A 230,686-nucleotide genomic window follows, 5' to 3' on the forward strand; every position below is an offset into this window, starting at 1 on the left:
TTACGATGTCCCTCCATCCTTTGTTCCAGCGATTAATGACGCAGGGACTCAGTCCCGACAAAGTCATGAAAGAGTTAGACTACCATCTTCACAGCTTGTTTCAAAACGATGAGGAGGCAAGGCATTATTGCACCGCTATTTGTCTTATCATTGATACAGACCTGCAAAGAATTGAATATGTCAACGCGGGCCATCCGCCCGCATTATGGCAGGATGCTAAGGGAACCCAATCCACGCTGGACACAACCGCTCCGCCAATCGGGATGTTTGAAGAAGCGGTGTTTCAGTCAAGCACCCTTCACTATACACACGGCGGAAGGCTGCTTCTGTATACAGACGGTGTGATGGACCCGACGGCTTCATGTTATTTAGTCCATTTATTAAAGGATCATCCTGTTTTGCCTATAACTGAACTGAAAAACAAAATCCTCTCATCTCTTCAAGCTGAGCCTAAAAATGATGATGAGTGTTTTATTTTAATAGATGTAAAATAAAAGAATCCATGAGAGATAACAATGCATTGTTACGCCTCATGGATTTTCATTTTTTCAGTGATTTTTCGGGATATGGCCTGTTTCCGCGTATTTGAATACCTGTAAGGAAGGCAGCGGGTGTCCGTTGAAATCAAACAAAGCTTGATTATCCACTGCACTTCCCCCGTACCACTTACCTGCGTCTTCAGGATCGTATTCGGCTGCATAGCTGGCGGCCCATCCGGAACCGTATGTTTCCCATATCGTTTTATTTCTCTCAAATTGCGTCTTCGGGCCGACAGGAACCCATGCAGGCTCCCAATAAAAAACACCCAGTCCGGCCGGTCCTGTTTTTGCCACTGCGTCCATCACATCTCTTACGGCATTTGCCTGGCCTTGCACTGAAATCGGGTATGGCAGCGTCTGACTGCTTTTAGGCGCTGTGTTTTCATGTCCGTCTCCGTCCTCAGCCGTATAGGTGTATGACGTTTCCGCCACCATGACTTTTTTGCCGTACGTATCCGCAACAGCTTTCAGTACGGAGGACAAATTGTGTAACGTACCGTGCCAGAATGGATAATACGAGCTGGCAAATACATCATAATCGACTTTGTTTTTGTTGAGGGTTTCAGCAATATATGAATATCGTCCTGGCGTTTCTGGGTTGGTGAAATGCAGCGCGACCAATATGTCTCGATTTATTTCCCTGACTGCCCGGCTACCTTCATTGAATAATTGACTCATCTTCTTCCAATCCGTTTCACCGGCAATTGCTCCTGTTGTTTCGTTTCCGACCTGTACCATACCGATATCAATGCCTTCCCTGACCATGGCCTGCAGACTTTGTTTTGTAAATGTATAGAGCTTTGCTTTCTTTGCTTCGAAGCTTAAGTTCACCCAAGCTTTTGGCACCTTCTGTTTTGCAGGATCAGCCCAGAAATCGGAATAATGAAAGTCTGCCAGCAGCTTCATCCCGTTCGCGGTTGCCCTTTTTCCAATTTGGATGGCTTTTTGAACATCATTATTGCCTCCCCCATAACCATTGCCATGAGCGTTATACGGGTCATTCCAGATGCGGACGCGGACATAGTTGACGCCTGCTTGCTTTAAGGTTGTAAAGATGTCCTGACGTTTCCCGCTTCCATTGTAAAAGGTCACACCGCTGTTCTCTAAAGCAATAATGCTCGACACGTCAACTCCTTTGATAAAGTCCTTGTTCATGCCCGCTACCTTTTTAACAAAAAGGTCATCCGCACGAAGCTCCGATACATATTTCTTCCCCTCTGCCGCAGCATACCCAGTCGAACTTTCGGTCCCGCTCCAGACGATGACAGCGGCTAACAGCATGATGATTTTGCTTTTCATATTTCCACCCTCTCACGTAAGCGATTTCAAAAAAGACCCCGCCCATATCGAGCGGAGGCACACCTAATGTGAGTTCACGACAATTCTCACTTCATATTTTTCCAAGATCAAGTCTCCTGAAAGCATTTCACCAGTAACGATATCCTTCACACGCTTATCAAACGAAACCAGCTGCTGTTGTTCCGTAAAATTCATGATGAAAATATAATCATTGTGCTGATCCTGTCTCGCCTGTACGGAGACGCCTTTTCCATGCTTAACCGGAAAAACCGGAGATAAAGACAGTTCTTTTATCAAACTCAAATAAAAATCCCGGTGAAATTGATCCTCTAAACGCGCGCCGATAAAATACGCTTTTCCTTGTTCATATTGATGGCTTGTAACCGCGGGGGTATGCGCATAAAAGTCATCCTGATACACACCCTCTGCCGTTGCGGCTTTCAATTCGATCACCGTTGCATAATCTTTCATTTCATACGTTTGATTGCGATAGCTGACAGCATTTCGATCTTTCGGATACAGCGTATCTGTTTCGAGCGTCTCAATTCCAAATATCGTTTGCAAGTCTGGATGCCAACCGCCTGTGTACGTTAAATCATGCTCATTGACGATTCCGCTGATATACGTCATCACCAAGGTGCCCCCGTTAGCCGTAAACTTCTTTAATCGCGAAATGGTTTCTTCACTGATTACATACAGCATGGGGACGATCAGCAGCTTATACGCTGAAAAATCATGTTCTTTTGTAATCACGTCGACCGGGATATCCTGTTCCCAGAAAGTGCGGTAATGCTGCTGCAGTGTTTGCGGATAACGCTTTGTCGCTTTTGCAAATCCCTGAGCGTCCTGAAGCGCCCAGTCATTTTCCCAATCATACAAAATAGCAGCTTCAGACGGCCTCTTCGTTCCAACGATATCAGCAAGCTTTTCCAATGTCTCCCCGACTTTTGCCACTTCTTGAAAGACACGGTTCTTTGGGCTGTTGTCATGATCCACAATCGCCCCATGCAGTTTTTCCGACGATCCCCGTGATTTTCGAAATTGGAAATAGAGAATGCTGTCTGATCCGTGGGCAATCATTTGCATAGATGAAAGCAGGTTCATGCCGGGACGCTTTGCTTTATTGACGTTATGCCAATTGACAGCGCTGGGCGTACACTCCATTAATAAAAAGGGCTGCTGCTTCAGGCTTCGGTAAAGATCATTGATAAAGCCGACCTTCATCGCCAAATCTGCTGTGCTTTCCCAATCATTGTGCCACACAGGATAAGCGTCCCAGCTGATGACATCCACATGCTTTGCAAATTTGCTGTAGTCCAGGCCTTGATACGGAATCAAATCCGGTGTGTCAGCCATAAAGTTCGTTGTGATAGGAATATCAGGCGTCAGTTCTTTCAGCGGAATGATTTCATTTTCATAAAACGAAATGGTTTGATCCGTGACAAACCGGCGCCAGTCTAAGTTCAGTCCATGCAAGCCATTTTCTCCAATCGGGGAAGGGCTTTCAATTTGAGACCAGTCATTAAATGTATGGCTCCAAAACGGTGTCCACCACGCGTTATTCAATGCCTTGAGACTATTATCATATTTCATTCTCAGCCACTCTCTGAAAGCGTTCTGGCATAGGTCACAGTGGCATTCTCCTCCATATTCATTGGAAATATGCCACATCAAAAGCGCCGGATGACCGCCGTATCTTTCTGCTAATAAACGGTTGATGTGCCGCGTTTTTTCACGATAGACCTTGGACGTCAGACAGTGGTTGTGCCGTCCGCCGTGCAGCTGTTTCACCCTAGAGGCATTGACCCGCAGCACTTCAGGATAGGTTTGCGACAGCCAGGCAGGACGCGCTCCGCTCGGCGTTGCTAAAATGACACGGCCGCCGATGCTGTGAATACGGTCAAAAACATCATCAAGCCATTCAAATTGATATACACCTTCCTCTGGCTCAAGCGCACTCCATGCAAAAATGCCGACAGAAAACGTATTGGTATGGGAAAGCTTCATCAGCTTTATATCGTCGGCTAAAATATCCGGCCGATCCAGCCATTGATCAGGATTGTAGTCTCCTCCGTGGAGCATAAACTTCGCTTTTGTAACGTGCGTTTTTTCAAGCTTTGACATGATTTTCTCCCCCTTATTCTCTTATCCTTTCGTTCCGCCTGCGGTTAATCCGGACACAAAGTTCTTTTGCAGCATGATAAAGATGACGGCAACCGGTATACTGATGAGCAAGGCACCCGCCGCAAATGTCGTATAGCTTGCTCCCATGACATCATTGACTAAATTGAATAAGCCTACGGGCAATGTATATGATTCCGGTGTTCTCAATATCGTTGATGACAAAACAAAATCTCCGAGCGGGCCGGTAAAGCCATTCATCGCAACCACTGCCGCCATCGGTTTTGATAAAGGCAGGATGATCTGCAAAAAGATCCTCGTGCTGCTTGCTCCGTCCATTTTTGCACTTTCGTCTAAATCAATCGGAATGGAATCCATATATCCTTTCATTAAGTACGTATTCATCGGGATCAGGCCGCCGATATAAAGCAGGATCAGCAGCCAATGGCTATTGACCATTCCTAATATTTGAGCCAGCACAAACAGGGCAATCAAAGCAGAAAACTGAGGGATCATTTGCAGCAATAAAAAGAGTGTTAATGCGTATTTCCTTCCTTTAAACCGAAAGCGGGAAAATGCATAAGCCGTAAACGTCACACAGATCAGTGAGCCAGCCATCGTAAACAGGCTGATTTTTATCGAGTTGATATACCACTGCACATATTGAAGGCTTTCTTTGCCCGCAAATAATTCTCTGTAGTGGTCAAATGTCGGATTCTTCGGAATGAGGGATGTACTGATTAAACTGTTGCCGGGATTAAAGCTGGCGCCTGCCGTCCAAAGGAGAGGATACACAATGATGACCGCCATGCAGGCTAAAAACAAGTAAGAGAAAAGGAGCCGCACAAATTTTCTGACCTTCATATCTGCCAGCATGTCTTATGCCTCCTCTTTAAAAGACTTCGTCTGTCTGAATTGCCACAATGCAATGGCAATCACAAACACAGACAATAAAATGGTTAAAGCAGCCGCAAGGGAATATTGGCTCGACTGCATCGTCAATTTATAAATCCACGATACGAGGATATCTGTTCCGCCGGCTGTTGATCCGGCTACAGCCGGACCGCCACCATTGAAAAGATAAATAATATTAAAGTTATTAAAATTAAATGTGAACTGCGTAATGATAATCGGAGCCATCGCAATGAACACCATCGGGAGCGTGATGTATCTCAGCTTTGAGAAGATGGAAGCGCCATCAATTGTCGCCGCTTCATAAAGATCTTCAGGAATCGATTGCAAAACACCTGTTGAAACAAGGAAGATATACGGAAAACCAAGCCAGCCCTGCATGAGGATCAGCGCCAGCCTCGACCAATTCGCATCTGTCATCCACGGAAGCGGATCAATGCCAAAGAAAGCCAAAATGTCTTGATTCATTGCGCCGAAACTATCGTTAAACAAACCGGCAAAAATTAAAATCGTGACAAAGCCGGGAACAGCCCATGGCAAAATCAAAATGGTCCGGAAAAACCGTTTAAACCGGATGTCTTTCTGATTCACAATGATCGCCAGACATATCCCCAGACTGACTTGCAGAGTGGAGGCACAAAGTGTCCACACCACTGTCCAAGCCAGCACATCAAAAAAGGTCGAGCGCCAAATATCAACAGTGAAAATATCAGTGAATGTTTGAAAACCAACCCAATCTACTAATTTAGCAGGAGGGGAATGATATAAATCATAGTTTGTAAAAGCTAAGGCAAAGCTGAATAAGATGGGAAAGATCACTGCGAAAATTAAAATAAACAGAGATGGTCCGCTGACGACATATGGATAGCCTTGAGCAATAATATTTTGATATTGTTCTTTGAGAGAGCTCATAGGCTTCTTTTCATCTCGCCGTTTTCCGCTTTGATAAGCGTCTCGCAAATTCACATAATATACCGCGAGTCCAAAGCATGTCACAATGACAGCGATAATGCCTTCCGCCAGCAAAAACACCGAGTTATCCCGCGGCACGTCTGTTCCCAGCGTAAAAATTCCCCAAAGCCCCATATTCAGCAAATCTCCAAATACCGCAAAAAACGATGCGCCCAGTAGGAGAAACAAGAGGCCTTTTATCCATTGTGTGTTGTAGAATTGCCCAAGGCCCGGAATGATTGACAGTAACAAAGCGACTTTACGATGCTGCACCGTTTTCACCTCTCTTACAATACAAATCTTCTTTTCTCTTTATTTTCCGCTATGCTTTGCCTTCATCTGCCCTTTGGCCGTTTCAGCAGCCTGATCTAAGGCTTTTTTTGGGTTCGCTTTTCCTGTTGCAATCGTTTGTAATGCTGAATCCGCCGGGGTCCATATTTCGTTCATTTCCGGTATATTCGGCGTCTGCTCTGAGAAGCGGGATTGCTCGGTGACCGCCCGTGCCGCTTCGCTTTTCATGATCGCCTTGTCACTCGCTAATGATTGAACGGCCGGAACTTCTTTCGTTTGTTCATATCGTTTTTTAGAATTCTTTTCATTAGCCAGAAAAACGGCTAACTCTTGTGCCAGCTCTGCATGTTTTGAAAATGCGCTGACATTGTAGCTTTTGACGCCGATAAACGAGCTCATGTTTTTGCCGTTTTCCAGCTTAGGAAGCTTTGTGATGCCATAATCAATTCCCGCTTTTGAAAAGGCTTCTACATTCCACGGGCCTGAGATTATCGCGGCAGCCTTTCCTTCTGTAAACAGTGATTCGAGTACATTGATTCCCTGCTCTCCGACAATGCCGGCCGGGAATAAGCCGTCTTGATAAAACTTCTGAATCAGCTCAGCACCTTTGACAGCGCCTTCATTATTGATTCCAAGATCAGACGGGTCATCGTTTCCGTCCTTATCCTTTCCAAAGATATATCCGCCGTACCCGCCCATGACACTTTGCGCGTAATAAATTTGATCAAATAAGGCTAAAAATCCAAATTTGCTGCCATCAGCCGTTTTTTTAGAGTAGTCGTACCACTCTTCCAGCGTTTGCGGCAATTCGTCCTCTGAGATGAGATCTTTGTTATAAAAAAGCACTGTTGTTTCGACGGCTTTAGGCAGGCCATAAAGCTTCTGATCCACCATTTGAGACTGAATGGATGCGTCTGTGTAGAGCGATCGAACATCTTTTTCGACGTTTAATTCTTTGATTAATCCCTCTGTGACAGCCGTTCCGATCTGGTCACCGGGCATCGTTAACACGTCAGGCCCTGTGCCGGCCGGACCGTCCATACGCAAATCTTCAATCTGCTGGGCATAAGGTTTTTCAACAACTTTGACCTTTACATCATGCTCTTTTTCAAATTCGGCAACAGCGTCTTTAATGCCGATGCTTTTTTCTTTATCCTCCCACACGACAAGCTCCGAGCCCTTTGAACTTGTTTTTTCGCTGCTGCTTTCCTGCGGGCCGCAGGCGGTTAAAGATAAACTGACAGCCACGCAGAGCATGACACCGGCGTACTTTTTTACCATTTTCATCAATTGTCACCCTTTCGCTCTTAATGAAAGCGCTTTAAAAATAATATAGCACGGCTGAGAAAATGTGTAAACAAACTATTTACTCACATCGGTAAATTTTTTTACCTAATAAAAAATGACTTAGACTCCTAAGCCATTTTGAAATATGATTTAATTTAGGCTCTTTCTAACGATTAATTCAGCCCCCATATATAACGTTTTAACCGTTTTCCGTTTTTCCAGCACTCGCTCAAGCAATAATTCCACAGCGTTTTTACATAGTTCCTTGATATCAATATGAAAGGTTGTCAACGGCGGAGAGACGTACTTGGCAAAGCTGATGTTATTGATACTCATGACACTCACTCTGTTTGGTATCGCGATGCCTTTTTCATTCAGGGCTTGCAGACAGCCGACCGCGATCGGGTCTGCCGCGATAAAAAAGGCGGTCGGAAGCTGATCGCCCAATGCTTCAATCGCTTTAGTCATCAGGCGGTAGCCATTTTCGACGGAGAAGCCGCGGTGGCATAAAATATAGCGCTCGTCCAGCATCCCTTTTTCCCGCATATAGGATCGGAACGTTTTTTCACGAATATCCATTTCATCCTGATTCGTGTTCGGATTTTTGTACGTGCCGCCAATAAATCCGATATTCTTATGCCCTTTTTCAAGCAGGATGTTTACCGTTTTCTTCGTCATTTGCGCTAAGTCCGGCCTGACCGAATCAAAATGGTCGGGATCAGGGGAAGAGTCAATAAAAACGCCGTTCTCCGTCAGATTTCTGAGAAACGCTAATTCTTTATCAGAAAAGGTACCCACGGCAATAAAACCTTCTGTATGAGCTGGAATGCATTCAATACCGTCCGTTATTTTATAGGTCGTCATGTCGACATTGAAGGTTTTCGCCAAATTCTCTACTTCTAATCTCATTGTTTTGAAATAGACATCTTCCAGCTCTTCTTGATCTGTCAGCCAATATAAAAAAGCGATGTGTTTCACCAGCGGCCTTACAGTTTTCTTGCGATAATTAAGTTTCTCAGCGGCTTCATAGATCTTTTCACGCGTCTCGTCCGGTACAGAAAGGCTCTCATCGTTATTTAAAACGCGGGAAACGGTTGAAATCGAAAATCCCGCGGCTTGTGCGATATCTTTAATTGTCGCCATTATATCTGCCTCCATTTTTAAGCATACCAGTGGCCATTTTAGTAAAATATTTTACTTTCTTTTTCTTAAATGTCAAGCAGTGTAAGCTGCACAAAGTAAATAAGACTGAACCATTGCAGCTCAGTCTTGGTTGTTTGTATGCACCAGCAGCATTGCCCGGGAAATGAGTCGGTTATTGGATATTTTCCTCAAAATATCTCGAAAGGACATCTTCCACATTCGTCAAGTGTGCCAGCATCGCTTCTTCCGCCTTTGCTCCGTCCTGGGCAGCCACGGCATTATAAATCCGTTCATGCTCCTCGTAAAGCCGCTGCACCGAGGTCTTCTTGGAAAACAGCCAGATTTTCCGCGTTTCTCTCATGGTTTCCAGAAGCAATGATGATACGTGATTCATCAAATGTTTGAGCAGATCGTTTTGTGAAGCGTCAGCAAGTGCCAAATGAAAAGCGAAGTCTGCTTTTTCACCGAGCTCCCCGTCTGTTTCAATCTCACCCATCTCCTTTAATGCCGCATAAATGCTTTGGAGATCCTCTTCTGTACGTTTTTCGGCAGCTAATGAAGCCACGCCGATTTCAAGCAGTTTTCTGACCTCGAGCAGCTGTTTGACATCTTCTTTTTTCATTAAAAGTGCGGCTGACAGAGGCTGAGAAATTTGATCGGGTTCAAACTCCTTCAGGTAAGTGCCTTCGCCCTGCTTCATTTCAACAAGTCCCATCGCTTTTAATGCGGAAAGCGCTTCGCGCACCGCTGAACGGCTGACTTGAAAGCTTTCGGAAAGTGCCTGAACGGAGTCTAATTTATCTCCTGGCTTCAGTTGGCCGTTTTTGATCATTTCTAATAATGCATCTGCTACCTCTTCATATATCTTCTTTGTTTTAATCTGTTTATATTTCAATGCAATTCACCCCGCAACTTGTAGGTCTGGCTGTTTACGATCTATTATACTCCCTTTTGGGCGCCGCCAAAAGATTTAGACAATTTCGTTAAAAAGTCTTGTACTTTGATTTTTTTCAAAATATAATGCTAGGTAACTGGTCTTATTATCCAGTCATCAGATGATCATATCATCTTTAGAAACCGCTTACAAAAAGCCAGTTATGTTTGAAGGAGGGGTTTGGGATGCAATGGACACAGGCCTATACGCCTATAGGGGGAAATTTGCTTTTATCTGCGCTTGCCGCACTTGTACCGATTATTTTCTTTTTTTGGGCACTCGCCATTAAACGAATGAAGGGGTATACCGCGGGTTTGTCCACCTTGGGAATCGCGCTGCTGATTGCGGTATTGGTTTACGGAATGCCGGCGGAAAAAGCGCTGATGTCCGCTACACAAGGAGCCGTATACGGCATTCTGCCGATCGGCTGGATCATTGTGACGTCTGTTTTTTTGTATAAAATCACCGTAAAAACGGGACAGTTTGATATCATTCGCAGCTCTGTTCTCTCCATTACCGACGACCGCCGGCTTCAGGCGCTGCTGATCGCTTTCTCATTCGGGGCTTTTTTAGAAGGGGCGGCGGGCTTTGGGGCGCCGGTCGCGATTTCAGCCGCGTTGCTTGTCGGCCTCGGTTTTAACCCTCTTTATGCGGCGGGAATCTGTTTGATTGCCAATACGGCACCAGTAGCCTTCGGGGCGATTGGGATTCCGATTACAGCCGTTGAAGGGCCTACCGGAATTCCGGCGATGGAGATTTCTCAGATGGTTGGGCGGCAGCTGCCGTTTTTATCTGTATTTATTCCTCTTTATTTAATTATCATTATGAGCGGGTTCAAGAAAGCCTTTGAGGTGTGGCCGGCGATTCTCGTTTCCGGTGTTTCCTTTGCCGCTGTTCAGTATCTCAGCTCCAACTTTCTGGGGCCAGAGCTGCCGGATGTTTTGTCGGCGCTAGTGTCGATGGCTGCGCTAGCTGTGTTTTTAAAATGGTGGAAGCCGAAGAAAACATTCCGGTTTGCGGGGGAACAGGAATCGGCAGCCGCGATTGAAACGGCAAAACTGCACCCTGATGCACCGGCTTACACCGGCGGGCAGATTTTTAAGGCCTGGTCGCCGTTTCTGCTGCTGACGGTGATGATTTCTGTTTGGGGCATTCCTTCGGTCAAGTCCGCGCTGACAGGGCATTACGAAGGCACAGCCGTTTTCTTGAATTGGCTGAATGTGATTGGAGAAAAGCTGACTTTTGCTCCTGGGGTGCCTTTTTTGAACAATCAGATCGTCAATGCTGACGGCACTCCGATTGAAGCGGTGTATAAGCTTGAGGTCCTCGGTTCGGCAGGCACCGCAATTTTAATTGCCGCATTGCTGTCAAAATTCATCACGTCGATCCCGTGGAAAGACTGGGGAGCTGTTTTTAGCGAAACACTGCAGGAATTGAAATTTCCGATTTTGACAATCGCCTCGGTCGTTGGTTTTGCATATGTCACCAACTCCTCGGGGATGAGCACGACGCTCGGCATGACGCTTGCGCTGACAGGCTCGATGTTTACCTTCTTTTCGCCGGTTCTCGGCTGGCTCGGCGTCTTTATTACCGGCTCGGATACGTCAGCTAACCTGCTGTTTGGCAACCTGCAGAAAGTAACGGCCTTATCGGTCGGAATGGACCCTGTTCTATCGGTCGCGGCCAATTCATCAGGCGGCGTCACCGGCAAAATGATTTCTCCGCAATCGATCGCGGTCGCGTGTGCGGCAGTCGGGCTCGCCGGGAAGGAGTCGGATCTTTTCCGCTTTACAATTAAGCACAGCTTGTTTTTGCTGCTGCTCGTCTGTATCATCACCTTTTTGCAGCACCAGTTCTTCAGCTGGATGATTCCGTAAAAAAATCCTCCTTACAGGGAGGATTTTATTTGTACCGTTTTCTGGCTGCCGATGACGGAATGTTCAATTGATCGCGGTATTTCGCCACTGTGCGTCTGGAGATTTGGATGCGGTGCTGTTCATATAACAGGTCGGCAAGCTTTTGATCTGAGAGGGGTTTTGTTTTATCCTCGTGCTGAATCAATGCTTCAAGATGCGTTTTAACCGCATAGTTGGATGTATCGCCATCCCCAGAGGCCTCCGCTTTTCCTGAGAAGAACATCTTCATCTCAAACAATCCGTAAGGCGTTTGTATCGTTTTCCCTTTAATGGCCCGGCTGATGGTAGATTCATGCAGGCCTAGACAATCCGCCACCTCTCTCAGTGTCAGCGGCTTCATGGCGCTCCGCCCTTTCAAGAAAAAATCACTTTGACGCGCGGTCAGCTCATTTACAATTCTGGTGATCGTCTGCTTCCGCTGCCTCAGCGCGCGGCTCAGCCAGCGCCACTCCTGATATTTAGTAGATAAATAGGAAACCGTATCCTGACAGGCGCCCGACGATAGAAGCGGCCTGTACTGCGGATGCAGCTCAATCTCCGGGAACGAGCGGCTGTTCAGTTCCGCTGTAATGTGGCCGTTTTTAACGGTGATGAAAATGTCGGGTTCAATATACATATCATGCTCCGGACTGGCAAACAGAAGGCCGGGTCTTGGGTGAAGCGCAGCAATTTTATCAGAAATGTCCTGAATCGTGTGAAGCGGCATTCCAGTTTCTTTTGAAAGCGCTTTCCAGTTTTTTTGCGCAAATACATCAAAGTGTTCTGAAACAAGCAGTTCTGCCTGTTCATTTCTGCTCGGGAGACGCTGTAATTGCAGCAAGATACACTCTTGAAGAGATCTTGCGCCGATGCCCGCTGGTTCAAGAGACTGAAGTTTTCTCAGAACCGCTTCCGCTTCCTCTGCCGAAACAGACAGGCGCCGGGCTGCCTCCTCCACATCTTCCTCCAGATATCCGTTTGAATCTAGCGAATGTATCAGATAATTAAAAATCTTTTTTTCAGTGTTTGACAGATTCATATCCAGCGATTGCTGTTTGAGGACATCCTGCAGTGTTTTTTGCGGATTGCTTAATTGAAGGCCCGCCTCCTGCCTGCTGATCCTGTTTTTGTTTGTTTTATGGTAAGATAGTGGCGGTGTGTCTGTTTCCTTTCGTTCAATAAGAGGGTTTTCCAGTGAGAGCTCATCAATGTATTCGGCCAGTTCCGCCGAATGATAGCTAAGCAGCGTGATGGCCTGCCTGAGCTCCTGTGTCAGTTGAGGCTTTAGTACTTGTACTTGCTGAAGTTTCATATCCATCTTGCTCACTCCCCTTTCTTCATTGTACATGATTGGGATGACACCGTATACATTTATGAAAAAGGAGCTGCCAAAGAAATGTCTGAACTTTTTTCTGTACCGTATTTTATTGAAAACTTAAAGCAGCATATTGAAATGAACCCGTCTGAGGATAAGATCCACGCAATGAACAGCTACTACCGTTCTGTGGTCTCAACACTGGTGCAGGATCAGCTGACAAAAAACTCAGTTGTCCTGAAGCGGATTCAGCATTTAGATGAAGCCTACAACAAGGTAAAACGCGGAGAATCAAAATAAACCTTCCGCTCACATATGAGCAGGAAGGTTTTCCTTCTTTAAGGCGTCCCGAATGATTTGAGTGTTTGGCACTCCCTCCATCCAAGTATGATAGTAATTGGCGTTTTTTCCGTAGGAATTATCAATGACCGTGTTTTCTTTTTGAAGAAGTGAAGACAAAATGTGGCCGTGCAGCCTTGACGTTTCCACCGATTTGTAACGGCTGAAAAAACGAATGGCTTTATTGATGATGTAATCTGAATATTTTCTCCATATAAATGCGATTGGCAGAGGATTGCCCGCTTTTTTGTTCAGGACGTTCAGCGTTTGGAGAAAAGCGATTGTCCGGCGGTCTGAAGCTGATAGCACGGTGCGCCAGTCATAGCTTTCCGCTTGCGCATGTCTTTGAAGCTCATCATTTGCTTCATGATCTGTTCTGATAAATCTCAGCTTTTGACCGGTCGGCTGCTGTGTCGGAATGATGGGAAACAGCTGGTGGGCCATATCAGGCAAGAGCTTGATATGATTGTTTTGAAAGTACGCCTGTGCCGTGGCATAGGAGGCTTTTTCCCTTGTGATGATATGCAGATTTGAATGGGCAGAGAAAATGTCAGCTGTCCGTTTTAAGTTATCTTCATTCTGATAATAAATCGATTGCGGCAGGATAACGATTTTGTGGTCCGGATAGGTTTGAACGATTTTCTCTCTAAATCCTTGATAGTACGGATATAAATCCCCGAAGTTGCCGCCTCCCTGACAGACGATGATCAGATTCGGATCAAGCTTTCGTCCGATTGGAAAATTGTCTGGGTTCCAGCGTTTTCTGACCCGAATGTCATTTTCTTTAAAGAAGGCTTCCGTTCCTTTCATAATAAACAAATCCCCTACATTTCCGTATAGAGGATAGTCGGCGTAAATGATTTCGGATTGCTTCGGTATCATATCGAGCAGCCCGGCCAGTTTTTTCTTCAGGCTGATCATTGAATGCTTGCTGTCCATCTCTTCACCTCTGTTGTTTGGAATAAGTGTAACAACACATCGATTACTCGGTCTTGATCTTCTTCGGTCATATTTGTTCCGGATGGGAGGCAGATCCCTCGCCTGAATAAGTTGTCGCACACACTTTCAGAATCTGTATGGGAATAAAATGCAGATGACGCAAACAGCGGCTGGGTATGCAGCGGCTTCCAAAGCGGTCTCGCTTCGATCTGTTCTTCAGCAAGATGCTGAACCACGTCATATGGAGTCAGCCCGTTATCGAGCGTGAGTGCAGTAAGCCAGCGGTTGGACACGCCTTCCGAGTATTCCGGCATAAAGCAAACGCCATCTATGCTGCCAAGCGCTTTTTCGTACCTCGCAAAAATCTCCCGTCTTTTCTCCACCCGCTCATCCAGCACCTCAAGCTGGGCAATACCGACTCCTGCAAGGATATTGCTCAATCTGTAGTTGTGCCCGATTTCACTGTGCTGATAATGAACAGCGGGATCGCGGGCCTGTGAAGCGAGAAATCTTGCTTTTTCAATGGCGGCTTCATCGTCTGACACAAGCATCCCGCCTCCTGAAGTCGTGATGATTTTATTTCCGTTAAATGAATAAATGCCGAAACGGCCGAATGTCCCGCTCTGCTTCCCTTTATAGACAGCACCGAGGGATTCAGCCGCATCCTCAATGACCGGCACTCCGTATGAATCGCACAGGCTTACAATGTCATCCATTTTCGCGCTTTGTCCGTACAGGTTGACGGCAATGACCGCTTTTGGCGGATTTCCATTTCGTTTCGCTTCCTCCAGTGCTCTTTCAAGGGCTTTCGGAGACATATTCCACGTATCTGGCTCAGAATCTATAAAGACAGGCACCGCTTTTTCATATAAAATCGGGTTTGCCGTTGCCACAAATGTAAAAGACGGACAAAACACGGTATCTCCCGCTTTGACATCCAGCAAACGTAGCGCCAAATGAATTGCGGCGGTGCCTGAGCTGACCGCAGCCGCCCCTTTGGCGCCGACTCGTTCAGCCAATTTTTCTTCAAAAGTATTCACAAGCGGCCCAAGCGGCGCAATCCAGTTTGAGTGAAAGGCTTCTGAAATATAGTGCTGCTCCCTGCCGCTCATATGAGGAGCTGATAAGTAGATTTTTTTATGCATGTAATCATCCTTTGCTTTAGGTTTGAATAGAAGAAATCACGCGCGCCGGGGTGCCTACAGCCGTTACACCGTCAGGGATGGAGCGGATCACCGCAGAGCCTGCGCCGACGATGCTCCAGGAGCCGATTGTGATCTGCGGAATGACGGAGGCCCCGGTGCCCACATGAGCCCCTTCTTGAACCGCAATACCTCCAGAAAGCGTGGCGCGCGGAGAAAGATGGACGAAGTCGCCGATCTGATTGTCGTGCTCTGCGATCGCGCCCGTATTGATGATACAGTGGGCGCCGATCCGAACATCCGCCTGAATAATCGCACCGGCCATAATAACCGTTCCTTCCCCGATGACAGCCGATTTGCTGATGATGGCTGACGGGTGGATTAATGTGATGAAATCTTCTTTATATAATTCCAGCCGCTCTGCCAGCTGTTTTCTGACGCTGTTGTTTCCAATTGCAATCACAAACATGACGTCAGGGATCAGCCTGCGCACTTCAGAAATGGCTTCCGAGGGGCCTGTGTACAGCTCTCTCCCGGCATCAAATGTGCTGAATTTATCGTCCAGCACCGCAGCTAAGCGCGTGTCTGAACGGGCGCTTATGAGTTCTCTGATCACCTTTCCGTGACCGCCGTCTCCCACAATGGCCACGTTTCTCATGAAGACACATCTCCGCTTCCTGTGAAGCGTTCTGCCGTCACATGATTGGTTTGCTGAATGCCTTCTGAAACAAGAACTTTGCGTACCGTCAGACATAAAATTTTCAAATCGAGCAAGAATGAACGGTTGTCAACGTACCAAACATCCAGTTCAAATTTCTTTTCCCAGGAAATCGCATTTCTGCCGTTGACCTGCGCCCAGCCTGTAATCCCGGGCTTCACCTCGTGGCGCCGTGCCTGCTGTTTTGTGTAAAGCGGCAGATAATCCATCAGCAGCGGCCGAGGGCCGACGAGACTGAGGTCTCCTTTCACTACATTCAGCAGCTGCGGGAGCTCATCAATGCTCAGCTTTCTGATCAGCCTGCCTGTTTTCGTAAGCCGGACTGCATCCGGCAGCAGGTTGCCCTCACTGTCCCGTTCATCCGTCATCGTTCTGAATTTATAGAGGGTGAACGGCTTCCCCCCCAGGCCGGGCCGTACTTGTTTGAAAAAGACAGGCGATCCTATTTTCAGCCTGACAATGGCGATGGTGAAGAGAATGATGATACTCGTGCAGCACAATAAAAGAATAGCGGCCGTCAGATCAAAAAGACGTTTCAGGATCAAATATTTACAGCTCCTTTCGTTTTTCTAAACCGTTTCAGCACCATCTGTCGTTCTTCTTTCGTACAAACAAGCATAAAAGCGAAAACCGCGTAGCAGCAGCTGACAGCGGCACCTGCAGCAATCAGTGATGTCCAGCTTTCAATGGTGATACATAACTGGATGGCCTCACAAACCGCCCATGCAAACAAAGCGGCAAAGACCGGACCGAACATGCCTGTAAAAAACACATGCTTTTTGTAACCGGTAATGCGTGAGACATAAAGCGGCGTAAAGATAACATTTTTCAGCACAAGCGATATTGCCCCGGCAAGTGTAATGCCATAAAGCCCAAGATGAGCCGGCCCGCTTAATGTGACCGCCAGCACAACATTCACTGCGCCTAACAGCAGAGTGACGAGCGCCGGTGTTTTTTGTTGATTAAAGGCGGTCCATATATAAAACAACGGCATAAAGGCAAGGCTGACCGCCAAATATCCGGCGTGAATATATAATAGCGGCGCTACAGAGGAAAAAGACGATCCAAGCCAGATCGTCAGAAAAGGCCCGGCCAAACCTCCCAATAAGGCAGCCGGAAGCGCAAGCAAAAGCCCGTTCAGTCTCACTGCCTGATTGGCGTACTTGACCAAGCCGTCCATATCGCCTTTTGAATAATAAGAAGTAATGACAGGCGCAAATAGAGATGCGACTGTTCCTGCCAAACTGCGCAGCAGCAGCGGAAACTGGATAATCGCCGCATATTTTCCCGCTTCAGACGCACCCAGCACCAAGTTGGCGGTTAATAGGTCGATCTGCAAAAAAAGCAGCACGCCGATCTGATTGACTGAGTTCCAGGTTCCTGCCTGAAACAGTTCCTTGCTTACGCGAAATGACAAGTCTTTCAGCTTAAATGAAAACCATGGAATCAGTTTTCTGAAAAAGTGGAAAGACAGGATAGACGCTATGACGGCACCGGCTAAAGCGGCAAGCTGAATCTGCCAGATTTTTGGCGTGAAGCAGGCAAACAGCGCCAGCACACACAGCACGCGGATGAGCATTTGCACCGCCTGAATGGAACTGGTGATATACAGTTTGTTGGCATAAAACGGCGCCGCTCCAAACCCCGCCATCAAAAAAGTTAAAAGAAACAGCAGACTTCCAATCAAAATCGACAGCCGAACATCAGCCAAAAGATCCTGTGGGACGTTCATGACGCGGTCAATAAAAAAAGCCGCACTCATAAGAGGCAGCAGAAGCAGCAATGAAATCAAAACAGACGCAGCCAAATAATTGCTGATATACGCATTTGCTTTTTCCTGCTCTCCCCTGTGGGCTGCGACAGAAAAAAAACGCACAACCACGGAGCTGAGCGCCACCGTGATAATGGAAAAATAATTAATCACATTTTGTGTTAAATTCACAAAGCCGAAAGCCTCCACACCAAGCGTTTTGACAATAAAAGGCGTCATCCAGACAGACAGGAATACGGACAAAAGAAAAGCTGTGAGATTGGCGCTGAAGTTTATGGTGAATTTCATGCCTGCTTTGCACTGCCTTTCATGGTTCCGCGAGTCTCAAAAAACAGCTTGATGAGAAAGATCAGCCGCCATTTGCACAGCGCTAAGACCAATCGCTCACCTCTGCCTAATTTCTCATGCTGGAACGGTGTGTGTCTGACAGCCTGCCGCACCATGTCATAGGATAAAACCTGTCTGATCTGTTTTTTAATGTCTTTCGGCGGCTGCGGTGAGGCACAGGCGTTTGCCAGAAGCATCGGAAGCTGGTGCTTGCAAATGTACACATCCAAATCTTCTTTGCACACAGCCGATAAGCCGCGCTGATTGTAAAATGCGATTTTGGCTTGATATTGTTTTTGGATATTTTCATCCATCGCAGGTTTATAAGGAATTTCCGTCAGGCTGTTCGGATTTTCACGGTATATGTACAAACCTTCATCCAGCATTTTTACCCGCTCGGCTTCATAAAAAGCAGATAAATTAAAGGGCGAGTCTTCAGCAAAACGGATGTCTTCATCAAACCAAAGGCTCGCCCTTTCCAAAAGCTCACGGCGATACACATACCGCCATACATACCAGATAAATCTCGTTTCGTGGGCTTGTCGGAGCTGCTCAGCTATATCCGCTTTTGTCAGCACACGGCCTGTTTCGAGCTGCGGCGGCACGTATTCCCGCCTGTCTTCGGACTGTTTATAAAATCCGCAGCCAGCAATATCGAGCCGGTGCTGCTCTGCTTCGTCTGCAAGCCTTTGAAACATGGCGGGAGAGACATAATCGTCTCCGTCTACAAACCCGATATACGTACCCCGCGCCGCTTTGATTCCCGCGTTTCGAGCCGAACTCAAGCCGCCATTTTTTTTATGAATGACTTGAACTCTTGTATCCCGTTTCGCGTATGCCTCTGCCATCTCACCAGATCGATCGGGTGTTCCATCATTAACCAGGATAACTTCTATATCAGAAAGCGTTTGGGTCAGCAGCGAATCGATGCAATCTTCAATAAAAGGTTCAACGTTATACATCGGGACAATAATGCTGACGAGCGGTGTCATCGTGCTTCACCGCTGATTTTATCGCGCAGTCCTTTAAAATACATGTCCCGCGGAAAGCCGGCACGGTTTGTTTCTTTTGTCAGCAGCTCTTTCACTGCGGCTGTCACACGTTCCGGCTCCGGCTGTTCAATCAGCTTCATCATTGGAATCTCTTTCAGCCATTGGTAGCCTTCCATGACTTTGTGATCAAAAGAACGAATCACGACACATGGCGTTCCTGTCAATGCACAAAAAATCATGCCGTGCAGCCTGTCAGTGACAACGGCTTCCGCACTCTGCAGCTTAGACCAGAGCGCTTCCAGCTCCTGTTCCCGTGTATCGCGGCTGACCCGGCGCCCGACCGTTGTCGTAAAAGCTTTGATCTCGCCAAATTCATCAAAAAGAGCGGTCTTCACACGGTTTCTCTGTTCCTCCTGAAGCACGCTTTCCTGATCCTCGCGCAAACATATATACACCCCTTCGCGTTCCGCAGAGGCATTGCTTCTATCTAAATACAGCACCATATCGGGCTGCTTCAGGATCTTTTTTTCTTTAAAATGCCGCTTCATAAATTGGTACGTAGTTTCATCACGCGCCATCAGCAATAAACCGGGGTGCGCGTTATAAATTTTCTGCGCCCGTTTCAGCTCTTTTCGTCCCTTTTTCGTATCAGAAAAATGAACGGTTGCCGGAAGCTGTACGATTTGGTAATCATGAAACGTTTTAATGATAAAGCGGCGCGTCCACTCTTCATACCGGTATAAATCCCCCATGTTTCCGCCGCCGATGATAAAGACCATATCCTCCGGGTGGCGGGAGCGGATCAGCGCTTTTGCTGATTTGTATATGTCCTTCATATCGACCTCAACGATTTCAAAATCGGAGTATTCCTGCTCAAGAAACGCTTTGCTGGCATAAGCAATGGCATGATCCCCCAAATTATCATGGGAAGGCAGCAGGGTCAGTATGATTTTCTTCTTATGTGCGGCAGCCTTTACCGGCTGATCGGCCGCACCCAGCAAAAATTGGGACGGGTACTTAACCTTTAGCAACAGCCATTCTGCAAGATTGATTTTCAATGAATGTAACGACATCTCTTCACCCTCTGATTTTCATTTTGTACTCGATCACTCGCTGATACACGGCGGACGCCATGGCAACGAACGGAATCATTCTGTATTTCGCCATCAGCAGCAGGCATGACCGTTTTGCGTCAAAAGGCGCTGTCCCCGTTTTCGACAGGCTGCCTTGAAACACCGGATCAGCGCAAATCACGCCGACCGTTTTGAGCCTTTCCAAAAGGCGCCGGCTGCCGCTTGTTTTCCATTCGTTCAGCAGACAGATGGTGCTATGGAGAACGATAAAGAAATCAAGCTCCTTACGGTACTCCTCCAGCTTGTTGTTCTCCTGTAAAAACGCTGCGTTCGCCTGATACAGCGCCAGTCCTGATTCAAACAGTTTTTTCTGATAACCTTGCACGATGGAGGAAAGATGAATTCGGTAATGGTAGAGAGGCGCTTCTACATAGGAAACCGAGCGGGCGAAAAAATGTGCCCTGAAGCTGAAAAACTGATCCTCGACATGCTCCAGCTCACCTCTGAGCGGGAACGAAAGCCGGTGCGCATCAATCATGCTTCTTCGGTACAGTTTATTCCACGAAAATCCCCGGACCTTCCCTTCGAATAACGCCTTGATATAGGACTCCTTGGGCTGATCCCGATAGGTTTCCGCAATGTCTGAGACAACGGTTTTTTCAGTGTCCTCAAACTCTGCGGCGTAGTTGCAAATCACCAGATCGGTTTCCTCTGATGCTGCCTGAACCATTTGCAAGCAATAATCAGGCTCGATCCAATCGTCTGAATCTATAAATGCCACAAATTCTCCGCGGGCCGCCTCGATCCCTTTGTTCCGAACAGCACCGAGCCCTTGGTTTTCCTGGTGAATGACTCTGAATCGTTTATCCTTTTCTGCATATTCCTCCGCGATGTCCGGGCTGGCGTCTGCCGAACCGTCATTGACGATGATAATTTCAATATTGTCCAATGTCTGGTTCTTTAACGACTCAAGACAGTTTCTGATATAGGTTTCTGTATTATAAACAGCGACTAACAGACTAACCGCAGGTGTTTCCATAATGACCGGCTCCTCTTGCATAAATTACCGGGAAAAAATCGTTCTGTACGGCAGAACAGATGAATCAACCGGCATAAGCAAATAACTGTATAAAAAATAACAAACCACAATGGCGATATAGATCAACGCATTCGATTTCTCATCAAATATTCTGACAAAATAAGGAACTAAGATCATTTGATACAGTCCGAAGTAAATATTAAATCTGGCAAAGATCACGTCCTTTGTGGCCAAGAGACCGAATAAAAACCCGAGAAGGCACAAATTAACGACAATATCGATTTGCGGCCACAGCTTTCGGAGACGCTCTCTGTAACAAAAGGCCAGAAACAGCGGCAGGACCAAAACAGCGATTTTGACCACATTCATTCCGTTTGTATTGGTCATCAGCCACTTTTCATAATGGCTGTATGAGCTGTTTTCAAGCACAACGACAAATACCGAAATAAATTTCTGGTATAAAAAGGTCATGCCAAGAAATAAAGCTGAGAGACCGAATATTGCCGGTGACCAGGCTTTTCTTCTGACAATAAAATAGACCGGAATCATCACCAGCGCCGAGGAGTGAAAGAGCGAACTGACCAGCACAATCAGAAAGTAACGCTTCCAGTTTCCATTGATGATATAGCGAATCGCCCAAAACAAAGCGGCTGCCACCATGTATTGTCTGATTCCGTTAAAGGATGCGTAATAATGAAAGGTTCCTAAAAATAAAAAGACGCTCAGCTCAAACGGTCTGCCGTAGTCTGCCAGCGTCTTGATAATAAAGATATAGGTCACGGCCGCAACAGTGACATACATGATTTGCGGGTCCTTCGTGATGAAATTCATCAGCCATAACAGCGCGGTAAAGCCCGGATCTGTTGCCGTTTTCGCTGTGCCAAAACCGAATATCTGCCAAATATTTTGATAGTCTCCTGCCATTTGATACAGCAGCGTATACGTCTGAAAATCTGTACCGACCCTGTAACGCAGCCCTGAAACAAGCACAAGTGAGGCGAGCGGAACCCAAATGAGAAGCTTGTTCGGTCGATAGCCCGTAGCAAGTGACCCATCCCGGCCGCCGCACATTTTAGCAAACCAAGACCAAATATATACAATTCCCATATTGACGACATACACAATCATTTTTTATTGTCCTTTTTCAGTGCTAATCTGATATAAATTCATCAATGCACCTACATTTTGCTGCGCATCATAGCCGAGTTTTGCAAGGGTACTTTTAACGAGCTCCCGCTTCGGCCTGCCTGCGGCGGCCGCTCTTACAATCGTTTCAGCCCAAATGTCCATCGGCTTAGAGAGACTCACCCTTTTCACAAGTCCGAGCCCCGTATCGACTTTTTCTGTGATCGTGTCTGAAATAATACACGGAAGAACCGAAGCCTGCGCTTCCACAAGCACAACAGGCAAGCCTTCGTACAATGATGGCATGACAAATACATCAAAGGTGCGCATGAGCTCATGAATGTGTTCTTCAGTTCCTAAAAAGAGAACATCGGAAAGCAGATTCAGCCGCCGCGCTTCCTCCTCCATCTGCTCCCGCAGCGGTCCGTCTCCTGCGAGAACCATCTGAAAGCGAACTCCCCGTTTTTTCAGGTGAACGGCAAGCTTCAGCAAAAACGCATGATTTTTCACTTCATGAAATCGGGCCACATGACCAATGATCAGCCGGTCAGACGCTATGCCGCGTGCTTTTTTTTCGTCATCGGGCGCCTTGCCGGCTGGAGAAAACAGATCAAGGTCTATTCCGTTCGGCAGCAGATGAACCCGCTTCCGCTCCATATTGGATCGCCCGAATAAAAACCGTCCCGCATCCTCTCCGCAAGCGCACAATTCAGTCGCATATGACAAAATGAGGCGTCTGAACACCATCAGCTGCAGGCGGTCCTTCCAATTGAAGGCGGTCTTCCACGAGGTGTTATGGGAATGGCATACTCTGACCTGCACTCCAGCTAGCCTTGCCGCAAGCGCGATAAAGCCGGTTTGAAAATCTGTGTGCGCATGAACCGCGCTGAATGGCCCGTTTTCTTTTATTGTGTTTCTTACATTCTTCACAAATGTGAGGGGATTGCTTTGTCCGATACTCGGGACATAAAAAAGCCGCCCGCCTAGCGATAAAATTTCTTCATCATAAGCGCACGGATCATTTCGATAGGTTAAAAAATCAAATTGCACCTTGCTTCTATCCATTTTCCGATATAAATTCATGACCATGGTTTCCGCGCCGCCCCTGTTCATGCCGCTGAGAACATGGAGCACGCGCTGTTGGCTGTTATTCATGCTTCACAAGCCCTTCCTTCTGATTCATCACTCTTTTTTTATGGTAACGATTCATCACAGCAGGAGGCATAAACGCGCGAATGAGCGGTTTTGCGATATATATGTAAGCGGAAAAAGGAAGCTTCAGGCGTCTGCAAGCCTGGTATACAAGAATGGCGTTGTCGATTGAGTAGGTAAAAGACCGCCTCTTGAATGCGTCGCTGTCTTCCCTTACTTTATACAGCGCTTCTTGGAGGTTATAGCCTCGAAAGCCCTCTTCAAAAAAGCGGAGCCACAAATCGATATCCTCCATTCGCCTTGTCCGCCGCACCGAACGATAGCCTTTCAGCGTCTGGTAAGCGCTGGCTCTCATCATGATTGTCCCATGGCAAAACGGCGTCCCTTTCGCCATAATGGCCGGGTCCGGAACAGAAGGCAGCATCCGTGTGCCCCTTACGCCAAATTCATCAAACACAAGCATGCCGGTGCCGACCACCTGGTAGTGCCGATGCTTCTCTAAAAAGGCAACCTGCTTCTCCAGACGGCGCGGAAAGGACAGATCATCTCCGTCCTGGCGGGCGATATACTCGCCTGTGGCATAAGAAAGACAGTGATTTAATGAAGCGGCAAGCCGCTTGTTTGTTTGATTGTGAATGAGCTTGATGCGGTCGCTGTAATGATCGGCATACTGCTTCGCGATACGGAGCGTGCCGTCTGTTGACGCATCATCGCACATGATCAGCTCCCAATTTTTATAGGATTGGCTGAGAATGGATTCAATGCTTTCCGCCAAAGTGGATTCACAATTATAAATGCCCATAATGACAGAAACTTTCGGTCCTGAATTCATACGCTTTTCTCCTTTTTATCCATGTACACGGAATAAATATCTGCCATTTCTTCTACCGTTCGCGCTTCAGAAAAGCGCAAGGCTGTTTGGCGGCCTTCCTGTCCAAGTGATCTGCGCAGTTCCGGCTCAAGGTAGAGCTGTTCAATCCGGTCAGCAAAAGCAGCGTTGTCGCCCATTTTGATGAGGAAACCGTTTTTTCCGTCACGGATGATTTCCCGGTGTCCTCGGTTATCAGTGGCAATTGCCGGCTTTTCCGCCGCCATGCCCTCAAGCACATTCATGCCGAGGCCTTCTCTGATGCTGGATGCGACAGAAACATCCGCAAGCTGGATCAGCTCGTGAATATCGCGGCAAAAGCCGTAAAAGCAAACATTGCGGGAAGCTCCTAGCTTTTCAGCTAAGTAACGATACGTTTGTTCCATCGCTCCTTCTCCGGCAAAAACAAGACGGAGCTCCGGTATCTTATCTTTCAGCAGTGCTGCAGCTTCAATTAACAGCTTCTGATTTTTATTGAGGTTCAATTCAGCCGGATAGATCAATATAAAGTCGTCTTTTTGGAAGCCGTGCTTTTCTCTCAGCCTATGCTGCTCTTCAAGGCTGACTGGCCTGAACCTGTCTGTATTAACGCCGATGCCGTGAATTTTTTCTGTCATCCCGCCCGGTCTTTGAAGCCCTTTCGCTCGCGTGTAATCTTCTTCATTTATGGTGATCAGGCAGTCTGTATAGGCAGAAAGCCATTTTTCAACCGGATAATAAAGGACCCAGTTTTTCATCGGCGCTCCGCTGCAAAAATGAAATCCGTGTGCGGTGTAGAGCACCTTTGTTCCGTTTCGTCTCGCATGCCGTGACGCAAGCCGTGCGAGAACGCCGCCGACCGGCGTATGGCAATGGACGATGTCGTACTCGTTGGTCTCGATCACTTTCTTCAGCTGTCTGTAAACGGCAAGGTTCTGAGGATGGAAGGGTGACCTTCGGATCGGAATGGAGAATTTCTCATCGACATACGGCAGCCGCGTCTGCCCGCTCGCAGCAACATGAACCTCCCAGCCCAATTGTTTAAACCATTTAAAGTAAGGAAGATGAAAGGCTTTAAAATGATAATCGACAGTGGCACAAAATAATATTTTTTTCGTCATCTTCACTCCCCCTAACGAATGCCGGCAGCCGTCATTTCGTTTGATGTGTCTATTGCCGCAAACAGCCGCTCTCTGAGCTCGGCTTCCGGCAGCTGATTGAAATCTTCTATAAAACGCATCAGCAATGGCCAATCGCCGTCCACCGCTTTGCCGATATGGATTTTCGGAAAAACTTGTTCGGCATGAACTTCATTCTTGTTCAGTAGCTCCTCATACATTTTTTCACCCGGGCGAATACCTGTGAACTCAATTGGAATCTGCTCCGTCGTGTAGCCAGATAAATGAATGAGGTTTTTGGCGAGATCGACAATCTTCACGGGCTCTCCCATATCAAGAACAAAAATCTGCCGGCCTTTCGCCAGCGCTCCAGCTTGGATGACAAGCCGTGACGCTTCGGGAATGGTCATAAAATAGCGGGTCATCGCCGGATGTGTCACCGTAACGGGACCGCCTTTTTCAATCTGTTTCTTAAAAATCGGAATGACACTGCCCCTGCTGCCGAGAACATTGCCAAAGCGAACCGCAACGAATTTCGTTCTGCTGAATTTCCCCAGATTCATAATAATCATTTCGGCAAATCGTTTCGTTGCTCCCATTACATTGGCCGGGTTCACCGCTTTATCCGATGAAATGAGCACAAACGTCTCTGTCCCGCACATATCTGCCGCTTCCGCCACGTTTTTTGTTCCGATGATGTTGTTTTTGACTGCCTCTTCAGGGTTGTGTTCCATTAAAGGCACGTGCTTATGGGCAGCCGCGTGATAGACGACGTGCGGTTCGTATTTTTTCATTAAGGTAAACATTTTGTCACGGTCTTGCACATCCGCAATTTCCGTGTGGAACACGATGTGTTTTCCGAATCGTCCATTCAGTTCAGAATAAATAGAATGAATGCTGTTTTCCCCATGGCCGAGAAGAACGATTTCCTTAGGCTGGAACGCACTGATCTGCCGGCAGATTTCCGAGCCGATTGAACCGCCCGCTCCGGTGACGAGAACTGTTTTTCCTTTGATGCGGTTTGAGATTTCGCTTGTGTCGAGGGTTACCGGCTTCCTGCCTAGCAGATCCTCGGCCTTTACATCTCTGATTTGACCGGCAGTGCGCGTTCCAAGCAGCATTTCATCAAAATGAGGCATGATTTTGATGTTCACTCCGGTTCGCACGCATTCTTTGTACAGCGCCTGCAGTTCATGGGTACGGAGAGAAGGAATCGCAATAATGATATAGTTAATTTTGAGCTTTTGTACCGCAGGCATGATACTTTCTTTGCCGCCGATGACGGGCAGCCCCATCATTTCCAGCTTATGTTTCGTTTGATCGTCATCAATAAAAGCGACAGGTGTAATGTCGGGATCATCTTTTTGCAGCAGCTGCCTGACCATCAGGGTTCCGCCTGATCCCGCTCCGATAATCAATGCGCGGGCCGATGTGCTGCGTTTTTTTCTGATGCTTTCTTTTAAGATTCTCGATAAAACGCGGGTTCCCCCAATGAACAGAAGCTGAAGCACCCAGCACGCTGTTAACAGCCGGAAAAACATCGTATGATACACAGCGTACTGTATGATGCCGGTCACAGCGGCTGAAATCGTAATGACCTTAAGCAGAGCAATCAGTTCGCCGAGTCCGGTGTATGTCCAGACCTGTTTATACTGATGGAACAGGATAGCACATACATGATAGCTGAGGAGCAAGCTGACTGCGGTAAGCAATAATGCTCCGGAGTCATAAAATTGATAAGAATCTTTTAAAAATTGATATCCTGCAATAACTGAATTTAAAACGAGATAAGTATCCAGCGCGATAATCATTGACAGTCTTCTCCGGTAACTCAACCTTTTCCCCCCTAATACTTTTATCGGTTTAGCTGCGGCGGTTTTCGTCTTCTAAAAAATCGACAGCAGCTAAACCGATAACATTCCCTATGTATATCAAATAAGTGGGCATTTAACCCGTCCTCACGCCCCGCCAGCGACGACCAGCATCTAAGGCAGCCTGTTCAAGCTGCCCACAGCGGAGCCGAGTGCCTCCATTGATACAGGTAAGGAGACATCACCTAAAAGCACAAATTAATAGGAATAGTGTTCTGATTTTTTCATTTTCTTTTTATTTAAAAGAGCACCTAGCAGCTTTGCATTGGATTGCTCCAGTGCGTCCTTCGCTTTCAGGACGGTATCGGTTTTTGTTTTTCCGCTTAAGACAACGAGCACGCTTCCATCTGTCTGGTTCGCTAAAATTTGAGCGTCCGCGACAGCTAAGAGCGGAGGAGAATCAAAGATCACCAGACTGAATTGGTCATAGATATCTGATATCAAATCTCCCATTGCTTTCGAGGATAACAGTTCAGCCGGATTCGGCGGCGTCGGTCCGCTTGTCAGCACATATAAGTTATCGATCGGTGTCTTTTGCACCGTTTCACTGAGAGAAGCATTGCCGACCAGCACATTTGTCAGCCCGGTCAAATTTTCAACCTGAAACGTCTGGTTAATTGTCGGTTTTCTTAAATCGGCATCCACCAGCAGCACTTTCTTTTCCTGCTGCTGCGCAAAGACTGCCGCAAGATTCGCTGCACTGAACGATTTTCCTTCACCAGGCACAGAGGAGGTGACGAGAATGGACCGCAAGTTGGTCTGTACGGATGAAAACTCAATGTTTGTCCGAATGGTGCGATATTGTTCCGCAACAATTGATTTATGATGTAAAACGGATATTTGAGCCAAACCTCGCCTTGCTTTCTTTTTTCTAAAGACCACTCACTTCACTCCTCGAAATGTTTTATCCAACCCTGCGATTCCGTTTCTTTTTGACATCAGGGACAGAGCCCAAGCAGGGCAATCCGGTTTTCTCGCTGAGCTGCCGTGCGCTTTTGCACGTATCATCGAGAAAATGCAGAAAAAATGCCAGTGTAATGCCGCCCATCACGGCCGCTCCAAAAGCCATGACCATATTTCTCATCCGGGACGGCTTAATCATTGGGCTTTCAGAAGCCTTCGCCTCTGAAAGAATATGTACGCCTTGCACATTCATTCTTTCATCTACTTCTTTTTCAAACTTGTTCACTAACGTGTTTGCAATCTTAGCCGCTCTCTCCGGATTGTGATCCTGAACGGCAACGGTGATGATTTCCGATTCATTTTCACTGCTGGTCATCACTTTTCCTTTCAGCGAGGAAGCCGATTCAGAAAGATGCAACTCCACCTTGACCTCTTCCATCAAGGCCGTGCTTTTGATAATCGATTGAAACGTGCTGCTGTATTGAAGATTTCTCTGGATGTCACTGAGATTCGAGTTTTCTTCACCGTCTGATTCATGAATCAGCACTTGAGTCGACGCCTGATAAGTCGGTGAAATGACCTTAAATTGGACAAAACCTGTAATAAAGGTGACGCCTATTGTGATGAGCAGAATCAGCACGAATCTATGTCTGACAATTGCGTATAACTCTTTAAAACTCATATTCTCATTCATATATTCATAGCCTTCAGCCTTCTCACGGCTGGCTTCCCGCGCCCCTTTCTGTTAATGATTGGATTATAAAAGAAAACTTTATTATTTAAAAATTGCAAAATAAGCCAATAAGTTCTCTTTAGAGAACAAAATCATGATTTTCCTCTTATTTACTGCACTTCCCTTATTATTTTAAATTTTATAAAGAACGAATAATTCCTTATAATGAACGAAATAACGACAGGAATAGAGGAGAATTTCATATTATGATTGGAAGAATTATCCGCTTGTACCGCAAAAGAAAAGGCTATTCTATTAATCAGCTGGCTATTGAGTCAGGCGTTTCTAAATCTTATTTAAGCAAGATTGAAAGAGGCGTTCATACGAATCCATCCGTTCAATTTTTGAAAAAAGTATCAGCAACCCTGGATGTCGAATTAACAGAATTATTTGACGCTGAAACGATGATGTATCAAAAAATCAGCGGCGGAGAGGAAGAATGGCGTGTGCATCTTGTTCAAGCTGTTCAAGCTGGAATGGAAAAGGAAGAATTGTTCACTTTTACGAACAAGTTAAAGAAAGGGGAGCCTGAAACCGCCTCCTACCGAAACCGAAAGCTGACAGAATCGAATATAGAAGAGTGGAAAGCGCTGATGGCGGAAGCGAGAGAAATCGGCCTGACGGTTCAGGAAGTCAAATCCTTTTTAAAAACGATGGGAAAATGAATATCGTAGAAGGGCTGAGGTTCGCATCATCAGGACAAATCTGTTTATAATGGGGGAAAAAGGGAGAGAATGCTATGTCTGAATCAATGGTCAAAACGCAATACGGCACAGTGAAAGGCATTTCAAAAAACGGTGTCCACATATGGAAAGGCATCCCCTACGCAAAGCCGCCCGTCGGACAATTGCGGTTTAAAGCACCTGAGCCGCCGGCGGCCTGGGAAGGCGTACTGGACGCAACTGCGTACGGCCGGGTTTGCCCGCAGCCGCCTGATTTACTGTCATATTCATACCCTGAACTCCCCCGCCAGTCTGAGGACTGCCTGTATGTAAATGTATTTGCACCTGACACTCCGGGCAAAAATCGTCCTGTCATGGTGTGGATTCATGGCGGCACATTTTATCTCGGCGCAGGCAGTGAGCCTTTATACGACGGCTCGAACCTGGCAGCTCAGGGAGATGTCATTGTCGTCACTCTGAACTATCGGCTGGGACCATTTGGTTTTTTACATTTATCTTCCATTGATGAAGCGTATTCCAACAACCTTGGACTGCTTGACCAAACCGCGGCTCTGAAATGGGTCAAGGACAATATTTCTGCGTTTGGCGGCGATCCGGAAAATGTAACGGTGTTTGGAGAATCAGCGGGCGGTATGAGCATTGCCGCGCTGCTAGCCATGCCTGCTGCAAAAGGCCTGTTCCAGAAAGCAATCTTAGAAAGCGGCTCTTCCCGAACCATGACAGAAGAAAAAGCGGCAAGCACCGCGCATGCTTTTTTACGAATCCTTGGAATTAACGGTCACCAATTGGACAGGCTGCATACTGTGTCTGCTGAAGATTTGCTTAAAGCCGCCGACCAGCTGCGAAAAACCGAAAATGAAAATATCTTTCAGCTGTTATTCCAGCCTGCCCTTGATCCGAAAACACTGCCTGCTGAGCCGGAGAAAGCCATCGCTGAAGGGGCTGCTGACGGCATTCCGCTGTTAATCGGAACAAATCGTGATGAAGGGTATTTATTTTTTACGCCGGATTCAGAAGTTCACTCTCAGGAAACAATTGATGAAGCGCTTGAGTATCTATTGGGTCAGCCGCTGGCAAAGAAAGCGGCCGATCTGTATCCGCGCTCTCTCGAAAGCCAAATTCATATCATGACGGATTTGCTGTTTTGGCGCCCGGCCGTCGCCTGCGCTTCCGCCCAATCCCGTTACGCACCTGTTTGGATGTACCGATTCGACTGGCACCCGGACAAGCCGCCGTACAATAAAGCGGTTCACGCACTGGAACTGCCGTTTGTGTTCGGCAATCTAAACGGACTGAAACGAATGGTACAAGCAGACATTACGGATGAGGTCAAACAGCTTTCACACACGATACAATCAGCGTGGCTTGCCTTCGCAAAAACAGGAAGTCCAAGCTGCGAAGATGTACAATGGCCGGCTTATACTGAAGACAAACGAGAAACCTTGATTTTGGATTCCGAACTTTCTATTGAGCACGATCCTGATGGTGAGAAGCGGAAAAAACTATTACACTCGTAAGGAGAATCACATGGGAAAAACAGGCTGCATGGGTGCCGTCATCGTTGTGGCAGCATGTATCTTCATTTTATCAGCAGTCGTTTATTTACAAGACACCGCCTATTACCAGCCCATCCGCTGGATTGGGATCCTACTGTTTTTCGCGGGAATTGTGATGGTGCCCACATACTCAGCAAAAAGAAAACCCGGTAAAGAGAAGTCATTCTCTCTTTACCGGGTTTTTGTTTTCTTACAATTTCCCTGCGCGAATATCGTCTGTCATTCCTTCATAAGGCGCCTTAGAAATGACTTCCTCATTATCGGCTCCCTCATTTTTCAGAAATGTAATGTCAGCAAATTCGGGCACTACGTATTTGGGATAGGTTTCGTATTTCTCGCGTGATTCCTTCATCAGGTCAATGTGGTCATTTTGGTAGCAGACCGTGATTTCAGGATGTTCATGCACCCATTTCGGAAAGAAAATAATGCCGTGCATGCGTTTTTCATTCGGCATAAAGTTTAATGAAACATCTGTACCTGTCGGCTCTGTCCAAGACACTTTATATACGCCCTCTGTCAGTTTGACAATGTTCACTTCCTGATCCCGAACCCAGCGTCCGGCCACCATTCCGCTATGAATTCTATAATCAATTGTATGGTCATTTTTAATATAAATCTCGTATTCCCAACCGTTTTCGTAAGTATAAATCATGTGGCTTCCGATAAAGTTTTCCATATTTCACACTCTCCTTAGTCTTTTACTCTACTTCATAAATGTCTAATCGAACGTAATCAGGGGTTCTTTCTGCGGAACCGATAAACAAGCGGTCATGCAGCCATTGATAGGTTTCACTGCCTGTCTCAAATGTCGGCACCGTGCGGAAATAAACATGCTCGGTGTCAATCACTTCCCCGGCCGCTGCTCGTGTTCGGAACGGCTCGCTGACTTGCCGTATTCCATTGTTTTCAAGGTAAATCAGCTCATGATCTGCTGTTTCTATGACATATCTGGCAGATAAATCTGTTCTGCCGTCAGCGCGAATGATTTGCGAATCAGCTCCGCCAGGCAAAATACGTCCTTCCACTTCTCCGGTTACTGTTCCCGATCGAATCGGAATCCATCGTCTCAGCCCTAAACCTGTCTCACCAATGGTGATTGGAGGATCAACCTTAATGTCTAGGGAGACGAATTTCTTTAAAACTGGCTTCTTCATAAGCACCACCTGATCTTCAGAAGAAATCATGTAACTATTTACATGTTTACTTTAACACCACTGCATGAGGCTGTCAAACGATAAGAACACAAAAAAACAAGAGCCGATTACATACAGCCCTTGTTGAATAGTTCATTTTGATAGGTAAGATACGTGCTGACCGTGCTTTTTGCGAGGCAATCAGAGGAATCGATAATCGGAATATCACTGTGAACATGATCTAACACCGTGTTTAAATCTGTGCAAGCCGAAATGATGAGATCCGCTCTTTTACTGATTTCCAAGTATAACTCACGCCATATGTCCTGAGTTTTCTGAACATGATTCGGCTGTTTGATCGCGGCGATGAGCTGATTGACTTCCCGCTGCCAATGTGCCTCATGAATAAACTCATATCCGCCCGCCTTCAAACCTTTTTGATAAAGACAGGATTGTATGGTTGAATCCTTTCCTAAAACAGCCACTTTTTGCGCTGAATCCGGAAGCTCCTTCATCGTTTCCTCAATGATATGTAACAAAGGAATCGACAATGCCTGCTGGATGTCTTCAAAATAGACATGTGCCGTATTACAAGGAAGAGAAATAAAGTCCGCACCGGTTTTCTCCAGCTTGACGGCCCCATCGATAATCGCTTTTTTCATTTCATTATGATCGATAGGGCGATCGACATAAAAAGGGGTCGGACAGGAATAAATCATCATTTGCGGGTAATCGATATCATGTGAAGCGCCATACAGCTTCTGACAGTAATCAATGACCTTATCTAAAAATGGAGAGGTCGATTTCGGGCCCATTCCAGCTAATATCCCAATCATCAAATTCAATCCTTTCTAATTCGTCCGGACCGCTTCTCCCTCTGTTCCGTCCTGATAAACGATAAAACTTTTCGCAGTATCATCCCCTAACATAAATTCAACTTCAACAGGCAATGATTGCAGAAAGAAACGGGTTTCCGAGGAAGGAAATAATTCAAACCTCATCTGTCCGGTGATTTGCAGATAAAGCCGCTCATTCTCAGCTGTCACAGTCGCAGCGGTTCCATCATGAAAGGAGTAGCTGCCAACATAGCGGCTGTAAATCGCTGTATCAATTTCTTTTTTCTTTTTATCAGCTGGACGTTCAGGGATCTTATAAGGCTGGTCAAATAAAATATTCTCCGCCGCCTTCAGTATCGCTTGTTCATAATCAGCATCCTGTTCCATATTGCTCAAATAGATCAGCGTTTTACGATGATCTATATATCGGATCATCATCGTCGAATAGCCGGGCCATCCTCCGCTATGGCTGACAATCCGCCCTTTTTCAGGACTGTTTTGCAGCACCCAGCCAAATCCGTAGTCAACCGTTTCCCCATTGCTCAGTTGTACAGGAGAAAATGCGGCTTCCTTAGAAGCCTTGCTGATCAATTTGTCCTGATATAAAGCCTGATCAAATCGAAATAAATCGCTTGTGACAGAATTCACTGTACCGTCTCCCTGTATTCCATCCAGATACACAACATAGCTCGTTTCCTCCAGGTCATCTGGAAGAACGTACTGGCCGGAATGCACATCATACACATATCCATACGCATAGTCATCGATCTGCTCAGGACGCAGCCTCCTGTTATATACTCTCGTGTTCGCCATACCGACCGGGGTGAAAATATGCTGTTTCAAAAAATCCGCATAGCTCATGCCGGATGCCTTCTCAATCAAAACTGCCAGCAGTACATACCCCGTATTGCTGTACAGCCAGCCTTCATTCGGAGCAAAATAGCAAGGAGGCTGCTCATTCATCAGCATATCCACTACATCTTGATTCACTGCGACCCTGCTTTTATCCCAATTGACCAAAAACCACTCTATATATTCCGGAAGCCCGGATGTATGGTTCAATAAATGCCGTATCGTAACGCCTTCATATGGAAATCCGGGAATCCAGCGCTCCACCTTATCCTCATAACCAAGCATCCCTTTCTCTTCCAATAAAACAACTGCCAGCGCTGTAAAAGGCTTTGATAGTGATGCCAGCTCAAACAAAGAATTTTCTTGCAAAAGCCGTTTTTCCGGCAAATCCGCATAACCGAAAGCGTGATGGTATAAGATGCCGCCATCCTCTGCAGCTAAAACCGCCCCGTTGAAATGATTTCTTTCGCCTAATGTTTCAAATAAAATCTTAAGGTCATTCCTTTTATCCTGCTTCATTGTTTCACCTCCCCTTTTTTGTACGATACTGAGCTATTAATGTTTCAATTATTTTGAAAATATAAAAAAAGCTGATCAATCCTCAAACAGGAAAAATCAACTTTAGATTTACACGAATCAAAAATCCCTTTTTACGCAGTCGGAGAAGGAACTCTGGCGGCTGCAAAACGGGTTCTCGGAGTTGCTTGAATGACTCCGGCGGCAGTACTTCTCATTGCAACTGTCACCGTATCTCCGGCGTTTAACTGAAGAATTTCCGTAATGGCTACGACAGCCGGGAGATTCCCTGCTTGAAATGTGTTATTTCCGCCTATCACATCTTGATTCACAAGAAATACGACTTCTAAGTTGAAGTCAACAATCGCATTCGTTTGAAACTCAACTGATGCGTTAAGAGAATATACGCCTGCTGTTCTCGGTGAAAATGTAGAAGTGTTTGGGTTATATTCATTCGCCAAATCAAATTCTACATTTTGAAATAAGACTCCGCTAGCTGCATTTGCAGCCACTGATAGATTTGTATTGCTGGTGGCTCTGAAAGCGGAAATAGGCTGGTTCGTATTTGCTGTAGCTGGTGCAAAGCCCTGGTTTTGTTGAGCGGATGAGGAATTTCCATTTCTTCCTTGCATGACACTTGGTGATAAAAGAGGTTCCGGCCGATCGTTCCTCTTAATCCATTTAGTTGGCCTTGGCGGCATGACTTTTTCCTCCCTATACATTTTCTATCGCTTCTATCATTTGTTTGCTTTCGCCATACATTATTATATTGATCGTTACAGGCTTTGAAACGGTATCTGCCCGACAAAGCTCAAATACAGAAATAAAAGCAGCTATTCCAAAACAGAATACTGTTTCTATTAAAAGATTTATAAAAAAGATATAAGATCCATCCACACTTAAATTGCCATTACGAGATTCAGCAACGCCAATATCGTTAGGTCGCCCTCTGTTATCTGCGGTCACCATCATAATCACCGCGATGAGAGCCGTAAAAAAGCCGGAAGACGATTCTCCCGGCTTTTCCAGCTTATTTACCTGTTTCCGCAAAACGTTTGAGCCGCTCACCGATTTCGTCACGAACACGCTGAAAGAACGCCCATTTTTCCGCTTCGGATCCTTCCGCTTTTGCAGGGTCATCAAAGCCCCAGTGCTCGCGCTTGACGTGAGGCGGCGTCATCGGGCATTTATCAGCTGCGTCTCCGCAAAGCGTCACGACAAGATCAGCACTGTTTAAAATAGCCGGATCGATGATATCTGATGTTTGGCCGGATATGTCGATCCCCGCTTCCTTCATCGCTTTTACAGCATTCGGATTGAGCCCATGCGCTTCAATCCCCGCACTGTATACATTCCATTCATCTTCTAGATATTGTTTCGCCCAGCCTTCAGCCATTTGGCTGCGGCAGGAGTTGCCCGTGCATAAAAAGTAGATGGTTTTTTTAGGCATGTTTGTTCATCTCCCAAATGTTTTAGTGAATGATCAATAACCAGATATAAAGGCCGAATAAAGTCATCAGCAGGGTCGGAACCGTCAGGATAATCCCTGTTTTCACGTATGTCCCCCAAGAGATTTTCACTCCTTTTTGGGCGAGAACATGAAGCCATAACAGCGTCGCCAGCGACCCAATCGGCGTGATTTTCGGTCCCAGATCAGAACCGATGACATTTGCATAAATTAAGGCTTCTCTCATTATTCCATGTGTATCTGTACCGGCTATCGCAATAGCATCAATCATGACGGTCGGCATGTTATTCATTATCGATGATAAAATAGCCGCGATAAAACCCATTCCAATGGTTCCCGCCAATAGCCCCTGATCTGCGGCTGTCTGTATAAGGCTGGACAGAAGGTCTGTTAAGCCGGCGTTTCTTAACCCGTACACGACGACATACATCCCAATGGAAAAAAACACAATCGCCCACGGTGCCCCTTTGACCACCTGCTTTGTATGAACGGCCGGGCTGTTCTTCGCCATAATAAGAAAGAAAACAGCCACCGCACCGGCGATAAAGGATACGGGGATGGACCATATTTCGCTTACAAAATAACCGATTAATAACATGCCCAGCACAAGCCAAGACATACGAAACATGTTTATATCTTTAATGGCGTCAGCCGGTCTCTTCACCTGACTGAGATCATAATGTTTCGGAATCCCTTTTCTGAAAAATAAGTATAAAACGAGTATGCTTGCCGCAAGCGAAAAGAGATTCGGGACAATCATCCGTGCCGCATATTCAATGAACCCGACGTGAAAGAAATCGGCCGACACGATATTGACCAAATTGCTGACCACAAGCGGAAGCGATGTTGTATCAGCGATAAACCCGCTCGCGATAATAAATGGAAACACCAGCTTTTCTTCAAAACGCAAAGCCCGCATCATCGCAAGCACAATTGGCGTTAAAATAAGCGCCGCACCGTCATTGGCAAAAAACGCCGCCACGACAGCGCCTAAAACGGAAATATAAATAAACATACGCAGGCCGCTTCCTTTAGCCGCCTTTGCCATATGCAAAGCAGCCCATTCAAAAAAGCCAATGTGGTCTAAAATGAGCGAGATGAGAATGATCGCCACAAACGCCAGAGTGGCATTCCATACAATGCCCGTAACGTCCGCCACATCCTTCACGCTCACAACCCCCGCAAGCAAAGCCAAAACCGCTCCCCCGCAGGCTGACCAGCCAATAGACAGATGTTTCGGCTGCCAAATAACAAAAATAAGTGTAAGAATAAAGATCATTGCTGCTAAAACCGCTGAACTCAAACGAGAACCTCCTACTTACAAGAAACTTGAGTTTCTTTTTTCTGAATAGACTGCAACACGTCATCATTTGATCTGATGTGACCGAGAATCGATTGAATCAATCCATATTCAGGACAAGCCGAATTAATTGAATAAAACCGCCACTGTCCCTTTTTCTCTTCATTCACAAATCCAGCCTGTTTCAGCTTCCGCAAATGCTGGCTGATAGCTGGCTGGCTCATGTCAAACATCTCGACAAACTGGCAGACACAGTATGTTTTTTCCTCCAGCTTCTTCATGATCAAAAGCCTGGTTTGATCATGAAGAAGCTTCAGGCAGCGACTGATTTCAGTAGATGTCAAGGCATGCTTCATGAAAGCATCAGCTCCCTTCCGCGTTCATTGTATAATCCACTGAATATATAAGTCAATACTTATATAATAGAAGAGATAGGACCTCCGCTTAAAAATTTTTTTTACGGAAATGGCTTTATTTATACTGTCGTTATTGATGAATTTACATTTTTCATCACTTTTGTGTTGTTCGGTTAGGCTTAATAAAAAGGAACTTTATACCCATGCGAAAGCTTGTGATAACCTATAGAAGATGTAAAGAAATAATCAGCCTGATTAGTCCATAAGACCTGTACTCTTAAAATCTTTTTATTCATTTTCTATCAAACAAAAGAGGAAAATAGACCCGTTGAAATAAGGTCCAGTGTCTAATAGAATAATGTCGAAAAGTAAATTACGCAGGTTTGTTACTGATAAAGCAGGCAAGACCTAAAATGTGTTAAGGGCAAAGTGTATTCTTTGGCGTCACCCCTTTACATATTTTAGGTCTTTTTTTATTGCACGTAACCGACTTGCCACTCAACAGGAGGGCTGGAAGAAAGCAGACCGCTAACACAGTACATAAAAAAGGAGACATGAACGATGAACATCAAAAAGTTTGCCAAACAGGCAACAGCATTAACCTTTACAACCGCACTGCTGGCAGGAGGCGCGACTCAAGCGTTTGCGAAAGAAGCAGATCACAAACCGTATAAAGAGACATACGGCATTTCCCATATTACCCGCCACGACATGCTGCAAATCCCTGAACAGCAAAAGAATGAAAAATATCAGGTGCCTGAATTTGACCAATCAAAGATTAAAAACATCTCTTCCGCAAAAGGTTTGGACGTGTGGGACAGCTGGCCATTGCAAAACGCGGACGGCACAGTCGCAAACTATCACGGCTATCACATTGTCTTTGCATTAGCCGGAGACCCTAAAAACGCGGATGACACATCAATTTACATGTTCTATCAAAAAGTTGGCGAGACTTCCATTGACAGCTGGAAAAACGCAGGCCGTGTCTTTAAAGACAGTGACAAGTTTGACGCAAATGATCCCATCTTAAAAGATCAAACACAAGAATGGTCAGGATCAGCTACATTTACATCTGATGGCAAAATCCGTTTATTCTACACTGACTTTTCCGGTAAACATTACGGCAAACAAACACTGACAACTGCGCAGGTTAACGTGTCAACTTCAGACAGTTCTCTTACGATTAACGGTGTAGAAGATCACAAATCAATTTTTGACGGCGATGGCAAAACGTATCAAAATGTTCAACAGTTCATTGATGAGGGCAACTATAGTTCAGGCGATAACCATACGCTGAGAGATCCTCACTATGTGGAAGATCACGGCCGCAAATACCTAGTATTTGAAGCAAACACAGGAACTGAAGACGGCTACCAAGGCGAAGAATCTTTATTTAACAAAGCTTATTATGGCAAAAGCTCATCATTCTTCCGTCAAGAAAGTCAAAAACTTCTGCAAAGCGATAAGAAACGCACTGCAGAATTAGCTAACGGCGCACTTGGCATTATTGAGCTTAACGATGACTACACATTGAAGAAAGTCATGAAGCCGCTGATCACGTCTAACACAGTGACTGACGAAATCGAACGTGCAAATGTCTTCAAAATGAACGGCAAATGGTATCTGTTCACTGACTCTAGAGGATCAAAAATGACAATCGACGGCATTACGTCTAACGATATTTACATGCTGGGTTATGTTTCCAACTCCTTAACAGGCCCGTACAAGCCGCTGAACAAAACCGGCCTTGTGCTGAAAATGGATCTTGATCCTAACGATGTGACCTTTACTTACTCACACTTTGCCGTACCACAAGCTGAAGGTAACAATGTCGTTATTACAAGCTACATGACAAACAGAGGCTTCTATGCAGACAAGCAGGCAACGTTCGCGCCAAGCTTCTTATTGAACATCAAAGGCAAAAAGACATCTGTTGTGAAAAACAGCATCCTTGAACAAGGCCAACTAACAGTTAACAAATAAACGCAAAAGAAAATGCCGATACCCTATTGGCATTTTCTTTTATTTCTTTATTAAAATCTAAAGCGGAGAAACCGAAATGACATATAAAAAAACATGCAAATGGTCAGCGGTATTCCTCATCTTTTTAGGAATCCTTTTGTTTATAGACCTATGGCCAAAAGAGGAACCGGTCAAAAAATCAAAATCAACCCATAAGCCGGACTACCGGGCGGCATATCATTTTACGGCTCCTGACAAATGGAAAAACGACCCACAAAAACCCATCTATTTCGATGGAGAGTATCATTACTATTATCTGTATAACGGTGATTATCCAAATGGCAACGGCACGGAATGGCGGCATGCCGTATCAGAGGATTTGGTACATTGGACAGATGAAGGCGTGGCGATTCCCAAATACACAAATCCAAACGGCGACATCTGGACCGGATCATTCGTCATCGATAAAGAAAATACAGCCGGCTTTGGCAAAAATGCACTTGTCGCCATTGTGACTCAGCCTTCAGCCAAAGACAAAAAGCAGGAGCAGCATTTATGGTACAGCACAGACAAAGGGAAGACATTTAAGCCCTACACTGCTGATCCCATTATGCCCAATCCGGGGACAAATGATTTCAGAGACCCTAAAGTCATATGGGATGATCAGGATCATAAATGGGTAATGGTCATGGCCGAAGGAACAAAAATCGGCTTTTATGAATCCGATAATTTAAAGGATTGGCAGTACACAAGCGGTTTTATTACGAAGCAGGCAGGCATGATCGAATGCCCCGACCTATACATGATGCGGGCAAGTGACGGGACGACGAAGTGGATTCTCGGCGCAAGCGCAAACGGGAAACCGTGGGGCAAACCCAATACGTACGCCTACTGGACCGGTGGCTTTGACGGAAAAGAATTTTCTGCGGATCAAACCGAACCCCAATGGCTTGATTACGGATTTGACTGGTACGGGGGCGTAACGTTTGAGGACGGGAAAGACACAGATCAATTGAATAAGCGTTACGCGCTGGCTTGGATGAATAATTGGGATTACGCGAATAACACGCCGACCCGAAAAAATGGCTTTAACGGCACAGACTCAATCGTGCGTGAAATCCGGCTCCAGCAGCAGGACGGCACATACAGCCTCGTCTCACAGCCTGTTGAAGCATTGCAGCAGCTTTCCGCTTCCACTGACGAAGTGAAAGAACTGAGTGTCAGCGGCTCCAAAACCCTGTCCATAACAGGCGATACGTATCAGCTGGATATGGATCTTTCTTGGTCAGATATGAAAAACGCCGGCGTCCGGCTGAGAGAATCGGCAGACAAAAAACGCCATATTGATGTCGGCATATTTGCTGAAGGCGGCTATGCGTATATCAACAGAGCTTTCACAGACCAGCCTGATAAAAGCAAAAGGTTCGTTGAAAGCAAAGCGCCCTATGACAGCAGCAAACAAAATGTGCATTTAAAAATACTCGTTGATAAAACAACGATAGAAGTGTTTGTCGGTGACGGGAAAACCGTTTTTTCAAATGAAGTGTTCCCGAAATCCGAGGATAAAGGCATTACTCTTTTTTCTGAAGGCGGCTCAGCTTCCTTTACAAATATAAAAGTGAAACATTTCGATACGATTCATCAATAAAGACAGATGCAGCGCTTGCTGCATCTGTTTTTATTGTGAGAGCCGAAAGCAATCAGCAGGTGCGTATTGTCTGTTTCATATTGGGCATTGTAAGAAATATAAGGCTTGTTTCTAAGGAGGAAGCGGATGTCTAAACAAGGAAATTTTCAAAAATCGATGTCGCTGTTTGATCTGATTTTGATCGGGATGGGAGCTATCTTTGGATCAGCATGGCTGTTCGCTGTCAGTAATGTCGCTTCAAAAGCAGGACCCTCCGGCGCTTTTTCCTGGATTATGGGAGGAGCCATTATTCTGTTAATCGGACTGGTGTACGCGGAGCTCGGAGCCGCTTTGCCCCGCACTGGAGGCATCATCAGGTATCCGGTTTATTCACACGGCCATCTGGTCGGCTATTTAATTTCATTTGTCACAATTGTCGCTTACACAAGCCTGATTTCGATTGAAGTCACAGCTGTCCGGCAATATGTGGCCTATTGGTTTCCGGGCCTGACCAAAGAGGGCTCTGACTCCCCGACTATCGCAGGCTGGATTTTGCAGTTTGCCTTGCTCTGCTTGTTTTTCCTGCTGAATTATTGGAGCGTCAAAACCTTTGCTAAGGCCAATTTCATTATTTCTATTTTTAAATATATCGTTCCGGTCACGATCATTATTGTGCTGATTTTTCATTTTCAGCCAGGGAACTTATCGGTTGAAGGGTTTGCGCCTTTTGGTTTTACAGGCATACAGGCCGCCATTTCGACCGGGGGTGTCATGTTTGCGTATCTCGGGCTGCACCCTATCGTATCTGTTGCCGGCGAGGTGCAAAACCCGAAGCGTAACATCCCAATCGCATTAATTATCTGTATTATCGTTTCCACCATCATTTATACTGTTTTGCAAGTTACCTTTATCGGTGCGATTCCGACAGAAACGCTGAAAAACGGTTGGCCGGCAATCGGCCGTGAGTTTTCATTGCCGTTTAAAGATATTGCGGTCATGCTTGGTTTAGGATGGCTTGCAACGCTAGTCATTCTGGATGCGATCCTGTCCCCCGGAGGAAATGGGAATATATTTATGAATACGACGTCTCGTCTCGTTTACGCCTGGGCACGGAACGGCACGTTATTCCGTGTATTTTCAAAGGTCAATCAAGAAACCGGTACCCCCCGGGCGTCTCTATGGCTTTCGTTCGGTCTCTCGATATTCTGGACGCTTCCCTTTCCTTCATGGAATGCGCTCGTCAATGTTTGTTCTGTTGCCTTAATCCTTTCTTATGCGATTGCGCCGATTTCTTCAGCCGCACTGAGAGTAAATGCGAAGGACTTAAACAGGCCGTTTTATTTAAAAGGAATGAGCATTATCGGGCCGCTTTCATTTATTTTTACAGCGTTTATTGTGTACTGGTCAGGATGGACAACCGTTTCCTGGCTTCTCGGCTCACAGCTCGTCATGTTTTTGATCTATCTCTGCTTCAGCAAATACGCGCCTAAAGAAGATGTAAGCCTTGCCCAGCAGCTGAAATCAGCCTGGTGGCTCGTCGGATTTTATGTCATGATGCTGATTTTTTCCTATATCGGCTCTTTCGGGCATGGCCTAGGCTTGATCAGCAATCCCATCGATCTCATTTTGGTTGCTGTCGGCTCGCTTGCGATTTATTATTGGGCAAAGTATACCGGGCTCCCGAAAGCCGCGATTGATTATGATAAATAAAGAAGCAGGAGTTTCTCTTGCTTCTTTTTTCGCTTTACAAACGCCATCACTCGAGATAAAATGAATGATAGTCAGTCATTACAGGAGGTGTTCCTCATGCCAAAACAAACATCAGGAAAATATGAAAAGATTCTGCAGGCGGCGATTGAAGTCATTTCTGAAAAGGGACTCGATAAGGCCTCCATCTCAGATATCGTAAAAAAAGCCGGGACTGCCCAAGGAACGTTTTATTTATATTTTTCATCCAAAAATGCTTTGATTCCGGCCATAGCGGAAAACCTTCTCACTCACACGCTAGAGCAAATCAAAGGAAGACTGAATGGCGAGGAAGATTTTTGGACCGTCTTACAAACCTTAATTGATGAGACGTTTCACATCACAGAGCGCCATAAAGATATTATTGTCCTTTGCTATTCGGGGCTTGCCATCGACCATTCCATGGAAAAATGGGAGACCATTTATCAGCCTTATTATTCCTGGCTTGAGAACATCATCAACAAGGCGATCGACAGCCAAGATGTGATCGAAGGCATCAATGCAAAGTGGACGGCAAGAACCATCATCAATTTAGTTGAGAACACAGCAGAACGGTTTTATATCGGGTTTGAACAAGATGAAAATCTTGAAGTATCTAAAAAAGAAATTTTTACATTCTTAAAACGGAGCTTAGATAAAGCTTAAAAAATGACTGGGTGACACCGCTCATTTTTTAATATCTAAAAATGACTGACGTTCATTCATAAAAAGAGGTGTTTATGTTGTATTGGATGCTTGTTTTAATAGCAGGGCTTCTAGAAGTGGTTTGGGCCTCCTCCCTCAAACATGCGGATTCGCTTTTTGATTGGATTATCGTTTTTCTATTAATAGCGATAAGCTTTATACTGTTAATCCGCTCTTATCGAAAAATCCCTATGGCCGCGGCGTATACCGTATTTGTCGGAATTGGAACGGTCGGAACCTACACGACCGGAATCTACTTAGGCGAATCCTTCTCAGCAGCCCAAATCTTCTTTTTAATGCTGCTGCTAGCCGGCATTTTAGGAATGAAGCTTTTCACAAAAGAAAGTAAAACTCAGCCGAGAGGTGAAAAATAATGGCGTGGTTTTTATTATTCATTGCGGGTATAGAAGAAATTATAGCTGCCATCGCCATGAAATATATAGACGGCACAAAGAAAAAATGGCCGATTATTGTGATGACTGCCGGATTTGCTTTATCTTTTTACTGCCTTTCACAGGCCATGCAAATCCTGCCATCCGGTGTTGCTTATGCCGTTTGGACCGGTATAGGCAGCATAGGCGTAACAGCAGTCAGCCTGATTTGGTTTAAGGAACGGTTTCAGCTTTCTCAGCTGATTTCTCTTTGCCTGATCCTTGCCGGTGTCATCGGCCTGCGTCTTACGTCTTAATCATAAAAGGCATATACAGATAGCTGTATATGCCTTTTATCTTTTACTCATCATCTTGATGTTTATGAAGGTGAAGCGGCGGCGGGATCAGCCAGCCCTTGTTTTTCAGCAGCCTTAAGTATTTTGCTCCTGTTGCTGCCTTGCTCATATGAAATTGCCCAAACATCATGGCAATGTCTTCGCGAATCGACTGTCCCATAATTTTGCTGCATGTCACAAGACCCACTGCATTTTGCGCCGCTGCAGATGCGGCCACATCCGGATCGAGAAACCGCGCGCCCGGCGGAATCTCGTTTAGATCTGCGTCCGGCGGCTCAGGAGAAGCAGGCGGAAGCGCCACGCCGTTTTCTTTCAGGATATTGCTGACCTGTTTGATTTCATCTTGACACTTCTCAATGGCCTCATGAAGCAGCTTCTTTAAGTCGGCATCACCAACATGATGCAATAACATCTGAAAATTGCCGATCATTTTATTTCCCGCCATCACATAACTCCACAAGCTGAATACCTCACCATAATGCATCGGTTCTTCTTGCGGATTACCGCTTAAAATTCCCATTGTCATCCTCCTTAGCAAATTCAATACTGTTCATTTACCTACGATGCCCTGCATGGGGAAAATTATGTATTTGCGATTATGTTTTCTTGTACAACACAAAAAAGACAAGAGCGGCAATCGCCAAACCCTTGTCTTTCCTGTTGTTCTATTGGACGCGCTCGGAGGGATTCGAACCCCCGACAGACGTGGTACCGGAAACCACCGCTCTATCCAACTGAGCTACGAGCGCATATTGACATATTTTCACTGCGTGATGATAACGTCAGCATAACTCATTATACGGCATTTCAGCTAAAAAAACAACCCTCTTTTTGAAAGGGCTGTTTTTTTAAGAAGACACATCATCTTCTTTCAGAACCTCACATACGATGGTTTGAACCGTTGTATTTTTGGGGAAAATGGGAAAAAGAGAAGAGTTTGCATGTCAAGCCAGCTTTTTGTTTGACCTTTATTGACCAAAAATGTATCATGTAACTACATACTTACCTAAAAGGTGAAGGAGGAGCATTATGAATTTAATACCTACAGTCATTGAACAAACGAACCGCGGGGAAAGAGCGTATGACATTTATTCTCGTTTATTAAAGGATCGTATCATCATGCTTGGATCTGCGATTGATGACAACGTTGCGAACTCCATCGTGTCACAGCTTTTATTCTTAGAAGCAGAAGACCCTGAAAAAGATATTTCTATTTACATCAACAGCCCGGGCGGCTCTATCACAGCCGGTATGGCGATTTATGATACCATGCAGTTTATTAAGCCAAAGGTATCTACAATTTGTATCGGTATGGCTGCATCAATGGGTGCATTCCTGCTTGCTGCCGGAGAAAAAGGCAAACGCTATGCGCTTCCTAACAGTGAAGTTATGATTCACCAGCCACTTGGCGGAGCGCAAGGTCAGGCAACAGAAATTGAAATTGCTGCGAAACGCATTCTCTTGCTTCGCGACAAATTAAACAAAGTGCTTGCTGAACGCACAGGCCAGCCGCTTGAAGTCATTGAGCGCGATACTGACCGCGATAACTTCAAATCAGCCGAAGAAGCAATGGAATACGGCTTGATTGATAAGGTTTTGACACGCAACACAGAAGAGCAAAAGTAATACTGCGACCTGCAAGAGACATGTCTCTTGCAGGTTTTTTCATGCTAAAGGAATTTACTTACTGACAAGTGAACATACAAAACATCGGAAATGCAGCCCCTTTCTCCTCCTTTCACATTTGTATACTGTTTATTCTATAAGCCTTCCACTCTTCATTGAGCACATCAAACGACAAATCGCAAGTTTGCCTGACAATCAAATCAGCATCATGCATTGATTGTTCATGACCGACTCCAACCGCAAACATCCCGGCAGATTTAATGGCGGCGATACCCGCTTCAGCGTCTTCTATTGCCGCACAATCAGCCGGAGAGACGCCAAGCAGCGCTGCGGCGGTTAAAAATATCTCGGGATCAGGTTTCCCGTTCGCAAGAGCCGTTGGGTAAGAGAATTTCTTGTCACAAGCTGCAAAGCATAATGGCGGCGGTCCAGCTCCCGGCTGATTCCGGTCAGCAAGTTCATGTAATACGGCTCTGTCGTATCCATTTCCTCGAGAATCAACAGTTTGACAACCTGTGTTCTGTTTTGCACGAGCGCTCTTGCCGCATAATTAGGGATGTAATTCAGCTCTTTCATCGCGGAATGAACAAGCTTTTTTAATTCGTCTGTCACCGTCTCAGGGTGATTGATCACTCTTGATACCGTCATTTTCGAAACATTTGCTTTTTTCGCTACATCTGACAATGTTGCCATTTTCATCCCCTCCTCACCTGTGCTTATTACGCCTATCCAAACTAGTGAAAAAGTCCTTTATTATAGTAAATTATACTATGTAACCATAAAGAAACTAAAAAAGAGATTTCCTACAGGAAACCTCACATTGTAATAATCAGCTTTGATTGCTCACTAAATTTCTGTCCACTTTTTCTCTAAAATCGGATATGAGTAGTTCTTCATTTGCTCAATTAACTCATCGGGCCGTGAAGAGCTATGGATCAGTTTAAGATGAGAGTCGTTAGAAAATCCTTCTTGAATGCTGTATTTGATCATTTTCATCATCGGTTCAAAATATCCGTTGACATTATACAGTCCGATCGGCTTTTGATGAATGCCGATCTGCGCCCAGCAAAGCACTTCAAATAATTCTTCATATGTACCGAAACCGCCAGGCATGGCGATATAGCCGTCAGCCAGTTCGCTCATTTTTGCCTTTCGTTCATGCATGCCGTTGACTTCAATCAGCTCTGTCAGATTTTGATGGACAACCTCTCCGCTGAACAGGCCGCTCGGCATCACTCCAATTGCAGTGCCGCCGTTTTCCATTAACGCATCGGCAATCGCGCCCATCAAACCTACTCGAGAGCCCCCGTATACCAGGCCGATTCCCTGCTCTGCCATATACACGCCAAGCTCCGTCGCTTTTCTTTTATACGCTTCATTTCCCCCCGGGTTTGAGCCCGCAAATACACAAATTGTTTTCATCTTGTCATCTCCGCATCTATATATCGTGTTAACATTCAAAAAAACACACTATATATTGTCCCACCTTCATGTGATAATATCAATATGAAATACATAAAGAATGCAGGAGTGATGATGTTGCAGCTGGCAGATGCTGAAAAATGGATGAAAGAGTTTTACGAAAAAAGGGGCTGGACGGAATACGGACCGTTTATTCGAGTCGGGTTTTTAATGGAGGAAGCCGGAGAGCTGGCACGGGCTGTCCGGGCGTATGAAATCGGCAGAGACCGGCCGGATGAGAAAGAATCGACACGAGCTGAGCAAAAACAAGAATTGATTGAAGAAATGGGAGACGTCATCGGGAATATCGCCATCCTTGCTGATATGTACGGCGTTTCATTAGGTGACGTGATGAAAGCCCACCAAGAAAAACTGACAAAACGATTTGAGCATGCATAAAAAAAACGGCCGCAGTCGGCCGTTTTTTTTCACCCTGTGATTTCATCATGATGATCAAAGAAATGCTGCTTCCCTATTTTGTGAAATAGGCCTGTTTTATGCAGCAGCTCCCTTGGCTGAGACTGCAGTCCTACAATCATCAGCTTTCCGTTGTGGCGTTTAATTCGGTTCATAACGTTCCCAAGCACTGCTTCTGCGGATGTATCCATGTAATGCACTTTATTCATGAGCAAAATGAGGGTCTTCGGCTTTTTCTGTACATGCTCTAACAGTGACGATTCAAGTGAATCAATCGATCCGAAAAACAGCGGTCCTTCTATGGAGTACATGCTGACCGAAGGATCTGTCCCCTGCTCCCTCTTAGCCGCTTTCGCAAGAGCTGGATGAGACTCCTGATTGTGAATACGGGTCGCTTCGCTCATTCTTCTGATGAAGAACACAAATGCGAGCAACAATCCGGTCGCCACACCGACGATTAAATCGAACAGAACCGTCAGGACAAAGGTAGCGGCTAAAATGAAGGAATCGGCGTTTTTCAGTCTCAGCATGTTTGCGACTTCCTTCCGCTCACTCATATTCCATGCGACAACCATCAAAATCGGCGCCATACTTGCAAGCGGAACGTGGGAAGCATAAGGCGCGAATACAAGCAGTACGAGAAGAACCACGACGCCGTGAACGACACCTGAGACAGGTGAAACCGCTCCATTTTTAATATTGGTTGCCGTCCGCGCAATCGCTCCGGTAGCCGGGATTCCGCCAAACAGCGGCGCGGCCATATTCGCAATCCCCTGGCCGACAAGCTCTTTGTTGCTGTCGTGCTTTGACCCTTTCATATTATCGGCAACCATCGCGGATAATATGGACTCGAGGCCGCCAAGAAGCGCGATGACAAGCGCTGCCGGAAACAGCATGACCATTTTATCTATTGTCAGCTCCGGAAACTGAAATTCCGGCAAATGGCGAGGAATTTCTCCATAGGTTGAGCCAATCGTTGCCATGCGGTCAGGGAAAAACACAACCGCAACAAGCGTGGAAATGAGAAGAGCCAATAAAGCTCCGGGTATCTTTGGCATCACTTTGGCGGATACAAGCAAAATGACAAGTCCGATGACCGCTGTCAAAATGGCATATCCGTTAAAGGTGCCGAGCTTCTGTGCAATTTCAAACATGTTGTGATGAAAGTTCTCATGTTTTTCTACGTTTTTCAAACCGAGAAAATTAGCGATTTGTTCAGTGAAGATTAACACGGCGATTCCAGCCGTAAATCCGACGATAACTGGCTTCGGCACGTACTTCATAATTTTGCCGAGCTTAAACAATCCGAACAGCACCAGCATGACGCCTGCCATAAACCCCGCTATCAGCAGATTTTCCAGCCCATACTGCATCACGATACCGAATAAAATCGGGACAAACGCGCCTGTCGGACCGCCTATTTGATATTTAGATCCCCCGAACAAAGAAATACAGATCCCCGCCACAACAACAGTATACAGCCCATATTCAGGCTCGACTCCCGAGGCAATGGCAAACGCCATACCTAAAGGAATTGCCACGACTCCTACTACGATACCTGCAATCAGGTCTTTCTGAAATTTCTGTAAATTGTATCCCTTGAATCTCCCAGAGAATCGCATATTTTGTTAAAACCTCCCTTATGAATTAGTCTTTATGAACTCAGTTTCATAACCGTTAATCACGACGTCAAGTTTGCCTGTCTCCGGGTGTATCACAAGCCCGTGAACCGGCAGCTTTTTTGGCAGAAGCGGATGATTCTTGATCAGATTGACACTGTGGGAAACGCTTTCTTCCACACTGTGAAAGCCGGTCAGCCAGGTTTTCAAATCTAATCCGGCGCTATCAAGTAAACTCAGGCAGCTTGCTTCTACCCCGCGTTCCTTTGCTTTTTCTAGAATTGAGGTAGCATTCAGGCCTGACATCCCGCATTCATGGTGGCCGATGATGCAAACCTCTTCCGCCTGCAATTCATAAACGGCGACCAATATGCTGCGCATGACACTTCCAAATGGGTGAGAAACGATGGCTCCCGCGTTTTTTACAATCTTAGCATCGCCGTTTTTAAGCCCCATTGCTTGCGGAAGAAGTTCTGTGAGTCTTGTATCCATACAGGTAACAATAACGAGCTTTTTTGAAGGGAATTTTGTCGTTTTGTAGGGTTCGTACTTCTTCTCTCTGACAAACTGCTGATTGTGTTCCAAAATTGATGTTAAAGAAACCATTCTAAATTCATCTCCCATCCATATGATTTTGCAAGCCTTCTTGCCTAGCTTACAGTAAGGAATTATAGCATAGGAACAGGCCGCGAAAAGGCTTTCATTAAAAGACGATCTAATTGGACTGTAAAATAAAAACATAAACATTTATATCTTTCAAAGATAATAAAATTTATATTTATTGAATCCTATAATCCAGGTTTTGCTGATATTTTGGTGATTTGTCTGACAAAAAATATAGGCGAATTCAGATAATTAAAAAACTTATTTAAGCAGAGGCTGCTATTTTTTCATTCATCGCAATCATTTTAAGTTCAAAAGAACCAGAAATTTAACAAACGCAGCAATATTTCTAACTTTTATCTCTTTCCGATATAATAAAATAGACAACAGCCATAAAGGGGGAGCCTTGTTGAAACCATTTGTATTTATCACCAAACCCATTCCTAAAGAGATTGAACACATGATCAGTGAGCATTGCCGTTATGAGATATGGCAGGAGGATTCACTTCCACAAGAGGTGCTATTCGAGAAAATGAAAGATGCTGAAGGGCTTTTAACGACTGGAACATCTGGGCCGTCCATCAACAGCGAGCTGCTTGAACATGCTCCTAAGCTGAAGGTCGTCAGCAATCAATCCGTCGGATACGATAATTTTGATATAGAAGCGATGAAAGAAAGAAGCGTCGTCGGCACTCATACGCCTTATACACTGGATGATACAGTGGCAGATCTGGCCTTTTCTTTAATTCTTTCATCGGCCAGACGTGTTGCTGAGCTTGACCGTTTCGTCCGGGCCGGTAAATGGGGTACGGTTGAAGAAGAAGACCTTTTCGGCATTGACGTCCATCATCAAACATTAGGCATTATCGGTATGGGCAGAATCGGCGAGCAAGCGGCCAGACGCGCCAAATTCGGTTTCGATATGGACGTGCTTTATCATAACCGCCACCGCAAACAAGAAACTGAAGAAAGCATCGGCGCCAAATACGCTGAACTTGACACACTCCTGGAGCAATCAGATTTTGTTTTGCTGATTACTCCGCTGACTGACGAAACGTATCACATGATCGGGGAACGCGAATTTAAACTGATGAAGGATTCCGCAATTTTCGTCAATATTTCCCGGGGAAAGACAGTTGATGAAAAAGCCCTCATCCGCGCTCTTCAAGAAGGCTGGATTCGTGGTGCCGGTTTAGACGTGTACGAAGAAGAACCTGTCGCAAAAGACAATCCGCTCTTGCAGCTTGACAATGTCACACTACTGCCGCATATCGGCTCAGCAACAGCGAAAGTGCGCTTCAATATGTGTAAACAGGCTGCTGAAAACATGATCGCAGCTATCAAAGGGGAAACACCGAAAAATCTGACAAGAGAATTTCGGTAAATTAAAAAATCCGGTCTGATGAAGACCGGATTTCATATTACATATGCTGGAGTACAGCACGCTTATAAATATGACGTGTGACGATATAATAAACAGCCTGGAATACAAAATAAATAAAGATGACGATCACGGCCTCAAGAAATAAGTTAGCATGCAGCATGTTGCTTAACGCCACATACGCAAAACCGGCGTGAATCGTACCCGCGATAAACGGGATGAAGAACAAAAATCCAATTTGTCTTCCAAGGATAGAGTGAATCTCTTTGTCCGTAACTCCCATTCTCTTTAATGCTAACACTTGCACTCTCGTATCTTCTATTTCAGTAAACATCCGCAAATACAGCATGCTGCCTTGAACAATAAAAAACAGTACGCTGACAAACAGACCAATAAACAGCATGAGTGCGACTCCCTGCTTCACAACTTGAAAACTCGGAGCACGCGTTTGAAAATCAGATGTATGTTCTTTCGGCACCATGTTTTCAAGCTTCTCAGAGACCTCCACCGTCTCCTGCCAATGCTCAAGCTCATAGCCTACCACTCTTGTCTGATCCTTTAGCCGCACCTCCTGTGTCAGGCTGTCAAAGCTTTTTTCGCTGACAACCAATAAACGGCTGACTCCTCCGACTGACATCAATATCCCTTTGTTTTGCTGCTTTTTCATGACATAGGAAAGTGATTTTCCTGACTTCATATGAAACGCTGCTTTTTCCCCTTCCCCGAACGTATCTTTCACCATCATTTGAAACGGAACATTGATAAACGCTTCATTTTCTTGTACATGAATAACAGGAAAACCTTTTTCCTTTGCGACTTGATTATAAATTTTCTCTGAAATCAGCAAGGCCTCTGCTTCCGCTTTCCTGTTCCCATACGGCAAATCTGATTGAAATGTAACAGGAATCCCTGTGGCATTCACCTTATATTTAATCTCAGTATTTGCTTTTTTCAATGTATTCTCAGCGGTCTCAGGCTTCATAACCTGAAAGCGGGAAGCGTCTTTTTCCACCCAGGCAACAGATTGAGGAATGCTTTGCTCCTCCTGCCTTTCTAAATCAGCATAAAACATATAGATCACACCTGTAGCGGTTAAAATGACTGCTGTAATCACAGAGGTTAAAAACAGCATGCGTGCGTGATCTTTCAGCCTGAATATCATGTTGGAACGCACAATGATATTGGTTCCTTTGTAAAAGCTGTGTTTCTTTCTGTACAGCATGCGAAAAAACGCGACACTGCTTTGTGTAAAAAAGAAATACGTGCCGATTAACACTAAAATCAAAATCGGAAAGACACGAAACATCATGTCGATCGCATTGGCTGTGGCAGACAGATAATAACCGCCAGCCAGACAAAGCAAAGACAGCACAGTGAGCCATTTTGAATAGGCCGGTAGATTTTTAGGTTTTTGAGCTGATTTAATCAAATCTATGATTTCGAGCTTGCGAATCTGCCCCAGCGATAAAATAAGCAGGACTTGAAACAATATGAGAAAACCGACCGCCGTCAGCACAAATGCTTTCGGTACAATCGCAAACGAGATCGGCACCTTCACACTGAGCATCCATGTCATGACCATAAAAAACAGTTTCGAAAATAACAGCCCCGTGCCGATACCGGCCGCAATCGCCGCAAGAGAAATCAGCGACTGCTCATAATAAATCATCTTTCGGAGCTGCTGCTTTGATGTCCCGAACAGCGTAAACAAGCCAAACTCTTTCTTTCTCGCCTGCAGAAATGCTGAATTTGAATAGGAAATAAAGAATATACAAAACACGATAATGACGATAAGAGCCGCGCTCAAACACGTTTTCACAAGGCTTCCGCCATACACATTGTCTTCCGTCACATCCGGGTGAAAAATAAAAGAGGTGAAGACGAAAAAGACCGAGACGGCAAACACACAGCTTAAAAAGTAAGCAACATATCTTTGCAGATTCCCAATAATGTTCTTACGGGCGATGGTTCTCAAATTCATGAAAATCGCCTCCCAACACACTCAGGGTATCTAGGATACTTTGATAAAACACCTGCTGATTCGTCCCCCTGCGGATCTCTGAAAAAAATTTTCCGTCTTTAATAAAGACGATTCGTTTACAGAAGCTTGCCGCTGTGGCATCATGCGTAACCAATAGTATCGTTGCTTCCTTTTCTTCATTCAGCTGAGCCAGCGTGTTCATCACCTGTTTTGCAGATTTCGAATCAAGGTTGCCTGTCGGTTCATCCGCCAGTATCAGAGCCGGATTATGAATAATGGCTCTTGCACAGGCCGCACGCTGCTGCTGGCCTCCCGACACTTCGTACGTACGGTGGTCGAGAATATGTTTGATTTGCAATGTATCTGCCAGTTCATCTAAGCGGTTTTCCATTTCACTCAGCTTTACCTTGTCCAACGCGAGCGGAAGCAGGATGTTTTCCCGAATCGTCAGCGTATCAAGCAGATTAAAGTCCTGAAAGACGAAGCCCAGCTCTCTTCTGCGAAACAGAGCCAGGTCTTGATCCTTTAACGTTTTCGGCTGGATGCCGTTGATCATCATCTCGCCCTGGGTCGGCTTATCAATGGTGGCCAGCAAATTCAGGAGCGTCGTTTTTCCGCTTCCTGACGGCCCCATGATGCCGACAAATTCTCCTTTATTTACACTGAGATCAAAATCGCTAAGCGCCTGATATGACATCGTTCCTTTATTTGAATAATATGTTTTTGACAGCTTCGTTGTTTGCAGTACGTTCATGCCTCTGATCCTCCTTTTTTCTTTATTATAAAAAGGAAGTCAGCAGCCTCCCATCGAACTTTCTTTCAATCTCGCTTTCGAACCTTACAATGCTGTCACATTTGCCAGAGTGTCACTTGAAAAGACAATTGTCATCACGGTGCCCGCTCCCTCTTTTGATTGCGCGTCCAGTTTATGGCCCAGCTGGCTGCACACCTCTTTCGCCAAATAGAGGCCCATTCCTGTCGCCTGTGTCATGCTTCTCCCGTTTTCACCAGTAAAAAACGGATCAAAAATCCGGGGAAGATCCTGCGCCGGGATGCCGATACCGTCATCTGCAACTGATAAACGCGTCTCATGTCCTTGCGTTTCAATCCGGATGGTAATATGGTCACCACCGCCTTGCTTTGAATATTTCAGGGCATTGAAAAGGATTTGCTCCACAACAAAGGAAAGCCACTTTTGATCACTGGAAACTTGGACGGCGTTTGGCGGCACATGTAATTTCGGGAAAAGCCGCCGTTTAATAAACTGCCGTTTTTCCTGATTGATCAATGAGCGGACAAGCTCTGTCAAATCAAAGGTTTCAGGTTTTACATCAAAAGCGAACTCCTCCAGCCGGGCTGTTTGCAGCATCATATCCAGCCCGTGGCGAAACCGTTCATTTTCATCCTCCAGTTCCTCTAAAAATGTCTGAAAGGAAGAAGCGGTCCCGTTCTTTCCTTCTTGAATCATTAAGGAGATGACGGATACGGGTGTTTTCATATGGTGAATCCATTGATTCGTAAAAGTATAATGCTGTTTTTGTTTATTAATATATTGTGAGAGCTTTCCCGCGTATTGATCACCAAGCGCGTTAATCATTTTTGTCCAGAGGGCTTGTTCTCTAGTTCTTGGCTTGCGGGCTTCAAGTGACCGCCCTATGTCATTCGAAGCGGGTGCCTGATCGGCCAGTTTTTTCAAAAATGCCAGAAAGGAAACTTGCCGCATGTAGTCGGCAGTAAAACCAGCGGCCAAAAGGACACCAGGCAGGACCCATATGTATATCATATTTTCTGAAGCAGGCTCGGCACCGCTCTCTATAATGCTTAAATATGCGATAAACATGGCGGCACCTATGCTTAATAAGGAAAAAAGAATAATAGCTAATCGGTCGATGATATAAGTCTTTAACACTCCCGCTCATCCTTCCGATTGACTTCAAATACATAGCCCTGTCCCCTGATCGTTGCAATGGCATCTTTCAATCCGGCATTCTCCAGCTTTCTCCGCAGCCGATTGACATTGACCGTTAATGTATTATCATCAACAAAATCAACGTCGTCCCATAATGCCTCCAGCAATTCATCACGCGAGACAATTTTTTTGTGCTCTCTTATGAAAATCGAAAGCAGCTGAAATTCTTTTTGTGAAAACGAGATGCGGCTGTTCTTCCACTCCGCTTCATATTGATCTGGATATATCGTTAGACCGCCAAGCTCCACCAGTCTTGATTCTTGGGACAAAGAAGGAGAATACTCACCATAGGTCCTGCGCAGCACGCTTTTGATTTTGGCCATGACGACTTCTAAGTGAAACGGCTTTGTGATATAGTCATCGCCCCCGTTCTCAATCGCCATCACCTGATTCAGCTCATCAGTCCGCGCCGAGATAAAAATAATCGGGGCATTGGAAACCGTTCGGATTTGCCTGCACCAATAAAACCCGTCAAAAAAAGGCAGGTTGATATCAAGCAGCACAAGATCCGGTTTCATTTCCGAAAATTCTTCCTTTATGTCATTCAGCTTTTCAGCTATTTTTATATGATATCCGTATTTCTGAAGATGGCCGCCCAGCAATGACGCAATCCGTTCATCATCTTCCACGAGTAAGATCCGATACACGTTTATCCCCCTTATATATCTAACACGGTGATTTTTCTAGAAGATTCCAAAATTATTATAGCATGTGGGGGATAGTAAATCGGGCTTTTTCTATTCGTTATGGTAGAATGAAAAAAGGGAAAAATTTCTTAATAAGTAGGTGTTATTATGAAGATAATCATGCTACTTGTAACCATTACGTCAACTCTTTCAGCATGCCAGCCGAACTATACCGGGGAATACATAGAAATTGGAGATTCACTGACTGAATACGAAAAAGAGTGCTTTAAAGAGAATCACATTCCTTATCAATATGAAAAAGGGAAACTGTATATCCCGGAAGATGCATTTGATGTAGTAATCAATACTTGTTCATAAGAAAAAGCTTGCAGTATGTCTGCAAGCTTTTCACATTACAAAAAATAAGTGTTTAATTTCTCTTCAAACTCTGAAGGGGCGATGTCACTTTTTTGGCCTTCTCCGCCGTTTTCATGAATCGTAAAATGGCGGTCTGACATGACCATCCGCCCGTTCGGTGTCAACTTTGAGGCGAGCAGTGATTTGTTAAAAGGAGATTTTTCATGAGAATGAATCAGGTCCTTCATGTCATCTAAATCACCGGGATCCCTCTCTTCAAGGGTAAAGGCATAACCGATTTGCCAGCCTTCTCCTTTGTCCATCAACAGAAGATGGGTGCCCTTTTCCGTCGCTTTTTCCTTGATTCGGAAGGCTCCCACAGGAGATTGTACCGTTTCTCCGGAAAGCGGTATCGGCTCCAGCGCCAGGTTGATGCCAAATCCAATATCAACAATGTAATCTCCCTTTTCAGCCGACAGCCATACAGCAGCATGGGTTCCTTCTAATGCCCACTCTTCTTGTTTTCCTGCATAAACTGTTCCGCGAATGAGCTTCACATGAAAACCGGCATCACGTAAGACATAGTAAAGAAAACCATTCAAGTCGTAGCATAGCCCCCCATGCTGTTCTTTGATCAGACGGCGCCAAAGCTCTTCTTTGGTTACCTTATAATTCTCTTTTGCAAGAACTGCCCGGTTTTCAAAAGGGTATCGGTACGCCATTGCTTTTAGAAAAAGGGGAAGATCCTCGAAGCTGACATGATCCTTCTCCCAGCCGATTTTCTTAAAACAGTCTTTCAGAAAATCACTCATTTTGTATCACCTAAACTTCCTCTTGAACATACGCCGAAAGCTTTTCCAGCGCCTCTTGTTCATCTTCTCCCTCGGCAATCAATGTGACTTCTGTGCCTGTGCTTACCGCAAGGCTCATCAGCCCCATGATGCTTTTCGCATTTACTTTCTTCCCATCCTTCTCAAGAAACACATCTGACGTAAACCGGTTTGCTTCTTGTACAAACAAAGCAGCAGGACGCGCCTGCAGTCCTGTCTTTAATCGAACTTCCACTTTCTGCTGAACCATAAGATCTCCCCTTTTCTTTACGGTTATTTTAAAGTGACGGTTTGCCCTGTCCGCAGCTGTTCTGCAATTTCGTCAAGTTTTCTCAGCCTGTGATTGATCCCTGATTTGCTGATTTTCCCGCTCGCTACCATTTCCCCCAGCTCTTTCAGCGTCACTTCCTGGTAATCAATCCGCAGCTGCGCGATTTCCCGAAGTTTTTCAGGAAGCGCCTCCAAGCCGATTCTTTCATCGATGTATTTAATATTTTCCACCTGTCTGAGCGAAGCCCCGATGGTTTTGTTTAAGTTGGCTGTTTCACAATTGACAAGACGATTAACCGAATTTCTCATGTCTCTGACGATTCTGACATCCTCAAAACGCAGCAGTGAATTATGTGCGCCGATCACGTTCAGAAATTCAGTAATCTTTTCAGCCTCTTTTAAGTAAGTGATATAGCCTTTTTTCCGCTCGAGCGTTTTGCTGTTTAATTGGAACTCATTTAACAGTTCGCATAATGAATCGTTATGCTCTTTATAGAGAGAAAAAATTTCTAAATGGTACGAGGAGGTTTCCGGGTTATTGACTGAACCTCCCGCCAAAAATGCCCCTCTCATATAAGAACGCTTGCAGCATCTCTTTTTGACAAGCTCTTTTGAAATATTTCGTTCAAACACAAAATTCTCGCCGAGTATTTTTAAATCCTCTAAGATGAACTTTGCATTCTCTGAAAAACGCACAATATAGACGTTATTCTTTTTCAGCCGCATTTTCTTTCTGACCAGCAGATCAACCGACACATCATATTGTCTTTTCAGCAATGTATAGATGCGGCGGGCAATCGCTGCATTTTCAGTTTGAACATCAAGTACGAGATGGCGGTTAGCAAATGATAAAGATCCATTCATTCGGATAAGTGCAGACAGCTCTGCCTTAATGCAGCAATCCTTCACTTCCAGGTTCGTTAATTCTTTTTTTGTTTCCGATGCAAATGACATATAGCCACCTCATTTCAAGGCTTCATTCTTTCAATAAATCGACAAGAAGAGAGGCCACTTTATGTGTATCGTGACGAATTACGCCATTTTTATGTGTTACGATTTGATCTCTGATAACTTCAAGCCCCATTGCTTTCAGCTCTTCGATATCAAAATCAACAGGACGCGCCGATTCTACTGCGTACTTACGTTTTATTTCGTCAGGAATGTCTTCACTGTTAACCAGTATGGTATCGATAAAACCGCAGCCCATATGCTGATTGAGCGCTTTCACATGATCAGCAGCGGTATAATGCAGCGTTTCTCCGGGCTGTGTCATCACGTTGCAGATATATACTTTTTTCGCCGGCGCCTTGATCACTTCTTCTCCAATTTTTGGAACGAGCAAATTCGGAAGAATACTGGTATATAGGCTACCCGGCCCGATAATAATCAGATCCGCTTCCCTGATCACATCTATTGTTTCCGGCAGCGGATCAATGTTTTCAGGCGTCAGAAAAACGCGCTTAATACGCTGGCCGTACTCCGGAATAGTGGACTCGCCTGTGACCACGCGGCCGTCTTCCATTTCGGCATGCAGAACAACACTGGCATTGGCTGCCGGCAACACCTTTCCTCTTACATTCAGCACCTTGCTCATTTCTGTGACAGCGTGAAAAAAATCACCGGTTATATTCGTCATCGCTGCCAAAATTAAATTTCCGAGTGAATGGCCCGTTAAATCGTTCCCCTTATTAAAGCGGTGCTGAAAGAGATCCTCAACTAGCGGCTCCACATCGGATAAAGCGGCAAGCACATTTCTGATGTCTCCGGGTGGCGGGATTTTCAGTTCGTTCCGCAGCCGCCCCGAGCTTCCTCCGTCATCAGCAACAGTGACAATCGCCGTAATATCAACGGGTTTATGCTTTAAGCCCCGAAGCAATACAGAAAGGCCCGTGCCGCCGCCAAAGATGGCAATTTTCGATTTTTGTTCCATCTTATTTCCGGCTTCTCTTTTCGATGTCCCGGTGAGTAACATGAGTATAGTAATCCTTTTTGAAATAGTCAGCTAAATACTCGGCAAGCGTCACAGAGCGGTGCTGGCCCCCTGTGCAGCCGATCGCAATGACGAGCTGGCTCTTTCCTTCTCTTTTGTAGGACGGCAGCATAAAGCTGAGTAAATCGATTAATTTTTCATTGAACTTTTGTGTTTCGTTCCACTTCATGACGTAAGACGATACCTCTTCATCTTTTCCGGTCAGCGGCCTCATGCTTTCGATATAATATGGGTTCGGCAGAAATCTGACATCAAAAACGAGATCGGCATCAATGGGAATACCGTATTTAAAACCAAATGACATGACATTTACTGTAAATGTCTCGCCTTGGTTTGTCGCAAAATGCTTTACGATTTTCTCGCGCAGATCGCGCGGCTTCATGTCTGATGTGTCATAAATCATTTGAGAGCGGCCTTTTAATTCCTCAAGCAGCTCACGTTCCAGCGCGATGCCTTCGAGCGGAAGACCAGTCGCCGCCATCGGATGCGAACGTCTCGTTTCTTTATATCTTGTCACGAGGATCGAATCCTTCGCGTCCAGGAATAAAATTCGCGGTGTAATCCACGGATTTTCCGCCATTTCATCGAGCGCCTCAATCAGCCGGTCAAAAAATTCACGGCCGCGCAAATCCATAACAAGCGCGACCTTGCTCATTTTCGAATTTGATTCCTTCATCAGCTCTAAAAATTTCGGAAGCAATGAAGGCGGCAGATTATCGACGCAGAAATACCCGAGATCCTCAAAGCTTTGAATCGCAACGGTTTTCCCCGCGCCCGACATACCGGTTATAATGACAAGCTGAATATCATGTGATTCACTAACACTCATCTTTCTCCCCCCTGACTTGTCTTTCTATTTGATATGCTGCGGATCTAAACGATAACTGAGCAGCTCAAACTCCGGTGTATACGTAAATGTGCCGTGCAGCAGCCCTTGTCCCTTCATCATAAAGTCCAGGATATGGCCGTCTCCCGGAGCCATAGGCAGGTTTTGAATCTCCTTCACATTGTGCCACTGCAAAATGCCTTCCTCTGATTCAGACACGTTCTCTCCCGTATAGGAATCAGCGACAAACGTAAACATCATCCACTCGGACACAATATGGTCACCGTCTTTAATGATAAAGGTAAAAACGCCTTTTAGCTGAGGATTTATAATATAGATACCTGTCTCTTCTCTAAATTCTCTGATGACGGAATCCCTGACTGATTCTCCGCTCTCCATCTTGCCTCCCGGCGCGACCCACCAGCCGCGTCTTGGCTTTTGGAGAAGAAGAACTTTGTCATCCGCCTTGAGAACACAATTTGTCACTCTTTGCAAGTACGTCACCTAACCTTCTCGTCCTGTCATCGTCTCTTTATTATACCGTTTCAAGATGCCTCTCACAATGAAGAGACATTGACAATCTTTCCTTCTATTTTACAGCATATTCTTCCCAGCGTTCAGATGATTTTATTGTGAAAGGAAATTGTCTTTTATTTTTGGACAAAAAAAGGACACGGATAACTGGAGAATCCGTGCCAAAAGTGTATTCATTATAAAAAGGGGGTCAATTACTTTATTAATCATAACCGATAAGTTTTACACAACTGTTACAGCGGAATTAAAACCCAGTAACGTTATGTGAAACTCGTATGACAGCCCTTTTTTATTTTAAGGTTTTCAGCGTTTCCTGGAGCTCTTCGACATAATGCTGTACGCTTTGTGCCGCAATACTTCCGTCTCCTGTAGCCGTTACGATTTGGCGCAATGATTTTTCACGAATGTCTCCGGCTGCGAAAATCCCTTCAACCTTTGTTTCCATTCGGTCGTTGGTTTCGATGTAGCCTTCTTCATTCGTGATGCCAAGGTTGTCAAACGGTTTAGACAGAGGAAGCATACCGATATAAATGAATACGCCGTCTGTTGTGAATTCACTTTCTTCACCGGTCACCGTATCCACAAGCGTCACTTTGCCGACTTTGCCGTTTTCCTCATGAATTTCCTTCACGGTTTTATTCCATAAGAAATCTACTTTTTCATTATCAAACGCTCTCGCTTGGAGAATGCTTTGCGCACGGAGTTTGTCACGTCTGTGAACGATCGTTACTTTTGAAGCGAAACGTGTTAAGTACACGCCTTCTTCAACCGCTGAGTCCCCTCCGCCGACAACAACCAGCTCTTTGCCTTTAAAGAAAGCGCCGTCACATACTGCACAATACGAAACACCGCGGCCGCCCAATTCTTTTTCACCTGGCACGCCGATTTTTTTATATTCTGCACCTGCGGCAATGATAACAGCACGTGCTTTATATTCTTTTGAACCGGCTTTCACAACTTTGTACTCTTTGCCGTCCACAATTTCTTTAATATCGCCATAAGCGTATTCAGCGCCGAATTTCTTTGCATGTTCAAACATTTTGTTGGAAAGCTCAGGCCCGAGAATGCTTTCGAAACCAGGATAGTTCTCCACATCTTCCGTGTTTGCCATTTGGCCGCCCGGAATTCCTCTTTCAATCATTAATGTCGATAAGTTTGCTCTAGATGTGTATACAGCGGCCGTCATCCCAGCAGGACCTGCGCCGATAATAATCACGTCATATATTTTTTCTTCTGACACACTCACTCACTCCTTAAAACGTCTTTTCGAGTTGGGCTCTTCCTTATAAGATAAGAATCCCCATCAAACGTATTCCTTACCCATATCCTATAAAATCTCATGGTGATACGCCATTTTTTTGCTCATTTTTTTCGAAACGCGATTAGATGTATTACAAAAGGGTATGTATTTAATAAAAGAAAGAGCCTTCTGTCCATAGAAGGCCCTTGTCTTATTTATTATTGAACAACACGTCTTACAACGCCTTTGAATGCTTTTTTCCAGTACACGTTGTTCATAGAGTCGACAGAGACACCATGAGATGTATTGTCGTTCAGGAACGTACCGTTTCCTAAGTAGATTCCAACGTGACCATTTGTTTTGTATGTGTCAAAGAAAACTAAGTCTCCACGTTTCATGTCTGACGCGCTTACAGCTTGTCCTCTTCCAACTAAAGTATCAGTCGTTGTTCCGCCGACAGGTCCAAGGTTGACACCTGCAGAAGCGTAAGCCCAGCGAACGAATGATGAGCAGTCAAAAATACGGTTGTTGATATCAGACTGAGTGCGTCCGCCGCCAAACTTGTACGGAGATTGTCCGACAATGCTTGAACCAACGCTGATTGCGCCTTCAATTCCGCCTGAGTTGCTGATGACAGTGCCGCCTGAGTTATTGCTTGAGCTGCTGCTCTTCTTAGAAGATGAGCCGTTAGACGAACTGTTAGATGCACCGTTAGAAGAATTGTCTGAAGAATCATCATCAGATGAGCTTGCTTTTGCTGTTTCAGTTGTAGCCGATTGGCTGTCATCTGTTTGTGTTTCATCAGATGCTTTTTGTGCTTCTTCCTGCTTTTTGATCAGGGCAGCCGCAGCTTCTTGTTGTTTTTTGATGCGTGCTTGTTCTGCTTCAGTATCTGCTTTTTGATTTGCAAGTTCAGACGCTTCTGATTTTAATTCAGAAATTGCCGCAGCCGTTTTCTTCTGGCTGTCTTTTGCTTCGTCGAAAAGCTTGTCTTTTTCATCTAGCTGTTTATCAAGGTCCTTTTGCATTGTTTCTAACTTAGCCAATGCAGCTTGTACTTCTTTCAGCTTATCATTCAGATCTGCTTCAGAGTCTTCAAGCTTCGCTTTATCCTGCTCTTGCTGCTTGATTAAATCTTTGTCTGCATCAACAATAGATGAAACCGCAGTAGCGCGTGAGATAAAATCACCAAAGCTTGTTGATCCTAAAAGTACATCTATGTATCCTTGAGATCCGCCGCTTTCCTGTAAAGAACGAACGCGTTTTTTCAGGATTTCGTTACGTTTTTCGATGCGTGCTTCTGTTTCTTTAATCTCTTTTTTCAGTTCTTTGATTTCTTTTTTCGTTTTATCGTTTTCTTCTTTTTTATCTTCGATTTTGTTGCTTGTATCGAGCGCCTTAGCGTTAATGTCTTTCAGTTCTTTTTCAATCTTTGATTGGTTTTCCTGAAGCTCAGTTAATTCTTTTTCCTTCGCTTCAATGCTGGAAGCAACCTCAGATTGCTTGCTTTCGATTTTTTGTTTCTTTTCATCTAATGTTTCCGCCGATGCAGTTTTACTTGTAAATGGGATCAAAAAACTGCTTGTCCCGATGACGGAAGCCAAACCAAGTGTCAATAAACTCTTTCTCACTTTTTATATCCTCCCTTTTACTGTGAACCTGATCTCATTTGGAATTGTATTTTGAACATCAAGTTTCGTTCCTCATATTCTACGAGGAATGATGATTGTTTATGGTTAATTATTCTGTGCATCTCTTATTCTGGGTGTATAGCGTTTATTTCACATCATATGTAAAAAACACTAATTCCTTATGTACGAGAATCATTATACCATCAAGTTTCGACAAATTAGCGATAAATTTTATTACATTTGTGTTTCAAACAGATGTCAGGTTGCACATCATTTGTCATCTTTCTTAAATTGATAAAAAACCTGTCGATATTATTTTTAAAATATAATTTATAGAATAAAAAAAGAGTTGATTCTGCGAATCAACTCTCCATAAATATACTATTCTAAAATATCATCAATATATTTCATATATTTCGTCAAAGTGGCCGGAGAGATGCCAAATTGGGCTGCCGTTTCTTTTTTGGTGTCATGTTTGCCGTGGGCTTCTTTCCAAATATAGTAGATAGCAGCAGCCCATCCGCTCACATTTTTCAGCGGCCCCGCTACGCGGATTTGCTGTATCACATGGAATACCCAGCAGCTCATGACTTCTGTTTTCATCTCATCCTGTTCTGCTTCTTCCAGCAATTTAACCGTTTGATAAGCAAAAAGCGCATCCTCTGACACATCTGCTGCTGCGGAATCTCCGTGCAAGAGCAGCTTAACGAAATGGTTTTCAAAAGGAGCGGTGATGCGCTTCGAGCGTATCACTGCTTCAAGATGCTCCGTTTCACCCTTGGTGCTGCTGATATAATAGGCAGCCAATCGCTGTTCTACTGACGAAGGAAGTACTTCCCGCCGCTCAACCCATGGAGCCGGACGGTCCGCTCCGGGATATTGCGATTCGACTTTTCTCCATACCGTTTCGGCAAATTCTGTATGGCCCGTAAAGTAAGCAGAGCACGAGAGCCAGTAATAGAATGTATCGTCTCCTTCAAAACCGCTTTTATATAGTGATCTGAGCCATTTGTACCCGATATCATAGCGACCGACAAGCGACAGGGTGGCACCCAATTTATAGCGCTGTTCAAATAACATCGGATATACATTTGAAAGCTGATCACTCAGCTCTGCCACCTTTTCATCTTCTCTTTCATAATAGTAGAAAACGAGAAGATTACATAAAGCGTGAAGATTTCCTTCATTATTATTTAGCACTTTATAAGCCGTTTGTTTCGCTTTCACAACATTGCCGGAATAAAAGTGGGCAAGGGCGAGATTATTATAAGCGGACCAAAGCTCAGGATATTCATTTGTGATTTCCTCAAGAGCCGCAACAGCTTCAGCAAGCTGACCGCTTTCAAGCAATGACTTCGCCCGGTCTTGTTTGATAAGCAATTCATCCTGATCATATAGAGAATCCTCAGGCCCGCCGTCTCCTAAATCAAGCAGATCAAGCAGACTATCATTCTCTTCGGAAAATTCACCGTCCGGATCAGCGTCTGAATAAGCTGCAGCTTCTTTATAAGCTTCCTGAAAGAGTCCCAGATGGGCAAAGTTATTTGCTTTAAAATAATGACATTCCGGCATTTCCGTCTCCAGATTCGCCAAAATATAATCAAGCAGATCGTTTGATTCCTGGTATTGCCCCATCTCTGAATAAATGACCGCAAGCTGCGAAAGCATCTCTGAATCCTTCGGCTCCAAATGAACCGCGCGCTGGATCAGTTTGCTTGCCCGCTTCAAATTGCGTTCTTTATACGCCTTCAAACCTTTATGAAAAAAATAATGTCCATCTTGAAGCAGCTGGACAATTTGTGCGTGATTTTTATGTTCAGAAGTGTGTTTTCCCACAACTACCCTCCGTTTTATACAATATTACCGTCAGTAGTATACCATAAATCGTAAGCTCCTCAATAGTTCAAAAGGAAGGATTGGGAAAATCCCTCCTCTTTTTTTTACTGGCTGAATCAACCAGAATTTACCCGGCTTTGTTTTCTAAATCCGCATTCATTTTCAGCTGCTGTTCAGCAAAATCTCTGTAAAGGTCATGGGACGCCATTAATTCATGGTGCGTGCCCCGTCCCGTAATTTCCCCTTTTTCAACAAATAATAGCTGATCTGCATCTACAACAGTCGATAAGCGGTGAGCGATGACAATTGTTGTCCGGCCTTCCATCAGCACCTCAAGTGCCTGCTGCACTGATTTTTCAGATTGACTGTCGAGGCTGGAAGTCGCTTCATCAAGCATCAGAATGCTCGGGTCCCGTAGAAGCGCCCTGGCAATCGCAATTCTTTGTCTCTGTCCGCCCGACAGCATGATGCCGCGTTCACCCACTTCAGTATCAAGCTGATTCGGCAGCTCCTTAATAAAATTAAGAGCGTATGCCATCTCCGCTGCTTTTTCGATTTCGGCATCCGTTACCTCGCGTTCTAGCCCATAACAAATATTGTCTCTGATCGTTCCCGACATTAACGGACTTTCCTGTGACACATAGCCGATATGCTGACGCCACGATTCGAGCGAATACGTATCCACCGGCTCATCTCCCAGCTGAATGGTTCCTTCAGTCGGAGAATAGAAACGCTCAAGAAGCTTAAACAGCGTGGTTTTTCCGCCGCCGCTCGGTCCAACAATTGCTGTTACTTTTCCCGCTTCAATAACGGCGCTGATATCCTTCAAGATCAGCTGCTCAGCATTATAGCCAAAGGACACATGATCGAGCCGGATAGGGAGATGCGCGTTGTCAATTTGGTTTCCTGTGACGGTATCTTCCTCTTCCTCTGCCAAAATCTCAATCATCCGTTCTGTTGCACCGATTGATTTTTGCAGCTGTGTGAAGAACGTTGTAATCTGGCCCATCGGCATAATGATTTGAAACAAATATAAAATAAAAGCCACGAGTGCCCCGGCAGTCAATTCGCCTGATGACACCTGCATACCGCCGTACCCAATAACAGCCACGAGCGCGGCCATTAATACGAGAGAAATAAGCGGTCCGACAAGAGATTGCACCTTCGCCTCACGAACCCCAAGCTGGAATAATGAAGAAATCCCCAGTTTCCCGCGTTTATATTCGACTTCCTCTGCATTTGAAGCCTTCACAAGCCTGATTTCCGGAAGGATTTGATTCAGCAGCCCCGTAAAACGTGCGGTTTCATCTTGGGTTTCCCGAGAAATAGAAAACATCTTCTGCCCGATCGGCACTAGGATCAGAGCTGCTAATGGAACAACAACTAAAACAAGCAGCGTCAGTTTCCAGTTCATAATGAATAAGATGGTGAGTGATCCAATGACCGAAATGATGCCTGTTATAAATCCGCTGATATGGCTGGTAATCAGCTCTTTTACCACCATCGTATCATTCGTGACCCGGCTGACAGTTTCACCGGAAGCGTTAGTATCGAAATAAGATACAGGAAGCTTAATTAATTTCTTCCATAATAAATCCCTTAGCCCAGAAATGATTTTTTGCCCGCTATAGTTTAGTGCGTATGTAGCGTAGGCGCTTAAAGCGGCTTGGATAAGAAAAACGAGCGCAATCAGCCCGATTTGCGTGCCGGACAGCGCTGACATGGAAAAACCGTCGACAAGCTGTTTCGTTAATAGAGGAATCAGCAGGCTGACCAGTGTTGTGACAATACTGAGAATCAGCGCAAAGGCGAGCTTTCCATAGGATGGGTTTGTCTGTTTCACTAATGCAAAAAAAGCTTTGAATTTTCTTTTAGGTTGCTGTGTTGGCATAGTATTTTTCCTCCTGTTTCAATCCCTTTACGCGGTCAGCAAGGTTGAACGGAATATAATAGGATTATTTTTACTCTTTCTAAATCATATCAATGGAGAGAGACTTTTTCAGTATATTTTTCTTGTACAATGAAAATAAAAATCCCCTATTCATGACTCGAATAGGAGACGTTTCATATTATAGATCCTTTTCAGGCTTCTTTTTTCGGTACGTTAAGGTAACATCTTGCTGTCTCAGGTCCTCAATGATCATTTTGAACCGGTCAACCTTTGCAGCATGCTCCTCTTTTATCGTTTGAAGTGCAGTCTTCTGCTTTTCTCTTTTCGATTCAAGCTCTTCTTTTATTTTTTTGACAATCATTCCTTTTTGCCCTTTGATTTCTTCTTTTAATGCAGATTCGAATTTTTTAGTCAGGCTGAGAATGTCGTTGATGGGTTTATTGAGACTGCCTGCTTTCCCCTTCATTTCGTCATGGGTTAGAAACATATAGGTGGTTGATACAACTTCTGTTTCACTTTCTGAAAATAAGGAAGTCACTCTGTCTATTCCTCCTAAGGCTGAAAATCGAATAACTGTGAGATCATTTCTTCTTTTTCAAATAGCTTTTCGATGCTCTCGCGGATATTTTTGATAAAATTCTTTTTTTCCGTTGTCTGTTTTTTGAGTTCTGCAACAATTCCGTCATTAGCAGGGAGTGCACCTGTATGGAACGATTCATGAACTGATATTTTCTCTAATTTATCGAATGTGTGACTGAAACCGGCCGCAAGCCGGAATTGAAGATCGAAGGCATATTGCGAAGGGTTTTCTTCCATATGTTGAATCGCCGTGATGATTGCCTGTTTTTTGTCTATAAACGCTTCATCGATTTCCTGCCGGAATACCTTTTGGTACGCAGAAATCGCATCTTCCATATCTTCAACGATCTTCATGCCGTTTTGATAGATTCTGACAGCGGACGATATATTGACTTTAATTGTTTCTCCCGAGCCGCTCTTCCCTGTAAAGTAAATATCGGAGCCTTTATAGCTGAAGCCTTTTTCCTTTGATAATGCGTTCAACATTTGAACGATGCTGTGGCCGTCGACGATGAGTTTTAATGCGTCTTTTGTTTCTGCGTCGAGTGTTTCAAAAGAAGAAATCATTGATTTTACATACTCCACAATTTTACCAACATCATTTAGAGCTTGCGTGAATTGGCCATGCTTTAGATGATCAATGAAATCATCGTATTGTAATTCTATACCTTTCATACTCGCATTAAGATTAGATAACTCTTTTTTTATGACTTTTTTCTGTGTATCATCAATATAACCATTTTCAGCAAGCTGATCTACAATAGGCCCGCTGTTCCCCAACAGGGTGTGAAGAAAACCTAAAAAGGCTGGCAGCTGCTCTTTAATTCGGCCATACATTTGCTTAACATCATCAAAATTTTCATAAATAACACTTGCTTTCGCTAAAACGCCGTCTGTATGCTTTACTTTTTCTATCAATTCTACGTCTATCCCGCTGGCTGCTTTTACAAAACCGTTTAAGCCGTCTTTTTCATAGTCACCCTTATATTTTTGAAGGTATTCCTGCATCGACCTTACGTCTTCATCAGGAATCCCATCCATAATGTTTCGGATGCCTTTCACACTTGTGTTCGTATCCGCCATCTTCACATCGCCGAATGTAATGAAATCCGCCTTGCCGCTGACTCCGTACAGCGGGTCATCTTTTGATATGCGTTGGGTGATGTTTGCTGTGACGCCTTTGTCTTCATAATATTTTTGGATTTCTATTTTTAGCTTTTCTGATGGGATATCATTAATATCTTTTAAGCGTCTAATATGAAATTTATGCATTATCTTATCTCTCAAATTCAAATCAGTTGCTAATAGGTGATCAACACTTATTTGAGCTCCGTTAACTCCATAAACTTCATCAAATTCCCCATCAATTAATTGAACCATCACCTGATTATTATTAGCCAGTGAGTGACCCATAGCAAAGGTCTTTAAATCATTAGAATCCTTTGTTTCTTTTTTTGCTTTTCTTGTAAACTCTTTTGTCGCTTGATACTGGCTGTCATCTATCCCTAAAAAGAGACCGAAGAAATTGTATGACCAATCCTCGTTATCTGCACTACCCTCTGAAATAATATGAAGTTGATTAATGTGTTGTTTGTCATCCTTAATATAAATTGCTGTACCATCATATCCGGATTCTCTTATTGATGTATCCACATTTGAATTTTTCTTAACAAGTTCATTTGATGTATATATTTCCACGTTTTTTGGAAGCTCTTGGTGTGTTTCTTCTTTGTAAATTCTTCGGACCTCAGCTTCAAAATCGGCTTTAGCCTTCTTAGTTTCATGCTCATTATGAGAAGCAAATTTTTCTTTATAATCGTATTCTAAGTTAATTAAACGGAGTTTCACATTTTCATTTTCAAATATATTTTTGTTTTCCATTCTATTTCTCCTTTTTAACTTTTAAAAAGGTAATGGAGTCTATTATTTTTTGAACTTTTTGTCTGGCTTCTTCTTCTTTTAATGAACAAGGTTCTTCATCTTTATAACAAGCAAATCTAAAGGAATATTCTATTCCTAGATAATCCTTTTTGGTAGATTTAACATAGCCAAAAAATCTATAAGAATAATTGTTCTTTCCGTCTACGTCATCAAAAACACTTTTCTTTTGAGCAGAATATACAATTTTATCAGATAGCTCTCTTTCTCCGTATTTTCCTTTATAACCGTTTCTTCCGCTTACGATGTCAAGCATTGTATCCTTGTCATTTGCAAAACTTTTGTCTTGATGATAATCCAGTTGACCATCATATTGAATGTTAGTTTTTTTATTAAAACTATCAAATACTATTGTTTCTTCATTGTCTCCTGTACTGGACATATCAGGTACGTATTCCCCATCCTCCGGAAACAACATCCTAAATCCCTTCAGCTTAGACTCCAGCAAATAGTACCCAGCCTCTTCTTCCTTCGTTGACACCATGTACTCTCTCGTTTTCTCGTCCTGAAACGCGGGAACTTGCGGCAAGTCTTTTGGGTCCATGTCTTTTGGTTTTACGGCTTCTGTTTTATTTTCATTGTTTTTGCTGTTTTTTTCGTTGTCGTTCATACTGCATCCTCCTGTCAGGGCAAGTAATAAGCTGAAGCAAATATAGATAATCTTTTTCATTACGAACCTCCAAGGGTTTTGTGAGATGATTCCATTTTTCAAAAGTAATACTATTGACCCTGTTATGGGATGATTATATTATCCTTTTCCATGTTACATCATGGCGGAATTTGGATAAATAGGAAATCAGACTTGGTTTTGACCTTCTTTTATCCATTCGGAATGTGAAACACCTACAATATTACAAAATACCCATTACATTTTTCTTATAACAAAAAAGAGCCTTTATCCATAGGCTCTTTCCATTTACTATTCAGAATGGCGTTTTCTCAGCACTTCAAGCACATCATCCAGCGGCAATGCTTGTTCTCTGAGCAGGACAAGGAGATGATACAGCAGGTCTGCCGCTTCCCATTTCAGTTCCTCGTGGTCACGGTTTTTGGCGGCGATGATGACTTCTGATGCTTCTTCACCGACTTTTTTCAAAATCTTATCGACGCCTTCATCGAAAAGGTAAGTGGTGTAAGCTCCTTCAGGCATTTCCGCTTGGCGTTCTGCGATGACGCGCTCCAGCTCGCTTAAGATGTCAAATCGGCCGGAAGTTTGTTCTTCTGTCTGTTCCTTTGTAAAACAGCTGTAGCTGCCTGTGTGGCATGCCGGACCGGACGGCTCTACAAGCACGACCAGTGCATCTTGGTCGCAGTCATATCGGATGCCCTTGACGGCTTGCGTATTCCCCGATGTTTCTCCCTTGTGCCATAGCTCTTGCCGCGAGCGGCTGTAAAACCACGTTTCTTTCGTTTCCAGTGTTTTTTCGTACGATTCCCTGTTCATATATGCAAGTGTCAGCACTTCTTTGCTTGCCGCGTCCTGGACGATGGCAGGGATTAATCCGTCTTCGTTAAAACGCAGTTCATCTGCCTGTTTCATCTCACATTCACCCCGTGCTCTTTCAAATATGATTTCACTTCTTTAATTGATGTTTCTTTATAATGAAAAATGGAGGCAGCCAGCGCGGCGTCCGCTTCCCCTTTTGTAAAAGCCTCGAGCATATGCTGCGCGTTTCCTGCTCCCCCTGAGGCGATGACAGGAACCGGAACAGCTTCTGACACGAGCTTTGTCAGCCTGTGGTCAAAGCCTTTTTTCTCCCCATCTGAGTCCATGCTGGTTAGCAGGATTTCTCCGGCTCCGCGTTTGACGGCTTCCTTCGCCCATGCTGTAACTTCCCAATCCGTTTTCTTTCTGCCGCCGTGCGTGTAGACCTTGTATGAATCAGATGTTTCGTCGTACTTGGCGTCTATGGCGAGTACGATACATTGAGAGCCGAAAAACGCCGCGCCTTCGGTAATCAGCTCGGGACGGAGAACAGCTGCCGTGTTTACAGAAACTTTGTCCGCGCCGGCACGCAGAATCGTTTTCATATCGCTAAGCTGATTGATGCCGCCTCCGACTGTAAACGGAATCGCAAGCTTTGCAGCAACCTGCTCTACGACGTCAACCATCGTTTTACGGCCTTCATGCGAAGCGGAAATATCAAGAAACACCAGTTCATCCGCGCCTTCCTGGTCGTATGCTTCCGCCAGCTCGACAGGGTCGCCGGCATCCTTCAGCTCAAGAAATTGAATCCCTTTGACAACGCGCCCTTCTTTCACATCAAGACATGGGATAATCCGTTTTGTTATCATTTCCCCTTCATCCTTTCAAGCGCCTCGCCAAGTGTAAACTGGTTGGTATACAGCGCTTTTCCGATAATGGCTCCAGAAACCCCATTCGCATGATAACGGGCAAGAGCTTCAAGATCCGCAACAGAGCTGACTCCGCCAGAGGCGATGACAGATTTTCCGGTTTCTTTCGCGAGTTCCACTGTGCTTTCGATATTGGGGCCTGACAGCATCCCGTCTGTCGCAATATCAGTAAAAATAAAAACTTCTGCGCCTTCGTTGGCGAGCTCTTTGCCGAGTTCAGTCGCCTTAAGACTTGAGGTTTCCAGCCACCCCTCTGTTGAAACAAAGCCGTTTCTTGCGTCCAGCCCGATGGCTATCCTTTCGCCATACTCTTTCAGCATTTTTTTTACAAACGGCGGATCAGAAACAGCGGAGCTTCCTAGGATCACGCGATCGACTCCTGCCGATAAGTAATCGTAGACGTCGCTTTCCGAACGAATGCCGCCGCCGATTTCGACTTTCAGATTGAGCTTTTGTACAATTTCGATGACATGACGGTCATTTACTTTTTTTCCTTCCTTCGCGCCGTCAAGATCAACTAGATGAATCCATTCAGCCCCCTCACTCGCAAATAACGAGGCCATGTCGAACGGCGAATCGCCGTATACGGTTTCCTTGCTGTAATCGCCTTGGACGAGACGCACGCATTTGCCGTTTCTCATATCAATGGCCGGAAATAATGTAAAAGCACTCATTTTTTCACCTTCTGTTCTGCTGCCATTTTTGTGAATTGGATTAAGATAGACATTCCGACCGCACTGCTTTTTTCCGGGTGAAACTGAGCGCCGAAGATGTTCTCTTTTCCGACAACCGCAGGCACCTGCACACCGTACTCGGCACTTGCCAGTAGCGCGTCGTCATCCATTCCGTCAATATAATAGGAATGGACAAAATAAGCGTAGCCTTCTTCTACTCCGGCCAGCAGCGGAGATTCGTTATGAAAGGAGAGGCGGTTCCATCCCATATGCGGAACCTTCAGCTTGTTTCCCTGCTGATCTTCCGGCTTCAGCCTGACTGCTTTTCCCTTTAACAAACCGAGACCTGCAGCGGTTCCATGCTCTTCGCTCTCATGAAACAAAAGCTGCATGCCGAGGCAGATCCCAAGAAGCAATCTCCCCTCTGACACCATCTTATGAATGAATTGATCGAGATTGGCGTTGCGCAAATTGTCCATCGCGTCCCCAAACGACCCGACTCCCGGCAAAATGAAAGCATCGGCTATACTCAGCTCCTCCGGAATGCCTGAAACAAAGTACGGTACGCCGACACGCTCCAGCGCCTTTGAAACGCTGTATAAATTGCCCATTCCGTAATCTATCACACCGATCATTTACAGCATCCCTTTCGTTGACGGAATCCCTTTGACACGCGGGTCTATCATTGTCGCTTCATCAAGCGCGCGTCCTAAGGCTTTAAAAACAGCTTCTATCATATGGTGTGTATTTGTGCCGTAATGAACGATCACGTGCAAGTTCATCCGTGCTTCAAGCGCCAGCTTCCATAAAAATTCATGTACAAGCTCAGTATCGAAAGTTCCGACTTTCGCTGCAGGAAAGTCAGCACGCATTTCCAAGTGCGGCCGATTGCTTAAATCAACCACTACCTGAGCAAGCGCCTCATCCATCGGCACAAACGCCGAGCCGTAGCGTTTGATGCCTTTTTTATCGCCTAGTGCTTCAAGCAAAGCCTGCCCTAAGCAAATGCCGATATCTTCAGTTGTGTGGTGATCATCAATATCGACATCACCTTTTGCATGAATGGAAAGATCAAATTGCCCGTGTTTTGTGAACAGGTCCAGCATATGCGTCATAAACGGCACATCTGTTTTGATTTCTGCTTGTCCTTCACCGTCTATTGCGAATGACAGTTCTATATCCGTTTCATTTGTTGTTCTGGCGCGTTCCGCTTTTCTCATTTCGAATTCCTCCGTTCTCTCGCTTCGATTGACCTGGCATGCGCTTCTAATCCTTCCAGTCTGGCAAAAGCCGCAATGCTTTCCGCATGTTCTTCAAAGGCTAATTGGCTGTATGAAATAATGCTCGATTTCTTTTGAAAATCCGTGACGTTTAATGGGCTTGAAAATCTGGCCGTTCCATTCGTCGGAAGCACATGGTTCGGTCCGGCAAAATAATCTCCGACTGGTTCAGGGCTGTATCGGCCTAAGAAAATTGCACCGGCGTGCTTAATATTGCCAAGCAAAGCTTCGGGAGACTGTGTGATGATTTCTAAATGCTCCGGGGCGAGCGTATTGACTGTATTGACCGCTTCATCTATCGTCTCAGCCACATAAATACATCCATAATCTCTCACTGAAGCTTCCGCAATATCTCTCCTCGGCAAGGTTTTAAGCTGCTCGTTCACCTCGGCTGAAACGGCCTCAGCCAGCGGCATGGAATCTGTGACAAGCACACATGAGCTAAGCATGTCGTGTTCCGCTTGTGACAGCAGGTCGGCGGCTATTTCACAAGGAATAGCAGTTTCATCAGCCAGCACGACGATTTCACTCGGTCCGGCAATCATATCAATATCGACATCACCGAACACCTCTCGTTTGGCAAGCGCTACAAATATATTTCCCGGGCCTGTAATTTTATCGACCGGCTCAATGGTTTCTGTCCCATATGCCAGCGCCGCAATTGCTTGAGCCCCTCCCATTTTGTATATATCTTTGATGCCCAGCTCAGCAGCTGCGGCTAAGACTCCCGGAGACAGCCGTCCGTCTTTTCCCGGTGGTGTGACAAGAACGATTCTTTCCACGCCCGCTGTAAGCGCCGGAATGACATTCATCAAAACAGATGACGGATATGCGGCAGTTCCGCCCGGCACATAAACGCCGGCAGAATCAAGTGCCGTCACTTTCTGTCCCAGCATTGTGCCATCCTTTCTGTGATAAAACCAGGAAGATTGAAGCTGTCTTTCGTGATATTCAGTAATGTTTTTGATCGCTCGCCTGATCACCTGCAGCAGCTGGGGATCCAGCAAGCTGTATGCTTCTTCAATTTCTTCTGTTGTGACCAATGCGCTGTCGAGCTTGATGCCGTCAAACTTGGCCGTGTAGTCACGAACGGCCTGATCACCATTTGCTTTTACATGTTCAATAATGGATCGGACCGCGTTTCTTTGTTCTTCCGTTCCGGCATCAATTGACCGCTTGAGAGAAAGCCGATCCGCGCCGCTAATGGTTTTGATTTTCATTTTGCCGTTTCTCCTTCCACAACAAGAGATAAACGGGACGCCATTTCGTCGATGACATCGTCCTTCATGCGATAGCTTACAGGGTTGACGATAAAGCGGGAGGTAATATCACAAATATGCTCTGTTTCAACGAGTCCGTTTTCTTTGAGCGTCTGTCCCGTTGATACGATGTCGACTATTCTGTCCGCAAGCCCGATAAGAGGTGCCAACTCGATAGAGCCGTTCAGTTTAATAATCTCGACTTGCTCTCCCTGCTCCCTAAAATAACTGGAAGCCACATTCGGATACTTTGTGGCGATTCTCGGCGCGACGCCGCTCCAGTCTGTATCTGGAAGTCCGGCAACCGCCAGATGGCATTTGCTGATTTTCAAATCCAGTACCTCATATACATCGCGTTCTTCCTCCAGCATGACATCCTTCCCCGCAATTCCGACGTCTGCCACGCCGTGCTCCACATATGTGGTGACATCCATCGGCTTTGCTAAAATGAAGCGGAGATTTTCCTCCGGCACGTCGATGATCAGCTTTCTGGAATCCTCAAACTCTTCCGGCAGCTTGTATCCCGCCTGCCGCAGCAGCCCTGCTGCTTCTTCAAATATTCGCCCCTTCGGCATTGCCATTGTGAGTAACTTACCCATTTTGCTCTTCCTTTCTGGCACCGATAAAATAGGTGACATTCGCAAATGATTTTGTCATCTGATCAATATTTTCAATCCCCAGTAAATCCTGAAGAACAACTTTTTTACCTTTCAAACGCTCTTCATTTGCAAAAGCGATGGCCTGCACCCTCTGCTCTTTGCTGAAAATGACAGCATCCATTTCACAAGGTTCGTCTTTCATATGGAGCGCTTCAATCATCCGGTCAATCCGAAGCCCAAAACCCGTCGCCGGCGCCGGTGAATTAAAATGTCCCAGAAGCTTGTTATAACGGCCGCCGCTGCCAATCACAAAGCCGACACTTTCCGCGTACACTTCAAATAAAATCCCAGTGTAGTAGCTCATATGGCTGACCATATTCAGATCAAGACGGACATTTTCCGTACATCCGTAGTCTTCAAGAATCTCCCACAGTGCCTTCAGTTCATCAACCACACTTTTTCCTTGCACTGAATCGACGATTTCTTCTGCACGCTCGCATACTTCTATACTGCCCCGCAATTCGAGAAGCTCCAGTAACCTATTTTTATCAATGGAGGAAAGCGGAAGAGATTTGACGTGCTCTCTATAGCCGACATAATTCTTTTCATATAAAAACCTCCGCAACACGTCTGCGCGTTCAACATTCCCGAGCACTTCAACAAACAGGGCATCTGCAATGCCTGCGTGGCCGATTGCAATTTTAAATGAAGTCAGGCCGGCATTTTTTAACGCACCAACTACTAAGGCAATAACCTCTGCATCCGCACTTGTCGTGCCATCACCAATCAATTCCACTCCAACCTGCTCAAACTCGGCAGGACGTCCGCCCTCGCGTTCCTGGGCTCTGAACACATTTGCCGCATAGCCGACTCTGAGCGGTTGATTATGTTTCAGCAACTTTGAAGCCGCCACCCTTGCGATCGGCCCTGTCATATCCGGGCGAAGCACCAGTGTCTTGCCATCCTGATCGAGAAGCTTAAACAGCTGCTGCTCTTCAATTGCTGACTGCACACCAACCGTATCGTAAAACTCCAGCGTAGGTGTTTCCATAAATTGATAGCCCCATTTATCTATCATATCGGTTAACGATTGCCTCACCTTATTTTTCGTTTCATATAAACCGGGCAGTGTATCTCTCATGCCGTGCGGTTTTTCAAACATAAACATCAACCCGAGCACCTCCGTGATTGTTTGAAGGAAAATTCCGAATCCTTTAGTTCGCTAATATGATAATATGTTAGCAGATGAAAGAATGGAAATCAATCCTTAACTTTTTCACAAATATGTATCATTCGAAAATCCTCCTCCTAAATATGAAAAAATCATGAATAAAGAATGAAAGGTCAGTCATATCTCAAATTCTTTATGTTTGGCATGCTATAATACAAATCAAATAGAGAACAAGGAGTTAAAAATGAAAACACTGCGAACGTTATGTGTACTGATCATACTTTCTGCTGTCATTTTCTTCGGCATCAAAATATATGCAAAAGATATAGATATTTCGTTTTTCAAAATTGATATAGGTGCAACGAAGAATGAATCTGAAACAGCTGCAAACAAAGAGAAGAAACTCAGAGGAAGCGCCGAGCCGCTGGACGTCACGCTTTTCAATCAGATGGATGCCCCAAGACTCTATAATGGCTGTGAGGTGACGAGCCTTGCTATGGTGCTGAACTATGCGGGATACAACGTGACAAAGAATACACTGGCAAACCAGATCGCAACAGTGCCTTTGACATACACCAGCGGATTAAAAGGTGATCCGAATGACGGATTTGTCGGTGATATGGCGAACGGCCCGGGGCTAGGTGTCTATCACGGCCCGATCTATCAGCTCGCTAAAACCTATGCGGGGGACAATGTTTCTGATCTGACAGGAAAAAGCATCTCTGCTGTTTATGAGCAGCTTGAGAAAGGCAACCCGGTTTGGGTTATCACGACAGCCAACTTTACACCTGTTGACAACATGCAGACATGGAAAACGCCAAACGGAACGATCGATATCACGTACAGCGAACACAGTGTCGCCGTCACGGGTTATGATGAAAATTACGTGTATGTGAATGACCCTTATGGCTATAAAAACAGAAAAACAGACCGGACCAGCTTCGAAAAAGCGTGGGTGCAAATGGGCAGCCAAGCCATCGTCGTTCAAAAGTAAAGCTGCCCGCTTTCACAAGCTTTTCTTATGCTCTCTCCTGAGCAAATACGCCAATACTCATGCTTGATGTTTACATCAGGTAACAATGACGCATTTTCCATTTTCCATCCAAATTTGTCTTTACTTTCAGGCTGGCTATTTTTATGATTAAAACAGATTCAGCCTTGCCCCGATCTATGTGAGAGAAGCCGGTGCAAGATGCTGACGCTTCTCTTACAAAACTAAAAATAGCCGGGGAGGATTTTATCATTGAAAAAAATCGTGTCTATCCTATTTATGTTCAGTTTGGTTATGGGCTTCAGCCAGTTTCAGACATCAACTGCTTTTGCAGCTGACAAAGTGGTTCATGAAACAATTATCGTGCCAAAAAATACAACATATGACGGGAAGGGACAGCGGTTTGTAGCAGGAAAAGAATTGGGTGACGGAAGCCAGTCCGAAAACCAAAAGCCTGTTTTTCGTGTGGAAGACGGTGCAACTCTGAAAAATGTAGTGCTCGGCGCTCCTGCTGCTGATGGCGTGCACACTTATGGAAACGTTAACATTCAGAATGTGACGTGGGAAGATGTTGGTGAGGACGCGTTAACTGTGAAGAAGGAAGGAAAAGTAACCATTGACGGCGGTTCTGCTCAAAAAGCCTCTGATAAAATCTTTCAAATCAATAAAGCCAGCACGTTTACAGTGAAAAACTTCACTGCGGATAACGGCGGAAAGTTTATAAGACAGCTGGGCGGGTCGACTTTCCATACCGATGTTATTATCGACAGATGCACCATCACAAACATGAAGGAAGCGATTTTCCGTACGGACAGTAAAACGAGCACAGTCACCATGACGAACACTAGATACTCCAACGTCGGCAAGAAATGGATCGGCGTCCAGCACGTAACGGAAAAAAACAATACCCAATTTTAATATAAAGAAAAAGCCCGCGGTTATTTGATCCGCGGGCTTTTTATTCTATCCTGCATTTCTTCCTTCGTGTATATGATTTTCATCGGATTTCCGCCGACAAATGCCCCGGCTGGCACATCCTTATGGACAAGCGTTCCAGCGGACACGATCGCGCCATTCCCTATTTCCACGCCTGGCAGAATGGTCGTGTTGGCGCCGATCATCACTTCGTCTCCGATCAGGACTTTACCGATTCGATACTCCTGAATTAAATACTCATGAGCCAAAATGGTCGTATTGTATCCGATGATTGAATTCGTTCCGACTGAGATCTTTTCCGGAAACATAATATCGGGCATCACCATGAGGGCAAAGGATGTCTGCTTTCCGACCTTCATCCGCAAAAACGTACGGTACAGCCAGTTTTTCATTCCTATAAACGGTGTATATCTCGCAATTTGAATGACAATGAAATTCTTCACTACCTTCAAAAAAGGCACCGTTTGATAGACATGCCACAGTGAGTTAGCTCCTGATACCGGATGCCGGTCTGTTTTTCTCACAGATTACTTCACTCCAACGATTTGTAATAGATCACTCATTTTCTCTAGCATATAGTCTGGCTCATGCTTCGCCAGCGCTTCCGGCCCTTTAATCGTCCATGCGACACCGGCTGTTTTTGTACCGGCGTTTTTCCCCGCCAGAATATCGTGATAGTTGTCACCGACCATGATGGCTTCAGCAGGCTCGCTTCCCAGCTGCTTCAGCGCCAGCAGGACAGGCTCGGGATCAGGCTTTGCCATCGTGACATCATCAAGTGTAACAACAGTTTCGAAAAAACCGCCGATTCCCGTTAGCTTAAGGCCCATATTGACAGTATCCCTTAACTTTGTTGTCACAATTCCTAATGTAAAGCCCGCTTTTTTTAGTTCATCCAGCGTTTCATAAACCGTTTCATATTCGGTGACAAGTGTGTCATGCATCTGGTGATTGTATGTTCTGTACATGCTGATCATTTCTTCAGTTTTCTCAGCATCCATGGAAGAAAACGTTTCAAAAAGAGACGGGCCGATAAACGCAAGCACATCCTCACGTTTATAGCGGCTCGGATAATAATGCTCCAGCGTATGCAAAAATGACGCGATAATTAATTCATTTGTATTAATAAGGGTTCCGTCTAAATCAAACAGAATCGTCGTTACTTGATGATCAGTCATACTGCTTCCTTTCCAACCGCTGAGGGTTTCCATTTTTTCCACGTATACGATATCGCCATCGTCAGCAGCACGGCCGTGGTGACTCGAATCAGCAGAAGCGGCCAAACCGGAATGCCAAGTGGAATAAAGACAAGTGTATCTTCAACGACAGCATGGCAGGCAACGAGAAATATAAAGGCCAGTGTCATGTCGCGCCTGCCAACGCCGTCATCTTCGACTGCTTTAATCATGACACCCGCTCCGTAGGCAAGGCCGATTGTCAAGCCGGCTACCATTGTCATGGAGGTATTTTTATTCATGCCCAGCATCTGTGTAAACGGAGACAGCCACTTAGAAAACGTGTGCAGCCAGCCTAAGTCTCGCATAAATTGAATGATGATCATCAGCGGGATTACAATCGCCGCCAGCTGCAACACACCAAGACCGGCTTTCATTAAAGCCTCGGCCAGCATCGCCAGCCAGCCGTCAGGCACATCACCCTTTGAAGCAATAAAACCGTACTGCGCCATTTCCTGCCCGCCATGCCAGATGAGATTAATGACGATTGCAGAAACAGCTGCCAAACCAATGCGCACTGCCAATATGACGCCAATCCTGATTCCGACCTTTGCTGCGACCGTCGATTCGATAATTAAGTTATGACAGAATGAAAGCATGACCGCTAAGATAAAAACTTCCTTCACGGATAAATCCAGTGTCAATATCCCGGCAATCCCCGCGTACAGATTCAGCATATTCCCAAGCACAAGCGGAATCGCCGCTTCGCCTGAGAGACCGAACAGGCCCATCACCGGTGTGATTAGCCTTACCAGCCAATCCATGACAGGCGTATGCTGAAGCAAAGTGACTACCAGTGTCACCGGAAAAATGACTTTACCGAGTGTCCATGTTGTCTGAAGACCTGCCGCAAGACCGGCCAGAAAAATCTTCTTCATCCCTCATCCCCCTTTGCTACCGTCTACTCTGCGTACCGCTTCGCCGAGTACCCCTTGACGCGTCTGAAGATGATGGCTGCCACAGCCAACACAATTAATACAATTGAGATCACCTGAGCGATGCGAAGCGAACTCGTCAGCATTAAGCTGTCAGTCCGCATTCCTTCAATAAAGAGCCTTCCGATTGAATACCAAATGATATAGGTTAAAAACATCTCGCCTCTCCGCAAATTCGCTCTGCGCAAAAGAAGCAGTATAATAACGCCGACAAAGCTCCATAGTGATTCATATAAAAAAGCAGGATGATAATATTGTCCGTTGATGTACATTTGATTAATGATAAACTCAGGCAGGTGCAGGCTTTCTAAAAAGGCTCTGCTGACCGCCTCCCCGTGTGCCTCTTGATTGACAAAGTTTCCCCAGCGGCCGATCGCCTGACCAAGCAAAATGCTCGGCGCCGCGATATCCGCAAGCTTCCAGAAAGAAATGTTTTTCACTCTTGAAAAGACATAGCCTGTCAAAATGGCACCGATTAAGCCGCCGTGAATCGCGATGCCGCCCTTCCAGATTTTTATGATTTCTCCCGGATGTTCGGCATAATAATCCCATTCAAATGCAACGTAATAAATCCGCGCGCAAATAATCGCAATTGGGATCGCAAAAAGGACGAGATCGATAAAAATATCTTTCTGCAGCCCTCGTTTTTCACTTTCTCTCATGGCAATCCAAAGCCCCAGCAAAGCACCGAGACCGATAATGATTCCGTACCAATGGACGGCTAACGGCCCTAGCTGAAACGCTATCGGATTGAGTGGTTCTATCGCTTCATTCATTTATTGCCAACTCCTATTCGTCTTGTTCACCGTCTTCAATGACATCCGCCAGCTTGTTGGTAAATTGCTCAGCGGCGTTTAAGCCCATCCGCTTCAATCTGAAGTTCATAGCAGCCACTTCAATAATGACCGCGAGATTTCGTCCCGGACGGACAGGGATCGTGAGTTTTGTAATTTCTGTATCAATGATTTTCATTGTTTCTTCTTCGAGTCCGAGACGGTCGTATTGCTTGCCCTGCTCCCAGAGTTCAAGATTCATCACAATTGTAATTCGTTTGTTGCTTCTGACCGCACCGGCACCAAACAGCGTCATGACGTTAATAATGCCGAGCCCTCTAATTTCAAGCAGATGTTCAATGAGCTCAGGGGCGTTTCCGACAAGGGTATCCTGATCCTCCTGCCGAATTTCAACACAATCATCAGCAACAAGACGGTGGCCTCTTTTCACAAGCTCCAACGCGGTTTCACTTTTTCCGACGCCGCTTTTCCCTGTGATCAGCACCCCGACGCCATATATATCGACAAGCACACCGTGAATGGCTGTGGTTGGCGCAAGTCTGCTTTCTAGGAAGTTGGTCAATCGGCTTGACAGTCTTGTCGTTTTTAAAGGCGATCTGAGGACAGGCACGCTGTTTTTCTCGGAAGCGTCAATGAGCTCCTGCGGGATAGGCATATCTCTAGACAGAATAATAGCTGGTGTTACATCCGTGCATAGAGAGTCCATGCGCTGCTTTTTATCCTCTTCCGGCAGCTGTTCAAAGAAAGAAAGCTCTGTTTTCCCCAGAAGCTGTACGCGCTCCCTAGGGTAATATGTAAAATATCCGGCAATTTCAATGCCTGGTCTTGATAAATCACTCATCGTAATCGGGCGGTTAATTCCTTCTTCTCCGCTGATCAATTCCAAATGAAACTGTTCCATTACATCTTTTGTCCGAACCTTTGCCACGATATGTTCCTCCTGTTCCGGGATAACCCGAGCTTGCTCAACAATAATTTCATTTTATCACTTTCAGGCTTGAACCTAAAACAGATTTTATAAAAGACTGGCAAACGTGTCAGCTGGTCTAGATCACTAGTCTGAAAAGGAGTAAAATAAACGTATTCATATATTCCAGAAAGGCGGATCAATTATGGCAGATAGTCTTCTTCTCAGCGGCATCAGTATCGTGACAGAAAATGAAGTGATTAAAAACGGCTATGTTGGGGTCAAGGATGGAAAGATAAGCGCTGTCTCAGCAGAACGGCCAATAGAGCAATACGCAAAGGAAATTCAAGGCCCAAGGGATGCCGTATTGCTTCCGGGGATGATTGATATTCATATCCACGGCGGCTATGGCGCGGATACAATGGATGCGAGCTTTTCCGCGCTCGATACCATGTCCTCAAGGCTGCCCGAGGAAGGCACAACGAGTTTTTTAGCGACAACCATCACACAAGAACACGGCCAAATTTCTCAAGCACTGGTAAAGGCGAAAGATTGGAAATCTGCGGAGGATTCCCCTTCATTAGGTGCGGAATTGATCGGAATTCATTTAGAGGGTCCCTTTGTTTCACCTAAAAGGGCCGGAGCGCAGCCAAAGGAATGGATTAGGCCCTCAGATCTTGCACTTTTCAAGAAATGGCAGCAGGAGGCAGGGGGGCTGATCAAAATCGTCACGCTTGCACCGGAGGAGGATCAACATTTTGAGCTGATCCGTTATTTAAAAGATGAGTCGATTATCGCGTCAATGGGACACACGGATGCAGACTCCGCATTACTTTTGGAAGCCTTTGAAGCAGGCGCCAGCCATATGACTCATTTATACAATGCGATGAGCCCGTTTCATCATCGTGAACCCGGAGTGATCGGAACAGCCCTCGCCCATGAGGGTTATGTCACAGAGCTTATTGCCGACGGTATCCACTCCCATCCGTTAGCGGCAAAGCTTGCTTTTTTAGCAAAAGGCAGCAGCAAGCTTATATTGATCACCGATTCGATGCGGGCGAAAGGACTGAAAGACGGAGTCTACGAGTTCGGCGGACAAAGTGTGACAGTAAAGGGGAAAACAGCTCTTCTTCCGGATGGGACGCTTGCCGGTTCGATTTTAAAAATGAATGAAGGCGCACAGCATATGCGTGCGTTTACGAATTGCTCTTGGACGGATATAGCTAATATAACTTCAGCAAACGCGGCCAAACAGCTTGGCATCTTTGACCGAAAAGGCAGTATAACAGAGGGAAAAGATGCGGATCTTGTAATTGTCAGCAGTGAATGTGAGGTGCTTCTCACCATCTGCCGCGGAAACATTGCATTTATATCCAAGGAGGCTGATCATATATGAAAGTAATCGAATGTCAATCGTATGAGGCATTAAGCCAAAAAGCTGCCGGAATTGTGGCTGAAACAGTCAGGGAAAAGCCTGATGCCGTTCTCGGTTTAGCGACAGGCGGGACACCGGAAGGCACGTACCGCGAGCTGATCCGCCTGCACCAAACAGAGAATCTTTCTTTTCAAGACATCACCACGATTAACTTAGATGAATACGCCGGCCTTTCCGGTGATGACCCAAACAGCTATCACTGCTATATGAATGAGCGTTTCTTCCAGCATATCGATAGTCAACCGAGCCGGCATTTTATCCCTGATGGAAACGCAAGTGACTTGGAAGCCGAGTGCAAACGCTACGAACAATTGATTGAATCACTTGGCGGAGCGGACATTCAGCTTCTCGGCATCGGCCGAAACGGACATATCGGCTTTAATGAACCGGGAACATCATTCCAGTCCCGCACACATGTCGTGGCATTAAATGAACAAACCCGTCAGGCCAATGCCAGATATTTTACCTCCATTGACAGGGTGCCAAAAAAAGCCGTTACAATGGGAATTCAAACGATTCTCTCAAGCAAGCGGATTCTTCTGCTCATCTCCGGCACAAGCAAAGCCGAAGCTGCAAAAAGGCTGCTGGACGGACAAGTCAGCGAGGAATTCCCTGCGTCCGCTTTGCACCTGCATCCTAACGTTTCGGTTTTGATTGATCAAGAAGCCGCCGGATTCAGGCATTGAAAGGATTTTCGCTATGAATATCGATAAACAATCTCCTATCCCCATTTATTATCAGATTATGGAGCAAGTAAAAGCCCAAATAAAGAGCGGAGAGCTGAAGCCGGATATGCCGCTTCCTTCCGAGCGGGAATATGCCGAGCAATTCGGGATCAGCCGGATGACGGTGCGCCAAGCGCTTTCTAATTTGGTCAATGAAGGCTTTCTCTATCGTCAGAAAGGCCGGGGCACCTTTGTCAGCAAGCTAAAAATGGAACAAGCGCTCCAAGGGCTTACAAGCTTTACAGAAGATATGAAAAGCCGCGGCATGAGGCCGAGCAGCAGGCTCATCGATTATCAGCTTATCGATTCGACTGAGGAGCTGGCCGCCATACTAGGATGCGGGACGGGTGCCCGCATCCACAAAATCACACGGGTTCGGCTGGCGAATGATATTCCTATGGCGATTGAAGCCTCACACATCCCATTTGAGCTGGCAGGTGAATTAAATCCGTCTCATTTCAAGTCGTCAATTTACGAGCATATTGAAAGGTACAACAGCACGCCGATTTCCCGCGCCAAACAAGAGCTTGAACCGAGTGCCGCAACACAGGATGAAGCAAACTTGCTCGGCATCCAAGAGGGGGCACCAGTCCTGTTGATTAAACGAACAACGTATTTGCAGAACGGTACTGCTTTTGAGCATGTAAAATCTGTATACAGGGGCGACCGTTATACTTTTGTCCATTACATGGATCGGCTGTCATAAAAAAGTCTCCAACCCCTTTTTAAGGATTGGAGACACGGCGAAAATCAAATTGGTCTGGCGCTGGACGATAGGTTTCTTTTTTCGTCTTGAACTTCCAGATCGGTGATTTCGTTTTTCCGTTAAAGCTGTCTTCCACAATGGTATACCAATAATAAACTGAATTCGGCTCTAGATTCTCCCATAGGAATTCGGCGGTTTCCCCGCTTTTCACTTTCTCGCGTTTTCCGAGCTGTTCGTTTGTATAGACATTGCATTCAAAATAATCGGTTTCTACTCTTTTCATTCTTGGCTTCAGATCAAGCTCCAGCGTAAACTCATCCTTGTTGCCGTAACTATCTGTATCATAAAAGTTTTTATCATCCATATACGGTGAATAAGTGGATACATGCACCACATTGTTTACCTGGTCAAACTGCATCAAACGCAAATATCCTTGGCCGCCCTCTGGCCCGCCCTGATAATCAGCAAGCATTTGATGGACGAGACGATCCGGTTTTCCGTCTCCGTCATCATCCAGCTCATCTGTTTTTCTCATCGCGCTGTGATAATGTCCGCTTAACACCATCACGACATTCGGGTTCGGCTTGACAACTTTTTTGAAGATTTTCTCGCCGATCGGGCTTCTGTTTCCGCTAACGAGTAAATATTCATGAAAAGCTAAAACAGCTATCCTGTCAGGGTGCTTCTTCAGCACTTGATTCATCCATGCGATGTCTTCGTCAGTGATGCCCCAACCCATGTACAGCATGATATAATCATTGCCGCTGCTTGATATGAGGTCATAATGCCCGCGGTTATTTTTGTATGATTCTCCATAGTGCAGTCTCTTATCGAAACGGCGGCTGCCAAAGTATTTGCCAAACGCCCTGTAGGAGCCGTCCTTATGACCGACATCGTGGTTTCCGGCCAGCACGCCGTAAGGAATTCCGCTGTTGTCCAGGACTCGCATTGATTGATCAGCGTTTCTCCACTGTCTGATATCCGCGGAATCATCTACAATATCCCCTGTGTGAAACACGTATTTCGTATTCAGCTTCCTTTGGTTATTTTTGATCCATATAGTCTGCTTATCAAAAATATGCGGATAGCTTTTTGCATAATACTGCGTGTCTGACATCCAGACAAAGGAATACATATCCTTCGCAGGAGGAATTTCGTCCTGAACAATGATATTTATCTTAGATTTCCGTACATAATCGGAAGCGATGACAGACGCCTTTAGCGTGAACTGTTTGTCATCTTTGGCAACGAAGCTGTCAACCGGCTGCCACTGGCTTGTCCGGTAATTCCAAGCATACATTGTCACTTTTCTCCCCGGCAGAGAGCTTCCTCTCCAAACGGCTTCAGCTAAATCATTCTCATCAATGGACGGGTCAACCGTCACTTCAAAACGGTGATAAGGAAAAAGCTCCTTCTCTTCCGTTGATACTGTTTTATCGTCAGCTCCTGACACCCGATTCATTTCTTCATTGGTAAACGGCGTCTCGCTTTCCGGCACAAAGCTTTTTGGAGGTTCAGTCAGTGATGCATGCTTGAAAATTTTCACACTATTTCTGTTTTGCGCCGTATATTGAAAGCCTTTGTAAAAGGACACATCCATCGCATCATTCGTCGGATCCTTTACCCGCACCGAAAGCTTGGCTTTGTGCGTATCGGCATCGCTATTTACAATTTCCGGCTGGTCCGGATGCTCCCGCTCTGTCTTAAACGTCCGCTCAATAACCGTTTTATTGCCAGCCAAATCTGTTGCTGAGACTTTCAGCGTGTGTTTCCCCGGAGACAGCTCAGAAGTTGACGTATGATATGGGAGCGTAATGCTATCACCATCTAAAAATGCCTCTGTTTCCTCTATTTTGCTCCATTTATCAAACATATCTGCCTGCAGCAGCAGGTTTCCTTTATACGTCTGTCCGTCCGTCACATTCGGTTCGATGTGCGGTCCTGAATTATCAACCCGCACAACAAAGCTCAGGTTTTCATTCCCGTCGCTTACTGCAATATGATGGGCGCCTTCAGTCAGCTTCTCTGTATCCCACTTCAGCAGCTGCGATGTAAACAGTCCATCAGGCAGATGAAATTGAAACGGCCAGCTTTTATTCGAGCGCTGATTATCCCCAATAAAAAGCTCCTTCTCGGGAGACATACGCTCGTCCCTGATCACCGTTCCATCCGATAATACCAATCGGGCATTTTTGACTAAAAAATCATCACGGTTTTCAGCCGTATCAAACGGAGATACCTTTGAACCCGATCTTATCGTGATACGCTGCAGCTGCTTCCCTTTTTGAAGCAGCGTCTCCGGCAGAGGGACAGAGTAGGTGCGGTATTTATTTGTCGTATCATCGAAGACTTTTAAAACCTTGCCGTCCATCGTTACAGCATTTTTAAAGTAAAGGTTCGTTTTTCGGGTGTCGAACGCAAAATATACTTCTTTTTCCATGGCGGGCTCTGTCTGTTGTTTTTTTCCGTCAATCCAGAGCTTAATGCTGTCAGTCCGCCCGTCCGTGGTCGCTTTGAGAAACTGTGTCCCTGACAGTGTATCTCTGTTTTCTATATTCATCCGCAAACCGTGCGACTTGCTTGTTTGTTTAATATCAATCATTTTGACAGGCGTCTTCGCTTCATTGATCCCGTCACCGGCTACAACGTAATACTCAAGCTGATCCTTCCCGATCAGTTCAGGCGAGTAGACAATATAATGGTACAAATGATCGTTGCGGTCTTTTTCAGCGAAAATGCGTTTAAACGGTTTGTTTTCATCTGTCCGATAATAAAAGGCGGCCGTTCTCACTAAACTGCGGTCACGTATGTCAGCCCGCAGTTCAATGCTTTCAGCCGGGCGGACAGGCTTGCGGTCTGTTAAATCCTCAATAACCGGCTTTTCTTTATCAAGCTTCACTTTACGTTTTTGCTCTGGCACCTGCGCCTGTAAAACCGAGCCTGGCGACGGATTTTTTTCTGCTATTGAAATGTTGAGCAGTTCCGCTGTTCCATCCAGAGGGTATTTATAAAGCACAGACGACAGGCGGCGCAGCGCATGTTTCCGGTAGTGCGCAACTGAAATATCCTTTCCTGTATTCGTCGATATCGCAACCGCACGCGGCCGGGTATTCGCCATGCCCTCTGTTCCATCCAGCACCAACAGATTTTTCCCTTCTCTCAAATGTGTCTGATAGTGCCGGTTAAAATCATCCGCTGTCAACTCAGAATGTCCGGCAGGCTTGAGCCAAAATACACAGGTTTCTCCAGACGGAATGACGACCCGCTGATCAGGTCTCCAAATCAGGTCGGAGTCCGGCCCTTCCTTCGGATAGCGGTAGCGAATGTGATAATCTTTAAAATCAATTGTTCTGTCGGTTGTATTATATACCTCAATAAATTCATAACCGTCTGTACGTCCGGTATTTTTCGTATCAACTGCAAGCTCGGTGATCAGCAGCTCCGGGATATGGGCGAGGTCAGCCTGATATCCATCCAGCTTCAGTGTCTTCGTTTCTGACTCCACCCGCTGCTTTCCATTCGAGAACACAATGTAATACTCGAGCTCGCTATTCCAGATTGACCTCTTCGGTATTTGCGCCAAAAACTGGCGGACAGCTCCGGGGGTTGGGTCCATCGGCACCATTTTATAGCCCAGTTCATTGCTTTGTTTATAAAACAAAAAGGCAGAAAACGATTGATACTCACTGTCACGCACATGCGCCTGAATGATCAGGTTGCCCTTCATTTCAGCCTTCACTTCAATTTGAGGAGGGTTTTCAAGCAAGGGTATGTAATGAGGCGTTTGGAACGGTTCCTGCTTTATGACAGGCAAGGCCTTTGCTTCATGATGGCCGCCAGACTGAACAAACAGAAAAGATAATAATAAAGAAGCAATGACTGTGTATTTTCTCATCACGACACCTCCCTTTTCACGTATTTTGCGTCTGAACAGGGAAGCTTATGAGTTAATTTTTGTGTGAAAAGAACAAAAAGACACCGGTCTCTTGAAAGTTCCACTATTATCCAGTAAACTAAAAGTAGTTAACCGGTTAACGATAAAATCAGTGAGGCAGATTGATGGATAACAGCATTCATAATGAATTATTTCAAACCATACAGGAGTTCGCATTAAAAAGAGACAAGCACGTCTATCAAAAGGTACAGCTTCCCTCCCATGACATGCCGTCAGAAGACCATAAACATCCCAGAAAAAACTGGACACTGACCCAGCTTCATATTGTGTCCTACATACATACTAGACATAATGTAAACAACAGCTTCTTATCATCACAGTTACACATTTCAAAAGCAGCTGTTTCGAAAGCGATTCAAGCTTTGCTGAAACACAATATCATCAATGTATCCAAAAAACCCGGCAACAAAAAAGAAATTTATTATACGTTAACCGAGAGCGGCCAAGAGCTCGCGGCGTTCCATGAGCAGCTTCATGAAAAAGCAAAGATGCAATACACGCAGCTCTTCAATGAATTTACTATTGACGATTTAAAAACGGTGACTGCGTTTTTCAAACTTTGGGTCAAACATATGTAAAAAGGCCCCGCCCGCATTCGGGAGAGACCTGTCACTCTTATTGGGTACTGTCGAACGTAACATGAAGTGAAACAGGGCCGCGGGTATACAGACCGGACTCAGCATAGTGAAAACCTTCCTCTAATCTGATATTCCGCATCTTATCCAAAACAATATTGGCCACTATTTCAATTTCGGTTTTGGCAAAAGCTGCTCCTACACAGTTATGAATGCCAGCCCCGAAAGCGAGATGCCGCGCGGCGCCGCTAAATGCGCTCTTGAAGCCGAGATCTTCCCGGTGAATATTAAACATATCAGGATGTTCAAACGCTTCTGGATCACGGTTAGCTGCTCCGATCATACAAAAAACAATCGTATCCTTTTTGATCTCCATACCGCCGACAACAGTATCTTGGGAAAGCTGCCGCGGAATCAGCTGGACCGGCGGTTTATAACGAAGAGTCTCCGCAATAGCCCTTGGCACTAGAGAACGATCAGCCAATACATCATTCATTTGTTCAGGATTGTTGAGCAAATGATACACCATAAGGGCCAGCGTCTTATCAGCTGGTTCAGTGGCCGCCAACAGCACATTGAGAATCAGCGCCAGTATATCCCTGTCGGACATGGCCATGCCTTCATATTCAGATGTACATAGTATAGAAATTAAGTCTGATCCCGGGTTGACACGGCGTTCTTCGATAACCGGCATTAAATAGCGTGAGAGCTGTTCACTGCACCACAAGGAATAGGCCTGTGCTTCTGGGGTCTGTGATATGCTCGTAATAAAATCGGCAACACCGCTATGCCATTCGGCGATTTTTTCGTGGTCATTTTTATCCAGACCAAGCATGTCCATTGTGACACATACAGCAAACGTCTTTCCAAAATCGTTCACCAGATCGATTTTTCCCTTTTCGAGATAAGGGGTTAACAAGTTTTCTGCATTTTGTTTAATTAATGGTGTAAGATGTTCCAATGCATCTCCGACAAAGCTCCTCACCACGATTCTTCGTTTAGCCGAGTGTTCTTTCCCGTGCATTTGGGCCAGTACAGGACCCCGCATGACCGGCTCAGCACGTTTCACAAGTGATTTTGTCGTAAAAATATCAGGATGCTGCAGGACATAACGAACATCGTGATAACGGCTTATGAAATAACTGTCTATTGATTCTTCATAATGAACAGGATCTTCCTCCCGCAGCTGAGAAAAATAAGGATATGGATCTTCCTGAAATTGATCAGACAGCACGCTAAACATTTTAATCGATTGATTCATGTTAACTCCCCCCATCATCCTTCAGATGTTATCGATGTTTCAGAAAACACCGGCATCAATTCCTGCACAACAAGATAGCCTTGATTCGAACGCATACGAATAGAGAATTCATGATTACTGATCTTTTCGCCCAGCTTCCACGGACGATGATAAGCAAGGAGCGTCTCTTCTACTTCAAGAATATCCGGAGCCCCAATAAAAAACGGAAGCTCAGCAATGACATATTCCACAGCCATATTCAGCATGTCCTCACTGATTTCTTCCATCATTAAACTGATGCCGCGCGCGCGTCCGATAATCGCTTCCCGAGACATCTCCAAACACGCATGACGAAAATGAGGCTGTTCGAAAAACGCGTTTTCAACTTCATGTCTCATCAGCTGATACGCTGTGTTTTCCGTAAAATCAGAAAATGTATGAATCGCACTTGGGTCCCCGCCGTGAGCCAAAAGTGCCCGTTCTGCAAATCTTCTGTTCCTCGATACCTCTTTCCTGACTTTTCGCTCAGCCTTGCCTCTGGGGGTGCCTAGCGCTTCAAGCAAATTAGCCGCCTCATGTCCCGCAAGCAAAACAGAAACGTTATCAAACTCAGCAGCCGCCCATTCGATCAGTCTGTAAATGTAATCTTCTGAAAACCTGCTGTTAAACGGGCTGATCCCGACCAGAACATGCCGGCGCCGTTCAAATATTTCTCTGCAATTTTGTGTCAAAGACTCAGCAGTAAAGCCCAAAGACATTCTATCCGTAACCATCTCTGTCATCTCATTCACCTCTCGACTTATCTGGCTTTAAGTCATAACCCTTTACTATAAGATGAATTATTGACGCAACTAAACAAGATGAATGGCAGGCAGCACTTAAAGCTTTTCAAGGACCTTTTCAGCATCAAACTTCTTTTGATTTCATTTAATTGATGATTGCCATAATTAATGTTTACTAGTAAACATTAGTCATTTTATCCCTTATTCTACCATGTGTCAATATCAACGGCCCTAAAAAATTGAAAATAAATGTAAATGTCACAGCTTTCACACACTATTATCACTGGTCACTTTTCAGCTTCCTTAAGCGCCAGCAATTGACAACAAAAACAAGAACAGATAAAATTAAATTGTTCACCGGTAAACGATTTTTATTGTTTCTTGGTTAACCATTAATTCATAGAAAGAAGGTAGCCTATGTCCGTTCTGACAAAACAGCTGATATACGACATATACGTTCGGCTCCTGCATCTTAATGAACAAAAAGCGAATACTTCACTTCAGCAGTTCTTTAAGGAGGCCGCAGAAGAAGATGTGATTGATGTTCCCAAAAACATGACTAGCATCCATGTCATTGACTGTATTGGCCAACATGAACCGATTAATAATACGGGAATTGTTAAAAAAATGAACTTATCAAAAGCGAACGTAACGAAAATCAGCACAAAACTGATTAAAGAAGGATTTATCAATAGCTATCAGCTGACTGATAACAAAAAAGAAGTCTATTTTAAATTAACCCGTAAAGGCAGACAGATTTTTGATTTGCATGAAAAACTGCACAAAAAAAAGGAGCTGGCATTTTACCAATTCCTTGATTCATTCTCACAAGATGAACAGAATGCTGTATTGAAATTTTTAGAACAGCTTACCTCTAGACTTGAAGCTGAGCAAACAGATGATACTTCTGAGAAACCTGTAAAGTAAAAAAGGCGGTGTGTTCTTTATGGCTCAAACGAAATCAAAAGCAATGCTGATCTTGTATATTGTTTGTTTCAGCGCATTTTTTGCTTCTTTAAGCCAAAATATTTATTCACCAATCATTCCGATTATTAAAGAATCATTCCATGTCTCTGTAACCCTCGTGAACCTGTCAGTTTCAGTTTTTATGATTGTGACAGCCATTATGCAAATTATTTTGGGCGCCATCATCGATTTTAAAGGCGCGCGTTATGTCTTGCTTGCCGGAATACTGGCAACAGCGGCAGCCAGTATCGGATGTGCCGTCACCACTGATTTTACTTTGTTTCTTATTTTTAGAATCGTACAGGCAGCCGGTTCCGCAGCACTCCCTCTCATTGCAGCCACCACAATCGGCCAGCTATTTACAGGCAGTGATCGCGGAAATGCCATGGGTACGTATCAAATGCTTCTTTCGGCCGCACCGGCTATTGCTCCGGTCCTCGGGGGATTGGTCGGCGGTGCTTTTGGACACAAAGGGATCTTTTGGATGCTGACGGTGATCTCTGTTCTTTTATTAGCAACAAACAGCATTTTCTTCCCTAAGGATCATAGTGAATCAAAGCGAGATGCAAAATCAGGCAGTTTGCTTGCGCATTATCAATCCATTTTCACAAACAGAGCTGGAAATGTCATTCTGACCTTAAGCTTTTTTCTCTTTTTCATTTATTTCGCGGTTATTGTCTATCTCCCCATATTGCTGACGGAACATTATCATATGGATGTGCGGATAGCGGGACTGTTATATTTGCCTCTGGCGTTAAGCACAATCGCTGGTACTTTTCTGTTTAAAAACATACAGGCAAAAGTTCCTCTCAGCACACTCTTTGTCTACAGCAATGCAATGGCAGCGGGCAGCATCATTTTTTTTGCTTTTACCCATTCCGTCTCGATCATTCTCATGGCTCTCACATTGGCGCTATTCGGTGTCTCAATGGGGGTTATTCCTCCCCTGTATTCCACGATGATCACCAATGAGTTTGAAGAAAACAGGGGAAGCGCAATCGGAATCTTTAACTTTATCAGATATACAGGCATGGCGGCCGGTCCGATGATATCAGCTTATCTGTTAACATGGATGCCGTCTGCCATGTCATTTGGCCTTTTGGGTATCGCATTTGCCATTTTAAGTTTTTGCCTTCTGCCGTACATGCATCGGCCGAAACATGACATCAAACAAGAAAAACATCCTATGTAAAAAAGCTGCCATTTGGATGGCAGCTTTTATTTCTTACGAAGCGGTTCTAAAATGCCTTTTTGAATCAGCAAATGGAACACCGACAGGACAACAGATGCCAGGATGGCTGATCCGAAGCCGTCAATTTGAAAACTGTCACCCATAATAGACGCTGTCATCATCAAGGTGATGGCGTTAATCACAAACAAAAAGAGACCCAGCGTCACAACTGTGACAGGCAGTGTAAAGATAATCAAGAGCGGTTTAATCAGCACGTTTAAAATTGATAAAATGAGGCTGGCAATAATCGCTGCCCCGATGCTGCTGATATGGATGGAATCAATGTAACCGTCAATGACGATTAATAATAATGCATTTACTAAAATGCTGACTGCCCATTTGACCATGTTACTTCATATCCCTTTCTGATGGAACAATAAAAATCCAAATGATATATATGAGCAGAACAGGAATGACGCTTGTCATAACGGCCAAAATGACGGTTATCACTCTGAGGAGTGACGCATCCCAGTTGAAATACTCCGCCAGGCCGCCGATGACGCCTGCCATTTTCCTGTTATTTTCTGAACGATATAATCTATTCATTCGATCACCTCTGTGTATACTTTAATTTGATGGCGCCAGTTAATGATTCGGAGAAAACGGCGATGTTTTGATCATGTGCTTGATTAGAAGTGAACATCATTTCTTTTTGAATGGTATCATTTTTTTCTTTCAGCATGTCAACATCTATTAATTCGTGGGACAGCGAGCCAAGATTGCTTTTCAGCTCAGCCTTCACCGCAAGATCATCCGGAATCGCCAGCTCCACATTTCCAGTCGTCGTTTTTGTGTAAATCGAGCGGCAGTCTGATTCTGTGACAGTAATCGCAATATTTCCATTAAAGCTTTGAACATCAATGGATTCGCTTTTTCCGCGCAGGTCAATCAGCCCGTTAATGGTTTCCGCTTCTATTGTGCCACAATTGTGATTGGCTAGCTTAATTTGGCCGTTTGCCGTTTCTGCTGAAGCTTTTTCAGCCGTCAAATTCGAGAACGACAGCACGCCATTTGTCGTTTTCGCCGAGAACTCTTTTACATGTAAATGTTCCCCTCTGATCGGTCCGTTAAACAGCTTCACCCGAATCTTATCATACTCCTTCTGAGGAATATACAATGTGACATTGGTTTTCATTGTTTTCTTTTCCGTACGGATAAAAAACTTATTTCCTTTAATTTCACATTCAATATGCTGAAGAAAAGCGTCTCTCGCTGCTTCCTGGGTGTCAACGCGATATACCTTTGCCTGGCATTCCGCTCTGATATCCTCGTCTTCCCACGGAACAATATTTACGCTGCCGTTTGCGATCTGAAGCTCTACACTGGAAAAATCATTATCCTTAAATTGAAAAATATGCTGTACGTCAAACGAGTGACCGAAGTTCAAATCAAGATCAACTTCTTTGACCTTTTTCACAGCAGAATCAATCCAATCGAACAGCTTCGCCCCTAAAGACGGCTTGCTGCCCTCTTTTTTGGCCGCTGTAAATGGCTCATCCTCTTCATGAACGTTAACTGACAGAGCCGTGATTTTTTCTTCTTTTTCCTTATAGTCGCTGTCGAGCTTTTCAATCAGCGTTAATGCTTCCTGTGCCGTCAGCTTCCCTTCCTCCACAAGCTTGAGGATTCTTTCCTTTTCCTGCTTCATTCGATCTCCTCCCTATGATCTACTTATGCTGCACGCAACACCTTAATGCCCTGAATGACGTTCCAAATGATAATACCGAGTACAACTAAGAAATAGACGAGGACTCCGCCAATCATCACAAAGACAGGCAAAACGCTTTCCCCATCAATGGCAATGGCCCCGCCAAGAAAAGCGATAAATAAGATCAGCCAGCCGACAAAAGGAACAATGTGGGAAATAAGAGAACGCACCGCGTGACGTTTCGTCTCTTTCTCATCAACAACAAAGTAAGCGACAATCGGCACAATGACCGGCGCAATAAATACACTGAAATAACAAAGTGATGCAATTATGGCTTGATTACGGTTCAATTTATCCAACTCCTATCGTTAACATTCGTGACTATGAATCAGGACGTTTTACTTAGATAGATATACGTATAGAACCTCCAAAGGTTTCAAAATCATCCTTTAGACATGCTTCCATTTACGGAATTGGATTTTGAAAAGTTTTAGAAGTAGAATCTTTCAGCCGTACCCATTACAATATGTAAAAAGCTTACGGCAATTAAGGAGGCTGGACAAGCAATGGAGAAAGATCCCAGTGACTATACAGTAACACAAGAATCCGTTTTAAAACTGATTCATGAACAAAAAAGGATGAATCGTGAAATGTTAGCCGAGCTTGAACAGATTCACGGACCTTTTCCCATCTCTCATGATATTCAATATATTAAAGTTCTTCTGGACAGCAGCAGCACTCATATTGTTCAAGATTTAATGAATGTGAGCCGGAGGCTGCATAAGAAGACGTTTTAATAAATACTGCAAAGAACAGCGAAAACCCTCTGAAAAGAGGGTTTTAAGATGTTGCTGTTTCCTTCGCTTCCAAGAGTGATTTCATACGTTTTTTGTCGCGCTCCATAACAGGCTTCAAATAACGCCCTGTATACGATTCTTCCACTTCAGTGATTTTCTCCGGCGTTCCTGACGCGACAATGGTGCCGCCTCCGGCTCCGCCTTCAGGCCCCAGATCAACAATATAATCAGACGTCTTGATGATATCAAGATTATGCTCAATGACAAGCACTGTATCCCCATTATCAACCAAACGCTGAAGCACGACAAGAAGTCTGGCGATATCGTCGACATGCAAACCTGTTGTCGGTTCATCTAAAATGTACAGCGTGCGGCCGGTAGAGCGTTTATGCAGTTCAGATGCAAGTTTCACCCGCTGCGCTTCACCGCCTGACAAGGTAGTCGCCGGCTGGCCGAGCGTAATATAACCAAGACCAACATCGTAAAGGGTTTGGAGCTTGCGCTTAATTTTCGGGATATTTTCAAAGAAAGAAAGAGCATCTTCGACCGTCATATCAAGCACATCAGAAATGCTTTTTCCTTTGTATGTCACTTCAAGTGTTTCCCGGTTGTAGCGTTTGCCGTGGCACACTTCACATGGCACGTATACGTCAGGAAGGAAGTGCATTTCAATTTTTATAATCCCGTCTCCGCGGCAGGCTTCGCATCGTCCGCCCTTTACATTAAAACTGAAACGGCCTTTCTTATAGCCGCGGACTTTCGCTTCATTTGTCTGTGCGAATACATCGCGAATATCATCAAAAACACCGGTGTATGTCGCAGGATTTGACCGTGGCGTTCTCCCAATCGGCGCCTGATCGATATCAATGACTTTGTCTAAATGTTCGAGGCCTTTGATTTCTTTATGGCTGCCGGGCTTCGCTTTTGCTTTATGAAGCTTTTGCGCCAGTGCCTTGTGAAGAATTTCATTGACGAGGGTGCTTTTCCCTGATCCTGATACACCCGTAACCGCTGTAAACGTTCCTAGCGGAAACTTGGCATTTGCCTTTTTCAGATTGTTTTCTGAAGCGCCTTTAATCTCAATATAGCGGCCGTCCGGTTTTCTTCTCTCGGGAGGCAGCGGGATAAACTTTTTCCCTGATAAATAGCTGCCTGTTAACGAATTTTGATCTGCCATGACCTCTTCCGGAGTACCCGCAGAAATAACTTGTCCACCGTGGATGCCGGCACCCGGGCCGATATCAATTAAATAATCGGCTGCCATCATCGTATCCTCATCATGTTCTACGACGATCAGCGTGTTCCCCAGGTCCCTCATATTTTTCAGCGCGCTGATTAAACGGTCGTTATCACGCTGGTGCAGACCAATTGACGGTTCATCTAAAATATAAAGCACACCGGATAACCGCGAACCGATTTGAGTTGCCAGCCTGATGCGCTGCGCCTCTCCCCCGGACAATGTTCCCGCTGCCCGGCTCAGTGTCAGATAATCAAGGCCGACTTTATCCAGAAAGCTTAACCGCTCCACAATTTCCCGGAAAATCAGATTGGCAATCTTCATATCCTTCTCAGATAGCGTAAGGCCTTTGAAGAAATCAAGGGCATTTCCGACAGACAGCTCGGTAATTTTTCCAATGTGATGTCCGTCGACCAGTACGGCAAGCGCCTCTTTCTTTAACCGATAACCTTTACAAGTCGGACAAGCCTTTTGGGACATATATTGCTCCATCTGCTCACGGATGAAATCCGAGCCTGTCTCCTTGTAGCGTCTTTCAATGTTGCGCAATACGCCTTCAAATTGGATTTCACCTTCGCGTAATTGGCCGAAATCATTTTCGTAACGGAAATAAATCAGGTCATCTCCGCTTCCATAAAGCACTTTATCCAGCTGATGCTTCGGAAGGTCCTTTACGGGCACATCCATATCAATGCCGTAATGGGTGCAGACCGCTTCAAGAAGTTGAGGATAATATTGTGAGCTGATCGGCGTCCAAGGGGCAATTGCATTCTCCTTCAATGACAAATCTTGATTGGGGATGACAAGATCTGCATCAACTTCAAGCTTCATGCCAAGACCGTCACACGTTGGACACGCTCCGAACGGGCTGTTGAATGAAAAAAGCCGCGGCTCAAGTTCACCGATTGAAAATCCGCAATGCGGACAGGCATGATGCTCACTGAACATCAGCTCCTCCTCACCGATCACATCAATCATGACACGCCCTTCACCTAATCGAAGCGCTGTCTCCAATGAATCCGACAGACGGGCTGCTACGCCATCTTTTACTACAATCCGGTCAATGACAACCTCGATAGAATGCTTCTTATTCTTTTCTAACTCGATCTCATCAGAAAGCTCGGCCATCTCGCCGTCAATTCTGACTCTGACATAGCCTTGTTTTCTGATCTGCTCAAGCACTTTTACATGAGCGCCTTTTCTGCCGGACACAATCGGCGCCAGCACCTGAAGCTTCGTCCGCTCCGGATATTCCAAAATCCTGTCCACCATCTGCTCAATGGTCTGTGACGTGATTTCGATCCCGTGCTCCGGGCAATGGGGCTTTCCTACTCTCGCATATAAAAGACGCAGATAATCATAAATTTCTGTTACCGTACCGACAGTAGATCTCGGGTTTCGACTCGTTGTTTTTTGATCAATGCTGATGGCAGGAGAAAGCCCTTCAATCGCATCCACATCAGGCTTATCCATTTGCCCTAGAAACTGGCGGGCATAGGCGGATAACGACTCAACATATCGTCTCTGCCCTTCTGCATATATGGTGTCAAAGGCAAGGGAGGATTTCCCTGACCCAGACAGTCCCGTGACGACGACAAGCTGATCTCTCGGGATGGTCACATCAATATTTTTCAGGTTGTGCGCCCTTGCTCCCTTCACCTCAATCCGGTCCATAGCCATTCTTTCATCATCCTTCCGCTTTTAACTCTAAAAGTAAATCGCGAAGCTCCGCGGCTCTTTCAAAATCAAGCGCCTTGGCGGCTTCCTTCATTTCATGCTCCATTTGTTCGACGACTTTCTGACGCTCTTTCTTCGTCATTTTCGACAGCTTCGGCGCAGCTTTTGTTTTATACTCCGCTTTGTCCTCAGCAGCCACTGTCGCACGAATCACGTCACGAATTTCTTTATTAATCGTTTGCGGCGTAATGCCGTGTTCTTCGTTAAACTGCTCCTGCTGCTCGCGCCGGCGTTTCGTTTCATTAATCGCAATTTCCATAGACTTCGTCATTTTATCGGCGTACATGATGACACGGCCTTCCGCGTTTCTCGCCGCACGTCCGATCGTCTGAATAAGCGAACGGTCCGAACGCAGGAAGCCTTCCTTATCCGCATCCAAAATCGCAACCAAGGATACTTCCGGAATATCAAGCCCCTCTCTCAGGAGGTTGATTCCAATGAGCACATCATGCTTGCCGAGACGCAAATCACGGATAATTTCGATCCGTTCAAGCGTCTTAATTTCTGAATGCAGATAATTAACCTTGATGCCGATTTCTTTTAAATAATCGGTTAGGTCCTCTGACATCTTCTTCGTCAAAGTCGTCACAAGCACCCGTTCATTCCGTTCAACTCTCGCGTGAATTTCACCGATTAAATCATCAATCTGGCCTTCAATAGGCCGCACGTCAATAAGCGGGTCAAGAAGCCCTGTCGGACGGATGATCTGCTCTATCATTTCGTCTGTATGTTCAATTTCATACGGGCCTGGTGTGGCTGACACATAGACGATATTGTGCATATGCTTTTCAAATTCTTCAAACCGGAGCGGGCGGTTATCGAGCGCTGACGGAAGACGGAATCCGTGATCCACCAGCACCTGCTTTCTCGCCTGGTCTCCGTTAAACATGCCGCGCACCTGAGGAATCGTCACGTGCGACTCATCCACCACAATCATAAAATCGTCAGGAAAATAATCGAGAAGCGTATACGGCGTTGAACCCGGCGGGCGAAGCGTCAAATGTCTTGAATAGTTCTCAATGCCGGAACAGAATCCCATCTCCCGCATCATTTCAAGATCATATCTCGTCCGCTGCTCTAAGCGCTGCGCTTCCAGAAGCTTGCCGTTTTCATGCATGACCTTCAGCTGCTCCTCAAGCTCCTTCTCGATATTTTGAATCGCTTTTTCCATTTTTTCGGCCCGCGTAACGAAGTGGGATGCCGGGAAAATCGCGATATGTTCACGGTCGCCTAAAATTTCTCCGGTCAGGGCATCCACTTCCCTAATTCGTTCAATTTCATCTCCGAAAAACTCGACTCTTACACAGTGTTCATCACGGGATGCCGGGAAAATTTCCACTACATCTCCGCGCACACGAAATGTACCGCGCTGAAAATCAATGTCGTTGCGGGCATATTGAATGTCAACAAGCTTTCTAAGCAGCTCGTTGCGCTCAATTTCCATTTCAGGACGCAATGACACAACCATTTCACGGTATTCTTCAGGCGAACCGAGACCGTAAATACAAGACACACTCGCAATGATAATCACATCTCTGCGTTCAAACAGAGACGATGTAGCGGAGTGTCTAAGTTTATCAATTTCATCATTAATGCTTGCATCTTTCTCTATAAATGTATCCGTTTGAGGCACATACGCCTCCGGCTGATAATAATCATAGTAGCTGACAAAATACTCGACAGCGTTGTTCGGAAAAAATTCCTTAAACTCGCTGTAAAGCTGTCCCGCAAGGGTTTTGTTATGGGCAATGACGAGTGTCGGCTTATTGACCTCTTTAATCAAATTGGACACCGTAAATGTTTTGCCCGTTCCTGTTGCACCCAGCAGAGTCTGATGCTTCTTGCCCTCCTGAATGCCTTTGACAAGCTTTTCAATGGCTTTCGGCTGATCTCCCTGGGGCTGGTATTTTGAGACTAACTCAAAGCGATCTTTCACAAATAAGCCTCCGTTTCTTTAACGAAATCTTCCTATAGATATAGTAACACAATGGAAAGCAAAATCACCAAAAATACGAACTAAAGTTCGATGGTTATTTATTTCCAGCTAATTTCATGTATAAAAAACCTGCTTTTAAAACGTAAAAGCAGGAATTCATCTTCTTATTCATCATGTCCGGTTTATTCTTCTTTTTTCTCAGCAGCTTTTTTGGCCATATAAAGTCCGCCGGCCACAAGAGAGACAACATCTAATCCCACAATAAGATACGTTTCTGTATAGCCTTTCAAATAAGAGGCAAACAGCAATGCAGCTGTAAGAGCGATCGCCACATAATGGTTAAAGGTCACTCTCGTAAAAAGAACGACAAGCATAAAAGGGAAAAATAATGCAAAAACGGCTTTTGTAATCACAAAAACCCTCCTCAGGGATTCTTCATCTGATTTGATTATAGTAAAAAATGAAGAATCGGACAATCGTGCAATGGTTCCCTCTTTCTACACCATACCCTTTTTCAGCTCAATTCAATCATGGTTTCTGCCGCAAAACTCTTCTCTTAAACAAGCAATGATGATTTTACGTATTCGGTTCAAAAATGAACAAATCATCTTCAGGCAAAAGGGACGGTATCAAATATAAAGAGAAATTGATTTTAGTGCTGCTGAATGAGAGCTGAAGCCGTACTGATTGTCAAATCAACAGAAGGGCAGGTATTAAGTCTCGTTTAATGAAGGAAGCTTGACCAACAGTGATCTGAAAGCTCAATGAAACGATTTTTAAATATAAAAAAATAGGCATACAGACCCGTTTCGATATTAGGTTTTATGATCATCTAACCAACTTAAATATTCATTTTATTTAGGGCTTTTTGCGTTTGACAGCATTTTCCTTTAAACCTACAATTGATTGATAGTGTTCACTATCATTTTGAACATTGGCTCCCAAAAAGAAAAATAGAGAGAAAAAAATGAAAAGGAAAGAGGGGTTTTAAACATGTACTCTGTGTTATTTCGCCAAGCGGAAGAATCCAGTCAGCTGGCTGGAGCAAAAGGCATGAATCTCATTAAACTGACCAAACACGGACTTCCTGTTCCGGATGGGTTTATTATTCAAACGAACGCTCTCGCCCGTTTTATGGAGGATAATCAGCTTCATGATTCAAGCGAAAATATCGAAAATGCCATTATTGCCGGAACATTTTCAGATGAAATAAAGAACGAGCTGACGAGCTCCTTTTACGAGCTGAGAGAATCATATCATTCCGTGGCCGTCCGCTCTTCATCAGCCTCAGAAGATTTAGAGGGCGCTTCATTCGCCGGCCAATACGAAACCTATTTAAATATAAAAACAGAAGAAGAATTTCTGAATAAGGTGAAAGAATGCTGGGCCTCCTTTTTCTCAGGCAGAGTCAGCCGCTATAAGAAAAAAATGAACAATCAAATCGCAGAGCCGTTAATGGGTGTTGTGGTGCAGGGCCTGATCAATTCAGACATATCGGGTGTGATTTTCAGCCAAAATCCCGTTACCCATGATGATAGAGAGTTATTAATCAGCGCCAGCTACGGCCTGGGGGAAGCTGTTGTATCAGGAAGCGTCACCCCTGACACGTATATCGTTCATAAAGGTTCATTTGAGATTCAGAAAGAAATGGGTTTAAAAGAGATCTACATGGAGTCCGCTGCAGAAGGCATTGCCGAAAAAGAAACGAGCGAAGACATGCGCAGCCGTTTTTGCCTCACAGATGAACAGGTGATTGAGCTGACTGAACTCACCAAAAAAACCGAAGCCCTTTACGGATTTCCTGTCGATTTAGAATTCGGAATCGCCAATCATAAACTATACCTTCTGCAGGCGCGGCCAATTACCACCATTGAACAGGATAAAAAAGCGGCTGAGGAAGAACGGAACTTCATGATCACCGACAAGGATATGGATGATTTTTGGCTCAATATGGAGTCCAACATCGAAGGCCCGGTCAGTCCGTTATTTTCATCTTTTATTGTGCCCGCACTTGAATATGGCTTAAAGAAAAGTATGCGGCAGTTCCCAATCGGTGTCATCGTCGATGAAGTAAAAGTGTATCGCGGACATATTTATTCAAAAAATCAAGGCGGACAACAATTGCCTCCTGAGGACAGTGCCGAAGAGCTTTTTCCGATATTGTCCGAGCGCATGTACGATATCATTCATAACACGTACCTTCCGTTTTACCGGACATTGGACCAACTCGCACAAACGGAACACACTCCGGAAAGTGCGCTGGATGCCTTTAAAAAACTGAAGGCCTTTTATCTCACGGCTTATGAGGAACACTTCAATATCGTTTTCCCGCAAATTCTCCTGACGAACAAACTGCAAGCTATGTATCAAAACATTCAGGGTGAAACTGAAAACTCACATTTCTATGAGATGCTGACAGGAGTCATGAACAAATCTCTCGAAACAGACCGCCGTCTATGGCAATTCTCCGTTGAAGTTCGAGAAAATCCGAATTTGACAGCCCTTTTTGAGCATGCCCAGCCAGAACATTTGCTGGAGAGATTGGAACAAACTGATGAGGGAAGACAATTCCTGCAAAAAGTCAATGAATTTTTACAGGAATACGGGTGGAGATCTGTAAAAAGCCACGACCTGATCGAACAAACATGGGCAGAGAATCCATTTTACGCATTGACTCATATTCAAAACTACGTCCGCAATGGCTATCATTTTGACAATGAATTTAAGAAAACCATTAAAAAACGTGAGAAGTTGTACAATGAATTCTTCCAAAGCATTGAGGACCCCGCTTTGCAGAAAGAATTTGAACGTTATTATCAATGGACGCTGAATTCGTCCAATATTAAGGATGATCATCATTTTTACATTGACGCTATGCTGGATGCCAAGGCGAGAGTCTTTTTGCTGAAGGTAGGAGAATTGCTGGCAGAAAGCGGTGTGATTCAAGATCGAGAAGACCTTTGGTTCTTATATGATGACGAGGTGGAAAATGCGCTTCTTCATCCCGTATCCCTTAAAGAGAAGGCTGAAAAACGGAGACAAATGTTTCACGAGTATGAGCTGGCACAGGCGCCTGCTTATCTCGGTACACCGACAGAAGCGCAGCTGAAAGCGGCTGAAGAAATTGTCGGTGCAGTCATAGAAGATGAAAAAAACACAGAGAATGATATTTTCGGAGTTGCAGCATCAAGCGGTATTGCAACAGGGCCGGTGAAAGTGATTCGGGATGCCAGTGAGTTTTCTCAATTCACGCCTGGAGACATCCTGGTTTGCAAAATGACGACACCGCTATGGACCAGCCTGTTTCAAGATGCCAAAGCCATTATTACAGACACAGGAGGAATCTTGTCTCACGCAGCGATTATCGCACGGGAATATGGCATTCCCGCTGTTCTCGGCACACGTGCAGCGACAGAAAGGCTTCGAGATGGAGACATCGTCACTGTAGACGGAAACAGCGGCAAAATCACAGTTGTTAGCCGATCCTGATGCGCCCTCCCTCTTTATTATACAAGCGGGGCAGGTGTATACTTGTCCTGCCAGTATATTCGTGAGGTGAAACGTATTGAGACCGACAAATCGCAGAATCCTTGATGCTGCCATGCAGCTGCTCGTCAAAAAAGGATATCATGCAACGACGACAAAAGAAATTGCAGAAAAAGCAAACGTAAGTGAAGCGACGATTTTCAGGAATTTTAAAAACAAACAGGGGCTTGTCGAGGCTCTGCTTTCTCAGCATTCAGCAAATAGAAATCGCATCTTTGAGCAAACAGAAGGTGATTTATACAAAGACCTGCTCCATATCGGAACCTGTCTGCTGGAGGAGCTTGAACAGAGAAAAGATTTAATTAAAATCAGCTTTCGTGAACCCGCCATGTTTCAGGATGTCATCAACCATGTGACTGAATATCCCCAATCTATGAAACAGCTTTTGGTTGATTATCTCACAAGCATGGGTGAGAAAGGGGCTATCCAGATAGGAGATGAAGCTGAACATGCCGATGTATTTATTTCGATGATTTTCGGTTACTTTGTACACCGTCTTCATTTAGGCGACAGAGTAATTAGAACGCCTCAGGAAAAAATGCTGGAGCATAGTACAGCCATATTCGTCAAAGGAATTACTGCCCGTTAGCTCCTTGGCAAAACAAAAGGAGGATCCCAATGAGCTCAAAAAAAGAATGGGCGCTGATCGTCTCACTTTTATTGGGGGCCATCCTGGTTCCCATTAACTCAACGATGATCGCAGTTGCGCTTTCATCTATATCACATACGTATAACGAATCCATCGCAAGCATCACTTGGGTGGTTACCGTTTATTTAATCGTCATGGCCGTCACACAGCCGATAGCTGGAAAACTCGGTGACATGTATGGCAACAAAACCATGTATTTATGGGGCGTCGGCCTATTTCTGATTGCCTCATTAGGCTGCGCTCTATCGCCGAGCCTGTTTTTATTAATTGTATTTCGGGCTTTGCAGGCTGTTGGCGGGGCACTGCTCACGCCAAACAGCATTGCCATTATCCGGCACGTTGTATCAGAGAAACGCCTTCCGAAAGTGTTTGGCTATTTCGGACTCGGCGCAGGGCTCGGCGCCGCTCTCGGGCCGTTTATCGGCTCTCTTTTGATTGACAGCTTCAGCTGGCATTCGATTTTTTGGGTCAACATCCCGTTTCTAGCCATTGCTTTATTTACAGCATTGACCATGTTTCCTCAATATAAAGAAAACAAATCAGAGGCGCCGCTGGATATCATCGGTTCTCTCTTGCTAGCAGGCAGCATCGTTTCAATTATCCTGCTGACGAAAAATGAGTCTTCATGGGGCTATGCATTATACAGCATATTGATACTGCTTTTTGTCCCGCTTTTTTTCAGACGGGAAAAACGCACACAGCACCCAATCATTGATTTTGCGCTGTTTAAAAGCTCAACCTTTACAAATGCCAATCTATCCGTCTTGTTAAGCAACCTAATGATGTATGCCGTCTTATTGATTATGCCCTTATTCATGGCAAACCAGTTTGGGCTTAATACATCTAACAGCGGCATGGCGCTTTCCGTCTTTTCGATATTTATGTCGGCGAGCAATTGGGCAGGCGCTCAGCTCCACCAGAAATGGGGTGCGAAAAAAATCATATTTCTCTCATTTGCGATGATGGCCGGAGCCAATTTGTTATTTTTGCTCTTGAGCAGCTCCCATTCCGTTTCCTTCCTGATGATCTCACTTATTCTCGGAGGGCTTGCATCCGGAGTCGGACTGACCAGCATGCAGGTATCATCCCTTGCCACAGTGGAGCCCGCGATGTCCGGAGTGGCTTCCGGCATTTTCTCGACCTTCCGTTACTTCGGAAGCATTATTTCGTCAGCCTTAATTGGCCTGATTTCTGGTTATCACACATTATTTATTATTCTTTTCGCGGTATCCGTCATTGGTGTTTTTGTCTCGTTAGGCATCAAATCTGACGAAACGGCACGCATGGAGCAAAATTCAGCGTAAAACAAAACAGCCCGGCGCCACACAAAAATGTGATGCCGGGCTGTTTTTTATGATCCAGGCAAAGCGGCTGCCTCACCTTCACGGTCATCCTTTACGAACAGAATGCCCAATTCATGATGTTCTCCCTCGTAAGACGCACGCTGATCAAAGCGAATCTCCCCGTTCAGTCCGATAATTTCAAGCTTCACATACGCACGGTTGCGCTGGAGCGCTTCATAAAAATCAGATACGTGCTTCACAGGCACACCGTTGACTTTCGTAATAATCTCTCCGATTTTTAATTCCAAGTCTTCAGCTGGTGTATTGGGTATAATACCAAGCACCATTAAGCCTTGATCACGCTTGGAGAAATAAAACGGGGCTGCATTGTCGTTTATCCTTTGCTTCACGGACAGAAAAATACGTCCTAATACAGCCGCACAGACAGCTGCACCCGCAAGCGGCGTCCACAGCAAACTCGCAGCACCGAGAGCGGAGACGATAAGCCCGAGAATACAGACTCGCTTCGCTGTAATTCTTATACTGGTTTCAGGAAGGGAGCCCTGCACCCTTTGGCCGAATCCGACAAAGTAAGGTATCCATAGAAAATGGAATGACCCTCCGGGAACGGAAAACACAGGCCACCAGCTAAGGTGTGATTCTAATCCATTGCCAGGTACAAGAATAAACAGCGGCAAAAGCCATATACGGTTTGCAAGCTGCTGACCGATCGGCAAACCGCGGCTGCTGACGACCAATCCCGGTGATGTTTTCACATGGGCGGAACGATATGCAACCGCTCCTTCAGCGATAACCAGTAAGCCCAAAAACACCGCCAGAGCTGGCCACACGACTGCAAAGCCTTGCGGAAACCGATCCAAAAAAGGTTCAGTCTGATTCACTTGCAGTCCAAAACCTATCAGCATACTCACACTGACGATATATGCAGCAGACATCCAGTTTGCGCGAAGAGTGAGCGCTGCCGCTGCAGTCATAACAGCAATAATTGCAAGTATACCGAGAGGAATTGAAATTCCGAGTACCCCTAAAACAATAGACAAAAGGATACCAGGGATTAACCCTTTTGTATATGTAAATTTCAGTTCATCATAAATATCTGCTATTCTGGTATGAAAGGTTTTTCGTTCACGTTTGATCCTCACATATCCGAAAGCCAGACTTACAATGACAAAAAACCAGAATAGCGGGTGTAAAAAGAACAGGCCCGCACTTTTTAACAGTTCAAATCCCCATTGAACAGACACTATCTTTCACCGCCTCAAGCCAAACATGTTACTCATATTCTATCAAATATTACATGGCTTGGATATCCTCAGGAGGGTTTATCTCTCTTGCGTCATCCACAGCGTGACATTCGATAGTGAAAAATCCTTTAAATAATGGTTTACATCCACGTCCAATAACCCGCTGATCAGGTGCATCGACCTCTTTATATCTGTCAGATTAATTCCTAATCGTTTATGATTTTTCATTAAGTAATTAAAATAATGCTTGGCACATTCTTCATTAATGTCATTGACCGATTCAACATTTGTGTAATTCACTAGATACCTGCTAAACAGCATAAGAAGACTTAGTGCTTTTGTAGCTGAAAATGTTACGTCTTGTGTTCTGTCTTTTAATTGTTCCACTAATTCATAATATTTTTTTTCACGCACAATACTTGCCCTCTTCAATTGTGAACCCCCATTTTCTTTGTACAGATAAGCACGGGCCAGTATAAGCAGCAGTACTGGAGTGCTAACAAGCATTCTCGCTAACGTTCTTTAAATACCTGTAGTTCAGCTGCCATAAACCTGATTACTGTTCTTTTTAGAACCTTCTTATATTGTATGAAGTAAACAAAGACTAGGCAACTTGCAAAAGTTTCATTTTAAATGCATATTTTCTCGTTAGAAAGTCTCTCTCATATATTGATATCGGGTAATCCCGGTCCTTTATAAATGTTTATTTGTGAAAAATTTTTTAATATCTTGTCAAAAACTCAATTTTTATGTGACTTTTAGATTATTTATTCACTAAGCATAAAGAAACAGGAGATGGAACACCATCTCCTTTAATTGACAAATAATGATTTAAGCGCTGTTTGAAGCTGCAAATCATTTTCTTCATCTGATTTTTTCATTTCAATTAAATGATTTATTTTCTTCGCCGTGCGGTTGTCAATCACACCTGTTTTAGCGAGCTTGTTTTGATCCTGAAAGGCCAAGACCGCTTTTTTCATTTCTTTGCTGAAATAGCCGTCTTCCCGACTTGGATCAAAACCGAGTCCTTTCAGTAAAACCTGTGCATGTTTCACATCTTCATTGTTCATATCTGCTTTAAGAGGCTCCTTGAGCTGCAATGGACCTGCGGAGAAATAATCAGGCTGCTTAATCGCAATGGTCGGCTTAACGCCCTTTTTATGAATCCAGTTCCCATTCGGCGTCAGCCACTTGTAAAGCGTCAACTTAATATTGCTGCCGTCTCCCATCGGTACAGCTTGTTGAACAGTTCCCTTTCCGAAAGACGTGTCACCTACAACATCATAATGCCCTGCTTCTTTTAATGCGCCTGCAAGAATTTCAGATGCAGAGGCACTCCCCTTATCTGTGATGACATTGACGGGGTATGTTTTTTTATGGGTCAATGTTGAAAAATAACGTTTTCTATCTCCATTGCGTTCAGCAATCTGAATGTAAGGCTGATCCTTTGTAATGAAATGCTTAAGAATCTCTTCAACACTTTGAAGATATCCGCCCGGGTTTCCTCGAACATCCAGCACGAGGCCTTCAATTCCTTTTTTCTCGAGCTTGCCCAACGCTTTTGCAAAATCCTCCGCAGTATGCTCAGAAAAAGTAGAAATGGCGATATACCCGACAGAATGCCCCTGCACTTTTTTCTCTGAAGCAAACACTGTTTCAAGGGGAATTTCAGCTCTCTTAATGCGGAATGACAATTGCTTCTTCGTCCCTGGCCGCTGAATCTTTATTGACACGCTGGAACCTTTCTTTCCTCTTATTTTTAAGACAGCGTCATTTAAATCCTTGCCCGCCATCGATTCTCCATCAATACTGATGATTTCATCATTCGGCTTCAGCCCGGCTTTTTCCGCAGGAGATTGTTTAAATGGCGACACAATAATGATTTTGCCTTCTTCCACTCCAACCTCAGCCCCGATGCCTTCGAAAGAGGAATCAAGAGAATCAGAAAATTGCTTTGCTGTCTGCTTGTCCATATAGACGGAATAAGGATCGTTTAATGTAGATAGCATCCCTTGAATGGCTCCTTCAAGCAGCTTTTCTCTATCAACCTTTTCGACATATTCATTCGAAATCAAATCATATGCTTTCTCAATTTTATCCATAGCTGCAGCCCGATCAGAGTCAGCTTGAGCCGTTGCTGCAACAGCTGCGGCTTCGGGCTTTTCGGCTTCAAGCAGGTTCATTCCCGCATAAACGCCGGCGCCTCCGAACAGCATGCTCCCAGCCGCTATCACAGCGATTATTTTTTGATTCATCCTTTACTCCTCCTGTATGCCAGACTGTCTTTGCAAAACCTAGAGATAGTATATGTAAAGGATGGAGATTTCATGTAATCATAGAAGAAAAAGAAGGCAAAAGAAAAAGCCGTCCCGCAACCGGGATGGCTTTTTTGTGTTTATACTCGCAAAAACTTGCGGATGGAAGTCAGGCTTCCCCATACTCCAATCACTGCGCCGATTGCAATCAATACAAGCGAGACTTGGAATACAAACGGATTATATGGAAGAAGAGAGACAAATGAGCCTTGAACCTTCGGAACGACCCATCCGATAACATATTGATAAGTGCTCAATACAAGCGCGATCGGAATGACTGAACCGAATACACCCAGCAGCAATCCTTCAAGGAAAAACGGCCAGCGGATAAACCAGTTCGTCGCACCAACAAGCTTCATGATTTCAATTTCTTTTCTTCTTGCAAAAATCGTAATTTTGATGGTGTTGGAAATTAAGAACATCGCCGTAAACAATAGGCCGATAATTAACGCGATTCCGATGTTGCGGGAAACGCCGACTACTTTAAACAAACGGCTGACCTCTTCTTTTCCGTAAGTAACTTTATAAACATGATCCATTTTTTCAATCTTTTTCGCGACACTTGGCGTATCATGCGGATCGGTCGTTTTCACGACAAACGCATCATTCAGCGGGTTTTCCTGATCCTGCATTGTCAGGGATTTTCCGCTGTCCCCAAAACTGTCAACTAACTGGTCAAGCTCTTTTTCTTTAGATGAAAAAGTGACACTTTGAATGCCGTTCAGGCCTTTTATCTCATCCTGCAGCTTGTCCTGTGCCTTCTTATCTGCAGTCAGATCAACCAATACCTTGATTTCGACTTCTTTTTCAGCATTCGTAGCCATGTTATTTAAATTCAGCATAATTACTAAAAACACGCCGACTAAAATCAGCGTAACGGTTACTGCACTAATGGATGCGAACGTCATCCATGTGTTTCTCCCGAGAGATTTAAAACTCTCACGCAAATGGCGCCCGAGAATTTTAATCATAAGAACCATACTCCCCTCTTGACTCATCACGCACAATGATACCATCTTCGATTGCAATGACACGTTTCTTAATGGTGTTTACGATTTCTTTATTATGTGTCGCCATTACGACTGTTGTTCCGCGGTTATTAATCTCCTCCAGCGTCTTCATGACTTCCCAAGACGTATCAGGATCAAGGTTTCCCGTAGGTTCATCAGCAATGACAACATCAGGGCTGTTCACAATTGATCTGGCTATAGAGACACGCTGCTGCTCCCCGCCTGAAAGCTGGTCAGGGAATTGTCTCGCTTTATGCTTCAGCTGCACCAAATCAAGCACTTCAAGCACCCGTTTTTTAATGACAGACGGCTGTTCTCCAATCACTTCAAGGGCAAAAGCCACATTCTCAAACACAGTGAGTTTCGGGAGAAGCTTGAAGTCCTGGAAGACTACACCTATTTTACGCCGCACGAAAGGAATCTCTTTTTCTTTAACCGAAGCGAGATCTTTATGATTGAGTAAAATTTGCCCTTTTGTCGGCTTTTCTTCTCTGTATATCATTTTAATAAAAGTAGATTTACCCGCTCCGCTCGGTCCGACAACATAAACAAACTCTCCGGGATGAATAGTAACTGAAATCCCGTTTAGCGCCTTTACACCGTTCGGATAGGCTTTGTATACTTCTTTCATTTCTATCATGAAATCACCTAATCTTTTATATCATTTTATGTCGCACGGTCATACTCTTCGAAAGCATTCGACAGTTTATGACCCATTCATTTGTAAAAAGATGAAAAATCTGAAAGTTTAATTTCAACACACTTCATTATACGTCAAATTTAGACATAATACTATTACAGTTTCTTTTCATTCATCTTAATTCAGCATAAAAAAATCCTTGCCCAAGTCGCGGCAAAGATTTTCTGATATTACTTTTTCTCTGAGAGCCATTTTGCAATAGAAGCGGCTTCCTTATCATCTACAAGCCCCTTCGGCATATTGCCCCGTCCGTTTTTAATAATGCTTTCAATTTTTTCTTCGTCGTATTTGCCCCCAACCTCCTGGAGATTAGGTCCTGACACACCTTCTAAATCCTTGCCGTGGCAGCCTACACAGCTCTGCTGATATAATTCTTCCCCTTCAGAAGCAGTGGCTTCTGTTTTGCTGCTGTTGTCTGTCTTCTCTTCTTTTGCATCGTTAGAACCGCAGGCAGCCAGCAGGGCTGAAATTGCAAATACAAGCATTAGTATCGATAGTTTTGATTTCATGTTGAGAAGCACAACTCCTTTACGATCTCTTCCATATTATAACCTCGTTTAAGCGCGTTTGAAACCCTCGCCCAGCACCTCGCTTGCATCTGCTACAATCACAAAAGCAGTCTCATCAATCTGTTTGACGATTTGTTTCAATTTCGTGAATTCAGTTTGGCCAACCACGCACATTAAAATTGGTCGTTCGTCGTCTGTATATCCGCCGACTGCAGAAATTTTTGTAACGCCTCTGTCAATTTTTTTAAAAACAGCTTCCTTTACGGCCTGTTCCTGTTTTGTAATGATAAGCGCCATTTTAGAGCGGTTGAAGCCGACTTGGACGACATCAATGGTTTTACTTGATACATACACCCCAAGCATGGCATACAGTCCCTGCTCTATATTAAATACGATCATCGCCGTAACAACAATCAAACCGTCAATGATCGCGAGACACGTCCCTAATGAGAGACCCGTGTATTTATGAATGATTTGAGCGGCTAATGCCGTTCCTCCCGTCGATCCTTTGCCTAAGTACACAATGCCGATTCCAATCCCGATGCCGACGCCGCCAAAAATCGCCGCCAGAAGCTCATGATGTGTAGCCGGCTGAATATCTCTCGTCAAAAACACGACAAGCGGCAAAAAGACAGAACCCGCAAGTGTCTTGAGTCCAAATTTACCGCCAAGCAAAATGATACCGGCAATAAATAAGGGAATATTAATGATCCACTGCACATAGGCCGCTTCAAAACCATATGACTGTAAAATGGTACTGATCCCGCTGACACCGCCTGCGGCTATTTTGTTTGGAAGCAGAAATACATTAAAGGACACTGCTGTAATTGCTGCCCCTATCAGTATGTATACATAATCCCGTATAATCCGAAGACTTTTATTCCGTACATCCATCATTACAACCTTCCTCCGTTTCTTCCTATGCTCTCCGATAGCATTTTAATCCTTCCCCGATCAGATGTAAATAACACCCAAATACAGTGGTAATATGCTAAAGCAGCAGCGAAAGCAAGGATATGCAGGCAATAAAAAAACACACCTGCAGACACCAGGTGTGTTTCCCGCTTATGAAAGTTTAGAACGCAGGTATGCGTCAATAAATACGTCAATATCTCCGTCCATTACGGCTTGAACATTACCCATTTCTGTATTGGTCCGATGGTCTTTTACCATGGAATACGGATGGAAAACGTAAGAGCGGATTTGGCTGCCCCAGCCGATTTCTTTTTGCTCACCGCGAATTTCATCCAGCTCTGCCTGCTGTTCTTCAATCCTGCGCTGATACAGCTTTGCCTTCAGCATTTTCATTGCTCTTTCACGGTTTTTAATTTGTGAACGTTCTGTTTGGCATGTCACAACCACGTTTGTCGGCAAGTGAGTAATCCGAACTGCTGAGTCTGTCGTGTTGACGTGCTGTCCGCCTGCTCCGCTTGCTCGATACGTATCAACTTTAATATCCTCCGTACGGATATCAATATCGATCTCATCGTTGAATTCAGGCATAACTTCACAAGATACGAATGAAGTGTGACGGCGGCCTGATGAGTCAAACGGAGAAATCCGCACGAGACGATGCACGCCTTTTTCCGCCTTGATATATCCATAAGCGTTGTGCCCTTTAATCAGTAATGTGACTGACTTAATACCGGCTTCATCACCAGGAAGGTAATCGAGCGTTTCCACTTTAAAGCCGCGGCGCTCAGCCCATCTGGTGTACATTCTGAGAAGCATAGAGCCCCAATCCTGTGACTCAGTACCGCCTGCACCCGGATGCAGCTCCAAAATTGCGTTGTTTTTATCATACGGCTCACTGAGAAGAAGCTGAAGCTCAAACTCATTGAACTCCTTCGTTAATGCTTTTAACTCTTTCTCAAGCTCAAGCTGGAGATCTTGATCCGGCTCTTCTTTCAGAAGGTCATGAGTCATTTGCAGTTCTTCATGGGATTCATTCAATTTTTTATAGGAATTGACATAATCCTTTAAACCATTTGCTTCATTGATGACCGTTTGGGCTTTCTGCTGATCATTCCAGAATTCCGGATCAGCCATTTGCTCATCTAGTTCAGCAATGCGGGTCTCCTTTGATTCGAGGTCAAAGAGACCCCCTAAAGTCCGCTAAACGAGAAGCCATATTTTCGAGCTCAACTCTAATTTCTGATAATTCCATTCCATTCACCTCATTAAAAGATCCGCGGGCGCTCGAGGCGCCGCGGTCAGCAAGCTTGCCCGAACGAACTATTCAGTCCGGCCACAGCAATTTTTATATTTTTTTCCGCTTCCGCAGTGGCATGGCGCATTTCGGCCGATATCAACCACTTTACGAACCGGCGCTTTCTTTGCTTTTTTGTTTTCATCGCCTTCTTGCGGCTGATGAGCCGTGGTTTGGCCTTGTACAACCTCTTCACGCTCCAGATTATTTTCAATCTCAGCCTTCATCACAAATTTGGCAACCTCGTCTTCGATGGATTCAATCATATGCTCAAACATCGCAAAGCCTTCCATTTGATACTCACGCAGCGGATTTGTTTGCGCGTAAGCACGAAGGTGAATCCCTTGGCGTAGCTGATCCATTGCGTCAATATGATCCATCCATTTTGAATCGACGGCGCGAAGCACGATTACTTTCTCGAATTCTCGCATTTGTTCTTCGCCGAATTTCTCTTCTTTGTCATTATATTTGGTCTTGATGCGATCCATAATGAGCTCAAGCATTTCATCCGGCTCTTTGCCGAAGATGTCGCTCTTTTCAAGCGCGCCTTCGTCAAGGTAAGCCGTGTTAACAAGCTCAACAAGACCGTCAAGCTTCCATTCCTCAGGAAGCTCTTCTCTAGGCGTATAGGCCGCAATTGCCCGCTCGAGAGAAGACTTGATCATATTTTCTACGATTTCACGCAGGTTTTCAGAGTCGATGACTTCGAAACGCTGCTTATAGATAACCTCACGCTGCTGGCGGAGAACATCATCATATTGGAGAAGCTGTTTACGTGAATCGAAGTTATTTCCTTCCACGCGTTTTTGGGATGATTCAACCGCGCGGGATACCATTTTGCTTTGAATCGGAGTGGAGTCATCCATACCAAAGCGGTCAAGCATTGCCATTGTCCGCTCAGCACCAAATCTGCGCATCAACTCATCTTCCATAGAAAGATAAAATTGCGTGATCCCCGGATCTCCCTGACGTCCTGAACGTCCTCGCAGCTGATTATCAATCCGGCGTGATTCATGGCGTTCCGTTCCGACAACAGCAAGTCCGCCAAGCTCTTTTACTCCTTCGCCAAGCTTAATGTCTGTTCCGCGGCCCGCCATGTTTGTTGCAATCGTCACAGCGCCTTTTTGGCCGGCCTCTTCAATGATTTGCGCTTCTCGTTCATGGTTTTTGGCGTTTAATACCTGATGCGGGATACCTTTGTTTTTGAGCAGCTTTGAAATCAATTCAGACGTTTCGACCGCAACTGTACCGACAAGAACAGGCTGTCCTGTCATATAACGCTGCGCAACATCTTCTGCGACTGCTTTAAACTTCCCTTCCATTGAACGGTAAATTAAATCAGGACGGTCATCACGAACAACCGGCTGGTTTGTCGGAATCGTCACAACCTGCATGTTGTAGATGTTACGGAATTCCTCTTCCTCTGTTTTAGCAGTACCCGTCATACCGGCAAGCTTTTCATACATCCGGAAGTAGTTTTGGAACGTAATCGTCGCCAAGGTCATGCTCTCATTTTGAATTTCAAGCCCTTCCTTCGCTTCGATCGCCTGGTGAAGCCCTTCGCTGTAACGGCGGCCTTTCATTAAACGTCCCGTAAAGGAGTCAACGATGACAACCTGACCGTCTTCTACTACGTAATCAACGTCCTTCTGCATGGCAACGTGCGCTTTTAAGGACTGGTTGATATGGTGGTTGAGCGCCACATTTTTCACATCAAACAGGTTGTCGATGCCGAACGCTTTTTCAGCCTTTGTCATTCCTTCTTCAGTGAGCTGTACACCCTTTGTTTTCACATCATACGTATAGTCTTTCTCTGCTTTTAACGTGCGTACAAAAGCATTTGCCTGCACGTACAGTTTTGTCGATTTTGCAGCTTGTCCTGAAATGATAAGCGGTGTTCTCGCTTCATCAATCAAAATAGAATCGACTTCATCAATTACCGCAAAATGAAGCGGACGCTGCACCATTTGCTCTTTATAAAGAACCATGTTGTCACGCAAATAGTCGAAGCCGAGCTCGTTGTTTGTAGAATAAGTGATGTCAGCCGCATAAGCTTCCCGTTTTTCATCTTTTGACATAGAGTTCAAATTCAGTCCGACAGTTAAACCGAGAAACTCGAAAATTTTCCCCATTTGCTCTGCGTCACGGCTCGCCAAGTATTCATTGACTGTCACGACGTGCACGCCTTTTCCAGATAAGGCATTTAAATAAACAGGCAGAGTAGACGTTAATGTTTTACCTTCCCCTGTTTTCATTTCTGCGATATTTCCGTCATGAAGAGCAACGCCCCCCATAAGCTGGACTTTAAACGGGAACATGCCGGTTACGCGGCGAGAAGCTTCCCGAACAACTGCGAATGCTTCAACAAGAAGATCATCAGTTGTCGCCCCTTTTTCAAGACGCTCTTTAAATTCAATTGTTTTATTTTTTAGCGCATCATCAGAGAGATTTTCATAGTCTCCCCGAATCGCATCAATATCGTTAGCTATTTTTTCGTATCTATTCAGCGTACGTTTTGTTGGATCAAACATTTTATTTAAAATTCCAAGCATTTATAACGCTCCTCTATCATCACATGCGTGTTTAACAAGCATGTATAAATAATTTACTAGTCCATGTATACCTCTCATTATCATATCATACCTTCTCTAATTTCCAAAGAATTTGCAAATAAGAAAAAACAAAAACCTTCCGTGAAAATCACGGAAGGCTGCTCTTCATTATTCAGTCGGTTCAATCAGGCCATATTTCCCGTCATTTCTGCGATACACGACGTTTGTAAGGTTTGTTTCCGCATTTGTGAAAACAAAGAAATTATGGCCGAGCATATTCATTTGTAGGATTGCTTCTTCATTATCCATCGGCTTTAAATTAAAGCGCTTCTGACGGACGATTTCTAAGCTTTCATCTTCTTCTATTTCGTCCTGAACCGCTATATCTGTATCAGAGCCGAGGCCGTTTGCCAATGCAGATTTCGGAAGACCCTGCTCACGGAATTTGCGGTTTACTTTTGTTTTATGCTTACGGATTTGACGTTCCAGCTTGTTTGTAGCGAGATCAATTGCATTGTACATATCCTCGTTATGCACTTCAGACCGAAGCGCCAGATCTGTCATTGGAATCGTAACCTCAACCTTAGACTCCTTGTCATTGTAAAACTTCAAGTTGACGTTCACATCGGCATTTACACTTTGCTCAAAATAACGCTCCAGCTTGCCGATCTTCTTCTCGACATGATCCTTTAACGCGGATGTCACCTCAATATTTTCTCCTCTGATGTTATAGTTCATCAAAGAACGCCTCCCTTTTATTAAGGATATGTATCTATTTCTCCTTTACCCTTTACAATTCCTGCTGAAACGTAAACCTTTTGTGAAAATTCAGTGAACTCTGTCGAATTGTGCCGATTTATGCTGATGCTCCTATGGTGACGGGAGGTATATGTATATGCTGGTAATAAGAAAAAATGCCTTACACAAAGTCAATTGATCACAAAGGGCTCCATACATCGATGAATGGACAGCATCCATTTCCTATAATGATTCAGAAAATGTCCTTTTAAATACTCGCAAAATTCATGAGAGGGGAATGAGAAAGAAACCAATTGATCAAATTCTGCAAAAATCTCGTCAAAAGCCTTAACGCATACTTCTGCGCACCGCGTGTTCATCACGAAAAGAAGAGTTGAATGGGTGGAATCCAAATAAAAAAAGGCTTGGATCAGATCTTGGTAGATCCGATCCCCTTCTGTTTTTGATAAATTCTGTTCCGCCTCTATCAAATAGCACAGCCCTTCCTCAATTGTAAAAAGAAGATGATAATAAGCTGATAAAAGCGTATAATCTTCAATGCTCTTCAAGGCACTCACCTATTTACGCTTGTCATAATATCTGCCGTCAATTGTGATGTTGTTATAAGGGTTTAAATACGTCGTATGCATCGCGCGTTTTCTTTTCACCTGCTGAAGTTCTGCTGCGATTGACTGCTTCAGTCTTTCCATTTCCTTCACAATAAGCTGATCCCATGTCAGCACAAGTTTCATTTGCTTCTTTTCTTCTTCCGAGAGCGGCAAAGAGATGTCCTCAATGAGTTCATTCCGTTTTGCCACAAAGTCCTCAATTTGCTTTAAAAGTTCATCGCTCTCTGGTGTGTTTTGTATATGTGACAGCATACTTTTTGTTTCAATTGATAATTGATCTATTTGTTTCATGCAATTCCGCCTGACCCATGCCGGTCCTTTCGTTCGATTTGAATGGCCTGTTTCCATGCATCTCGAAAATCTGTCACATACCCCTCAACTTCTTCCAGTATGCTCTTGTCACTTTTTATATTTGCCTCTACCAGTCTTCGGTAAATATAATCGTACATCGCACCCATTGAACCGGAAAGCTCTATGTTGCGGTTAAGCGTGCCATTTAATTCCTGAATGATATTTTGCGCTTTAATCAGATTTTCATTTTTACGTTCTATATCATTATTCTCAATGGCCTGGCATGCAAGTTTTATAAATTTCAAACAGCCATTATACAGCATAAGCGTCAGTTCACCGGGCGTAGCGGTATTCACTGAACTTTGCTGATAAGCTGCATAAGGATTTTGGATCGCCATGTGTCATCCTCCAAATTACATTTATTGTACAAGAAGCTGTGATAAATAGGACGCTTGTTCATTCATTTTTTGAATTGCTGAATCCATTGCACTGAATTTTTTATAATAACGGTTTTCTACTGTGTTCAATCGGTCCTGCATATCGCTGATTTCAGTACTGATGGAACGCAAATTCTTCCCAATTGAATAGTCGCTTGCTCCCATTGTTGAATTGCCGGCTTTTGCTTCAATGCTTTTCACTGTGCTTTTCAGTGTGTCGCCGATACGTTTCATAATCCCTTTATCACTATAGGCACTGCTGTTCGTTCCGTTTGTAAATAAGGCGGCAACACTTTGTGGATCTTCTTGTATTTTTGCTTTCAGTTTGTCTTCATTAATCTCTAAATGGCCCCGCAATTGATAAGTACTTGAGGTTGTGATGCCAAATTCAGTCAATTGATAGGTTTTTCCATCCGCATTTACTTGAGAATAAAAATCAGTCCGCATTTGGTTCGTGCCGGTGCTGATGCTGGAATCATTTCTCAGCAAACCGCTTTTTGCCTTCTTCTCCCAGAGTTCTACCTCTTTATCAGACATTGCTTCTTTTTGTTCACTCGTCAGCGGAGTATAATCTCTGTACTTCTCTTCTTGCAGCTTTTCATTCAGGCTGTCTACCAATTCATTGTATTTATCTACAAACTCTTTAATTTGGTTATAAATTCCGTCAACATCAGTAGAAACAGATGTGGTAACAGGGCCTGTGGCTGCAGTTGTATTTTTGATCGAGTAGGTAACGCCATTAACCGTAAAGTTGTTTGTCAACTTCTCCATTTCAAAGCCATTAATTGTGACCTTTGCATTTGTTCCTTCTTTATAAGCAGTGAGCTTATTATCAGCGTCTAAAGAAAAACCAAGCTGACCGGACATAAAGTCGGATGTAGCAGAGTCTGCTGCCTGTATGCTGCCTCCTGCACCTGTTGCTTTAGAAGAAAACGCAATCGTTTCTACATACTCTGTACCGTTCCAAATTTTATCTTTAAATGCTGATACTCCTAGATCTGAGCTGTTAAGTTTAGAAATCACATTATCAATCGTATCGGCGCTCGTCACACTGATGTTCACTGTTTTTGCAGTTGTCTCGCCAGGCGCCACAACGTTAAATGCCAAATTATAATCGCCTTGTGTGTATCCCGTATAATTATTTGCCTTATACGTTGCTGCAGTTGCCAAACTCGCTACTTCAACAGTAGAAGAAGAGTTTGGCGCACTTGCGCTTCCTGTAGCAGTTAACACAGACTCATTGGAGCTGGTCACAGTTTTGCTCTGATACGTGCTCGGATATGTCAACGTATTTTTAGACATATAATCTTGTAGTTCTTTTATTTTTGAGTTGACTTCACGATAGCTGTCACGCTGCCATTCAAGCGTCTGCTTTTTTTGTGTCAGCTTATCAAGCGGCGCTCTTTCTGTCTGCATCAGCTTTGATACGATATCATCTATATCCATTCCTGACGCCAAACCTGTTATTCTCGTGACCATTCCAAACCACTCCTAATCTACTTTTTTTCATCTACAAATAACCCAAGAAATTCAGTCATAGCCGCATAAAAATCAAGCCACCGTTTCGGCGGAATTTCGCGGATGACTTCATTTGTAGAGTCCTCTATTACTTTTACATAGTATTCATTTAACTTCTCATGGAGCTCAAACTTCAGGTGAACTTGCGACGGTTCCAAAAGGTTGTTCATCTCCCCTACCATTTCAGCAAGATTGGTATATGAAACTTGATGAACAGGAACCTCACTCTCATGATCTTTCTGGTTATGTATTTGAGTATCATAACGATCCCAAACGGGTTGTAACGTAGTGAGCCTTTCAATATTCAATTGATCATCCCCTATGTCCCAATCTATCGTTTATATCGACTAAGTCGAGATAAGATTACACATATTTATGGAAAAAAACTCATCTGTTTTAAAATTCTTGTTTGGAAATACATTTATAAGATAGTGGAGAATCCGATTATTATATCACGGGTTATAGACAGTAAGGGGAAAGATATGGAGTTAGGAATATAAAAAAAGACCCCGGCAAACGCCAAGGTCTTTTTCAAAATTAACGTAACAATTGAAGTACGTTTTGAGGCTGTTGGTTCGCTTGAGCAAGCATCGCTTGAGAAGCTTGAGAAAGAATGTTGTTCTTTGTGAACTCGCTCATCTCTTTAGCCATGTCAACGTCACGGATACGAGACTCAGCAGCTGTCAGGTTTTCACCAGAAGCGCCTAAGTTGTTGATTGTATGCTCAAGACGGTTTTGTACCGCACCTAGTTTTGAACGTTGAGTTGAAACATTGTTAATAGCAGTATCAATTAAACCAAGTTGTGTGTCAAATGCTGTTGCATCATCTTTGAATGCAGTAACATTGATACCGTCAATTCCTAGTCCAGTTGCACTCATGTCGCCGATATTAACTGCAAGTTGTTGCCCTGCGTTTGCACCAATTTGGAATGTTAATTTGTCAGTAGCAAAGTCGCCATTAAGAAGCTTCTTACCGTTAAATTCAGTTCTGTCAGAGATACCTTTACTTCCACCTGTCATGCCACCAACTTCTTCAAGTAGGGAACCGATCTCTTCTTGGATAGCACCTAAGTCAGTAGCGTCTTGAGTACCAGTATTGTTTGCTTGTACTGCAAGCTCACGAACACGTTGAAGGATAGAGTGAGTTTCAGTCAATGCACCCTCAGCTGTTTGGATAAGGGAGATTCCGTCTTGAGAGTTTTTAGAAGCCATTTCAAGACCTCTGATTTGTCCTCTCATTTTTTCAGAGATCGCAAGACCTGCTGCGTCATCTCCTGCACGGTTGATACGAAGACCAGAAGAAAGCTTCTCCATGTTCTTTTGGCTAGCACCGTTGTTTGAAGACAAACGGTTTAGTGTGTTAAGTGCTGCGATATTGTGGTTAATTCTCATTGTTTTGTTCCTCCCTGAATGTGTATTTAGGCACGTCCTTGCGCCTCATTTTTTATAGCTGGCGGAGTCTCTTGCGTCTCCTCCCGGCTACATCATTAATATCGGATTGTCTATGATTTTGTTAATACAAAAATAAAAAAAATCCTCACTTTTTTTGTGAGGATAATGCGGAGATCACATCGCTGGATAACGCTGCCGCACGGTTATTTTCTTCCTGAATGGTCAAGTAAATTTCTTTCCTGTGAATATCAATATGCTTTGGGGCTTCAATTCCAATTTTCACTTGGTCACCCTCAACCGCAATCACTTTTACTTCAATATCAGCACCTATTTGAATCGCTTCGTTTATTTTCCGCGATAAAACTAGCATGATTCTCCTCCAATCGGATGCTTTGTCGTATATGGGGAGTCGTGTAAAACGACTTGCTTAGCCAGCATGTTCTTGCGATTCACAATAATAGGAGCCAATAAATTAGCAGTAGTTTTTTCGAACGGGTCTGCCATAGTCAATAATGTCATGACTTCTACGTCTTCAATATTATCGATATCCAATAGTTCAGCAGTTGCTTCATCAAGGTCAAATTCATAATTCTTAAAAAAGATAAACGGACTTACAACAATGAACGCAAGATTCTCTGAAGTGACGGACTGCAGCGCCACGAATGGAGAGTCTTCTGAAAGCGGAAGAATGACGAACTGTTTTTCTTCTAAAAAGCCCGGAATCCCGTTTTCAAAAAGAATGATTTGTTCTTCTTTTACATTCATTTGGCCATGGTATTTAGTATGAATGATCATTGTTCACGATCCTTTTCTTTTTACTTTTCGAGTGATTCTTTTAGGTTTTCTACCTCTATATTTAAATCAGGGTATTGGAGCATGTCAACCTTAACATTTCCCGGCGTATATTCAACAATCGGCTTATGCGGTTCAGCCTGAATAACAGGTTTTCGCGAAGTAATCTGAATATCAAGCTGTGACGGGGTATATTGTATTTTCACCCTTGAAAGAGAAGGAGCATAATGTTCGCCTAATTGAATTTGGTGCATCTCAGAGTTCCTCTTTGCTTGTGAAGCGATTGGGTTCCCCTTATTTTCAATTCTCATAAGCTCGTCTCCTTCTTCTGCGGTACGGGCTATCCCTTCCATTACATCCTCATGCCCTTGTTGGGCAGCTTCTTCGATTCTTTTGGATATATGCTTTCTGTCTAATTCTTCCCATGCTTGCGTCTGGTCAATCGTGAGTTTTCCCGGGGTCACCGATATTTCCATTTCCGCGCTTGGCTGTTCAATTTCCAAGTCGGCTTGCGGCTGCTCCATTTTTAAGCTGGCAGGCGTCGTTGTTAAACCAATTTTCCCTTGAACACTATGCATAATCAATCTGGGAATTTGCATCACTCTACCTCCTAAACTATAAAAAAAGCGAACTCCTGAGAGCCGCTTACTTTAAAAAGTCGATCAATGTAGGCTGAACTATTTGCGCATTTACAGCCAGAGTAGCCCTGTGCACGCTTTGCTGCGCAATAAATTCAGTTATTATTTCTTCCAGTTCTACATCTTCATTGTCTGACAACACTTTTGTAGCTGTTTCTTCTTGAGCTGAAAGTCTTGTATTAATCAGTTCAAGACGATTATATCTCGCTCCAATATCAGATCGTTCTGCACTCATACCGTCAGAAAATTGATCAATATCATCTAAAACGCTGTCCACATCGTCCAAAGAGCCTGAATTAAGTGCTGTCTCAAATGAATTAAGCATTTCAAACACATTTTGTCCGCTTCCAGAAGTACCGCCAAAGGCTGCCTTCGGATCTGAGTTCACCTTTAATGACATATTATCCGATATATTGACAATAACGTCAGCGGTATCAGAAATCGTATAAGTTCCGTCGCCGTTGTCTTTAACTGGGGGTGTATCTGAATTAGTGCCATTGAAGATATATCTGCCGTTCACTTGTGTATTAGCAATATTTAAAAGCTGCTCTTTTAATTGTTTTACTTCTACACCAATTGCTTGCAATTCTGCTTCACCATTTGTGTCATTCTGAGCTTGAACAGCTAACTCTCTAACCTTTGACATAATGTCAATTCCTTCAGTAATGTTTGTTTCTGTGTTTTCAAGCCAAGTAAAGGCTTGAGAAGCATTACTTTGGTATTGCTGAACTTGAGATAATTGCGTATTGTACTTTAAACTTTTCATAGCTACTACTGGATCATCGGAAGCTTTTGAGATTTTTTTTCCGGAAGAAATCTGTGATTGAAGTTTATCCAGCTTTGAGTAGCTTGAACCGATATATCTCAATGAGTTTTGCTGAATCATCCCTTGTGTTACTCTCATTTGATCTACCTACCTTCCTCCGACACCCATGCCATTGATCACTTTGTCGAGTATTTCGTCTTGTAACGTTACCATTCTTGCAGCAGCATTGTATGCGTGTTGGAATTGAATCATATTGGTCATTTCTTCATCTAAAGAAACAGCGCTCATCTGCTGACGGTTTATGTCTGCATCATTCAGCTGTGTTTCTGTATTAGATGCCAGCCGATTCGCCTCTTGAGCTTTGATCCCCAGCTCGCCAATGAGACCAGCATAATAATCTAGCACACTCGTTTCTTTTCCGTTAATGGTGATGTCCCCAGTTAACACATTTGCTAAATTCGTTGCGTTTGAATTATCGTTTGCTGCTCCAGTAAGTGAGAAAGCGATATTCGCGCCTTTTGAATCTTTTATGCTGTCAGTGACTTTAATCTTACCTGCTGCGCCTTTTGCCGGCTCAGTTTCACCCCCGGTAAAATCAAAAAAGTCCCCGCCTTGTTCACCGCTCTCTGTCAGACCATTTCGGTGTACTTCATTGAAAGCTTTTGCAAATTCGAGCGCCATATGATCAAGATCTGAAAGCATCTCCGGATATATGCCCTTTTCTTTGCCGTCTGCCGTGACATATCCATAAGACTGTATAAATCCTAACAGTGATCCATTGCTGCTGAACGACTCAGCTTGAACCGCAGTGTCTCCAATTGAAATACTTGTCACTAAGCCCGTTTCATTATCATAGTTAGCTTTCAGCTCTGAAACCTCATAATTTTTTCCGTCCAGAACAGTTCCCAGCGACTGTTTATTTTTATCCAGGATTTCGATCGATACAGTTCCTTCCGAAGAAGCAAGCGCATTCCCGCCTGATTTGTTGTAGCTCACTTTGACATCAACAATTGAAGATAATTTATCAATCAGCAAATCACGTTGATCGTATAAGCCATTCGGAAGCAGACCGACTGGTTCTACCTGTGCAATTTGCTTATTGAGACTGTTTAATTGAGATAGCAGTGAATTAACATCTAGTACACTAGTATCTAGTTCTGCTTTTAAATTTGATTGAACTTTTGTAAGGGACTCAGAAATATGATTAAACGTATCAGCAACAGCCTGTCCTTTTTGAGAGACAACAGAACGCGCACTGTCCTCATTTGCATTATTGGATAGTTCTTGCAGAGAATTCCAAAACGAATTGAGCACACTATTTAAGCCGCTGCCGTCCGTCTCATTTAAGATGCCTTCCATTTGGGAGAGAGCTTTGGCTTTCGTGTCATAGTATCCGGCACTATTATTTTGGAGACGGTATTGGTAGTCAAGAAAAATATCTCTTATTCTCTCAACTGACTTCCCTTGAACGCCTGTTCCCATTTGTCCCGCAGTTTTTTCTGCATTTTTTGATACAGCAGGGAAATAATCGGTTGCCTCTAATGACACCCGCTGTCTTGTGTAACCATCGGTATTTGCATTTGCCACGTTATTTGCAGTAGTGCTTAACGCTGCCTGCTGAGCGCTTAACGCCCTCCTTGCAGTTTCAAGCCCCATAAAGGTAGATGTCATATTCTGAATTCCTTTCCGCTAAGCTTTTGAATCGAACAGTTTCAGCCGGCTGCTCTTCGGAAGCTCAGCTTTAATCTGTTTGCTGTAATTAAAGTTATTATCCTTAGGAACCAGCATATCGTACGAAATAGAGATGAATTGCAGTGCATCTCTTGTTAGCTGCCTATTCAGCTTATTCACTTCTTTTAGACGCCCGAGAACTTTAGTAAGAGATTCGAACAAAAGTTCAAGCTCTTCCTTTTCTCTGCCTGACGTTTTGGCGATACAAGCAGAAATAGTGTTATTTTCGCTGTATCCAAGAAAAGCGGAAGCCGCTTTAATCCGGTCATCTTCTGTCTGTTCGATTGCTTGAATGTATTTTTGTTCTTTTGTCAAAATGTTAGAAAGCTCTTTTGTTTTGCCGGCTTTGAGCGCTTCCGTTTTTTCCTCAGACAGCGTGAGCAAATGCTCATGCAGAACGCAAAGTCGCTTCAATTGTTCAATAATTGGCTTTGCTGACATGGCTTTCTCCTTTTTTACTGCTTTTTATAAAAATTAATCATGTTTTTTGCTATATGATTTGCGTCTATTTTGTATGACCCGTTTTCAATTTGCGCTTTTAGTTGCGCGATTTTTTCCTGGCGTGAACCAGTGACTGCGTCGGATGCATTTTGCAGCTCTTTAGCCTGCGATGAAATTTCAATTTTATCTTTAGGCTGTGCAGCATTTTTTTGCACTGCTTGCTTTTCGTAATTTTTTTGGTATGGATTAACGGATTGTGTTCCAAATTGATTGATTTTCATAGGATTCCTCTCGCTTTCCGTTGCAGTCTTTAAACAATCTTAACCCTTTTATCGACTGCGGTTTCAGTTAGTTTAGGGAATCAGCTGTTTTTGGTATTATAGGCATAGTATGTGTCTTTTTTACTATTTTCTCGCTCTGTTTTCAATGCGGATTCTTGGTTCAGATGATCTATTTGCCCCCTTATATCGGACTGGCAAGCCTTGCAGAACTTACCTTCCCTAATCGATGTCCCGCACCTTTCGCAAGGGTATGCCAAATTCGGCAGATGAGTGATTTGAATTCGTTTTTGCCTGATGAATTTTAAAATCAGCTCTTCCTCCACACCAGTTTCCTCAGTTATACGGCTAAGCGTTGATTGCCTGTTTTCCTGTTTCCTTAAAAATTTATATACAGTCTCAAATGATTTTTCTTCTTCCTTAATACACGCCTGACACACGGTTTGCAGCTTTGTTTTTAAAAATAGAGCATTGCATTTCGGACAATTCGCCAGTTCACCCATTATTTTTACTCCTTATTCATTAATATGCCTGCAGTAATTTCTAGACATTATATCGGCACAAAAATTGAATCATTTAGCTTCTCACTAAGGTAAAAGATGACACTGAACCAGCTTTGCCTTGCTCCAATAAACAGCGGGCAGCATAGTGTAAAGTGGCGCCTGTGGTATAAAGATCGTCGATTAAAACGATATCCATACCCTCAACCGAGCTGTTTTTTGTTACAAAAACATGCTCTGAAAGCAGGCGTTCCGTTTTCTTTTTCTTAGACTGCTTTTCATTGTTCAGGCGGATGAGAGGATTGAGGATGGGCCGGTTTAAGCATTCAGCAAGCATTTGTGACTGGTTAAAGCCGCGTTCTGCTTTCCGTTCTTCACTTAACGGAATGGGAACGAGCACAAGGCGTTTATCTGGATAGACAGCAGAGAATTCAGAGGAAAAGTCATTCTTAAAAGCGCTTATTATCTCTGCATCTCCCCTAAATTTCATACGGGCAAGCGTTTCTTTCATCATGTCATTATATAAGTAAACAGAACGGTTCTGGCTGAGCCTTAAGCCGTCATCTATTCTTGATTTCCATGCCTCACAATCCGCACACACTTCATGAACGGTTTGAGGTCTTCCGCAAAGCGGACAGATGGCCCCTTTGATGATCTGTAATTTATTTCTGCAGGACTGGCAGACCCTATCGTCAGGTTGTAATAAAAATAGTGAGCACCATGAAACAGCTTGAGAAAATTGTGAATCGCACAATAGACAGATCAGTTTTTTATAGCCTCCTCCTGTCTCATTTCGCATTGATCACTCGGATTCTCCGATACCACAGCAGCTGATTCAGCCAAAATCACAAGCATCGCCGTGTTTTTTTGTTTATCTACCAGCTCAGCTTTCGTATATGCAATCTTTTTTACATCAGTGACGTAAGCTGGTCTTACTTGGTTTAAAGAAAGTGCCAGTACATCATTTTTGCATACTTGGCAAGTGCAGGTCATATGAAGCTGATCCATATATCGGTCAAAAAGTTCTTGCATCATAATCTCTTTTGAATTGACAAGCATTTTTACAGCTCCTCATTAGTTATATGAGTATACTGTATCATGTTTTTAAATATTAACTAGTCTATCAACTTATTTTTCAAAGCCAATTCATTCATTATTTTGATATGTTTTCTTGCCTCTATCATACTCTTTGTTTTTCCGAAGTGAAAATAAATGACATCACCGTCTGCATGTTCTTTATGCCGGCCTGTCCTTCCCGCGATTTGCACAAGCGCGCTTTCCGTAAAGATGGGCGATTCTGCCCCTAAGATGCCTGTTTGGACCATAGGAACTGTGACACCCCTTTCTAATATTGTTGTTGTGATTAACAGATCAAACTGACCGTCTCGAAATTGCTGCACTTTTTCTTTTCTGAGCTTGTCTTCCGCATGTACAGACGCTGTTCGATAATTCATATTTTTAAAGCAAGAAGCAGCCTCTTCCAGAATAGAAATGGATGGAACAAATAAAAAAACGGGCCTTCCTTCTTTTACATGCTGCTCTATCCATCTTTTTACCGCATTTGGGATCTTATTTCGGATTAATTTCTTTTTCCAGTTTCCGCACCATTGAAAGCGCGGTTCAGGCAACGGCTTCCGGTGGTATCTGGCCGGTATGCGAACGGACTTCAACTCACCTTTATATGTTTTTCTTTTTAATTCTTTAGGAGGTGTGGCGCTTAGATAAACAAGCGTGCTGTTTTTCTTTCTCGCTTTTTGAACAGCGAATTGAAGGGTTTGATCAGCGGAATATGGAAAAGCATCCACTTCATCAACGATCATGACGTCGAATGCGTCTTTATAACGCAAAAGCTGATGGGTTGTGGAAATCATAAGCGGAGATAAACGCCCTTTGTCCTCACTTCCTCCGTATAGAGCTGAAATATCAGCACCTCGAAATGCAGCCTTCAGCCTCGGAGCAAGCTCTAATACAACATCGGTGCGTGGGGTCGCAATACAAACACGCTGTTTTAGATTTAATGCCAATTCTATACCCGGGAATAATAATTCAGTTTTACCTGCGCCACAAACAGCCCAAATAAGGAGCTCTTCTTGCTTCGAAATTGCTTCAATTAAGACGTCAGCTGCCTTTTGCTGTCCGCTTGAAAGCTTTCCATCCCAAGTCAGTTTCATAGGCTTCCAGTTTGCCTCTGCCTCCTTACTCCAAGAATATAAAGAAACATCCTCACTCACCCTGCCCATCATGACACAAGAGCGGCAGTAAACTTTATCTTTTCCAAATGAATGATACGATGAAAAATACTGTTGATCATTTTGACCGCATCTATTGCATCTATATCCCCGTTTATTTTTGGATAATGACTCCTCGGCAGATATATAACCATGCTCGGTATGCCAATCAATGATCTCGTCAGAAAATGAGATTTCTGTTCTAAGCAGATGACGGCTCTGGAGCTGCTGCTGCAGTTCTTTAGAGAATAGACTGTTCGATTCTGATGTCTTAGTCTGCATAGTACGGCCTCCTTGCAAGACATTATGCCCGAATGAAAATATGCTGTCTAACAGCTAAAAAAAGAATTTAAAAAAATCCCCGCTACTAAAACGGAGATTTCATCATTTATTTAAAACACCAGCAGATTCCTATTGCACCTTCACCAAGATGAGTGCCTATAACAGCACCAAAGTAGCTGTTGTAAAATTCAACATGCGGATATTTTGCAGAGAGCTCTTCAATAATTTTCGATGCTTCTTCTTCTCGATTAGCGTGAATAACGGCAGCTTGCATCGGCATACCCTTACTCGCGTCTTCATTTAAAAGCTCGTAAATCCGTGAAATTGCTTTTTTGCGTGTACGGATCTTCTCAAAAGGCACAATTACATTATTGTCAAAATGCAGAATAGGCTTTACCTTTAGAAGACTCCCAATAAAGGCTTGAGCACTGCTTAATCGTCCGCCTCGCTGAAGATGAGTTAAATCATCCACCATAAAATATGCACGAACGGTTTTTTTCATTTCTTCCAGTTCTTTTATAATATCTTCCGGAGATGAAGCTCCATTTCTGATCAAGTCGGCTGCTTTCAGAGCATAAAAACCTTGAGCCAGACAGCTGATCTCTGAGTCAAACGGGTACACTTCAATATTATCGACCATTGTATTCGCTGCAGCTGCACTGCTGAACGTTCCGCTAATTCCGCTAGAAAGATGAATACTGATCACCGCATCATATGACTTGCCGAGCTCTTCATATAAAGCAACCAGCTCGCCGATCGCAGGCTGAGAAGTGGACGGAAGCTCTGTATGTTTTTTCACTTCTTGATAAAAGCTTTCCCAGTCCATTTCTGTTTCTTCATGATACGTTTCATCTCCAAAAACAACCTGGAGAGGAATCATGTGTATATGATTTTGTTCACGCATTTCTTTTGGAATATATGCCGTGCTGTCTGTTACTACTGCAATATTCATAGCTTCGTTACCTGCCTTATCACTTTATGACTCTATTGTAAGGGAAACAGAAGCCTAAAAAAAGACCTGCCTCAAAAAGGCAAGTCCAGTTTCATGCTATCTCATTTCTACCCAACCATTTTTAATGGCGACCACCACGGCCTGCGTCCGGTCGTTTACATTCATTTTTTGTAAGATATTGCTGACATGGTTTTTAACAGTTTTTTCACTGATAAACAATGATTCACCGATTCCGCGGTTGCTTTTTCCGTCTGCAAGCATTTGCAGCACTTCACATTCCCGCCTTGTTAAAATATGTAATGGTCTGCGAATCTCTGGATAGACCTCATGCTGAGGATGAGCAGAAACTCCGCTTGTTGCAAGACGGCGGAATTCGTTTACGAGGTTGTGAGTAACCTTCGGGTGAAGGTAAGAACCGCCCTCGGCAACTACTTTAACTGCTTCAATCAGTGTATCAGCATCCATCTCTTTCAGCAGATAACCTCTTGCACCTGTTTTCAGGGCATGTGTTACATAATTCTCGTCATCGTGAATCGATAGAATAATTACTTTAGATTCAGGATACAGCTCTACAAGCTGCTTTGTAGCTTCCACGCCATTTACGTTCGGCATATTGATATCCATGATCACGACATCAGGATGATAGTGCTCAACGATACGAGCCGCTTCATCTCCGTCGTCTCCTTCCGCTACCACTTCAAAGGTAGGTTCGAAATCCAATATCCGCTTCACACCTTCACGAAATAACTGATGGTCGTCGATAATAACAATGTTTACTTTAGTCACAAGCCACGCCTCCTTGTATTATTGTTCTATATACTCTGGTATTCGGTCAATATGCCTTTTGGCTCTATTTTACAAATCATAGTCAAAGAGATAACGGAACCTTAATCATGATAAATGTCCCAAGACCTATTTTTGAATCTATCGTTATGGTTCCTTCCAATAAATCTACTCTTTCTTTCATCCCAAGCAAGCCGAATGATTTGTTTTTCTTCTCTTTCGCTTCCTTCAGGTCAAATCCTTTGCCGTTATCTTTTATCATTAAAATCACAAAATCCTTTGTAATCTCAACTTTGACTGTAATTTCTTCAGATCCAGAATGCTTTAACGCATTGGACACAGCTTCCTGTGCGAGTCTGAAGAGCGCAACTTCAAACTGAGGCGCGAGTCGTTTTTCCTCCGTATCGCCGATGCACTGAAAGTGTATTTTCACCTTACCGTTATATTCTTCGGTTGTATATAGATATTTCCGCAAAGTTGGAATCAGGCCTAGGTCATCAAGGGCCATCGGTCTTAAATCATATATAATCCGTCTCACTTCGTAAAGGGCATTCCGCACATTTTGGCGGAGATTTTTGATTTCCTGGAATCCGTCCTCAGCGCCTCGGTCTCGGAATATCCGTTCAATTAATTCCGATCTCATCATAACATTTGCCAGCATTTGTGCAGGACCGTCATGAATTTCTCTCGAGACTCTTTTTCTCTCTTCTTCCTGCGCTTCAATAATTCTCAGGCCAAAATCCTGTTTTGCCTGCGCATCGGCAAGAAGCAGCCCAACCTCACGAAGATCCTGATTCAGATAGTTCAGCACGACCGTGATCTGGCTCACTAGTGATTCTGAGCGTTCAATGATTTCCTGAAGGCCTAACAGTCTGCGTTCCAAATCATCCCGGCGTTCGCGCAATTGCTTTTCACGCTGCTGGATCATCGTCAGTTCTACTTGCAGCTTATGGGCTTTTTCATAAGCATTGCGAATTTCTTCTTCACTGAATCTATGAAAATTGCGGCTGACCTCGGATAAACGGTTTCGTGCATGGCGGGTTTGCACTTCAAGTTTATCACCAAGCTCGATGACTTCATAAACCTGCTGTTTAATTTGTTTCAGTTCTTCGACCAGCTGTTCATACTGCTGGCGCGACTGCTCCCCGATTTGAAAAACCTCATCCTTGCTCCCGTCAACGGTTTTCAGCATCTTCATCAAAATAGAATCCAGAACTTTGGAATCCATCTTTATTTTATTCATAATTTCCCTCCGTCACGGTGTTGTCATATATTTTTATTATAAATGTAATTGATCTGCAAATTGTGTCGAATTATAATGAAAGAATGCGTATATTCTAGAAAAAAACAATTTTATGTACCTTCTTACTCTTTATGATAACAAAATACGCACAAAAATTCTAAAGACTGTACGAATTTGTATAGGCAGTCTTTTATGCTTAGCGGGGGGTCAGCTAGCATGCTGCACAGCTATTTCACTGTGAAAGAAGCAGGAGAACACGAGATTGTTATAGAAAAATCGCGTTTTATCTGTCATTTAAGCCGTGTTTCTTCCGAACAAGAAGCACAGGAATTTATACAGAAAATAAAGAAACAGCACTGGAATGCAACTCATAATTGCTCAGCTTACGTTATTGGCGAAAACGATCATATCCAAAAAGCCAATGATGACGGAGAGCCGAGTGGCACAGCAGGAGTCCCTATGCTCGAGGTGTTAAAAAAACGCAGACTTAAGGATACTTGTGCAGTCGTCACGCGTTACTTCGGCGGCATAAAGCTGGGAGCAGGCGGTTTAATCCGCGCTTATGGGAAGTCAGTGTCTGAAGGATTAAACCATATAGGTGTCGTAGAACGGAAGCTTATGAGGGTTATGCATACTTCCGCAGATTATACTTGGCTTGGCAAGATTGAAAATGAATTAAGGGAATCGCCTTTTCTATTAAAAGAAATCCATTATGCAGAAAACGTAGAATTCGAAGCATATGTAGAAGAAAAAGAAACACAATCGTTTTCTGAGTGGATGACAGAGTTAACAAATGGAAAAAGTGATATTACAGAGGGAGAGTTGACGTACCTTGAAAAAGCCGTCAATCACATAAAGGAGACTGAATAATGACTGAACGCGTTAGAGTGCGTGTGCGCAAAAAGAAAAAGAGCAAACGCAGAAAAATTTTAAAAAGGATTATGTTGTTGTTCGTCCTTGCATTATTGGTAGTTGTAGGGCTCGGAGGATATAAACTATATAAAACCATTAACGCTGCGGATGATTCATACGATGCACTTTCCCGCGGAGATAAATCAAATCTACGTAATGAAGTTGTAGATATGAAGAAAAAACCATTTTCTATTTTATTTATGGGAATTGAAGATTACGCGACAAAAGGGCAAAAAGGGAGATCGGACTCTCTTATTGTAGTTACCCTTGACCCGAAAAATAAAACCATGAAAATGCTGAGCATTCCGCGCGATACACGAGTGCAATTAGCTAATGACACAACCGGCACCAAAACAAAGATCAATTCCGCTTACAGCAAAGGCGGAAAAGATGAGACTGTTGAAACTGTTGAACAATTCTTGCAAATCCCAATCGATAAATATGTAACAGTCGATTTTGACGGATTTAAAGATGTTATTAATGAGGTTGGCGGTATTGATGTAGATGTACCTTTCGACTTTGATGAGAAAAGTGATGTGGACGAAAGCAAACGGATTTATTTCAAAAAAGGCGAGATGCATTTAAATGGTGAAGAAGCCTTGGCGTATGCCCGCATGAGAAAACAGGATAAACGCGGCGACTTCGGCCGTAACGACAGACAGAAACAAATTTTAAACGCGTTAATCGATCGGATGTCCAGCGCAAGCAATATTGCAAAAATTGATAAAATCGCAGAGACAGCCAGTGAAAACGTTGAAACCAATATTCGCATTACTGAAGGTCTAGCCCTACAGCAGATTTACAGCGGCTTTACCAGCAAGAAAATCGATACACTGTCAATTACTGGTTCTGATTTGTATTTAGGGCCTAACAAAACATATTATTTTGAACCTGATGCTGCGAATCTGGAAAACGTCAGAAAAACCCTTCAAGAGCATTTAGATTATGATCCTGATACGAGCAGTTCAAGCATTGGCAGCTCCAGTACCGATAGCTCAACATCTGACAGCTCTGACAGTTCTAGCACGGCAACAGACGGCAATACGAGCGGAAGCGGCTACACAAATGACAGCAGCACAAGCTCAAATGGCACAACAAATTCAACTACTGATTCATCATATTAAATTTAAAAAAGCCCGTCCTTTAACGGACCGGGCTTTTTTGCGCAGAAAAAACTCCGGCTCATAGAACCGGAGTTTTTAATTTCTTTTCACAAGACGTTTATAGAATTTTGTAAATGGCTTAAAACGTTCATTCACGAGTCCCGTAACTTCTGCTATTATTTGCATAAATATAATTAAGATAAAGATAATAAACAGGGAAAGCCAAATTGTAGCGCTTTTCAGCACAATTGCACTGATGCTGAAAATAAATCCAATCAGGTAAATGACAATGACCGACATCCGATGTGAAAGGCCAAAGGCCATCAGCCTGTGGTGGATATGTGATTTATCGGGCGCCGAAATCGGCTGTTTGTTTAGTATCCGTCTTATGATTGCAAATGTTGTGTCAAAAATCGGCACGCCTAATATAATAATCGGAATGACAATACTGAACAATGTTACGCTTTTATACAGCCCTAACAATGAGAGAATAGAAATCACATACCCTAGAAACAATGATCCCGTATCCCCCATAAAGATTTTTGCCGGATGAAAATTGTAGAACAAAAATCCGAGCGTACTTGCGATAACCACCAATGAAAGTGACAGAATGAGTACTTTTCCGCCGGATAGCGCCATAACTGCGATCGTGGACAGGCCAATAACAGAAAGGCCTGCTGCAAGGCCGTCTAATCCGTCAATCAGGTTCATCGCGTTTGTGATGCCGACAATCCATAATACAGTCAGCGGATATGCCATCCAGCCCAATTCAAACCGTTCAGCTAAAAAAGGTACTGAGAAAAAGTCCATTTTTAAACCCGTGCTAACAATCATAATAGCCACGGCTAATTGAATAATAAATTTAACTTTTGCGCTTAATTGATATTTATCGTCTAAGATTCCCAACACAATAATGATAAATGCCCCAACTGTGATAGCCGTCATTCTTGTTTCTGTGTATATACCGGATACAAGCACGCCTGTAACCACCCCGATAAATATGGCCAGCCCGCCCATTCGGGGCATGATTTTATCATGTACTTTTCGATTGCCGGGCTGATCAACTGCACCTATTTTAATCGCAATCCTTTTTACGATTGGGGTTATGATTAAAACCGTTAGCAGCGAGACAATAAACGCAACAACAATGCGAATCATGCGTTCGTCAAGCATAAAGAAGTCTCCTTTGGAATTATATGAAGTCTTTATTTTAGAGAACCGTTCCTTCCATTATACCTTCTCCTTAGTTATTATAACAAGCTTCATCAAAAAGAAACACGTATAATCAAAAAACGCGCATCCCAATTAAAGGACTACGCATGTTTTTGAATCCCTGTATATTTCATGATTTGTTTAAATAAAACATTCCAATCTTGGGTGCGGGCAATGTTTCGCCGCATCTCTTTGTATGCCTCATCTCCGCTTTTTTCAAGCACTTTCTCGCACGCAGCTATAAAATCATTATGGTCATTGCCTTCCATATATTCGTAAATATACGGCTTTTGCATTTTAGAAGTTGACGGAAGGTTAGAGCCGACGACCGGCTTTCCCGCTGCCAAAAATTCAAATAACTTAAGAGGGAAAACCGCCTGGTTATAGGATGACTTTTTATACGGCATAATCCCGATATCAATCAATTCCATAAAATGCGGAACTTCTTTCGGGTCTGCCGGCCCCGTCCATATCACATTAGAAAGCTTCAGAAGCTCTAGAAACGCTGTATCACCATTGGTGGCGTCCGGGCCGACCCATAAAAAGGTCCAATCAGGTTTTCTCAGAGCCGCTTCTTCAATCAATTTAAAATCCAGCTTTGGTTTAATTCCGCCGATAAACCCCAGTACGGCCCCTTCTCTTCCCTGCAAGATGCTTCGGTCAGGTGCCGCTTTATGTTCTGAAAACAGGTCATATTCAACACCGTTTTCAACGGTATGAACCTTTTCTCGTCCCGCTGTCAGTTTTTTATCAACTTCATTGCGCAGAAATTCCGATGAACAAGTAATGGAATCAGCACGCTCAATAATTCGCAGCTCCGCGGTTTTGATGACTTTCCGCCTGAACTCGGACAGCATATTTGAACGTCCGCTGATCGGCGCCGCCCACAAGTCACTGCAATCATAAATCACCTGATCCCAAGGATATAGTGAAGACAGCAGCGGAAATCCGGGAAACGTGTACCATAAGCAGCAGCGTTCACCTCTGGCTGAAGCGGATTTCAGCTCTTCTAATAAAGGTGAGAGCTTATGCTTATAAAACACATCGGTATATCGTCCGAAGCGAAACATTTTCTTTTGCAACAAGTCCTTTACGGCGTATTGACGGATGCCGGATTGCACTTGCTGAAATTCGATCCTTTGGGTACGCGGCGCCGGACAGACCCAGATGACTTCCTTTGTTTCTTCCTGAGCAGCTAAAAATTCAGCCAATCGGTGCCGTCTGTACCTCAATTGATCTTTTCCCCATTCAGCAGTAGCCACGATGACGTGAATCATTGCTTTTGTTTCCACCTTCATCACCTTTTCTCTCTGTTTGCGGTTACAGCCTTTTTTTTACCGCGTTTTTTGCATATTGAACAAAACACCATGTCGCTTTCATTAAATGGAGCCGTTCGATCTCCCTGTAAACAAACCATGTTTTTTTGGCAGCCTTCCATTTGTTGCTTGAAATCGAATTATTGACAAGCCGGTATTCAGCTAAACACTCATTCATTCCATAAGCTGTAAAACCCTTTTTTAAAAGAGCCAGCCATGTTGCCAAGTCTTGCCTCGTTCTAATATTCGGCATTTGAATCTGTCCCGTCTGTTCCCTGTCAATCATCACCGTTAGACAGCCAATAATGGTATTTTTAAGAGCGTCATCATATGTTAGGCTTTCGGGTGCATGAATGAATTTATCCATCGGCACCCCGTCCTGTGACATTAAGCTGTAGCCTGTGAAGGTAAACGCACAGGACCGCTCCATCATAAAATCAAGCTGCTTTTTCAGTTTGTCTTTTTTCCATTTGTCATCACTGTCCAAAAATGCCACGTAGCGCCCTTGGGCATGTTCCAGCGCTTTATTTCTAGCTATCGCGGCTCCGCTATTTTCTTCCAGATATATCACATGAATTCTTTCATCTATCTTCTCATACTGCATTAAAATGTCGCGTGTGCCGTCCGTTGAGCAATCATCCACGATAATCATTTCCCAATGAGGGTGGCTCTGATCTAACACTGATTGAATCGTGTCTTCAATATAGTCACGCGCATTATAAGAAGGTGTAATGACAGATACGAGAGGTTTCCAGTTGGTCATGATCACATCTCCATCGTATGATTTTAAAAGGATTCTCTGAAAAATTCAGGAATGACAACGAACATAAAGGCAATCGTTATGCCGATCAGAACACCCAGAACCGCTTTCTTTTTCGGGGACATTCCTCCGCCTGATGCCTCACTTACGGTTTCAGAATCAACGGCACTTGCCGCTTTCAGATTAAGCTGTGTGTTTTTCAGCTCATATAAAAATCTTTCTTTATCCACTTTGGAATCCTCACTCACCGTTTCACCTTCCAGCGCGTCAATGCTGCGGCGAATGACGGCTTCTCTTTCTTCAAACAGCTTTTGGTCGTTTTTGAGAAAGGTGGAGGAAATAGCGTTCAAAACTGATTCGGTTCTTTCCTGATCCTGATCGGCATAGCTCAAAGACAGTAATGACTTAGACTCTGATTTCACGGTGAGCTTCTCTTTGATCTCCGCAAGATCTTCATCTTTTTCGTCAGGAAGCGCCTCCTTCAAAAAAGCATCACTCCTCAGCAGGAGCGGAATCTCTTCTGTACTGTTATAAATCGGATGATCATAGCTCCCCACAGCTAAAGTAACCTCAGCTGTGTAACTCTTTTTATCCGCAATTTGAGACGGCAGTATATACCCCGCCACACCTAAAATAAGCGGCACTAATATAATCCAGATAATATTTTTCTTTATGCGCCGGGCTAATCTTATCACTATATCCTTCATATAAGTCTCCCTGCTTTTTTGTAGTCTATTTACCGGTATATGGGCTCAAGCTGCTGTCTGGATCGTCTTAAGACGTTTACAGCGGCGATGACGAGCGCCAGAAATACCCAATGGAAAAATAAATTTGAGACAGAGCTTGGGCTGATGCTGGATACCAGGAAACTGACCATAGCCGTGATGAGCCCTTCTGTGATCAGTTTTGACTGATTTTCCATTTTTCTTTCATAAAACTTGTAAAGCACCCACATGAGGTATAAATAAATGGCCAGATAGCCGAGCATGATAAGCAAGCCGAAGTTTGCCAGAATCTCTACCAGCCAATTGTGCACCTCTGTCACATTGTCAGTATCATATAAAGCATGATGCTCTAGATAATAAGACACATTTCCTGCGCCCACTCCGAATCCGTATGAGTCAAGGAAGAAGTGCCATGCGTTTTTTAATAGATTGGCCCTGGCCACGTTGGACGGAAGTGTTTCTTGGAATGAATGAGACGTCTGAGGAGCCAGAAACAGCTTCCAAAACACTGCGAATATCCGGCTGGCAAAAAGAACTGCAAAGACCGCAATTCCAGCTGCCGACAGCCAAAGGGCGATTTTTTTCAGAACAGGCGGCAAGACAATAAAAATGTAGACGGCTATTCCCGCAAAAACGCCCAGCAGACTGGCTCTAGAACCCGTCGCAAAAATTAAATACAATGCACCGAACGAGAGCAAAAGGCCAATTCCCTTTAAGTATCCATTCGTTATGTTTTTCACCATGGCAATGTAAAAAAAGAAACTGATAGACAAAAATGTCGCAAAATCATTTTGATTAAAAAAGACTGAGGTCGGATAATGCTGCTTATATTCCGGTCCGCTGTACAAAGTCGAACTCGGGAGATGATGATGCGTGATATGATTGTAAAAACCGATGATCATCAGAAATACCGTCATCACCAGCCAGATGGAATAAATAATCATCAGGCGTTCCATTTTTTGCACATACATCACAATGAGATAAATAAAAAATATCCCCATCGCCAGCAGTGCTAAATATTTCAGACCGTCTGTAACTGATTTGGCCCATAGCAAGGAAACAAGGCCATATAAAAACCAAAAGGCGAAAAAGAGCAAAATTCCTTTTACTTGCAGCCCATTCCACCTTTCAATATGTGTTCGGCTCCGCAGTACCCCGACAAGATGGAGGCAGCCTGCAGTAATGAGTAAGAGCCGATAAAGAAACAAACTAAAGAATCCAAGATGAATCGCGAAAAAAGCATTATTTAAAAAAGTGCAGGCAATCAAAATGTAGATGACGGCCATAAAAAGCTGTTCTTGTGTTGTAAATAATGCTGCAAGCGTCAGTGCAAACAGGCCGATTGCCAATACAGCGAGAACGGCAGCCATCTGCATAAGACCTGTATCTGTGCGGATGGCTCCCAGCAATAGGACGATCCCCAATATGACAGCGGCCAGTAACGCAAGCGTATGAACCGCTGAACGTTTGATACTCACATGCTTAACCCCTTTCCTGATGTTTCAGGAGCCGGCGGCCGAGCCTAAGCAGCCGGCACTTCAAACAAGTAACCCTTTTTCTTTTTATAAATTGACGCTTCCCAAATCCTTAGCCAATTCTTCCATTGGCAAAGCCGGAAAGTAGCGGTCGGAAGGTTCTGTTCCCCGAACCGCAGGACGGCCGATAGAGTGATAAATGTATCCCGCAGCCTGCATTTCTTCGAGTGAAAATATATTTCTGCCATCGATGATGATTGGCTGTTTTAAAAGCATTTTCGCTTTTACAAGCTCCATTTCTTTTACTTCCGGCCAATCGGTCAAAATAAGGCACGCGTCGGTTCCCTCCATCGCAGCATACACATCTGTGTAATACTCGGTCTGATCGCCAAGGACTGCTGATGCCTCCGGAATGGCAATCGGATCATATGCTTTCACCTGTGCGCCCAGCTGCTGCAGCATTGGAATGATATCGAGAGCTGGAGCGGACCTCACATCGTTTGTATTGGGTTTGAAGGCCAATCCGAGCACGGAAATGGTTCTCCCTTTTATGCTACCCATCACAGTTAAGAGCTTATCTACAATGTGAACACGCTGCTTTTCATTCGTTTCAATGACAGCTTCTATAAGCTTGAATGGATATCCGGCCGTTTTGGCAATTTGAAGCAGTGCGGTTGTATCCTTAGGAAAGCAGGAGCCGCCAAACCCAATACCCGCTTTCAAGAACTTTCTGCCGATCCGGCTGTCGAGCCCGACGCCGTCAGCAACTTTTGAAACGTCCGCGCCGACTCGCTCGCAAATGTTCGCGATATCGTTGATAAACGAAATCTTTGTTGCCAAAAATGCATTTGCAGCATATTTAATCATCTCTGCACTTTCTAAATTCGTTTTAATAACAGGAGCATGAAAAGGCTGATGCAGTTCCTCTATGATGGAAGCGGCTTTATGACTGGTTGACCCGATGACGGCACGCTCCATATTCATCGTGTCATGAATCGCTGAGCCCTCCCGAAGAAATTCAGGGTTGGATACAACATCAAAGGAGCATCTTCCCTTCGAAGCTTTTTGTACGATAGATTGAACCAGTTTTCCGGTACCGACTGGGACTGTGCTTTTATTGACAATGATTTTGTAGCCGTTGAGATGTTCACCGATCGTTTTCGCAGCCGCTTTGACGTATGTTAAATCAGCTTCGCCTGTTTTAGACATCGGGGTTCCGACTGCAATATAAATAATGTCTGAAGTCCGAATGGCAGACGGAATATCGTTAGTAAAAGACAGACGCTGTTCTAACACATTTTTTTCAACTAAATCTGCAAGCCCTGGTTCATAGATTGGGATTACTCCGTTTTTCAGACTTCTGATTTTTGATTCGTTGATATCACAGCAAATCACTTTATTTCCGATTTCCGCAAAGCAGGTGCCAGATACGAGTCCTACATATCCTGTTCCAATGACAGCAATTTTTTTCACAGCCCTCATCCCTCTCCTGTAAAAATTCATGTTCCTATTTATATTGGTCGCAGTTACTTACGATTAAACAGGTGTTTTCAAAACCATCTGATACTGATCGTGCAGCGCCCTGGCATTTTTTCCGGCGTCATATTGAGTGTGAATGATTTGATATAATTCATCCGCCACTTCCGGCTTCCATATTTGGTCCTGTGCGTATAAAGAGATCGTGTTTGCTAAGGCTTGAGCTGATTTCGGTTCAATCAGCAAATGGCGGTGTTTGCCGAATAATGAAGCCACTCCTCCGACATCTGTACAGATGACAGGAACCCGCAGTGCCAGTGCCTCGATTACAACTGTCGGCATTCCTTCGCTATAAGAAGGGAGCACGAACATATCTGAGGCGAGCAAATAATCTCTCACCCTGTGATTCGGCACTTGGCCTGTCACAATATGCCCCTTTTGCCTCAGTAAAGATTTTGCGGGGCCGTCTCCGACATAAACGGCTCGAGGCGCTTCCTCCATCATCTCAATGGCTTCTGATAATTCAAAAATGCCTTTTTCCTTAACGAGCCTGCCCACATAGACAGCAAGGCGCTGGTCAAGCGGGAGTCCAAGGTTTTTTCTGATGTCTTCTTTTGTCTGCTCATTTTCCTGAAAACGGCTGAGCTGTATACCGATCGGTAAAACCGTACTGTCAAAGCCGGAAAGTTTTTTGGTTTCTTCCTGAAGCTTTTCGCTGACTGCAAGAACTGCGGATGCGGAACCAACCGCAGTTTTGAAGGCTTTAAACGCACCTTTGCTGTAGTGCGGATAGACATTCACATCACTGCCATGCAAAGTCAAAATATACGGTATCCCGATTGTCTTTGCCACGACTGCCGCAGCCCCGCCCGACGGCATAGCAAAGTGCGCGTGGATCAGATCAGGATTCAAGTCATGCTGTTTAATGGTTTTTACCACAGCTGCCCCAATGCGCCGGTGTGGCTGGGCCCATTTCAGCTGGCCGGGAACAGCGGGATAGAAAGGCCTGTAAACCGGTATTCCTTTCCGTATCTCATATTCTGGTCTGGCATCCTTTTTACGATATGCCTTTTTCAGCATACGGACAGGCGCAGGGTGAAAAGGTCTTGGGCATATCACGGTGATATCCAGCCCGAGCTTCAGCAGCTCTTGCACCTGTGTTTCATGAAACACACCCTCGCCGGGTTTCAGACTGCTTGGATATACGCTTGTGATCCACAAAATCTTCATGACAAACGTCCTTTTCTTAGTAGTTTGCTTTTCATCTGAGGGTACGCTTTTCCTAAAAGAAAGAGATAGCAGAGCGCCCCAGCCGCCACTGAAATTGCCAGCCTCATCTCCGCCTGCATGCTGAAGCGTTCTGTTCCTAAACTCGCGCCGAACGCGATAACGGCCATACCCGCTGTGATCAGAAACGGCTTCATAACGGCTTTAAAATAAGCTGAAAGATTGAGATTAATGACATATGCCAGCAGCCAGCGACCGATTAGAAAATTGAAAACGCTGATGACAGCATATACCCAAGCGACAGTCAGAAGATTACCCGTCTGAACAGCTGCAAACAGCGACAAACCATACAGCAGCATAACGCCGGAGTCCCAATAAAAAGCCAAATCTGCTCTTCCTTTGGCAAGGAGCACAGAACCATTCGGATTCATCAGCACCCTGAGTATCCCGACGATGGCAAGAACATTCAGAACAGGGACAGCCGCAAGCCATTTTTCTCCGAAAACAGCTACGATAAAGGCGTCTGACACGGATACGAGCCCGATTAACAGCGGGAACGATACAAGCGCAAGCATTTTTGTCATATTCAGAAAGCCTTCTCTGATCACGCTGTTTTCGTATTTGTTTTTGGCGAAAATAGGAAACGCGACCCGCGTCACAATCGGATTAATCTTCAAAACCGGAATGGTGACAATCTGATAGGCAAGATTATAAATGCCCAGCGCTTCAGCACCGATAAACCTGCCGATTAAGATCATATCGATGTTCGCTCCCAGCCTGTTCACAAGACGGGATGAAAGCTGAAAGGCTCCAAAGGAGAAGAACTCTTTCATTCCCCTTAGATCAAAAACAAAGGATGGGCGCCATTTTTTTTGGTATACAGCCCAGAATAAAATCCCTTTGCTGGACTGCAGCAGCACCTGAGAGATCACGTATGCCAAAATCGCATCCATCATAAAAACCGCTATCGCTAAATATCCAAAGGACAATGCATTTGAAAAAATCTCTATTTTGCTTAACGTATTAAATTGCAGCTCCTTCTGCAGCATATACTGGTACTGCTGTCCAATCGGAGCAACCAAAAACATAATCCCCAAAATCCTGATGAGAAACACAAGCTCTTCTCTTTGATAAAATCCCGCAATGACGGGACTGCTCACATATAAAAGCACAAACAGCAAAATGCCGGTCATAATGTTCAGCCAATACAATGTTGACAGCTGGCGCTCCGTAGCGTCATCTCTTTGAATTAACGCAGCGCCAAACCCCATATCAAGCACGATCTGGGCAAATATTGTAACCGTTGTGATCATGCCGACGAGTCCAAATTCCGTTAAGGTCATCATATTTCCAAGCAAGGCAAACTGAACGATTTGAATGATTGTAATACAGATTGTTGAAACACTTGTCCACTTTGCGCCGCTCATGATTTGTTTTGTAATACTTGGCATCATATTCCCTACTTCTTTTTAAGCTCAGTTTGATGGTAAATGAGACGTTTATCTTGCACCATCACCTGTCAAGACTACTTTACATGTTTTTAACATAATCTTTAATTCCAACATGAAAGTCAGATTGCGAATGTAATATAAATCAAATATAAGCTTTTCCTTCGGCGTCATGTCGTAACCGCCGTTCACCTGCGCCCAGCCGCTCAATCCCGGTTTGACAGCCAGACGCTGTGTAAACCCCGGAATCTCACTCTGGAACTTTTCCGTAAACACTGGACGTTCCGGGCGAGGGCCAATCATACTCATATCGCCTTTCAGCACATTAAACAGCTGAGGGAGTTCATCAATTCGTGTTCTTCTGATAAATGCTCCAATTCGTGTCACCCGCGGATCCTGCTTCTGCGCCCAAACCGCCCCAGACTTCTCGGCATCTATTTTCATGGAACGAAGCTTATAAAGCTTAAAAGGTTTCCCGCCTTTTCCTACACGCTCCTGCGTATAGATGGCAGGCCCCGGTGTCTCCAAACAAATCAATATTGAAAATACCGCAATTATTGGCAGCGCAACCACCAATCCAATCAGCGCAAACCAAATATCCATCACGCGCTTTACTGCCAAATAACGAGCCGTTTTTTCAGATAATGCAAATGATGCTTGCTGCACTGATAATTCGCGACTCACATTCATGCTTTTTTCTGCACCCACTGACACACACCTCACGATTTGTTTGGGATGTTATGATGACCTATGCCAGTCAGTTTAGCAGACGGATGTTAATTGGTTGTAAATGGATTGTTAAGAAGTGTGAATTTGTTATTTTTTGTGACATTTCTTTGTTAACTTTTTATTGTTTTTGACACTTTTTTTAAAAACTAAGCATTATGTATAAAAAAAGAGACAAACCGTTGTTCATCGATTTGTCTCTTCAATGGAAGCATTTTAATATTGAAAGTAAAATTTTGATTTAGAGGTTGTCAGCTTGTATTGAACCTCAACCGTTTTTCTAAAAAACAACATGAAGCTTTGTTCTGCGTTCTTTTTGTCTAGGATAATTACTTGATTATCCTCTTTAGCACTGATTTTATTATTTGATGTATTTATCGCAAATTCAACTAATCTTTCTTTTTTAACATTAGACAATTGGTCAAGCAAGCCTTGAACATTTATTGTTAATTTAGTGCTATCAGGCACTAAATCAACACGTTTTATCGGCAATGAGATTTCAGACTGACCGGTATTTACAATAATTTTTGATTGATTTGGCAGACAGATTTGTTTGCCGCTAAAAATAAATGATAAATCTTTTGTTTCTGTTTCATAAGAAAGTTCAGCTTCTGTATAGGCATGTTTCTTTATATCAATCGAAAGATTATCATAATTCATTGTAAAATATGGTCTGGCGCTATAGACAAACAAAGCGTTATGCCCCAGATACATAGCTTTTGTTGAATACTTGTACGGAGCTCGATTATTCCCTACTCTTGCTCTAAGTTTGTAGCTGTCTACTGACGATTCAATGAAGAAATCCCAAACTCCTAAATCTTCTTCAGCAGATGCAATCTCATCAAACAGGCATTCAAATGTAAACGTTGAATTATCATTTGAAACTGGAGAAATGTACTTTTCCGCCTTAGTATTGCGATGAACCAATACTCCAGTAAGAGATTGGTTTTTATTCGTTTCATCATCCAGCAATTTGTGTTTAATTGTTCCTTGAATGCTGAGCACACGATCACTAAATTCTATATTCTGCAGATAATGTTCAAGTTTGTTTTTATAATTTACTTTTAATAGATCTTCAGAAACTTGATAACGCTCTAAGCTAGGATAACGTGCAATAAGATTACCTTCATGCACCGTGCAGAACTTCTTGATGTCTTGTTCCTCACGCTCATACTGGCTTAACCCTTGTAAATCATTATTCCGAATAAACAGAAGCCGTAATTTGATATGCGGTAATACAAATTGATCAGCTTCTTCAGGTACTGCATGAATAAATGATGAGAGATATTGAAACCATTCTGCTCTCTCTTCCTCTTTTTTCATTTTGATCGTGACATTTTTTGTCCGAGAGAAATCAAAATGCCTATTTAAAAATACTGCCATCAGCTTAATTTTTCTCTCTTCTTCCAAATCACTTGCTTTGATTGCAGAAATAATATCTTCCATTGCTCCATAAAAATTTTCTGGAGGAACATAAGCAACACTCATATGTTCGCCGTCTCTTTTGACCAGATAGTAATAATCATAGTCAGCTGAAACAGATATCTTCTTTGCTTTCAGATAAGCATTCATCGTGAAGACTTGATCCTCTGCTGCTTTTATGTGAGTAGGAAACGTTAAATGATTCTCTTTTAAAAGTGAAGCTTTAAACAGCTTTTGAGGCCCCAGGGTAAAAACGATTTTGGAATCAACCAAATCAACATCCGGATTTGTTTCCTTAAACATCGATTTTGGTACTCCTCTTCCGTTTATCCCTTTTAACTTTCCTAAAGTAATATCAGATTGATTCTCTTTTGAAAAATTATACCATCTCAATAATGCTTCACTGCCTAAATAATCATCGGAATCAACAAATAAAATGTACTCACCTTTGGCAATTTTTATTGCGTCGTTTCGTGGAGCACCTGGTCCGCCTGAATTTTCCGTTCTTTCAACCACAACAATGTTTTCATATTTCTGTTTATATTGATTCAATATGTCTAAAGACGAATCTGTAGATTTATCATCCACACAAATAATCTCATAATCCTCTTTAGGCATTGTTTGATTAACTAAGCTGTCAAGACATTCAGAAATAAGATCTTCAGAATTATATACAGGTATAGCAATGCTTATTTTCATCGATTACCTCACTACCCTACTGGGTCATAATAAATATTTTGATTCAGTTCATTATAGCAAAAACAAATATCAAAAAAAATATACCTAAGTTTAAATTATGTTAAACATTTACAAGGTAGTTGGATTTGAAATTCATTTTATCGTATAAAAAAGCTTGCCTGCAACTCCTGATAGGTTTGCCGACAAGCCGTGTCCAAGTAAATACTTATCTTTCTAGTAATAGCCGATAATTCCCTCATATATCGCTTGCGCTGCTTTTTCTTGGTATAAAGCACTCTTTAACTTACTTGCGTCATTTGCATTTGATATGAATGCCAGCTCCGCTAAACTGCTAGGCATCGTCGACTCTCTGATCACATGGAAGTTTCCGATTTTAACGCCTCGGTTTTGGGTATTCAGCGCTTTATAGAGTCGGTTTTGTATTTCTGTCGCAAGGCGTTTACTGTTGTCTGACTCATACTTTGTATAATAGTACGTTTCTGTGCCAGTAGCAGCCGGGCTCGCTGAATTGGAGTGAATACTTACAAACAGGTTTGCATTGTTGCTTTTGGCTTTTGCAACACGTTCAGAAAGCTCTAAAAATACATCCGTTGATCTGGCCATAATCGGTATAGCTCCGCCTTTAGAAAGTTTGCTGTTTACGAGCTTTGCAACGGCTAGGTTAACGTCTTTCTCCTTTAATCCGTTCCCGATCGCTCCGCTGTCGTATCCTCCGTGTCCAGCATCCACAAAAACCTTTTTACCTACAATTACATTTTTGAGCTGATTGACAACATTTGTTGTAACTGAAATGGTTCCCCCAAGTACAGTGAACGTATTCTTGCTGTTTGAACCGATGGCTGCTCTTGTAGCAGTCGGCAGTGAACCGGCATCCGTAAATAACATCGGACGATTTTGCTTCGCCGCCAGGACAGAACCTGCTAAAGCATCAGCATATGTATAACCATTGCTGACAAAAGCGGCTTTTGATGAAGAATAATACTTTTTCGCTATGTTTGCAGCGACCTCAAAACGGCTGTTTCCGCCGATTCTCGTTGGAGAAGGGAGCTGGCTGTAAACACTTTTTGAGACACTGATTTCTCCACCGACCACAATAGTCGATGACGTTCCTTTACTGCTCATCGCATTTTTTGTCGGTGTCGGAATTGAGCTTGCCGTTGTTAACAAAATCGGAATTCCGTTGCGTGCAGCATAAGAACCGATTGCCAGACTGTCAGCATATGCCGTTCCATTTGCGATTACTGCTTTAGAATTTGAAGACAATTTCTTAGAAATATTTTGGGCAACCTCATAGCGGCTTCTTCCGCCAATACGTTCCACTGTGGAAACACCCAGGTTTTTCATTTCACTTACAACATTGTTGGAAACACTGATCGTTCCGCCAATTACGATGACCCTGCTCGGTTTGAGCTGACTGATTCTGCTTTTAGTCGGCGCAGTCAGTTTAGATGATTCAGTTAACAGAATAGGAGCATTGTATTTATAAGCCAAAGGAGCTGCAGTTAATACATCGGCATAGGCTGTTCCGTTCGCCACAACAACTGTGCTCGCGCTGCTCCAGCCTTGTTTTGAAACATTCACAGCAACTTCATATCTGCTTGCTCCATCCAGTCTTGTGACAGAATTGGCCGCAAAAGCATTCGGTACAAACAACAAGACTCCCAATATCAGTATTGGTATGCTTTTAAGAAAGATCCGCAAAGATAGTCCCTCCAAAGATTAATAATGATTCATACATCAAATAACGAACGAAGGAGGCAGAAGCGCCTCCCTAAACTTCTATCAACCTTTTAATAGCTTGATAGAGTCGTTCCCGGATAGTAAAAATTTAAAATCGTTGTATATGATTGCCCGGCAGCAGCTCTGGCATTGGCCCCGTACTGACTCATGCCTATACCGTGTCCGTAGCCTTTACCGCTAATGATAAAGGCACTTGTATTGCTTGAGACAGACGCATATGTACTCTTCATATTTGAAGCGCCCAGCATTGTTCTAAGCTGTGTCGTCGGTACAGAAATTGTCGCTGTTTTTTCGCTCAAACTTCCATTGGAAAGGATGTAACCTTTTGATTTCTCTTTTGCGAAATATGAAAATGTTACATCTGCTGTTTCCGGACGCTGGCCGGCTGTTTTTGCCGTACTGAATTTCACACTGGAAATTTTCGTGATTTTGATAGACTCGGCACTGGTGTATTTATTTTTAATAAACCAGCTTTTCAAACCGCTTAAATAGGCAGAGTTTGTTTCATTTTTAGAGCTCCACCACGATCCCGGGCTTTTCAGATTCAGACTGCTTTTATCAAGCTGGGTCTTGTTTAATGACAGGGACCAGCTGATTTGCGGGTCGTACGTATCTTTTTTGGCGATTAAATAAGGAAGCTTGCTGCTCCAGACCTCGTCGCTCGCTTCTGTATACCCGCCGTTACTTGATGAATACGTAGCTGTAATCAAATTCCCATTATATTTCAAGACTTTTCCTTTTGTGGATTCCACCACTTCAGAAGTTTTCGAATTCCAGTCATAGCCGCCGTAAACCTGAAAAGCTGTAGTATCTTTCACTTCTTTTCCGGCCGAGCTGATAGAATAGGTTCTCGCTGCGACAGCTTGAGCCTTTAACGCCTCTTTCTGCCAGCTTGCCGGCATTTCGTGCGGAACAACACCCTTTAAATAATCCTCAAAAGGGATATCCACGTTGATGGGACGAATGTACTTGCCGGACTCAATCGTAAATTTCATGTTTCCGAGATACGGCGTTCCATTCAAGTTAATAGAATTCGTTGTTGCGTATTTTTTAGGCTTTGCTGTAAATGAAGTGCCCAATGTTTTAATGGCAGTGGTGTTTTTATAGAGTACTAGGTTTCCGCCGGACAATTTAACTGAATAACCTGTCCCCGCAAAGGTATCAGCCAGGTTATTTTTCAGCGAATCACTGATGGAGATGCTTCCTCCAAGCAGAGCAAATGACTGTGTCCCTTTTTCTGCCACTACATCAGCGACTGGTGACGGCAGGCTGCCGGACTCAACAAGCAATAAAGGACTTCCCTGCTTTGCTGCAAGCACAGACCCCGTCAATGCATCCGCAAAGGTTTGGCCGTTCGACATGAAAACCTTTGTTGCTTTCATATTTAATTCTTTTACGATATTGGCAGATACTTGATAACGTGAAACCCCGCCAATCCGTTTCACAGTCGCTTGTTTTTTTAATGTGGCTTCCACGCCAGTGCTGACACTCAACGGACCGCCGACAATTGTAACCTTGCTCGGAATTTTGTAATCGCTGCGGATGTTATTGTCTCCCGCAAGTAATATCGGATAACCGTTCATTGCAGCATATGGCGCAATTGACAGGGCGTCTGTAAAGACCATGCCGGTTGCAACTACAGCTTGACTGTAATTCCCCATGCGGTCGGCTATGTTTTTAGAAACCTCATAACGGGTAGCCCCGCCAATCCGATCAATAGAACCATATTTTTTCAATGTGTTTTCTACATTTTTAGAAACGCTTATTGTCCCGCCAATAATGAGGATATTATCAGGGTTTAATTTTGCGATTTCGCTTTCTGTTTTAGGTGTTAATGAATTCGCATCTGTTAACAGAATCGGAGCATCGTATTTTTTAGCCAGCGGAGTTGCTGAGAGTGCATCAGCAAAGGCATCTCGGTTCACTATGACTACAGTTGTAGGGTTTGTCCAGCCCGCGGAAGCAACATTATTGGCAACATCAAAACGGGTAGCTCCCCCATACCGCTCTGTATCTGCAATTCTTGAGCCAGAGATCTCATAACCACCTGTGATATCCACATCCAGACTTGACTTACTGCCTACATAATTACTCAGCTTTACCGAAATGGTTTTATCAGCTGCTTTTGCAGACTGCATAAATGCAGGACATGCAATAGCAGCTGCAGTGACTGACGATAGAAGCAAAAGCTTCATTTTCTTCAAAATATGTAACCCCCTAAGAAGTTAAATTACTTCGTCTCTAAATCTTTAAGCTCTAAGGCGCCATTTGTTCCTTTAGTATATTTGACAACAACTTTTTGTCCTTCTGACATGCTGTTCATTTTGTCCTGAAGGTCTGAACCAACCTGAATCGAAGTTTCTTTACCATCAATAGTGACTGCAATCGTATGGCTGTCTGCTAAACCGGCAAACGTACCTTCCTTTGTAACCGTCTCTTCAGCAGCCGCATCCTGGCTTTCTGAATTTGTCTCTGAACCTGTTTTGTTCTCAGCTGTGCCACATGCAGATAAAAGAAGCAGCATTGAGAACATTAAAATAGCGATTTTTTTCATTCCTATATCACCTCTCATCTTTTTATCGACAATTTTAAGCTTATTTTAAGATTTCTTTCAAAACAACGAAAATTTTTTGCGGATTTTCTTAAATTACCGAAACATTTGTTACAAACTGTCGTCTATTGTAAAGAATCAGACAAATTTTAGTTGTTTTCAAATATTAAGAAACTTATAATCGAACTAGATTACAAAAAAGTGAGGACTTTATATGAGAGCTGAAAAAAGAAAGAAAAAGAGAAAGGTTTTACTTGTCATTTTAACCATACTGGCAGTGTTCGTCCTCTGTACAGGCGGTTATGCATACTACTTATGGCATAAAGCCGCTTCAACCGTTGCAAGTATTCATGAAAGTATTGATAAATCCAAAAAGAGGGACACAGAGGTCAATATCAATAAAAAGGACCCGTTTTCCGTTTTAATCATGGGTGTGGATGAGCGCGACGGCGATAAAGGCCGTGCCGACACGCTCATTTATATGACTGTTAACCCCAAAACGAATACAACCGACATGGTCAGCATACCGCGTGACACATATACAAAAATTATCGGAAAAGGCACGATGGATAAAATCAACCATTCATACGCATATGGCGGTACACAAATGGCAGTTGACACGGTTGAAAACTTCCTCGATGTTCCGGTCGATTATTTTGTAAAAGTCAACATGGAAAGCTTTAGAGACGTTGTTGATACACTCGGCGGCATCACAGTTAACAGCACATTTGCGTTCAGCTATGACGGTTACTCATTCGGCAAAGGAGAAATCACACTGAACGGAAAAGAAGCATTGGCGTATACACGAATGAGAAAAGAAGATCCAAGAGGAGACTTCGGACGTCAGGACCGTCAGCGCCAAGTGATTGAAGGCATTATTAACAAAGGGGCAAATATCTCTTCCGTTACAAAGTTTGGAGATATGTTTAAGGTCGTTGAAAATAATGTGAAAACCAATTTGACGTTCGATAATATGTGGGATATCCAGTCTGATTACAAAGGCGCTCGAAAACATATCAAGCAGCACGAACTGAAAGGCGAAGGCACAAGAATCAATGACGTCTATTACTATAAAGCAGATGAGAGCCAGCTAGCTGACATCTCAAATGAACTGAAAGAAAGCTTAGAAAGCTAAAATAAAAGAAGCTTCGCACCCTATGTGCAAAGCTTCTTTTTTATTTACCCGTAAAAGAGTCCGGATGTTCATTCCGATATCCGTAATGAAACAGCAATTCCTCTACAATCCGGCGGGAGGCCTGTCCATCACCATACGGATTTGAAGCATAGGACATTTTCTGATACTCATCGGCGTCAGTTAAGAGCTCTTTTGCAAGCTGATAAATGTTCTCCTCATTTGTCCCCGCAAGTTTAAGCGTCCCTGCTTCCACTCCTTCAGGGCGCTCCGTCGTATCACGAAGCACAAGCACCGGTTTCCCGAGCGATGGTGCTTCCTCCTGCACTCCTCCGGAATCAGTCAAAATGAAATGGGATTTTGCCGCAAAGTTATGGAAATCAATCACTTCTAAAGGCTCAATCAGATGCACTCTGTCAGAGTCGCCAAAATGCTTCTGAGCCGCTTCCCGGACAACAGGGTTAAGGTGCACAGGGTAAACAACCTGTACATCATTATATTCCTCTACAATTCTGCGGATGGCCTTAAACATGTTTTCCATCGGCTCACCTAAGTTTTCACGGCGATGAGCGGTCAGCAAAATCATCTTATCCTCCCCCACCTGGTCAAGGACAGGGTGTGAATAACCTTCCCTAACTGTTGTGCGAAGCGCGTCAATCGCTGTATTGCCCGTTACAAAAATAGAATCGGCCTTTTTGTTTTCTTTTAACAAGTTGTCTCTTGCCTGTCCTGTCGGCGCAAAATGCAAATCAGCAATGGCACCGGTCATCTGGCGGTTGAGCTCTTCCGGAAACGGAGAATATTTATTGCCTGTACGAAGACCGGCCTCAACATGCCCGACAGCAATTTGATGATAAAACGCGGCGAGGCTTCCGGCAAATGTCGTCGTGGTATCACCGTGGACAAGCACAATATCAGGCTTGATGTCTTTAAACAGCTCATCCAATTTCACAAGCGCATTGGACGTAATTTCTGCCAGCGTCTGCCGCTCCTTCATAATGTTCAAATCGAAATCAGGCTTAATCCGAAACGCTTCAAGCACCTGATCCAGCATTTGTCTGTGCTGGGCAGTCACCGTTACATAGGACTCTATTTCAGGATATTTTTTTAATTCAAGCACAAGCGGCGCCATCTTTATCGCTTCCGGCCTGGTTCCGAAGACGGTCATGACTTTTAGTTTTTTCATAATTGTCACCTGGTTTCTTTGTTTAACGGGCTGTTAGATAGAATTTGGATTGGTCTGATTGTATAAATAGATCTACTTTCTTTCTTATTTTAAAACACCATAGTTTTTTTTCAATATTTTTACTGCAAAAATACACACTTACATCCTTTTTAGGAACCAATGTCGTTTTATATGAATTAATGGATAAAACGATATTGTTGTTTTGTAAATAAGCCGGCGCAAATTTTTGTTCAACGAGATTCCGGTCAACCTGAATCACTGTCCCATCAGCGGAACTGATTTGTTTTTTAATTGGAATTAAAAACTCTTGGTTATTGAATTCTAGCAATAATAAAGATTGCTTCGGAAAAAACAATTGGCTTCCAGGGAATATAAACGTTAAATGCTGATCCGAATCATTATTTCTGAATTCAACTTTCAGAACTTCTTGCTTTCTAATTTCCACCGACAAATTATCGTATGTTTTTGTAAAGTACGGTCTTGCGCTAAAAGCATATTCCCCGTTATTCCCTATATATTTAGCATGTTGCGAATAGGGATACTTTGCTCTGTTGCTGCCAATTCGGGCTCGTTTTTTATAACCGTCAATCTCTGATTCAATAAAGAAGTCCCAAACACCAATATCTTCTTCATTAACGGCCAAATCAGTAAACTTCGTGAGAAATTCAAATTCCCCCCCCTTGGCATACACCGGAGTAATAACTTTTTCAGTTTTTCTTTCACGGTGCACCCAAATACCAGATAACGTTAGCATAACTTGATGCTCTGGTTGTAAAGCCGAGTGGGTTACCGTTCCTTTTAATGAAAAAGTGTTGTTCTTCATTTGAAATTTGCTCACGTAATGACTGATTTTGTTTCTGTCATCAATAATCCGTTCATTCTCTGTTAACTGATAGGGGATAAGGCTGGGATAGTTTGCTATGATATGACCATTTTTTACAGATGTATATTGAGTCATATTTTCTTTATCAGCTTCAAATTGCTTCAAGCCCTTTAGGTCATTATGACGTACAAAATATAATTTTAACCGTGTATGAGAATGAACAAGCCTATCAATTTCCTGAGGAATATTTCGCTCAACAAAATGATGCAGCTCCGTCATCCACTCTTGTTGTTCCTGTTCATCCTCAATTGTTACGGTAAAGTCCGTTGTTCTAGAAAAGTCAAAATGACGATTTAAAAACTTCGCCATAAATTTCATTTTATCGGTACGAGGAAGACGGCTCTCCCGAATCATATCTATGATGACCTTCATTGCACCGTAGTAACTTTGTGGCGCAACATATGCAAATGTCATATGCTCGCCATCATGCTGTACAGCGTAGTAATAATCATAGTCAGCCAAGACAGAAATTTTGTCCGCTTCTAAATAAGCTTTCATGACAAATACCTGATCTTCTGTGGCCTGTATATTAGAAGGGAAATATATGTCATGATTCCTAAGCAGTGAAACTTTAAAAAGTTTTGTCGGGCCAATTGAGTAGACAAGCGGAGATTTCACAAGATCCGCCTCAGGTTTTGTTTCTTTAAATATAGCTTGCGGAACCGATCTGCCATTTACTCCGACCATTTTTCCAAGGACAATATCTGAATCGTGCTGTTTAGCAAATTGATACATTCTCTCAAACGCTTCAATTCCTAAATAATCATCGGAATCTATAAAAAAAATGTATTCACCGCTGGCCGCGCGTATGGCTTGGTTTCTTGGTTCTCCTGGTCCCCCCGAGTTTTCCTCTCGTTCAATAACCGTTATATTAGAATACCGTTCACTGTATTTTTTTAATAGTGGAACCGTGCCATCCTGAGAACAATCATCTACACAAATAATTTCGTACTCACTATTCGGCATGGTTTGTTGAACCAGACTATCCAGGCAGCGGGAGATAAAATGTTCTGAGTTGTATGTGGGTACTGCTGCAGTAATTTTCAACATTACACCTCTATCCTTATCCGCTTCTATTTCTTCTCAAAAGCTCATATAATGAACAAAAATGGCACAGAAATGTATTACTTCGTCATTTCAAATACTTCTTCCCATCTTTCAAACAATCTGTCTTCACTATATTCTGTATCCATTAAGTTTTTTGCATTTTGCCCATATTGAATGGCTTTCTCAGGGTTGTCGTACAAATAAATGATACTCTCAGCAAGCATTTCAATATCATCAGGTTCTACAAGCATTCCCGTTTCGTGTTCTTTTATGAGCTCTCTTGGGCTGTATTTCACATCAAAACTGATTACCGGGGTTGCGCACGAAAACGATTCACAGATTGCAAGGCTGAATCCCTCAAATTTTGATGTTAATAATGTGGCAAGCGCCTGCTGATAAAATGGAGCAGGATTTGCAATATAACCTTTTAAATGTACATTATCTAGCTGGAGATCATCAATCAATTGCTGGTAGTCCTCGTGGCCAGGACCGCTTCCATATATATTTAGAACAACCTCAGGACGCGATTTTTTTACGATTTCCATTGCTTTTATAACCTTATCGATCCCTTTTTCCTCATGATACCTTGCCACCATCACAAATTCATTTTTCTTTTTTTCATAGGTTTGTAATTTTTCAAGCCTTCTTGGAGCATGAGGAATCACAAAAATATTATTGTTTGATTCAAAATCCTTCATGATATCATCTTTTTGTTCATTCGTTAATACGATCAGCCCGTCGTAATCTTTAATATGCTCCATAGCGTATTGATGATTCTTTCGAACTTTGCTGCCCAATGTGTAAGGATAATCTAAATGATTTGAGTGAACACAGTAAAAGCGTTTTGCCAATCCTTTACGCATTTCATTTACTTTTGAAGCACTCCCTACTCCATCACAGATGATAATAGGGTCTGTTTCTTTTTCACACAGTTCTTCAAGCCAATGTGTATGAAATGAATGCTTGTTTTTGAAAAACGCAGCTTCTTTCTCGTTTCGTTCAAACAATACAACTCCCTGACTGGCTCCTGTTTGAAAGTGATACCACTCCGTTAAATAACAAAAGCCATCTGGTGCTGTATAACAAACTTGATTTATTTTTGCTGTTCTCGTATCGAAGAAGACAGTTTTATTGATATACTCACCATTAAAATGTTCCCGCTTCGTTATTTGCATATTTTCATTGAAATAGTCCACATATAAAAGATTATCCGACTCATCCCACTTTTTCTTTTTTATATATAAACCATTATTGAAGTATTCAGTTTCTAATTTTGCCTCGTTATGATAAACAGCATAAGCTTCCTCGAAGCGTTCAAAAATTTGTTTATAGCCATTGCGCTGCTCAACACCTATTTTGATATCGGTGTGCTGATTTTTATAGTAATCATAAATATTGATAATATTCACATTAGGGTGCAGCCTACCAGCCTTCTTCAGCTCTCGCTCAATCTGATCATAGTTCTCTTTATAATCCAGTGTAACCAAGTCAATTTTATGGCCATGCTCTGCAAAAGTATACGATCTTGACATCATAGAGCTTGTAATGCCGCCTTTTTCAATGTCTATTTCATAAATTAGTGAAAAGATCCTTCTCATCTTCAAGCCCCTTCTTCTTGTAAAACCTTTCGCTGCTATTGATTCTTTTTTACAAACAGACGATTGATTAGTTTTCTCCGAAATCCTTCAGCTGTGTGAATTAGCAAATGATTATTTTCTTCTTCTAAAGTGATTCGCCAGCCTGAGATGTTTTGTTCCGTTAACGGAATTTCCTTTTTGTCATTCACTCGTACATTCGCAGCAAAAAAGCTATTATCCCACTCAGAGCAGAGATACAATTCAATCGTAGAAAGGTCATCTAATGCTGAGTGAATACGAAGCGTCCCGCTTACAGTAAAAGTTAAATCTACCTCTCTGTTTACCAGAGCGCTAAACGTACATTCAGTGCCGCTCATCTTATTTTTTAATTTCCAGTACATTTTATTACGGCCAAGGGAATAGGCCGGAACTTCACCTTTAAATTCTGCTTTTGCTGACAAATACAAGTCAGATTTTGATTGCCATTCTGCTGTTAACAGCTCAACATTCATTTCTTTTAATTTATTGTTAAAAGGCACTTGATCAATAAGTTTGTCCACAAAACGTTTGCGGGCAAACGGTTCTTCAGAAACATAGTAAATGTTCGAACGGGGTCCCGTTCTTTCAACCGTATCATTATATCTCGTCAAGGAAGGGACTACGAAAGCATCAAGATAGTTTATTTCTCCTTCAGGGTTATCCAAAATATCATTCGTCTCTATAAAACCTAAGTACGCTGTCGAATATTTCGCTGAAAGAAGCTTCAGCATAGAATAAATTTTCATTTCTGAAGTTAACAGCAGATAGTCCGTTTCATTTATCAAGCGGCTCAGAAAATACTGGGAAAGTTCATTTTCTGAATATAAAACACTCTCTATACTGTCTTTTTCGTCAAAAATAATAATTTTTTCAGTCGCCCCATCATGCTTATACCACTTCGTCATATAACAGGTGCCGTCAGCCCTCAAAAAGAGATGCTGCTTTGGTTTGTTGGTCTCCAAGTCCATGTACATCAAGCTGTGTACATAGCCGTTTGCATCATATTCCTCTCGTTTAAACCTTTGCCTGTTATCATTAAAATAATCCGCGACAGCAAGTGCTCCCGCTGCTGTAAATCTTTGATATTTTATATAACGCCCGTCACGGTAATATCGAAATATTGGTTTGTCTTGTTCTTGAACATGCGTTAAACCTTCTTCTTCAACCTGATGCTCTATTTTATGTTTCTGAGGTTCAGGCCCTTTAAAGAAGCTGTACAAATTGATAACAGTAGCTTCTTTAAAAGAGGAGGGTGCATTAGGCTCATGATTTATAGTGACAATGTCCATTGGATAATTCCAATCAATTGAATTAATGTTGTTTTTTTTAGCAGAATGAAGCCCTGAACAAACGTATGCTAATTTAGGATGAGAAACCTTAATTGTCATAATTTATAATTACCTTTCGCTAAAATCGTACAGTTATATGTCAGAAGTACATTATATCATTTTTAATTAGCTGGCTCTAGAACGAAGAAACGGTTATTCTCAAGAACTTTTTGGAACATTTTAAGCCAATAACCTCTGTCTGTTAACTGAAATTAATTAATGATATTTTTTGTATTTTCTATATTTTCCAGAGATAAAACCCACTGAATTGACCCTTGTTTAAAATTGGTTTTTCTTATATGATTAAATGTGTTTAACAGATTGAAAACAGGGTATTGAGAAAAAAAGAAACTTCAAAATTTTACATACTCAGCATTTCATAAAGCTGAACCTAAATCTGTTCTTAAGGAAGGTGCTTTGAAAGTGAAAAAAGTGCGTAAAGCCATAATCCCTGCAGCCGGGCTCGGAACGAGATTTTTACCGGCTACGAAAGCAATGCCGAAAGAAATGCTTCCTATCGTAGATAAACCAACCATTCAATACATAATTGAAGAAGCTGTTGAGTCCGGTATTGAGGACATTATTATTGTAACAGGCAAAAGCAAGCGTGCGATTGAGGATCATTTTGATTACTCTCCTGAGCTTGAAAGAAACCTTGAAGAAAAAGGAAAGATTGAACTCCTCGAAAAAGTGAAAAAATCTTCTAATCTGGCTGACATCCACTACATCCGCCAAAAAGAGCCTAAAGGACTTGGACATGCTGTATGGTGCGCTCGTAACTTTATCGGCGATGAACCTTTTGCGGTTCTGCTTGGAGACGATATCGTTCAGGCGGAAAAACCAGGATTGCGCCAGTTAATGGATGAATATGAAAGAACACTTTCTTCTATTATAGGTGTTCAGCAAGTGCCTGAAGAAGAAACTCACCGCTACGGTATTATCGATCCGCTGACAAGTGAAGGCCGCCGTTATCAGGTGAAAAACTTTGTTGAGAAGCCGTCTAAAGGCACAGCACCTTCTAACCTTGCTATCTTAGGCCGTTACGTATTTACACCTGAGATCTTTATGTACTTAGAAGAGCAGCAGGTTGGCGCAGGCGGAGAAATTCAGCTGACAGACGCCATTCAAAAGCTGAATGAAATTCAAAGAGTGTTTGCTTACGATTTTGAAGGCAAGCGCTATGATGTCGGCGAAAAGCTCGGCTTTATCACAACCACTCTTGAGTTTGCGATGCAGGATAAAGAACTCCGCGGACAGCTCATTCCATTCATGGAAAACTTATTAAACAAAGAAGAAATCTAAACATAAAAAAGGCTATTGGACATTCATCCAATAGCCTTTTATTATTTCAACATCAAGGTCAGCGTATGCTCTTCATTATCAACTGCAAAGGTCTGATCATCTGTATTCACAAGAAAACGATTCTTGCTGCCGTCGTCATACAATACATCACTGTCACTTAATGATAATGACGCTGGAGTAACGGGAGAAATGTTGTGAAAGATAAGCTGTGACGCTTTATTATCTTCCAATACATAGCTGATCTTTTCATAATCAAAATCCAAAGTCTTTCTGCCGTCAGCTGTTTCTCCTTCTGTAAAACCGTTCAGTTTTGATTGAATACTGTCACTGCTGTCTCCGAGGAACTTCAGGAAGTATTCATAGGAAGCTGCTGCGTTTTGCTGGACATGAGGTGTAAAAGCAGAAGCCGGCAATTCCGCCTTCCTCACATCAGTCACAACAGCGTTCTTCTTCACAAAATATGAATGTCCGTCAAACTTAACTTTTGCTGCTTGTTTGCCTTTTGCGCTTACCGTCACTGCAGTACCGAAAGGCAGTGTAACACTGGCCTTCTTTTTCAGATCTTGGTCTTTATAGACTGTCACTTCTTCATCAATTATAAAGCCTTTTTTATTCATTACAGTTAGGCTTTCCTCCATCTTGCCCTTTGCATCGCTATGATGCTTCTTGACTTCATTCTGCGGAATTGCGCCAAACGAAGCAATCGTTCGAAGCGGAGCATCAAAGAACATCGTGCCCGCAATAAAAACTGTCAAGAAAGACAAAATCGCAATTTGTACTGCATTGGCCAGTGATTTTGGCTTTTTCTTCTTTTTGCGGAAACGGGCAAAAGCTTCAGGATCTTCTTTCTTGCGCTCTTCCGTCTGCTCTTTTTTATATGTTTCTTTTTCTTTTTTCGAGAGCTTATTAAACCAGTCAATAAACGCTTTGTACTCTTTCACAACTGTTTTTGTATCATCAAACATCCGAAGTTCGCCGTAATGCATCCAAGCAACGCGGTCACACATTTTCTCAATCTGGCCGATGGAATGGCTGACAAAGAAAATGGTTTTTCCTTGTTGTTTAAACTCATTAATTCTGTCTACACATTTCTGATAAAACGTTTGGTCTCCTACGGAGAGCGCTTCATCAATAATTAAAATATCCGGATCAATATGAACGGAAATCGCGAAACCGAGACGCGATTTCATCCCGCTGGAATAGTTTTTAACCGGCTGATTAATAAAATCGCCAATCTCCGCAAATTCAACAATACTGTCATACATGTCATCAATTTCTTTATTTGTTAGACCCATCATCAAACACTTGAGCCGGACGTTGTCCCGGCCCGTTAATTGATTATTTAAACCGGCCGCGATCGCAATCAGCGACGGCTGGCCGTTCATTTCAATTTCACCGCTGGTCGGCGGAATAATTTTAGCCAGCAGGTTAGACATAGTCGATTTCCCCGACCCGTTTATCCCTACAAAGCCGATTGTTTCTCCCTCATACACGTCAAAGGAGACATTCCGCACAGCAAAAAAACCATTATCCTTAGCCGGAAAAAACAATCCTTTAATCTTGTCCGATTGTTTTTTATACAAATGATACTGCTTTGAAACATTTCGAAACGAAACTTTTAGTTTCATCGTACAATCTCCTTACGTATTAAAGAAAGTCAACAAACTTGTCTCTGAATTTCATATGCAGGATAGAACCTACTGTTAATAAAAGAAAAGTGAACAGCCAGAAATACAGCGTGTATTTCATATCTTGGAAAAACCATTTCCCGTCTAAGAAGCTGTTCCGGAATCCTTCTATCAAATAATAAATCGGATTCAGTTTAAGCACAGGCAGAAGGTTCGGATGATTTTTTCCAAGCTGCTCTGATATATTCCAAAAAATCGGAAGTAAGAAGAACAATAATCTGGTAACGGCCTGCAGCAAAAATTGATAATCTCTGACAAGCACACTGATTGTAGAGTTAAACAAACTAAACGAAAACATAAATACAATCATGCAGATTAAATAGTAAATATATTGTATCCAATGCAAGCTTGGGTAAATACCACTTGCTAACAGAACTATGACATAAACACCCATCATCACAAAATAACTAAATAAATTTGAAGCAATCACGACAGATGGCAGGGAACTGATCGGAAAATTCATTTTCGCGACCATATTGATCCGCTTAAACACACTGTTTGATCCATCAAGAATCGTCGGACTAATAAAAAACCATGGAATCAAACCAGCCAGCATCCAAACAATAAAAGGCACTTCACCGATACCCGTTATGATTGGCTTACTGTTACGAATTCCCATACCAAATACAAACCAGTACGCCAGCATTTGAATGAGGGGATTTAAAAACTGCCATAATACACCAAGATAATTCATCTGATACTGAGACTTTGTCTCATACGAAGCCAAGCGCAAAATTAAAGGAAACGATGTCACTTGCTCTTTTACGATTCTTACTAATGCATTCATTGTTTATCTTCCTTAGACTTAAATGATTTTTGGGATCTTTCGGTTAAAGAAATTTGAAAGCACCGATGAATATTGTAACAGATAATAAGTTTTTTTTCACATTGCAGCAATCTAAAATTTAATGTATAGAAAAAGCCGACAGATATACTCCATCGGTCTTTTTCATAGTTCTCATCAATTTGCTCTTTTTACAGATTTTAGAATCGTATTGAAGATTCGTTCATTGTTTTGATCATCTTTAAATTTAAAGATCTTTTTAGAGCTCTCTTTATATTGCTTATCTATTATAAAATCTCGATTACAAATCTCAATTATGTTATTAACAACAGTTTCTTCTTCTGATGCCACTATACCAATGTCTTCAGATTTAATTTCATTTACTCTGATAGAATGATTGTCATAAGGATCAAATTGGTAAAAAACAACTGGTTTATTCATAAACAAAAAATCTGCAGAAACGGATGAATAATCTGTAACCAATAATGAGCTTTCTTTAATCAAATCAGATACTACTGCATTATTTTTTGTTAAAATTTCAATTTGCGGATGGTCAACATTGAAATTTTCTATATACTTTTGCATTTGATAATGCATATAAAACTTGACCTTAATACCCTTTCCCTCTATCATATTAAGAAATTTTTCATTTTTAAGTAAACTTTGGTATGTTAGAAAGTACTTAGATTTCAAGAAGTTATGCTTATTCATTTGAACTAAACTTCTTCTCCAGGTCGGCATAATTAAAATCTGGTCTTTATTCGATTTATTTTTCGCTAATTTATCGAATCTTGAAAGCCCGGTGACGATAACTTCATCACTGTTGTAACCTAGAGTATTAAGGATAATTTCTTTTTCTTTTTCTGAACTGCTAATAACAAGATCTTGATTATACTTTTCTTTATGCAAATAGGGTGAAATGTTATACATGATTAAGCCGTGCTGCAAACAGATATTATATTTTTCATTTAAAATTCTTTTATAATATTTGTTATACACTTTTGAAGGCCATGGATATAAACCTTCCTGAAACGTCCATGCACTTATATATGCGTTTGCTAAAAACATAAATAATTTATGTTTAAAACTAGAGTGATAAAGTATATTTCCTAATCGTTCTACCTTTTCAGCATGCGGAGATCCTTTATCAATAATATAATAGATCTTTTTATCTGGGTGATTTGTTCTGCAATACTCAAAAAAGGAAAATCCATTGTCTTCAGCTTGATCATATCTCTCCCCGACTAACCATACATCTTTTCTATATATCTGCTTCACTATATATGCAAGAAAAATAAGAAGATATTTATTTATCAGGTGCTTTATATGACGATATTGATACTTCAAATCTCTCAATGGCTTCGTTAATTTCCAAGATAACGATTTTTCAAATAACGGAACTCTCGCAAAATAAGATTTATAAGTTCTTGATTGATTGAACCAGTGTCTTTTACTTTTTAACAACTTCATAAACTCTGTTGCTTCATAATAACAGTCCTTCTGGATCAATTTAAAAAAAGTTCCATAACCTACTTCATTGAAGTCATAAATATCTTCTACACTAACAACTTCACTTACCTTTTTTATTGTATCGTATGCATCACTGTGATCTTTATCTAATAAATTATTCAAAAAAACATTGGAATCTGCATAAGACATTAATGTTTCTAGTATCAAAAATCCGTATGTCTCTAAAAATTGCTTATTTTTTATGCTTACAATGTTTTTTAATGAATTGATATTGCATTGATAACTATATTCTATTAATTCATTATCTACAAAACACTCGCCTAAAAAATCCATTTCAATGTTCATTGTATCTTGCTCAAAAAAGAATTGAATTAAGTTGTCACGATTAAAAATATTTGTTGAAAAGAAATAAGTATCAATCAAATATTGTTTTTTCATTATCCTCGAAGCAATAATGTTTTCAAATTGATTATTAAACAATTTATTTGCACTTATTATAGGTGCTCCATTTCTATTCATCTTTTCAGTAAGACTTTTCAATAAACCTGAATCATAACGATATTCTATGTTTGAAAGAAATACATACTTTCCCTTACTAAGTGAAATATCAAAATTTTTATTACTCATTAAATATACATTTTCATCTGGATTTTGATCAGGTATATCAGTTTCTACAACAAAAAATATCTCCAAACTATTCCAATTCATACTTTGACCTTTAACAAAGTCAATATATGTTTGTATTAAGCTGTTATCTTGAGTGCCAACTGGAATCAATAATGTAGTCTCAATCACTAACCAATTTCTCCTTAATTTTATATTTCAACTTGTTTGTTTTAATTTTGCTTCTAAAAATTTTAGTTATTCTCCATGAAAGTGAGTTTTTTATGGCCTGCTGCCGCTTAAACATTTTTTGCAATTCTATTCCTGTACTATACCACCATCGTCTCGAGACGATCATAGAATTGTATTCCAAAGCTTCTAATAAGAGGTTTTTTTCAATCAAACTAAGCAAAGGTTTTTCAATAGAAAAATATTTTTCAGTAATATCAGGGTTAAATCCTTGTACAACAGGTCTAATCATTTCTAATATTTCAAGTCTTTCAGCTACAGGAACTTTGTTAAATTCAGGATCACAGATTTTCCACAAAAGAGACCTGAAAGCATTTATTTGAAAATAAGAGTATTCTTTTTCATTTAGAAATTTTTTTATTTTTAATGCAGCTGTTACATCATTTTGAAGGGTTTTTTTAATATTTTGCTGTGTCAGGGATAGATTGTTTGCATCATTTCTTGTTCTATAGTAATAAATATATTCAGGTATATAACTAAACTTTTTTGCTTTTGTGAAGAGAGCCATATCATAAATTTTATCTTCCCCATTCCTCATACCCTCTGGAAATAATATATTATGCTCTCTTAAGAAACTTGTTTTTACTAATTTTAAGTAGACAGCTGTTTTCACTTGAAGGAAGAACGGAACAGTTTCTATATTTACATCATTATAATGCTTGTGCATAAAATAATTTTTAAATGTTATGTGCTCATGTGTTTTTCCATTTTCGTCATTAAAGCTAAGCATTTTGCCCATAACGAAATCTGAATTATTTTTTTCCATGACCTTATATAATTTTTCATAAGCATCTGCTGGAATGTAATCATCAGGATCCAAAAATATAATGTATTCACCTTTAGCTTCGTTAATCCCAATATTTCTTGGCTTTCCTGGCGCTCCGCAGTTTTCGTTTAAGTGAATCACTCTTATATTTTTAAACCGTTCCGCATATTTATCTAAAATGGCGGCGGTGCCATCTGTTGAACAATCATTGACCAAGATAACTTCTATCTTCTCAAATCCTAATGTCTGATTAATTATAGATTCCAGACATTCTTCTACATATGCTTCTACGTTGTAAACAGGTAAAACTACACTGATTAATGGATAATCCAACTTAATTTCTCCTTATTAAATTCATTTATTGTTTAGATTTTAATTCAGTTTGAATATCTTCAAGCACAATTGAATTTAATCTATCCATAAATTTTTTATAATATGCTGATTCATAGTGAGAAAACGACTTTCCGAAAGGGTATCGCTCATCACCAATAAAAGGTGTATTTGTCAGGTCAATAATATTAACATTGGGTAACATATTTTCAAAATAGTTATCAACTTTATCCCAAAAATAATTATTTCTTTCAATTAGTTCCTGATCTCCAAAAAATTTAATTTCACCATTTATATCTCTATATTTATAAGTAAAACGCCCTTTATTTAGAATAATTTTAGATTCAGGTAAAATCTCTGTCACTTTAGCAATAAAATCGTTAAGTGCTTTTTTAAAAACTTCAAAATACTTGCTATTATCATTATGATTAATAATAACTGCATTTTTTAAGTTCTTAAAAAAATGGCTTTTTTCAATTATAAAACTTGCACTGGCATACTGGTGTTCACTGAACTGAATAAGTGATTTTGCAGCATCAGAGTAAAGGTCAATAATTAAGTAATCAGGCTGAGATGCCTTTAGTTTTTCAAAAAAATCTTTTTTGAAATCTGTCTCAACAAAGTTTATATCTTGATCTTTTATATCTTTAAATTCTTCCTGATTAAAGGCGATCGGTTTAGAAACCAAGCTTACTATTGATGAGTGGAACTGAGTATAAACACACTCATAAATCTTCTTATATCCAGGGTTGAAATACTCTCTGGAGTTAAAAGGGTTTCTGCTGAAGCAAGTACCCATCACAGCAATTCGTATCGGTCTAGTCCCTACTGTTTGCCGGTCTGAAATAAAAAGCGAAAGATTAGATTTCCCATTAACAAAAAACTTGGCCTCGGAATTTTTTAAGCACCTTGAATTTGTTTTAAAATAGCTAAATGAATAAGATGTGCCTTTATTTACTTTAACTTCATTTTCTATAATGTTACTTTCTTTGTCTAACCTAATAAAAGCATCCCAAACGTCGTTTCCTTTAAGGTAAGACTTAGACAAAATATTCGATTTTATTATTTTAGATATAAACTGACCTTCATTAAATTCTATTGGAAGAGCTATCTCGTCATAATATTCAACTTCTTTTCCTAGGACTCTTCTTCTTTTTAATACAAAAGACAGATTTGAATGCAAGTTGTAAGCTAAGCTATCTTCTCCCACTTCCATAAAAAACTTCAAATCATCCCCAGTGTTTTCCACTCTAATTAAAGTTGGACTGAAGTTGTTAATTATTGTCTCAAAGGAAAGTTGACTTTTAGGATTTATATTAGCCTTTAAAGTATAAAACTCGTTAATGTTATAATTATTTTCAAGGAGCACTTCTATTAAAGAGCTATCTACATTAACTTTTAAATATATCTCTTTTTGATTCGATAACAACTTATTATCATTATCTTTAGGAATTTCTGTTTTTATAAAAACATCAAGAAGTTCATCATTTATTAACAAATCTTTTGGGATAGAGAAATATAGCATTTCTGATATGTTTTCTTCTTTTGCTATATTTATTTCATTTGAATAGAAATATAGACTAGGTTGATCCCGTTTTAGAAGAGATAACGACAATTGTCTTTTTGATAAACGATCATAGTCTGCCCCAGTACACTCAATTTTCAAATGAAAATGATTTGCATCTTGTTTAAGATTCTTTAAAACGGGTACAAATTCGATAGGCCTTATAAAAAACGCTAAAGATTTGTCTTTAGCAATATAGGGCCTGACTTTAAATATAGAATGTTGATGAGGAACAAAATAGGCATAAGTAGTTTTTTCAGAGCTATTAAATTTCAATGGTATATTTTCTAGTGTGGTTGCCATATAAATTGACCAATAGCTTTCACTTACATTACAAGAAGTAAAAACTTCGTTAAGATTAACGTATAACCATAAAGAGCTTTTATTTATGTCTTCATATTCAAGTTTAATCTGTTCATGAAGCTCCGTATCTCGACTATTTTCCTTTTTTCCGAAGTAAAAATCGTTAGAACCTTCATATCCATTACGATCACAAAGAATCTTCAAACTTCCCCTTTTTTCGTCATATATTACATCTACTATGTTCATGTCATTTCGCCTTTCCGAAATATGCTTTTTTAGTACGTAATATTTTTTTACCGAGGGATTTAAATATATTGACTTCATTTAAAATAATATTAAAATTTTGCCCCTCTAAGCCTATTGAAAATTTTAATATCCAAATAGGAAGTTTTAATTTAAAACCAGCATATTTATAATCTCTAACTTTATTGCCCCATATTTCTATTTTCTCATCAAGTAAGATTTGCTTGGCATATATTTTTTTATGAAGATACTTAAGATAAATTCTGTCTTCTTTTTTCATTTCATAAAGCTCATTAACAAAGTGACCTTGTAAAACTAAATAAATCCCTCTAAATTTAACATCATTGATTGTTACGTTTTTATTTGCTAACTTATCAATACCAGAAGAGAAGGAATATTTTTCTTGTTTATACTTTAACAAAAGTTCTTTATAGTAACTATTCATGTCCTGTTCTACAATATACTTAGATTCTATTTCGCACAAAATATTTTTAAACTCAATAATAAACTGATTAAAATCTTCTGTATCCATTATTTCAATAGCTGAATCTCTATTATTTGGATAAAGGTATAATTTAATATGATAAGCTGTTAGATATTGTACATACGGAAGTATCTCTCCATAGATTTGTTTAGACCATTTAAACAAAACAAAGTATGAATTTTTCAAAAAAGCTGTATAACGTTTTTGTGATAGCCAAGAAGTATCAACTAATGAATTTTTCTCAGTTCTTTTTCTATAAAAATACTTTCCATTTGCTACAACCCCGTAACATGATTCATTTAATATTAGTTTATTCATAAAAAGGGCATCTTCCCAAAAGTCTAAATTTTCGTCGAATGTTGAGCCGTATTTATTTAAAAGAGCTTTTTTAAAAAAGCTCCCACCTATGAAATATTGAGGAGCATCATATTCATTTAAAATGTCAATTACTCTATTCCCTTTAAGAAAACGGTAATTTAACTTGTGTTCGCCTTCTCTGGAGCCAAAATAGTATATTGGTAATACGGCAATATTTACATTACGACCTGTTGTCTCAAAAAAATCCTTTATATGGTGGAGCGCCCCACTTGATAACTTATCATCAGAGTCAAGGAATCCGATATAATCAGATGATTCATTCACTAATCTTAGTCCAATATTTCTCGCAGCAGATGGACCAGCGTTATTTATTCTTTTATAATCAATATTATTAGGAAACTTTTTTTGTAACTCTTCACAAATTTTTTTACTATTATCGGTGCTACCATCATCAACTAAAATCAATTGAATATACTTTTCGAAGTCAAGTGTTTGATTGATGACACTATCTATAGTTTCAAGTAAATACTTTTCTGCATTATATACTGGAATAATTAATGAGAATATACCACTTACCTCCTTCCCGCTCTATAAAATACTTTCAATAACTCTTTTGGCCGCAAAACCATCTTCCATAGAGCAAAATTCCTCGTAAAAATGATTATAGTCTTTTGGTAAAGAGGTATTATTTATAACGTATTTCAACTTTAAAAATAGATCTTCTTTATTTTCTACTATTTCACCTGGAGCATTTTTCTCCAAGTCGAAATAAAAACCTCGCAGTTTATCTCTATAGTTCTCCAAATCATACGTATAGAATAACATCGGCTTTTTAAGATTACCGAAATCAAAAAATACAGACGAATAGTCAGTAATTAAAATGTCACTTATCAAGTATAAATCTCTGATATCTTGATATAACGAAACATCTTTAACAAAATGACTGTATTTTTGTAAATCAAAGTTTTCTCGGACCAAATAATGCATTCTCAATAAAAAAACAGCAGAGTTCTGAAATTCATTTTTTAATTCTTCTAAATCCAGTTGTAAATTAAATTTATATTTACCTACGCCATAAAACTCGTTATCTCTCCATGTAGGTGCATATAAAATGATTTTTTTATTATCGTCAATATTTAATTTTCTTTTAATTTTTTTGATAATCACATCTCTATTTTTTGCATATAATATGTCGTTTCTAGGATAACCAGACTCAATAATTTCTTTTTTAAACTGAAAAGCACTTCTAAAAATCTCTGTAGAGTAAGCATTAGGCGAAATTAGATAATCCCATTTACTAGCCTCTTTTAGAAAGTTTTTTTTATATTGCTCAGTCGTCGTGCCTGGCATATGTACTTCATCCATGTCATTTGCGAGTTTTTTTAGGGGGGTTCCGTGCCAAGTCTGCACATATGTGGTGTTTCTCGGTTTTGGGATCCATAATGGCAAGCGGCTGTTTGTTATCCAGTATTTCGCTGTAGCCATATACCATAGCCATTTTAGAGAGAATCTCCTTAAATAATTTACATCCAAATTCTCAAATAAGTCCTTGTTTCTTTTATCTATACTCCAGAATAATTGGTAATCATATTTATCTTTATTTTCCTCAAGGTATTCAAATATTGCTCTTGGGTTGCAGCTAAATTGCTTTCCCGAATAACTTTCGAAAATTATTAGCCTTTCGTTTCTGGGCAATAGCCCAATTATTCTAAAAACAATTGAGTATACTACGACCAATAGACTTCTATATTTTTTAAAAATCATTGATTTCATTTTAGACTCCTTAAATATAAAACAATTAAATGTTTCTCTCCGTAAACAAGAAAAAAAGAAGCAACTGAACATTACTTCAAGCCTCTTTTAATTAGTACTTCTATAGACTAGCCATGTCTTTTTTGATTTGAGTAGTTGAAATGCCCTCTGTTCTTGGAAGGTATATGACCTCGCAATATTCCTTTAAGAAGTCAAACTTCCCTTTCCAGTCATCACCGATGACAAACGTGTCAATCCCGTACTTTTTGATATCTGAGATTTTTTGTTCCCAGTTTTTTTCTGGAATGACTTCATTTACAAAATCGATTGTTTCTAAAATGAATTTTCGATGTTCATAAGAGTGATGCGATTTTTTTTGTTTTTGCAAATTAAACTCATCTGTAGACAAGCCTACGATTAAGTAATCACCGAGGTCTCTTGCTCGTTCAAGCAGCTTCATATGTCCGTAGTGAAATAAATCAAATGTTCCGTACGTTATCACTTTCTTCATTAGATAACATCACCCTTCCAACCGTTTTCAACTGAGAGTGCCAGAAAAAAACAAAAAACTTAACAAACTGTTTATAATTTCGACATAAATTTTACGTACCATTAATAATGAACAATAATAGCATAAGTTCCTATAAAAGTTAAGGCTCTTTAAAAATGTCAATTGCTAATAATTTTTGGGATAAATATATGTTGATGTATAAAATTTACAGGTCCAATGCTTTATCTCTTTTCATTATACCAAGTTTTCGTTCATGGAAAAATTGATTCTTTTGTCATGATTTTTAGTGAAACGATTTGCTTTGTGTTACGTCATTTATTTTGTAAACCCTCCTCACATTAATTCATCGTCAAAACGTGAAGGAATTGTAATGTGAATGTTAAAAGTTCCTAAAGATTTTTGTGGTATGATAGGGTAAGATGTTTTCAGGTAAAGTGATGAATTATGGTCTTTACTTAAACTATACGAATGACACATGTTTTTTATAGACATATAGATGAAAAGGAGGGTTGACATAATGCAAACGAAACCCATTAATCAATTAGATTTTGTAGACGGTGAACTGAATTCATTTGTATCCCATTTGGAAACTTCATATTTGGATCAGGCCAAAGGAGCGTTTATTGTTACGGCAAATCCCGAAATTGGATTTGAAGCAATGCAGAATCCGCGGTATGAAACAGTTCTTTCGTCTGCTGATTTTATTTTGCCGGATGGCATTGGTGTTGTTATGGTCTCCAAGTTGATCGGAAAGCCACTTCAATCCAGAATAGCCGGCTATGATTTGTTTACGTCCTTGTTGGATAAGGCTCACCAAAAGAAAAAGCGTGTTTTCTTTTACGGTGCAGCAAAACATGTTATTGAGCAAACAATCGAACGAATCCGCCGTGATTATCCTGGAGTTGAAATTGCGGGCTACTCTGACGGCTATGTCAAGGATCAAAGTGAAGTGGCAGACAAGATTGCTGCTGCAAAGCCGGATATGGTGTTTGTCGCGTTAGGTTACCCTGTTCAGGAGTTCTTTATCCATAAATACCGGCATTTATTCCCTCAAGCTGTAGCAGTAGGGCTCGGGGGCAGCTTTGATGTGTTTAGCGGCAATGTAAAAAGAGCGCCGTCGTTTTTTATCCGTTTTCACCTTGAATGGATGTACAGGCTGATCACCAACCCATCGCGCTGGAGAAGAATGCTTAGCATTCCTAAATATGTTACAGCCGTGCTGAAGCATGAACGAGCTTCAGCCAAGCCGCAATATACAGGGCAGATTAAAGATCAATCACGCCACTTGTAAACGGTCTTTAAAGGAGCTATATTTTTAATGAAATATAAGAATCATTCGCTGTATCTGCGGACAATCTCTGACAGCAGAATAGAGCTGATGACAGGATGAAACTTCAATCGATGTTTGCGTTTTTTTATTCTTTGGCCATAAAAGTCATTGGCGCTTCACTCTTTTGGATAAAACCGGGGAATCAAATGACACTGCTTGTCTCTTTTCCTGATAATGCCCGTGCCCTATTAAAGGAATATCAGGAGGGACATTATTCATTTCACATTAATGTGCTGCTTACCCAGCACGCCAAGTCACTGGCAGATGAATTCCCGGCACTCCCTGTCTCAGTTATTAATGAAAAACATCCGCTTCATATATGTAAAGCGGTCTTTTCTATGCTGAGCAGTAAAGCCGTGGTTGTTGATAATTATTTTGTTTTAACAACTGTTTTGGCCAGCCGGCCGGATATTGAGTGCATACAAGTCTGGCATGCGAACGGAGCGTTTAAGCGCTTTGGATTAAAGGATATCAATACTCAGAATCGTTCCCGGTCTGACGTGAGACGCTTTCGTAAGGTATATGCTTCATATGACCGGATTGTCGTCGGTTCTGAACACATGGCTGACATATTTAAGGAATTTTTCGATATCACAGAGGATAAATTTCTTAGATTTGGCGTGCCTTTAACTGATGCTTACTATGAGGCCGGCAAAAACGGTCATGAACTTAAATGCAAACACCATCTGCCGGCAGGGAAAAAAATCATTCTGTATGCCCCGACTTTCAGGGACCATCAGTTTGAAAGCTTTTCGCTGCCGTTTTCAGAAAAACAGCTGGCATATGATTTAAAAGGAGAATTTTTGCTTGCGGTAAAATTGCATCCTGTTATGAAACAATCTGCAGATTTACCTGTCAATAATGAGTGGATAAAAGATGTATCAGATCTCCCTCTTGCAGACCTATTAAAAATGAGCGATCTGTTAATATCGGATTACTCTTCAGTTCCTTTTGAATTTGCTCTGTTGGACAAACCCATTCTGTTTTATGCGTATGATATGGATGCTTACGACAAAACACGCGGCTTGATTAGAAATTATGCAGAGGTGATACCTGGGGTGCCTTGCAGTAATTCAGAAATGCTCCTAGAACAGATAAAAGATATAAACAATCTTCAATCTGAAGTGGAGCGTTTTTCCCGTGAATGGAATTTGTACTCTAAAGGGAATGCCAGCAAGCAGCTTTTAAGCTATATAAACAAGAAATCATTCTGATCTTTATATATAATAGAGATCGTTATTGCAAATAATATGAAAACCCTTTATAAAACATTATGAGTTGTGGTAAGGAAGGAGTCATTTTATGATTTATGCTGAGATTCTAGCCGGTGGAAAAGGTTCCCGCATGGGAAATGTCAATATGCCAAAACAGTTTTTGCCGTTAAATAAACGCCCTATTATTATTCATACGGTTGAAAAGTTTTTATTAAATGACCGTTTCGATAAGATTTTGATCGTTTCACCTAAAGAGTGGATTAACCATACAAAAGACATTTTAAAAAAATTCATTGGAAACGATGAGCGCCTGGTCGTGGTGGAAGGCGGAAGCGACCGCAATGAATCAATTATGAGCGGCATCCGTTATATAGAAAAAGAATTTGGCATTCAAGATGATGACGTGATTATTACGCATGATTCTGTGCGCCCGTTTTTGACTCATCGCATTATCGAGGAAAACATTGATGCTGTTCTTCAATATGGCGCTGTCGATACAGTCATATCAGCTATTGACACAATTATCGCTTCAGAAGACCAAGAGTTTATCTCTGATATCCCTGTACGCGATAATATGTATCAGGGACAAACACCGCAAAGCTTCCGCATCAGCAAATTAGTCGAGCTTTATAATCAGCTGTCAGATGATCAAAAAGCCGTACTGACTGACGCTTGTAAGATCTGTTCGTTAGCAGGTGAAAAAGTGAAGCTGGTTCGCGGTGAAGTCTTTAATATTAAAGTAACGACACCATATGACTTAAAAGTGGCAAATGCCATTTTACAGGAGCGAATTTCACAATGATTAATCAAACGTATCGTTTAGTTTCTGCCCGACAGTTTGAAGTGACGTATAAAGATAAAGTTGTCCATTCAGACAAGGTTGTTGTCCGGCCAACCCATTTATCCATCTGCGCTGCCGACCAGCGATATTACACTGGTTCCCGCGGCAAAGAAGCTATGGATAAAAAACTGCCGATGGCCCTGATCCATGAAGGAATCGGAAAAGTGATGTTTGATCCGACCGGCACTTTTAAAGTCGGAACACGGGTTGTCATGGTTCCGAATACACCGGTTGAAGAGCATGAAGTGATTGCGGAAAATTATCTGCGATCCAGCAGATTCCGTTCCAGCGGCTATGACGGTTTCATGCAGGATTACATGTTTATGGCCCCGGATCGGCTCGTTGAACTTCCGGACAGCATTGACCCGCATGTAGCTGCTTTTACCGAGCTAATCACCATTGCAGTTCACGCGCTTTCCCGATTTGAACGGATGGCGCATAAGAAGCGTGACACATTCGGTGTCTGGGGGGACGGAAACCTCGGATTTATCATGACGCTTCTTTTGAAGAAGAAGTACCCGGACAGCAAGGTATTTATTTTCGGAAAAACGCCTTATAAACTTGAACACTTCTCTTTTGTTGACGCGGCTTATCAAATTAACGACATTCCTGAGGATGTAAGAATCGATCATGCCTTTGAATGTGTAGGCGGACGCGGCAGTGAAAGTGCGATTGAACAGATCATCACCCATGTCCATCCTGAGGCATGTGTAGCGCTCTTAGGCGTATCTGAATACCCAGTTGAAATCGAAACCAGAATGGTGCTTGAAAAAGGGATTACGCTGATCGGCAGCAGCCGCAGCGGACGCGAGGATTTTGCCCGTACTGTAGACTTTTTAGCTCAATACCCAGAAGTGGTTGATTATTTAGAAACATTAGTCGGCGGACGCTTCCCGGTACGCAGTATTGAGGAAATTACACACGCGTTTGAAGTAGATTTGACTTCATCTTGGGGAAAAACTGTTATTGAATGGGATATTTAAACAGTGAAAACATTCCTTACACGAATTATAAAAGGAGTATTCGGCACTGCTTATAAACTATTGAGCGCTTTATTACCAGTACAGCATAACAAAGTTGTCATAGCTTCCTATCGTGAGGATCATTTAAGTGATAATTTTAAAGCAGTCTATGAAAAGCTGAAGCAAGATCCGTCTCTTCGCATTACCCTGCTTTTTCGTAAGATGGAAAAAGGGTTGATCGGACGAGCTTCGTATTTGCTTCATCTTTTCAGCTCTTTATATCATCTTGCCACATGCCGTGTGCTGTTATTGGATGATTATTATTTTCCTTTGTACGTTGTGCCCAAACGAAAGGAAACAGTCGCCATCCAGCTTTGGCATGCTTGCGGTGCGTTTAAAAAGTTTGGCTACAGCATTGTGAACAAGCCGTTTGGGCCTTCTTCCGATTACTTGAAGATCGTTCCTGTGCATTCTAACTATGACTATGCAATTGTCAGCGCACCCGCTGCTGTTCCGCATTTTGCTGAAGCTTTTCAAATGGAGCAAGAGCAGATTTTGCCGCTTGGTATACCTAGAACGGATTATTTTTATGATCAAGAACATATTCGCACTGTTCAAGATGAGTTTGATCGGGCTTATCCTGAACTAAAGCATAAGAAAAAGCTTTTGTATGCTCCTACCTTTCGAGGCAGCGGACATCATCAAGAGGGTTACGCTACCCCGCTTGATCTGCTACAATTAAAATCAGCGCTAAACCATAAAGATTATGTCGTCATGCTCCATCTTCATCCGTATATGCGCCAGCACGCGCGTCCGGAAGAGGATGATTTTGTGCTGGATTTATCCGATTCGTACTCTTTGTATGATTTGATGGCAATCTCTGATGGACTGATAACCGATTATTCTTCAGTCATTTTCGAATACAGCCTGCTGAAGCGTCCGATGTATTTTTACTGCCCGGATTTAGAAGACTATTTAGAAGAACGTGATTTCTACTATCCATTTGAATCATTTGTGCCTGGGCCGATTTCTAGGGACGCTACATCGCTTGTTCGAGACATCGAGAATGTGCACGAAGCTGATACGAAGCGGATTGAAGCTTTTTCACAGAAGTTTATTACCCATCAAGACGGCAAATCTTCAGAGCGGGTAGCCGATTTTATTTCATCATTTTTAACATCTGGTGCCGATTAGGAGAAAGTGAGGTACAAAGTGAAGCTTGCCAGAAAGATTAAGAACAGACTTTTCAGATCAAGAAAAAACGTGAAAAAAGAAAATACAGCTCTGATTGTTCATCCAACAGATAACAGAGTTTTTTCTCTTTTTGATAAAACGAAGCGTGTCGAAGAAAATCAGCAAGTGCCTGTCAGAAAAATTTCTGAGTTTTCTTGGAATGGGTCGATCCTTAAGATTGCGGGTTATATGTATATTAAGGGCCTGCCTCTGCAAAAAGAGGATCAGGTTCGCAAACGTTTATTATTGGTGAACAACGGTGTTTTATTCACAGCTGTTTCGTTGCGCGATTGTCCTGTAGAACAGTTATCCATCAATACTGCAAATGTGCCTGAAGCCTATAAATGGGCAGGATTTTCACAGCAGATTAACTTTTCTAAATTGATGAATGACAAGCCTCTTCCACAAGGCGAGTATAAGCTATTTCTCGAAATCGAGGCAGTCGATGACCAAAATATCAAACACCAGGAAGTGCATACGGTCGGAAATGTCAGCAGTTTCCTCTCTAATGATGTGTATGCGACAAAGATGGAATTTCATTCAGCTAAAAAGCTGATGAAGTTCAATTTGATTGTCAACTATGATGAGAGCGAAAAGACGATTAATTTGTCTTGCAACAAGCTTCAGGAAATTGATCCAAGCCTGTTAGAGCTCGATACCGGGAAAGAAGCAAACCGCTTTTTACGCAAGCTGAATACGAGCTTGTTCCATTTTGCTTATGATGTGTTCCGCCTGCTTCCAATTAAGCCGAACAAGATCGTATTTGCTTCTGACAGCCGTCTTGATTTGACAGGCAACTTTGAATTTGTTTACGAGGAACTGCTGAAGCGGGAAGAAAACTTTGATTTTAAATTTTTCTTAAAGAGCAGCATACGTGACAGAAAAAGCCTGTCTGAACTCATGTCAATGGCTTATCATTTTGCGACTAGCAAAATCATTTTCATTGATGATTTTTATCCAATTATTTATCCGTTAAAAATTCGGAAAAAGGCCGAACTTGTCCAGCTGTGGCATGCTGTCGGCGCATTTAAAACGTTTGGTTACAGCCGAATCGGACTGCCGGGAGGACCGTCGCCGCATTCGAAAAACCACAGAAACTACACGAAGGTTATCGTCAGCTCTGAAAATATACGGAAGCACTATGCAGAGGGCTTTGGCGTGGACATTGAGAACGTGATTGCTACCGGTGTTCCGCGAACTGACTTCTTCTTTGATGAAGCGAAAAAAGCATTTGTGAAGGAACGTCTTTATACGGAATATCCGTTCCTTAAAGATAAGAAGGTTATCCTCTTTGCGCCTACTTTCCGCGGAAATGGGCAGCAATCGGCTCATTATCCTTTTGAGGTGCTTGATTTTGACCGTCTGTATCATGAGTTAAAGGATGAATATATCTTCTTATTTAAAATACATCCATTTGTGCGGAACGACGCCAATATCCCTTATCAGTATAGCGATTTCTTTTATGATTTCTCTTCTTTCAGAGAAATCAACGAGCTATTGCTTGTGACGGATGTATTGATTACGGATTATTCATCAGTATGCTTTGAATATGCTTTATTAAATAAACCGATGATCTTCTTCAGCTACGATGTTGATGATTATATTCGGAAACGCGATTTCTATTACGATTACTTTGACTTTATTCCGGGTCCGCTTGCAAAAACGTCTGATCAAATGATTTCTATTATTAAAGAAGAAAAGTATAACTTCGATCAAATTGATTCATTTGTACATTATTTCTTTGATGATCTGGATGGTAAAGCAAGTGAACGTGTCATTGATCAAATTGTTTTCCCTCAGGAAGAGGAACCATTAGAGGATAAAGTTCTTAAAAGATAATGATAAAAACACCTTTTGCCGCGGCAAAAGGTGTTTTTTTATTTATAGATACTCCGGAACATCATAATACAGCGTGTATCCATCCAGCAATGAATACAGGCTGTACATGCGGTTTACTTGTTTGTATGCCCAGCCGATGTCTGTTGCGTATTGGTGTGCAGCTGTGGCTGACCATCTCATCTTGTATAGCGTATCTTGATTGTAGGCTGTGTTATGAATGTAGGATGTGCCTATGAATTTGGCGCCCCCGATAATGGCGGCTTCTGGAGTGAACCAGCCTTGCTCGTATGCGTATTTGGCACCGTAGTAGTTCGGGTTGCTATCGTATGCGCCGATTCCGTACATGTTATAAACGGTCTTTCCGTTATAGGTTAAACCATTGGCCAGTACGGACGTTCCGTTGCCTGTTTCAAGGAGAGCGTGTGAGATTAAATATAGCTCGTTGATGCTGTACTTATTTGCGGCATCGATAAATGCCTTTGCTTTCCCTGTCAGGATGCCTTTGCCCGCAAGCACTTTCTGATTGACCTCGGCAACGCTGAGGCCGGCTGTCTGTGACAGCTTAAGAAATTGGAAGTAGTATTTGCTGTCCATGGAAAAGTTGTTTGGGTCAACGTATTGTCCTACTTCATCACTGCTAGCGTTTCTCCACCCCATATTGATTTTAGCCCAGCCGTTTGTCTGGCCGATGATTCTCACTTTATCACCTTTTTTTAATTGGCCGATGACGTTCGTCGGACTGACTGCCGGTGTTGACCGGATGTTAAGGACATCAGCTGTGACCGTTGAGGTTGCAGTATTGATATATGTGAGTGATACGTAAGCTGCACCGTCGGTTTGCGGGCTGACTTTCATTTGTTTTTGAACCATATCACGTAGCGATAGATTATAATTCGTTTTCATGATTTGCGGACCGTTTTTGATTTTTACAGTGGATGATGTCCATCCATATAATTGCTTCAGCTTCGCTGATGCCGCTAAGGCTGCACTATTGCCTGTGAATTGCTCGTTAAGGCTAATTTTATAAAGCGTGTTGCTTTTGGTTGTGTAGTTCGCGCTTAACTGTTGAGCTTTAAAGTAGTTCAGTCCATTGTTCAATGCTGTTTTGCTGCTAAGCTGAGATGTCAGGATTTTGTATTGTGTATATGCTGTCGCGCCTGTTTTCGCGGCCGTGCCAGAGGCGTTATTTTTTTTGAGAAAAGCAAGTACACGATCGATGTCCTCTTTGTTGATGATCGCCTCAGTGGTGATTTGATATTTACTTCCTGTTGTTTGACCCGTTTTTTTGCTGGCGGCTGAAATTTGATTCGATTTAAAAAACGTTATGGCTTCATTGACTTTTGCCGCTTCCAGCAGAGATTCAGTTGTAATTTTAAATGTGTTAGCAATTTGTTTTTTTACTGTTTTTGCTGTAGCACTCAGCTTATTTTTCTTTAAAACGTTCAAACCTTTTGTAACTTTTGTTTGGTCTGTTGTTTCTTCAGAAATGAGCTGATATTGGTTTTCGGTTGTTTTTCCAGTCGCTTTTTTCGTTGCCTTTACTTTTTTCTGTGTAAAGAAGGCCGCAGCTTTGTTGGCCTGCTGCTCACCTAATATCTGTGCAGTCGTAATTTGATAGGCAGATGACGTTGTCGTTTTTTTCACGGCAGATGATGTGTAATGCCATTTTTTCTTTTTGAAGAATGCATGGACCTTTTGTAGCTGCTGCTTCGTCAAATTTTTCATGTTTACAGTATATGATGTGCTTTTGCCAACCTTTTGATAATATCCGGACACCCCAGTGTTTTTCTTGATTTGGCTGACGGCGTCCTTCACTGTATTCAGCCCTTTGAAATAAGCCGATTGGACATTGTATACGTCCGCTGTTGTTTTTTGATTGATTGACTTGTAGCTTCCCGTAATTCCGGTGCTTTGTTTCAGCTGCTGTAACAAAGTCTTGGCATTTGCTTCGCCTGATATAGGGGCTGTTGTAAACGTGTAATAGGCTTGGCCTTTCACTGTTTCTTTTAACGATGCCTTCAGTCCCGATTCTTTTTGGAATGCATTTTTAACTTGCGCAGCCTTGCTGTCTCCGATCATAGCGCCTGATTGAATGCTTGTTACAGAAACTTCATGTGTAACGGGCTGATACGTGCTTTTTATCCCCGTTTTCTTTGTCAGGCCTTGGATAAGCTCCTTGACCTTCATCTCATCTGCTATTTCCGAGGTAACCACGTTCATGTAAAACTGGGCTGTGCCGGACATTTTCACAGCGCCGGTGACACCTGTTTCCTGCTTAAGCTTGGCCAGCAGGGTGTTTGCCTGTTTTTCACTTGATATTGCGCCGGACGTGATGGTCATATACGGCTGTTTGCTGCCGACTGGACTGGATGTGCCTGTAATGGCTGTCTGCTTTGTCAGTCCGCTCAGCAAAGTTTTAGCATCTGCTTCGCTATGTATGCCTGTAGCGGTAATCTGATAAGTTGCTGTTGTGCCTGAAGCCTGATAGGATGCATCCCAGCCTGTGTCTTTTTCGAGTTTGGCAGCAGCCTGAGAGGCTTGGGTTTCTGTACTGAATGTTTTTGCCGGCTCCACCTTATAAATCGAGTAGTCCGTATACGCTGCAGCCTGTGCTGAGCCGGTTATGGTAAAAAAGGCAAGGGACGCGGCGGACAGAAGCATCGGTGCAATTAATCTCTTTTTCATTCCTTCTCCTCTTTCTTATTCAATGAGTATATAAAACTAGTTTATTTATCGGCACGCGTATGCTCTATTTATAGGTCAATCCATTCCATTTTTGAAAAATAAAAAAAACTTAATCTCAAAGTGAGATTAAGTTTACATGTGTGACACAATCAGTGTGCATGTGCCTTTAATTGTGAAGTCGGACATATTGTAAGGCAAAATAAAATGATCGCCCTTTTGAAACGGGCATGTTTCTTTTCCATAGGTAAGCGAACCGCTTCCTTCTATTACACTGCATATCAAGAAGCTCTCATCCTGCGAAAGCTCAGCCTCTCCATCAATATCCCATTTATAGACGGAAAAGTATTCCCCTTGGACAAACGTTTTAATTGTTATTCCTTTTCTTGTTTCGGTTGATTCGTCTATATATCCGTCCACATGGGGAACGGTCGCCGCGTTAATGGCTTTTGCAAAATGAAGCTCCCTTGGCTTGCCGCTTGTTTCGAGACGGTCATAGTCGTAGACCCGATATGTGGCATCTGAATTTTGCTGGGTCTCTAACACAAGTGTCCCTTTACATAAAGCGTGTATCGTACCGCTCGGCACATAATAGAAATCACCTGGCTTAATCTTGATTCTTCGCAGCAGCCCTTCCCAGTCGCCGCTGTTAATCATTGTGACAAGCTCAGTTTTTGAGCGGGCCGTATGTCCGTAAATAATTTCTGCGTTTTCTTTGCAGTCAATAATATACCAGCACTCCGTCTTGCCGAGCTCCCCCTGTTCATTCTCTCCAGCATAATAATCATCGGGATGGACTTTGATCGACATATCTTCTTTTACGTCCAGCAGCTTCGTCAGTAACGGGAACCGGTCTCCCTCCACGCCTCCGAACAATTCCCGGTGCTCATCCCAAAGCTCGGTCAATGTCTTTCCTTTATACGGGCCATTCGCAATAGTGCTCGGTCCTTTTGGATGAGCGGAAATGGCCCAGCACTCCCCTGTTGTTTCTGATAGAATGTCATACCCGAAGGCATCGCGTAAAGCGGTGCCGCCCCAGATCTTTTCTTTAAACACTGGCTTGAAAAAAATCGGTGATTGCGTCATGATCCGTACCCCTCCCCTTTAAATGGCTGATCATTATTTTCCCGATGCGTGCCCCTTACAAACGCCCGTATGTCTGTCTGCTTTTCAATGACAACATATGTACAAAGCATGATGTATCCATGACCCCTTTTGAGAAAACGCTTCCTTTTTATTATATCACTTTGAAAAGAAGGTTTGTTTCAGCCTTTTCCTTATGAAGAATAATTCTCCTTTTTTGATACAAATTAAGAAGAACCGTCAATATGTTTTATAAAGGGGAGAAACTATGCAAATCGACTCTGATCTCCAGCGTAATGTAGAAACATTGAAAAAAAAATTGGGGCAAAACGACGATATTATGTTTTATACGTTTTCTTTCGGAGACAGCAGACAGAAGGCTTGCCTGCTGTATATTGACGGTTTGACAGAAAATAAGCTTCTGGCGCAATACGTCATTTCTCCCTTACAAAAAGAATCGTTAGCTCAAAAAGATGGCTTAATTGAGGATTTATCCGCTTTCTTCTTCGGCTATCATCACAGCGTTGTTTCTACAATAAAAGAAATACAGCAGCTCATTTTTTCCGGACATACCATTTTGCTGGCTGATGGTTACAGTGCGGGGCTGGCATTTGACACAAAAACATTAAAGTCGCGCAACCTTGAAGAGCCTTCCTCTGAAATCGTGGAGCGCGGGCCGAAAATAGGCTTTATTGAAAAACTGCGGACAAACACGGCGCTTTTGCGAGAGCGGACGAGTGACCCTAATCTCGTTATAAAAGAAATGACAATAGGCAAAAGGACGAAAAAAAAGATAGCTGTCGCTTATATTCAGGATATTGCCCCTGATTATGTCGTAAAAGAAGTGTTTAAACGGCTGAAATCCATCACGACAGATGATTTGCCGGAATCAGGCACACTTGAACAGCTCATTGAAGATGAACCCTTTTCAATCTTTCCTACGATTTTAAGCACAGAACGCCCTGATCGTGTAGAAAGCTCATTGTTAGAAGGACGGGTCTCTATATTAGTGGACGGTACACCATTTGCATTGATTGTACCGGCAACGGTGGATGAATTTATTCATTCACCGGATGATTACAGCCAGCGCTGGATTCCAATGTCTCTTATTCGTTTGCTTCGTTATTCAAACATCCTGATTACCATTTATTTGCCTGGCTTATATATTTCTCTCGTTTCCTTCCACACCGGCCTTTTGCCGACGAGAATGGCTATTTCGATTGCAGGCAGCAGGCTGAATGTACCCTTTCCGCCTTTTGTCGAAGCTTTTATTATGATATTTACGATAGAACTGATCAGGGAAGCCGGTTTAAGACTGCCAAAACCGATCGGACAGACGATTGGGCTTATTGGAGGCGTTGTCATTGGACAGGCAGCCGTACAGGCGCAAATCGTCAGCGCACTGATGGTCATAGTTGTATCAATTACCGCATTGGCATCCTTTACTGTGCCTTCATACGCCTATAACTTTCCGCTGCGGATTATTCGCATTGCGGGTATGATAAGTGCCGCGATGCTTGGCATGTATGGCGTCATCATGGTCTTTCTGTTTGTGATCGGCCACTTGATGCGACTGAAAAGCTTTGGCCAAGATTACATTATTCCCATAATGGCACAGCCCGGACAAGATTTAAAGGACACTGTGATTCGCGTCCCTACCCTATTTTTAAAAAGAAGGCCGACCCGCAAAGACACAAAAGATAAAATCAGACAAAGGTGATGGCTATGATGCAATCAGAGGACAAGCTTACATTTATGCAGACGCTTATTATGGTAAGCAGTACAATGATCGGTGCCGGCGTCTTAACCCTTCCCCGCTCAGCAGCTGAAACCGAGAGTCCTAGCGGCTGGATTATGATCCTACTGCAGGGCGTTATTTTTATTATTTTTGCACTACTTTTTTTGCCTTTTCTTCAACGAAACAGCGGAAAAACAATTTTTGAGCTCAACAGTATTGCTGCCGGAAAATTTATCGGTTTCTTTTTGAATGTATTTATTACCCTTTATTTTATCGGTATCGTATGCTTTCAAGCCCGGGTCTTGGGAGAGGTTGTCGCATTCTTTCTATTAAAAAACACGCCGATGGCGGTTGTCATCATTATATTTCTGGCGGTTGCCATCTATCATGTGGCCGGAGGTGTTTACCCCATTGCGAAGGTATATGCGTATATCTTTCCTATCACTATTATTATTTTTCTGATGCTTCTGATGTTTAGCTTTCGTTTGTTTCAATTAGATTTTATCCGACCTGTTTTTGAAGGCGGTTATCAAAGCTTTTTCTCTTTATTTCCTAAAACCCTTTTATATTTTTCAGGATTTGAAGTCATTTTTTATCTCATTCCCTTTATGAAAGATCCGAAGAAGGTAAAAAAAGCTGTCGCTTTGGGCATTGCAACCTCGACTGTTTTCTATAGCATTACCTTGTTTATGGTCATTGGCTGTATGAGTGTGGCTGAGGCTAAAACAGTGACGTGGCCGACCATTTCACTCATCCATGCATTAGAAATCCCAGGGATTTTTATTGAACGATTTGACCTGTTTTTACAGTTGACTTGGACAGCGCAGCAATTCGCCTGTATGCTCGGTTCCTTTAAAGGCGCGCATATCGGATTAACAGATGTTTTTCATCTGAAAAATAAAAACAATCCGTGGCTGCTTGCTGCATTGCTGGCTGTTACATTTTTCTTCACAATGTTACCTGACGATTTGAATGCCGTGTTTTATTACGGTTCACTTCTCGGATATGCATTTTTAGGTGTTATTATCATACCATTTCTCATCTGGTTTTTGAGCTGGGTACAGAAGAAGCTAGGGAGGGGTCAGCTGCAATGAAGACAATAATAAAGCTTGCAGCAATGGTTCTGATGCTGCAGCTACTCTGCGGATGCTGGGATGTCAAAAATATTGAAAAACTGTCTTTCGCCAGGGGACTTGCTATCGATGAAACTGATGACCATCAGTATAAATTAACCTATCAAAACCTTCTTCCCCAAAGTGAAGACAGTCAATCATCAGGAAAACCGGAATTTGTCAATGTGACATCCCACGGGAAAACCATTCTCGAAGCGGTCAGTGATGTTTCCATCAAGGACCCTCCTATCTATAGTGACCATTTAAAAGTGATTCTTTTGGGAGAAAAGCTACTGAAAAATCAAAATATAGATCAAGTGTTCAACCATTTTATCCGGGACGATGAGCTGAGGCGAAGCAGCTATTTGATGGCAGCTAGAGGGAAAGCGGGAGAAATTTTCACGAAAGGAATTCCAAAGCAGCAGCTGACGATGCCTTCCGAAAAACTGATTGATCTGACAAATAACAGCGGATATAACGGGAAAATTATGATGCCGCTTCGCATCGGGAGAGCTTCTATCTATTGCCAAAATGGCCACAGTTTTCTCATTCAAGCCGTAAAAAACCAAAAGGGAAAAGCAAAGTATGACGGGGCTGGCATTATTAAAAGCGGCAGCAATACACTCGTCGGATTTCTTTCAGCGGACGAAACACAAACACTGACATGGGTCATGGGGACAATCCAAGGCGGCGTCATGCCGGCGGAAGAAAAAGGACGTCCGATTACATTTGAGATTAAGAAGTCCAAATCAAAAATCAAACCTGCCATTCAGAATGGAAAGCCTGTCTTCCATATTTCTGTCAAAACAACAGGCATTCTGACAGAAGATCAAAATCCAAAGGAAAACTCTTTTAGCGAGAGCTATTTGCGCAAACTGGAAAACATTTTTGAGCAAAAGCTGAAGCACGATATCAAGCAGATTATGGATCAGCTGCAGCATACGTATAAAGCAGACCCTATCTTTTTATCTGACTACATTCGGATACAATACCCGGATTACTGGAATAAAGTAAAAGGGCATTGGGATGAAACGTTCACTGAGGCGGAGTTCACATACGATATTTCTTTCAAAATCATTAATTTTGGAACAGTTGGGAGGTAAGCAGCAAAAAGGGTGCGCCAATTGGCAGCACCCTTTTGAATATGATTTACGTTTCCACTGTCTGCTGTTTACCTGTCGATCCTCCCTGTCCGTTTTTGTCCCTTAAATCTTGCTCAATTTCTTCAAGGCTTTTTCCCTTCGTCTCTGTCACTTTAAACCGGACAAATAAGAACGCCATGATACCGATCGCGGCATAAATCAGGAATAAATAACTAATGCCGATCGCTTCCATTAATATTGGATAGGTGAGTGAAACAATCAGTGTCCCAACGTGCAGCATCAAAGTCGATACACCGGTACCAATTCCTCTGACATGGAGCGGGAACAATTCAGGAAGCATCACCCAGACAACCGGGCCCCAGCTGACGGCAAATACAACGATAAACACGCCTAAGCAAATGACTGTCGTCCAAGATGCGGCCGGGGTGTTATCGAAAAAGAGATTCACCATAGCCAGGATGATCAAGCTGATCACCATGCCGGCATTCCCGAATAACAGCAGCGGTTTTCTGCCGACTTTATCAATGATTTTAATGGCGAGAAGAGTCATCAGAACATTCACTGTTCCGATTCCGACCGTTCCTAAAATAGAGGCGGAGTTTCCGAACCCAACGTTTGTAAAGGTCTTCGGCGCATAATAAATGATTGTGTTCGTACCGATAAATTGCTGCAGAAACGCCAGTCCCAGGCCGGCAATCAGAGCGGGACGCACCCATGGATCGAACAGCTCCTTCAGACCGCCTTCGTCCTCTTTTTCCGCTTCTTGAATATCATGAATTTCCTGATCAATATCCTTTGTGCCACGCAATTTTTCGAGAACCTTTTTCGCTTTATTCTCTTCGCCATTCGTAAACAGCCAGCGCGGGCTCTCCGGCATAAACAAAATACCAATCAGCAATAGCAATGATGGCACGGCAGCAAGTCCAAGCATCCAGCGCCACGCTTCCGCATCGGCAAATATGTAATTGACGATATAGGAAAGCAGGATGCCGACCGTAATCATCAGCTGGTTGAGGGACGATAACGCACCCCGTTTCTCTTTTGGCGCAAGTTCAGACAAATACAGCGGCACGATCGTTGTCGATGTTCCGACTGCCAGTCCCAGAAGGATTCTAAACAGCACCATCACTCCTGTATTTGGTGCAAGCGCAACACCCAAGCCGCCTATACAGAACAGCAGCGCGGCAGCCATAATCACTTTTCTTCTGCCAAAGCGGTCCGTCAACTTGCCAGCCGCTCCGGAACCGAGTATCGCTCCGATTAATAAGGAGCTGACAACAAGTCCCTCTGTAAAGGCATTGAGGCCTAAATCCTTTTTCATAAATAAAATGGCTCCCGAAATGACGCCGGTATCATAGCCGTATAAAGCGCCACCAAGAGCGCCGAAAAAATAAAGCCATATATTTGACTGCTTCTTCATAGAAATGACTCCCTTTCTCCTATCAGTGATCCAATGGTACTGTCCACGGAGTTTTTTAGAAATCTATTAGCCTATTTTTCTGACAAGTAAACCTATGCAGACGTACAAACATCACATATCCATTAATTTACTGGCGTTTTTTTCAACTTTACCGAAACATTTTTTTCCCCAGCGGCGTCCAATATAAGGTGATTCAGCACATTATCATTCATCTTAAAAAACAAAAACATATAAATATAGGAATTTTTATCGAATATTGTCTTATCAGGAGTTGCCGTATGGCAAAATGAATGGTACGCTTCAACTATTAATGAAACGAGAGGTATGGATATGGAAGAACGATCACAGCGTAAGAAGAAAAAGAGACGTCTGAGAAAATGGGTTAAATTATTAATTGGTTTTATTGTTATTTTAATAATTGCAGCTGGTTCTATTGGTACCTACGCTTATGTAAAGTTAAACAATGCAACAAAACATGCACATATTGATTTAAATGATAATGGTCAATCAGTTAAACGCATCAAAGAATTTGACCCAAAGAAAGACTCATTTACAGTATTACTCTTAGGTATTGATTCAAGAGTTGCAAAAGGTGAGACGGTTGATGATGCTCGAAGTGATGCTAATGTCTTAGTTACTTTTAATCGAAAAAATAAAACAGCAACAATGTTAAGTATTCCCAGGGATTCTTATGTCAACATTCCCGGTTATGGTTATGATAAATTTACACATGCACACGCATATGGAGGGGTAAAACTCTCAGCAAAAACTATTGAAAACCTTCTAGATATACCAGTCGACTATGTTATAGAAGGTAATTTTGATGCCTTTAAAGACGTCGTTGATGAATTACATGGAGTCAGTATAGATGTGAAGAGCGAAAAAATCGCTAATCAAATTAAAAAAGATACAAAAGGAAAAGTCGTCTTAAAACCTGGCGTTCAAACTCTAAATGGTGAAGAAGCGCTTGCATATGTAAGGACACGTAAAGCTGATACAGATTTCCAACGAGGACAAAGACAGATGGAAGTCTTAGATGCTATAATAAAAAAATCTAAATCATTAAGCTCTATTCCAGCATATGATGATATTGTTGATAGTTTAGGGAAAAACCTTAAGATGAATTTATCTTTAAATGATGCAATCGGTTTATTTCCTTTTATAACCTCTTTAAAAACAGTTGATACTGAACAGCTTACTGGTTCTGATATTTATCTCTATAGCTCTCGTGAGCGGAAAAAACTTTATTATTTAAAACTTGATAATGAAAAGTTGGAAGAAATAAAAACGAATTAAAGAATGACATAAGTAATTGATTTTAACGGAATGGTCTTTACCATTCCGTTTTTTTGTTCTTATTGTTGAAAAATAGGATCGTAAGGTTTAGCCTTGACCTATACGATTTATGTTTCGTATGAAAGCTGAACATACTACACGAAGCAGTTTCATTTTTAAGGAGGTTTCCCCTACATATGAAATTAATAGCGATTGATTTAGACGGTACATTACTGAATAAAGAAAGCATTATTTCTGAGGAAAACAGAGCGGCTATCAAGCGGGCGCTTGATGCAGGCATCCTCGTTACCATTTGCACAGGAAGAGCAACGTTTGATGTTAAAGCGCTGCTGGAAGACTTGGATATCCCCATCATCGCGGCAAATGGCGGAACGGTTCATGACAAAGGCTACCGCCTGATCAGCCGGACATTAATGGATCAAGAGGCCGGCAAAGCGATCGCTGATTACCTGCTCTCAAAAAATATTTACTTTGAAGTATATACTGACGACCATCTGCTTTCTCCTTTTGACGGCGAATCTAAGCTTCAAGCAGAGCTTGATATTTTAAAGAGCGCAAACCCAAACGAAAACACGGATGAATTGTGGCAAGGGGCCATGACTCAGTTCAAGCAGTTTGGCATCAAACCAATCCCGCATATCGAATCAATTTTTGACGGCAGCGAAAACATTTACAAGCTCCTTTGCTTCTCTTTTGATATGGAAAAACTGAGACATGCGAAGGAAGAACTGAAGCATCATAAAAAACTGGCACAAACCTCTTCCGGAAAGCACATTATCGAAATTCTCCCAGCCTCTTCCGGCAAAGGGCGCGCATTGACTGAGCTTGCCGGCAAATACGGAATTAAGACGCAAGATATCTATGCGATTGGTGACAGCCCGAATGATTTATCCATGTTTGAAGTGGCAGGACACCGAATTGCCATGGAAAATGCGATTGATGAACTGAAAGAAAAAAGCACTTACGTGACGAAAAGCAATGATGAAAATGGCGTGGCCTATTTTATAGACCAGCTTCTTTCCGGCCAATATGCATAAAAAAAGACTCCAGTTTCTCTGGAGTCTTTTTTTATTGCACCCGAATACCTCCCGCGTATTTATCTTTCCAATACGTGCTCGTATTCATATTCGTAATGGTTACACCATTTGTTAATGTGACATGAACGACTTGCCCATTTCCGATATAGATGGCCGGGTTTAAGCTTGTTGATTGGAAAAAGACAATGTCGCCAGGTTTCAGATCAGCCTTATCAACCTTTGTTCCCGCTTTATATTGGCCAGTCGCGTATCGGGGCAGTGAAATGCCCGCCGCTTTCTCGTAAACATATTGGATAAAGCCAGAAGTATCAAAACCTGTTTCCGGAGAAACCCCGCCCTTTTTGTAAGGAACTTCCCCGATATAAAGCGTCGCCTTCGACACAATCGGATTTTCTTTCGGAATCGTCAGGTTGTTAAAGCGGCGGATGCCTGTCATCTTAGATTTCCAATAATCCTCTGATAAGTAGGAAATGGTTACTTTTTCTGACCTGCTCGCCTGAATAAATCTTCCTCCGCCAGCATAAATCCCGGCATGTGAGATTCCTTTTTTGTACGTGTTGCTGAAATAGACGACATCGCCGGGCTTTATGTTCTGTGGCGCCACCTTCTCGCCCACTGCCCACTGCTGCTCTGCCGATCTCGGCAGATATATGCCAAGCGCCTGTTTAAAGACATATTGCACAAGCCCTGAGCAATCAAAGCCCTCTGACGGTGTGCTTCCGCCAAAGACGTACGGAATGCCGAGGTATTTTTCGGCCTCCTGCACAACAGAGACATCAGCAGTTGCCGGATCGGCAGCAATTCGTTTCGCCCCAATGTAAGAGCCGCTCCAATAGCTGCTTTTTTCGTAATTTGTGACAATAACACCTTTTGATAGCGTGCTGTGAATCATTTGCCCGTCTCCAATGTAAAGAGCGGCGTGTGTCGGTGCAGTCCCGCTGCTTCCCGCTTTTTTGAAAAATAAAATATCACCTGGCTTTAGATCTGCCGGTTTTACTGCTGTCCCGACTTTTGACTGGTCGTTCACCGATCTCGGCAGATGAATATCAGCCTGACCGAAAACATATTGAATCAATCCAGACGAATCGAAGCCTTCTTTCGGTGTTTCACCGCCGTATTTATACTTATACCCAAGCCATTTCTTTGCTTCACTGATGACCAGATCAAATTTTGTATCAGCCTCCGCAATATCCGCTTTTGTCATAATAGGAACCAAAAAACAAATCATAACGGCCACAAGCAAAAACTTCTTCCAGTTTGCCAGTGTGTTCACTTTTACTATCTCCTCCTCTATTTGCAGTTTTAACATCGGTATTTTTCTAGATATGTTAAGAGACTTTTTCATATTTTCACAGAATGAATATGCTGGCTTTCGAAATGGCAAATAAAAAAAGAGAATGTCTCGAAAGACATTCTCTTTTTTTATTTGTTATTTAGCGGCGTTTGCCGTTTCTTCCTGCTGTTGAATTTTATGAATTTCCGTATCGATTTTCTGCTTTTCCTGATCAGTCAGCTGATCGTTGAATTTGAAAGCTGACATAAACATAAACACGACTGCAACGGCAACAAACGGCCAGATGGCTTTGACAAATTTCATCTTATATCACTCCATTATTTAGAATTTAGTTTGTCACTGTGATCGACATCAAAAGTCAGTTTTCCGTCTTCTACTTCCCATGCAAAATTAGAGTCTTTCGTCAGTTCGCGAATAATTGTTTTCTGTTTCAGACTGCCTTTTTTAACAGGGGCTGGTGTCGCTTCATGGATATCAATCGGCGTTACCTCAAAGTGCCCCGTTCCATTTTTCTTTAAATGATACTGCACCAGCGCACTGTCTCTAGTTCTTGTCCAGCCTTGGTCAAACACAAAGTTCCCCAGACTGTAGAAAATGACGGTGCCGTTATAGACTTCGATCGGTTCAAGGACGTGCGGGTGATGGCCGACAATAATATCAGCACCTGCATCAGACATAGCTCTTGCCAATTGGCGCTGGCGGTCATTCGGATCATTATCATACTCTTGTCCCCAGTGTGACTGTACAACTACGACATCCGCATGTTTTTTCGCTTCTGAAATCATTGGGATAAAGATTTCCGGATCTGCGGGAAGTACGCCCGGTGTATTCTTTTTAGCCGCAAAACCTTTGCCGGATACATCCGTGAATCCAAGGGTTGCGATTGTTACCCCATTAACTTCTTGGTATGAGATATTCTTTTTCGCATCGCTCAAGCTGTATCCAGCCCCAACGATATCGAGGTTATGTTTTGAAAATTCTTCAAGTGTATCTTTCATACCCTGTGCGCCGTAATCCATGGCGTGGTTATTCGCGCTGTTAAGGACCGTGAAGTTCATATCCTTCAGGACTTTTACTGATTCCTTGTTTGTCTGCAGATGAATTTCTTTTTCTGCTTGCTTATAGTTCTTTTTATAGGTTACCGGGTTCTCAAAGTTTCCAGCTACGTAGTCTGATGCTTTAAAGATAGGCTCAACGTATTGAAAAATACTGCTTACCCCTTTTTGTTCCGTTACTCTTTCAACATAGCGCCCCATCATAATATCGCCTACAAATGAGGCTGAAAGAACGTCATCTGAATAGGTTTTAACCTTTGGCGTCTCTGCTTTGCCTGCCCACATAAAAGCAAACATGAGGACAAAAACGATCGGAATCGCGATAAATACGTGCTTATTGGTTTTCTTTTTCTGCTGTTTTGTCAGCTTCAGTAGCTTTTCATGAAAGCTCAGTTCTTTTTTCATCGTTTGACACACCTTACATTAAATTAAGTAGTAAACAAACATGATAGCAAAGGTCGCTCCGCTCAATAGCAGCGTGCTTCCGAACGTAATCGTTAACCCTTGTTTTTGAATGGTATTGGCAATTAAACCCGGTACGATAATGCCGATTCCTCGAAATTCTGCGATTTCAAATGGCACAATCGGGTATAGAAAATCAAAGGCAATTTTCAGGACGATCCCTGTAATCAGCATGGCAGCGAATTTTCTGCGTCCATACAAAATCATAAACTTGGATAAACCGAATTTCACAATGACATAGGTGAGCAAGCTGACTAACAATACGAGTAAGATGAAGACCGGCTGATTAAACACAAGTCCTAAATATCCCGGTACAACAAGCCCTGCCGGCACAATCCCTGTTTTTTCCGCAAAAATTAAACTGAGTAGTACACCTAAAATTAGTGCAATGTATAAATCTGATCCGAACATGTCTGCATTTCCTCCTAGCTTACGAGCTGCTTAACCTTGTATTCGTGGATTTTTTCAATTAATGGCTCTGCGGCACCATGAATGTTGCCGACGCCATATATGACACGGTTGTGCATTCTTTTCTTTAACAATTCCATGATTTCTTCCGTTGATTTGTACTCTAGATCATGCAGTTTGTCTGCAGGAATTTTACCTTCTTCATATGCTTTTACAATTGGTTCTGTTGTTTCACCGATTAAGATCAGTTCACTTGCTTCAATATAAGGCAATACGTCATTTGCGAATTGCTGTGTCCGATCCACCCGGTCTGCGCGGCAGTTCATAATGATGATCGGATCATCGGTTGGGTAACCGATTTCTTTTACACGTTTCCATATATTCAAAGTAGAAGAAGCGTCGTTTGCGGCAAACCCATTAACAAAGTGCCCAGGCTCACTCGGACTGATCAGCGGAAGAATTCTCATTGCTCCCGGATCTGGCGGCGCATTCAGCATTCCTTTAAACGCTGTTTCTTCATCAATGCCGAGTGCTTGAGCCACACCCAGTGCGAGAGAAGCGTTATCAGGGAATACCATATATTCAAATTTACGAAGATATTCATCAGTAATTTTCGAGTTATCAGCAATGATGACTTTTGTGTTACGCTCTTTGGCTTTTTGTTTAAAGAACTCGGTATATTCACTATCTGTAATGACAAGATGGCCATTATAAGGAATAGTAGCCGTAAACGCTTCTGCAATTTCATCAAGCGTCGGCCCCATAACATCCATATGATCTTCCAGCACGTTTACAATGACGCCGATATTGGCTTGAAGAAGTTCTTCCTGAAAGATAATTTGATAGTCCGGATTAACGGCCATACATTCACTGACGAGGGCGTTGGCTCCTCTATCTACCGTCTCTCTCATGACTTCTTTTTGTTCACCAATATTGGGTCCTTGAGGTTTCCGTTTAATTGGCTTTTCCTCCGGTGTATCCCAATAGATCATTCTTGCGTCCGTTCCTGTCGTTTTTCCGACAGTTTTGTAACCGGCTTCTATTAATATTCCGGTTGTCAGCCTTGTCACAGTGGACTTTCCTCGGATGCCGTTAATATTCACTCGAACAGGGAGGGCATCAATGTTTTTCTGATGTCGCCGTTTTTCTAATATTCCGATGACCAGTATGACAGCACAGGCTATAATGAGTAACCACATTGCTTATCGACATCTCCTTCTATATTGTTGTAAATTCATTCATCAGTATATAGAATCACTATGAATTCTCAATCGGCATTATGTAACATAATCTCCCCTAATCTACTGAGCCAAACTTCTCTTTTGAAAGAGATTTTATACCCACAAGCCGTTTTCTTTTTTTGGAAATTGACAGGACTTACATCTTATCGATTTTTTTAACACCAAAAAGGAATGCGCTTTCATTTACCAAATGATTTCCTTCTAGACGTTTAGTCACACCTTGAATGTTCAGTTTAATATGCATTTCAAATCAATCTTTTTTCCAGCCCGGTATATCAGGCTTTTGCTGATACAATGCATGTTTCCGGTTCTTATGAACACAAAATTATATTTGCCTGTTTCTTAAGGATAAGGTCATAATGTCGTCCTTTCTGCACGGAATAGACAATATTAGGCCCATACCAAATTGACTACTGGCCCCGGCAATAAAAACGGCAAACAAACAGGTCCAGGTTCTCTAACATAATTAAACATTTTCTGGGCGGATAGTCTTTTCTGTTTTATCCTATTTACAGGTCTAAACGCATGACTTTGAAACAATTTTAATAAAACTTAATATTCGTTCATGAAAAGTTCATCCAGATTTGTGAAGACTTTGTCAAAAAAAACCGTGATTACCTTTACATTCTCGTATTTATACACCATTTACAGTTTGGTTTGCTATATCGCCATGGTTTATTTTTTTCTTATTGCCAATAACGAAATGTCATGATAATCTATCTATGTAAACGGTTACACAAACGAGGAGGAGCTGTGTTGGCTACAATTAAAGATGTCGCGGGAGCAGCGGGCGTCTCGGTTGCAACGGTCTCCCGCGTCCTGAATGACAACGGCTATGTACATGAAGAAACGAGGACACGTGTGATGGCCGCCATGGAGAAGCTGAACTATTATCCGAATGAAGTCGCCAGGTCTCTTTATAAAAGAGAATCCAGGCTGATCGGGCTTTTGCTTCCGGATATTACGAACCCTTTCTTCCCCCAGCTTGCCCGCGGCGCGGAGGATGAATTGAACCGGGAAGGCTATCGGCTTATTTTTGGCAACAGTGACGAGGAATTAAATAAAGAACTTGAATACCTTCAAACCTTTAAACAAAATCATGTCGCAGGTATTATTGCTGCAACAAATTATCCTCATCTTGAAGAATACAGCGGGATTGATCAGCCAGTCGTTTTCCTGGACAGAACACCTGAAGGCGCTCCTTCTGTATCCAGTGACGGACATACCGGGGGAAAATTAGCAGCAGAAGCAATCGTTCATAGAAGCAAACACATTACGCTCCTGAAGGGTCCTGCTCACCTGCCGACTGCCCAAGACCGCTTTCACGGCGCTTTAGAGGTATTACAGCAGGCTGATGTTGATTTTCAGATCATCGAGACAGCGTCCTTTTCTTTTAAGGATGCACAAGCACTGGCAAAGGAGCTGTTTGCCATATATCCTGAGACAGACGGGATAATTGCCAGTAATGATATTCAAGCAGCGGCTGTTTTGCATGAAGCTTTGCGGCGCGGAAAAAAAGTGCCTGAGGATATTCAAATTATCGGCTACGATGACATTCCCCAAAGCGAGCTGCTGTTTCCGCCGCTGTCAACAATTAAACAGCCGGCATATGACATGGGTAAAGAAGCGGCTAAACTGCTTTTGAGTATCATAAAAAAACAGCCGCTCGCAGAAACCGCGATTCAAATGCCCGTCATGTATATAAGAAGAAATACGACAAGAAAGGAAGAAAAGGATGCGTAATATTTGTGTGATTGGAAGCTGTTCTATGGATTTAGTGGTCACCTCAGACAAACGCCCAAACGCGGGCGAAACTGTACTGGGTACTTCATTTCAAACTGTGCCGGGCGGTAAAGGGGCGAATCAGGCTGTTGCCGCTGCCAGACTTGGCGCAAATGTTTTTATGATTGGCAAGGTCGGTGACGATCATTATGGAACAGCCATCATGAATAATTTAAAAGCAAACGGTGTTCACACCGACTATATGGAACCGGTTACACATAAAGAAAGCGGCACCGCCCACATCGTGCTTGCCGAAGGTGATAACAGCATCGTCGTCGTTAAAGGCGCAAATGATGAGATCACCCCATCTTATGCGATAGACGCTCTCGAAAAGCTTGAAAATATCGATATGGTCCTGATTCAGCAGGAAATCCCGGAAGAAACAGTTGATGAGGTGTGCAGATACTGCCATTCTCACGACATCCCGATCATGCTTAACCCGGCACCGGCCCGCCCTCTGAAGCAGGAAACCATTGACCATGCCACCTATCTTACGCCGAATGAACACGAGGCAGCGATCTTATTCCCGGAGCTGACGGTTTCTGAAGCATTGGCGCTTTATCCGGCGAAGCTCTTTATCACTGAAGGCAAACAAGGCGTGCGCTATTCAGCCGGCAGCAAAGAGCGGATCATCCCTTCCTTCCCTGTTGAGCCTGTCGATACGACCGGAGCAGGTGATACGTTTAACGCGGCTCTTGCAGTGGCTCTGGCGGAGGGTAAAGATATTGAAGCTGCATTACGGTTCGCAAACCGCGCCGCTTCCCTAACTGTATGTTCTTTCGGCGCTCAAGGCGGAATGCCATCCAGAAAAGAAGTAGAGGAGCTGCTGTCATGAAAAAACACGGTATTTTGAACAGTCATCTTGCCAAGCTATTGGCTGACCTTGGCCATACTGACAAAATTGTAATCGCTGATGCAGGGCTGCCCGTTCCTGACAGCGTTCTGAAAATTGATCTCTCACTGAAGCCGGGTTTTCCGGCTTTCCGGGATGTAGCCGCAGTGCTGGCAGATGAAATGGTGGTTGAAAAGGTGATAGTCGCATCCGAAATAAAGGTGTCCAATCCAGAGAATGCGAGTTTTATAGAAACCCTTTTTTCTGAAGAGGCAGTCGACTGCCTTCCCCACGAGGAATTTAAGGAGCTGACCAAAGAAGCTAAAGCTGTCATACGAACAGGAGAATTCACACCATACGCCAACTGCATCCTGCAGGCGGGTGTGCTTTTCTAGAAAGGAGAATCGATATGCAAATCGAAATGAATGGCATTCATAAAGCATTCGCGAAAAACCAGGTGCTTTCAGGTGTATCCTTCCAGCTCAAGCCTGGCGAAGTTCATGCATTGATGGGAGAAAACGGCGCCGGCAAGTCCACCCTGATGAACATCCTGACTGGTCTGCACAAACTGGATAAAGGTCGGATCACTATAAATGGCAACGAGACGTATTTCTCCAACCCAAAGGAAGCCGAGCAGCACGGAATCGCCTTCATCCATCAGGAACTGAATATTTGGCCGGACATGTCCGTTCTTGAGAATCTATTTATCGGAAAAGAAATGTCAACGAAATTTGGTATTTTACAAACAAGAAAAATGAAAGCGCTAGCAAAAGAGCAATTTGATAAACTATCCGTCTCTCTTTCTCTTGATCAAGAAGCGGGTGAATGCTCCGTCGGACAGCAGCAGATGATTGAAATTGCAAAAGCGCTCATGACAAATGCGGAAGTAATCATAATGGATGAACCTACCGCGGCTTTGACTGAACGGGAAATCAGCAAGCTGTTTGACGTCATTACGGCTTTAAAAAAGAACGGTGTTTCCATTGTATACATTTCACATCGAATGGAAGAAATTTTCACGATTTGCGACAGAATCACCATCATGCGTGACGGTAAAACGGTCGATACAACAAACATTTCAGAAACCAATTTTGACGAGGTCGTGAAAAAAATGGTCGGACGTGAGCTGACGGAACGATACCCTAAACGCGTCCCTTCACTCGGAGACAAAATATTCGAGGTGAAAAACGCCTCCTCAAAAGGGCGCTTTGAAGATATCAGCTTTTATGTCCGTTCCGGTGAAATTGTCGGCGTTTCCGGTTTAATGGGAGCCGGACGTACAGAAATGATGAGAGGGCTGTTCGGCATTGACCGGCTCGATTCGGGAGAAATTTGGATTGCAGGAAAAAAGACTGCTATTAAGAATCCGTATGATGCTGTGAAAAAAGGGCTCGGCTTCATTACGGAAAACCGCAAAGATGAGGGATTGCTGCTCGACACATCCATTCGTGAAAATATTGCGCTGCCCAATTTGGCCAGTTTTTCTCCAAAGGGCATCATTGATTACAAGCGGGAAGCAGAGTTTGTAGACCTTCTCATAAAACGCTTGACCATCAAAACGGCTTCACCGGAAACGCACGCGCGACAATTGTCCGGCGGCAACCAGCAAAAGGTCGTGATCGCAAAATGGATCGGCATCGGCCCAAAAGTGCTCATATTGGATGAGCCGACAAGAGGCGTGGATGTAGGTGCGAAACGGGAGATTTATACGCTGATGAATGAGCTCACTGACCGCGGTGTCGGCATCATTATGGTGTCATCAGAGCTGCCGGAAATACTCGGAATGAGTGACAGAATCATCGTTGTCCATGAAGGCAGAATCAGCGGAGACATCGAAGCGCGTGAAGCGACACAAGAACGAATTATGACACTTGCCACGGGAGGGCGGTAACATGAAAACGGAACAACTGAAGCAATCAGAAAAAAAACAGATTCACTTCGATGGCGTCATGCAGAAGCTCGGCCCGTTTCTCGGTTTATTTATTCTCGTTATGATCGTATCAATTTTAAACCCGAGCTTCCTGGAGCCTCTAAATATTTTAAACCTGCTTCGGCAGGTGGCGATTAACGGATTAATCGCATTCGGCATGACCTTCGTTATTTTAACTGGGGGCATTGATCTTTCTGTCGGGGCTATTCTCGCCCTGTCCAGCGCCTTAGTCGCGGGGATGATTGTATCTGGTGTCGACCCGATACTCGCCGTCATCATAGGCTGCCTGATTGGCGCTCTGCTCGGGATGATCAACGGATTGTTAATCACAAAAGGGAAAATGGCCCCTTTCATTGCGACACTTGCGACCATGACTGTGTTCCGCGGACTTACTCTTGTGTATACAGACGGAAACCCGATCACAGGGCTTGGCACTCATTATGCCTTTCAGCTGTTCGGCCGCGGTTATTTCTTAGGAATTCCTGTACCGGCGATTACAATGGTTCTCGCCTTTGTTATCCTTTGGGTGCTGCTTCACAAAACGCCGTTCGGGCGCCGGACATACGCAATTGGCGGCAATGAAAAAGCGGCGCTCATTTCAGGCATTAAAGTCACACGTGTAAAAGTCATGATTTACGCTTTAGCCGGTCTATTATCCGCCCTTGCCGGTGCGATTTTGACTTCCCGCCTCCACTCAGCACAGCCGACAGCTGGAGAATCATATGAACTGGATGCCATTGCGGCGGTGGTCTTAGGCGGAACGAGTCTATCCGGGGGCCGCGGGCGCATTATCGGAACGTTAATTGGGGTGCTGATCATCGGCACACTCAATAATGGTCTCAACTTGCTTGGCGTCTCATCATTTTATCAGCTGGTTGTTAAAGGGATTGTCATTTTAATCGCGGTATTATTAGACCGCAAAAAGTCAGCATAGGAGGGTTTTACATGAAAAAGGCTGTATCCGTCATTTTGGCACTGTCACTGTTTGTATTGAGCGCCTGTTCGCTTGAGCCTCCCCAATGGGCGAAGCCGTCAAACTCAGATAATAAAAAGGAATTTACCATCGGCTTGTCGATCTCAACGCTTAACAATCCCTTTTTTGTTTCTTTAAAAAAGGGAATTGAAAAAGAAGCGGAAAAGCGCGGAATGAAGGTCATCATCGTCGATGCACAAAATGATTCCTCCAAGCAGACAAGTGATGTGGAGGACTTAATTCAGCAGGGCGTCGATGCGCTGTTAATTAATCCGACTGATTCATCGGCTATTTCAACGGCAGTAGAGTCTGCAAATTCAATCGGTGTGCCTGTCGTCTCAATTGACCGGTCCGCTGAACAAGGCAAAGTGGAAACCCTCGTGGCTTCAGACAATGTAAAAGGCGGAGAAATGGCCGCAGAGTTCATCGCAGACAAGCTTGGAAATGGAGCTAAGGTGGCGGAGCTTGAAGGCGTTCCGGGTGCATCCGCTACACGGGAACGCGGTTCAGGCTTTCACAAAATCGCGGATCAAAAGCTGGACGTTGTCACAAAACAATCAGCTGACTTTGACCGCACTAAAGGCCTGACTGTCATGGAAAACCTGCTCCAAGGACACCCGGATATCCAAGCGGTTTTCGCTCATAATGATGAAATGGCGCTTGGAGCTCTCGAAGCGATTAACAGCTCCGGTAAAGACATTTTAGTCGTCGGTTTTGACGGAAATAAGGATGCGATTTCTTCGATTCAAGACGGTAAGCTCTCTGCCACTGTCGCTCAGCAGCCTGAATTAATCGGTAAACTGGCAACGGAAGCAGCAGATCAGATTTTACATGGAAAGAAAGTAAAGAAAACAATATCAGCGCCGCTTAAGCTGGAAACGAAAAAATAATGCAAAGGATCAGATCTTATCTGATCCTTTTTTATGTTTAGCAACCGGCCAAAACGTGAAAGGGATAATAGAAATGATTATTTCTCTTATGTGAGGAGAGGAACGCAATGTACAAATCCACGAAAATATTGTCTACACTTGCACTTACAGCTGGAATAACTGCCGCTTCTGCTGGCGGTGCAAACACAATTCATGCACAACAGCCAGTAACAAACGTAAGCATTGATGATTTATACAGCTACCCGATTGATTCATACTTGGTTTCAGCAGAGGCTCTGAATGTCAGAACAAAGGCCTCCGCTACAAGCTCTAAAGCCGATACACTTCACCTGGGCGACAGCTTAAAGCTCATTTCGTTTTCAAACGCTGATTGGGCAAAGGTTCATTACAAAAACGGAAAGACAGGCTTTGTCTCCACTCATTACATTGTAAAGGCAGCAACAACGGTAAAAACCAAAACAAAAACGAAAGCATATACATCTGCTGAAGGAAAAAGCATCAAGACACTCCCGGCTAATACAAGCGTATCTTTTTTAGGCTGGAGTAAAACAAAAAAAGGCGGCTTTGACTTTGATTGGGTCTATGTAGATTACGGCGGTAAGACAGGTTATATCAAAACAAAGGACCTGCAAATGACAAAATAACCAAAAGGGATTCCGTTTACAGAACGGAATCCCTTTTTTCTTCGCTAATTATGGATTGAATTGTCGCATTCAAAATATTTCTCAGGAAATATTGTCGTCTGCTATGTCGAAACCTATACATGATCAACAGCATTTTTGTTTACGTTAAGGGATGGAGGTGGAAAAATGGATCAATTTGAAGCTGCATATGACTCGTATAAATCCAAACAAACAAATATCGATCAGCCAGTTGATACGTCCGGAAAAGAAGAAATTATTGCGGTCAGAAGAAATGAGGAAGACAATATTATCGCGGTGAAAACGAGCGCAGGAAGAGAACTGGACTATCCCACTGCGCTATCAGAAGCAAAAGCCGGGAAGCTCGCTCACGTTGATGTATTTCATAAATACGGACGTGACATTTTACGAAGTGAGCCAGACGGCATTAAGGATAACAACCTATCTGAATTACCTGATTTTTAATAGAGAAAGCCCTGTCCCACACCGGACAGGGCTTTTCTTTTTAAGAAAAAGGCTGCTGGATATAATCTGCTAACCGTTTTGCACTGATTGCAATATCCTCAGCATTTGCGTATTTCACACCATAAAACACATATGGCGGAAGATATGTCATGCCAATCAGATTGCTTGTCGCCTGAAACGGCTTCAGGAGCTCACTGATCGAATAATGGTTCCCTCCGCCTGCCTGATACTTTTCTGCTTCGCTTCCTGTGGAGACAGCCAGCATCAGCTCTTTGCCATGCAGAGCTTTCCCTTCTGACCCGAAGGCCCAGCCGTATGTCAGCACAAGATCCTGCCATTTTTTAAGAAGCGGCGGAGAGCTGTACCAATAAAGCGGAAATTGGAAAACAATCCGATCGTATTGCTCGCACAGCTGCTGCTCTTTGGCAACATCGATGGCTTCATCCGGATATTCCTTATAAAGCTCCCGTACAGTGATATTGTCATGTTTACTTAATTCCTCTACCCACGCCTTATTGACGACTGAGGTATCCATTTGCGGATGAACAGCCAAAACCAGTACTTTCAAGGAGACCCACACCTTTATCGTTTTAATGTTATTTTAACTAAAATCAGGTAAAGTGCCAAATGAAAAGAAAGCCCTGCACATGTGCGGGCTTTCTTTTTTTATTCCGGGCTTCCTTCAGTGGTTTCGATATCTTTGGCGAAATCCGGGTTATCCAGATTCGCATTAAAGAAATCTGCTGTATTTGGAAGTCTGAGATTCATGTTCATTTTTTGAGAGATTGTCACCGTGCAATCCTCAAGCACATAATCAAAGACGTGTCCGCCTGTATTTCGTCCTTCGTCAATGAAGTGCAGGTGATAGCCAGAAACAGCGATTCCGTTCGCATAAGCAGGAGTCAAGAAACCAACGATTGTCCCTCTGATGTTGTCAAAGTTGAAAATCGGCTGTGTTTTGACCGCTTCAACCATTGGCACATAAGGTTTTTCTTGCAGTTCTACCGTTCTTGTCTGCACTTTTTTAAACAATCCATCAATACGGATGGCATAAAATAGGTTTTTACTTGGCAGAATGCTATTGATTTCTTTTTCAAATTCTTCACGTGTCATTTTCGCATCAATTTTATGCGTCATGTCCGGTGTAAAGAACGTAAATGAGCAGAACGGAGAGCGGTCTCCGCTTTGCACCGGTGTCGCAGTGCCGTCGGAACGAAGACGATAAAATTCGCCGTCAAACCCAATCAGCTCTCCATCAAGCTTGTTAAAGGTTCCGATACCGAAGTCACCGTATTTCGGAATATCTGACAGTTCAAAATCGCCGTCATATACTCCGTCTAAAAGAGAAGTCATTGTTGATACTTGATAAATTTGGCTCACGGGCTGTTCTTTTTTGCCGCGGCTCAGCATTTGAATATTGCTTTCGTGTTTCATATTCCCTTCACTCCTTTAGTAATGTGCTGTTCTTCGAAAACAGTATCTTGGTGCGCAGAGTGCTAGAGAGCTTTTGTTTTCATCAGTTCTCCAAATTCTTTTGGGAGCTTGTCACTCGCTAAATTAACGTTATCACTGTAGTCAACTGGGACATCAATGATAACAGGGCCTTCAGCATTCATGGCTTGACGCAGAACACCTTCCAGCTGGTCTGGTGATTCGACACGCAAACCGGTTGCCCCGAAGCTTTCCGCATATTTCACGATATCAATGTTTCCAAACTCGACTGCAGATGTACGATTGTATTTTTTCAATTGCTGGAATGCAACCATGTCATATGTGCTGTCGTTCCATACAATGTGTACAATTGGAGCTTTTAAGCGCACCGCTGTCTCTAACTCCATTGCTGAGAATAAGAAACCGCCGTCACCAGAGACAGAAACGACTTTTTCACCCGGTTTCACTAATGAAGCACCGATTGCCCACGGAAGCGCAACACCAAGTGTTTGCATACCGTTACTGATCATTAATGTTAATGGCTCATAGCTGCGGAAATAACGGGACATCCAAATCGCGTGTGAACCGATATCGCATGTCACTGTGACGTTATCCTCGACTGCATTCCGTAATGCTTTAACGATCTCAAGAGGATGCAGTCTGTCTGACTTCCAATCTGCAGGCACCTGCTCTCCCTCATGCATATATTCTTTTAATTCAGAAAGGATTTTTTGCTCACGTTCCGCAAAATCCACTTTTACAGCATCATGTTCGATATGATTCAAAGTAGAAGGAATATCCCCGATCAATTCAAGCTCTGGCTGGTACGCATGATCAATGTCAGCCAGAATCTCATCTAAATGGATAATCGTCCGGTCTCCATTGACATTCCAGAATTTCGGATCGTATTCAATTGGGTCATAGCCGATTGTCAGAACAACATCAGCCTGCTCAAGCAGCAGGTCACCAGGCTGGTTGCGGAATAAACCGATACGGCCGAAGTATTGATCCTCTAAATCTCTCGTAAGAGTGCCGGCAGCCTGAAATGTTTCTACGAATGGAAGCTGAACCTTTTTCAAAAGCTTGCGAACCGCTTTGATCGCTTTAGGTCTTCCGCCTTTCATTCCGACTAAAACAACAGGAAGTTTTGCTGTTTGGATTTTCGCGATAGCAGCACTGATTGCATCATCAGGTGCAGGACCAAGTTTTGGCGCTGCCACTGCACGCACGTTTTTGGTGTTTGTGACTTCATTCACAACATCTTGCGGAAAGCTCACAAAAGCGGCCCCAGCCTGACCTGCTGACGCTGCTCTAAATGCATTTGTAACAGCTTCCGGTATATTTTTTACGTCTTGAACCTCTACACTGTATTTTGTAATCGGCTGAAATAACGCCGCATTATCCAATGATTGATGAGTTCGTTTTAAACGATCGGCACGGATAACGTTCCCAGCAAGCGCAACAACAGGGTCACCTTCAGTGTTTGCAGTCAGCAGTCCCGTTGCCAGGTTAGAAGCACCCGGTCCTGATGTGACTAAAACGACTCCCGGTTTTCCAGTTAAACGGCCTACAGCCTGCGCCATAAATGCTGCATTTTGTTCATGCCGTGCAACAATGATCTCTGGCCCTTTATCTTGTAAAGCGTCAAATACCGCATCAATTTTTGCACCTGGAATGCCAAATACATGTGTGACACCTTGCTCCGCTAAGCAATCAACAACAAGCTCCGCCCCTCTGTTTTTCACAAGGGATTTTTGTTCTTTTGTTGCTTTTGTCAACACCCTCACTCCTTATTATGCATTTTAAACATAAAAATTTAAATAAATCTTGTGATACGTTTCACTATACACTCTTTGGAAATTGACCTCCAATATCAATTCGACTTATGATTAATATGTATTACGAATTATTAACCTACGAAAGGAATGCATGATTGATGGAGCTTCGCCACCTTCAATACTTTATCGCAGTTGCCGAAGAGCTTCATTTCGGAAAAGCTGCACTTCGGCTGAACATGACACAGCCTCCCCTCAGCCAGCAGATTAAACAGCTGGAAAAAGAAGTCGGGGTGACGCTACTGAAGAGGACAAAACGATTTGTGGAGCTAACCGCAGCCGGAGAAATATTTTTAACTCACTGCCGTACGGCTTTGATGCAAATTGATCAAGCGATTGAACTGGCACAGCGTACGGCTCGCGGCGAGCACGGCCATCTCGTTATCGGTTTTGTCGGATCAGCTACATATGAATTTCTGCCGCCGATTGTCCGGGAATACCGTAAAAAATTCCCATCAGTAAAAATTGAATTGCGGGAAATCTCCTCATTTAGGCAGCAGGATGAGCTACTAAAGGGAAACATTGATATTGGTATACTTCATCCTCCGTTGCAGCATACAGCATTACATACTGAAATCGCCCAAAGCAGCCCTTGTGTTTTAGCTTTGCCTAAACAACACCCGTTAACATCTAAGGAAGCCATTACAATTGAAGATTTGAGAGATGAACCGATTATTACTGTAGCCAAGGAAGCATGGCCTACTTTATACATTGATTTCATCCAATTTTGTGAGCAGGCTGGCTTTAAACCAAACATTGTACAGGAAGCGACTGAATATCAAATGGTCATTGGGTTAGTCAGCGCCGGCATCGGGATTACATTTGTACCTTCCTCAGCTAAAAAGTTATTTAACTTGGATGTGACTTATCGAACAATAGATAAAATACAGCTGAATGCCGAATGGGTTATCGCCTATCGCAAAGACAATCAAAATCCGCTTTTAAAGCAATTTATTAATATTTCAAATTGTCAGCAGTTAAGAACTAAAGAGAGTGATGCAAGTACCTGAAATGATACTTGCGAACTCTTTTTTCTTTTGGGATTCTCATGGAATTTTAATTAATATAATATAATCGCTTAGTACAACTTCTTATCGGTATACGTATACATACAGTACAAATAGTTGGCAAGGATACTAGTAAGCGCATGACAATCGTTTGATGTTAAGAATGATAGATAGAGAGGTGACATATATTACACAGTTCACGAGTATATTAACATTGCTCGCTTTTTTCATAACAATGCTTTTTATTTTCTGGAGACCGAAAGGGTTAAATGAAGCTATCCCCGCAACAATAGGCGCTTTCATGGTGATATTATGCGGAAGTGTGTCATTGACAGACTTAGGAGAAATAGGATCAAAAGTCACAGGTGCATCGGTCACAATTCTTGCCACTATGATCATGGCCATTGCATTGGAAAGTTTCGGGTTCTTTTATTGGGTGGCTGCCAAGCTGCTCCAACAATCCAGGGGATCAGGCATCAAGCTTTTTTGGTTAACCAATTCACTTTGCTTTTTAATGACAATTTTCCTAAATAATGATGGGAGCGTTTTGATCACAACCCCCATCCTTTTGCTGGTTTTAAAATATTTAGGTTTGAAAAAACATCAAAAAACCCCTTATTTAATAAGCGGCGTTTTAATAGCTACAGCCTCCAGCGCACCGATCGGCGTAAGTAATATTGTAAATTTAATTTCTCTCAAAATGATTGGCATGGATCTATATCTGCACACTGCCATGATGTTTGTCCCTAGTATGATGGGACTCCTTTTTATGGCTTGTCTACTGTTTATTTTCTTTTATAAACGTCTTCCTAAAAGCCTGCCGGATATACCGAACCATTTTCAGTCTCTGCAACATAGAAGGTACCATCCCCTTCATTCGCCATCAGCTCCATTACCAAAACGAAATCAAACAAACATAATGTTATTTGTACTCGCATTTGTTTTTCTCGTCAGAATCAGCTTATTTGCCGCGTCATATACCGGTATCTCCGTTCCTCTTGTCGCTGTCATCGGATCGATTATCCTTTTGGCCTGGAGATGGGTTTATTTCAAAACCTCTCCTAAAGACTTGTTATACAAATCACCTTGGCACATTTTTATTTTCGCTTTTACTATGTATATCCTCATTTATGGGCTGCACAATATTGGATTTACTGAATTACTTGTCAATTATTTTGAACCAATGGTTTCTGGAAGCCTCTCCTACGCTACTTTCGTATCAGGTATCTCTACCTCTGTCTTTTCGAATCTATTCAACAACCATCCGGCTTTAATGATCAGTACTTTTACTTTAACGGAAATGAGCCTGAATCCTTCAACAGCAAAAATCATCTACTTGGCAAATATCATTGGTAGTGATATTGGTTCCTTATTATTACCTATAGGAACATTAGCAACACTTATTTGGATGCATATATTAAAACAGCATGATGAAAGTATTTCCTGGGGCGAATATTTAAAAACGACCATATTAATCATTCCGCTGACTGTTCTTTTTACACTGACATGTTTATATTTTTGGATCAGTTGGTTATTTCTTTAGCAGAGTATGATGAAACAAAAAACTGCCTTCTGCTATTCGAGGGCAGTTTATTTTCAGTATAGGCTACGCTAGGGGAGATGCATTGTCTTTAGGTGATTTAACTTCCAAATGATTGACTCTCCGCTTGCGTTAATAAGCTCAATGATATTATTAGACACATCTTTTAATAGACCGACTTTCTCTGGCACTTCCCCCATATCAAATATGACCAATTGGCCAACATATTTTTTGATCTGCTCCTCGAAATTACGCACTAGTGAAACACTGGAAGGTACGACAGGCAATTGAGAGTTATCAAGAGTGTACGGCGTTTGTTCTGTTGAATAAGGGGTAAACCATTTTAAGTGATGCATAGATATGAAAAGTGTTTTAAATACAGGTGAAAAAAATACAATATAATCATTTAAAACACTAGTAACATATCCATGTATTGACCGATCCCCCGTTACATAAATTTCAATAAATTTGCCTTTCACCTTGTTTAATGTGTTTCTATAAGAAAAACTATTATTTTCCGCCTCCATCATTGGATCTTCCGGATCTATTAAAATTGGTTTCTCAGTATTCGTATTTATTGCTTTGTTCATTTGATGAAGATGCAGCAAGGGAATATAAAGATAATTGCAGCCATCAAATATAACAAAAATATCCTGTCCAATATCTATAAGTGTGCCAACAAATCTTGTATCTCCTGAAATGACAACCTCAACATCTGTGTCAAGAAATTGATTCAAACCTTTCACCATTCTCCCCCTTTAATTGAATGAAAAAGGGCATCACTTTATCTGATGCACCTTCATTATCTATTAAAATTTGCGCTTCCACTGATAGTCTATTGTTTTAACAATCGTTTCATAACTATAATCTTCCTTTTGGCTTCCGGTACGATGAAAATCAGAAGATCTTGATGACCGATATGATTTGGACGAACTTTTGGTGTCTGATGAACGATCATATGTTGATGATTGATAATCTGAAGATCTTGGTGACCGATATGATTTAGACGAACTTTTGGTGTCTGATGAACAATCATATGTTGACGATTGATAATCTGAAGATCTTGGTGACCGATATGATTTGGAAGAACTTTTGGAATCTGATGAACGATCATATGTTGATGATTGATAATCTGAAGATCTTGGTGACCGATATGATTTGGAAGAACTTTTGGAATCTGATGAACGATCATATGTTGATGATTGATAATCTGAAGATCTTGGTGACCGATATGATTTGGAAGAACTTTTGGAATCTGATGAACGATCATATGTTGACGATTGATAATCTGAAGATCTTGGTGACCGATATGATTTGGACGAACTTGATGAGCTATATGATGTTGAAGAGGTTAACGAACTGCTGTCCCCCTCTTCTTCGTGTTTTTGTTTTTGGTCTATATCATTTTTGCTTTCTTCTTTATCATCATGTTCTTTCTTTTGATCACCTTTTTTGTAAGAGCCTTTTGGGCCTAAGCTGATGCTCTTGATATGAAAAGGATATATCCGAAGCACTTCTTGATTTTTCACTAAAGTATAATGACCATCCGCATTATCTACGAGGATCCCTTCAATTGCTTCTGGTCCTCCTCGATTAATCGAAACCCATTTATGAGTTAAGCTCTTAAAAACTTCGTTTAAATGATCAGCTTCCAAGACACCTGGCGTATGTCCTTCTTTATTTACAGCGTCCTCATGTTTACTTATGCTTTTGATGTGATGAATATTAAAATAAACTACGCCATCCTCATTTGTGTCTAACGCAGCGAAATCATCTCCTAGCCATACCAAACTTCCTTTTTTAGATTCCGGGCCGCCTTGATTTAATTGCACTGATTGGTTCATTAACTGTCCGATTAAGCTGTGAAAATCATCAGCATCAGCCATTTCTGCCGTCTCAATTGTTGTTGCGCTATTATTGGTATCCTCTGTAATACTTTTGACATGATCCAATTGATAATAAATGGTTTTTTTTTCAGTTTGTAAGGCGATATAATCTGATTTTACAGCTACCAATTTTCCTTTTTTAGATTCCGGACCTCCTCGATATACAGTGACAATTTTATCTTGCATTGAATGCAAAAAATTATAGTAAGATATATCATGATTTGAATGATTTTTCATTCTCCTCTTGCTCATTCATTACCCTCCTAGTCATTTATACATAGATGATAAATATATTGCATATATACGTGTCACAGTTATTTCTTGAACTAATTGAATAGCCTAATTGTCTGATTTTCAGCGAATACCTATAATCATGCATTCACAAAATACTTAAATTGCTTTTAATGTATTGTGAACGATTGTTAATATACTCAAAAATCACTTCCGGCTCACGGTCAAAACGTTCAATATCATTCTTTTTATATGGGTCCATCAGGACAAACGGCCTGATTTGATCATAAAGCGCCAATATTTTTGGTTTCATATATTCAATGGTAAAGAGAGATTGGAGCGTTTTTTCTAACAGATGCTTGTAGGACCTGCGAAAATCGGGTTCATCCAAAATGCGAGCGGTTAATGTATTAAACCCTTGGATTCTTACATAATCTGCAGCCATCCGCTCTCCATGGATATCCCTGCCCCAAGTCGCATCATAGTCCCAAGGAATCACTTCAAATAATCCGGTTTCCCCGCTTCTGTACAAAGCGTAATTATGGACAAACCCGTCATAGTTTGAGGTGAACACAATGCCGGCCAGCCAGCGCAAATACTTATCGATATTCACATGCTTTGTCACTTCTGATTTAAATTGAGCTTTAGGGACAGTATTAATTTTAAAAATCATATCCTGTAAATAAAAATCATCTTCCTCGGTCCCTGTCTTCTTTTCATACCCATGCTCAAGCGATGTCTTCGTTTCTCTCTCCAAATCACTCACGAGAGAAAAATTAGCATCATCGTCAACCGCGTAAAAAATGGCTCCGTCCGCCAGCTTCCTTTTCGCTAAATAATATTCGTCGACGGATTCAAGCTCTAGATACACTCCTTCATTCTTCCCATTTACCTTTAAAAACACAAATTCTGCCTTCGGAGACAGTGTCCCCAGCTCTGAGAAAAAATCGAGAGACAATTTGTTTCTCATCATGGAAGGATCTTTATATTCCGCATTCAAGTGAACCTCGCGGGCCCCGCGAAATGTTTTCGGCTGATAAAAGGAAATATGGTACGACTTCTTTTTGAAATCTCTAATATGAGATCCGCGATAAGCGATGTCGATATCAAATCTTTTCTGATTCACTTTCAGCACAGCCGGAACCGGTTCATCATCCCATATATCCTTTTTTAATTCCCGTAAGTCTTTTGGATGAATAAACAGCTGATACAGAGGCAAATTTGATTGATTCTTCATCCGTAGTCCCCCTTCAAAATTAGGCTTTTATTTTTGTGAGATCTCAGCGGAACACTTATACACTTTTTACAATCGTGCGTACTATGTGTGTAGTAAGGATCTTCATCCTTAAACCAATTACAAAAAGGAGGATTTCAATTGGGCCACTATTCCCATTCTGATATCAAAGAAGCGGTGAAATCCGCAAAAAAAGAAGGTTTAAAAACTTATTTATACCAAGAGCCTCGTGGAAAAAAACGCAGTCATAAAAAGTCGCACCGCTCACACAAGAAATCTCGCAGCCATAAAAAATCTTACTGTTCTCACAAGAAATCTCGCAGCCATAAAAAATCTTACTGTTCTCACAAAAAATCTCGCAGCCATAAAAAATCTTACTGTTCTCACAAGAAATCTCGCAGCCACAAAAAATCATACCGTTCTTACAAAAAGTCTCGCAGCTACAAGAAATCGTTCTGTTCTCGCAAAAAATCACGCAGCTACAAAAAGTCTTACTGCTCTCACAAGAAAAGATCACGCAGCTACAAAAAGTCTTACTGCTCTCACAAGAAAAGATCACGCAGCTACAAAAAATCGTTCTGTTCTCATAAGAAAAGATCACGCAGCTACAAAAAATCGTTCTGTTCTCATAAGAAAAGATCTCACAAAAAACACGGCAGAAAATTTCAGCACCACAAAAAAGATGATTACGACAGCAAAAAAGAATTCTGGAAAGACGGCAATTGCTGGGTAGTCAAAAAGAAATATAAATAATACAAAACTGTCATAGGCTCCGGCATACGTACGGTAGCCTATTTTCTAATTCCCCTATATCAGTTATATGTCATGACATAGCATATGCAACCCGCATTATTTGGTTTCTTTGAATGGATTTCGTTATACTCATGGTATCCTTACAATAAAGGCGGTGTTGTTATGTACATATTTCAAGCAGAAGAGCTTAGTTCCAAGGACACGTATAAGCTGCTGTCAGGAGCCGTTATTCCGCGCCCGATCGCATTTGTTACAACACTTTCTTCAAGCGGGACAATCAATGCGGCGCCTTTCAGTTTCTATAACGTGGTCAGCTCAGATCCTCCGCTACTCAGTATTTCTGTTAACCGGTCAGAAGGACGGCAAAAAGATACAGCCAGAAACGCGATAGAAAACGGTGAATTTGTCGTCCATGTCAGTGATGAAGCCATCATTGAAGACATCAATGAGACGGCGGCAAGTTTAGGGCCGGATGAAAGTGAAATGACACGCACCTCTCTCCATTCTGTAGAGAGCACAGCTGTTTCGGTGCCTGGCATTCAAGAAGCCCGCGTTCGTTTTGAATGCAAACTCGAACGGCATATCACATTCGACAATGATCATGGTGTAACCACGGCTGATCTGCTTATTGGCAGAGTTGTCTGTTTTCACCTCGATGAGAAGGTGTATGACGCAGATAAAGGGTATATTTTGACGGACGAATTAAAGCCGGCTTCCAGATTAGCCGGAAACCATTATGCAAAGCTCGGTGAAGAATTTACATTGATTCGTCCAAGTTCATAAAAGGACTATTTATATAGAAGAAACTAGTCAAAAAGACACTGTCATTAAAAGCCGGCACAGCATGTGCCTGGCTTTTTTTGTGTGAAGGAATGATAGTTGCACAAATCGTTTGCACTGATTTGGTCTTATAAATTCAGATATTGCCCATTACAATTAAAATAAGCCCGCACGAAGAGAAGGACGGCAGACTGATATCACCTGCACATAAGGAGCTGATGGGCATGCCTTTAGACCAAAGAAGATCAGCCATACTTCACCAGGTTCTCAACACAAAAAGCTATGTTACTTGCGGCGAATTAACGGAGCAATTAAACATTTCAAGGAGAACGCTGTACTATGACATTGAAAAAATTAACGGCTGGCTGAAAGAGACAGGACTGACACCGATCAAAAGAAGGCGTTCAGCAGGATTTTATTTAGAAGACCAAACGAAAAAAATGCTGACATCCGAAATGAAAACGCTGACAAATTCAAGTTATGAATATTCTCCTTCAGAGCGACAGGCAAGAGTGATCCTACGTATCTTAACGAGAAACAGACGATTGCTTCTGCAAAACTTCATTGACGAAAATCACATTAGCCGCAACACCGCCATTCAGGATATGAAGCATATTCGCGAAAAGCTGAAGACATTCGGTATCATTCTTTGCTTTACCAAAGAAAAGGGTTACTTTTTCTCAGGATTAGAGCAGCAAAAGCGAAAAATGTTGGCTGAATATACAAATCAGCTCATGCAAAAGAGCAGCAGCACTGCGGCGGTTACAGATCTTTGCCCCGATCCAGCTGCTTGTGAGCAGCGAATCCAAATCATGCGCTCTATGCTGCTGACGTTCGAAAAACTTCTTCACATGAATTTTGCTGATCATGTTCTCGCGGGCTTAAGTGTGCACTTTACGTTATTTCTGATCAGAATACAGGCGGGAAAAGAAATCACTCTAGAACAAGAAGAGCAATACGCCATCAGGCAAACGAAGGAATATGAAGCGGCCGTTCGAGCGGTGGAAGCGGCGGAACTGCCGGAAAAAGCCTTTATTTCCGATCAAGAAATGTGCTACTTCACGATCCATTTGCTAGGGGCTAAAATCAGTCAGTTCCCCGCTTCAAGTCTCATGGCAGGTGAGTTGGGTGCGGTACATGATATTGCGGACAGAATGATTGTCGATTTCCAGCGTTATGCCTGCGTGCTTTTTCAGGACCCGGAAAATCTAAAAAAACATCTGGTGCTTCATTTGAAATCAGCATATTACAGGATTAAATATGATATCACCCCTCATGAGAGTGAGATAGCTGCCTCCATCAAAACGAAATACAGTGATATTTTCTGCTTAACGAAAAAAGTCGTTCATCACCTTCAAAAAGAATTAAGAAAGCCTGTCAGCAGTGAAGAAACAGCATTTATCGCCATGCATTTCGGAGGCTGGATGAAACGCGAAGGGGTCGCGCCCTCACATAGAAAAACAGCGGTTATTGTCTGTCCGGGCGGCATCGGCACATCAAAAATTTTACAGAGCCAAATTGAAGATCTTCTGCCGAATGTCGATATTTTGGAAACCGTGTCAAGCCGTGTCTATGAAACAATGACGCTTGAAACGGATGTCCTGATCTCTACCGTTCCGCTCCCAGACAGAGGGGTGCCTGTACTCATCGTCAATCCCATACTGAACAGCAGGGAAAAGATCAGCCTGCTGAAAAAAGTAGATGCCCTCTCAAACAGCGCTGCCCATTTCCATCCAAGTGTCCATGACATCATGGGCATCATCGAAAAACACGCAGAAGGCATTCATAAAACAGAGCTGATGCGCGAACTGACCGAGTATTTAGGACAGCCGCACAAACATGAAAAGGAGGCGAACCGCAAACCAATGCTTGCTGAATTAATGACACCTAACCATATAACGATGGCCGACTCTGCCCCCGGTTGGGAAGATGCCGTCCGCATGGCGGCAAAGCCGCTATTGGATGACGGGTCTGTTACCCCTCAATACGTCGATGCCATGATTGCCACGATTCAGACACTGGGCCCATATATCGTCATTACGCCGAACGTCGCCATCCCGCACGCAAGGCCTGAAGACGGTGTGAATCAAATCGGTATGAGCTTTCTGAGACTGAAACAAGCCGTTTCCTTTTCAGAGAAGCCCGAGCATTCAGTCCAGCTGATTATCGTGCTCGCGGCAATCGACAATGACACCCATTTGAAAGCCCTCTCCCAGCTCACGAATATGCTGGGTGATCCGGAAAACATTCAATTGCTGATTAACGCTCAATCGGCGGAAGATGTGCTGCCAATGATACAAAAATACTCACATTAGGAGTGATTCAAGTGAAAAAAATCTTAATTGTTTGCGGAAATGGACTCGGATCAAGCTTTATTGTTGAAATGAATGTAAAAAAAATCATTGAAGAACTGAACATCAGCGCTGATGTGACACATACAGACCTCACCTCAAGCAAAACAGAGCAAGCGGATCTGTATTTAGGATCAGCCGATATTGTGTCAGGCCTTGACGATGGAACGCGTAACGTGGTCGGACTCAAAAACCTGCTGGACCAGAAAGAAATCAAAGAAGCCATCCTTTCCAACTTGTAACACAAAAAAACATAGACGACGGGGGTGCATCTGATGCTTGATTTTTTGATAAACGATTTCCTGGGAACTCCTGCTATCTTAATTGGACTTTTTGCCTTAGCCGGTTTGCTTCTGCAAAAGAAAAATGCTGCGGATACCGTATCGGGCACACTGAAAACGGCCATGGGATTTGTCATCCTCAGTGCCGGGGCGGCGATTGTCTCAGATTCACTTGCGGTATTCGGCAGCATGTTCGAAAAAGCATTTCACATTAAAGGCGTCGTACCCAATACAGATGCAATCTCAGCCATTGCTCAAAAAACGTTTGGTACAGAAACGGCACTCATTATGATCTTCGGAATGATTGTTAACATATTGCTGGCGCGTCTAACGCCATTTAAATATATTTTCTTAACCGGCCATCATATTCTCTACATGGCTTCATTGATTTCGGCCGTGCTGATTACCGGCGGCATCAGCGGTGTTCCTCTCATTGCTGCGGGCGCCATTATTCTTGGGGGGCTGATGGTGCTGTCACCCGCCATCCTTCAGCCGTATACAAAAAAAATTACAGGCAGCGATGATCTTGCTCTCGGCCATTTCGGTTCTGCCGGCTATTTTATTGCTGGATTCATCGGCAAACATGCGGGCAATCCATCTCATTCCACTGAGGATATCAAAGTTCCGAAATCATTAGGATTTCTGCGGGATACGTCAGTCTCCATTTCTTTAACGATGGCACTCCTTTTCTTTATTGTCGCTCCTTTCGCCGGAAAGGACTATATTGAAGCATCGTTGAGCGGCGGAAGCCATTTTCTCGTTTATTCCTTTATGCAGGCCATTACGTTCGCTGCTGGGGTATATGTCATCTTGGCGGGGGTTCGGATGGTCATCGCTGAAATTGTCCCTGCTTTTAAAGGCATCGCAGAAAAGCTAGTGAAAGGCGCCAAACCCGCTCTTGACTGTCCGACGGTTTTTCCTTTTGCGCCCAACGCTGTGATTATCGGGTTTTTATCCAGCTTCCTGGCGGGTATTGTATCCATTTTTCTTCTTCCGGTCTTCGGTCTCAGCGTTATTGTCCCCGGACTTGTACCGCATTTCTTTACAGGAGCGGCGGCGGGAGTTTACGGAAATGCAACCGGCGGCGTGCGGGGGGCTGTACTCGGTGCGTTTGCCAATGGGATTCTCATTTCTTTTCTGCCTGCGTTTCTTCTACCGGTTCTTGGCTCGCTCGGATTTGAAGGCACAACTTACGGTGATTCAGACTTTGGCATTATCGGGATTCTTCTTGGCTGGATCATACAATTATGTAATTAAAGTGAGGGATGCTGCGTCATGAAACATTTATTTTCACCTTCTCTGATGTGTATGGATTTAACAAAATTCAACGAGCAGATCACCATTCTAAACAGCCGTGCCGATATGTATCATATTGACATTATGGACGGCCATTTCGTCAAAAACATTACCCTGTCCCCATTTTTCATCAGCCAGCTCAGAACAGTGACAGCTCTCCCGATTGATGCCCACCTGATGGTTGAGAAGCCGGAGGATTTTATCGATATGACAGCAGAGGCCGGCGCTGATTACATTAGCGTGCACGCCGAAACGATTAACCGGGCGGCGTTTCGGCTGATACACAAAATCAAAGATCATGGCGCAAAGGTCGGGATTGTATTGAACCCGGCCACTCCGCTAGAGTGGATCAGCCCTTATGTGCATTTGATTGATAAACTGACGATTATGACCGTTGATCCGGGTTTTGCCGGGCAGCCGTTTATCGCAGAAATGACGAAAAAAATCCGGGCGGCCAAAGAATGGAGAGAAACAAATCATTATACGTATGCCATTGAGGTTGACGGCTCCTGTAATGAAAAAACCTTCCGCACGCTTGCAGAGGCTGGGAATGACATTTTTATCATCGGCAATTCAGGCCTCTTTGACCTCGATGAAAACACAGAAATCGCATGGAATAAAATGAAAACCATTTTCCAGCAGCAGACACACCTTATAAAAATGCAGCACCCGGAGTAATCCCCCCGGGTGTTTTTCTATGAAACATTTTCTCTCCCACAAACGTATAAAGAGATGAGTTTAGGAGGGATTGGTATGAGTACTCATTTTTGGCTGGTATTTCTGGTCATAGTATCGTTCAGCACAGCACTGCAATTTCTTATTAAGAAAAAGTTCGGTATCCATAAATCCGGCTGGCTGTATAAGCCAGTTAGCAGCACACAGAGATTAATAGAAATCTTTTTACTTATTTTATTTGTTTTTTCTATGATCTTTTTCCCTGTGGGATATATGCTTCTTTTATTTTTTATTTCGATTGATTCTCTACGCTTTTTTATAGAATGGAGGTATAGACCTGAAGATAAACAGTATATGTACCACCTGATTGAGGCTGGCCTGTTTCTTGCTCTCTTAATATACATATGTATATTTTTCTAGCTAGTCAAATCCCAACAGCCGCCCCATCCCCCCTTGGGTCGGCTCCTCCTTGGAGAAAGCCCTCCTCATCCACTGCGATTGCTGCTGCGTGGCCCATCAGCGGGTCATAATCACTGACTGTCTCCACGAGATGGCCGCTTTCTTTTAGCATTTCGACCGTCTTCTCTGCAATTCTGTTCTCAACTCTGAGACCTTCATAATCCTCGCCCCACGTTCTGCCCCATACCCAGCGCGGTTCGCTGATTGCCTGCTGTGGATCCATTCCATAGTCCAGCATCCGGGTGATGATTGCCGTCTGAGTCTGCGGCTGGCCTTCGCCCCCTTGCGTGCCGTACAGAATCTTCGGTTCCCCATTCTTACAGACCATAGCCGGCATCAGCGTATGGAAGCTGCGCTTTCTCGGCTCAAGTGTATTGACATGGTTTTCATCCAATGAGAAAAATGAACCGCGATTTTGCATGAGAATGCCTGTATCGCCGGCAGTAACAGCCGAGCCAAATTCAAAGTACAGGCTTTGAATGAACGACACCGCGTTGCCATCCGAATCCATCACCGCCGCATAGGCGGTATCACTGCCTACCGGTCTGCTTTCCGCCGGTTCAGCTATATAACCGATTTCTTCCGCCAGCTGCCTGGCATAGCTTTTGTCCAAGAGCCTTTCCAGCGGAATATCAGCAAAAGCCGGATCAGTCAGAACGGCATTCCGATCTAGAAAACTATTTTTCAGTGCCTCCACGAGCACATGATAATAGGTAAATGAACCATGTTCAATTTGGCTGAAATCATAGTTTTCCAGAATGTTCAGCGTCATTAAACCCGTAAAACCTTGGGAATTCGGCGGCGCCTGATACACAATGTACCCCCGGTAATCACAGGATACAGGCTCCATCCACTCACCCTTGTGTGCTGTAAAATCATCAAGTGTCATATAGCTGCCATTATGCTGTAAATACGAGACAATCCGCTGTGCGATATCACCTTCATAAAATGCGCTTCTTCCTTTTTCAGCAATCATTGTCAGGCAGTTCGCAAGCTCTTTTTGCACAAACCGTTCGCCGGGGAGCGGTGCTTTGCCGTTTTTCGTGAAGATATCAGCGGTGTAAGGTGTTGACGCCAGCAATTCAAGATTCGTCGCTGTATGCCGGCACTGATCTGCAGATACAGGAAAACCATTTTCAGCATAATGGAGTGCAGGCTCCATTACGTCAGAAAGCGACATCCGTCCGTATGTCTTCAGCACGGCATCCCAGCTATCGACCATTCCCGGTACGGTAATTGCGCTGTCGATCCCTCGCAGCGGAATCTCAGTTTTCCCCTTATACACGTCTCTCGTCACATTTTTTCCTGAACGGCCGCTGCCATTGTACACTCTTACCTCCTTTGTTTTTTGATGAAAGGTCAGCCAAAAGGAATCTCCTCCAAGCCCCGTCATATGCGGATAGACAACCGCCAGACAAGCGCTCACGGCGACAGCGGCGTCAAATGCGTTTCCTCCCTTCTCCAGAATGCGGTTTCCCGCTTGTGATGCGAGGTAATGCGGACTGACGACCATTTGCTTAGTGCCGATAATAGATCTGTTCATCACAAGTCCCCTTTGCAAGAGATTTTCTTCATTATAGAGACCCTGTTTTTTCGCATCTACTGATCCGGAAGAAAAGCTGACGAACTTTATCCTTTTCGTAAACATAAAAATATTTTTATATTCATTACGAAAATAAATATAAATTTCCTCTTACGAAATGAAACTTATATGATAAAATATTGACTAAAAGTCAAACGAAAGCAGGTGAAACAAATGGGCAATGAATATCAAATTCCAAACCTTGTTCTTGATGAGATAGACAAACAGATACTTACCATTTTGCATGAGGAAGGGAGGATTTCTTATACGGATCTTGGCAAAAGAGTTGAATTATCACGTGTTGCGGTTCAATCACGCATTAATCAGCTGATTGAAGCAGGTGTTATTGAAAAATTCACAGCCGTAATCAATCCAGCTAAAATCGGCATTCATGTATCCGTGTTTTTTAATGTGGAGGTAGAGCCGCAATTCCTAGAAGAAGTCGCCCTAAAGCTTGAAGAAGAACCTGCGGTCACCAGCCTTTATCACATGACTGGTCCGAGCAAGCTTCACATGCACGGGATCTTCGCGGATGATCAGGAAATGGAAGAGTTTTTAACGAAACGGCTTTATCCGCTTCAGGGCGTCGTCAGCGTTGATTGCCAAATGCTGATCAAACGGTACAAAAGCCGTATGGGAATGAAGCTGTAAAGGAGAGAAACTGATGAAAAACCATCCTTATCGGGATATGACCGCCGCAATGGTACGCACCGGAATCTTAGGCTTCGGGGGCGGGCCATCGGTGATTCCGCTGATCCGCCATGAAGCGGTGAATAAGTATAAATGGATAGATGATGATGAATTTGGAGAAATATTAGCCATCGCCAATGCACTCCCCGGACCGATCGCTACCAAGATGGCGGCGTATCTGGGATTCAAACTAAAAGGCACGATAGGCGCGATTGTTGCCACTCTGGCCCACATTCTGCCTACATGCCTTGCAATGGTTGCCTTATTTGCGGCTGTAAACGTCTTAAGCCACTCGGCAGTTGTTGCCGGCATGATTGGCGCAGTAACGCCGGTTATCGCCGTAATGCTCGGTATCATGGCATACGAGTTTGGGCAAAAAGCGCTCAAAGGATTTGGCTGGGTCACCGGAATCCTGTTTTTTATCATCGCTTTTATCGGACTGCAATTGTTACAGATCAACCCCGGTATCGTCATTATCATTTTCTTAGCATACGGGGCATTTCATTTTAAACTGAAAGACAAAATGACGAATAAACATTCAAAAGATAAAGGAATGTCCGCCTCATGATCATTATGTTTTTATTCACAGCATTTTTTATCGCAAACGTTCTGGGATATGGCGGCGGCCCAGCCTCTATCCCGCTGATGTTTGAAGAAGTCGTAAACAGATACGGCTGGCTGTCAAACGACCAATTCTCTAACATGCTCGCACTTGCGAACGCATTGCCAGGCCCGATCGCAACCAAAATCGCCGCTTATGTCGGCTACAGCGCAGGCGGCTGGCCCGGCTTTCTGATTGCCCTGATCGCAACTGTTGTACCATCCGCGTTCGCGCTGATCGTCCTGCTGCGCATCATTCAGCGCTTTCGCCAATCACCTGTGATCAAAGGCATGACGCTGTCTGTTCAGCCTGTTATCGCTGTCATGATGCTCATTCTCACTTGGCAAATCGGCGCAGACGGCATCAAAGCCATCGGCTGGATTCAATCCTTAGTGATTGCGGGCATTTCCCTCCTTTGCATGACAAAATTCAAACTGCATCCGGCTTTCCTGATTATCTCGGCATTTTTATATGGGGGGCTTGTAGTTCCTCATTTATAGAAAAAGCACCCTCAAAGGGTGCTTTTTATTTTGGGCCAGAAATGCCATTTGTCATATAAACTGTTTCTTCGCCTGCATCATTTTTGATCACGTTTTTGATTTGCAGCGTGTTTCCTGACATTCTGGCAAATTGCTTATCTTGAGGCGAGTTTATTTTGACGTGTATCCATTCCAGCCGGTATCTTTAGCTTAAGAAATTGGGAACCTGTTGGGTTAGCGGCTGCAAATCCTCTTAAACCCTACTATCCACACTCCAGATTTGATATTCTAATTCTTCTAATAATTGTGTTCTCTGCACATTTGTTCTTGTACCATTCGTCTAATTCCCTATTCACAAGTAGACAATGAAGTAATTCACCGATTTCAGGATATTCACTAATAAATAAATCTGATTCCATCTTCCATAAATAATAATCATTCCATCCATTAATCCATTAATTATTTAACTATTTCCACCAAGTCGTTGTTACTTCATTTAAATGATATTCAATATATGCAATCACTTTTTTATAGTCGTCTGATGAAAATTCTTTAATAGGGTTTTCCCAATCATTATTTTCAACTATTGAAACCAGATAATTACCTTCAGCAGAAATGTCAGGAACCCAGCCTAAATCAAGCGTTATTGAGGATTGTTCATGATAAAGCTGCAACAAACTGTCTGTGAACAAAAACCAGGAATCATCATTCGGTTCTAAAGTTCTTGGATCTATTTCAACAAAATGATTATAATTTACTTTCCAACCTTGTGTTATTCTTAGGGGGTGTATATTAACTTTTGGTACATCTAATTTAACATGTTTTCTCAAATCATGACCTCTTTAGTAACTAGTTTGCTCTATGAGGTATTCTTACCTCTGACTTACGAAGACTACTGTTTCAAAAGACTAATTAGATAAATTAAGCCTCATTAAAAAAGCAGGGAGTACAACCTGCTTCTTTATTAGTATTCGTTTTTAATTTCTTTCATAAAAATATGATCCAATTGTGCAATTAATTCTTTAAGCTCCGTACACATAATATCTTCTAATGGATTTTCCCAATCTTCGTTTTTTATAAGTTCAATGCCATAACTTCCGGTTGGATCCCCATCTGGGTACCAGCCTACGTCAAGCAGCAAGTTTTTTGTCTTATGAGAAAACTGCAGGAGATCTTGATTAAAGTCAAATAACCAAGCATCATCACTTGCCTCTAATGTTTTAGGGTCAGTATCTTTTATTGTAATATAGTCAACTGTCCAACCAGCTGGTATCCTAAGTCTTAAGAAATTGGGAATCTGTTGGCTTAGTGGCTGCAAATCCTCTAACCCCCCACTTCCCACACTCCAGATTTGATATTCTAATTCTTCTAATACATGTTCTATTTTATCAAAAGATTCTACGTCATAAATCTTATCTATTTTTAAGTCAACCACTTTGATATGGTATTGATCATCTTGATATAGTACCTTAATAATGGCATTATGTTTTTCATTTTGCAGTATTAGTAGTTCATATTCTTCTACCGTTCTTTTTTCTGAGTTTAAATTGTTCAGTACTACATACCAGCCATCACAGATTTTTAATGGCTGCAATTGAGAAATATGATCTCTGCTCATCTCGCTTCTCCTTGTACTCCACATTGTTATCCTATCTATAAAAAAACTTGCCGATGACAACACGGCAAGTTTCTAACTATAGCAATTCTAATACATCAGTAAACAAGGCATCTCCTAATGTTAATCTTCTGTTGAAAGGCTGTATATGTGGCAATTCACTCCACTCATACACAGTATCGTAGTAATCATACAAATAACTGAGTTCGATAAACCCTTTCTCTTGCATTATTTTATTGATATAGTTCGTTCCCTGAATAAATTCTAAAGATTCAGCGGTCCCTACAATATCATAAGCGCCATCAATTAAATCGTGTCTTAGGGAATAACTATAATCTAGTACATAAACAGGAACCAATTTAGATACTTTCATATTGATTTGCTGTTCTAAATGAAATCCATTTTCTCCAGAAAGATCTTGCAAGTGGATATTGATTTCTCCTGAAGGATTGTTTAAATCTCTAACTTCAATTTTTTTCAAACCTTTTATTTGATTAAATTCATCAGGTACTTTTATTTTCTCTGCACATTTGTTCTTGTACCATTCATCTAATTCCCTATTCACAAATAGCCGATGAAGCAAGTCACCGATTTCAGGATATTCAACAATAAATCTGATTCCATGTTCCATAGTATTTAACCATCCCATCTTCTTGAAGGCTCGCCTTTTTTCGTCTGCTTACCAGTTACAGGATCAAACTCTCCTAAATGCTCTGTTCTTCTGCGGTTCCACTTTTCTAATTTGCCATGTTGGGAATCCCATTGCCAATTAAAACCATCTTTATCTGTCCAAGACTTTCTTTTTAACCTTTCTTTTATTTGTACCATGCCTCTATCTTCCATCCATTTAGTTGGTTCCTTTAAACGGTATCCATTTGAATTGTCTCCAACAATCTTCTCTCTGTCAGCTATCGCAGCATTGTATTCTTCAGTCCGTTTCTTCTTACTGTAGTTAGTACCATTATGAGCAACGTAATCATTTTGAGTCATCCCCTCAGGTTTTTCCAACCATTTAGGTTTTTTTGACTGGCTACTAGCCATCTTCATAATTCCAAGATCTTTCACAGCAGTCGTTCCCACATCTACACGGACTGTCGGGAATCCGAACATGAGGCCGTCAGGAGTTACTGGGCGTTCTGCGTACACGCGGACGTTTGTCGGGACTTTGAATTGTTTTACTTTTTCTAATGTTTTGTTTGCCTTTTGGACTTTTGAATGGGTTGCAAGCGGTATGCCTTTGTCTATATGTTTCGCCAATGCACCAGCTCCAACCAAGCTCAATGCCGCTTCCAGCGCGCCCGATTTCCGCTTCTCCTCGGACACTTTGTTTCCAAACATATCTCTGCCTGTCACGGCTTCAGAGAATCCGTTTGACGCAACAAGGCCGTATGCGCCCATTTCTGACATTTTGAGAATATCTAAGGATTTGCCTGTCTTGTAGGCATCTAAAGCGTGTTCGGCCGCGATAGCCGCTTTTCCGGTTTTGTAGATGGCTTTTCCGCCTTTGAAAGCGCGGCCTGCCCAGCCGACGACCGGTATGAATCCGGCTGCAGCCATTGCTCCTGCTGTCACACGTTCTGCGGCAGAGAGTTTTTCGCCGGTAACCGGGTCAACGCCTTCCGTCGCTCTTTTATAATCATAATAGCCAGTGACTTCTCCAGTAAAGTTGCAAACTCCATCCCATGTTTTTTCATACCACGGTTTATTCGCTTCTTCTTCCGCTTTTTCCTGAAGCCGTCTTGCTTCGGCTTGCTGGGCTTTTGCATCAATATAGGTCGTTCCTTGCTTTTCTACTTCAATCACGCTTTTGTAAACTTCATTGCTGTGGAAGGCTTTTTTATCATAGTACATAGGGGATGCGCTTTTCCCATTGCTGGTGGCCTGCATAAGAACAGAATATTTGGTGAGCACTGCGTTGTCCAAAGATTCTAAATTTTGATATTCAGTGGTCAGGGATTCATCAAGCTTATCGACTGCCGTGATCGTGTCACGCCTGATTTTTTGAGCATCGCCCATCTTATCCGCGTAATTATCAAGCGAGTACATATCGAGATCAATAACATCGCTGATGCCTGACAAAATAGAATCGATTTCTGCTTTATGAGCGGAGACAATTTCCGAGGCTTTTAAATCTCCGTTGGGCAGCTCATGATCCAAAAAAGAAGTTTCCACATATGAATCATTCAGTTCTTGATCTTTAATATCTCCTGAAATGCCGTTCAAAAATGCAATCTGAGCAGAGACAAGCGTCAGCCAGCTGTCGACGATTTCCGCCTGTCCCTGAAAGAAGTCCTTAATATTGTCCGCGCCTTTTCCTTTAAAATTGTCACCTAACTCAGCAACTTCCTGAAACGCCTTTTTTAGCGTGTTCAGCTGCTCTTCCAGCGTCTCATATTGCTTTTTTCTATTTTTCGCTTCATCGATTAAAGAATGTGATTCAAATACTTTACTCATCGCACTGCCCTTTCTCTTCTATTTTACTGCGATCGCCTCATCCTGCTCTTTCAGTGAATCAACATTATCCTTCGTATCCTCGATATTTTTCTGTACCGCTTTTTTATAATCTCCGAGCATGGTTCTGATGTTCTCCTCACGCTCATGATATTTCTTCGTATAATCGAGGCTGTTTTTTCCGTTGGATCCTGCGGCGCCGATTGATACGTCAGCAAGCGCATCTTTGACAGACTCTAATGTTTTGATGACTGTGTCGTACTTCAGCTTAATTTCTGACATAAAAAAAGATCACCACCATTTTAGTTTACTAATTTGTCTTCCTGCTTCTTCTACAAAATCTTCTCCTTTAGCAAGAAGGTCGCCTGCGGCATTCGCTGCACTTTTTGTCAAATTCAGCTCAAATTTTTCTGTCTCAAGCCAGAATATTTTGCTTTGAATCGAAGCCATATACTCGTTATATTTATCATTCACAATCTTAGAAGCTTCCGATTTCGCCTCTTCTCTTCCCTTGTCGAAATCATCAGCTTTTGTTCCCGTCCAATGCTTGCCTAATTCCGGTTTCACAATTTCATTGATTTCAGTGATTGCCTCTTCTTGCAGTGTGTCTATGTCTTTTTTTGCTTTTTTCAGCTTTTCGATCTTGTCTTCCACGTCGGAAATTTTTCCGTTGAGCGAACTTTTGATATCCGCTAGCATACTTTCATAACCCATCTGTATCACCTCTTAATACTCAAAAAGTCGTATGGAGGGGCTGATGAAGATAGACTTTTCCATACTTTATTTCCATATATTATATTTTAAAATAGCAAGAAGGCGGCTTAAATAGGGTAAACGGCTTAATTTAGGCTTATAATGCTCTGAATACGGAGGTCTAAAGTCTCTTTTTTGTTCGTTATAAGGTCAACTCGAGCGTTTTATATGGTTAGAAATTCTAAAGTCTTAGTCAAAAAGACACTTGAAAGAGGCAGATTTGATGATCTGCTCATTTTCTTATGTGGTAAAATTTTGTAAAGATTAAGAGGTGAAACGGAGGGATGACAATGAGTTTTTTCAGTCCGATGATGTTATTTTTCGTGGTTTTTCCTTTTCTGTCCTTCTTTGTATTTGGAATGGCAGGCACTTTATTGTTTAGAAAACACGGCCTTTGGTCAATGCCTCTTACAGTGCTCTGCTTATTGGTCATATTTATGTTCTGTATTGACTCAGCCGCGCCTGATTTTATTGTTTGGCTTATTTCATTTCAGCTTCTGACCCTATTGGCGGCAGGGGTGACCCTTTGGATCAAAAGCTTGTATGAGCTGCAGTCCCAATTGTACAGAACGTTTGAAAAGTCTTTTCCCCTTAAATCATCAGGTGTGATGAAAAAATTTGCGATGCCGACGTCTCCCTACAACAAATCGATATCATCGTCTGATGGTATGTTCTTTATACGCGAATTCCCGCAGATCATTCTGAGTAAAAGAAATGTATCCGCCTATTTTATGCCAAAGCCGTTTTCAGCCAACTCATTATAAATGTCTTCTTTATCCTCGCCGAGCTGACCAAAGAATTCCATTGTTTCCATGCCCGCATATTGTTAATTGAAAATCTGTAGGCGGCACCCACTAGTTTTCAAACAATAGGTTAACCATAGTGAAATATAGCCACCTTAAAAAATGGGTACAAAAAAGACCGGCATCCCGCCAGTCTTTCCTTTACATCTATGACATTGCACCTGCCGGAACAACCGCTTTCCGGCCTACAGAATAGTATTCCACTCCGGCGGCAGCAGCCTCTTCTAATGAATAGCAATTTCGACCGTCGAAAATCAGCGGCTGCTCCATCAAATCTTGATAATCTGCTAATGGAAATTGTTTAATCTCATCCCAGTCCGTTAAAATCATGACGGCGTCTGATCCCTTAACGGCTTCCGCCATCGTTTTTTTGTATTCAACAGCCTGCGGCAATATATGCTTCGCATGGCTGACGGCAATGGGATCGAAGGCTTTGATATGGGCGTCTAGTGCGGCGAGGCGGTTAGCAATGACAATCGACGGCGCGTCTCTCATATCGTCCGTGTTCGGTTTAAATGACAGCCCTAAAAGGGTGATCGTTTTTCCCGTCACTCCGCCAAGCCTGTTCAGCGCTTTATCAACGAGCATCGCCTGCTGATTGTTGTTGACCTTGATGACCGATTTCAGCAGCTCAAAATCATGCTCGACATTGCCCGCAATTTGCACGAGGGCGTTTGTGTCCTTTGGGAAACAAGAACCGCCGTAGCCAATGCCCGCTTTTAAAAATTGGCTCCCGATCCGCTTATCCTGTCCCATGCCGTATGCGACAGATTCAATATCAGCGCCGACCTTTTCACATATATTCGAAATTTCATTTATAAAACTGATTTTAGTAGCCAGAAAGGCATTTGAGGCATATTTGATCATCTCGGCGCTTCTGATATCCGTTTGGTAAATCGGGATATCAAGCGGAAGAAAGAGCTCTTCAAGCGTTCTGGCGGTGTCCTGATCGGCTGTTCCGATCACAATCCTGTCTCCATGAAACGTGTCATGGATGGCTGACCCTTCACGTAAAAATTCCGGATTGGATGCGATCGATATGCTGACAGGCTCCGCAAGATGTTTGGTAATCAGCTCGTAAATCCAATCATTTGTTCCGACAGGCACTGTGCTTTTTGTTACGACGATCGTATCTCGCGTCACGTGTCGGGCAATACGCTTGGCCACATCTGTAATATGCTCCAGGTTCGCATGCCCGTCGTTCTTTTGCGGTGTGCCGACCGCTATAAAAATAATCTCTGCCTGGTCTAAGCCTTTCTCGTAGCTCGTTTCAAAGCTCAGCCGCCCATCAGCTATATTTTTTCTCATCAGCTCTTCAAGACCCGGTTCAAATATGGGGGAAATCCCTTTTCTCATTTCTTCAATCTTTTGAGCGTTAATATCAATGCAAGTTACATGATGGCCAATCTCAGAAAGAGAAACACCTGTCACAAGACCGACATAGCCTGTTCCGATGACTGTTATATTCATGGTTTCCCTCCAACAGTTAAATTGCTGCTTTACAGCTTCCGTATTATCGTATGAGAACATCCTGACATGAATGCGGATGATCTCCCGGAATCAACCTGTACAGATTTCTGAAATATGATTCAATCATACAATATACTATTATATCGTTCTCACAAAGAAAGTGGGGAAATGAGAATTGCAGATCAAAAGAGCCCGAATCGTTTTTTTCTTTTGACCGGCTGCGGTGCCTGCCTGTAAATCGCTTGATTTTGCAGAAGAAGCTCAGCGTTCTCTGTGAGCATATAAGAATATTCCGTACCAAATTCTTTCTCAAGAACATGGAGTGCCTCCTGATAGCGAAAATCTCTTGTTTTCAGATTATGTGCATCTGAAGCTAAGAAATGTATCAGATTGGCTTCAGCCAGCCGCAGCGAAAATGCTTTCATCTGTTTCCCGAAAACTCCTGCGAGGCTTCCGGTTGTCAACTGAGATGCCGCTCCTTTTTCTATAAGATGATACAGCAAGGACGGATTTTCGCGGATCTCGCTATTGCGTTCGGGATGCGCGATAACCGGAATGTATCCTTTCAGCTGCAAATCATAAAAAAGCTGCTCGGCATATCGCGGTACATGATCAAACGGAAACTCAATCAAGATATATTTCGTGTCATTCAGTGACAGCAGCCGGCCCTCAGCCAATTCCCGTTTCAAGTCCCCGTAAATTCTGATTTCCTGTCCCGGCAGTACGGTGAGCGGGATCTCCTCTTTCATTAAACGTTTGTTTAACAGGTCTGCCGCTTCTCTGACAGCGGTTTGCTCGTTTTCATATGAACCATTCTTATGATGCGGGGTTGCAATGATGGTTCTGATTCCTTCACGAACAGCCGCCCTGGCCATTTCGATGCTGTCTGCCAGGCTCCTCGCCCCGTCATCCATTGACGGGAGGATGTGGCAGTGAATATCAATCATTTCTAAGCCTCCTTTTTTCGCAAAAATAAATAACGGGCAGCATGCACGTTATTTATCTTTGTATGAAATTGTCTTCCCTTCCGTAGTAGCCGTAATCAGAGTGCTTCGAGCGCTTCTTGCCGTTCATAATGGCTCCGAGGAGCTTGCTGTTGCACGAATCGAGCGCCTCTTTTGCTTTTGCGGCTTTTTCTTTTTCCGTCTTCCCGCTTGAAACAACCAAAACGGAACCGTCTGCAACGTTCCCTAAAATTTGCGCGTCTGCTACAGGGAGAATAGGCGGCGTATCGAAAATCACCATATCATAGGCCGCACACGCTTCCTCCGAAAGCTCTTCCATCCACTTGGAGGAAAGCAGCTCGGCTGGATTCGGCGGGATCGGGCCGCTCGTCAACACATCAAGATTTTGTTCCTTAGACGTTTGCACAGCCTGCTTCAGTGAGTATTTTTTCAATAAAACGGATGTTAAGCCTGTCATATTTTCTAGTTGAAAGGTGGTATGTACTGTAGGTTTTCGCAAATCTGCATCGATGAGCAAAACCTTTTTTCCCTGCTGTGCAAATACGACAGCAAGGTTAGCAGCTGTGGTAGACTTTCCTTCTCCAGGGCATGCCGAGGTGATCATTACTGATTTCATTTGGCGATCCACTGAAGAAAATTCTATATTTGTTCGAATCGTTCGATATTGTTCTGAATTCAAGGATTTCGGCTCTGT

At 42.9% G+C, this 230,686-nt stretch carries 216 protein-coding genes, 1 tRNA gene and 5 pseudogenes (2 of these 222 running past the window's edge); 63 read left to right on the top strand and 159 right to left on the bottom strand.

The genetic code is table 11. From position 1 onward, the window contains the following. A protein-coding gene (rsbP, locus tag HC660_RS17235; protein ID WP_168748787.1) for a phosphoserine phosphatase RsbP crosses the window boundary here: on the top strand, positions 1–494 show its end. Its footprint begins 706 nt before the window's first position; only the last 494 of its 1,200 coding nucleotides appear in the window; the start codon falls outside the window, past its left edge; it ends in the stop codon at positions 492–494. A gap of 54 nt (positions 495–548) precedes the next feature. Here rsbP and ganB read toward each other — a convergent pair whose 3' ends face one another. From ganB to lutR, 7 genes are all read right to left on the bottom strand, one after another. Continuing rightward, entirely contained in the window at positions 549–1,838 is a 1,290-nt protein-coding gene (gene ganB / locus HC660_RS17240) for an arabinogalactan endo-beta-1,4-galactanase (RefSeq protein ID WP_168748788.1), read from the bottom strand. Between the two features lie 63 nt (positions 1,839–1,901). Continuing rightward, on the bottom strand, positions 1,902–3,965 hold the full coding sequence (locus HC660_RS17245; protein WP_168749509.1) for a beta-galactosidase GanA: 2,064 nt from the start codon (positions 3,963–3,965) through the stop codon (positions 1,902–1,904). An 18-nt stretch (positions 3,966–3,983) separates the two neighbouring features. Continuing rightward, the gene (gene ganQ, locus HC660_RS17250) at positions 3,984–4,835 is read right to left on the bottom strand and encodes a galactooligosaccharide ABC transporter permease GanQ (RefSeq protein ID WP_168748789.1); all 852 of its coding nucleotides are present in this window, start codon (positions 4,833–4,835) and stop codon (positions 3,984–3,986) included. A gap of 3 nt (positions 4,836–4,838) precedes the next feature. After that, entirely contained in the window at positions 4,839–6,095 is a 1,257-nt protein-coding gene (ganP, locus tag HC660_RS17255) for a galactooligosaccharide ABC transporter permease GanP (RefSeq protein WP_168748790.1), read from the bottom strand. A gap of 39 nt (positions 6,096–6,134) precedes the next feature. Further along, positions 6,135–7,400: an arabinogalactan oligomer ABC transporter substrate-binding protein GanS gene (ganS, locus tag HC660_RS17260; RefSeq protein WP_168748791.1), complete on the bottom strand. Its 1,266-nt coding sequence runs from the start codon at positions 7,398–7,400 to the stop codon at positions 6,135–6,137. 150 nt (positions 7,401–7,550) lie between these two features. Further along, complete coding sequence (locus tag HC660_RS17265) at positions 7,551–8,543, bottom strand: galactan degradation operon transcriptional regulator GanR (protein WP_168748792.1); 993 nt, start codon at positions 8,541–8,543, stop codon at positions 7,551–7,553. Positions 8,544–8,715: 172 nt separating this feature from the next. Next, on the bottom strand, positions 8,716–9,438 hold the full coding sequence (lutR, locus tag HC660_RS17270; RefSeq protein ID WP_168748793.1) for an L-lactate utilization/bacilysin biosynthesis transcriptional regulator LutR: 723 nt from the start codon (positions 9,436–9,438) through the stop codon (positions 8,716–8,718). A gap of 224 nt (positions 9,439–9,662) precedes the next feature. Between lutR and lutP the strand changes: the two genes are divergently transcribed. Continuing rightward, positions 9,663–11,354 (top strand): L-lactate permease LutP, encoded by a 1,692-nt coding sequence (lutP, locus tag HC660_RS17275; protein ID WP_168748794.1) that lies wholly within the window; start codon positions 9,663–9,665, stop codon positions 11,352–11,354. A 25-nt stretch (positions 11,355–11,379) separates the two neighbouring features. Here lutP and rpoN read toward each other — a convergent pair whose 3' ends face one another. After that, entirely contained in the window at positions 11,380–12,690 is a 1,311-nt protein-coding gene (gene rpoN / locus HC660_RS17280) for an RNA polymerase factor sigma-54 (protein ID WP_168748795.1), read from the bottom strand. A 78-nt stretch (positions 12,691–12,768) separates the two neighbouring features. Here rpoN and yvfG point away from each other — a divergent pair, with 78 nt between their 5' ends. After that, positions 12,769–12,987 (top strand): protein YvfG, encoded by a 219-nt coding sequence (yvfG, locus tag HC660_RS17285; protein ID WP_024122922.1) that lies wholly within the window; start codon positions 12,769–12,771, stop codon positions 12,985–12,987. A gap of 9 nt (positions 12,988–12,996) precedes the next feature. On the opposite strand, the gene HC660_RS17290 is transcribed toward yvfG, so the two are convergent. The 15 genes from HC660_RS17290 to HC660_RS17360 all read right to left on the bottom strand — a co-directional run bounded on the left by HC660_RS17290 (position 12,997) and on the right by HC660_RS17360 (position 28,737). Further along, a complete protein-coding gene (locus HC660_RS17290) occupies positions 12,997–13,965 on the bottom strand; it encodes a polysaccharide pyruvyl transferase family protein (RefSeq protein WP_168748796.1) in 969 nt (322 codons plus the stop codon). Next, positions 13,944–15,110, bottom strand: coding sequence for a DegT/DnrJ/EryC1/StrS family aminotransferase (locus HC660_RS17295; RefSeq protein ID WP_168748797.1), 1,167 nt, complete (start codon positions 15,108–15,110; stop codon positions 13,944–13,946). Before HC660_RS17295 ends, HC660_RS17290 begins: the two co-directional genes overlap by 22 nt. A gap of 16 nt (positions 15,111–15,126) precedes the next feature. Beyond that, positions 15,127–15,765, bottom strand: a complete 639-nt coding sequence (locus HC660_RS17300; protein ID WP_168748798.1) for an acetyltransferase — start codon at positions 15,763–15,765, stop codon at positions 15,127–15,129. After that, complete coding sequence (locus tag HC660_RS17305; protein ID WP_168748799.1) at positions 15,762–16,370, bottom strand: sugar transferase; 609 nt, start codon at positions 16,368–16,370, stop codon at positions 15,762–15,764. Before HC660_RS17305 ends, HC660_RS17300 begins: the two co-directional genes overlap by 4 nt. After that, entirely contained in the window at positions 16,367–17,884 is a 1,518-nt protein-coding gene (locus HC660_RS17310) for an MATE family efflux transporter (protein ID WP_168748800.1), read from the bottom strand. Before HC660_RS17310 ends, HC660_RS17305 begins: the two co-directional genes overlap by 4 nt. Further along, positions 17,881–18,915 carry a glycosyltransferase gene (locus HC660_RS17315; protein ID WP_168748801.1) on the bottom strand — a complete coding sequence of 345 codons (1,035 nt, stop codon included), beginning with the start codon at positions 18,913–18,915 and terminating at the stop codon, positions 17,881–17,883. The genes HC660_RS17310 and HC660_RS17315 overlap by 4 nt, the downstream gene beginning before the upstream one ends. Next, positions 18,912–19,988: a polysaccharide pyruvyl transferase family protein gene (locus HC660_RS17320; protein ID WP_168748802.1), complete on the bottom strand. Its 1,077-nt coding sequence runs from the start codon at positions 19,986–19,988 to the stop codon at positions 18,912–18,914. Before HC660_RS17320 ends, HC660_RS17315 begins: the two co-directional genes overlap by 4 nt. 4 nt (positions 19,989–19,992) lie before the next feature. Beyond that, positions 19,993–21,027, bottom strand: a complete 1,035-nt coding sequence (locus HC660_RS17325; RefSeq protein ID WP_168748803.1) for a glycosyltransferase — start codon at positions 21,025–21,027, stop codon at positions 19,993–19,995. A 24-nt stretch (positions 21,028–21,051) separates the two neighbouring features. Continuing rightward, a complete protein-coding gene (epsG, locus tag HC660_RS17330) occupies positions 21,052–22,155 on the bottom strand; it encodes a biofilm exopolysaccharide biosynthesis protein EpsG (RefSeq protein WP_168748804.1) in 1,104 nt (367 codons plus the stop codon). Positions 22,156–22,158: 3 nt separating this feature from the next. After that, positions 22,159–23,307 carry a glycosyltransferase family 1 protein gene (locus tag HC660_RS17335; RefSeq protein ID WP_168748805.1) on the bottom strand — a complete coding sequence of 383 codons (1,149 nt, stop codon included), beginning with the start codon at positions 23,305–23,307 and terminating at the stop codon, positions 22,159–22,161. Beyond that, complete coding sequence (gene epsE / locus HC660_RS17340; protein ID WP_168748806.1) at positions 23,300–24,136, bottom strand: glycosyltransferase EpsE; 837 nt, start codon at positions 24,134–24,136, stop codon at positions 23,300–23,302. Before epsE ends, HC660_RS17335 begins: the two co-directional genes overlap by 8 nt. Beyond that, the gene (locus tag HC660_RS17345; protein WP_168748807.1) at positions 24,133–25,272 is read right to left on the bottom strand and encodes a glycosyltransferase family 4 protein; all 1,140 of its coding nucleotides are present in this window, start codon (positions 25,270–25,272) and stop codon (positions 24,133–24,135) included. Before HC660_RS17345 ends, epsE begins: the two co-directional genes overlap by 4 nt. A gap of 11 nt (positions 25,273–25,283) precedes the next feature. Continuing rightward, a complete protein-coding gene (locus HC660_RS17350; RefSeq protein WP_173400508.1) occupies positions 25,284–27,104 on the bottom strand; it encodes a polysaccharide biosynthesis protein in 1,821 nt (606 codons plus the stop codon). Positions 27,105–27,338: 234 nt separating this feature from the next. Beyond that, positions 27,339–28,022: a protein tyrosine kinase EpsB gene (gene epsB / locus HC660_RS17355; protein ID WP_168748808.1), complete on the bottom strand. Its 684-nt coding sequence runs from the start codon at positions 28,020–28,022 to the stop codon at positions 27,339–27,341. Between the two features lie 22 nt (positions 28,023–28,044). Then, on the bottom strand, positions 28,045–28,737 hold the full coding sequence (locus HC660_RS17360; RefSeq protein ID WP_168748809.1) for a YveK family protein: 693 nt from the start codon (positions 28,735–28,737) through the stop codon (positions 28,045–28,047). A gap of 245 nt (positions 28,738–28,982) precedes the next feature. On the opposite strand from HC660_RS17360, the gene slrR reads away from it, so the two are divergent. From slrR to HC660_RS17375, 3 genes and pseudogenes are all read left to right on the top strand, one after another. Continuing rightward, positions 28,983–29,441 (top strand): HTH-type transcriptional regulator SlrR, encoded by a 459-nt coding sequence (gene slrR, locus HC660_RS17365; RefSeq protein ID WP_010331959.1) that lies wholly within the window; start codon positions 28,983–28,985, stop codon positions 29,439–29,441. Between the two features lie 74 nt (positions 29,442–29,515). After that, positions 29,516–30,976, top strand: a complete 1,461-nt coding sequence (gene pnbA, locus HC660_RS17370; RefSeq protein ID WP_168748810.1) for a para-nitrobenzyl esterase — start codon at positions 29,516–29,518, stop codon at positions 30,974–30,976. 10 nt (positions 30,977–30,986) lie between these two features. Next, positions 30,987–31,175, top strand: a pseudogene (locus HC660_RS17375) (hypothetical protein); the annotation flags it as partial. Between the two features lie 30 nt (positions 31,176–31,205). Here HC660_RS17375 and padC read toward each other — a convergent pair. The 9 genes from padC to HC660_RS17420 all read right to left on the bottom strand — a co-directional run bounded on the left by padC (position 31,206) and on the right by HC660_RS17420 (position 37,476). Next, entirely contained in the window at positions 31,206–31,691 is a 486-nt protein-coding gene (gene padC, locus HC660_RS17380; RefSeq protein WP_010331962.1) for a phenolic acid decarboxylase, read from the bottom strand. Positions 31,692–31,713: 22 nt separating this feature from the next. Next, positions 31,714–32,169 (bottom strand): DUF3237 domain-containing protein, encoded by a 456-nt coding sequence (locus HC660_RS17385; RefSeq protein WP_026014613.1) that lies wholly within the window; start codon positions 32,167–32,169, stop codon positions 31,714–31,716. A gap of 107 nt (positions 32,170–32,276) precedes the next feature. Continuing rightward, entirely contained in the window at positions 32,277–32,984 is a 708-nt protein-coding gene (locus tag HC660_RS17390; RefSeq protein WP_168748811.1) for an aspartate/glutamate racemase family protein, read from the bottom strand. 15 nt (positions 32,985–32,999) lie between these two features. After that, positions 33,000–34,355, bottom strand: coding sequence for a serine hydrolase (locus HC660_RS17395; protein ID WP_168748812.1), 1,356 nt, complete (start codon positions 34,353–34,355; stop codon positions 33,000–33,002). A gap of 131 nt (positions 34,356–34,486) precedes the next feature. Beyond that, positions 34,487–35,053, bottom strand: a complete 567-nt coding sequence (locus HC660_RS17400; RefSeq protein WP_010331966.1) for a C1q-like domain-containing protein — start codon at positions 35,051–35,053, stop codon at positions 34,487–34,489. Between the two features lie 13 nt (positions 35,054–35,066). After that, positions 35,067–35,402: a hypothetical protein gene (locus tag HC660_RS17405; RefSeq protein ID WP_168748813.1), complete on the bottom strand. Its 336-nt coding sequence runs from the start codon at positions 35,400–35,402 to the stop codon at positions 35,067–35,069. Then, positions 35,383–35,802 carry an arsenate reductase (thioredoxin) gene (gene arsC, locus HC660_RS17410; protein ID WP_168748814.1) on the bottom strand — a complete coding sequence of 140 codons (420 nt, stop codon included), beginning with the start codon at positions 35,800–35,802 and terminating at the stop codon, positions 35,383–35,385. Before arsC ends, HC660_RS17405 begins: the two co-directional genes overlap by 20 nt. A 22-nt stretch (positions 35,803–35,824) precedes the next feature. Continuing rightward, on the bottom strand, positions 35,825–37,123 hold the full coding sequence (locus HC660_RS17415; RefSeq protein WP_168748815.1) for an arsenic transporter: 1,299 nt from the start codon (positions 37,121–37,123) through the stop codon (positions 35,825–35,827). Between the two features lie 11 nt (positions 37,124–37,134). Further along, on the bottom strand, positions 37,135–37,476 hold the full coding sequence (locus tag HC660_RS17420; protein ID WP_010331969.1) for an ArsR/SmtB family transcription factor: 342 nt from the start codon (positions 37,474–37,476) through the stop codon (positions 37,135–37,137). A gap of 561 nt (positions 37,477–38,037) precedes the next feature. Here HC660_RS17420 and sacB point away from each other — a divergent pair. The 6 genes from sacB (at position 38,038) to HC660_RS17450 (ending at position 44,183) form a co-directional block, all read left to right on the top strand. Further along, positions 38,038–39,459, top strand: coding sequence for a levansucrase (gene sacB / locus HC660_RS17425; RefSeq protein WP_010331970.1), 1,422 nt, complete (start codon positions 38,038–38,040; stop codon positions 39,457–39,459). A gap of 76 nt (positions 39,460–39,535) precedes the next feature. After that, positions 39,536–41,086 (top strand): glycoside hydrolase family 32 protein, encoded by a 1,551-nt coding sequence (locus tag HC660_RS17430; RefSeq protein ID WP_168748816.1) that lies wholly within the window; start codon positions 39,536–39,538, stop codon positions 41,084–41,086. Between the two features lie 126 nt (positions 41,087–41,212). After that, on the top strand, positions 41,213–42,775 hold the full coding sequence (gene aspP / locus HC660_RS17435) for an aspartate/proton symporter AspP (protein WP_168748817.1): 1,563 nt from the start codon (positions 41,213–41,215) through the stop codon (positions 42,773–42,775). Positions 42,776–42,871: 96 nt separating this feature from the next. After that, the gene (locus tag HC660_RS17440; RefSeq protein ID WP_168748818.1) at positions 42,872–43,456 is read left to right on the top strand and encodes a TetR/AcrR family transcriptional regulator; all 585 of its coding nucleotides are present in this window, start codon (positions 42,872–42,874) and stop codon (positions 43,454–43,456) included. A 77-nt stretch (positions 43,457–43,533) separates the two neighbouring features. Next, on the top strand, positions 43,534–43,869 hold the full coding sequence (locus HC660_RS17445) for a DMT family transporter (protein ID WP_168748819.1): 336 nt from the start codon (positions 43,534–43,536) through the stop codon (positions 43,867–43,869). Next, a complete protein-coding gene (locus tag HC660_RS17450; RefSeq protein ID WP_029441074.1) occupies positions 43,869–44,183 on the top strand; it encodes a DMT family transporter in 315 nt (104 codons plus the stop codon). Before HC660_RS17445 ends, HC660_RS17450 begins: the two co-directional genes overlap by 1 nt. A 43-nt stretch (positions 44,184–44,226) precedes the next feature. Here HC660_RS17450 and HC660_RS17455 read toward each other — a convergent pair whose 3' ends face one another. Next, positions 44,227–44,742: a DUF3231 family protein gene (locus tag HC660_RS17455; protein WP_168748820.1), complete on the bottom strand. Its 516-nt coding sequence runs from the start codon at positions 44,740–44,742 to the stop codon at positions 44,227–44,229. Between the two features lie 153 nt (positions 44,743–44,895). Beyond that, positions 44,896–44,971, bottom strand: a tRNA-Arg gene (locus HC660_RS17460). Between the two features lie 280 nt (positions 44,972–45,251). Here HC660_RS17460 and clpP point away from each other — a divergent pair. Beyond that, on the top strand, positions 45,252–45,848 hold the full coding sequence (clpP, locus tag HC660_RS17465; RefSeq protein ID WP_003326811.1) for an ATP-dependent Clp endopeptidase proteolytic subunit ClpP: 597 nt from the start codon (positions 45,252–45,254) through the stop codon (positions 45,846–45,848). Positions 45,849–45,960: 112 nt separating this feature from the next. Here clpP and HC660_RS17470 read toward each other — a convergent pair. The 3 genes and pseudogenes from HC660_RS17470 to HC660_RS17480 all read right to left on the bottom strand — a co-directional run. After that, a pseudogene (locus tag HC660_RS17470) lies at positions 45,961–46,230 on the bottom strand (HAD-IA family hydrolase); the annotation flags it as partial. Between the two features lie 2 nt (positions 46,231–46,232). Further along, a pseudogene (locus HC660_RS17475) lies at positions 46,233–46,541 on the bottom strand (LacI family DNA-binding transcriptional regulator); the annotation flags it as partial. Positions 46,542–46,694: 153 nt separating this feature from the next. Further along, positions 46,695–47,270, bottom strand: coding sequence for an LOG family protein (locus tag HC660_RS17480; RefSeq protein WP_010331986.1), 576 nt, complete (start codon positions 47,268–47,270; stop codon positions 46,695–46,697). A gap of 117 nt (positions 47,271–47,387) precedes the next feature. Here HC660_RS17480 and HC660_RS17485 point away from each other — a divergent pair, with 117 nt between their 5' ends. Then, positions 47,388–47,708 carry a MazG nucleotide pyrophosphohydrolase domain-containing protein gene (locus HC660_RS17485; protein WP_010331987.1) on the top strand — a complete coding sequence of 107 codons (321 nt, stop codon included), beginning with the start codon at positions 47,388–47,390 and terminating at the stop codon, positions 47,706–47,708. Positions 47,709–47,737: 29 nt separating this feature from the next. Here HC660_RS17485 and HC660_RS17490 read toward each other — a convergent pair whose 3' ends face one another. Together HC660_RS17490 and HC660_RS17495 are read right to left on the bottom strand one after the other, a co-directional pair. Then, the gene (locus tag HC660_RS17490) at positions 47,738–49,348 is read right to left on the bottom strand and encodes a SulP family inorganic anion transporter (protein WP_168748821.1); all 1,611 of its coding nucleotides are present in this window, start codon (positions 49,346–49,348) and stop codon (positions 47,738–47,740) included. Between the two features lie 18 nt (positions 49,349–49,366). Further along, complete coding sequence (locus tag HC660_RS17495; protein WP_010331989.1) at positions 49,367–49,951, bottom strand: beta-class carbonic anhydrase; 585 nt, start codon at positions 49,949–49,951, stop codon at positions 49,367–49,369. A 403-nt stretch (positions 49,952–50,354) separates the two neighbouring features. Between HC660_RS17495 and HC660_RS17500 the strand changes: the two genes are divergently transcribed. After that, positions 50,355–51,332 carry a 2-hydroxyacid dehydrogenase gene (locus HC660_RS17500; protein ID WP_168748822.1) on the top strand — a complete coding sequence of 326 codons (978 nt, stop codon included), beginning with the start codon at positions 50,355–50,357 and terminating at the stop codon, positions 51,330–51,332. A gap of 37 nt (positions 51,333–51,369) precedes the next feature. Here HC660_RS17500 and HC660_RS17505 read toward each other — a convergent pair whose 3' ends face one another. From HC660_RS17505 to HC660_RS17520, 4 genes are all read right to left on the bottom strand, one after another. Beyond that, complete coding sequence (locus HC660_RS17505; RefSeq protein ID WP_168748823.1) at positions 51,370–53,310, bottom strand: FtsX-like permease family protein; 1,941 nt, start codon at positions 53,308–53,310, stop codon at positions 51,370–51,372. Then, on the bottom strand, positions 53,285–54,064 hold the full coding sequence (gene psdA / locus HC660_RS17510) for a lantibiotic ABC transporter ATP-binding protein PsdA (protein WP_168748824.1): 780 nt from the start codon (positions 54,062–54,064) through the stop codon (positions 53,285–53,287). The genes HC660_RS17505 and psdA overlap by 26 nt, the downstream gene beginning before the upstream one ends. Before the next feature lie 84 nt (positions 54,065–54,148). Continuing rightward, on the bottom strand, positions 54,149–55,219 hold the full coding sequence (locus HC660_RS17515) for a HAMP domain-containing histidine kinase (RefSeq protein ID WP_168748825.1): 1,071 nt from the start codon (positions 55,217–55,219) through the stop codon (positions 54,149–54,151). After that, on the bottom strand, positions 55,213–55,926 hold the full coding sequence (locus tag HC660_RS17520) for a response regulator transcription factor (RefSeq protein ID WP_168748826.1): 714 nt from the start codon (positions 55,924–55,926) through the stop codon (positions 55,213–55,215). The genes HC660_RS17515 and HC660_RS17520 overlap by 7 nt, the downstream gene beginning before the upstream one ends. A gap of 147 nt (positions 55,927–56,073) precedes the next feature. Between HC660_RS17520 and HC660_RS17525 the strand changes: the two genes are divergently transcribed. Then, positions 56,074–56,283, top strand: coding sequence for a hypothetical protein (locus tag HC660_RS17525; protein WP_010331995.1), 210 nt, complete (start codon positions 56,074–56,076; stop codon positions 56,281–56,283). A 35-nt stretch (positions 56,284–56,318) separates the two neighbouring features. Here the strand turns inward: HC660_RS17525 and HC660_RS17530 are convergent, their stop codons facing one another. The 21 genes from HC660_RS17530 to HC660_RS17630 all read right to left on the bottom strand — a co-directional run bounded on the left by HC660_RS17530 (position 56,319) and on the right by HC660_RS17630 (position 77,162). Beyond that, positions 56,319–57,074 carry an arylamine N-acetyltransferase family protein gene (locus HC660_RS17530; protein WP_168748827.1) on the bottom strand — a complete coding sequence of 252 codons (756 nt, stop codon included), beginning with the start codon at positions 57,072–57,074 and terminating at the stop codon, positions 56,319–56,321. A gap of 10 nt (positions 57,075–57,084) precedes the next feature. Next, the gene (locus HC660_RS17535) at positions 57,085–57,342 is read right to left on the bottom strand and encodes an HPr family phosphocarrier protein (RefSeq protein ID WP_024122965.1); all 258 of its coding nucleotides are present in this window, start codon (positions 57,340–57,342) and stop codon (positions 57,085–57,087) included. 23 nt (positions 57,343–57,365) lie between these two features. After that, complete coding sequence (gene whiA, locus HC660_RS17540; protein WP_010331998.1) at positions 57,366–58,316, bottom strand: DNA-binding protein WhiA; 951 nt, start codon at positions 58,314–58,316, stop codon at positions 57,366–57,368. A 22-nt stretch (positions 58,317–58,338) separates the two neighbouring features. Further along, positions 58,339–59,292, bottom strand: coding sequence for a gluconeogenesis morphogenetic factor MgfK (gene mgfK / locus HC660_RS17545; protein WP_168748828.1), 954 nt, complete (start codon positions 59,290–59,292; stop codon positions 58,339–58,341). A 1-nt stretch (position 59,293) separates the two neighbouring features. Beyond that, entirely contained in the window at positions 59,294–60,181 is an 888-nt protein-coding gene (rapZ, locus tag HC660_RS17550; RefSeq protein WP_010332000.1) for an RNase adapter RapZ, read from the bottom strand. A 24-nt stretch (positions 60,182–60,205) separates the two neighbouring features. After that, complete coding sequence (locus tag HC660_RS17555) at positions 60,206–60,682, bottom strand: 8-oxo-dGTP diphosphatase (protein WP_168748829.1); 477 nt, start codon at positions 60,680–60,682, stop codon at positions 60,206–60,208. 319 nt (positions 60,683–61,001) lie between these two features. Further along, the gene (trxB, locus tag HC660_RS17560; RefSeq protein ID WP_168748830.1) at positions 61,002–61,952 is read right to left on the bottom strand and encodes a thioredoxin-disulfide reductase; all 951 of its coding nucleotides are present in this window, start codon (positions 61,950–61,952) and stop codon (positions 61,002–61,004) included. Between the two features lie 218 nt (positions 61,953–62,170). Beyond that, positions 62,171–63,583 carry a peptidoglycan DL-endopeptidase CwlO gene (cwlO, locus tag HC660_RS17565; protein WP_168748831.1) on the bottom strand — a complete coding sequence of 471 codons (1,413 nt, stop codon included), beginning with the start codon at positions 63,581–63,583 and terminating at the stop codon, positions 62,171–62,173. A gap of 381 nt (positions 63,584–63,964) precedes the next feature. Next, entirely contained in the window at positions 63,965–65,419 is a 1,455-nt protein-coding gene (locus HC660_RS17570) for a tetratricopeptide repeat protein (RefSeq protein WP_168748832.1), read from the bottom strand. Between the two features lie 127 nt (positions 65,420–65,546). Continuing rightward, on the bottom strand, positions 65,547–67,310 hold the full coding sequence (locus HC660_RS17575) for an ABC transporter ATP-binding protein (protein ID WP_168748833.1): 1,764 nt from the start codon (positions 67,308–67,310) through the stop codon (positions 65,547–65,549). Between the two features lie 178 nt (positions 67,311–67,488). After that, positions 67,489–67,848, bottom strand: a complete 360-nt coding sequence (locus HC660_RS17580; protein ID WP_168748834.1) for a hypothetical protein — start codon at positions 67,846–67,848, stop codon at positions 67,489–67,491. Between the two features lie 14 nt (positions 67,849–67,862). Continuing rightward, positions 67,863–69,770 (bottom strand): DUF6792 domain-containing protein, encoded by a 1,908-nt coding sequence (locus HC660_RS17585; RefSeq protein WP_168748835.1) that lies wholly within the window; start codon positions 69,768–69,770, stop codon positions 67,863–67,865. 1 nt (position 69,771) lies between these two features. Next, positions 69,772–70,497 (bottom strand): lipoprotein YvcA, encoded by a 726-nt coding sequence (locus HC660_RS17590; RefSeq protein WP_168748836.1) that lies wholly within the window; start codon positions 70,495–70,497, stop codon positions 69,772–69,774. 249 nt (positions 70,498–70,746) lie between these two features. Next, the gene (gene hisIE, locus HC660_RS17595; protein WP_105953987.1) at positions 70,747–71,367 is read right to left on the bottom strand and encodes a bifunctional phosphoribosyl-AMP cyclohydrolase/phosphoribosyl-ATP diphosphatase HisIE; all 621 of its coding nucleotides are present in this window, start codon (positions 71,365–71,367) and stop codon (positions 70,747–70,749) included. After that, entirely contained in the window at positions 71,364–72,122 is a 759-nt protein-coding gene (hisF, locus tag HC660_RS17600) for an imidazole glycerol phosphate synthase subunit HisF (RefSeq protein ID WP_168748837.1), read from the bottom strand. Before hisF ends, hisIE begins: the two co-directional genes overlap by 4 nt. Next, positions 72,119–72,856, bottom strand: a complete 738-nt coding sequence (gene hisA / locus HC660_RS17605; protein WP_168748838.1) for a 1-(5-phosphoribosyl)-5-[(5-phosphoribosylamino)methylideneamino]imidazole-4-carboxamide isomerase — start codon at positions 72,854–72,856, stop codon at positions 72,119–72,121. The genes hisF and hisA overlap by 4 nt, the downstream gene beginning before the upstream one ends. Next, entirely contained in the window at positions 72,853–73,491 is a 639-nt protein-coding gene (gene hisH / locus HC660_RS17610) for an imidazole glycerol phosphate synthase subunit HisH (RefSeq protein WP_010332012.1), read from the bottom strand. Before hisH ends, hisA begins: the two co-directional genes overlap by 4 nt. After that, on the bottom strand, positions 73,492–74,076 hold the full coding sequence (gene hisB / locus HC660_RS17615) for an imidazoleglycerol-phosphate dehydratase HisB (protein ID WP_168748839.1): 585 nt from the start codon (positions 74,074–74,076) through the stop codon (positions 73,492–73,494). Then, entirely contained in the window at positions 74,073–75,356 is a 1,284-nt protein-coding gene (hisD, locus tag HC660_RS17620) for a histidinol dehydrogenase (RefSeq protein WP_168748840.1), read from the bottom strand. The genes hisB and hisD overlap by 4 nt, the downstream gene beginning before the upstream one ends. Beyond that, positions 75,353–75,994, bottom strand: coding sequence for an ATP phosphoribosyltransferase (gene hisG, locus HC660_RS17625; RefSeq protein WP_024122983.1), 642 nt, complete (start codon positions 75,992–75,994; stop codon positions 75,353–75,355). Before hisG ends, hisD begins: the two co-directional genes overlap by 4 nt. After that, on the bottom strand, positions 75,987–77,162 hold the full coding sequence (locus HC660_RS17630) for an ATP phosphoribosyltransferase regulatory subunit (RefSeq protein ID WP_168749510.1): 1,176 nt from the start codon (positions 77,160–77,162) through the stop codon (positions 75,987–75,989). Before HC660_RS17630 ends, hisG begins: the two co-directional genes overlap by 8 nt. 247 nt (positions 77,163–77,409) lie before the next feature. Between HC660_RS17630 and HC660_RS17635 the strand changes: the two genes are divergently transcribed. Continuing rightward, positions 77,410–78,159, top strand: coding sequence for a C39 family peptidase (locus tag HC660_RS17635; RefSeq protein ID WP_168748841.1), 750 nt, complete (start codon positions 77,410–77,412; stop codon positions 78,157–78,159). 249 nt (positions 78,160–78,408) lie between these two features. After that, the gene (gene pelC, locus HC660_RS17640; protein ID WP_010332018.1) at positions 78,409–79,074 is read left to right on the top strand and encodes a pectate/pectin lyase PelC; all 666 of its coding nucleotides are present in this window, start codon (positions 78,409–78,411) and stop codon (positions 79,072–79,074) included. 20 nt (positions 79,075–79,094) lie between these two features. On the opposite strand, the gene hprF is transcribed toward pelC, so the two are convergent. The 5 genes from hprF to hprK are packed head-to-tail and all read right to left on the bottom strand — an operon-like array spanning position 79,095 to position 82,984. After that, positions 79,095–79,616 carry an acyltransferase gene (gene hprF, locus HC660_RS17645; RefSeq protein ID WP_010332019.1) on the bottom strand — a complete coding sequence of 174 codons (522 nt, stop codon included), beginning with the start codon at positions 79,614–79,616 and terminating at the stop codon, positions 79,095–79,097. 3 nt (positions 79,617–79,619) lie between these two features. After that, the gene (ppaX, locus tag HC660_RS17650; RefSeq protein WP_168748842.1) at positions 79,620–80,270 is read right to left on the bottom strand and encodes a pyrophosphatase PpaX; all 651 of its coding nucleotides are present in this window, start codon (positions 80,268–80,270) and stop codon (positions 79,620–79,622) included. Next, the gene (locus HC660_RS17655; RefSeq protein WP_168748843.1) at positions 80,267–81,205 is read right to left on the bottom strand and encodes a nucleoside recognition domain-containing protein; all 939 of its coding nucleotides are present in this window, start codon (positions 81,203–81,205) and stop codon (positions 80,267–80,269) included. Before HC660_RS17655 ends, ppaX begins: the two co-directional genes overlap by 4 nt. Before the next feature lie 23 nt (positions 81,206–81,228). Then, entirely contained in the window at positions 81,229–82,038 is an 810-nt protein-coding gene (gene lgt / locus HC660_RS17660; RefSeq protein ID WP_168748844.1) for a prolipoprotein diacylglyceryl transferase, read from the bottom strand. Between the two features lie 13 nt (positions 82,039–82,051). Continuing rightward, a complete protein-coding gene (gene hprK / locus HC660_RS17665) occupies positions 82,052–82,984 on the bottom strand; it encodes an HPr(Ser) kinase/phosphatase (RefSeq protein ID WP_168748845.1) in 933 nt (310 codons plus the stop codon). Positions 82,985–83,168: 184 nt separating this feature from the next. Between hprK and nagA the strand changes: the two genes are divergently transcribed. From nagA to HC660_RS17680, 3 genes are read left to right on the top strand one after another with little or no spacing between them, the layout of a single operon-like run. Next, positions 83,169–84,359, top strand: coding sequence for an N-acetylglucosamine-6-phosphate deacetylase (nagA, locus tag HC660_RS17670; protein WP_168748846.1), 1,191 nt, complete (start codon positions 83,169–83,171; stop codon positions 84,357–84,359). Continuing rightward, on the top strand, positions 84,356–85,084 hold the full coding sequence (gene nagB, locus HC660_RS17675; protein WP_168748847.1) for a glucosamine-6-phosphate deaminase: 729 nt from the start codon (positions 84,356–84,358) through the stop codon (positions 85,082–85,084). The genes nagA and nagB overlap by 4 nt, the downstream gene beginning before the upstream one ends. A 13-nt stretch (positions 85,085–85,097) precedes the next feature. Beyond that, positions 85,098–85,829, top strand: coding sequence for an N-acetylglucosamine utilization transcriptional regulator NagR (locus HC660_RS17680; protein ID WP_168748848.1), 732 nt, complete (start codon positions 85,098–85,100; stop codon positions 85,827–85,829). A gap of 19 nt (positions 85,830–85,848) precedes the next feature. Here the strand turns inward: HC660_RS17680 and HC660_RS17685 are convergent, their stop codons facing one another. Continuing rightward, entirely contained in the window at positions 85,849–89,724 is a 3,876-nt protein-coding gene (locus HC660_RS17685) for a lamin tail domain-containing metallophosphoesterase family protein (protein ID WP_168748849.1), read from the bottom strand. A gap of 164 nt (positions 89,725–89,888) precedes the next feature. Here HC660_RS17685 and HC660_RS17690 point away from each other — a divergent pair, with 164 nt between their 5' ends. Beyond that, positions 89,889–90,362: a MarR family transcriptional regulator gene (locus HC660_RS17690; protein ID WP_010332028.1), complete on the top strand. Its 474-nt coding sequence runs from the start codon at positions 89,889–89,891 to the stop codon at positions 90,360–90,362. Between the two features lie 37 nt (positions 90,363–90,399). Here the strand turns inward: HC660_RS17690 and cypX are convergent, their stop codons facing one another. Both cypX and pchC read right to left on the bottom strand, forming a co-directional pair. Then, positions 90,400–91,620: a pulcherriminic acid synthase gene (gene cypX, locus HC660_RS17695; RefSeq protein ID WP_168748850.1), complete on the bottom strand. Its 1,221-nt coding sequence runs from the start codon at positions 91,618–91,620 to the stop codon at positions 90,400–90,402. A gap of 14 nt (positions 91,621–91,634) precedes the next feature. Further along, entirely contained in the window at positions 91,635–92,381 is a 747-nt protein-coding gene (gene pchC, locus HC660_RS17700) for a cyclo(L-leucyl-L-leucyl) synthase (protein ID WP_010332030.1), read from the bottom strand. Positions 92,382–92,798: 417 nt separating this feature from the next. Between pchC and HC660_RS17705 the strand changes: the two genes are divergently transcribed. Further along, entirely contained in the window at positions 92,799–93,308 is a 510-nt protein-coding gene (locus HC660_RS17705) for a MarR family transcriptional regulator (RefSeq protein WP_168748851.1), read from the top strand. A 19-nt stretch (positions 93,309–93,327) separates the two neighbouring features. After that, positions 93,328–94,539, top strand: a complete 1,212-nt coding sequence (locus HC660_RS17710; RefSeq protein ID WP_168748852.1) for an MFS transporter — start codon at positions 93,328–93,330, stop codon at positions 94,537–94,539. A gap of 26 nt (positions 94,540–94,565) precedes the next feature. Here HC660_RS17710 and HC660_RS17715 read toward each other — a convergent pair whose 3' ends face one another. From HC660_RS17715 to HC660_RS17730, 4 genes are read right to left on the bottom strand one after another with little or no spacing between them, the layout of a single operon-like run. Next, a complete protein-coding gene (locus tag HC660_RS17715; protein ID WP_010332033.1) occupies positions 94,566–94,925 on the bottom strand; it encodes a phage holin family protein in 360 nt (119 codons plus the stop codon). Position 94,926: 1 nt separating this feature from the next. Then, positions 94,927–95,124 carry a PspC domain-containing protein gene (locus HC660_RS17720; RefSeq protein ID WP_010332034.1) on the bottom strand — a complete coding sequence of 66 codons (198 nt, stop codon included), beginning with the start codon at positions 95,122–95,124 and terminating at the stop codon, positions 94,927–94,929. A gap of 4 nt (positions 95,125–95,128) precedes the next feature. Then, positions 95,129–96,226 carry a DUF4097 family beta strand repeat-containing protein gene (locus tag HC660_RS17725; RefSeq protein ID WP_168748853.1) on the bottom strand — a complete coding sequence of 366 codons (1,098 nt, stop codon included), beginning with the start codon at positions 96,224–96,226 and terminating at the stop codon, positions 95,129–95,131. A gap of 23 nt (positions 96,227–96,249) precedes the next feature. Then, positions 96,250–96,576 (bottom strand): hypothetical protein, encoded by a 327-nt coding sequence (locus HC660_RS17730; RefSeq protein ID WP_010332036.1) that lies wholly within the window; start codon positions 96,574–96,576, stop codon positions 96,250–96,252. Positions 96,577–96,792: 216 nt separating this feature from the next. Between HC660_RS17730 and HC660_RS17735 the strand changes: the two genes are divergently transcribed. Continuing rightward, on the top strand, positions 96,793–97,023 hold the full coding sequence (locus HC660_RS17735; RefSeq protein WP_010332037.1) for a hypothetical protein: 231 nt from the start codon (positions 96,793–96,795) through the stop codon (positions 97,021–97,023). A 43-nt stretch (positions 97,024–97,066) separates the two neighbouring features. On the opposite strand, the gene uvrA is transcribed toward HC660_RS17735, so the two are convergent. From uvrA to HC660_RS17750, 3 genes are all read right to left on the bottom strand, one after another. Continuing rightward, the gene (gene uvrA / locus HC660_RS17740; RefSeq protein ID WP_168748854.1) at positions 97,067–99,940 is read right to left on the bottom strand and encodes an excinuclease ABC subunit UvrA; all 2,874 of its coding nucleotides are present in this window, start codon (positions 99,938–99,940) and stop codon (positions 97,067–97,069) included. 7 nt (positions 99,941–99,947) lie between these two features. Next, complete coding sequence (gene uvrB / locus HC660_RS17745; protein ID WP_168748855.1) at positions 99,948–101,933, bottom strand: excinuclease ABC subunit UvrB; 1,986 nt, start codon at positions 101,931–101,933, stop codon at positions 99,948–99,950. Positions 101,934–102,115: 182 nt separating this feature from the next. Next, the gene (locus HC660_RS17750) at positions 102,116–102,346 is read right to left on the bottom strand and encodes a DUF2198 family protein (protein WP_010332040.1); all 231 of its coding nucleotides are present in this window, start codon (positions 102,344–102,346) and stop codon (positions 102,116–102,118) included. 580 nt (positions 102,347–102,926) lie between these two features. Here HC660_RS17750 and HC660_RS17755 point away from each other — a divergent pair. From HC660_RS17755 to HC660_RS17765, 3 genes are all read left to right on the top strand, one after another. Next, positions 102,927–105,422: a PEP/pyruvate-binding domain-containing protein gene (locus HC660_RS17755; protein WP_168748856.1), complete on the top strand. Its 2,496-nt coding sequence runs from the start codon at positions 102,927–102,929 to the stop codon at positions 105,420–105,422. A 76-nt stretch (positions 105,423–105,498) separates the two neighbouring features. Next, positions 105,499–106,068, top strand: a complete 570-nt coding sequence (locus tag HC660_RS17760; RefSeq protein WP_168748857.1) for a TetR/AcrR family transcriptional regulator — start codon at positions 105,499–105,501, stop codon at positions 106,066–106,068. A 29-nt stretch (positions 106,069–106,097) separates the two neighbouring features. Next, positions 106,098–107,432 carry an MFS transporter gene (locus tag HC660_RS17765; protein ID WP_168748858.1) on the top strand — a complete coding sequence of 445 codons (1,335 nt, stop codon included), beginning with the start codon at positions 106,098–106,100 and terminating at the stop codon, positions 107,430–107,432. Between the two features lie 47 nt (positions 107,433–107,479). Here HC660_RS17765 and minJ read toward each other — a convergent pair whose 3' ends face one another. From minJ to degS, 30 genes are all read right to left on the bottom strand, one after another. Then, the gene (gene minJ, locus HC660_RS17770; RefSeq protein WP_168748859.1) at positions 107,480–108,676 is read right to left on the bottom strand and encodes a cell division topological determinant MinJ; all 1,197 of its coding nucleotides are present in this window, start codon (positions 108,674–108,676) and stop codon (positions 107,480–107,482) included. Positions 108,677–108,754: 78 nt separating this feature from the next. Continuing rightward, positions 108,755–109,108 (bottom strand): swarming motility protein SwrAA, encoded by a 354-nt coding sequence (gene swrA / locus HC660_RS17775; protein WP_015251121.1) that lies wholly within the window; start codon positions 109,106–109,108, stop codon positions 108,755–108,757. A 380-nt stretch (positions 109,109–109,488) separates the two neighbouring features. Further along, entirely contained in the window at positions 109,489–110,931 is a 1,443-nt protein-coding gene (gene ctpB / locus HC660_RS17780; protein WP_010332045.1) for a carboxy-terminal processing protease CtpB, read from the bottom strand. A gap of 140 nt (positions 110,932–111,071) precedes the next feature. Beyond that, complete coding sequence (gene ftsX / locus HC660_RS17785; protein WP_168748860.1) at positions 111,072–111,962, bottom strand: permease-like cell division protein FtsX; 891 nt, start codon at positions 111,960–111,962, stop codon at positions 111,072–111,074. Continuing rightward, positions 111,955–112,641, bottom strand: a complete 687-nt coding sequence (gene ftsE, locus HC660_RS17790) for a cell division ATP-binding protein FtsE (RefSeq protein WP_010332047.1) — start codon at positions 112,639–112,641, stop codon at positions 111,955–111,957. Before ftsE ends, ftsX begins: the two co-directional genes overlap by 8 nt. 230 nt (positions 112,642–112,871) lie before the next feature. After that, positions 112,872–113,210: a cytochrome c551 gene (gene cccB, locus HC660_RS17795; RefSeq protein ID WP_010332048.1), complete on the bottom strand. Its 339-nt coding sequence runs from the start codon at positions 113,208–113,210 to the stop codon at positions 112,872–112,874. Between the two features lie 48 nt (positions 113,211–113,258). Then, on the bottom strand, positions 113,259–114,104 hold the full coding sequence (locus tag HC660_RS17800) for a YitT family protein (protein WP_010332049.1): 846 nt from the start codon (positions 114,102–114,104) through the stop codon (positions 113,259–113,261). A 171-nt stretch (positions 114,105–114,275) separates the two neighbouring features. Next, positions 114,276–115,377, bottom strand: a protein-coding gene (gene prfB, locus HC660_RS17805) for a peptide chain release factor 2 (RefSeq protein WP_099043490.1) whose coding sequence is annotated in 2 segments (ribosomal slippage) — positions 114,276–115,304 and positions 115,306–115,377 — 1,101 coding nt in all. Because the reading frame shifts where the segments join, the coding sequence is not laid out codon by codon here. Positions 115,378–115,445: 68 nt separating this feature from the next. Then, positions 115,446–117,971: a preprotein translocase subunit SecA gene (gene secA / locus HC660_RS17810; protein ID WP_010332051.1), complete on the bottom strand. Its 2,526-nt coding sequence runs from the start codon at positions 117,969–117,971 to the stop codon at positions 115,446–115,448. Positions 117,972–118,139: 168 nt separating this feature from the next. Next, positions 118,140–118,709: a ribosome hibernation-promoting factor, HPF/YfiA family gene (hpf, locus tag HC660_RS17815; RefSeq protein WP_010332052.1), complete on the bottom strand. Its 570-nt coding sequence runs from the start codon at positions 118,707–118,709 to the stop codon at positions 118,140–118,142. Positions 118,710–118,900: 191 nt separating this feature from the next. Beyond that, the gene (locus HC660_RS17820; RefSeq protein WP_010332053.1) at positions 118,901–119,278 is read right to left on the bottom strand and encodes a DUF8042 domain-containing protein; all 378 of its coding nucleotides are present in this window, start codon (positions 119,276–119,278) and stop codon (positions 118,901–118,903) included. A 9-nt stretch (positions 119,279–119,287) separates the two neighbouring features. Continuing rightward, positions 119,288–119,629, bottom strand: a complete 342-nt coding sequence (fliT, locus tag HC660_RS17825) for a flagellar protein FliT (protein ID WP_106021960.1) — start codon at positions 119,627–119,629, stop codon at positions 119,288–119,290. Further along, positions 119,626–120,027 carry a flagellar export chaperone FliS gene (gene fliS, locus HC660_RS17830; protein WP_010332055.1) on the bottom strand — a complete coding sequence of 134 codons (402 nt, stop codon included), beginning with the start codon at positions 120,025–120,027 and terminating at the stop codon, positions 119,626–119,628. The genes fliT and fliS overlap by 4 nt, the downstream gene beginning before the upstream one ends. Before the next feature lie 21 nt (positions 120,028–120,048). After that, complete coding sequence (locus tag HC660_RS17835) at positions 120,049–121,545, bottom strand: flagellar hook-associated protein 2 (protein WP_168748861.1); 1,497 nt, start codon at positions 121,543–121,545, stop codon at positions 120,049–120,051. Between the two features lie 17 nt (positions 121,546–121,562). Further along, positions 121,563–121,892, bottom strand: coding sequence for a flagellar protein FlaG (gene flaG, locus HC660_RS17840; protein WP_010332057.1), 330 nt, complete (start codon positions 121,890–121,892; stop codon positions 121,563–121,565). Positions 121,893–122,121: 229 nt separating this feature from the next. Continuing rightward, the gene (gene hag, locus HC660_RS17845; RefSeq protein ID WP_168748862.1) at positions 122,122–122,976 is read right to left on the bottom strand and encodes a flagellin Hag; all 855 of its coding nucleotides are present in this window, start codon (positions 122,974–122,976) and stop codon (positions 122,122–122,124) included. Positions 122,977–123,121: 145 nt separating this feature from the next. Then, a complete protein-coding gene (csrA, locus tag HC660_RS17850) occupies positions 123,122–123,346 on the bottom strand; it encodes a carbon storage regulator CsrA (RefSeq protein ID WP_010332059.1) in 225 nt (74 codons plus the stop codon). Next, positions 123,340–123,771, bottom strand: coding sequence for a flagellar assembly protein FliW (fliW, locus tag HC660_RS17855; protein ID WP_010332060.1), 432 nt, complete (start codon positions 123,769–123,771; stop codon positions 123,340–123,342). The genes csrA and fliW overlap by 7 nt, the downstream gene beginning before the upstream one ends. Before the next feature lie 20 nt (positions 123,772–123,791). Beyond that, entirely contained in the window at positions 123,792–124,367 is a 576-nt protein-coding gene (locus HC660_RS17860) for a DUF6470 family protein (protein WP_168748863.1), read from the bottom strand. 46 nt (positions 124,368–124,413) lie between these two features. Then, entirely contained in the window at positions 124,414–125,310 is an 897-nt protein-coding gene (gene flgL, locus HC660_RS17865; protein WP_010332062.1) for a flagellar hook-associated protein FlgL, read from the bottom strand. 9 nt (positions 125,311–125,319) lie between these two features. Then, on the bottom strand, positions 125,320–126,843 hold the full coding sequence (gene flgK, locus HC660_RS17870; protein ID WP_168748864.1) for a flagellar hook-associated protein FlgK: 1,524 nt from the start codon (positions 126,841–126,843) through the stop codon (positions 125,320–125,322). 18 nt (positions 126,844–126,861) lie between these two features. Next, the gene (gene flgN, locus HC660_RS17875) at positions 126,862–127,344 is read right to left on the bottom strand and encodes a flagellar protein FlgN (protein WP_168748865.1); all 483 of its coding nucleotides are present in this window, start codon (positions 127,342–127,344) and stop codon (positions 126,862–126,864) included. Between the two features lie 14 nt (positions 127,345–127,358). Next, entirely contained in the window at positions 127,359–127,625 is a 267-nt protein-coding gene (gene flgM, locus HC660_RS17880) for a flagellar biosynthesis anti-sigma factor FlgM (protein WP_010332065.1), read from the bottom strand. A gap of 80 nt (positions 127,626–127,705) precedes the next feature. Continuing rightward, positions 127,706–128,125: a TIGR03826 family flagellar region protein gene (locus HC660_RS17885; protein ID WP_168748866.1), complete on the bottom strand. Its 420-nt coding sequence runs from the start codon at positions 128,123–128,125 to the stop codon at positions 127,706–127,708. A 73-nt stretch (positions 128,126–128,198) separates the two neighbouring features. Next, positions 128,199–128,921 carry a double zinc ribbon domain-containing protein gene (locus HC660_RS17890; RefSeq protein ID WP_168748867.1) on the bottom strand — a complete coding sequence of 241 codons (723 nt, stop codon included), beginning with the start codon at positions 128,919–128,921 and terminating at the stop codon, positions 128,199–128,201. Further along, positions 128,885–129,181 carry a late competence protein ComFB gene (gene comFB, locus HC660_RS17895; RefSeq protein ID WP_010332068.1) on the bottom strand — a complete coding sequence of 99 codons (297 nt, stop codon included), beginning with the start codon at positions 129,179–129,181 and terminating at the stop codon, positions 128,885–128,887. The genes HC660_RS17890 and comFB overlap by 37 nt, the downstream gene beginning before the upstream one ends. A gap of 56 nt (positions 129,182–129,237) precedes the next feature. Beyond that, the gene (gene comFA / locus HC660_RS17900) at positions 129,238–130,632 is read right to left on the bottom strand and encodes an ATP-dependent helicase ComFA (protein WP_168748868.1); all 1,395 of its coding nucleotides are present in this window, start codon (positions 130,630–130,632) and stop codon (positions 129,238–129,240) included. A 106-nt stretch (positions 130,633–130,738) separates the two neighbouring features. Further along, positions 130,739–131,584, bottom strand: coding sequence for a DegV family protein (locus HC660_RS17905; RefSeq protein ID WP_168748869.1), 846 nt, complete (start codon positions 131,582–131,584; stop codon positions 130,739–130,741). 96 nt (positions 131,585–131,680) lie between these two features. Continuing rightward, complete coding sequence (gene degU, locus HC660_RS17910) at positions 131,681–132,370, bottom strand: two-component system response regulator DegU (protein WP_003219701.1); 690 nt, start codon at positions 132,368–132,370, stop codon at positions 131,681–131,683. A gap of 82 nt (positions 132,371–132,452) precedes the next feature. Next, on the bottom strand, positions 132,453–133,610 hold the full coding sequence (degS, locus tag HC660_RS17915) for a two-component sensor histidine kinase DegS (protein ID WP_010332072.1): 1,158 nt from the start codon (positions 133,608–133,610) through the stop codon (positions 132,453–132,455). Positions 133,611–133,826: 216 nt separating this feature from the next. Here degS and HC660_RS17920 point away from each other — a divergent pair, with 216 nt between their 5' ends. Beyond that, on the top strand, positions 133,827–134,480 hold the full coding sequence (locus tag HC660_RS17920) for a YigZ family protein (protein WP_010332073.1): 654 nt from the start codon (positions 133,827–133,829) through the stop codon (positions 134,478–134,480). Beyond that, entirely contained in the window at positions 134,480–135,646 is a 1,167-nt protein-coding gene (locus HC660_RS17925) for an LCP family protein (protein ID WP_010332074.1), read from the top strand. Before HC660_RS17920 ends, HC660_RS17925 begins: the two co-directional genes overlap by 1 nt. 75 nt (positions 135,647–135,721) lie before the next feature. Here HC660_RS17925 and HC660_RS17930 read toward each other — a convergent pair whose 3' ends face one another. From HC660_RS17930 to HC660_RS17990, 13 genes are all read right to left on the bottom strand, one after another. Further along, positions 135,722–136,798, bottom strand: a complete 1,077-nt coding sequence (locus HC660_RS17930) for a glycosyltransferase family 4 protein (RefSeq protein ID WP_010332075.1) — start codon at positions 136,796–136,798, stop codon at positions 135,722–135,724. Positions 136,799–136,938: 140 nt separating this feature from the next. Beyond that, positions 136,939–138,129 carry a teichuronic acid biosynthesis protein TuaH gene (gene tuaH / locus HC660_RS17935; protein ID WP_168749511.1) on the bottom strand — a complete coding sequence of 397 codons (1,191 nt, stop codon included), beginning with the start codon at positions 138,127–138,129 and terminating at the stop codon, positions 136,939–136,941. Between the two features lie 28 nt (positions 138,130–138,157). Beyond that, entirely contained in the window at positions 138,158–138,916 is a 759-nt protein-coding gene (tuaG, locus tag HC660_RS17940) for a teichuronic acid biosynthesis protein TuaG (protein ID WP_010332077.1), read from the bottom strand. Between the two features lie 23 nt (positions 138,917–138,939). Then, positions 138,940–139,620, bottom strand: a complete 681-nt coding sequence (tuaF, locus tag HC660_RS17945) for a teichuronic acid biosynthesis protein TuaF (protein ID WP_168748870.1) — start codon at positions 139,618–139,620, stop codon at positions 138,940–138,942. 29 nt (positions 139,621–139,649) lie between these two features. Next, on the bottom strand, positions 139,650–141,116 hold the full coding sequence (gene tuaE / locus HC660_RS17950) for a teichuronic acid biosynthesis protein TuaE (protein ID WP_168748871.1): 1,467 nt from the start codon (positions 141,114–141,116) through the stop codon (positions 139,650–139,652). Positions 141,117–141,200: 84 nt separating this feature from the next. Beyond that, positions 141,201–142,586: a UDP-glucose 6-dehydrogenase TuaD gene (tuaD, locus tag HC660_RS17955; protein ID WP_168748872.1), complete on the bottom strand. Its 1,386-nt coding sequence runs from the start codon at positions 142,584–142,586 to the stop codon at positions 141,201–141,203. Between the two features lie 63 nt (positions 142,587–142,649). Then, a complete protein-coding gene (gene tuaC, locus HC660_RS17960) occupies positions 142,650–143,819 on the bottom strand; it encodes a teichuronic acid biosynthesis protein TuaC (protein WP_168748873.1) in 1,170 nt (389 codons plus the stop codon). Further along, on the bottom strand, positions 143,816–145,267 hold the full coding sequence (tuaB, locus tag HC660_RS17965; RefSeq protein ID WP_168749513.1) for a teichuronic acid biosynthesis protein TuaB: 1,452 nt from the start codon (positions 145,265–145,267) through the stop codon (positions 143,816–143,818). Before tuaB ends, tuaC begins: the two co-directional genes overlap by 4 nt. Before the next feature lie 48 nt (positions 145,268–145,315). Beyond that, positions 145,316–145,972, bottom strand: a complete 657-nt coding sequence (locus HC660_RS17970; protein WP_168748874.1) for a sugar transferase — start codon at positions 145,970–145,972, stop codon at positions 145,316–145,318. 234 nt (positions 145,973–146,206) lie between these two features. Then, positions 146,207–148,111, bottom strand: a complete 1,905-nt coding sequence (locus tag HC660_RS17975) for a glycosyltransferase family 2 protein (protein ID WP_168748875.1) — start codon at positions 148,109–148,111, stop codon at positions 146,207–146,209. A 213-nt stretch (positions 148,112–148,324) separates the two neighbouring features. Further along, entirely contained in the window at positions 148,325–149,812 is a 1,488-nt protein-coding gene (locus tag HC660_RS17980; protein WP_168748876.1) for an N-acetylmuramoyl-L-alanine amidase, read from the bottom strand. An 89-nt stretch (positions 149,813–149,901) separates the two neighbouring features. Further along, the gene (locus HC660_RS17985; RefSeq protein WP_168748877.1) at positions 149,902–152,055 is read right to left on the bottom strand and encodes a SpoIID/LytB domain-containing protein; all 2,154 of its coding nucleotides are present in this window, start codon (positions 152,053–152,055) and stop codon (positions 149,902–149,904) included. Positions 152,056–152,081: 26 nt separating this feature from the next. After that, the gene (locus tag HC660_RS17990; protein ID WP_168748878.1) at positions 152,082–152,405 is read right to left on the bottom strand and encodes an acidic lipoprotein LytA; all 324 of its coding nucleotides are present in this window, start codon (positions 152,403–152,405) and stop codon (positions 152,082–152,084) included. Between the two features lie 211 nt (positions 152,406–152,616). Between HC660_RS17990 and tagU the strand changes: the two genes are divergently transcribed. Beyond that, the gene (gene tagU, locus HC660_RS17995; protein ID WP_168748879.1) at positions 152,617–153,537 is read left to right on the top strand and encodes a polyisoprenyl-teichoic acid--peptidoglycan teichoic acid transferase TagU; all 921 of its coding nucleotides are present in this window, start codon (positions 152,617–152,619) and stop codon (positions 153,535–153,537) included. A gap of 40 nt (positions 153,538–153,577) precedes the next feature. Here tagU and wecB read toward each other — a convergent pair whose 3' ends face one another. From wecB to HC660_RS18015, 4 genes are all read right to left on the bottom strand, one after another. Then, the gene (gene wecB / locus HC660_RS18000; protein WP_103671250.1) at positions 153,578–154,720 is read right to left on the bottom strand and encodes a non-hydrolyzing UDP-N-acetylglucosamine 2-epimerase; all 1,143 of its coding nucleotides are present in this window, start codon (positions 154,718–154,720) and stop codon (positions 153,578–153,580) included. A gap of 22 nt (positions 154,721–154,742) precedes the next feature. Further along, on the bottom strand, positions 154,743–156,653 hold the full coding sequence (locus HC660_RS18005; RefSeq protein WP_168748880.1) for a glycosyltransferase: 1,911 nt from the start codon (positions 156,651–156,653) through the stop codon (positions 154,743–154,745). Between the two features lie 74 nt (positions 156,654–156,727). Then, entirely contained in the window at positions 156,728–158,248 is a 1,521-nt protein-coding gene (locus HC660_RS18010; protein ID WP_168748881.1) for a glycosyltransferase, read from the bottom strand. 35 nt (positions 158,249–158,283) lie between these two features. After that, on the bottom strand, positions 158,284–159,657 hold the full coding sequence (locus tag HC660_RS18015) for an alpha-glucosyltransferase N-terminal domain-containing protein (RefSeq protein WP_168749515.1): 1,374 nt from the start codon (positions 159,655–159,657) through the stop codon (positions 158,284–158,286). A 360-nt stretch (positions 159,658–160,017) separates the two neighbouring features. Here HC660_RS18015 and galU point away from each other — a divergent pair, with 360 nt between their 5' ends. Then, on the top strand, positions 160,018–160,896 hold the full coding sequence (gene galU / locus HC660_RS18020) for a UTP--glucose-1-phosphate uridylyltransferase GalU (protein ID WP_010332089.1): 879 nt from the start codon (positions 160,018–160,020) through the stop codon (positions 160,894–160,896). A gap of 41 nt (positions 160,897–160,937) precedes the next feature. On the opposite strand, the gene tagH is transcribed toward galU, so the two are convergent. The 8 genes from tagH to tagD all read right to left on the bottom strand — a co-directional run bounded on the left by tagH (position 160,938) and on the right by tagD (position 171,961). Next, positions 160,938–162,524 (bottom strand): teichoic acids export ABC transporter ATP-binding subunit TagH, encoded by a 1,587-nt coding sequence (gene tagH, locus HC660_RS18025; protein WP_168748882.1) that lies wholly within the window; start codon positions 162,522–162,524, stop codon positions 160,938–160,940. A gap of 19 nt (positions 162,525–162,543) precedes the next feature. Next, entirely contained in the window at positions 162,544–163,371 is an 828-nt protein-coding gene (gene tagG, locus HC660_RS18030) for a teichoic acids export ABC transporter permease subunit TagG (protein ID WP_059353643.1), read from the bottom strand. A 174-nt stretch (positions 163,372–163,545) separates the two neighbouring features. Further along, positions 163,546–165,633 (bottom strand): CDP-glycerol glycerophosphotransferase family protein, encoded by a 2,088-nt coding sequence (locus HC660_RS18035; RefSeq protein WP_168748883.1) that lies wholly within the window; start codon positions 165,631–165,633, stop codon positions 163,546–163,548. Then, positions 165,626–166,789: a glycosyltransferase family 2 protein gene (locus tag HC660_RS18040; protein ID WP_168748884.1), complete on the bottom strand. Its 1,164-nt coding sequence runs from the start codon at positions 166,787–166,789 to the stop codon at positions 165,626–165,628. The genes HC660_RS18035 and HC660_RS18040 overlap by 8 nt, the downstream gene beginning before the upstream one ends. A gap of 25 nt (positions 166,790–166,814) precedes the next feature. After that, entirely contained in the window at positions 166,815–168,899 is a 2,085-nt protein-coding gene (locus HC660_RS18045) for a DUF6270 domain-containing protein (RefSeq protein ID WP_168748885.1), read from the bottom strand. Between the two features lies 1 nt (position 168,900). Continuing rightward, positions 168,901–170,265 carry a glycosyltransferase family 2 protein gene (locus HC660_RS18050; protein ID WP_168749517.1) on the bottom strand — a complete coding sequence of 455 codons (1,365 nt, stop codon included), beginning with the start codon at positions 170,263–170,265 and terminating at the stop codon, positions 168,901–168,903. A 21-nt stretch (positions 170,266–170,286) separates the two neighbouring features. After that, positions 170,287–171,471: a CDP-glycerol glycerophosphotransferase family protein gene (locus tag HC660_RS18055; protein ID WP_168748886.1), complete on the bottom strand. Its 1,185-nt coding sequence runs from the start codon at positions 171,469–171,471 to the stop codon at positions 170,287–170,289. Between the two features lie 100 nt (positions 171,472–171,571). Continuing rightward, the gene (gene tagD / locus HC660_RS18060) at positions 171,572–171,961 is read right to left on the bottom strand and encodes a glycerol-3-phosphate cytidylyltransferase (protein WP_168748887.1); all 390 of its coding nucleotides are present in this window, start codon (positions 171,959–171,961) and stop codon (positions 171,572–171,574) included. Between the two features lie 517 nt (positions 171,962–172,478). On the opposite strand from tagD, the gene HC660_RS18065 reads away from it, so the two are divergent. The 6 genes from HC660_RS18065 (at position 172,479) to HC660_RS18090 (ending at position 179,380) form a co-directional block, all read left to right on the top strand. Continuing rightward, positions 172,479–173,252, top strand: coding sequence for a WecB/TagA/CpsF family glycosyltransferase (locus HC660_RS18065; RefSeq protein WP_168748888.1), 774 nt, complete (start codon positions 172,479–172,481; stop codon positions 173,250–173,252). Positions 173,253–173,347: 95 nt separating this feature from the next. Further along, entirely contained in the window at positions 173,348–174,505 is a 1,158-nt protein-coding gene (locus HC660_RS18070) for a CDP-glycerol glycerophosphotransferase family protein (RefSeq protein ID WP_168748889.1), read from the top strand. Between the two features lie 88 nt (positions 174,506–174,593). After that, positions 174,594–175,307, top strand: coding sequence for an IspD/TarI family cytidylyltransferase (locus HC660_RS18075; protein ID WP_168748890.1), 714 nt, complete (start codon positions 174,594–174,596; stop codon positions 175,305–175,307). Continuing rightward, complete coding sequence (locus tag HC660_RS18080) at positions 175,304–176,329, top strand: ribitol-5-phosphate dehydrogenase (protein WP_168748891.1); 1,026 nt, start codon at positions 175,304–175,306, stop codon at positions 176,327–176,329. The genes HC660_RS18075 and HC660_RS18080 overlap by 4 nt, the downstream gene beginning before the upstream one ends. A 3-nt stretch (positions 176,330–176,332) precedes the next feature. Further along, the gene (locus HC660_RS18085; RefSeq protein WP_168748892.1) at positions 176,333–177,502 is read left to right on the top strand and encodes a CDP-glycerol glycerophosphotransferase family protein; all 1,170 of its coding nucleotides are present in this window, start codon (positions 176,333–176,335) and stop codon (positions 177,500–177,502) included. 18 nt (positions 177,503–177,520) lie between these two features. Continuing rightward, positions 177,521–179,380, top strand: coding sequence for a CDP-glycerol glycerophosphotransferase family protein (locus tag HC660_RS18090; RefSeq protein ID WP_168748893.1), 1,860 nt, complete (start codon positions 177,521–177,523; stop codon positions 179,378–179,380). A 42-nt stretch (positions 179,381–179,422) separates the two neighbouring features. Here the strand turns inward: HC660_RS18090 and HC660_RS18095 are convergent, their stop codons facing one another. Both HC660_RS18095 and manA read right to left on the bottom strand, forming a co-directional pair. Further along, complete coding sequence (locus HC660_RS18095; protein ID WP_168748894.1) at positions 179,423–182,065, bottom strand: N-acetylglucosaminidase; 2,643 nt, start codon at positions 182,063–182,065, stop codon at positions 179,423–179,425. 132 nt (positions 182,066–182,197) lie between these two features. Continuing rightward, positions 182,198–183,148 carry a mannose-6-phosphate isomerase, class I gene (gene manA, locus HC660_RS18100; protein WP_168748895.1) on the bottom strand — a complete coding sequence of 317 codons (951 nt, stop codon included), beginning with the start codon at positions 183,146–183,148 and terminating at the stop codon, positions 182,198–182,200. A 265-nt stretch (positions 183,149–183,413) separates the two neighbouring features. Between manA and gerBA the strand changes: the two genes are divergently transcribed. Genes gerBA through HC660_RS18115 form a run of 3 tightly spaced genes read left to right on the top strand, consistent with a single transcriptional unit; the run spans position 183,414 to position 187,098 of the window. Then, positions 183,414–184,865, top strand: a complete 1,452-nt coding sequence (gene gerBA / locus HC660_RS18105; protein WP_168748896.1) for a spore germination protein GerBA — start codon at positions 183,414–183,416, stop codon at positions 184,863–184,865. Between the two features lie 5 nt (positions 184,866–184,870). Further along, positions 184,871–185,977 (top strand): spore germination protein GerBB, encoded by a 1,107-nt coding sequence (gene gerBB, locus HC660_RS18110; protein WP_168748897.1) that lies wholly within the window; start codon positions 184,871–184,873, stop codon positions 185,975–185,977. Then, positions 185,974–187,098, top strand: a complete 1,125-nt coding sequence (locus tag HC660_RS18115; protein ID WP_168748898.1) for a spore germination protein GerBC — start codon at positions 185,974–185,976, stop codon at positions 187,096–187,098. The genes gerBB and HC660_RS18115 overlap by 4 nt, the downstream gene beginning before the upstream one ends. Before the next feature lie 46 nt (positions 187,099–187,144). On the opposite strand, the gene HC660_RS18120 is transcribed toward HC660_RS18115, so the two are convergent. Further along, positions 187,145–188,524 carry a sugar porter family MFS transporter gene (locus HC660_RS18120; RefSeq protein ID WP_280525856.1) on the bottom strand — a complete coding sequence of 460 codons (1,380 nt, stop codon included), beginning with the start codon at positions 188,522–188,524 and terminating at the stop codon, positions 187,145–187,147. Between the two features lie 324 nt (positions 188,525–188,848). Between HC660_RS18120 and HC660_RS18125 the strand changes: the two are divergent. After that, positions 188,849–189,834: pseudogene (locus HC660_RS18125) on the top strand (LCP family protein). A gap of 156 nt (positions 189,835–189,990) precedes the next feature. Then, positions 189,991–190,851, top strand: coding sequence for a Cof-type HAD-IIB family hydrolase (locus tag HC660_RS18130; protein ID WP_168748901.1), 861 nt, complete (start codon positions 189,991–189,993; stop codon positions 190,849–190,851). Positions 190,852–190,882: 31 nt separating this feature from the next. Here HC660_RS18130 and HC660_RS18135 read toward each other — a convergent pair whose 3' ends face one another. The 5 genes from HC660_RS18135 to pgsB form a co-directional block, all read right to left on the bottom strand. Beyond that, positions 190,883–192,124, bottom strand: a complete 1,242-nt coding sequence (locus HC660_RS18135; RefSeq protein ID WP_168748902.1) for a gamma-DL-glutamyl hydrolase — start codon at positions 192,122–192,124, stop codon at positions 190,883–190,885. A gap of 156 nt (positions 192,125–192,280) precedes the next feature. Beyond that, complete coding sequence (gene edmS, locus HC660_RS18140; RefSeq protein WP_010332114.1) at positions 192,281–192,448, bottom strand: extrachromosomal elements maintenance protein EdmS; 168 nt, start codon at positions 192,446–192,448, stop codon at positions 192,281–192,283. A gap of 14 nt (positions 192,449–192,462) precedes the next feature. Continuing rightward, positions 192,463–193,605, bottom strand: coding sequence for a capsular polyglutamate synthetase PgsA (gene pgsA, locus HC660_RS18145; protein WP_168748903.1), 1,143 nt, complete (start codon positions 193,603–193,605; stop codon positions 192,463–192,465). An 18-nt stretch (positions 193,606–193,623) separates the two neighbouring features. Then, positions 193,624–194,073 (bottom strand): poly-gamma-glutamate biosynthesis protein PgsC, encoded by a 450-nt coding sequence (pgsC, locus tag HC660_RS18150; protein ID WP_010332116.1) that lies wholly within the window; start codon positions 194,071–194,073, stop codon positions 193,624–193,626. Positions 194,074–194,087: 14 nt separating this feature from the next. Continuing rightward, on the bottom strand, positions 194,088–195,269 hold the full coding sequence (gene pgsB, locus HC660_RS18155) for a poly-gamma-glutamate synthase PgsB (RefSeq protein ID WP_010332117.1): 1,182 nt from the start codon (positions 195,267–195,269) through the stop codon (positions 194,088–194,090). Between the two features lie 798 nt (positions 195,270–196,067). Between pgsB and HC660_RS18160 the strand changes: the two genes are divergently transcribed. The 8 genes from HC660_RS18160 to HC660_RS18195 all read left to right on the top strand — a co-directional run bounded on the left by HC660_RS18160 (position 196,068) and on the right by HC660_RS18195 (position 202,824). Next, on the top strand, positions 196,068–197,054 hold the full coding sequence (locus HC660_RS18160) for a LacI family DNA-binding transcriptional regulator (protein WP_168748904.1): 987 nt from the start codon (positions 196,068–196,070) through the stop codon (positions 197,052–197,054). Beyond that, entirely contained in the window at positions 197,047–197,928 is an 882-nt protein-coding gene (gene rbsK / locus HC660_RS18165; protein WP_168748905.1) for a ribokinase, read from the top strand. Before HC660_RS18160 ends, rbsK begins: the two co-directional genes overlap by 8 nt. Continuing rightward, on the top strand, positions 197,925–198,320 hold the full coding sequence (gene rbsD, locus HC660_RS18170) for a D-ribose pyranase (protein ID WP_168748906.1): 396 nt from the start codon (positions 197,925–197,927) through the stop codon (positions 198,318–198,320). Before rbsK ends, rbsD begins: the two co-directional genes overlap by 4 nt. Before the next feature lie 14 nt (positions 198,321–198,334). Beyond that, positions 198,335–199,816 carry a sugar ABC transporter ATP-binding protein gene (locus HC660_RS18175; protein ID WP_168748907.1) on the top strand — a complete coding sequence of 494 codons (1,482 nt, stop codon included), beginning with the start codon at positions 198,335–198,337 and terminating at the stop codon, positions 199,814–199,816. A 1-nt stretch (position 199,817) separates the two neighbouring features. Continuing rightward, positions 199,818–200,789, top strand: coding sequence for a ribose ABC transporter permease RbsC (rbsC, locus tag HC660_RS18180; RefSeq protein ID WP_168748908.1), 972 nt, complete (start codon positions 199,818–199,820; stop codon positions 200,787–200,789). An 11-nt stretch (positions 200,790–200,800) separates the two neighbouring features. Beyond that, the gene (rbsB, locus tag HC660_RS18185) at positions 200,801–201,718 is read left to right on the top strand and encodes a ribose ABC transporter substrate-binding protein RbsB (RefSeq protein WP_168748909.1); all 918 of its coding nucleotides are present in this window, start codon (positions 200,801–200,803) and stop codon (positions 201,716–201,718) included. 107 nt (positions 201,719–201,825) lie between these two features. After that, positions 201,826–202,362: an SH3 domain-containing protein gene (locus HC660_RS18190; protein ID WP_168748910.1), complete on the top strand. Its 537-nt coding sequence runs from the start codon at positions 201,826–201,828 to the stop codon at positions 202,360–202,362. A 165-nt stretch (positions 202,363–202,527) separates the two neighbouring features. Then, the gene (locus HC660_RS18195) at positions 202,528–202,824 is read left to right on the top strand and encodes a DUF3892 domain-containing protein (protein WP_168748911.1); all 297 of its coding nucleotides are present in this window, start codon (positions 202,528–202,530) and stop codon (positions 202,822–202,824) included. 40 nt (positions 202,825–202,864) lie between these two features. On the opposite strand, the gene HC660_RS18200 is transcribed toward HC660_RS18195, so the two are convergent. The 3 genes from HC660_RS18200 to alsS form a co-directional block, all read right to left on the bottom strand. Then, complete coding sequence (locus tag HC660_RS18200) at positions 202,865–203,392, bottom strand: NAD(P)H-dependent oxidoreductase (RefSeq protein ID WP_168748912.1); 528 nt, start codon at positions 203,390–203,392, stop codon at positions 202,865–202,867. 98 nt (positions 203,393–203,490) lie between these two features. Further along, complete coding sequence (gene budA / locus HC660_RS18205; RefSeq protein ID WP_010332127.1) at positions 203,491–204,258, bottom strand: acetolactate decarboxylase; 768 nt, start codon at positions 204,256–204,258, stop codon at positions 203,491–203,493. A gap of 62 nt (positions 204,259–204,320) precedes the next feature. Beyond that, complete coding sequence (alsS, locus tag HC660_RS18210; RefSeq protein WP_168748913.1) at positions 204,321–206,033, bottom strand: acetolactate synthase AlsS; 1,713 nt, start codon at positions 206,031–206,033, stop codon at positions 204,321–204,323. A 158-nt stretch (positions 206,034–206,191) separates the two neighbouring features. On the opposite strand from alsS, the gene alsR reads away from it, so the two are divergent. Next, a complete protein-coding gene (alsR, locus tag HC660_RS18215; RefSeq protein WP_010332129.1) occupies positions 206,192–207,100 on the top strand; it encodes an acetoin biosynthesis transcriptional regulator AlsR in 909 nt (302 codons plus the stop codon). A 211-nt stretch (positions 207,101–207,311) separates the two neighbouring features. After that, positions 207,312–208,640: an arsenic transporter gene (locus HC660_RS18220; RefSeq protein WP_168748914.1), complete on the top strand. Its 1,329-nt coding sequence runs from the start codon at positions 207,312–207,314 to the stop codon at positions 208,638–208,640. Between the two features lie 68 nt (positions 208,641–208,708). Here the strand turns inward: HC660_RS18220 and HC660_RS18225 are convergent, their stop codons facing one another. The 3 genes from HC660_RS18225 to cotH all read right to left on the bottom strand — a co-directional run bounded on the left by HC660_RS18225 (position 208,709) and on the right by cotH (position 211,991). Then, positions 208,709–209,383 (bottom strand): YwrJ family protein, encoded by a 675-nt coding sequence (locus HC660_RS18225; RefSeq protein ID WP_168748915.1) that lies wholly within the window; start codon positions 209,381–209,383, stop codon positions 208,709–208,711. Positions 209,384–209,446: 63 nt separating this feature from the next. Continuing rightward, positions 209,447–210,775 (bottom strand): spore coat protein CotH, encoded by a 1,329-nt coding sequence (locus HC660_RS18230; protein ID WP_168748916.1) that lies wholly within the window; start codon positions 210,773–210,775, stop codon positions 209,447–209,449. A gap of 127 nt (positions 210,776–210,902) precedes the next feature. Further along, entirely contained in the window at positions 210,903–211,991 is a 1,089-nt protein-coding gene (gene cotH / locus HC660_RS18235; protein WP_010332133.1) for a spore coat protein CotH, read from the bottom strand. Positions 211,992–212,129: 138 nt separating this feature from the next. On the opposite strand from cotH, the gene HC660_RS18240 reads away from it, so the two are divergent. The 7 genes from HC660_RS18240 to HC660_RS18270 all read left to right on the top strand — a co-directional run bounded on the left by HC660_RS18240 (position 212,130) and on the right by HC660_RS18270 (position 218,544). Then, a complete protein-coding gene (locus HC660_RS18240; RefSeq protein ID WP_168748917.1) occupies positions 212,130–212,741 on the top strand; it encodes a CotG/ExsB N-terminal domain-containing protein in 612 nt (203 codons plus the stop codon). Between the two features lie 162 nt (positions 212,742–212,903). Beyond that, on the top strand, positions 212,904–213,524 hold the full coding sequence (locus HC660_RS18245; protein WP_168748918.1) for a flavin reductase family protein: 621 nt from the start codon (positions 212,904–212,906) through the stop codon (positions 213,522–213,524). Positions 213,525–213,745: 221 nt separating this feature from the next. Further along, positions 213,746–215,836 carry a BglG family transcription antiterminator gene (locus tag HC660_RS18250; protein ID WP_168748919.1) on the top strand — a complete coding sequence of 697 codons (2,091 nt, stop codon included), beginning with the start codon at positions 213,746–213,748 and terminating at the stop codon, positions 215,834–215,836. 11 nt (positions 215,837–215,847) lie between these two features. Next, entirely contained in the window at positions 215,848–216,114 is a 267-nt protein-coding gene (locus HC660_RS18255; protein ID WP_010332137.1) for a PTS sugar transporter subunit IIB, read from the top strand. Positions 216,115–216,147: 33 nt separating this feature from the next. Then, a complete protein-coding gene (locus HC660_RS18260) occupies positions 216,148–217,410 on the top strand; it encodes a PTS ascorbate transporter subunit IIC (protein WP_168748920.1) in 1,263 nt (420 codons plus the stop codon). Between the two features lie 18 nt (positions 217,411–217,428). Next, complete coding sequence (alsE, locus tag HC660_RS18265; protein WP_168748921.1) at positions 217,429–218,127, top strand: D-allulose 6-phosphate 3-epimerase; 699 nt, start codon at positions 217,429–217,431, stop codon at positions 218,125–218,127. Positions 218,128–218,202: 75 nt separating this feature from the next. Further along, positions 218,203–218,544: a DUF4181 domain-containing protein gene (locus HC660_RS18270; RefSeq protein ID WP_168748922.1), complete on the top strand. Its 342-nt coding sequence runs from the start codon at positions 218,203–218,205 to the stop codon at positions 218,542–218,544. 4 nt (positions 218,545–218,548) lie between these two features. On the opposite strand, the gene ggt is transcribed toward HC660_RS18270, so the two are convergent. Then, a complete protein-coding gene (gene ggt / locus HC660_RS18275; RefSeq protein WP_168748923.1) occupies positions 218,549–220,126 on the bottom strand; it encodes a gamma-glutamyltransferase in 1,578 nt (525 codons plus the stop codon). A gap of 213 nt (positions 220,127–220,339) precedes the next feature. Between ggt and chrS the strand changes: the two genes are divergently transcribed. Genes chrS through chrA form a run of 3 tightly spaced genes read left to right on the top strand, consistent with a single transcriptional unit; the run spans position 220,340 to position 221,956 of the window. Then, positions 220,340–220,816, top strand: a complete 477-nt coding sequence (chrS, locus tag HC660_RS18280; protein ID WP_010332142.1) for a chromate efflux transcriptional regulator ChrS — start codon at positions 220,340–220,342, stop codon at positions 220,814–220,816. Between the two features lie 13 nt (positions 220,817–220,829). Then, a complete protein-coding gene (gene chrB / locus HC660_RS18285) occupies positions 220,830–221,423 on the top strand; it encodes a chromate efflux transporter subunit ChrB (RefSeq protein WP_168748924.1) in 594 nt (197 codons plus the stop codon). Continuing rightward, positions 221,420–221,956, top strand: coding sequence for a chromate efflux transporter ChrA (chrA, locus tag HC660_RS18290; RefSeq protein WP_168748925.1), 537 nt, complete (start codon positions 221,420–221,422; stop codon positions 221,954–221,956). Before chrB ends, chrA begins: the two co-directional genes overlap by 4 nt. Before the next feature lie 446 nt (positions 221,957–222,402). On the opposite strand, the gene HC660_RS18295 is transcribed toward chrA, so the two are convergent. The 10 genes and pseudogenes from HC660_RS18295 to HC660_RS18340 all read right to left on the bottom strand — a co-directional run. Then, a complete protein-coding gene (locus HC660_RS18295) occupies positions 222,403–222,765 on the bottom strand; it encodes a hypothetical protein (RefSeq protein ID WP_168748926.1) in 363 nt (120 codons plus the stop codon). A gap of 134 nt (positions 222,766–222,899) precedes the next feature. Next, the gene (locus tag HC660_RS18300; protein ID WP_168748927.1) at positions 222,900–223,553 is read right to left on the bottom strand and encodes a hypothetical protein; all 654 of its coding nucleotides are present in this window, start codon (positions 223,551–223,553) and stop codon (positions 222,900–222,902) included. Between the two features lie 76 nt (positions 223,554–223,629). Beyond that, the gene (locus HC660_RS18305) at positions 223,630–224,181 is read right to left on the bottom strand and encodes a hypothetical protein (RefSeq protein WP_168748928.1); all 552 of its coding nucleotides are present in this window, start codon (positions 224,179–224,181) and stop codon (positions 223,630–223,632) included. Positions 224,182–224,186: 5 nt separating this feature from the next. Continuing rightward, positions 224,187–226,004 (bottom strand): T7SS effector LXG polymorphic toxin, encoded by a 1,818-nt coding sequence (locus tag HC660_RS18310; protein ID WP_168748929.1) that lies wholly within the window; start codon positions 226,002–226,004, stop codon positions 224,187–224,189. A gap of 18 nt (positions 226,005–226,022) precedes the next feature. After that, positions 226,023–226,283, bottom strand: a complete 261-nt coding sequence (locus HC660_RS18315) for a YwqI/YxiC family protein (RefSeq protein WP_168748930.1) — start codon at positions 226,281–226,283, stop codon at positions 226,023–226,025. 9 nt (positions 226,284–226,292) lie between these two features. Continuing rightward, the gene (locus HC660_RS18320; protein WP_168748931.1) at positions 226,293–226,715 is read right to left on the bottom strand and encodes a YwqH-like family protein; all 423 of its coding nucleotides are present in this window, start codon (positions 226,713–226,715) and stop codon (positions 226,293–226,295) included. Positions 226,716–227,244: 529 nt separating this feature from the next. Continuing rightward, positions 227,245–227,608: pseudogene (locus HC660_RS18325) on the bottom strand (DUF1963 domain-containing protein); the annotation flags it as partial. A 96-nt stretch (positions 227,609–227,704) separates the two neighbouring features. Then, positions 227,705–229,027 carry a UDP-glucose dehydrogenase family protein gene (locus HC660_RS18330; RefSeq protein ID WP_168748932.1) on the bottom strand — a complete coding sequence of 441 codons (1,323 nt, stop codon included), beginning with the start codon at positions 229,025–229,027 and terminating at the stop codon, positions 227,705–227,707. A gap of 182 nt (positions 229,028–229,209) precedes the next feature. Then, a complete protein-coding gene (locus tag HC660_RS18335) occupies positions 229,210–229,974 on the bottom strand; it encodes a tyrosine-protein phosphatase (protein WP_168748933.1) in 765 nt (254 codons plus the stop codon). Positions 229,975–230,026: 52 nt separating this feature from the next. Beyond that, positions 230,027–230,686, bottom strand: partial view of a tyrosine-protein kinase PtkA gene (locus HC660_RS18340; RefSeq protein WP_168748934.1) — the 3' portion only. The gene runs 54 nt beyond the window's last position; the window shows 660 of its 714 coding nt (coding positions 55–714); its start codon lies off the right edge, out of view; the stop codon is at positions 230,027–230,029.

Source organism: Bacillus mojavensis, assembly GCF_012648005.1.
GTDB lineage: Bacteria > Bacillota > Bacilli > Bacillales > Bacillaceae > Bacillus > Bacillus mojavensis.

What these genes read in the sequence shown, in the direction of transcription:
- HC660_RS17385 (WP_026014613.1), bottom strand. Translation starts at nt 32,169, where the DNA reads ATGAAGAAGCCAGTTTTAAAGAAATTCGTCTCCCTAGACATTAAGGTT.
- hisG (WP_024122983.1), bottom strand. Translation starts at nt 75,994, where the DNA reads ATGGGTAAGTTACTCACAATGGCAATGCCGAAGGGGCGAATATTTGAA.
- HC660_RS17490 (WP_168748821.1), bottom strand. Translation starts at nt 49,348, where the DNA reads ATGCGATTCTCTGGGAGATTCAAGGGATACAATTTACAGAAATTTCAG.
- clpP (WP_003326811.1), top strand. Translation starts at nt 45,252, where the DNA reads ATGAATTTAATACCTACAGTCATTGAACAAACGAACCGCGGGGAAAGA.
- HC660_RS18310 (WP_168748929.1), bottom strand. Translation starts at nt 226,004, where the DNA reads ATGAGTAAAGTATTTGAATCACATTCTTTAATCGATGAAGCGAAAAAT.
- fliS (WP_010332055.1), bottom strand. Translation starts at nt 120,027, where the DNA reads ATGGCGATCCAAAATCCTTATGCAGCTTATCAGCAAAGTTCAGTGAAT.
- fliW (WP_010332060.1), bottom strand. Translation starts at nt 123,771, where the DNA reads ATGATCATTCATACTAAATACCATGGCCAAATGAATGTAAAAGAAGAA.
- cypX (WP_168748850.1), bottom strand. Translation starts at nt 91,620, where the DNA reads ATGAATCAATCGATTAAAATGTTTAGCGTGCTGTCTGATCAATTTCAG.
- rbsD (WP_168748906.1), top strand. Translation starts at nt 197,925, where the DNA reads ATGAAAAAACACGGTATTTTGAACAGTCATCTTGCCAAGCTATTGGCT.
- chrS (WP_010332142.1), top strand. Translation starts at nt 220,340, where the DNA reads ATGGGCAATGAATATCAAATTCCAAACCTTGTTCTTGATGAGATAGAC.
- ganS (WP_168748791.1), bottom strand. Translation starts at nt 7,400, where the DNA reads ATGAAAATGGTAAAAAAGTACGCCGGTGTCATGCTCTGCGTGGCTGTC.
- HC660_RS17265 (WP_168748792.1), bottom strand. Translation starts at nt 8,543, where the DNA reads ATGGCGACAATTAAAGATATCGCACAAGCCGCGGGATTTTCGATTTCA.
- HC660_RS18095 (WP_168748894.1), bottom strand. Translation starts at nt 182,065, where the DNA reads ATGAAAAAGAGATTAATTGCACCGATGCTTCTGTCCGCCGCGTCCCTT.
- rpoN (WP_168748795.1), bottom strand. Translation starts at nt 12,690, where the DNA reads ATGGATATGAAACTTCAGCAAGTACAAGTACTAAAGCCTCAACTGACA.
- HC660_RS18335 (WP_168748933.1), bottom strand. Translation starts at nt 229,974, where the DNA reads ATGATTGATATTCACTGCCACATCCTCCCGTCAATGGATGACGGGGCG.
- lgt (WP_168748844.1), bottom strand. Translation starts at nt 82,038, where the DNA reads ATGAATGAAGCGATAGAACCACTCAATCCGATAGCGTTTCAGCTAGGG.
- HC660_RS17345 (WP_168748807.1), bottom strand. Translation starts at nt 25,272, where the DNA reads ATGACGAAAAAAATATTATTTTGTGCCACTGTCGATTATCATTTTAAA.
- epsE (WP_168748806.1), bottom strand. Translation starts at nt 24,136, where the DNA reads ATGAATTCAGGACCGAAAGTTTCTGTCATTATGGGCATTTATAATTGT.
- HC660_RS17800 (WP_010332049.1), bottom strand. Translation starts at nt 114,104, where the DNA reads ATGGATGTACGGAATAAAAGTCTTCGGATTATACGGGATTATGTATAC.
- HC660_RS17755 (WP_168748856.1), top strand. Translation starts at nt 102,927, where the DNA reads ATGTACTCTGTGTTATTTCGCCAAGCGGAAGAATCCAGTCAGCTGGCT.
- HC660_RS17635 (WP_168748841.1), top strand. Translation starts at nt 77,410, where the DNA reads ATGAAAACACTGCGAACGTTATGTGTACTGATCATACTTTCTGCTGTC.
- comFA (WP_168748868.1), bottom strand. Translation starts at nt 130,632, where the DNA reads ATGCAGACTAAGACATCAGAATCGAACAGTCTATTCTCTAAAGAACTG.
- alsE (WP_168748921.1), top strand. Translation starts at nt 217,429, where the DNA reads ATGAAACATTTATTTTCACCTTCTCTGATGTGTATGGATTTAACAAAA.
- hisH (WP_010332012.1), bottom strand. Translation starts at nt 73,491, where the DNA reads ATGATCGGTGTGATAGATTACGGAATGGGCAATTTATACAGCGTTTCA.
- HC660_RS17905 (WP_168748869.1), bottom strand. Translation starts at nt 131,584, where the DNA reads ATGAATATTGCAGTAGTAACAGACAGCACGGCATATATTCCAAAAGAA.
- psdA (WP_168748824.1), bottom strand. Translation starts at nt 54,064, where the DNA reads ATGAACGTACTGCAAACAACGAAGCTGTCAAAAACATATTATTCAAAT.
- nagB (WP_168748847.1), top strand. Translation starts at nt 84,356, where the DNA reads ATGAAAGTAATCGAATGTCAATCGTATGAGGCATTAAGCCAAAAAGCT.
- HC660_RS18190 (WP_168748910.1), top strand. Translation starts at nt 201,826, where the DNA reads ATGTACAAATCCACGAAAATATTGTCTACACTTGCACTTACAGCTGGA.
- ctpB (WP_010332045.1), bottom strand. Translation starts at nt 110,931, where the DNA reads ATGAATCAAAAAATAATCGCTGTGATAGCGGCTGGGAGCATGCTGTTC.
- HC660_RS17325 (WP_168748803.1), bottom strand. Translation starts at nt 21,027, where the DNA reads ATGGAAACACCTGCGGTTAGTCTGTTAGTCGCTGTTTATAATACAGAA.
- HC660_RS18070 (WP_168748889.1), top strand. Translation starts at nt 173,348, where the DNA reads ATGAAACTTCAATCGATGTTTGCGTTTTTTTATTCTTTGGCCATAAAA.
- edmS (WP_010332114.1), bottom strand. Translation starts at nt 192,448, where the DNA reads ATGAAATTTGTCAAAGCCATCTGGCCGTTTGTTGCCGTTGCAGTCGTG.
- flgN (WP_168748865.1), bottom strand. Translation starts at nt 127,344, where the DNA reads ATGTCAGCAAAGCCAATTATTGAACAATTGAAGCGACTTTGCGTTCTG.
- yvfG (WP_024122922.1), top strand. Translation starts at nt 12,769, where the DNA reads ATGTCTGAACTTTTTTCTGTACCGTATTTTATTGAAAACTTAAAGCAG.
- HC660_RS17535 (WP_024122965.1), bottom strand. Translation starts at nt 57,342, where the DNA reads ATGGTTCAGCAGAAAGTGGAAGTTCGATTAAAGACAGGACTGCAGGCG.
- nagA (WP_168748846.1), top strand. Translation starts at nt 83,169, where the DNA reads ATGGCAGATAGTCTTCTTCTCAGCGGCATCAGTATCGTGACAGAAAAT.
- pgsA (WP_168748903.1), bottom strand. Translation starts at nt 193,605, where the DNA reads ATGAAAAAAGAACTGAGCTTTCATGAAAAGCTACTGAAGCTGACAAAA.
- budA (WP_010332127.1), bottom strand. Translation starts at nt 204,258, where the DNA reads ATGAAACACGAAAGCAATATTCAAATGCTGAGCCGCGGCAAAAAAGAA.
- fliT (WP_106021960.1), bottom strand. Translation starts at nt 119,629, where the DNA reads ATGAAACAAATAGATCAATTATCAATTGAAACAAAAAGTATGCTGTCA.
- HC660_RS18175 (WP_168748907.1), top strand. Translation starts at nt 198,335, where the DNA reads ATGCAAATCGAAATGAATGGCATTCATAAAGCATTCGCGAAAAACCAG.
- HC660_RS17710 (WP_168748852.1), top strand. Translation starts at nt 93,328, where the DNA reads ATGGCTCAAACGAAATCAAAAGCAATGCTGATCTTGTATATTGTTTGT.
- HC660_RS17440 (WP_168748818.1), top strand. Translation starts at nt 42,872, where the DNA reads ATGCCAAAACAAACATCAGGAAAATATGAAAAGATTCTGCAGGCGGCG.
- HC660_RS18010 (WP_168748881.1), bottom strand. Translation starts at nt 158,248, where the DNA reads ATGAGAAGGATCTTTTCACTAATTTATGAAATAGACATTGAAAAAGGC.
- HC660_RS17295 (WP_168748797.1), bottom strand. Translation starts at nt 15,110, where the DNA reads ATGCATAAAAAAATCTACTTATCAGCTCCTCATATGAGCGGCAGGGAG.
- HC660_RS17885 (WP_168748866.1), bottom strand. Translation starts at nt 128,125, where the DNA reads ATGGGTGAACTGGCGAATTGTCCGAAATGCAATGCTCTATTTTTAAAA.
- HC660_RS17390 (WP_168748811.1), bottom strand. Translation starts at nt 32,984, where the DNA reads ATGATTGGGATATTAGCTGGAATGGGCCCGAAATCGACCTCTCCATTT.
- tagH (WP_168748882.1), bottom strand. Translation starts at nt 162,524, where the DNA reads ATGAAACTAAAAGTTTCGTTTCGAAATGTTTCAAAGCAGTATCATTTG.
- HC660_RS17765 (WP_168748858.1), top strand. Translation starts at nt 106,098, where the DNA reads ATGAGCTCAAAAAAAGAATGGGCGCTGATCGTCTCACTTTTATTGGGG.
- HC660_RS17680 (WP_168748848.1), top strand. Translation starts at nt 85,098, where the DNA reads ATGAATATCGATAAACAATCTCCTATCCCCATTTATTATCAGATTATG.
- HC660_RS17455 (WP_168748820.1), bottom strand. Translation starts at nt 44,742, where the DNA reads ATGGGAATTTTAAGCGGTAATCCGCAAGAAGAACCGATGCATTATGGT.
- HC660_RS18005 (WP_168748880.1), bottom strand. Translation starts at nt 156,653, where the DNA reads ATGTTGAAAATTACTGCAGCAGTACCCACATACAACTCAGAACATTTT.
- HC660_RS18245 (WP_168748918.1), top strand. Translation starts at nt 212,904, where the DNA reads ATGTACATATTTCAAGCAGAAGAGCTTAGTTCCAAGGACACGTATAAG.
- pgsC (WP_010332116.1), bottom strand. Translation starts at nt 194,073, where the DNA reads ATGTTCGGATCAGATTTATACATTGCACTAATTTTAGGTGTACTACTC.
- HC660_RS18320 (WP_168748931.1), bottom strand. Translation starts at nt 226,715, where the DNA reads ATGGGTTATGAAAGTATGCTAGCGGATATCAAAAGTTCGCTCAACGGA.
- rbsB (WP_168748909.1), top strand. Translation starts at nt 200,801, where the DNA reads ATGAAAAAGGCTGTATCCGTCATTTTGGCACTGTCACTGTTTGTATTG.
- chrA (WP_168748925.1), top strand. Translation starts at nt 221,420, where the DNA reads ATGATCATTATGTTTTTATTCACAGCATTTTTTATCGCAAACGTTCTG.
- hag (WP_168748862.1), bottom strand. Translation starts at nt 122,976, where the DNA reads ATGAGAATTAACCACAATATCGCAGCACTTAACACACTAAACCGTTTG.
- aspP (WP_168748817.1), top strand. Translation starts at nt 41,213, where the DNA reads ATGTCTAAACAAGGAAATTTTCAAAAATCGATGTCGCTGTTTGATCTG.
- HC660_RS17310 (WP_168748800.1), bottom strand. Translation starts at nt 17,884, where the DNA reads ATGAAATTCACCATAAACTTCAGCGCCAATCTCACAGCTTTTCTTTTG.
- pgsB (WP_010332117.1), bottom strand. Translation starts at nt 195,269, where the DNA reads ATGTGGTTACTCATTATAGCCTGTGCTGTCATACTGGTCATCGGAATA.
- HC660_RS17690 (WP_010332028.1), top strand. Translation starts at nt 89,889, where the DNA reads ATGGATAACAGCATTCATAATGAATTATTTCAAACCATACAGGAGTTC.
- degS (WP_010332072.1), bottom strand. Translation starts at nt 133,610, where the DNA reads ATGAATAAAATAAAGATGGATTCCAAAGTTCTGGATTCTATTTTGATG.
- HC660_RS17290 (WP_168748796.1), bottom strand. Translation starts at nt 13,965, where the DNA reads ATGGACAGCAAGCATTCAATGATCAGCCTGAAGAAAAAACTGGCCGGG.
- ggt (WP_168748923.1), bottom strand. Translation starts at nt 220,126, where the DNA reads ATGAACAGATCTATTATCGGCACTAAGCAAATGGTCGTCAGTCCGCAT.
- HC660_RS18195 (WP_168748911.1), top strand. Translation starts at nt 202,528, where the DNA reads ATGGATCAATTTGAAGCTGCATATGACTCGTATAAATCCAAACAAACA.
- uvrA (WP_168748854.1), bottom strand. Translation starts at nt 99,940, where the DNA reads ATGGCTATGGACCGGATTGAGGTGAAGGGAGCAAGGGCGCACAACCTG.
- sacB (WP_010331970.1), top strand. Translation starts at nt 38,038, where the DNA reads ATGAACATCAAAAAGTTTGCCAAACAGGCAACAGCATTAACCTTTACA.
- tagD (WP_168748887.1), bottom strand. Translation starts at nt 171,961, where the DNA reads ATGAAGAAAGTGATAACGTACGGAACATTTGATTTATTTCACTACGGA.
- lutP (WP_168748794.1), top strand. Translation starts at nt 9,663, where the DNA reads ATGCAATGGACACAGGCCTATACGCCTATAGGGGGAAATTTGCTTTTA.
- HC660_RS17395 (WP_168748812.1), bottom strand. Translation starts at nt 34,355, where the DNA reads ATGAAGCAGGATAAAAGGAATGACCTTAAGATTTTATTTGAAACATTA.
- wecB (WP_103671250.1), bottom strand. Translation starts at nt 154,720, where the DNA reads ATGAAAAAACTAAAAGTCATGACCGTCTTCGGAACCAGGCCGGAAGCG.
- HC660_RS18250 (WP_168748919.1), top strand. Translation starts at nt 213,746, where the DNA reads ATGCCTTTAGACCAAAGAAGATCAGCCATACTTCACCAGGTTCTCAAC.
- hisB (WP_168748839.1), bottom strand. Translation starts at nt 74,076, where the DNA reads ATGAGAAAAGCGGAACGCGCCAGAACAACAAATGAAACGGATATAGAA.
- HC660_RS18300 (WP_168748927.1), bottom strand. Translation starts at nt 223,553, where the DNA reads ATGAGCAGAGATCATATTTCTCAATTGCAGCCATTAAAAATCTGTGAT.
- tuaG (WP_010332077.1), bottom strand. Translation starts at nt 138,916, where the DNA reads ATGACCAACTGGAAACCTCTCGTATCTGTCATTACACCTTCTTATAAT.
- HC660_RS17725 (WP_168748853.1), bottom strand. Translation starts at nt 96,226, where the DNA reads ATGAAGCAGGAAAAGGAAAGAATCCTCAAGCTTGTGGAGGAAGGGAAG.
- padC (WP_010331962.1), bottom strand. Translation starts at nt 31,691, where the DNA reads ATGGAAAACTTTATCGGAAGCCACATGATTTATACTTACGAAAACGGT.
- manA (WP_168748895.1), bottom strand. Translation starts at nt 183,148, where the DNA reads ATGACGCAATCACCGATTTTTTTCAAGCCAGTGTTTAAAGAAAAGATC.
- HC660_RS18115 (WP_168748898.1), top strand. Translation starts at nt 185,974, where the DNA reads ATGAAGACAATAATAAAGCTTGCAGCAATGGTTCTGATGCTGCAGCTA.
- HC660_RS17360 (WP_168748809.1), bottom strand. Translation starts at nt 28,737, where the DNA reads ATGAATGAGAATATGAGTTTTAAAGAGTTATACGCAATTGTCAGACAT.
- flgM (WP_010332065.1), bottom strand. Translation starts at nt 127,625, where the DNA reads ATGAAAATCAATCAATTTGGAACACAATCCGTTAATCCATACCAAAAA.
- HC660_RS17705 (WP_168748851.1), top strand. Translation starts at nt 92,799, where the DNA reads ATGTCCGTTCTGACAAAACAGCTGATATACGACATATACGTTCGGCTC.
- hisA (WP_168748838.1), bottom strand. Translation starts at nt 72,856, where the DNA reads ATGAGTGCTTTTACATTATTTCCGGCCATTGATATGAGAAACGGCAAA.
- HC660_RS17420 (WP_010331969.1), bottom strand. Translation starts at nt 37,476, where the DNA reads ATGAAGCATGCCTTGACATCTACTGAAATCAGTCGCTGCCTGAAGCTT.
- HC660_RS18065 (WP_168748888.1), top strand. Translation starts at nt 172,479, where the DNA reads ATGCAAACGAAACCCATTAATCAATTAGATTTTGTAGACGGTGAACTG.
- HC660_RS17890 (WP_168748867.1), bottom strand. Translation starts at nt 128,921, where the DNA reads ATGCGAAATGAGACAGGAGGAGGCTATAAAAAACTGATCTGTCTATTG.
- cccB (WP_010332048.1), bottom strand. Translation starts at nt 113,210, where the DNA reads ATGAAATCAAAACTATCGATACTAATGCTTGTATTTGCAATTTCAGCC.
- flgK (WP_168748864.1), bottom strand. Translation starts at nt 126,843, where the DNA reads ATGACATCTACCTTTATGGGGCTTGAAACTGCAAGGAGGGCGTTAAGC.
- HC660_RS17320 (WP_168748802.1), bottom strand. Translation starts at nt 19,988, where the DNA reads ATGTCGTTACATTCATTGAAAATCAATCTTGCAGAATGGCTGTTGCTA.
- HC660_RS17685 (WP_168748849.1), bottom strand. Translation starts at nt 89,724, where the DNA reads ATGAGAAAATACACAGTCATTGCTTCTTTATTATTATCTTTTCTGTTT.
- HC660_RS17505 (WP_168748823.1), bottom strand. Translation starts at nt 53,310, where the DNA reads ATGAATTTGAGAACCATCGCCCGTAAGAACATTATTGGGAATCTGCAA.
- HC660_RS18315 (WP_168748930.1), bottom strand. Translation starts at nt 226,283, where the DNA reads ATGTCAGAAATTAAGCTGAAGTACGACACAGTCATCAAAACATTAGAG.
- comFB (WP_010332068.1), bottom strand. Translation starts at nt 129,181, where the DNA reads ATGCTTGTCAATTCAAAAGAGATTATGATGCAAGAACTTTTTGACCGA.
- epsG (WP_168748804.1), bottom strand. Translation starts at nt 22,155, where the DNA reads ATGATTGTGTATGTCGTCAATATGGGAATTGTATATATTTGGTCTTGG.
- HC660_RS17975 (WP_168748875.1), bottom strand. Translation starts at nt 148,111, where the DNA reads ATGAAAATAAGCATTGCTATACCTGTATATAATTCTGAAGATCTTATT.
- alsR (WP_010332129.1), top strand. Translation starts at nt 206,192, where the DNA reads ATGGAGCTTCGCCACCTTCAATACTTTATCGCAGTTGCCGAAGAGCTT.
- mgfK (WP_168748828.1), bottom strand. Translation starts at nt 59,292, where the DNA reads ATGGAACAAAAATCGAAAATTGCCATCTTTGGCGGCGGCACGGGCCTT.
- rapZ (WP_010332000.1), bottom strand. Translation starts at nt 60,181, where the DNA reads ATGAGTGTTAGTGAATCACATGATATTCAGCTTGTCATTATAACCGGT.
- HC660_RS17835 (WP_168748861.1), bottom strand. Translation starts at nt 121,545, where the DNA reads ATGGTCACGAGAATAACAGGTTTGGCGTCAGGAATGGATATAGATGAT.
- gerBB (WP_168748897.1), top strand. Translation starts at nt 184,871, where the DNA reads ATGATGCAATCAGAGGACAAGCTTACATTTATGCAGACGCTTATTATG.
- HC660_RS17630 (WP_168749510.1), bottom strand. Translation starts at nt 77,162, where the DNA reads ATGTTTATGTTTGAAAAACCGCACGGCATGAGAGATACACTGCCCGGT.
- tagG (WP_059353643.1), bottom strand. Translation starts at nt 163,371, where the DNA reads ATGAATGCATTAGTAAGAATCGTAAAAGAGCAAGTGACATCGTTTCCT.
- rbsC (WP_168748908.1), top strand. Translation starts at nt 199,818, where the DNA reads ATGAAAACGGAACAACTGAAGCAATCAGAAAAAAAACAGATTCACTTC.
- HC660_RS17530 (WP_168748827.1), bottom strand. Translation starts at nt 57,074, where the DNA reads ATGAGTGATTTTCTGAAAGACTGTTTTAAGAAAATCGGCTGGGAGAAG.
- HC660_RS17590 (WP_168748836.1), bottom strand. Translation starts at nt 70,497, where the DNA reads ATGAAAAAGATTATCTATATTTGCTTCAGCTTATTACTTGCCCTGACA.
- csrA (WP_010332059.1), bottom strand. Translation starts at nt 123,346, where the DNA reads ATGCTAGTTTTATCGCGGAAAATAAACGAAGCGATTCAAATAGGTGCT.
- HC660_RS17495 (WP_010331989.1), bottom strand. Translation starts at nt 49,951, where the DNA reads ATGGTTTCTTTAACATCAATTTTGGAACACAATCAGCAGTTTGTCAGA.
- HC660_RS17930 (WP_010332075.1), bottom strand. Translation starts at nt 136,798, where the DNA reads ATGCTTGACGAACGCATGATTCGCATTGTTGTTGCGTTTATTGTCTCG.
- HC660_RS18045 (WP_168748885.1), bottom strand. Translation starts at nt 168,899, where the DNA reads ATGAACATAGTAGATGTAATATATGACGAAAAAAGGGGAAGTTTGAAG.
- HC660_RS18330 (WP_168748932.1), bottom strand. Translation starts at nt 229,027, where the DNA reads ATGAATATAACAGTCATCGGAACAGGCTATGTCGGTCTTGTGACAGGT.
- slrR (WP_010331959.1), top strand. Translation starts at nt 28,983, where the DNA reads ATGATTGGAAGAATTATCCGCTTGTACCGCAAAAGAAAAGGCTATTCT.
- HC660_RS17480 (WP_010331986.1), bottom strand. Translation starts at nt 47,270, where the DNA reads ATGAAAACAATTTGTGTATTTGCGGGCTCAAACCCGGGGGGAAATGAA.
- HC660_RS18305 (WP_168748928.1), bottom strand. Translation starts at nt 224,181, where the DNA reads ATGGAACATGGAATCAGATTTATTGTTGAATATCCTGAAATCGGTGAC.
- chrB (WP_168748924.1), top strand. Translation starts at nt 220,830, where the DNA reads ATGAAAAACCATCCTTATCGGGATATGACCGCCGCAATGGTACGCACC.
- pchC (WP_010332030.1), bottom strand. Translation starts at nt 92,381, where the DNA reads ATGACAGAGATGGTTACGGATAGAATGTCTTTGGGCTTTACTGCTGAG.
- HC660_RS17735 (WP_010332037.1), top strand. Translation starts at nt 96,793, where the DNA reads ATGGAGAAAGATCCCAGTGACTATACAGTAACACAAGAATCCGTTTTA.
- HC660_RS17655 (WP_168748843.1), bottom strand. Translation starts at nt 81,205, where the DNA reads ATGAAGAAGATTTTTCTGGCCGGTCTTGCGGCAGGTCTTCAGACAACA.
- gerBA (WP_168748896.1), top strand. Translation starts at nt 183,414, where the DNA reads ATGCAAATCGACTCTGATCTCCAGCGTAATGTAGAAACATTGAAAAAA.
- cotH (WP_010332133.1), bottom strand. Translation starts at nt 211,991, where the DNA reads ATGAAGAATCAATCAAATTTGCCTCTGTATCAGCTGTTTATTCATCCA.
- ganB (WP_168748788.1), bottom strand. Translation starts at nt 1,838, where the DNA reads ATGAAAAGCAAAATCATCATGCTGTTAGCCGCTGTCATCGTCTGGAGC.
- HC660_RS17400 (WP_010331966.1), bottom strand. Translation starts at nt 35,053, where the DNA reads ATGCCGCCAAGGCCAACTAAATGGATTAAGAGGAACGATCGGCCGGAA.
- HC660_RS17450 (WP_029441074.1), top strand. Translation starts at nt 43,869, where the DNA reads ATGGCGTGGTTTTTATTATTCATTGCGGGTATAGAAGAAATTATAGCT.
- hpf (WP_010332052.1), bottom strand. Translation starts at nt 118,709, where the DNA reads ATGAACTATAACATCAGAGGAGAAAATATTGAGGTGACATCCGCGTTA.
- HC660_RS17925 (WP_010332074.1), top strand. Translation starts at nt 134,480, where the DNA reads ATGACTGAACGCGTTAGAGTGCGTGTGCGCAAAAAGAAAAAGAGCAAA.
- arsC (WP_168748814.1), bottom strand. Translation starts at nt 35,802, where the DNA reads ATGCCTAAAAAAACCATCTACTTTTTATGCACGGGCAACTCCTGCCGC.
- pnbA (WP_168748810.1), top strand. Translation starts at nt 29,516, where the DNA reads ATGTCTGAATCAATGGTCAAAACGCAATACGGCACAGTGAAAGGCATT.
- hisD (WP_168748840.1), bottom strand. Translation starts at nt 75,356, where the DNA reads ATGAAAATCAAAACCATTAGCGGCGCGGATCGGCTTTCTCTCAAGCGG.
- HC660_RS17715 (WP_010332033.1), bottom strand. Translation starts at nt 94,925, where the DNA reads ATGGTCAAATGGGCAGTCAGCATTTTAGTAAATGCATTATTATTAATC.
- hisF (WP_168748837.1), bottom strand. Translation starts at nt 72,122, where the DNA reads ATGATAACAAAACGGATTATCCCATGTCTTGATGTGAAAGAAGGGCGC.
- HC660_RS17525 (WP_010331995.1), top strand. Translation starts at nt 56,074, where the DNA reads ATGAAGATAATCATGCTACTTGTAACCATTACGTCAACTCTTTCAGCA.
- HC660_RS18130 (WP_168748901.1), top strand. Translation starts at nt 189,991, where the DNA reads ATGAAATTAATAGCGATTGATTTAGACGGTACATTACTGAATAAAGAA.
- HC660_RS17860 (WP_168748863.1), bottom strand. Translation starts at nt 124,367, where the DNA reads ATGCAAATTCCCAGATTGATTATGCATAGTGTTCAAGGGAAAATTGGT.
- tuaC (WP_168748873.1), bottom strand. Translation starts at nt 143,819, where the DNA reads ATGAAGATTTTGTGGATCACAAGCGTATATCCAAGCAGTCTGAAACCC.
- ftsX (WP_168748860.1), bottom strand. Translation starts at nt 111,962, where the DNA reads ATGATTAAAATTCTCGGGCGCCATTTGCGTGAGAGTTTTAAATCTCTC.
- HC660_RS17920 (WP_010332073.1), top strand. Translation starts at nt 133,827, where the DNA reads ATGCTGCACAGCTATTTCACTGTGAAAGAAGCAGGAGAACACGAGATT.
- secA (WP_010332051.1), bottom strand. Translation starts at nt 117,971, where the DNA reads ATGCTTGGAATTTTAAATAAAATGTTTGATCCAACAAAACGTACGCTG.
- ppaX (WP_168748842.1), bottom strand. Translation starts at nt 80,270, where the DNA reads ATGACTGATCATCAAGTAACGACGATTCTGTTTGATTTAGACGGAACC.
- hisIE (WP_105953987.1), bottom strand. Translation starts at nt 71,367, where the DNA reads ATGAAACAGGCAGATGAACTGCGTTTTAACGAAGACGGATTAATCCCT.
- HC660_RS18260 (WP_168748920.1), top strand. Translation starts at nt 216,148, where the DNA reads ATGCTTGATTTTTTGATAAACGATTTCCTGGGAACTCCTGCTATCTTA.
- tuaF (WP_168748870.1), bottom strand. Translation starts at nt 139,620, where the DNA reads ATGAAGGATATAGTGATAAGATTAGCCCGGCGCATAAAGAAAAATATT.
- HC660_RS17575 (WP_168748833.1), bottom strand. Translation starts at nt 67,310, where the DNA reads ATGCCAACACAGCAACCTAAAAGAAAATTCAAAGCTTTTTTTGCATTA.
- tagU (WP_168748879.1), top strand. Translation starts at nt 152,617, where the DNA reads ATGAGAGCTGAAAAAAGAAAGAAAAAGAGAAAGGTTTTACTTGTCATT.
- HC660_RS17720 (WP_010332034.1), bottom strand. Translation starts at nt 95,124, where the DNA reads ATGAATAGATTATATCGTTCAGAAAATAACAGGAAAATGGCAGGCGTC.
- HC660_RS18055 (WP_168748886.1), bottom strand. Translation starts at nt 171,471, where the DNA reads ATGAAATCAATGATTTTTAAAAAATATAGAAGTCTATTGGTCGTAGTA.
- HC660_RS18230 (WP_168748916.1), bottom strand. Translation starts at nt 210,775, where the DNA reads ATGAGCAAGAGGAGAATGAAAAATCATTCAAATCATGATATATCTTAC.
- HC660_RS17990 (WP_168748878.1), bottom strand. Translation starts at nt 152,405, where the DNA reads ATGAAAAAAATCGCTATTTTAATGTTCTCAATGCTGCTTCTTTTATCT.
- rbsK (WP_168748905.1), top strand. Translation starts at nt 197,047, where the DNA reads ATGCGTAATATTTGTGTGATTGGAAGCTGTTCTATGGATTTAGTGGTC.
- HC660_RS18075 (WP_168748890.1), top strand. Translation starts at nt 174,594, where the DNA reads ATGATTTATGCTGAGATTCTAGCCGGTGGAAAAGGTTCCCGCATGGGA.
- ftsE (WP_010332047.1), bottom strand. Translation starts at nt 112,641, where the DNA reads ATGATAGAAATGAAAGAAGTATACAAAGCCTATCCGAACGGTGTAAAG.
- HC660_RS17315 (WP_168748801.1), bottom strand. Translation starts at nt 18,915, where the DNA reads ATGACACCGCTCGTCAGCATTATTGTCCCGATGTATAACGTTGAACCT.
- ganQ (WP_168748789.1), bottom strand. Translation starts at nt 4,835, where the DNA reads ATGCTGGCAGATATGAAGGTCAGAAAATTTGTGCGGCTCCTTTTCTCT.
- HC660_RS17430 (WP_168748816.1), top strand. Translation starts at nt 39,536, where the DNA reads ATGACATATAAAAAAACATGCAAATGGTCAGCGGTATTCCTCATCTTT.
- HC660_RS17300 (WP_168748798.1), bottom strand. Translation starts at nt 15,765, where the DNA reads ATGAGAAACGTGGCCATTGTGGGAGACGGCGGTCACGGAAAGGTGATC.
- HC660_RS18080 (WP_168748891.1), top strand. Translation starts at nt 175,304, where the DNA reads ATGATTAATCAAACGTATCGTTTAGTTTCTGCCCGACAGTTTGAAGTG.
- tuaB (WP_168749513.1), bottom strand. Translation starts at nt 145,267, where the DNA reads ATGCCAAGTATTACAAAACAAATCATGAGCGGCGCAAAGTGGACAAGT.
- whiA (WP_010331998.1), bottom strand. Translation starts at nt 58,316, where the DNA reads ATGTCATTTGCATCGGAAACAAAAAAAGAATTAACGAACCTGGAAGTG.
- HC660_RS17585 (WP_168748835.1), bottom strand. Translation starts at nt 69,770, where the DNA reads ATGGAAAACAAAAATATATTTGAAAATGAAAATGTGAAACTCCGTTTA.
- HC660_RS18270 (WP_168748922.1), top strand. Translation starts at nt 218,203, where the DNA reads ATGAGTACTCATTTTTGGCTGGTATTTCTGGTCATAGTATCGTTCAGC.
- flgL (WP_010332062.1), bottom strand. Translation starts at nt 125,310, where the DNA reads ATGAGAGTAACACAAGGGATGATTCAGCAAAACTCATTGAGATATATC.
- HC660_RS17335 (WP_168748805.1), bottom strand. Translation starts at nt 23,307, where the DNA reads ATGAATAACAGCCAACAGCGCGTGCTCCATGTTCTCAGCGGCATGAAC.